This window comes from Azospirillum sp. UENF 112521 (assembly GCF_058780665.1).
The window spans coordinates 2,126,995-2,352,741 of the sequence record NZ_JBSNCI010000002.1 but is presented as its reverse complement, the minus strand read 5'-3'; the positions used below and the strand labels follow the sequence as shown (position 1 = coordinate 2,352,741).

The following is a 225,747-nucleotide window of genomic DNA, read 5'->3' as shown; positions in this document are numbered from 1 at the left end:
CAGACCGCCTCCGCGGGCTCTGCATCGGCTGCTGCCGGCAGTGCCACGGCTGCCCACACCTCCGAACTCGCCGCCGCGGGGAGTGCATCCGCCGCCGCTGGGAGCGCGACGGCAGCCAGTGGCAGCGCGACCGCTGCGGCCGGGAGCGCCGGTGCGGCGGCTGGCAGCGCATCGGCCGCCGCCGCCAGTGCCACCCTTGCGGATCAGAATGCCAATGCCGCCGGCGGGTCTGTCCCGTCGGTCCGCCTGACCTGGGACACAGCCACGGCCGATGCCGACCCCGGCAACGGCAAGGTGAGGCTGAACAGCGCCACGGCAGCAGCCGCGACTGCACTCTATGTCGACAATCTGGACGTGGCGGGCGCCAGCATCACCACGGTGCTGGACCGCTGGACCGCCGCCACCAATACGACCAAGGGCACGCTGCGGGTTGCCCACCGCACCGATGCCACCAAGTGGGTGGAATATCTGGTCACCGGCACCGTGGTGGATGGCACCGGTTACCGCAAGATCACGGTGACCGGCGGAACCGGGCCGGGGGGCTTCGCTGCTGGCGACCCGGTCGCTGTGGGCTTCAGCCGGGCCGGTGACGCTCCCGCCAGCTTTTCAGCCGGTACCGCCGCTGCGCCTGGGTGGGCGGTAACGGGCGACAGCAACACCGGTCTGGCCCAGGTCAGCGGCGCCGACACGCTGTCGGTGGTGACCGGCGGTGTTGAGCGGCTCCGCGTTGCTGATCTCACGTCTTATCTGGTCGGGTGCTGGCTGGCGATTATGGACGCGGCCGGGACTGTGAAGGGCATGTTTGGCCCCACCGGTGCTGGGACTGTGGTCATGGGTAGTTTCTCTAACCATGATGCCGAAGTCCGTACGGGCAATCTGCTGGTGGCACTGTTCAAGTACATTGCAGGCGCCAATCGCTGGTTTATTTTTTCCGCGTCCAATGGGGGAAATCCCACCGTCACGACCTCTGGCGGAGACCTCACGCTCACATCTGCTAACGCCAAGGTCAATGTCACGGGGGCTTTGACTGCAACCGGACAAACGCAGTCTACGTATCACTATGTTGTCGGCGCAGGTTCTTCGGGCTATTACTTTGAGAACACCGCTGCAAATGCGGATGAAAAGAAATCGCAGATTTATACTTCGGGCAACAAGATCATCTTCCAGCTGATGAATGATGCCTGGACCACGACCAACAACTGGTTGGAGGTGACGCGTACAGGCGCTGCGCCGACGGGCATCGACTTTAAGGTTGCCCCAACCGTCAACGGCGTAGCACTGGGCTCGTCTGTCAAGTTCCCAACCCTGCCGAAGAGTGCCGCCTACACGGTCACATCATCCGACGCCGGCAAGCTGATCGTCGCCACCGGCACATGGACGCTCGGTTTGCCTGCCGCGGCATCAGCCGGCAGCGGCTTCACGGTGGCCGTCAAGAACACCGGAACCGGACTGATCACGATCGATCCCAATGGGAGCGAGCTTGTCGATCAAGCTCTGACGGGGCTGCTTGCCAGTAGGCAATCCGTGATCCTCGTGTGCGACGGGGCCGGATGGAATTCCATCGGTGGCATTGGGTTCGCTACCGCACAGCAATGGAGCACGACGGCAATTTCCGGCGGCGTCGTCCTGTCGGAAGGCAATCTGCGGGCAACTCTCAACCAGAATACATCGGCCTATCAGACGGTGCGGGGTGTCAACGCATTACCCGACGGGAACACATATTGGGAGGTCTCTTGCCTGTCCTTCCCGAGCGTCGGAGCAGATAGCGGGCTGTTGGGCATCGTCGATGCCAGTTTCTCGGATTTCGTCAGCCGCCCAATCTCCATCGGCGCATACCGGACGGACGGCTCTCTTCAGAAGACATCTGGCAGCACGGCTTTCGGCGCATCCTGGGGCGGGGGCGATACCATGATGTTCGGGTTCAAAAGGCCGACCGGCGGGACGGGAAGCCTCTGGATCGGTAAAAACGGCGTTTGGCAAGGTGGCGGAGATCCGGTCTCAGGCGCCAATCCTGCGATTACCGGCATTACTCAACAGGTATTCCCGGTGGCATCGGCAAATCTTGCGCCAGTATATCGCGGCCGGTTCAGCCCGTTGGATTTCGTTTACACCATGCCGTCCGGGTTCTCTCCTCAGGCTTGATAGGTGACGCATGAACATCTTCGAAATCGTGCCGTCCTTCGACGCGCGCACTCATCGGCAGGCCGCTACCTTCACCGAAACCGAAGAGGTCATCGAAATTGAAGGAGTTGAGTACAGCCGGACCAAGAGGGAGTGGGACGTGGAGCCGATCCCGCCGGAGGAAATCGCCGCCATCCTGACTGCTGCCCGCGCGACCGCGGTCGTAGCCAACAACACGGCTGCCGGGAAGGCCCGTGAAGCCTACCTGACCGCCGTCCCCGGCCAAGCCACGACCTACGCCGCCAAGCAGGCGGAGGTGGCGCGCTGGATCGAGGCGGGCCGCCCGGCCAATGTGCTTGCCACCGCTTACCCGTGGGCCGGCGACCGCGCCGACCTGCGCACCGTCACGGTCGCCGAGGTGCTGGCGGAGTGGGAAGCCGTCACCGCGGCGTGGGAGGTGGTCGGCCGGCAGATCGAGCGAGAGCGCGAGCGGGTCAACGACACCATCGCCGCGGCCGACACGCTGGAGGCGATCCAGGCAGCGCGGGATAGCGCCACGTACCCGGTTCCCTGAGCGCCGCGACAACACTCCAACTCCTGATCGACCCGGCCGCCGCGTGCGGCCTTTTTCATGCCTGGAGGTCGCCCATGTGCAATGCCCGATCCCCTGCCGAGCAGGATGTCCAGCAGGCGCTTGATGCCTGCGGCGGCGATAAAGACGCTGCCCTCCTGCTGCTCGCTCATCTGCTCAACGTTGCCCGCGGCGGACTGTCCGCTGGGCTGCTGCGGCTGCCGCCGGCCGACCGGCGATAAAGGCGTTACAGGCGCCCTGTAACGCATAATTCCCCAACCCTGGAGACCATCATGACCACCACGCCCACCGGCGCGGCGATCCCGCGCGACCCCACCGAAGCCGTCATCGACAACATCCTCCGCCGGGAAGGCTGGCCGCGTTACACCGACCGGTCCAGCGACCGCGGCGGGCCGACGAAGGGCGGCATCACCCTGGAGACGCTGACGAGCTGGCGGAAGCGCCCGGTCACGGCGGCCGACGTCGCTGCGCTGGACGAGGCCGAGGTGCGGGCCATCTACCGCGCCAACTACATCGAGAAGCCGGGCTTCGCTGGCATCGCCGACGACACCCTGCGCGCCCTGGTAATCGACTCGGGCGTCAACCATGGCCCGGCCCGCGCCGGGACGTGGTTGCAGGATGCGGTGAACGATCTGGCCGGCCGGCCGGTGCTGAAGGTCGACGGCGCCGTCGGACCGAAGACGCTGGCCGCGGTGAACGGCGCTGACCCGGCTGGGCTGTGGCGCTCTGTCTTCGTGGCCCGGATGTGCTTCTACGGTGACCTGATCTCGGGCGATGCCCGGAAGCGTGGTCGCACCGACGATCAGGCGCTGAACGCCGCCGGCTGGCTGAACCGGCTGGCCGAGTTTATGGAGGTGTGAAACGCGGATGTTCCCCGTCTTGAAATCCACCGTCGGCGCTTTGTCGGCCGAATCCTTACGCCGCTAGCAGCTACGACATCGCTGAACGGTATTGAGAATGGCAGCGCAACGCATACTCGCAACCGGGTTGCCCGATCCAGGATTTTTGATAAGGTTGCGACATCAATCAGGCTTATCCACCTTAAGGGCGATTATTTATGCACATGGGTCTCAATCATAAGCAAAATGAGAAAGACACTCATTATAAAATTGAGTTGAATGAGACCCCTTGCCAAATTTCAATTGGTGGCTTCACTTATTGTTCTGGTCCTTTGGAGCTCGTTACATACGGCGAAAGCGGTGAAATCCAGATCGGAAGGTTTTGTTCCATCGCTGATAATGTGCATATTTTCTTTGGCGGCATGCATTCCATGGATGGAGTATCAACTTACCCGGCAGAGAAGTTGTTGGAATTTCTTCCGGGGATTCCTGTAGTGCGCTCGACCTTTAGCAAGGGACCTGTCGTCATTGGCAACGACGTTTGGATCGGGGAGGGCGCAACGATCCTGTCTGGTGTCACTATTGGCGACGGGGCTGTAATCGGCGCTCGCGCTGTCGTATCCCGTGACATTCCGCCCTACAGTGTAGCTGTTGGCAACCCGGCAAGAGAAGTTCGTAAGCGTTTTGCAAAAGAGGATATTGACTTCCTTCTGTCGATCCATTGGTGGACTTGGAATAAAGATTCCATTCGTGAATTCGCTCCATACATATTTGATGGTGGCGATATCAATGCATTTCGGGCGGCTGTTATCCGAAAAGTTAACGAACAATGACATCATTAAGGCAGCCATGCTACTGACTCTTTTCCTGGAGATTGGCGCGGCGGAGCAAGTCTATTGGGCCGACTTCGGCGATCAGCTCCTATCGCCGGAAGAATGTCAGGTGCGGAATGATTGCGCTTCCGGTGGTGTCCAAGTGCTCGGCCAGCGGTGCGCCGGCTTCATGGATTGCTCCTTCAGCTCCAGACATGGCGACGGAAATGTCGAGCATATCCAGAATGCTTACGCCACCAACAACGGGCTGAGCTTGGGCTTTAACCGTGAAGCGACTCCCCTCCTGCTTCCAAAATCAACCACAACCGAACAAGAAAATACTCGGATATAAAACGAATCCTGGCTGCATGTGTTGGTTCATGCCGGTTGCTGTGCGTGCAAATGTATGGCATTTACTCAACCACCTGTCCGGGCCTTGCACCTGGGCCAACCGGAGCGACGTGGGGAGTCAGCGCCACGCCGGTTGGGTGACCGTCTGCCCTCTGATACCGCCCGCGTAACGTGGGTAGGGGCCACCAGCGCTTTGACGGGGATCGCTGCGGCGATGGGGCGATCCGGACGCCCCGCCGCCGGGGTGGCGCTTGTCATGGGAGCGCAGAGAACACGGAAAGAACAAATGGTCTAGCAAAAGACTTCGATGTTCTCATTCTGCTGCAAAATGTTCTGCAAAACAGCATTCTAACTAATTGAAATTGCTGGATTGGCTGCCCGCCACTGGTACCACAAGACGGCGGTCGGCCATGCGGCGGGTGCCGACGTGAAGACCGACATCACCTGGCACGGCGACCGTGCGGCGCATTTCGTCAACAACATGATGAGCCAGGGCGCCGCGCTGATCGACACCAGCGGCGTGGTCACCCTGCGCTGCCTGGAGAGCTGAACGGAGGAGGGCGAGCTGCCCTCCCTTCCGCATCCCCCACACAAAATCCGGAGTCTTCGATCCATGGCCTATGCGTCCAAGGATTTGAGCGTGCTCGCCTATGCGAACGGCTTCACGCTCTGGCACTACACCACGCGCGACGTGGCGACCGACGTCGACACCGCCGGCTATTTCAACGGGGCAGCCGACCTGCTGCGGGTGGGCGACATGCTGCTGGCCAATTGCGCGGTCGGCAGCGCCATCCCCGCCACCGGCGTGCTGGTGGTGGCGGCCAGCGCCAACGGCGCGGTCGATGTCGCCAACCTGACGCCGTTCGGTGGCGTCAACAGCGACTGATCCGCCGAGGGGAAGGGCGCCGCACCGCCGGCGCCTTCCGCTTCACGTCCGACATCCGGAGACACATCTATGGCCCTGACCGCCATCGGCCTGTGCGGCCGTGCGCTGATCAAGCTTGGCGCCACCGCCATCGCCTCCTTCGACGACGGCTCCGCCGAGGCGGAGGTGGCCGCCGCGCTTTATGGGCCGACGCGCGATGCGCTGCTGTCGGCCAACCCCTGGAGCTTCGCCAGCGTGCAGGCCACGCTGCCGCGGCTGGCCGAGCCGCCGGTCGCCGATTATGCCTGCGCCTTCCAACTGCCGGCCGGCTTCCTGCGGGCGCTGGGGGCGGGCGGCGAGGGGCGGGGGCGCGGCCTGTCCTACCGCATCGTCGGCCGTACGCTGCTGTGCGATGCCGGCACCGTCACCCTGTCCTACATCGGCCGCCCGGCGGAGGAGGATTTCCCGGCCTTCTTCGATCAGGCGCTGATCGCCCGCCTAGCGGCCGAGTTCTGCATCCCGCTGACCGAAAGCTCGACGCGGGCGGAGCTGTTGGCGCAGCAGGCCGAGGGCGAGTTCCGCCGCGCCCGCCAGATCGACGCCCAGCAGGACAGCCAGCCCGGCTTCGAGGACTTCACCCTGATCGACGCGCGGGCGTGACGGGGAGGATGCGATGGGACGGCTGCATCAGGTCAAGACCAACTTCACCGCGGGCGAGGTGTCGCGCCGCCTGCTGGGGCGCGGCGACCTCAAGGCCTACGACAACGGCGCGCTGGCCTTGCGCAACCTGTTCATCGATCCGACCGGCGGGGTGACGCGGCGGTCGGGGCTCGCCTTCTCGGCGTTGGCGCGTGGCGACGGGCGGCTGGTGGCGTTCGAGCGCAATGCCGAGCAAACCTATCTGCTGGTCTTCACCGACCGTTGGATCGACGTGTTCCAGGGCGGCACCCCGCTGGCGTCGGTCGCCGCCCCCTGGACGTTGACGCAACTGGCGCAGATCACCTGGACGCAGAGCGCCGACACGCTGCTGGTCTGCCATCCCGACCTGCCGCCGCGCAAGTTGACGCGCGGCGACGATGGCGGGTGGACGCTGGCGGAGTGGGCCTTCGCGGTCGAGGGCGAGCTGGCGCGCATCCCCTTCCACCGCTTCGGCGATCCGGCGGTGACGCTGACGCCGTCCGGCACCACCGGGGCGATTGCGGTCACCGCGTCGGCTCCGGTCTTCGATCCGCGCCATGACGGCACCCGGATCCGCATCAAGGGCAAGCAGCTGCTGGTGACCGGCGTGGTGTCGGCAACGCAGGTGAATGCCACGGTGAAGGAGGCGCTGGCCGACACCCAGCCGACCACCCAATGGGAAGAGCAGGCCTTCTCCGCCTTGCGGGGCTGGCCGGTGTCGGCGGCCTTTCATCAGGACCGGCTGGTGATCGGCGGGTCGCGCGACCTGCCCAACCGGCTGTGGCTGTCGCGCTCCGCCCAGATCTGGAATTTCGACCTGGGCGAGGGGCTGGACGATCAGGCCATCGAGTTCGGCATCCTGTCCGATCAGGTGAATGCGGTGCGCGCCGTCTTCTCCGGCCGGCATCTGCAGGTCTTCACCTCGGGCGCCGAGTATATGGTGACCGGCGACCCGCTGACCCCGCAGAGCATGCAGGTCAACCGGCAGACGCGCATCGGCTCGCCGATGGACCGCGCCATCCCGCCGCGCGACGTGGAGGGGGCGACGCTATTCGTGCCGCGCAACCGGCGCGAAATCCGCGAATTCCTCTACACCGACACCGAGGCCGCCTATCAGGCGAATGACCTGGCATTGCTGGCCCGCCACCTGATGGCCGGCCCGCGCGACCAGGACTACGACCAGAGCCGCCGGCTGCTGTTCGTCGCGATGGAGGACGGCACGCTGGGGGCGCTGACCGCCTACCGGGCGGAGGATGTCACCGCCTGGACCCTGCTGGAGACCGACGGGGCGGTGCGCTCCGTCGCCGCGGTGGGGGACGAGGTCTACACGCTGGTCGAGCGGCGGGGCGTGTGGACGGTCGAGCGCTTCGACGACGCGCTGAACCTCGACACCGCCGTCACGGCGGAGCGGGCGGAGGCAACCGCCGTCTGGGGCGGGCTGGCGCATCTGGAGGGGCGGACGGTCGCCGTCGTCGCCGATCGCGTGATCCGCAACCCCGCCACCGTCCAGTCCGGCAGCGTCACCCTCGACCCGCCGGCCCGCAAGGTCGAGATCGGACTGCCCTACACCCACCGGATCGAGCCGCTGCCGCCCAATCTGCTGGGGCAGGCGACAGGGGCCGACATCGTCCGGCTGGTCGCCGTCACCTTCCGGCTGGAGGAGACGGCGGCGTTGCGCGTCGATCTGGGGCGTGGGTTGCAGGAACTTCCGCTTCACCGGCTTGGACCGCAACCGGCCGGCGGGGTGCCGCCGCGGGTATCGGGCGACCGCCGACTGCGGGCGCTCGGCTGGCGCCATGACACCGACGTCCCGCTTTGGCGCATCGAGCAGGATGCGCCGCTGCCTTTCACGCTGCTTTCCGTGACCATGGAACTGAAGGTGAATGACTGATGGGTGGAATAACTCCCCTCGTGACCACGGCATTGCCGCTGGCGAACTCCGTCATCGGCACCGTGCGCAATGCCGGCGCCGCGTCGTCCAGAGCCGCCACGCAGCAGGCCGCCGCCCAGCAGGCCGCGGCTGAACTCGACTACAAGCGCCAGCAGGATGCGGCGCAGGCCGCGGCCGCGCAGGCGGCGCTGGAACAGAAGTACCGCGAGGAAGCGACGGCGGCCGAGCGCAGCGCCCAGGCGGCGGCGACGGCCCGCCAGCAGCAGGCCCAGCTGGAGGCCGAGGTGCAGGCCCGCCAGTGGGCGCATGACGCCGAGTTGCGTCAACAGGAACAGGAGCTTCAGCGCCAGAAGGACGAAACCGCGGCGGCTGCCGCTGCGGCGGCGCGTGCCAAGGAGATGGATGACTTCCGCGGAGCCCAGGAGCAGACGCTGGCCCAACTGCGCGCCGGCCAGGAGGAGGCCGTCCGCGCCAGGGAGACCGACGCGCAGACCCAGCTCGCCCAGCTGACCGCCGCGGCGGATGCCGCCGAACAGCGGCGGCTGGCAGCCTTGCGCCAAGCGGTCAGCAAGACCCGCGCCGGGCTGGGTGCGCGGGGTGTCACCGCGCAGGACGGGTCGGGCGAGGCGATCCTGCTGGGTCTGACCAACTCCAGCGACACCGAGCGCAAGGATGCCCAGGCCACCGACCAGCTGAAGCGCGCGGCCATCCAGCAGGGGCTGGACGATGCCAAGCGCCGCAACCTGCTGGAGTTGTCGCAACTCGCCGACCGTCAACGGCTGGAATACATGAGCAAGTTCTTCTGAGGAACGGCTCCATCAACCGGAGACCCACCCCCGATGTCCACGCCGCTTCTCATCCCGCGCGGAACGCCGCGCGTGCAGTATCTCGCCGACGGCTTGCAGCGGGTCTTCACCTACCCGTTCCCGATCTTCGCCGCCGAGGATCTCCAGGTCTTCCTGGGCGCGGCACTCCAGAGCACCGGCTATGCGGTCAGCGGAGCCGGTGCGACTGCCGGCGGGGCGGTGACCTTCGCCGCCCCGCCGGCCGAGGGGACCGTCGTGCTGCTGCGCCGGCGGCTGCCCATCGAACGGCGCAGCGATTTCGGCGAGAGCGGGCCGCTGCCGGCCGCAGCGCTCAACGGCGAGCTGGACCGGCTGACGGCCATGCTCCAGCAGGTGGCGGGCGATCAGGAGTTGATGCTGCGCTATGGCGACAGCGACCTGCCGGCCTCCCCCCTGCTGCCGGAGCGGGCCTTGCGCCGCGGCAAGCTGCTGGCCTTCGACAGTGCCGGCAACCCGACGGTCCGTCCGCCGGTGGACGAGGAGGCGCTGGCGACCTATGTGCCGCCGGGGGCCGGCGCCACCGCCCGGCCGGTGCGCGACAAGCTGGCCGATCTCGTGTCGGTGAAGGATTTCGGCGCGGTGGGCGACGGGCTGGTCGACGACACGCTGGCCTTGCAGGCGGCGCTGACCTCCGCCCGCGCGGTGTTCGTGCCGCCGGGGACCTACCGCATCGCCAACACGCTGACGCTCGGTCATGGCCAGACGCTGTACGGGGCGGGGCAGGCGTCGGTGATCCGGGGGGCGTCGAACGGCTTCGACCTGATCCATCTGCCGGACGGCTACGCCACCCTGTCGGGCCTACGGCTGGAGCAGGGCCGGGTTGGGGTGCGGCTGTTCGGGCGCGACGGTCCTTGCGTGCAGAACAGCCTGACCGACCTGACGTTGTGGGAGCCGGAGGTAGGGCTGGTCTTCGACGGCCACACCGACCCGAACCTGCCCTGCTATTGGAACAACATCGCCCGCGTGCTGGTGGCGCGGCCGTCGCGGCATGGGGTGTGGCTGACGCGGACAGGGGCGGGCGACACGCCGAACGCCAACCGCTTCCAGGCCGTGCGGGTCTATTCGCTGTCGGCACCGATGAGCGGCTGCGGCTTCTTCGTCGAGCAGGGGCGCTTCAACAACGCCTTCTTCGACTGCGAGGCCAACCTGTGGCCCGAGGCGGAAGCCTGTTTCCGTGTCGGGGCCGTCACCGACAAAACGCTGATCGTGAATTTCTACGCCGAATCGCTGGGTGCCCTGCCGAACCTGCAACTGGATGCCGGATCGGTGGAGACGGCGGTCGTCAACCTGTTCTCCGCCGCCGCCGGTCCGGCGATCCTCGACCGGTCGGGTGGGCGCTACACGGCGGTCAATGCCGGCTACCCGGAGAAGAACCGGCTCCAGCGCAGCCGCGTCACCGAACTTGTGGTGGAGGCGCTGCGCTACGACACCGAGTATGTGGAGCCGGCCGGTGGCGGCGTGGTGTCGCTGGACCTGACGAGTTCGGTCTATCTGGCCAGCGCCTATGCCGGGGCGGTGGAGTTGCGGCTCCCCAAGGCCGAGGACGCCAACGGCCATGCGGTGACGATCAAGCGCACCGATGCGTCGACCAACCCGCTGACGGTGACCGAGAGCGGCGGGCCGGGGCCGGACGGGCGGGTGCTGTCGCTTGGCAACCGCTACGACTTCGTGACGCTGGTGTCGAACGGGGCCGGCTGGTGGATCGTCGCCAGCAACAACCCGCCCGGCAACGCCCGCTATCACGAGGCTCCCGGCCTGTTCGAGCCGGACCTGAACCAGCAGCTCTATCTGGTCAGCGCCTGGAACGGGGCGGTGGAGGTGCGGCTGCCGGCGCCCTCGGCCCCGCATGCGGTCGGCCGCACGGTCACCGTCAAGAAGTCCGACACCGGCGGCAACCGCGTCACCGTCACCCAGTCCGGCGGCGGCGGTCCGGACAGCGAGGCCATCGCGCTGACCGCGCAGGGCCATGCGGTGACGGCGATGTCGAACGGTGCCGGCTGGCACATCCTGGGGCGGAATCCATGAATGAGAAGGACGACGACGGTTTCCGCGCCTTCGTCCAGGGCTGGAACGCCATGGTGGACTTGAAGACTCCGTCCCACCACACGGAGATGGCGGGCTGGCTGGAGCGGCATATGGCCGGGCAGAACCGGCGCATGCTGCTGATGGCCTTCCGCGGCTCCGGCAAATCGACGCTGGTCGGGCTGTTCGCGGCCTGGCTGCTGCTGCGCGACCCCAACCGGCGGCTGCTGGTGCTGGCCGCCGACCTGAAGCTGGCGATGAAGATGGTGCGCAACGTCAAGCGCATCCTGGAACGACATCCCGATTGCAGCCACCTGAAGCCTTCCTCCAGGGAGCGCGACCAGTGGGCGGCCGACCGCTTCACCGTGGTGCGGCCAATGGAACTGCGCGACCCGTCGATGGCGGCGGCCGGCATCGGCGGCAACATCACCGGCAGCCGTGCCGACGTGGTGATCTGCGACGACGTGGAGGTGCCGCGCAACGCCGACACCGCGGTGAAGCGCGCTGCCCTGCGCGAACGGCTGTCGGAGCTGGAGTATGTGCTGGTGCCGGGCGGGGCGCAGCTCTATGTCGGCACGCCGCATGCGCAGGACAGCCTTTATGCGGAGGAGAGCGACGACGGCAGCCCGTCCTTCCTGGACGGGTTCGAGCGGCTGGTCCTGCCCGTCTACACCGAGGATGCCGAGGGCAACCGCCGCTATGCCTGGAAGGAGCGCTTCGGTGAGGCGCATGTCGCCCGCATCCGCAAATCGACCGGTCCCAACAAGTTCACCAGCCAGATGCTGCTGCGTCCGGTCAGCGTCACCGACGGGGTGCTGAATGTCGAAAAGCTCGGGCGCTACGACGCGGAGCTGGAGTATCGCGAGGCGCTGGGGCGCGCGGTGCTGACGCTGGACGGGGTGAAGATGGTCTCCGCCACCTGCTGGTGGGATCCGGCCTTCGCCCGGCCGGCGGAGGACGGCAGGTCCAAAGGCGGCGACGGCAGCGTGGTCGCCGCCGTCTTCGCCGGGGAGAACGAGCACTTCTACCTGCACCGGGTGCTGTATCTGTCCGTCGATCCCAGGGCGGAGGAGACGGAGGCCGACCAGCAATGCAGGCAGGTTTCCCGCTTCCTTGCCGACAACCATCTGCCGGCGGTCCACATCGAGATCAACGGTCTCGGCCGTTTCCTGCCCGGACTGCTGCGCAAGCGGCTGCGCGACGACCGGCTGGCCGCCGGCGTGGTCGAGCAGAACAGCCGCACCCCCAAGGCGGCGCGCATCATCAAGGCCTTCGACGCCCTGCTGGCCGACCGCCGCCTTCTGGCCCACCGGCAGGTCTGGCAAACGCCGCTGATCCGCGAAATGCGCGACTGGCGCCCGGACGGCCGCTATCGCGGGCCCGACGACGGGCTGGACGCGGTGGCCGGCTGCCTGGGTGCCGAACCTTGCCGCTTCGACCGCAGCACCACGGCACCCGAACGCCGCCCGGACTGGCGCGGTGCGGAGGCCGTGGTGGCCCCTGCGGACTGGGAGCTTTGAGTCGTTTCCACATCAACACGAACGGGAGACCCCGATGCATGAGTCCCTGACCGCGAGCCTGGATCTCGCCTGGTGGATCACCGCCGTCGAGTTGCCGGCGATGGGCGGGCTGTTCTGGCTGATCGCGCGGGTGCGCAAGGATGCGGACGGCGCGCTGGACGAACTGCGCAACCGGGCGGAGGAGGCCCAGGCGCAGGTGCGCGAGAGCCTTGCCGCATACAAGCTGGAGGTCGCGAAGACCTATGTCTCCTTCGCAACTCTCAAGGACGTCGAGCAGCGTCTGACCGACCATCTGCTGCGGATAGAGACCAAGCTCGATTCGGGCTTCATGCCGTTCGAAGGCGGACGGCGCTGACTGGAAAGCCTGGTCAGTCGGCGTGGTGGATCATCGCCTGGTAGATCTTCCAGGCGATTTCCACCGACACGCCGCCGGCCCGCGCACCGGCCGCCAGCATGGTGGCGCTCGGTTTCAGCGGGACCGCGGTCTGACCCGGCTCGCACAGCGCGCCCATGGCGGTGACCGACGCGCCCAGATCCGTTTCGCAGGACGAGGTCTTCTTCAGCAGGCTCATGGAGATGGCGTTCATGGCGGGTCCTCCGTTGACTTGCTTCTGTCACAGCAAAAGCGGTGCCAACCGCATGAAGCGGCTCAAATCCAGGAATTCCGGGGGATTCGCAGGGGTTGAGCGGGCAATGCCCATAATCCGAGGACGAATGCCGCCGCCGAATTTCAAAAATACCCGCAAAATGCCGAATAGTTTCGAGCGTGCTTTGCAAAATGCAACGCGCGAAGCGTGCGGAATTGCAATCGGGGAGTCGATCTTGCGTTGTGCCGCCGCTCGCGATCCCCGAACTGCGACCCGTTACGGCCAAGCTGCGGCTTCGAGGTCTCTGGCCGCTGGGCATGCATTGCGTTAGTGTCCGACCGTCATGACCGACCGAATCATTCACCACATGTGCCGCGCGGACGAGTGGGATGCCGCCCGCCCGGCCGGCCGCTATCCCGGCTCGTCCCAGGATGTCCAGGACGGCTTTATCCATTTCTCGACCGCCGCACAGGTGGTGGAGAGCGCCGCCAAGCACCGCGCCGGCCAGGACGGCCTGCTGCTGCTGACGGTGGACGCCGACCGGCTGGGCGACGCCCTGCGCTGGGAACCGTCGCGCGGCGGCCAGCTCTTCCCGCACCTCTACGGGCCGCTGCCGGTGGACGCCGCGCTGCGGGTCGATCCGCTGCCGCTGGGGCCGGACGGGCGCCACGTCTTCCCGGCCGGCTTTCCCTTCACCCTTCAGGACCTCGTTCCGTGATCGACCTCTATCCGCTTGCCGGGCCGCTGCTGTTCCGCTTCGACCCTGAGACCGCGCATGGCCTGACCATCAAGGCGCTGAAGTCCGGACTGGTGCCGCCGGCCCGCGGCAGGGACGAGCCGGCGCTGCATACCCGCGTCTGGGGGCTGGATTTCGCCAACCCGGTTGGGCTGGCCGCCGGCTTCGACAAGAATGCCGAGGTGGTCGACGCCATGCTGAATTTGGGTTTCGGCTTCGTCGAACCCGGCAGCGTCACCCCGCGGCCCCAGCCCGGCAATCCGCGCCCCCGCCTGTTCCGGCTGGTGGAGCAGCGCGCGGTGATCAACCGCATGGGATTCAACAACGAGGGGCTCGAGGCCTTCGCCCAGCGGCTGGAGCGTCGCCGTGAAGCGGCCAAGCGCGCGCCCGGCATCGTCGGCGCCAATCTGGGCAAGAACAAGGACACGGTGGACGCCGCCGACGACTATGTGATCGGTGTGCGCCGGCTGGCGCCGCTGGCCGACTATCTGGTCGTCAACGTCTCCTCCCCCAACACGCCGGGCCTGCGCGCGCTTCAGGGCCGCGACCCGCTGCGCGCCCTGCTGGAGCGGGTGCTGGAGGCGCGGGCGTCCTGCGGCCTGACCCGCAATCCGCCGCTGCTGCTGAAGATCGCCCCCGACCTGACGGTGGAGGACAAGAGCGACATCGCCGCGGTGGCGCTGGAGTCCGGTATCGACGGGCTGATCGTCTCCAACACCACCATCGCCCGGCCCGACAGCATCCCGGCGGCGATGCGCAGCGAGGCCGGCGGCCTGTCCGGCCGTCCTCTGTTCGAGGCCTCCACCTCGGTCCTGCGCGAGATCTATGCGCTGACCGGCGGCAAGCTGCCGATCGTCGGCGTCGGCGGTGTGGCGACCGGCGAGGAGGCCTATGCCAAGATCCGCGCCGGTGCCTCGCTGGTGCAACTCTATTCGGCGATGGTCTATGCCGGGCCGGCGGTGGTCCACCGCATCCGCCGCGAACTGGCGGAGCTGCTGCGCCGCGACGGCTTCCCCTCGGTGGCCGAAGCGGTGGGGGCCGATCACCGCTGATCCCGCGCAGGGCGGGGCCGGCGGCGGCGTAGCATTAACGGATCGTCAAGCGGGCGTCCCGACAGTGGGTCACTCAGTCGGGACGCCCGCAAGGTCCGCATCATGCTCCTGCCGGAGGCTGCGAACCCGTGAAGGCCCTGACCGCCGATTTCCGCCCCGGCGCCGCCGTCCCGACCACGGCGGCGCCCACCATTCCGGTTCCCGCCATGACCCTGCTGACGCACCTTGTCTATGCGCTGGCCTATCTGATCGCCGGCGGTTCGGCCGGAGCCGCCCTGTGGGCGCTGCGTCCGGAGGCCGACCCGCTGGTGGCGTGGCTGGTGGGGGCGTTGGTGGTGCTGGCCGGCGCGCTGGTCCATGAGGCGGTCACGCGGCTGGAGCGCGAGCGCAAGGCCGCCCGCCGCATCGCCCGCCTGAATGACCGGGTGGAGGAGCTGGCCCTGCTGCTGGAGCGGCGACTTGCGGCCGATCCCGGCGCCCAGCCCGACGGCGGGGTGCGGTACGACGCGGTGATGCAGGAGGTGAAGCTTCTGCAGTCGCTGGTCGCCCGCCTGACCGAGCGGCGTGCCCCCCGTCCACCGGCCGCCAGTGGAGAGCGCCGTCCCGCGTCGTCCGTACCGCCTGCCGCACCGCCCTCTGCCGCGCCCGTTCCCGCCGCGCCGGCCCCGATGGACGATGCAGCGGTGCTGGAGGCGGTGCGCGATGCGCTGAAGGCCGACCGCATCGACGTCTATCTCCAGCCCATTGTCAGCCTGCCCCAGCGCAAGCATCGCTTCTACGAGGTGTTCTCGCGGGTGCGGGCCGCCGACGGGCAGCAGATCATGCCCGACCGCTATCTCGACATCGCCGAGCGCGAGGGGCTGATTGCCACCATCGACAATCTGCAGCTGGTCCGTTGCGTCCAGCTGATCCGCGAGACGGAACGGCGCCAGCATGCCATCGGCTTCTTCGCCAACATCTCCGCCGCGACGCTGGCCGATGCGGAGTTCATGCGCCAGTTCCTGAACATGATGGCGCAGAACCATGCCCTGGTGCCCAAGCTGGTGTTCGAGCTGAGCCAGCACGCGGTGAGCGCGGGCGGGGCGGTGACGATGGGCATCCTGTCGCAGCTGGCGCGGCTGGGCTTCCGCTTCTCGATGGACCAGGTGACCGACCTGTCCATCGACATCGACCGTCTGCTGCGCCACGAGTTCCGCTGCATCAAGCTGGACCGCGCGCTGGTGCTGGATCCCGCCAACGCCGGGCGCATCCGCGAGCTGCGCCACCGCTGCGCCGCCGAAGGCATCGACCTGATCGTCGAGAAGATCGAGACGGAGAACCAGCTGGTCGACGTGCTCGACACCGGCTTCGACTTCGGCCAGGGCTATCTGTTCGGCGAACCGCGGCTGAGCCGGAAGCCGGAGTAACGTTGGGGCGAGCGCCCGCATCTGACCGATACCGGGTTGTGGCGGCAATGCAGCGTTGGCCTTTCGACAGCCTTGATTTCCGCAGCCACGCTTGACATTCCCCCACGCGGCGATGGAAATTTCGCGTTCCCGGCCAAGTCCGGGCACCCGATGCGGGTGAGACCAACACTATTAAATGGTGACTTCGGTGACGTCCAACATCGCCATCACGCTGCCCGACGGCAGCGTGCGGGAGTTCGACCGGCCGGTGACGGGGCTCGAGATTGCCCAGTCCATCGGTTCGCGCCTGGCCAAAGATGCGCTTGCCGTCAAGATCGACGGCACGGTGAAGGACCTCACCACCACCGTCACTACCAACGCCAAGATCGAGATCGTCACGCGCAACCACGGCGACGCTCTCGAGGTCATCCGCCACGACGCCGCCCATGTGCTGGCCGACGCGGTGCAGAAGCTCTATCCCGGCACGCAGGTCACCATCGGCCCGTCGATCGCCACCGGCTTCTACTATGACTTCGCGCGCGACGAGCCGTTCACGCCCGAGGATCTGGAGAAGATCGAGGCGAAGATGCGCGAGATCGTCGGGGCCGACATCCCGATCGTCCGCGAGGTCTGGGACCGCGACGAGGCGGTCGCCTACTTCAAGAAGCTTGGCGAGCATTACAAGGCCGAGCTGATCGAGGCGATCCCGCAGGGCGAGCCGGTGTCGATCTACCGCCAGGGCGACTGGCTGGATCTGTGCCGCGGCCCCCATGCCATGACCACCGGCAAGGTCGGCCAGGGCTTCAAGCTGATGAAGGTGGCCGGCGCCTATTGGCGCGGCGACAGCCGCAACCCGATGCTCCAGCGCATCTACGGCACCGCCTGGCGCGACGAGAAGGAGCTGAAGGCCTACCTGCACCAGATCGAGGAGGCGGAGAAGCGCGACCACCGCAAGCTGGGCAAGGAACTCGACCTGTTCCATGTCCAGGAAGAGGCGGTCGGCTCGGTCTTCTGGCATCCGAAGGGCTGGACGCTCTACCAGACGCTGGAAAACTACATCCGCACCAAGCTGAAGTCGGCCGGCTATGTCGAGGTGAAGACGCCGCAGCTGATCGACAGCTCGCTGTTTAAGGCGTCGGGCCACTGGGACATGTATGGCGACAACATGTTCAAGGTCGAGGCCGACGGCGGCGAGAAGCTGCTGGGCATCAAGCCGATGAACTGCCCCGGCCATGTCCAGATCTTCCGCCATGGCCTGCGCTCCTACCGCGACCTTCCGATCCGCATGGCGGAGTTCGGCGCCTGCCACCGCAACGAGCCGTCGGGTGCCTTGCACGGCATCATGCGCGTGCGCGCCTTCACCCAGGACGACGCCCACATCTTCTGCACCGAGGATCAGGTGCAGAGCGAGGCGGCCGAGTATTTCAAGCTGCAGCTCGGCGTCTACAAGGACCTGGGCTTCGACAAGATCTCGGTCAAGCTGGCGCTGCGTCCGGACGTCCGCACCGGCGCCGACGAGCTGTGGGACCGGGCGGAAGGCGCGCTGGCCCAGGCGCTGCGCGACGCCGGGCTGGAGTATGAGGAGCTGCCCGGCGAGGGCGCCTTCTACGGCCCGAAGGTGGAGTTCCACCTGACCGACGCCATCGGCCGGACCTGGCAGTGCGGCACCTTGCAGTACGATCCGAACCTGCCGGAACGACTGGATGCCAGCTATATCGGCGAGGATGGCGCCCGCCATCGGCCGATCATGCTGCACCGCGCGATCCTGGGGTCGATGGAGCGCTTCATCGGCATGCTGATCGAGCATTACGCCGGCAAGTTCCCGCTGTGGCTGTCGCCGGTCCAGGTGACCGTCGCCACCATCACCAGCGAGGCCGACGGCTATGCCGAGGAAGTGGCCAAGCTGCTGAAGCGCAAGGGGCTGCGCGTCGAACTCGATACCCGCAACGAGAAGATCAACCTGAAGGTCCGCGAACACAGCCTGCAGAAGGTCCCGCTGATGCTGGTTGTCGGAAAGCGGGAAGCGGAAGAGCGAACGGTCGCGCTCCGCGTGCTGGGCGGCAAGGATCAGGAAATTCTTGCCCTCGATGCGGCGGTTGCTAAACTGTTGGAGGAAGCGAGATCGCCGGCCGGCGAGACCGTGACCGATTCGCCGTTTTAACCGACCGCGCGACGCTGCCGGCCGCTCCTCTGGACGGCCGGCTTCTCCGTGGTCACAGACCATGGAGAAGCGTCCATAGCCAGGATCCCGTCCGAAGCCGCCCCGACCCGCGATGGCCCGCGGGTTAACCGGGAGATCTCGGCTCGTTCCGTTCGTCTCGTCGGTGCAGATGGCGAGATGATCGGGGTGGTGTCGTTGCGCGATGCTTTGCTGGCTGCCGAGGATGCCGGTCTCGACCTGGTCGAGATCGCTCCCCAGGCTGAACCGCCCGTCTGCAAAATCCTCGACTATGGCAAGTTCAAGTACGAGGCGCAGAAGAAGGCGAACGAGGCCCGCAAGAAGCAGAAGATCATCGAGGTCAAGGAGATCAAGCTCCGGCCGAACATCGATGACAACGACTATGACGTGAAGATGCGCTCGGCGCGCCGTTTCCTTGAGGAAGGCGACAAGGTCAAGGTGACCCTGCGTTTCCGCGGCCGTGAAATGGCGCACCAGGATCTGGGTATGAACGTGCTGGTCCGCGTCCGCGACGAGCTGGAGGCGCTGGCGAAGGTCGAGCAGATGCCGAAGCTCGAAGGCCGCCAGATGGTCATGGTGCTGGCTCCGCGCTGACGCGGAGGTCGGGACTGCCGCTTGTGAAAAAGGCCCGTCCGGGATGCCGGACGGGCCTTTTCATTTGCGGTGACGAGGGAACCGCCTCAGCGCAGCGGACGGTCGTCGACGATCACGACATAGCAGGTGTGGCGGGTGAATTTGGCGCAGTTGTCGAGTGCGGCGCGGCGGGCGGCGTCCTCGCTCGCCATGCCCGACTTCCAGCCGAAGGCGCCGTCCTGCGACACGGCGAAGGCCTTGCGTCCGGCCGCCGAGACATAGGCGTCGAACTTCTCGCGTCCGGACGCGGACAGCTCAGGCGGCGGCTCAAGCCTGACGCGCGTGCCGCGCGGCCCATCCGGCGCGACAGCCGTCGGCGGAACAGCCGCCATGTCGGCGGCACCACCGGCCGGCCGGTCGTTGAGATAGGCGACGCGGCATCCCTTCTGGGTGTGCGACATGCAGTTTTCCATCGCCCCCTTCTGCGCCTCGTCCAGGCTGCGCAGGCCGGCCTTCCAGCCATAAGCGCCGTCGGGCGAGACGGCGAAGGCCTTGTTGCCGCCGGCTTCGACATAGGCGGGGAATTTGGCCCGGTTGGCGGCCGACAGTTCCGGTGGCGGCGGCAGCGCCGGGAACGACAGCGCGATCGGCGTGCCGCGCGGAGCCAACCCGGTCTTCGTCAGGAAGCGGTCGACCGTCGGCGTCCATTCCGGGATGGCGGCGCTGAAGTAAAAATGCCCGTCCTTGCCATTCGGCGGTGCGGCGACGAACTCCGCCCGCCCACCAGCCTGGGTGAAGGCCTCCCACAGGCGCCGCGCGAGGCCGGGGCCGAAGAACAGGTCGTTCTCGGCATAGATCCACAGCGTGGGAACGCGCGACGTGCGGCCCATCGTGCCGAAGGCGCCGACCAGCCGGTCCTCCTGGCAGACCTGGTTGTCGGCGATGGAGCCGCGGCCGCCGGCGAAGCTGATGACCGCCTTCAGTCCCGGCGGCGGATCGGCGCTGAGCGCGATGCTGGCGAGCCCGCCGGCCGACACGCCCACCGCCAGGATGCGGCTGGCGTCGGCGAAGGGCTGCTCCGCCACATAGCGGATGGCCTGCCGCAGATCCTCCGCACTCTGGCGGGCGGAGCGCAGATAGTCCGGGTTGTTGCAGGGGCCGGTCGTTTCGCTGTAGGGGCCGTCCGACCCGCCATAGCCGCGCCGCATCACCGCCACCACGGCCCAGCCGCGCCGCGCGAACTCGCGCGCTTCCGGCAGGTAGCGCAACGGCGTCATCTGCGCCCGCTCCGCCGCGTCGCGCGGCGTGCCGTGGCTGAGGATGGCGATGGGGTAGGGGCCGGGCCCGTCCGGCCGCAGCAGCATCGCCTCCAGCGTGGCGGATGTGCCGTCGGGGAAGCGCGCCGGGATCGGCAGCATCGTCTGCGTCAACCCCTCGGCCAGGGCGGGACCGCAGCACAGCAGCAGGAAGAATAGGGCGAACAGGCGGCGCAGGGTCATGGCGGAAGTCATGGGCTGGCGCAGTCTCCGCAAGGAAAGGGCTCTTGCGCCTTTGTACGCCATCTTGGACTTGGCGTCAGCGGGGAGGGAAGGGGCGGCTGACGATTGCCCCCTCCCTTCCCCGTTCTTCTACTCGATCCCCTGCCGCGCCACCCGCAGCGCCTCGGCCAGAACCTCCGCGTCGCCGATGTGGTTGGCCAGCAGCAGGATCAGCTTGGCGTTCAGGCGGGTGCTCTGCTCAGGCGTCAGGTCGCGGTGGCTGTCGATCAGCAGCTGGTAGACGTCGTCCGGGCTGGCGAAGCGCTGCTCGGTCATCAGTTTGGCCATGGGAAGTGCTCCGGGAATGTCAGGGAATCAGCGGCTGACCGTGTGGCCGACCGCGCGGTCCAGCGCGGCGGACAGCGCCGCGGCATCGAAGCGGCGCCAGCGGGCGGCGATGTGCTGGTCGGGGCGGATCAGATAGACGCTGCCCGGCGTCAGGTCGTAGCGTTCGCGCAGCCGGCCGGCGCTGTCCACCAGTTCCCCGGCGATGCCGCGGCGGCGGTCGGTCACCGCGTGCCAGGCCAGCGGCAGCGGTCCGGCGGCAAGGCCGTCCAGCGCCTCCGCCACCTCGGCCGGGACCGGCCCGTCACCTGCGGCGTAGAGGACGGTGAAGCGGCCATCCAGCACCTCCATCAGCCAGCCGGACAGGCCGTCACGCTCCACCGGCGCGTCGGTGGCGGGGGCGCCCGGCACCATCCTTCCGGCGAAGCGGTCGCCGTCCGGCGTGTTGAGCGGGCTGTCGGTGTAGGTGGTGGGGGTGGACAAGCGGCCGGAATTGACCAGCGCGCGGGCAAAGGGCTGGTCGACCGCCAGCTCCAGCACGGCGTCGCGGAAGACGCGGCTCATCTCGCTCTTCGGCGTGATGAAGTCGGTAGAGCGGGTGGAATTCAGGATGTTCTCCTTCGCCGCTGCCACCCGCTCGTCACAATAGCTGTCCAGCAGCGACTCGGGCGCCTTGCCGTCCAGCACCAGCGCCAGCTTCCACACCAGATTGTCGGCATCCGGCACACCGCTGTTGGCGCCGCGGGCGCCGAAGGGCGAGACCTGGTGGGCGCTGTCGCCGGCGAACAGGATGCGGCCATGGCGGAAGCGGTCCAACCGGCGGCACTGGAAGGTGTAGACCGACACCCACTCCAGCTCGAACGGCGTGTCGGCGCCCAGCATCGCCTGGACGCGGGGGATGACGCGCTCCGGCTTCTTCTCCTCCTCCGGGTCGGCGTCCCAGCCCAGCTGGAAATCCAGGCGCCAGACATTGTCCGGCTGCATGTGCAGCAGGGCCGACTGCTTGCGGTGGAAGGGCGGGTCGAACCAGAACCAGCGTTCCGCCGGGAAATCGGCCTTCATCACCACGTCGGCGATCAGGAAGCGGTCCTTGAACACCTCGCCCTGGAACTCCAGCCCCATCATCTTGCGCACCGACGACTTGGCGCCGTCGCAAGCGATGACCCAATCGGCCTCGACCGCATGGACGCCATCCGGCGTCTCCACCTGAAGCACGACATGGTCGGCCTCCTGCCTGGCGGAGATGACGCGGGAGAGCCAACGCAGGTCGATCAGGTCGCTCTTGCGGGCTTGCGCGACCAGGAAATCCTCCAGGTAATATTGCTGGAGGTTGATGAAGGCGGGGATCTTATGGTCCGGCTCCGGCAGCAGGTCGAACTGGTAGACCATGCGGTCGCCGTTGAAGACCTTGCCGATCTTCCAGACAACACCCTTGTCGATCATGCGCTGGCCAACGCCCAGCCGGTCCCACACCTCCAGCGCGCGCTTGGCGTAGCAGACGGCGCGGCTACCGACGCTGACGGTGTCCTCGGCATCCAGCACCACCACCGGCACGCCCTTGCGCGCGAAGTCGAGGGCCGCGGTCAGCCCGACCGGGCCGGCGCCGACGATCACCACCGGATGGCGCCGGACGTTGCCGGTGCGCTGTTCGTCCGACGGTGTGAAGCTGTATTTCGGATAGCTGAAGGTCGCGTGCATCGGGCGTTTCCTCCCCCGGAAACCATGACAGGGCGCGTTGGCGGATTGTTATTGTTGCCAACGATACAGTTTCATTTGATACCAATCAAGCTTTCGCGTCACTCTCGGCAAGGGAGTCGGAGAAGCGATACAGGTATGCTCACTATGGCGGAAAATCAGTATCGCGTACAGCCTGCGGCGGTGTAGCCTTGCGGCAAAAGATCGGCCGCAGACAGCCGAACCGTGACACCGAGGAACGCCCGCTCATGACCGCCCCAACCTTGCCGCGCCCGACCGTCTACGCCATAGACGGCGTGATCCCCGTCATCGACCCGACCGCCTTCGTCCACCCCTCCGCCGTGCTGATCGGCGACGTGGTCGTCGGACCCGGCTGCTATGTCGGCCCCTGCGCCAGCCTGCGCGGCGATTTTGGCCGGATCGTGCTGCACCGGGGAAGCAACGTGCAGGACAACTGCACGATCCACGCCTTCCCCGGCCATGATGCCATCGTCGAGGAGGACGGCCATGTCGGCCATGGCGCGGTGCTGCACGGCTGCATCGTCCGCCGCAACGCGCTGGTCGGCATGAATGTGGTGGTGATGGATGGGGCGGAGATCGGCGAGGAGTCCATCGTCGCCGCCATGGCCTTCGTCAAGGCCGGCTTCGTTGTGCCGCCGCGCACCCTGGTCGCCGGCCTGCCGGCCAAGGTGATGCGCGAGTTGCGCCCCGACGAGGTCGCCTGGAAGTCGGAGGGGACGGAGGAATACCAGCGCCTCGCCCGTCGCTCGCTCGCCACCATGGTCGCCTGCGCCCCCTTGGAGGCGGAGGAACCCGGCCGCGGCCGCGTCGATGCCGGCACCAGCCAGCCGCTGCACAAGGTGAAAGGGGCCTGAGCGGCGTCCTTACTCGCCCGCCGCCTCGGCTTGCGCGCCGGCCGGCGCCGGGCGGGCGGCGAGCTGGTCGGCGCGGGCCTGGAGCTTGGACAGCAGCGTGTCGAGCTGCGCCCGCTCGTCGATCGACAGGGCGTCGGTGACCTCTTCCTCGTAGGTCAGCGCCATCGGCACGATCTCCGCATAGATCGCCAGCGCCTTGGGCGTCAGGGTCAGCAGGGCCTTGCGCCGGTCGGTGTCGCCCGACTCGCGCAGGATCAGCGCCGAATCCAGCATGCGGCTGATGGCGCGGCTGACCTGCACCTTGTCCATCGCCGTGCGCTGCGCGATCTCGCCGGCGCTCATCGTCTCGCCGCCGCCCAGCACGGCGATGATCCGCCATTCCGGGATCGTGATGCCGAACCGCTTCTCGTACAGCTTGGCCAGCGTGTGGCTGACCGTGTTGGCCAGCACCGACAGCCGGTAGGGCAGGAAGCGCGTCAGATGCAGCGCCGGCAAATCCGTCTGGCCGGATGCGGGGCTGGGGGAGGCGGTGCGGGAACGGCGGGCAGGCGGCATCGGCGGCGCATCGTCTGTAGGGAGGGTCGCGGGTGCCCCATCCTGCGCTGTAATTTGGCTCTTGCAACAGTTTCAAACGAAACTAAAATGGCGGCAACGGAACAAGCCTGCCGGCGCCCGATGCGGAAATGCCGGCGGCAGTGAGTGGGGAAGCGCCATGAAGAACTGGATTTCGTTTCCGAAGGTCGAGGGCACCGCGTCGCGTCAGGCCCATGTCCGGCTTCCCGCCGGCACCTACGAGCGCGAGATGGGGCGCGAGGGCTTCTTCGGCCCGGCGACCCAGATGCACCATGCCCATCCGCCGACCGGCTGGACCAGCTTCGACGGGCCGCTGCGCCCGCGCGCCTTCGACCTGAACCATGTCGATACCATGCCGGGCTGCCCGTTGGAGGCGCCGGCCCTGATGGGCAACGGGGCGACCCAGGTCCGGCTGTGGCGCTTCAAGGGCAGGATGGAGCATCTCGTCCGTAACGCCGACGGCGACGATTTGCTGTTCTTCCACCACGGCGGCGGGCACCTGTTCTGCGACTACGGTTATCTCGAGGTGCGCGAGGGCGACTATGTCGTGCTGCCGCGCAACACCTGCTGGCGGCTGGAAACCGACGAGGCGGTGATGGTGCTGATGGTGGAGGCAACAAACGACGCCTACAAGCTGCCGCACAAGGGGCTGGTCGGCACCCATGCCATCTTCGATCCGGCGGTTCTGGACGTCCCGGCGCTGGACGACGCCTTCCAGGCGCAGAAGCACGAGCGCGAGACGCTGGTTCGGGTGAAGAAGCGCGGGCAGCTCTGCGCCATGACCTATCCGTTCAACCCGCTGGACGCGGTGGGCTGGCATGGCGACCTCGCCCCGGTGCGGCTGAACTGGCGCGACATCAGGCCGCTGATGAGCCACCGTTACCATCTGCCGCCGTCGGCGCACAGCACCTGGATCGCGGGGCGCTTCATCGTCTGCACCTTCGTGCCGCGGCCCATCGAGTCGGACCCGGAGGCGCTGAAGCTGCCCTACTATCACTCGAACGAGGATTTCGACGAGGTGCTGTTCTATCACCGCGGCCAGTTCTTCTCGCGCGACAACATCCATCCCGGCATGGTCACCTACCACCCCTCGGGCTTCCCGCACGGGCCGCACCCGAAGGCCTACGAGGTGGCGCAGAAGTTCGAGCGCAAGGAGACCGACGAGGTCGCGGTGATGATCGACACCCGCGATCCGCTGGACGTCTATCCGGCGATGGACGGCGTCGAATGGGGCGGATACGCCGACAGTTGGATGGCGAAATGAGCGGCCACCTGCAAACCGGGACCAAGGCCGCCGGACGCTGAATTCTGAGGAAGGGAAGAGACGAATGAAGCTGGCAAGTTTGAAGGCGGGCGGGCGCGACGGCACCCTGGTCGTGGTGTCGCGCGACCTGACCCGCGCCGTCCCGGTGCCGGACATCGCCCGCACATTGCAGGCGGCGCTGGACGACTGGACGGCGCTGGCGCCCAGGCTGGAGGAGGCCTATCGCGCGCTGAACGCCGATCCGGCGTCCGGCCAGCCTTTCGACCCGGCGCTGGCGGCCTCGCCGCTGCCGCGCGCCTATCAGTGGGCGGACGGGTCGGCCTACGTCAACCATGTGGAACTGGTCCGCAAGGCGCGGGGGGCCGAGATGCCGCCCAGCTTCTGGACCGACCCGCTGATGTATCAGGGCTGTTCCGACAGCTTCCTGGCGCCGACCGACCCGATCCCGGCGGCGACCGAAGCCTGGGGCATCGATTTCGAGGCGGAGATCGCCGTCATCACCGGGGACGTGCCGATGGGCGTTTCGGCCGAGGCGGCGCGCGGGCAGATCAGGCTGCTGATGCTGGTCAACGACGTGTCCTTGCGCAACCTGATCCCGGCGGAGCTGGGCAAGGGTTTCGGCTTCTTCCAGTCCAAGCCGGCCTCCAGCTTCTCCCCCGTCGCGGTGACGCCGGACGAGTTGGGCGAGGCCTGGGATGGCGGCAAGCTGCACCGCCCGCTGCTGACGACGCTGAACGGCGAGCCCTTCGGCAAGCCGGATGCCGGGGTCGACATGACCTTCGACTTCCCGACGCTGATCGCGCATGCCGCCAAGACCCGCCATCTGGCGGCCGGCAGCATCGTCGGGTCGGGCACGGTGTCGAACAAGCTGGATGGCGGTCCCGGCCAGCCGGTCGATGCCGGCGGCGTCGGCTATTCATGCTTGGCCGAGCTTCGGATGATCGAGACCATCGAGCATGGCGCGCCGAAGACCCCCTTCATGCGCTTCGGCGACCGGGTGCGGATCGAGCTGTTCGACGCCACCGGCGCCAGCGTGTTCGGCGCCATCGACCAGCAGGTGGTGCGGTACGAGGGGCCGTAAGGGGAGCCACCAGCGCCGATGGCCTCTTGCATTGCTGGTTGTGGACGATGCATCGGCGGGGTTTCCTTACCCTGCCGATGCTACTTTTCGCAGTTGCAGCAATTTCCATGGCTTGACCGGGCAGGCACAGCATACGGTCCGGAATCCATTTCAAGGTTGAGCCGCCAGGCGTCAAATCATGAGAATTGACGTGCCTTCCGACCGTTATCGATTATAAGGTGCCGCCCCTTACCCCTATTTGGCGCCGCCTTGCCGTTCATTCCGGAACATCTGGCGGACCGGAAAAAGGTGTGCGGCATGAAGGCTCGGTTCAGGACGAAGATCATCATTGGCGTTGCGGCGGTTCTGGCGGCGGGCGCCGCCGCGGTGACGGCGGTGTCGCTCACCCTGTCGCGCGACGCCGGGCACAAGGCCGCCCAGACCCTGGCGGCCGAGATGGCGGACCGCCATGGGGCGCGGGTCGCCGCCGACCTGTCCGCCGCACTCGACGCCGCCCGTGCCGCCGCGGCCCTCGTGGAGGTCGAACGGTCGACCGGAAGCCCGCGGCGCGAAACGGTGAACCGCTACCTGCGCCGCGTTGCCGAAGCCAACCCGCTCTATGCCGGGGTGTGGGTGGACATGGCCGACGACGGGTTCGACGGCCGGGATGCGGCCTTCGCCGACCATGACCGCTCGACCGAGATTCTCGGCCTGCCCAAGACCGGCCGGATGAGCCTGCTGTGGCTGCCGGGGGACAAGGGGGTTCATGCCGACGACAGCGAGGGCTATCCCTTCGCGGACGTGCAGGAGAAGGAATATTACAAGTCGGCCGCCGCCGCGCGGAAGCCGGTCCTGACCGAGCCCTATCTCGACGATTTCACCAAGCGGCTGATGACCAGCGCCGCCGCCCCGGTGATCGACGGGGCGGCAGGCGGGGGGCGGGTGATCGGCGTCACCGGGGTCGACATGGCGCTGAGCGGCCTGACCGACCTCGTCCGCTCGGTGAAGCCCTATGGCGACGGGTTCGCCGCGGTGCTGACCGGCTCCGGTCTCTATGTCGCCCATCCCGACGACGGCAGGCTGTCGAAGACCGCCGACGACCTGCCGGAGGCCGCCCGCCGCGCCGTCGCCGAAGGCCGCGCGTTCGACGGCCTCGTCACGCTTGCCGGGGCGCCGCATTACCTGCGGCTGGCGCCGGTGCGCTTCTCCGGCGCGGACGGCGCCTGGTCCTTCATGGTGGCGGCGCCGCAGTCCAGCGTGATGGCGGACGCGAACCGGCTCGCCGTCCTGATCGTGCTGGTCAGCCTGGGCTGCGTCGCGCTGGGATGCGTGGTGGCCTGGAAGGTCGGCGACGGCATCGCCCGGCCGGTCAGCGCCGTCACCGTCGCCATGGACCGGCTGGCGGCCGGCGATCTGGCGGTGACGGTGCCGGGTGCCGACCGCGACGACGAGGCCGGCGGCATGGCCCGCGCCGTCGAGGTGTTCAAGGAAGGGCTGGTCCGGGCAAAGGAACTCGACCGCCAGCAGCAGGCCGATTGGCATGCCAAGGAGGCCCGCGTCGCGGCGCTGGCCGATTTGCAGAGGAGCTTCGAGGTCCGCGTCGGCGGCCTGACCGGGGCGCTGGCCTCGTCCGCCCAGCAGCTCGAATCGACCGCCCGCGCCCTGACCGGCATCGCCGACCAGAGCCTCGGCCGGTCGGAGCAGGTGGCCGCCTCCGCCAGCGCCGCCGCCGACAGCGTGCAGACCGCCGCCGCGGCGACGGAGGAACTGTCCGCCTCGGTCCAGGACATCGGCCGGCAGGTGGCGGAGTCCGCCCGGATCGCCGATGCCGCGGTGTCCGACGTGAAGCGGGCCGACGAGGCGGTCACCGTTCTGGCGGAGAGCGCCGAACGGATCGGCGCCGTGGTGGAACTGATCAACTCCATCGCCGGCCAGACCAACCTGCTGGCGCTGAACGCCACCATCGAAGCGGCACGCGCCGGTGAAGCAGGCAAGGGCTTCGCCGTCGTGGCGTCGGAGGTCAAGGGCCTCGCCAACCAGACCGCCAAGGCGACCGAGGACATCGTCGGACAGATCAAGGGCATCCGCGATGCGACGCAGGAGGCGGTGACCGCCGTCCACGGCATCAACGAGACCATCGCCCAGGTCAGCCGCATCGCGTCGGGGATCGCCGCGGCGGTGGATCAGCAGGCGGCGGCGACCCAGGAGATCGCCCGCAGCGTGATCCGGGCGGCCGACGGGGCGCAGGAGGTCAGCGGCGGCATGGGCAACATCCGGGCAGGTGCCGGCGAAACCGGTGCGGCCGCCGACCAGCTGCTCGCCGCCGCCGCCGCACTCGCCGGCCAGTCGAAGGACCTGACCCGCGAGATCGACGGCTTCATCGCCGGTGTCCGCAAGGCCTGAGGCGCCTGTTCGCCGTTACCCCACCGCCATCAGCCGGTCGGCCGGCAGCGCTTCCGGGATGTGCTGCGAAACATAGCCTTCGCTGTGGATGCGGTCGTCCCTGGCGCCCAACGCGCGGGCGGCGGTGACGCAAGCCTCGACGAAGGCGGGGCTGCCGGCGGTGAAGATGGCGTGGCCGGACAGGTCGGGGAACAGGCCGGGCAGGATCGCGGGGATGCGGCCCGTCAGATGGCCGGCGGCCTCCTCGCGCGTCAGGGTCACCTTGACCTTGAAGTTGCGGTATTTGGCCTGCCAGTAGCTCAGCAGACCCAGCTCATACATGTCGGCCCGCGTGCAGGCGGAGAACAGCAGCGTCACCGGCGGGCGGTAGCCGCGGCGCAGCGCCGCATCGGTCAGCGCCAGGATGGGGGCGAGGCCGGAGCCGGCGGCCATGCACAGCACCGGGCTGTCGACCGACGGGTCGCCGATGAAGGTGCCGTAGGGGCCGGACAGCTTGACCATGCTGCCGACCGAAAGCCGGTCGTGGATCCAGCCGCTGGTCGGGCCGCCGTCGACGCGGGTCACCTGCAGCACGATCTCGCCGTCCGGACGGGGCGCGTTGGCGATGGAATAGCAGCGCGGCGGCGCCCCGGCGGCGGCATCGCCCAGCATCACATACTGGCCCGGCCAGTAGCGCAGCGGCTGGCCCAGCGGGCGCAGGCGCAGCTCCACGATGCGGGGCGTGCGCGGGATGCGGTCGGTGACGATGAACAGCACGTTCTCGCGCGGCGGGAACAGCTTGGGCTGGGCGTCGGCGGTGCCGTATTCGATCACCAGCTCGCCGGAGATCGGCTTGGCCATGCACATCAGGCCATAGCCGTCCTTCCGCTCGGGCTGGGACAGCGCCATGTCGAGGACCATGCCCTGGTCGAACTGGCCGCTGAGGACCTTGACCTTGCATTCGCCGCAGGCGCCGGCGCGGCAGTTGTTGGGCAGGGCGTAGCCGGCCTGTTCCAGCGCCGACAGGACGGTCTCGCCGTCACGGCACTCGACCGTGCGGCCCGAGGGGTGGAGGCGGATGCGGCTCACCGGCGGGATCCTTGGGCGGTATTGGAGACGTGAGGGCGCGATGCCCCTCCCTCCCCGTCGATGAGGTGGGAGGGGAGCGTTCAGGCAGGCTTGCTCAGAACACCGGGATGATCTCGTCCATGTCGACGTCCCGGACTTCCTCGCCGGTGATGCCGACCTCGGGGATGGCCGGGAACGGGATGCCGTAGCGGTCCAGCACGCCCTTCAGGTTCAGCATGGCGTTGCGCCAGTTCTCCTTCTTCGCCTCGTAATCCGGGATGTGGAAACCGGCGTTGCGGGCGATGGCCTCGGCCTCGCGCTGGGTGGCGATGAAGTCGTCGGGCAGGTCCCAGAACTGGGGCGGCGGCTCGAACAGGACAGCGGACAGGAACAGGTAGCCGGCGCGGATCTGCTTGGTGATGATCGAGCGGTCCTCCATCGCCAGATGGGGATAGTCGCGCTCCATCACCGACATGCAGATCGCCATGTGGCGGCCCTCGTCGCGGCCGATGTTGCGGAAGGCCTCCTTGAACACCGGCTCGCTGCAACCGGCTGCCATCTGGTGGAAGATGGTCGCCGCCGCGATCTCGCCCATCAGGAAAGAGCTGAACAGCACGGCCAGGGAATATTTCGGAACCGCTTTCTTGTAGCCGTCCCAATAGCGCCCGCCATTGTAGTAGAGCCAGTGGGCGTTCTTCTGCAACCGGCGGCCGAGATCCGTCCTCGGCTCGTAGGTCAGCGGGCTGGTGGCCTCCAGCAGTTTGGTGATGGCGAGCCCGCACATCTGCTCGTGGTTCTGCTCGTCGCGGGTGACCGAGAAGAAGCAACGGCGGACCGGGTCCTCCTCATGCACCTCGTAGGTCTTGATCAGGGCATGGGCGAAGACCGGCGGGGCGGAGGCGTCGAACACCGACAGGATGGTCCACCAATAGGCGATGGCCTCCCGCTCCTCCCAGCTGTAGCGCGACACGTCGAAGCTGTCCCAGGGCAGCTTGGCCGGGTCCCAGTTCTCGCGCTGGGCGGCGGCATAGACCTCTTCCAATTTCTTGGTCTGCGACACCCAGGACAGCGGGTAGACGTTCGGCTGCGGCGTGGCGGGGGGCAAATCCATCGTGTTGGCGATGGGGGTGTAGTCCTTGGACATGGGGGCGTTTCCTCCGGGGCATTTCGGCGGGCGCTCACATTTCCATCGGCGCCCTATGGTCTTTATATGACACAGAAATTGATCGATATCAACGGCATGTGTATCATTTCAGATCGGGAGGATTGCCCATGTAATCCATTGATTTGAAAACATAAGCACAGGAAGGCGGCGAATTGATCCAGATCAATTCGTTCGATCAGCCAACAGAAATCTCAGGGCGGGTATCAGGATGCCCGGCGGGCAGGGCCGCGCTCAGGACCGGACGAGGACGGGAATGTTGCCGCGCACCATGTCACGGGCGGCGGGGTCGACATCGGCGACGATACAGGCGTGCATGTAGGCGCGGCTCAGCACATCGCGCGCGAAGCCGACCCCGTGCGACCGTTGCCGGAATTCCCCGCTCCGCATCGGAGTGCCGAAGATCGCCTGCCAGAAGGTCGGCGTGTCGAGCGGGCCGAAATTCATCGCCCAGAAGCCGAATTCGGGCGGCCCGCCCGAGGCCTCCCGCAGCAGAGGCGTCACGTCGCGATGGCGCGGATCGTCGACGATGCGGGCAAACAGCCGGTCCACCACCTCCGCTTCGCCTTCCAGAACCTGGAGGAAGATGCCCTCGAGCTCGACCAGGAAGCCGGTGATGCCTTGTGCAGAGTTCTTGCGGGCGCTGAACAGACAGATGTCGGCAAGCGCACTGTAGGGAAGCCGGTCGATGGCCTCGCTGCGGTAGACGATGGTCAGCATCGACAGCTTTCCGGCCTTCGGTCGATTGGGAATGATCGTCGACTGTATCGCCTTTTTCTGGCTCTGGCGTGTGGTGTTTTGGTGTGACTGCTCCCAGGACGCGGAAAACGCCCGATCCGGGAATGCTTATATTAGAGTTTGTCTGATGCTTATTGAAGCACCAGACAAACTCTAAACTTTTGGTTTTCCGTGTGATTCACGTTTCAAGCGATTCCGCTTGAAGCGATCGCACTCTAGCCGGCGGCAATGGTCTCCAGACCGCCGAACCGGCCCTGGAAGGCGGGCTGGGCTTCCGGCAACGGGCCGTTGGCGGTGGTTGCCGCCTGCATCAGGAAGGCTTCCGACGGGCCGGCGAGGCGGCGGTAGAGGTTGCGCGTCAGCATCCGCGATTCCTGACCCGGCCAGTCCGCCGGCAACAGGTCGGGCGGCAGCATCGGGTCGCGCAGCAGGATGCGGCGGAAATCGTGGATCATCAGCGTGCGCAGGACAAAGCAGGCGGCCGGGTCCGGCGTCTCGGCGGCATCGACGGCTGCCCAGACCGGACGGAAGTGATCCAGAAACGCGGCATAATCGTGTTCGAGTTGATCGATGTCCCAGCAGCCGCGCACCAGATCGCGCAACGCCCCGAACCCCTCCGCCCGGTCCAGGCTGGCCTTCATGTGGACGATCCTGTCGGCCACGCCCAGCTCCGCCAGCGAACGGTGCATCGCCGCCTCGTCGCAGTTGGGGTGGGCATAGACGGTGGCCGACGCCGCGCCGAAGCCCTGCCAGGTCAACTCCCGCCGCAGGGCGTCGCGCGTCTCGGCATCCAGCGCGTTGGGCGGCACCATCAGCAGATCCCAGCCGCGGTCCCATTCGCGGGCCAGCGGGGCGTAGATCCGCCGTTCGGCCGCTGCGAAGCGTTCCTTCCCGCTGTCGGTGACGCGGTAGAAGCTGCGCCGGCCGATCTGGGTGTTGGTCAGCCAGTCGTCCTTGCACAGCCGGAAGACCGAGGTGCGGACGATCCGCTCGCTCATGCCGAACAGGCCCGTCAACTCTATCAGGCTGCCCAGCCACAGCGATCCGCCATGCGGTAGCACCGCATCGCCATAGACGGTGATGATCAGCGACTTCGCCCGCGGCGCGATGGTCTCGGTCAGCTGGGCGGCAAGGTCTTCGGGGCGGCGCGGGCGGGCCATGCGGAGGGGGTGTCCTTATCGATGCGGCTTTGAGTCGTGTGTCGAAACGGGGGGTGCGACGGAGTTGTATACGAAACCTGGGACCGGTTGGGCCAGTGCCACGACAGCGCGGACCGGGAGGCGGAAAGCAGGTCCGCCGCCGATAGGAGGCAACCCGGACTTTCCGTTTGACAATCATTAATGTGATACACTAGCTTTGTGTCTGAAAGTAAATTTGTGTCATAAAACGAAATGACGATTTCCCGGTGCCAAGCCGGAGGGATCGCAAAGGAAAGGGGAGGCAGGCGGCAACATCCGCAATTCGATTGTGGTTACGCCGGCTGAATTTTTTCTTTCGCAACCATTTCGTTTGAAACATTATGTGGAGCAAATCGTTCCGCAGCGCCGGGATCGGGCCGCCGCCCGGTCCGGCGACAAGCGGGACAGCATCAGGGAGGACATCATGCGCAATCGCCTGCTTGCCACCATCGCCTTCACTGCCATGACCGCCATGACAGCGGTGTCCGGTCTGATGCCGGGGGCCGCCCAGGCCGCGGATCCGATCAAGGTCGGCGCCATCGTCTCGGCCACCGGTCCGGCCTCCTTCCTGGGCGATCCGGAGAAGAAGGTGCTGGAGCTGTATGCCGACCGCATCAACCAGGCGGGCGGCGTCGGCGGCCGGCCGGTGCAGCTGACCGTCTATGACGATGGCGGTGCGGCGGACAAGGCGGCCTCCTTCACCAAGCGCCTGATCGAGAGCGACGGCGTCGACGTGATCGTCGGCGGCACCACGACCGCGGCGACCATGGCGGCGGTGCCGCTGGTGGAACGCGCCGGCGTGCCCTTCATCTCGCTGGCCGGCGCCGTGGTGATCGTCGAGCCGGTGAAGAAGTGGGTGTTCAAGACCCCCCACACCGACCGCATGGCCGCGGAAAAGGTTATGGAGGACATGAAGAAGCGCGGGCTGACCAAGCTGGCGCTGCTGTCGGAGGACAGCGGCTTCGGCAAGTCGGGCCGCGAGCAGACCGTCGCTGTCGCCAAGGAGCGCGGGATCGAGCTGGTCGCCGACGAGACCTACGGCGCCAAGGACACCGATGTCACCGCCCAGCTGACCAAGGTCAAGAACAACGCCGCAGCGCAGGCGGTGCTGGTGTTCGGCCTGGGCCAGGGGCCGGCGGTTGTGACCAAGAACTACCGCCAGCTCGGCATCACGCTGCCGCTCTACCAGTCGCACGGCGTCGCGTCGAAGGAATACATCCGCCTGGCCGGCGGTGCCGCCGAGGGTGTGCGCCTGCCGGCCGCCGGTCTGGTCGTCGCGGCACAGCTGGCGGACAGCGACCCGCAGAAGAAGGTCGTGACCGAATTCACCAAGGTTTACGAGGACAGCTTCAGCACCGAGGTGTCGACCTTCGCCGGCCACGCCTATGACGGGCTGATGATCGCGCTGGATGCCGTGAAGCGCGCCGGCGGCACCGACAAGGCCAAGCTGCGCGACGCCATCGAGCAAACCAAGGGCTATGTCGGCACCGGCGGCACCGTGACCATGAGCGCCAAGGACCACATGGGCCTGACGCTGGACGCCTTCCACATGGTGGAGGTCAAGCAGGGTGACTGGGCGCTGGTGAAGTGACGAGCGCAGCCCTGCCCCCCTCTCCCCCGCTCACGCGCAAACTTCGTTTGCGCTGACGCGACAGGCGGACCTCCGGTCCGCCGAAAGCGGGGAGAGGGCTAGGGTGAGGGGGATGCTCGGCGAGGATTTTCAAGTAAAAGCCACTCCGCTTCCCAAAAATCCACCCTCCGCACCCCACTCACCCCGGCCCTCTCCCCGGGGGGAGAGGGGGAGATGTGCGCGGGAGAGGAACATCAGGAACCCAACGATGTTCGCGGAACTGCTGCAATATCTGTTGTCGGGGCTGACCATCGGCGCGATCTATGCGCTGGCGGGGCTCGGCTTCTCGATCATCTACAACGCCAGCCACGTCATCAACTTCGCCCAGGGCGAGTTCATCATGATCGGCGGCATGGCGTCGGCCACCCTGACGGCGTCGGGCGTGCCGCTCCCGCTGGCGATCATGATCGGCTGCGGCGGCGCCATGCTGGTCGGCGTCCTGGTGGCGAAGTTCGCGGTCGAACGCGCCCGCAACGCCTCCACCGTCACGCTGATCATCATCACCATCGGCGCCTCGATCTTCCTGCGTGGCGTCGCCGAGCTGGTCTGGGGCAAGGATTTCAAGCGGCTGGACGCCTTCTCGGGCGAGACGCCGATCCAGATCCTGGGCGCCTCGATGCAGCCGCAGTCGCTGTGGGTGGTGGGCACCGCGGGCGTGCTGATCGTCGCCATCGGCCTGTTCTTCGCCAGGACGCTGACCGGCAAGGCGATCCTCGCCACCTCGCACAACCGGCTGGCCGCCCAGCTGGTCGGCATCGACGTGAAGCGGGTGGTGCTGGCCTCCTTCGCGCTGTCGGCGGCGCTGGGTGCGGTCGGTGGTGCTGTGGTCGCCCCCATCACCTTCTCCTACACCGAGATGGGCATCATGCTGGGGCTGAAGGGCTTCACCGCAGCGGTTCTGGGCGGGCTCGGCCACGGGCCGGGTGCGGTTGCCGGCGGGTTGATCGTCGGCATCGCCGAGGCGCTGGGCGCCGGCTACATCTCCTCGGCCTACAAGGATGCGGTGGCCTTCGTCATCATCCTGGCCGTCCTCCTCTTCATGCCGAACGGGCTGTTCGGCAAGCGCGGCACCGAACGGGTGTAAGGACCGTACAACCGATGAACGCACTCCTTCACGGGCGGCTGACCGGGCTTCTGGCGCTGGCTGCCGCGATCGCAATCCTGCCGGCCTTCCTGCCCAACAACTTCTATCTCGACATCGCCATCCTGGCCGGCTTCAACGCCGTGGTCTGCGTCGGGCTGAACCTGCTGATCGGCTATGCCGGGCAGATCAGCCTTGGCCATGCCGGCTTCTTCGGCATCGGCGCCTACGCGTCCGGCGTGCTGGTCGGCACGTACGGCTGGCCGCCGATCGTGGCGCTGCTGGCCGGTGCCGCCTTCGTCGGGCTGCTGGCCTTCCTGGTCGCCAAGCCGATCCTGCGGCTGAAGGGTCATTACCTCGCCATGGCGACGCTCGGCATCGGCATCATCGTGTCCATCGTCCTGCGCACCGAAAGCGGCCTGACCGGCGGTCCCGACGGCATGATGGTGGAGCCGTTCAAGATCTTCGGCGTCGAGCTGTATGGCGAGAAGGTCTGGTACTGGGTGGTCGGCGTGCTGCTGGTCGGCGTGGTCTGGCTGTCGCTGAACCTGATCGACAGCCCGATGGGCCGGGCGCTCCGCGCCGTCCACGGGTCCGAGGTGGCGGCCGAGGTGGTCGGCGTCGACACCGCGCGCTTCAAGGTGCTCGTCTTCGTGCTGTCGGCGGTGTTCGCCAGCGTGGCGGGCAGCCTGTTCGCCCATTATGCCGGCCTGATCACCCCGGCCAAGGCCGACTTCTTCAAGTCGATCGAGCTGGTGACCATGGTGGTGTTCGGCGGCATGGCCTCGACCTTCGGCGCCGTCGTCGGTGCGGTGGTGCTGACACTGCTGCCGCAGGCGCTGACGATCTTCCAGGATTACCAGCAGATCGTGCTGGGCGGCATCCTGATGGCGACGATGGTGTTCATGCCCAAGGGGCTGCTTCCCACCCTGGCGGCGCTGCTCCCGGCGCGGAGGCGGGCATGAAGATGCTGGCGACCACGGACCTTTCTCCCGACACCACGACCCAGGCCCGCCGCGTCGGCCCGCCGATCCTGAAGGTGGAGCATCTCAGCCGCGAGTTCGGCGGCGTGCTCGCCATCGGCGACCTCAGCTTCTCCATCGCCGCCGGCGACATCCATTCGATCATCGGGCCGAACGGGGCGGGCAAGACCACTTTGTTCAATCTGGTGACCGGTGTCTACAAGCCGTCGGGCGGCCGGGTGCTGTTCGACGGGGCCGACGTGTCGGGCATGGCGCCCTACAGGCTGGCGGCCCGCGGCATGTCGCGCACCTTCCAGAACCTGCAGATCTTCTTCAACATGACGGCGCTGGAGAATGTCATGGTGGGGCGGCACCTGCACCTGAACACCCGGCTCCTGCCGGCGCTGTTCCGTTTCCCGTCGCTGGTGCGCAAGGACCGCGAGGCGAAGGACCGGGCGGCGCAGCTGATGGCCGATGTCGGGCTGGAGAAGTATGTCGACGCCGATGCCGCCTCCATGCCCTACGGCGCGCTGAAGCGTCTGGAGATCGCCCGCGCGCTGGCGTCGGAGCCGAAGCTGCTTCTGCTGGACGAGCCGGCGGCCGGCCTGAACGCCACCGAAAGCCGCGAGATCGACGAGGTCATCAAGACGGTCGCGGCCAGCGGCGTGACCATCGTCCTGGTGGAGCATGACATGAAGATGGTGATGGGTATCTCCCACCGGATCACCGCGCTGAACCAGGGCCGCATGCTGGCCGAAGGCACGCCGCAGGAGGTGGGGGCCAACCCGGACGTCATCGCCGCCTATCTCGGCGCCGCACCGTAAGGAGGGCCACCCATGCTTCTGGAGATCGAGGGCCTCAACAGCCATTACGGCCGCATCCATGCGCTGAAATCGGCCAGCCTGACGGTGCGGGAGGGCGAACTGGTGGCGCTGGTCGGCGCCAACGGGGCCGGCAAGACGACGCTGCTGCGCACCCTGTCGGGCGTCCATCCCGCCAGCAGCGGCCGCATCACCTTCGACGGCTGCGACATCACCCGGATGAAGGCGTCGCGCCGCGTCGCCGAAGGGGTGGTGCAGGTGCCGGAGGGCCGGCAGCTGTTCGGCCCGCAGAGCGTGGAGGACAATCTCCGCCTCGGCGCCTACCGCCGGGGCAGCGGCAAGCCGGACGACGATATCGACCGGCTCTACGAGATGTTCCCGGTGCTGAAGATCAAGCGCGACCAGCCCGCCGGCACCCTGTCGGGCGGCCAGCAGCAGATCGTCGCCCTTGGCCGCGCCCTGATGGCGAAGCCGCGCCTGCTGCTGCTCGACGAACCCAGCATGGGGCTGGCGCCGCTGCTGGTCGCGGAGATCTTCGATGCCGTGCAGCGGCTGAAGCGCGAGGGCACCACCATCCTGCTGGTCGAGCAGAACGCCCATGCGGCCCTCGCCATCGCCGACCGCGGCTATGTGATCGAGACCGGCGAGATCGTGCTGAGCGACAGCGGTGCCGCCCTGCTGAGCAACGAGCGGGTGCGGCAGGCCTATCTGGGGCTGTGATAGGGTCCCGTATCCGATCACCGCCGTGACACTTCAACGGACACCCCCCCCTTGAAACTCCACACCTATTTCCGCTCCTCCGCCGCCTACCGCGTGCGCATCGCCCTGAACCTGAAGGGGCTGACGCCGGACCAGGCCTTCGTCCATCTGCGCAAGGGCGAGCAGGCCAAGCCGCCCTATTCCGACCTCAACCCGGAACATCTGGTGCCGGCGCTGGAGGTCGACGGGCCGGACGGCCATCATGTGCTGACCCAGTCGCTCGCCATCATCGAATATCTGGACGAGACGCATCCCGCCCCGGCGCTGCTGCCGGCCGACCCGCTGGGCCGGGCGCGGGTGCGGGCGCTCGCCCTGGCGGTGGCCTGCGACCTTCATCCGCTGAACAATCTTCGGGTGCTGAACCACCTGAAGACCATGGGCCACAGCCAGGAGGAGGTCGACGGCTGGTACCGGCACTGGATCGCCATCGGCCTGACGGCGCTGGAGGCGCAGCTGGCCGGCGATCCGCGCACCGGCCGCTTCTGCCACGGCGACGAGCCCGGTCTGGCCGACATCCTGCTGGTGCCGCAGATGGCGAACGCCCGCCGCCTGGACTGCCCGCTGGACGGCTACCCCACGCTGCTGCGCATCGACGCGGCCTGCCGCGCCCTGCCGGCCTTCGCCGCCGCCCTTCCGGACCGCCAGCCCGACGCGGAGGCCTGAGACGCCGCACCCTGCCGGCATCGCAAGCCCGACCTTTGTCCCCGCCAGATCACACGTCTTCCGTTGGTGTTAGCGGTTTCGTGACATCCTTCCGTGGTATAGAGGTAACGGGAAATCGGGTGGGGACGGCGGCCGGGCGATGTTGGGCAACTTCTCTTCGATGGCGTACGACCTTGCCGAGAACATCGCGGCGAGCGCCTTCGTCGTTCTTGCCTACACGTTTCTGATCCGCCGGTCCGGCGGCTGGAGCATCTACACCCGCCAGATCGTCTTCGGCGCGGTGATGGCGCTGACCGCCATCTTCTCGATGGTCCACCCCATCCATATCGGACCGGGCATCTTCATCGACGCGCGGGCTCCGCTGGTCGGGCTGAGCGCGCTGTTCGGCGGTCCGCTCTCCTCCGCCATCACCGCGGTGACGGTCGCGGGGTACCGCATCTATCTGGGCGGGGTGGGGATGGAGGCCGGCGTCGCCAATGCGCTGCTGTCCTTCCTGACCGGCATCGGCTTCGCGATGTGGTCGAAGCGGCGCGGGATGGCGATGGGCGTCGGCTCGCTGCTGGGCTTCGGGCTGCTGCTGACGCTGGTGTCGACATCGACCCTGCTGCTGCTGCCCAGCTGGGAGCTTGCCTTGCAGGTGGGGCAGCGCACGGCGCCGGCGCTGCTGGCCATCATCCCGCTCGGCACCCTGTTCCTGGGCGGCCTGCTGCTGCGCGAGCAGCGCCACCACGACGCCGAACGGCGGCTGGGCGAGAGCGAGGCGCGGTACCGCCTGCTGGCCGACAACGCCACCGACATGATCCTGGAGATGAAGGCCGACGGGGCGGTGCGCTACCTGTCGCCGTCGGTGCGCGACATTCTGGGCCACGACCCGGCGGAGATCGTCGGCTCCGCTCCGGCCAACCTGCTGCACCCGGACGATCTGGAGAGCGCGGCGCTGGCCTTTGCCGGGTTGCAGCCGGGGTCGCCCCCCGTCACCTTCACCCACCGGCTGCGCCACCGCGACGGCCACTACCTGTGGGTCGAGTCCAGCATGCGCCCGACGGTGGGGTCCGACGGCCGCTTCGTGGTGGTCGGCGTGGTCCGTGACGTGACCGAGCGCAAGCGCTACGAGGAGGAGCTATCCGCCGCCCGCGCCGAGGCGGAGGCGGCCAACCGCGTGAAGTCGGAATTCCTGGCGTCGATGAGCCATGAGATCCGCACGCCGCTGAACGGCGTCATCGGCTTTGCCGACCTGCTGCTGGGCACCGAGCTGACGGCGGAACAGCGCCAGTATGTGTCGCTCCAGCGCGAGGCCGGGCGCGGGCTGCTGGCGATCATCGGCGACATCCTGGATTATTCGAAGATCGAGGCCGGCAAGCTGGAGTTGGACGAGCGCGCCTTCGACCTGCACCGGCTGCTGCGCGACTGCCGCGACCTGATGAGCAACGCCGCCTCGCAGAAGGGGCTGCTGCTGCAGCTGTCGCTGGGCGGCACCGTTCCGCGCTATGTCCGCGGCGACGAGGCGCGCATCCGCCAGATCCTGCTGAACCTCGTCGGCAATGCGGTGAAATTCACCGAACGCGGCTCGGTGCTGGTGTCGGCCGGGCTGCTGTCGGGGCAGGGGACCGGCGAGGGAGAGGCCGTTCCGGCGGCGCATGTGCGGCTCTCGGTCAGCGACACCGGCCCCGGCATCCCGGCTGCCGATCAGGGCAACCTGTTCCAGCGCTTCAGCCAGGGCGACCGTTCCACCACCCGGCGCTATGGCGGCACCGGGCTCGGCCTCATCATCTCCAAGCAGCTGTCGGAGCTGATGGGCGGGCATATCGGCGTGCAGAGCAGTCCGGGGGTGGGCAGCACCTTCTGGTTCGAGCTGCCGCTGCCGGTCGCCACCGCGCCAGGGCTGCCCGCCGTCGAGCGCAAGGACGCAGCACCGACCCGCAGCGCCCGCATCCTGCTGGCCGAAGACGTGCCGATGAACCAGATCGTCACCTCCTCCATCCTCTGCAAGGCCGGCCATACGGTCGAGGTGGCGGAGGACGGCATCCTGGCGGTGGAGGCGATGCGCCGGGGCACGTTCGACCTTGTCCTGATGGACATGCAGATGCCGCGGATGGACGGCTTGCAGGCGACTGCGGCGATCCGTCAGCTTGGCGGGCGGCGCGGCGCCGTGCCCATCATTGCGCTGACCGCCAACGCGCTGACCGATCAGCTCCAGCTTTGCCTGGATGTCGGCATGAACGATCATGTGACCAAGCCGATCGAGCGCGACACGCTGCTGTCCGCGGTCGACCGCTGGCTCGACGCCGAGGCGGATGGGGCCCTGCCGGAGGAGGATGCCGTGGAAGAGGCGACGGTGCTGGCCGGGGTGGCGACGGTGTCGGACAGCGCGCCGGTGCTGAACCGCGCCACGCTGGACACGCTGGCCGAAACGCTGGGCGCGGATGTGCTGCCCCGCTTCATCGCCGGCACCTTGGCCGAACTGGCCCTGCGCGCCGACCGCATCAGCGAGGCGGACTCGTCGAAGGCCGCCGCGGCCGATGCCCATGCCATGGTGTCGCTGGCCGGCAATGTCGGCCTCCTGGAATTGTCGCGCACCGCCCGCAAGCTTCAGCATGCCTGCGAGCAGCAATGGCCGGATGAGCCGGTGCTGAAGCTTGAATTGCGCGATGCCGTCAACCGCGCCTCCTCCGCACTCCAGGCGGCGCTGCCCACCCTGGGCGTGGCGGTGGAGACGGCCCGCTGAGCCGCCCATCTATCTGTTGACGATCAGGGCGACACCGGCCACCGCAACCGCGGCGCCGGCCCAGGCGCCCAGCGACGGGCGCTGGCCGGTCAGCAGCCACATCATCGGCAGGATCAGGACCGGGCTGAGCGCCGACAGGGTGGCGACCACCCCGGCATTGCCGTGGGCAAGCCCGACCAGCAGCAGCGTCATCCCCAGCCCGACGCCGAGCAGTCCGTTGCCGGCGATCTGCAGCATCAGCTTGGGCGTCAACCCGCGGGGGACCAGCAGCCCGCCGAGCCCACCGGCGCCTGCCACCGCCGCACTGCCGCGAGCCCCCTCGCGAACCCCAGCGCGAACCGTCGACAGGACGCCGATGGCCGTGAACATCAGGGCCGCCGTGGTGACCCGCACCGCGGCCGACGCAATCGGATCGGCGCCCGCCGCCATCACCGGCTTGGCGATGATCGAGCCGGCGGCCTGACCGACCGCCGCCAGCAGGCAGACCGACACTCCGGCCAGCAAATTGCCCTGGATCGCCTCCCAGCTGTGGGTGGAGCCGGAGCGCAGGGCCACTGCCAGCATTACCCCCAGCGTGACCAGCGCCACGCCCAGAACGGTCCACGGCCCCAGCGCCTCCCCCAGCAGGGCATAGGCGAGCAGGGCGGTCAGCGGCGCGTTGGCGGCATAGATCACCACATTGCGGCGCGGCCCCAGCCGGCTGAGCGACCAGAACAGCGCCATGTCCCCCACCACGATCCCCAGCAACCCCGACAATGCCAGCGTCAGCGCGGCCCCGGTGTCCAGCGTCTGCCAGCCGCCCAGCAGGGTGGTGGCGACCAACAGGGCCGCGGCGACGATGGTCAGGCGCACGCGGTTGAAGGCGATGGAGCCGAGCACCCGCACCGGGCCGATGGCGATCAGGCCGCCCGCGGCCCAGCACAGCGCCGCGCCCAGCGCGGCCATGTTGGCGATCATGATGGAAATGCGGACCGTTGGTTGAGGAGGGGGACAGGCACTCTACAGCCGACGCCCACTGCCTGCGAAATGAGCAAGATGCATGGCCGGGCAGATCTTCGACCGGTCCGCCGGAACCGTGCCCCGCCCACGACCGTTGATTCCATCGGAACACGCCCCTGAGCGGGATCGCCATGGGCATGGATGGACATGGCCAATTCGAGAGGCCAACCCGAGGCGCCAACCCGAGGAGCACGCGACCGATGCGGACAAATTTCACAAGGTTCGGCCCCGTCGCCCTCGTCATGGCGGCCGGGCTCCTCGCCGCCCAGGGAGCTGCGGCCCAGACGGGTGCCGCGGCCCAGGCGAGTTGCGGCGCGATGGTGGATCAGTTCGCCGCCGATCTCGGCCTGTCGACCGAACCGCCGCCGGTCGCCGTCCCCGGCAACGGTGCGCCCGGCCTGTCGGGCTCCACACCGCGCGACGAACCGGGGTCCGGCAGCGGCAGCGACCGGCTTGCCCAATCCGGCGGCATGGTGGCGCCCCCCGCCGTCGGCGACCGGTCGGTGGTCGAGCCGCCGGCCATCGGCAGCAACATGCCGACCGCTCCGTCCATCAGCCCGCAACCCGGCCCGCAGGCCAAATCGCGGACGGCACCGGACAGCGGTCCCGGCGGCTCCGGCAGTGGCGACGGGCCGATGGGGCAGGCGGCGCGGAACGCCCAGGTGGAATCGCTGGTCACCGCCGCCCGCAGCGCCGCCCGCGACGGCGACGAGACCCGCTGCATGACCAGCCTGAACGATGCCCGGCGCCTGTCGCGGACCGCCCCCGGCGGTCATGGCGGCTGACGACGTCGATTGCCTTAATCAATGACTTTGAGGAACCGCGCATGATCTTTGAGCTTGGACCCTATCCGCCCGCGCCGCCGCGCGAACCGTCGGTGCCGGATGACTCGATGCCGGTGCCGGGCGATCCGGCGCGTCCGCCGCTGGGCGAGCCGCCGGGCCCGATCCCGGTTCCGCCTCGCGAGCCGCCGCCGGCGCCGGACCGCCTGATGGACCGCCTGATGGGCTGAGACCGGTCCACCGGGGCCCACGGGTGTGATTTAACGGCCTGTCCGGCTTATTCGGAGCGGTCCCGACTTGCCAAGAGCGCGCGGACGGGCGATGTGTCAGGGGTTGGCGTCCACCGGTCCATGAGATGGACCGGCAAGGGCGCCGCTTCTGTTTGCCGGAGTTCGGGTTTCCCATGCACAATCAGCCGCCCCGCAGCCACGTCTATCGCCAGCCCAACGTCGTCGCCACCCAGGTGACGGCCACCGTGAAATGGTTCAACCCCGAACGTGGCTACGGCTTCGTCAAGGTCGGCGACAGCGGCAAGGACGCCCTGCTGCCGGCCTCGCTCGTCGTGCCCGCCGGCCACACCACCTTGCCGGACGGCGCCACCGTGGTCGTCGACCTCGTCGAGGACCGCAAGGGCCAGCAGGTCAGCGTCCTGCATTCCGTCGACCTCTCCACCGCCACGCCGGCCCGTCCGCAAGGGCGCGAGCGCAGCTTCGGGGACCGCGGGGATCGGGGCTTCGGTGACCGGGGTGGGGATCGGGGCGGAGATCGCGGCTTCGGTGCGCGCCGCGATGCCGGCGGTCCGCGCGACCGGGGCTTCGGCGACCGTGGTGGTGATCGTGGCGGCTTCCAGAGCCGTAACCAGGATCGCGGTTTCCAGGATCGGGGCTCCGACCGTGGCTTCCAGGACCGGGGCCAGGACCGTGGCTTCCAGGATCGTGGTGGCCCCCGCCGGCCGCAGCAGGCCAGCGGTCCGACCAGCGAAATGGGCGCCACGGTGAAGTGGTTCAACGGCGGTAAGGGTTATGGCTTCGCGCAGCCCGACGACGGCGGGCGCGACGTCTTCATTCCGGCCCGTGCGCTGGAGAGCGCCGGCCTGCGCGGTCTGGATGACGGGCAGCGCGTGCGCATGACCGTCCGCCAGGGCGAAAAGGGGATGGAAGCGGTCAGCCTCAAGATCGAGTGACCGCCTCCATCCGGTGATCAACTGTCCGACGGAACCGAGGACTGGCCCAGATGCGCCGCCGCTTCCCGCTGGTTGCGGGCGGCGGCGTCATCGGGAACGGCCAGCCCGGCGTCCGGGCTGTTGACGCGGGGGCCGCCGGCATTGCGGCGGTCCTCCTCCCCGATCTCGCGGGCGGCCTGCGCCCAATGGTCGAGATGGCGGTCGTCGGGCCGCCCTTCCTCTTCCCAAAGCCGATAGGCCCGTTCACGGACCCGTGGGTCGTCCGCACCCGATGTGTCTTCCATGATGGTTGGTTCCTGTTGTCGAGGGGAGCCGGTCGAACCGGCCCGGATCAGTTGTTCCGATCAGCTGCGGTCCGGCTCGGAGGGGGAGGAAATCCGCTCCAGCGTGTCCTGGACCGCGCGGTCGTTCTTGGCGTCGGTGGCAAGGTCGCCCAGCGAGACGATGCCGGTCAGGCGGTCGTTGCGGTCCACCACCGGCACCCGCCGGATTCTGCTGGCCGGCCATCAGCTCGGTCACGCTGCCGACCGGATCGTCCTCGTAGCAATAGCGCGGATTGGCGGTCATCACCTCCGACACCCTGGTGCGGTCCGGCGGCTTTCCGGCGGAGATCGCCCGGATGGTGATGTCGCGGTCGGTCACCACGCCGATCAGATCCCGTCCGTCGCAGACGGGCAGGATGCCGACATTCAATTGGTCCATCAATTGCGCGGCCCGGCGGATGCTGTCGTCGGGCCGTACCGTCTGCACGTCGCGGGTCATGATCTCGCGGATTTTCATGCGGAGGCTTCCTGAAGCAATGGCGGGGGGAGCGATGGCAAGGGGTACCGGGGCGGAGGTCGGGCTGGGCGAGGGAGGCGGTACTCCTGTCCCGTCCTCAACAGATGCACCGGTCAGCCGTCCCGCTCAACCTACCCAGTAGAGTGGATCCACCCCGAAGAGCAGGGGATGCAGCATCAGCATCCCACCATAAGCGGCAAGTCCGCCGATCAGTCTTGCCGGTCCCATCTCCGCCAGTCCGCGCAGCGCCCCGCGCCATCCCTGCGGCCCCGTCAGCGGCAGCAGCGAGGTTTCGCTCCGGCAGGCGCGTCCGGCGGGGCTGCGGCGCAGCACGATCTCGTTCTTCACCAGCGCGAACAGGGCGATGGCCGCCATGGTGCCGAACAGCAGCACGCGGCGTCCATCGCCGGTGGCGTTCAGGTGCGCGCATGCCCACAGCAGCAGCGCCAGGCTGCCCGGCGCGCGGGTCAGGCGGTAGATACCGCGGGGCGGGTTGGGCGCGCCCTGGCTGCCGAAGCGGGTGGTGACGCGGGCGACCAGCAGCAGGAAGACGATGGGCATCGCCACCGCCACCAGCGGGGCGGCCCAGTCGAAGGGCGTGAACAGCACCTCCCCGCCGTCGGCGGCGCGGTAGGCCCACACGAACAGGGTCAGCGTCAGCAGCGAGCCGACGGAATGGATCGTCACGAAGCCGCCGCGGCCGAGCCGGGCGATCAGGGCGGGCCGCACTCCCGGCCAGGACGGCAGGGCATGGCTGAGGAACAGCAGGGCGGCGGCGAGGGCAAGGGATGCGGTCATGATGGAGACACTGAACCGTGCACGAACGGCCTCTGCCTTGATTGGGGTCAAGATTGGGGTCGAGATTGTGGTCAAGGGGGATGGAAAAACGGGGAACGCCGGCAAGGTCCGCACGGTTCACTGGAGACGGCCTTCTTCTCCCCGACCTCTGTGGACCCAATGACCGAGTGGATCATCCAGATCGTGCAGCAGTTCGGCTATCTCGGCATCTTCCTGATGCTGGTCCTGGCCCGCGTGCTGCCGCCGGTGCCGGCGGAGACGGTGATCCCGCTGGCCGGCATGGGGGCCGCGACGGGGGAGTTCAACCTGCTGCTGGTGGCGCTGGCCGCCGGGGCGGGGTCGGCGGTGGGGGAACTGGTGTGGTACCTGCCGGCCCATTGGATGGGGCGAGAGCGGTTTGAAGCCTTCCTCCGCCGCCATGGTCATTGGCTGACCGTGAAGCCCGAGCAGGTCCACCGCGCCACCGAATGGTTCGCCCGTCGCGGCGGCGTCGCCGTTCTGCTGTGCCAGCCGCTGCCGGGGCTGCGCACGCTGATCTCGGTTCCCGCCGGGGCCTGCGGGCTGCCGATGGCGGTGTTCCTGCTCTATGCCGCCGCCGGGGCGGTGCTGTGGTCGCTGGTGCTGGCCGGCACCGGCTATCTGGTGCGTGTCGGCTTTCCCTGGATCGCCGACTGGATGGTGCCGGGCGCGCTGGTGCTGTTCATCGTCCTGCTGGCCGCCTATGTGCTGCGGCTGGTCCGCCACCGGCGCGACAACCGCCGGGCCGACCGTGACGGGATTTCGCGCAGCGGCGGCTGAACCGGTGCGGAACCTTCACCCGTGCTGGCGCGTTTGAGGCGCGAGACATCCCGAAAGGCCATGGCCGAAAGGACATGACTTTGAGGGGACGCGACCTTGGCCCGCCCCCGGTTTCCGGCGTGAAGCCCGATCCGAAAGGAACCGACCAGATGACCCGCAAATCCGCAATGACGAACCGGTGGCGAGCCGCCGCCGTGTTGTCGGCGGCGCTCGGCATGGCCGCCTGCGCCTCCGACGTGCCGCCGCCCACCGCCCAGCTCGGCGCCGCGTCCCAGGCGGTGCAGGAGGCCGAGCGCGCCAACGCCCTGCAATATGCCCCGGTGGCGTTGCAGAGCGCCCGCGACAAGCTGGCCTCTGCCGACAAGGCCATGCGCGCCGACGAGCGCACCCGCGCCCGCCGCCTCGCCGAGGAGGCCCGCGTCGATGCCGAGCTGGCGACGGTGACCTCGCAGCGCGCGGTGACTCAGCAGGCGGCCACCGCAGTGGCCAAGTCCGCGATCCCCAACAGCCCGCGGTCGGCCGCCGCGCCGAACGTGGCGCCGGTCTACAGCGGCTCGACGCTGGGCGGCACGCCGTCCGGCGGGGCCGGCTATGGCGGTTCCGGGATGAGCGGCTCCAGCTATCCGGCTCCGTCCGCGGTTCCGCCGGCACCTGCCGGTTCGCTCGGCACGGTTGGCGGCTCGGTGGGCGGTTCAGGCGTCGGAACCGGCGGCGGCAACAGCTGGGGTTACAGCTATCCGGAGGTGCGTCAATGACCGCGTTCGCTTCCCGCAGCATTCTTGTCCTCGCGGGTCTCGGCCTCGGGCTGGCCGGTTGCGCCACCCAGCCGACCGACAGCGCCGCCCTGACCCAGGCGCGGCAGGATTACAGCCTTGCCGCCGCCAACCCGCAGGTCGCGGGCAACGCCCCATTGCAGCTGCGCGACGCCGAGACGGCCCTGCGCCGTGCCGAGGCGATGCGCGACCAGGGCGCCGACGCCGCCGAGGTCGATCACCAGGCCTACATCGTCAGCCGCCGGGTGCAGATCGCCCAGGAGACGGCCGGGGTGAAGGGCGCCCAGACCGTGGTCGCCAACGCCGACACCTACCGCCTCCAGGCTCGCAACACCGAGTTGGAGCAGCAGCTGCGCGACCTCCAGGCGCAGCGGACCGAACGTGGTCTGGTCATGACGCTGGGCGACATCCTGTTCGCCACCGGCCGGGCGGAGCTGACCCCCGGCGCCTATGAGCGCATCGACCGGCTCGCCCAGTTCCTGCAATCCCAGCCCGGCCGCACCATCCGGATCGAGGGCCACACCGACAGCACCGGCAGCGACACCACCAACCTGCGCCTGTCGGAAGCCCGCGCCAACTCCGTCCGCGACGCCCTGACCATGCGCGGCGTCTCTCCGGCGCGCATCGTCACCCAGGGCATGGGCGAGGCGCAGCCGGTGGCTGCCAACAACACCGATGCCGGCCGCCAGCAGAACCGCCGCGTCGAGATCGTCATCTCCGACGACGGCCGCGTCGCGGAGACGCGATAAGTCCCGACATGGAAATCCCCTCTCACACGGTGGGAGAGGGGATTTCGGAAATTGGGCCCGCCCCTTGCGTGACGGTCAGTCGCGCGCGGGGCGGGCTTTTTCGCGTCCGTTGCGGATCACACCCCAGACCCCGGCGGCCAGCCCGACCGTCAACAGAGCGGCGGCGGCGGCGCGCAGGGCGGAGCGCGGCGGCGGCAGGCGCTTCCACGGCGCCCAGGCCTCGTTCGGGTCGTCGGGATCGGCGATGCGCAGGACGGCGAAGGCCTGTTCGGTCAGGCTGGGATCGCTGGCGGGCAGTTCGGCCAGCCGGCGGCCGGACTGCGGGCAGAGTCGGTCGATGGCGGCGACGACGCTGCCGGTCACCTGGAGCTCCGCCTCCAGCCGGGTCCGGTCGATGCCCATATGCTCGGCCAGCAGGCGGTTGCGCACGCCGATGATCGCGGCTTCCGCGCAGGTCCGCTCCGGCCCGTCCTCCCGCGGCGCCTCGATGGTCAGGTCGCACTCGCTGTCATAGCCCATCGACCGGTTGTTCAGGTTGGACGAGCCGATGCGCAGCAGTCGGCCGTCCACCGCCACCACCTTGGAATGGACGATCACCGGCCCGCCGCCCTTCGTCACCGGGGTCAGGGCACGCAGCCGGCCGTAGCGGTCGGCTTCGCGCAGGCAGCGCAAGGCCACCGAGCGCGGTGTGTCCATCGCCATGCGGTCGAACCAGCTCGGGCTTTCCATCGACACCACCAGCACCACCTCCGGCCCGTCGGGCTCGGCCAGCCGGCGGGCCAGCGCCTCGGCGACGCGGGCGGAGGCGAAATACTGGTTCTCCAGATAGATGGTGCGTTCTGCCGCAGCGATGGCGGCGAAGGTCAGCGCCTCGCTCTCGCGAATCGCCGGCCGCCCGTCGATTTCCGGCACGGTGCGGGAGATGCCGATCCGCGCGTCCGTCAGGATCGGGCTGGCGCAGTCGGGCAGGGGACAGTCCGGCCAGGGATCCTGATCGGCCCGGTCGGTGTCGGGCGGCGGGCAGGGCTCCAGCACCTCGCCGGTGGCGCAACGCCAGCGCTCCCGCGCCAGTTCGGACAGGGCACGGGCGGCATCGCCGTCGACCATCATCATCACGTCGTGGCGCGGGCCATAGGGCTCGCCGTTCGGGCAGCGGCGGCGCGGGTCGTCATCAAGATGCTCCGACGTGTCCCAGCGGTCGAAGGAGAAATCTATCCCGCCGCAGAAGGCCAGGGCATCGTCGATCACCAGCAGCTTCTGGTGCTGGGCGGCGCCGACCGGCAGCTCCCCGTCGAGCCGGGCGTTCAGCCGGCGGCCGGTGCTGCGGTCCAGCCGCTCCAGCGGCTCGTGCGGATGGTCGAGCGCGATGGGAAAGGGCATGTCCCATTTCAGCGCCCGGACATGCAGCCCGGGCCGCAACCGCATCAGCCGGGCGAGAAAGCGGCCCAGCGTCTCTTGGCTTTCGGGATCCAGGCGCATGCGCGGGTCGATGTCCCAGCCGACCAGCAGGATCGACCGCTTCGCCTGCTCCATGGCAGCGCGGGCGGCAACGAAGTAATCGGCGCCGTCGACCAGCACCGCCACCCGCCCGGCCCGCTCGGTCCGCCAGCAGGTCCGGCCGGGATGGAGCACCGGGGACATATCGGGATCATAGGGTCCGAAGTGATGGGCGGCATCCTGGGAGGCGTCTGGCACGGCTGGAACCCTCGTTGAGAACGCGTCGGGAGGCTTTGCGCGGACCATCCGCCTCGCGGCTTGAACCCTATGACGCGTCTGTTGTTCCCGCCTCGCAGGCTGTGCTTCGGTGGCTGGCCGAAGGAACCCGCCGGACGCGTTTTTGCCGCTCTTTTGCCGGCGTTTTTCAAAAAAAGAACAGGGACCGACCGAGATCATGCCCCGATTGCCCTGTTCTAAACCCATGAAAGACAACGACGCCCTGACCGGACGCCGATTGCGGCTCCAAACACGGCGTCCGTCCCGTTCCAAAGACGCCCAAATGCGAGGCGTTGCCACCATGAAGGAGTTCGAGGATGCGTAACCTGATGATCGGTGCTGTTTCGGCAGTTCTCCTGATGGCCGCCCCGGCCATGGCCCAGACCGCTCAGCAAGCCAACCCCGGCGCCGTCAAGGGCAGCGGCGCATACACCACCGCTCCGAGCAGCACCACCAACGTCGGGCCGGACGGCATCGTCCACACCCCGCCGGGCGCCACCACCTCGCCGTCGGCCGGCTCCACGACGGGCGGTGCGGGCATGTCGGGTTCGACCGGCACCACGGGCACCATGTCGGGCTCCTCGACCTCGCCGGTGCCGGGTGTGACCACCGCCCCGTCGGGCATGGGCAACAACACCGGCAGCAACGTTCCGCGCGACAACCAGACCGCCACCGGTACCCACTGCCCGCCGGGCACCCCGAACTGCGGCCCGGACAACGGTAGCAAGTAACACGCCTCCCGTTGCGGCAAAACCGCGGGCGCCCCGGAGCCATCCCTCCGGCGGCGCCCGCGTCGTTTTTGCACGTCGTTCCGGTGTTGCGATCCGTCCGGCAGGTGGTGGCGGCAGGATGCCGCCGCGTCACCATCATGGCGCACGGTAAAAGATGGACTGAGGGAGTATCAGCTGGATGCGCGGGCCGGGCGGCGGGCGGGACTCTCGACGAGTTCGTCCAGCGGGGCTGTGCCGGCGGCGGTTTCGACCAGACGGCGGAACAGGGCCTGCTGCCGGCTGTCCGCAACCAGATATTCCGGATGCCACTGCACGCCGATCATGAAGGGCTCGTTCGGCGCCTCGATGCCCTGGACGATGCCGGCGCGTTCGCGGGCGACGACGCGCAGGCCGTCGCCGACGCGGTCCACCGACTGGTGGTGCAGGGCGTTCACGCGGCATTCGGCGATGCCGAGGATGCGGTAGAGCCGGCTGTCCGGCGCGATCCGGATGCGCTTGCGCGGCAGCACGGTGCGCATATGCGGCGCTTCCTCGTAGATCTCGTGGATGTCGACGTGGAGCGAGCCACCACGGTGGACGTTGATCATCTGCGAGCCGCGGCAGATGCCCAGCACCGGCAGTCCGATCTTGGCGGCGCAGTCGAGCGCCAGCATCTCCAACCGGTCGCGTTCGGGATCGATGCGGATTTGCGGACGGGCGGATTCGCCGTAGAGCGAGGCGTCGATGTCGTCGCCGCCGCCGACGACCAGCGCGTCCAGCCGGTCGATGGGGAAGGGGGACTCGGCGGTGATGCGGACCGACGACGCGCCGGCCCGCCACAGGGCAAGCCGGTTGGCCATGGCGGCGATGCGGCTGCCATGGATCGAGGCGGTGATGCCGACCAGCGGCCGGGACCTGCCGACGATGGCTGCCATGGAAAACTCCCTCAGCCGGCCTGACGGGCGGGGCCGTCGGTTCCATCCGCTTGTCCGGCGCTGCCTGCGTGGTCACCGTGAATGCCCGGATTGGCGGCCAGCACGGCGTCGATGCGCCCGGCCCAGCCGTCGAGCTGCTGCGCTTCGGCCGCCCGGCGGTACTCGGTGCCGAGGCCGTCCAGCAGCGCGCGGTCGGCGGCCAGCCGCTCCACCGCCACCCAGCGGTTCCAGTCGGCGGCGAGCGACCAGCCGGGATCGCTCAGCCGTGCGTTCGGCAGCCGGTAATGGAAGGTCGGGCGCGGGCGGACATGCGGATCCTCCATCGCCGCGGCCAGACGGTCGCGGTCGAGATGGGCGAACAGCGGGAACAGGTCCAGCTCGCGGTTTCGGGTTGGGTTGTCGGCCAGATAATCGTCGATCAGCCCGCCCAGGTCGGGACGATAGGCAGGATCGACGACCTTTGCGGTATAGGGCGTCGGGAAGGCGGCGATGAAGCCGGACAGGCGCCGGGTGACGTCGACCCGGATTTCCCGCCGCAGCCAAGGGGCCAGCAGCAGGAAGGCCTTCAGCATGTCCAGCAGGTAATCGCCATCGGTCCGCGCCACCTCCGGATTGAAATGCAGGCCGAAGGCGAACAGCGGGCTGGCCTCCGTCCCGGCGGCACCAAGCGCGCGCAGGCGGGCGACCATCTCCTCCAACTCCGGCATCTGATCCACCGTCACCGGCGGGGCGGCGATCTCGAAGGGCATCACCAGACTGCCGATGTTGCCCCACAACGGCCGCAGCGGGTCGAGGATCGCCGCACCCCCCTTGCCCTTGTGGGCGGAGCGCATGTCCAGTTCGACCGTGAAGTCGCCGAGCCGCGTCTCCGTCACCAGACATCGGTGCGGGTTCTCGACGGTGACGGTGCCGCCGAACAGCCGGTGCACGCAGGCTGCGGCCGACGGCGCGTCCAGATCGGCGAATTCAAGTTCCACCCCCACGCGGCGCGGCGTGCCCTGGGACGTGGTGCGGAGCGGGGGGAGGAGGAAGGGTGTGGTCATTGCAAGGCTTCAACAGCCCACCCCGCAGCCTGTTCCATCGATGGAGCTGCATCGGGATTCCAGTTGCATCGGAAGTCCTTGAACACTGCAATGACGCGAATTCAAGCAGGCTGCGGTGCATATCCCTTTCGACCGTAACCACTCGATGGTGGTATGTTTTGGTTTTTGATGTAAATGCCCTGCAGTTGGCGGCAAATTGGGAGAGGATAACAGCCGTTCGATCGGCTTCTCCCCTCTGTTCCGGCTCATTCTTTTCTAAATTAACCGCCGCTTAACCATAAGTGCGTTAGCGATAGGCCTGCCGCAGGGTGGCGCATCCGTCGTTTCATCCGGTCGGCTTTGCGGAGGAGCCTCGTCTACGTCATGACCCTTCTGGCACGCCTCTTCATCCTGGTCCTGCTCGCGGTGCTGCCGGCGATCGGCATCCAGATCTACAGCGTGCTCGAACAGCGGGCGGAGCGCGAAGGCGAGGTGACACTCCAGGCCGAACGGCTTCTCCGGCAGGTCGAAAGCGAGCATTTCCGTCTCATCGACAGCGCCCGCCTGATGGTCACCGCGGTGACCGAGGCGCGCTTCCTGCGCCGGGGCGAGGCCGACAGCTGCCAGACCTATCTGGAGCGGCTGGCGACCCGTTCCGCCGACTACCGCACCCTGTCGATCACCGATACCGAGGGGCGCATCCTGTGCAGCGCCGATCCGTCGCGCATCGGTGCCTCTCTGAGCGTCCAGCCGCATTTCCGCCGGGCGATGGCGCAGGGCCGTTTCGCCGTCGGCGAATGGACGATCACCCATTCCGGCGCCGACGGCGGCGAACTGCCGGTCGCCGCTCCCTATTCGGACAGCGACGGCCGGCGGGCCGGCGTGGTCGCCCTGTCGCTCGACGTCCCGCGGCTGACCGCCCTCTTCGCCTCCCGTCCGATGCCGGACAACACCACCCTGACCGTCGCCGACCGCTCCGGCACCATCCTGGTGAAGCTGCCGGGCACCCAGGGCCGCGCCGGCGAACGGCTGCCGGACAGCTATCTGGGGCTTCTGTCGGAACGGGAAGCCGGCGTGACCATGCTGCCCGGACTGGACGGCGTGTCGCGCATCCTTGCCTTCTCCCCGCCGGCCGCCGGCATCCGCGACCTGTTCATCAGCGTCGGCGTCGACCGCGGCGCCGCCATGGGCGCGGTGGACCGCGCCACCCGGGACGGGCTGCTGATGACACTGTCGGGCTTCCTGGTCGCCGCCGCCGCCGCCTGGATCGGCGGTACCCTGTTCATCCGCCGCCCGGTCGATGCGCTGGTTTCCGCCGCCCGCGACTGGAGCGAGGGCAAGACCGCCACCCGGGTGAAGCTGTCCGACCGCTCGTCGGAGATCGGACAGCTCGGCTACGCCTTCGACATGATGGCTGAACGGCTGGAGGCGCGTGAAGCGGCGCTGCGCCAGTCCGAAAGCCACATCCGCGCCGTGCTGGACGCGCTGCCGGCCTATGTCGGCGTGCTGACGCCGGACGGGGCGGTGGCCCAGGTCAACCGTGCCGCCGCCGATGCCGCCGGGCTGCCGCCCGCCCGCATCGTCGGCCGCCCCTTCGACGAGATCTGCTGGCTGTCCTTCGACGAGGCCGGGCGGGAGCGGTTGCGGCAGGCGCTGGCGCTGGGCGCCGGCGGACGGTCCTCCCGCTTCGACGCCGGGCTGCGCGTCGCCACCGGGCGGGACACCACTCCGCGGGAGATGACGGTGGACGTCAACCTGACCCCGATGGTCGATGCCGACGGCCATGTCACCCACCTGATCGCCACCGGCATCGACATCACCGAACGCAAGCGCACCGAGGAGGCGCTGCGTGTCGCCGAGGAGCGCGTGCGCACCGGCTTGCGCAATTCCGGCGTGGTGGTGCTCAACCAGGACCGCGACCTGCGCTACAGCTGGGCGCATTCGGAATGGCTCGGCTTCTCTCCCGACGCACTGATCGGCCGTACCGACGCCGACCTGTGCAGCCAGCGTGAGGATGCCGACGGCATGATGGCGCTGAAGCGCCGGGTGATGGAGAGCGGCGTCGGCGCGCGGGAGGAGGTGCGCATCCACTGCAAGGGCGAGGATCGCTTCTTCGACCTGACCGTCGATCCGCTGCTCGATCCCTCCGGCCGTGTCGAGGGCGTCACCTGCGCCGCCGTCGAGGTCACCGACCGCAAGAAGGCCGAGGCCGAACTGCGCCGTGCGCGGGAGGAGGCCGATCAGGCCAACGACGGCAAGTCCAAGTTCCTCGCCGCCGCCAGCCACGACCTGCGCCAGCCGGTGCAGTCGCTCTATCTCTTCACCGCGGCGTTGAGCGACCGGTTGCAGGGTCATGCGGCGCTGCCGATCCTCGACAACATCCGCCAGGGGCTGGACACGCTGAAGAGCCTGCTGGACGGTCTCCTGGACATGTCGCGGCTGGAATCCGGCAAGATCGTCGCCACGCCGGTGGAAGTACGGCTGAACCAGATGCTCGGCCGGCTGGTCGCCGAATACGGCCCGCGCGCCGCCCAGAAGGGGTTGGTGCTGCGCGCCGTGCCGACGCGCGCCTGGGTCCGCACCGATCCGGCCCATCTGGAGCGCATCCTGCGCAACCTCGTCGAGAACGCGTTGCGCTACACCACCAGGGGCAAGGTGCTGCTGGGTTGCCGCCGGACGCCGTCCGGCATGCGGGTGGAGGTGTGGGACACCGGCGCCGGCATCCCCGCCGACCGGCTGGAAGACATCTTCGAGGAATTCACCCAACTGGGCGAGCGCAGCGAACGCGGCCTCGGCCTGGGGCTGGCCATCGTCAAGCGGCTGTCGCGGCTGCTCGGCCATCCGGTGACGGTGCGCTCGTGGGAGGGCAAGGGGTCGGTCTTCGCGGTCGAGCTGCCGCGGGTGATCCTGGGCAACCCGCGTCCGGCCAGCGGCACCGCCGCCGCCGCCGCGACGCTCGCGCGCCGGTCCATCGCCAACGATGCGGCGGCGGCCAATGCCGCGAACGATCGGGGGCAGGCGATCAGCGCCATCGCCAACGCCTTCGGCGGTGGGCGGAGCGCTGGCGGGGCGACCAAGACGATTGCCGCGCCGGCTGCCGCAGTTGCGGCCGGATCCGCCAAGGGCATGGTGCTGGTGATCGACGACGAGGCGATCATCCTGCTCGGCCTCAAGGCGATCCTGGAAGGCTGGGGCTATGACGTGCTAACCGCTAAGTCGGGCGATCAGGCGCTGGAACGGCTGCGCGCCGACGGCCGCTGCCCGCAGATCGTGCTGGCCGACTACCAGCTCCAGCAGGGCCGCACCGGTCCGGAGGCGGTCTGTGCGGTCCAGACCATGCTGGGCCAGTCGGTTCCCGGCATCATCCTGACCGGCGACACCAGCTCCGAACGCCAGGAAGAAGCCGAACGCCGCGGCTTCCGCATCCTGCACAAGCCGGTCTTCCCCAACGACCTCCGCCGCATGATGGCGAGCGCCGGGGCGGCGTGATGCGCCGGTTCGGTTTTCCTCGGCAGCAAAAAGGGCCGCTCCCCCACCGGGACGCGGCCCTTGCCTTATCCGAACTCCGGCAGCCTTACTTCGCCAGATTCCTCAGCACGAAGTTCAGCACGCCGCCGTTCCGGTAATACTCCACCTCGTCCAGCGTATCGATGCGTAGCAGCAGCGGGTAGGTCTCCACCGTGCCGTCGGCGCGGGTCAGGGTCAGGGCGACGTCCTTGCGCGGCCGCAGATCCTGTTCGATGCCGGCGATGTCGAAGCGTTCCGATCCGTCCAGCTTCAGGTCGTTGCGGGTCAGGCCGTCCTTGAACTGCAAGGGCAGGATGCCCATCCCGACGAGGTTGGAGCGGTGGATGCGCTCGAAGCTCTCGGCGATCACCGCGCGGATACCCAGCAGCCTGGTGCCCTTTGCCGCCCAGTCGCGGCTCGACCCCGTGCCGTATTCCTTGCCGGCGACGACGACCAGCGGCACGCCCTCGTCGGCGTAGCGCATGGCGGCGGTGTAGATCGGCAGCCGTTCGCCCGACGGGTAATGCTTGGTCTCGCCGCCTTCGACGCCGGGGATCAGCTCGTTGCGGATGCGGATGTTGGCGAAGGTGCCGCGCATCATGACTTCATGGTTGCCGCGGCGGGCGCCGTAGCTGTTGAAGTCCTGCGGACGCACCTGATAGCTCAGCAGGTACTCGCCGGCCGGGCTGGTCTTCTTGATCGAGCCGGCGGGGGAGATGTGGTCGGTGGTGATGGAATCGCCCAGCACCGCCAGCGCCCGCGCGCCGCGCACGTCCGACACCGGGTCCGGCGTCTTGGTCAGGCCGGTGAAGAAGGGCGGCAGCTTCACATAGGTGGAGCCGTCCTGCCACTGGTAGGTCTGGCCTTCCGCCGTGGCGATGGCCTGCCACTGTTCCGGACCCTTGAACACGTCGGAATAGCGGCTGCGGAACATCTCGGCGGTCAGCGAGGCGTCGATGGCGTCCTGCACCTCGCGGTTGCTCGGCCAGACGTCCTTGAGATAGACCGGCTGGCCGTCGGTGCCGATGCCCAGCGGATCGGTCGTCAGGTCGATGTTCAGGTTGCCGGCCAGCGCATAGGCGACGCACAGCGGCGGCGAGGCGAGGTAGTTGGCGCGGGTGTGCGGGTTGACGCGGCCCTCGAAGTTGCGGTTGCCCGACAGCACGGCGCCGACCACGAGGTTGCCGTCCTCCACGGCCGCGGCGATGGCGTCGGGCAGCGGGCCGGAGTTGCCGATGCAGGTGGTGCAGCCATAGCCGACGATGTTGAAGCCGATGCGGTCGAGATAGGGCTGCAAACCGGCCTTGGCGAGATAGTCGGTGACCACCTGGGAGCCCGGCGCCAGGGAGGTCTTGACCCACGGCTTCTGCTTCAGCCCCTTTTCCACCGCCTTTTTGGCCAGCAAACCGGCGGCGATCAGCACCGCCGGGTTGGAGGTGTTGGTGCAGGAGGTGATGGCGGCGATGACGACGGCGCCCTGTTCCAGGCTGTAATCGGCGCCCTTCACCGGAACCGCCTTCTTCGAGTCGTCAGCCTTGTAGGCCTCGGTCATGTCCTTGGCGAAGCCTTGCGCCACCGCCGACAGCGGCACGCGGTCCTGCGGACGCTTCGGACCGGCCAGCGACGGCTCCACCGTGCCCATGTCCAGTTCGAGCACGTCGGTGAAGACCGGATCGGGGCTGTTCGGCTCGCGCCACATGCCCTGGGCTTTGGCATAAGCCTCGACCAGCGCCACGCGGTCGGGATCGCGGCCGGTGAAGGTCAGGTAGCGGATGGTCTCGGCGTCGATGGGGAAGATGCCGCAGGTCGCGCCATATTCCGGCGCCATGTTGCCGATGGTGGCGCGGTCGGGCAGCGTCATGCTGTCCAGGCCCGGCCCGAAGAACTCGACGAACTTGCCGACCACGCCCTTCTTTCGCAGCATCTGGGTGACGGTCAGCACCAGATCGGTGGCGGTCATGCCCTCCTTGAGCCGGCCGGTCAGCTTGAAGCCGACGACCTCCGGGATCAGCATGGAGATCGGCTGGCCCAGCATCGCGGCCTCCGCCTCGATGCCGCCGACGCCCCAGCCCAGCACGGACAGGCCGTTCACCATCGTGGTGTGGCTGTCGGTGCCGACCAGCGTGTCGGGATAGGCCACCGGCTTGCCCGACGGGTCGCCGTCGGTCCACACGACCTGGGCCAGATATTCGGTGTTGACCTGATGACAGATGCCGGTGCCCGGCGGCACCACGCGGAAATTGTCGAAGGCCTTCTGGCCCCAGCGCAGGAACTCGTAGCGTTCCAGGTTGCGTTCGAACTCCAGATCGACGTTCTTCTGGAAGGCCTCGGCGCCACCGAAGTAATCGACCATCACCGAATGGTCGATGACCAGATCGACCGGCACCAGCGGGTTGATCTTCGTCGGGTCGCCGCCCAGCGACGCCATTGCCTCGCGCATCGCCGCCAGATCGCAGACCGCCGGCACGCCGGTGAAGTCCTGCATCAGCACACGGGCCGGGCGATAGGCGATTTCACGGTCGGACCGCTTGTCGACCAGCCATTGGGCCACCGCCTTCACGTCGTCGACGGAGACGGTGCGCCCATCCTCGAACCGCAGCAGGTTTTCCAGCAGCACCTTCATCGAGAACGGCAGCCGCGACAGATCGCCGAGACCTGCCTCCTCGGCGGCCTTCAGGCTGAAATAGTCGTAGCTCTTGCCGCCCGCGCTGAGCGAGCGGCGGGTCTTGAGTGAATCTTGACCGGTGAAGGTGGTCACGGGAAGAACTCCTTGGCTTCTGTGGCTTTTGGACCCGGCAGTCCGGATCGTGGCTTTCGGTTCGGGCGGGCACCGGGACGGATGCCTGGGGGAAGATGCTTCTCGTCGGATGGACCGGGGATGGACCGGACGGCCGCCGGACAGGACGCGCCATACAGCCAAGATGTAGGGCGCGAGGCCGGTCTATCAACGCACCGGATGACCCCTGCCGCAAGACGAGGTGGAAGTCCAATCCATGGGGCAGGACTTGGCGTGTGCCTGGATACTGGAAACGATTACGGTGCGGTGGTCCATACATTACAAAGTTTTATGCCGTCCGGAATTGCATATAGCTTTCAGCGAGGTGCTTGTCCGGCTAGTCTGCCCGCGGCGACACATGGACGGAGGCGGGCGGTGACGGGCAAGAGCGGTCATTGGGAGATGGTCCGCACGGTCACGGTCGCGGGGCTGCTGGCGCTTGGGGCCCGCTCGGTGGTGGCGCAGCCTTTCCACGTCCCGTCGGGATCGATGGAGCCGACGCTGGAGGTCGGCGATTTCCTGTTCGCCAGCAAGTTCCCCTACGGATACAGCCGCTATTCCTTCCCGCTCGACGCGCTTCCCATCGCCGGGCGGGTGCTGGGCCATGCGCCGGAGCGTGGCGACATCGCCGTCTTCCGTCTGCCGCGCGACCCGGAGCAGGTCTATGTGAAGCGGCTCGTCGGGCTGCCGGGCGAGGTGGTGCAGATGCGGGACGGCGTTCTGCATGTGAACGGCCAGCCGGCGGCGCTGGAGCGCCTGGAAGATTTCGTCGAGACGGGAGCCGACGGTGCCCGCCGGACCATCCCGCAATATGTGGAGCATCTGCCGGATGGTCCGACGCACCGTGTCCTGCATGTGGCCGGGCGCGACGGCCTGGACGACACCCCACCGCTTCGGGTGCCGGATGGCCATTACTTCATGCTGGGTGACAACCGCAGCAATTCGCTGGACAGCCGGGTTGCGGCAACGGCCGGCGGCGTCGGCTTCGTTCCCGCCGAAAACCTCATCGGCCGGGCCGACCTGCGGCATTTCTCCGTCGACCCAACCGCGCTGGACGAACCGGCCCGCTGGCCGGCGGCCCTGCGGCTCGACCGCATCGGGCTGATCCACTGATCCGATACGCTGCGGCGACCCTCACGCCATCCTATCGGGCGGGCTTCGTCACGCCGGCTTCATCGCCACATAGCGGACGAAGCGCAGGCCGCTGCCCAGCACCCGCAGCCGTGCCCACCACAGTGCCAGTTCGCGCTTCAGTGCGGCCAGCACCGGGGCCGGCGGCACGGCCGCGGCCAGCGTGTCGGCCAGCTTGCGCACGCGGTCGATGATGTGGCGGCGGTGCAGCTGGGTCAGATCCTCCGAAATGCGGAGGTCGAGGTTGCGCTGGGTCAGTTCGTCGGCCATGCGGGTGGCGGTCCAGGGATAGACCTCCATCGGCTCCTCCTCCCGCCAGCCGTTCCAGCTGTCCCAGGAGCTGGGGGTGCCGTCGATCACATAGTCGTACAGGGCGATGCCGCCCTTGGGCTTCACGCAGTCGCCGAGCCGGTCGAGGAACAGGTCCTTGTCGCGCACACGGTGGAGGATGCGGTCGGCCATCACGAGGTCGAAGCTGCCGGCCTGGTTGAAATGCTCCGGGTCGTAATGGGCGATGGGCGCCTTCTTCGATAGGCCCAGCACCTTCGACCGGTCCATGGCCAGCTTCGCCAGCAGCGGCGACGGCTCCAGCCCGGTTACCCAGGTGTCGCAGCTTTGCACCAGCGCGCGGGCGGTGCCGCCCAGGCCGGCCGACAGGTCCAGCACGCTCTTGGCCGGGTTCAGCCCGAAGGAGCGGACGGAATCGACCATCCACGCCGCTTCCTCCGGCCCGGTCATGTCCTGGCCCCACAGAAGCTGCGCGCCCTCGCTGCGCGCCGGCGACCAGACCGGCTCGCCGTGACGGTCGAGTTGCATCAACGCCAGCCGGTCCAGGTCCGGGTTGCCGGTGGGCGGAGCCGGCAGCGCGATTGCGGCCGGCGGTGCTGGAGGTGTGGTGCTGCCGACTGCATCGACCGGGCCGGGCTGCCGGCGGCCCGCCAAAGCGCGTGGGTCGGTCCGGCTCGAAATGCGGGGCAGGCGGGACAGGTCATAGCCCTCCCACCACGCAGCCAAACGGATGCGCCAGTCGGGGTTACGCCACCGCTCCAAATCCTGTGGACTGATCTGCGGCACCACGCATCTGCCCTTTCCAGGTCAAGCGGCGGATCACCGATCTACCACTTTTGGGTATAGTCACGACATCCGGCACCGTGATTTAGAAGTAGGTTGGCCTGATTTGTCTGTCAAGAAACCATTGTTTAACGATTTCGACTTCGTTTTCGCCAATTGTTGGAAAATTTTACCAGTTTTTGTCTGTGCGTCGCGCTCTGTGCGGCCATTGCGGCCGCCGGGGCGCCTCCCTATACTCCCGACGCAACCGACGAAGGGGGCTTGGCGTGCCGATCGAAACCGGTGAGTCCACCGGCAATCCCTGGACCGTGCTGACCAGCACGACGAAATACGAGAATGCCTGGATGGAGGTGGTGGAACACAAGGTTCTGACCCCGAAGGGCTCTCCGGGAATCTATGGCGTCGTCCATCCCCGCAGTCTTGCCACCGGCGTGGTGCCGGTCCATGCCGACGGCACGGTGACCCTGGTCGGCCAGTACCGCTTCCCCCTGAAGCAATACAGTTGGGAAATCCCCGAGGGCGGCGGGCGCAAGGGTGTCGAACCGCAGGAATCCGCCGCGCGCGAGCTGCGCGAGGAAACCGGCCTGACGGCGCGGCGCTGGATGCCGCTGATGACGCTGCACCTGTCCAATTGCATCACCGACGAGGTGGCCCACACCTTCGTCGCCTGGGATATGGAGCAGGGCGAGTCCGCGCCCGACGAGACCGAGGTGCTGGCGGTGCGCCGCCTGCCCTTCGCCGAGGTGATCGACATGGTGCTGTCCGGCGCCATCACCGACGCCATGGCGGTGGCCAGCCTGCTGAAGCTGCGGGTGCTGGCGGCGGAAGGCGCGCTGCCCGACGACCTCGCCGGCATTCTCCGCCTCTGACCTGCCGGCGATTGAACCGCCAACAAATCGGATCTCAATGACCGTCATTTCCGGCCACGCCGTCGCCATCGATTTCGAGACCGCCAACGAGACCCGCACCAGCGCCTGCTCCATCGGCGTTGCCTGGATCGAGAACGGCCGCGTGACCGGGACGGAAGAGCATCTGATCCGCCCGCGCGAGCCGCGCTTCAACCCCTTCAACAGCGCCATCCATGGCATCCGTGAAGAGGACGTGGCCGACGCGCCCGAATTCCCGGAGGTGTGGGCGGGTCTGCGGGAGCGGGTGCAGGGCCGGCTGATCCTGGCCCACAACGCCGCCTTCGACCTCAGTGTGCTGCGCCATACCCTGACCGACTATGGCGTGGACCTGCCGGCCTGCGACTTTCTCTGCACCGTCATGATGGCGCGCCGGGCCTGGCCGGCCTTGACCGGACACCGGCTGAACCATCTGGCCGATTTTCTGGGGATCGCGCTCCACCACCATCATGCCGGCAGCGACGCCGAGGCCTGCGGCCGCATCGCGCTGGCCGCGGCGCTGGAGATGGGGTTGGGCGGCTTCGGCGAGATCGAGCGCACCGGTATCCGCCTGGGCCGCATCGCCCCCGGCGGATATTCGCCCTGCAAGGGCGGCAAGGCGCCGCCGCGCCGCCCGCGCGTGGTGGCGTGAACTGTCAGCCGACGCTTTCCCCCCGGCTTCCCCTGCGTTTAGATTTTTGCGATCGGCTTTACGCTTCAAATCGATTCCGATTTTTCGCGATCCGATCTAGGCTCCCGCTCCACCGTGTGAAGGAGCGAACCGCATGCTGTTCATGTTCCATTGCGTCGACAAGGCGGGCGCCGCCGATGTCCGCGCCGCCAACCGTACCGAGCATCTGGCCTATCTGGAAGCCAATGCCGCCCGCCTCTTCGCCGCCGGCCCGCTGCTGTCGGACGACCAGAGCGGCATGGTCGGCAGCCTGCTGATCGTCGAGTGCGCCGATGCCGCCGCCGCGCAGGCGTTCGCCGACGGCGACCCCTATGCCAAGGCCGGCCTGTTCGACAGCGTGACGATCCGGCCCTGGCGCCGCGTCTATCCCAAGGCCTGAGCGGGAGAGCGCTGGCGATGGCCTACTGGCTGGTGAAATCCGAGCCGTTCAAATATTCCTGGGACCGCATGGTCGCCGATGGCCGGACCCATTGGGACGGGGTGCGCAATTACCAGGCGTCCAACAATCTGAAGGCGATGGAGGTGGGCGACCGCGCCTTCTTCTATCACTCCAACGAAGGTCTGGAGATCGTCGGCATCGTCGAGATCGTCCGCACCTATTACCCGGACCCCAGCGACGAGGCCGGCCGCTTCGGCATGGTCGACGTGGCGCCGGTGATGCCGGTGAAGACACCCGTCACGCTGAAGCAGATCAAGGCCGATCCGCATCTTCAGTCGATGGCGCTGGTGCGTCAGTCGCGGCTGTCGGTCTGCCCGGTCACCGACGAGGAGTGGGCGCGGGTGTGCGATCTGGCAGGGGTCGGCGTGCCGGCCTGAGGGGCGTAAGGCGGGGCGAAAGCGGCCCCGCTCTCCGCTGCCCGGTTGCTTCGGTGAAAGACCTACTCCGCCGCTTCCTGCATCGCCGCATGGAAGTCGTTGGTCGCCTGCATCATGCGCCGGGCGATGTCCGCCATGCCGGCTGCCGAGATGGCGCTCATGGGGCCGCCGAGCGCGCGCAGCGTGGCGTCGATGGCCATCAGGCTGGTGCGGTCGGCCATGCCGGCGAGACGGTCGCTGCGGTCGCCGGCTTTCGGAAGATCGTCCGCGTTGGTGGTGCTGGGCATTGCGATCCTTGCCGCCGCTGATCGTTACCGTGATGCAGCAACTCTATAGCTGCCGGCGGGTTAAGGTCGGGTTAAGCAAGGGATCGTCCGTTACAGGACAGACATCCCCGAATGCTGCCCTCCATGCTGCGCCGCGGCGCGGCGGATGGTCGCGGAACGGGACCGCCGCCCTTCCGGCCCGGTTGGCGGCGCGGTCACGGAGGCATTGGCATGCCTCGGTATGCTTGGGGAAGAAACAGTCTCGCGCTGCAAAATCAGCGACACAATCCTCCTTTGGTCGGGGGGCCTGCGGGGGCCGATCTGCTTGTTCGTCCCGCAACTTGTGTGGATAATGCCGCTCAATTCCGGGCGGCGGCCCGCCGCCCTCCAATCATCTTCCGGCCAATTCGGAAGCACCACGGGGGAATCGCACTCATGACCGACAACAGCTTCTTTCCGGTGAAGCCCGAGATCGCGGCCGCCGCCCACGTGAATGCGGAAGCCTATGCCCGCATGTACGAGCAGTCGGTCAAGGACCCCGAGGCGTTCTGGGGCGAACAGGGCAAGCGGCTCGACTGGATCCAGCCCTACAGCAAGGTGAAGGACGTCAATTTCAACGACGACGTCCATATCCGCTGGTTCTACGACGGCACGCTGAACGTGTCGGCCAACTGCATCGACCGCCATCTGGCGACCCGCGGCGACCAGACCGCGATCCTGTTCGAAGGCGACGATCCCGGCGTTTCCAAGGCCATCACCTACAAGGAGCTGCACGAGAAGGTCTGCCGTCTCGCCAACGTGCTGAAGAAGAACGGCGTCAAGAAGGGCGACCGCGTCACCATCTATCTGCCGATGATCCCGGAAGCCGCCTATGCGATGCTGGCCTGCACCCGCATCGGCGCCATCCACTCCATCGTCTTCGGCGGCTTCTCGCCCGACAGCCTGAAGGACCGCATCGTCGACTGCGACAGCCATTTCGTCATCACCTCCGACGAGGGCCTGCGCGGCGGCCGCAAGGTGCCGCTGAAGGCCAACGCCGACAAGGCGGTGGCCGGCGCGCCGACGGTCAAGCATGTGCTGGTGGTCAAGCACACCGGCGGCAACGTCGCCTGGACCGAGGGCCGCGACCTTTGGTACCACGAGGAGATGGAGAGCGTCTCCGCCGACTGCCCGCCGGAGGAGATGAACGCCGAGGATCCGCTGTTCATCCTCTACACTTCCGGCTCGACCGGCAAGCCGAAGGGCGTGCTGCACACCACCGGCGGCTATCTCGTCTATGCGTCGATGACCCATCAGTATGTCTTCGACTACAAGGACGGCGAGGTCTACTGGTGCACGGCCGACGTGGGCTGGGTCACCGGCCACAGCTACATCGTCTATGGCCCGCTCGCCAACGGCGCCACCACGCTGATGTTCGAAGGCATCCCGACCTACCCGGACGTCTCGCGCTTCTGGCAGGTCATCGACAAGCACAAGGTCAACATCTTCTACACCGCCCCGACCGCCATCCGCTCGCTGATGCGTGAAGGCGAAGGACCGGTGAAGACGACCTCGCGCGCCTCGCTCCGCGTGCTGGGTTCGGTCGGCGAACCGATCAATCCGGAAGCGTGGCTGTGGTACTACAATGTGGTCGGCGACGCCCGCTGCCCGATCGTCGACACCTGGTGGCAGACGGAGACCGGCGGCATCCTGATCAGCCCGCTGGTCGGCGCCATCGGCCAGAAGCCGGGCTCCGCCACCAAGCCGTTCTTTGGCGTCCAGCCGGTCGTCGTCGACAACGAAGGCCAGATCCTGGAAGGCGAGACCGAGGGCAACCTCTGCATCGCCGATGCCTGGCCCGGCATGATGCGCACGGTCTATGGCGACCACGAGCGCTTCATCCAGACCTACTTCTCGACCTTCGCCGGCAAGTATTTCACCGGTGACGGCTGCCGCCGCGACGCCGATGGCTATTACTGGATCACCGGCCGCGTCGACGACGTCATCAACGTGTCCGGCCACCGCATGGGCACCGCAGAGGTCGAGAGCGCGCTGGTCGCCCACCCGAAGGTCGCCGAGGCCGCGGTCGTCGGCTATCCGCACGACCTGAAGGGCCAGGGCATCTACGCCTACGTCACGCTGAACGCCGGCGAGACTCCGACCGAGGAGTTGCGCAAGGAACTGGTCGCCTGGGTCCGCAAGGAGATCGGCCCGATCGCCTCGCCCGACCTGATCCAGTGGGCCCCCGGCCTGCCGAAGACCCGTTCCGGCAAGATCATGCGCCGCATCCTGCGCAAGATCGCCGCGAACGAGCATGACAGCCTGGGCGACACCTCGACGCTGGCCGATCCGGGCGTGGTGACCGACCTGATCGACAACCGCATGAACAACGCCTGACGGCAGGTTTCACGGGGAAAAGGGGCGCTCCGGTGGGGCGCCCCTTTTTCTTTGTCGTGTCAGGTTCTCACCCCCAACGGCACGACCACCCTCACCGCTCCGGCAGCACCAGCGGGGCGGCGGGGGAGATGGTGAAGGCGGTGGGGGAGGGGTGGCGCTCGACGATCCGCTTGCGGGCGTCTTCCGCACTTTCCGCGGCAATGGCGTAGGTGCGGATGCCGGTCCAGGGGGCGGTGGCGTCCAGCGCCTCCACCGCGACATACCACAGCGGGCCGCTGGACCGGGCGACGCGGTCGACGCAATAGAACTCCATCGGCGTCAGGGCGGCATCGTCGGTGGCCGCCGACTGCAAAGACAAAATCTCGCCCTCGACCTCCGCCGCCTCGTGGCGCAGGCCGGCGAGGGTTTCCTCCGCCTCCACCCGGCGGACCGAGGCTAGCTTGGCGTAGTTGGCATAGACGTCCAGCCGCTCCTTCAGCGCGGTCAGCTTCTCCGACTGCCGGCGGGCGCGCATGCCGAGGATGCGCTCTGCCAGCACGCCGATCACCAAGCTGGTGACGGCTCCCAGAACCCACACGGGGCTCATGGTGCGGAGGCCCCGGCCACAGCGTCTTCGTCGGCCTCCTCGCTGGAGACGGTGACGCCCACGCCTTCGTGGAAGATGTTGCGGGTCAGCATCTGGGCGGCGGCGAAGTCGGAGGCCCAGACCTGCGCCTCGTTTCCGAAGCGCCAGATGGCGGGGTGGACCACCGCCTTGGCATCGGGCCGGGCGGTGAAGCCGGGGGTCATCGCCAAACGGAAGGTGAAATGGTTGCGCCCCGGCTCCGGCCGGCCGATCTCGTGGATGAAGCGGCGCGCGGCGGCGGTGCGCTTGCCGCTGCGGCGGTTCAGGACCAGCTTGTCGGTCGACAGCTCCACCAGCCTTGCCTTCGTCGCCTCGATTTCGGCCTGCATGGCCTCCAACTCGTTGGCCTGGAGTTCCAGCGCGTCGCGTTCGGCGGTCAGGGCCGCGCCGCAGCGGCGGATTTCCCGGTCCGTCCGCAGGATCAGGCCGCGGCGGATGCCCAGAAACAGCAGGGTGGCGCCGATGCTGAACAGCGCCAGCAGCATTTCCGACGTCATACGCGCCCGCTCCGCAAACCATTCGGCCCTGGGGGAGTTGTAGCGCAATCCGCCTGGGCACGCATCACAAGCAAGTGCCTTAAGGGCTTAAAAAAAAACAAGTCAAACAATTGGGCCTGAAAACGGCGCCCCGCAGGGCGCCGTAGTCGTCAGCCAAGCGCACGGACAGTCATTTCCGCTCGCCGATGGCGGCCTGGGCCGCCTTCACCAGATCGGGGCCGATCTGCTTGGCCCACTTGTCGAAGACCGGCTGGGTGGCGGTCTGGAAGGCCTTCTGTTGGTCCGGCGTCAGGCGAACCACCTCGACGCCCTGGGCGGTGATCTCCTTCAGCAGGCTGTCGTCCTCGGCGGTGATGCCCTTGCGGGAGATCGCGACCTCTTCGGCGGCGGCCTGGACGGCGGCGGCGCGCACGGCCTCCTGGTCCTCCTTCGACCAGCTGGCCCAAACCTCTTTGTTGACCACGAAGATCAGCGGATCGGCGACATAGCCCCACAGGGTCAGGTTCTTCTGGCCCAGCGTGGCGAGCTTGGCGGCGACGAAGATCGCCAGCGGGTTTTCCTGCCCGTCGACGGCGCCGGTCGACAGGGCCGGCTGGGCGTCGGCCCAGCTCATCTGCGTCGGGTTGGCGCCGAGTGCGGTGAAGGTGTCGAGGTAGAGCGGCGAGCCGACGACGCGGATCTTCAGCCCCTTCAGGTCGGCTGGCGTGCGGATCGGGTGCTTGGAGTTGGAGATCTCGCGGAAGCCGTTCTCACCCCAGGCCAGCGGCACCACGTCCTTGGTGGCGAGCAGCTCGAACAGCGTCTTGCCGACCTCGCCCTGGGTCAAAGCATCCAGCGCCTTGTGGTCGGGCATCAGGAAGGGCAGGGAGAAGAGGTTCAGCTCCTTCACCTGCGGCGACCAGTTGATGGTGGAGCCGACCGCCATGTCGATGGTGCCCTGGCGGAGTGCCGTAAACTCCTTGGTCTGGTCGCCGTTCACCAGCGAGGTGCCGGGATACATCTTGATGTTGATGCGGCCGCCGGTCTTCTCCTTGACCAGTTCGGCCCAGCGGTCGCCGCCGACACCCCAGGGGAAGGGCTTGCCCAGAACGGTCGAAAGCTTGTACTCCGCCTTGTAGTCGGCAGCGTTCGCCGCACCGGCAACCAGAGCCGGAACCGTCAGAGCGGCCAGCGCGATGCCGGCGAGCAGAGCCTTCAGCGATTTCATGCTTGTTTCCTCCCAAGCGCCCTATACGAAAGATACGGACCGGGATCGTACAGATGCACGCAGGACTGTTCCACGCGCAATTTGAAGCGACCGTCCGCGGTCCGAACAATGCGGCCATGCGGCTGGTTCTGGCGCTCGGCGTTTGTGTCTGGCTGACGTCACCTGCTGCAGGCCTTGCCCAGGGGCTGCCCGGCCCGGCGACCCCGATGGGGCCGAATCCCAGCGAGTGCGAGATCCAGGCGGCGCTCCTCGGCACCACCGGACCCAACTGCCCGCCGGTGGCGATGCAGCGACCGGCCGCCCCGCCGCCGGCCACATCCCCCGCCGCATCCCCCGGTCAGCGGCCGGGACCGGTGACGGTGCCGCCGCTGCCCGGACCGACCGCCATGCAGGCACCGGAACTGCGCGCCGCCTTCCGGGTGGAGTTCGACTTCAACTCCGCCGTCATCCGGCCGGAATCGCGGGAGATTCTGGACAAGGTGGCGGCGGTGATGGGGGCGGCCGGCACCACCCGCTTCCGCATCGTCGGCCACACCGACGCGGTCGGCGGCGACGCGGCCAACCTCTCTTTGTCCAAGCGGCGGGCGGCGGCGGTGGTCGAGTATCTGGTGTCTCGTCACCACATCCACGCCGACCGGCTGGAGGCGTCCGGCATGGGCGCGCGTGAACTGCTGCTGCCCGACCAGCCGAAGGCCGCGGCCAACCGGCGGGTGGAGATCGTCAATCTCGGCGGCTGATGTTTTTTTCCGATCCGCCGGGAACCTTTGGCGGGGTGGGGTGTTGCGCAGGAGCGCTGACGGGCCTTCGGCCCTGTGTGCCCCTCCCTCCAACCCCTGACCGGGAGAGCCGATGCCGGATCACACCCCCATTCCCATCGACAGCCACCGCATCGCCGACGACGAGGTCGGCAAGCCGGCGGTCTTCGGTGCCATCCTGTCCGGCCAGCCGCTGGAGATTCACCGCAACATCTTCGAGGGCGACTACAGCCGCTTCCGGTCGGGGGTGTGGCAGTGCACGCCTGGCCTCGTCGCGATGAAGGACTGGCCCTATCATGAGTTCTGCGTCCTGCTGTCGGGCCGGGTGATCATCACGCCGGAGGGCGGAACCCCGCGGGAATACAAGGCCGGCGACGCGCTGGTGCTGCCGATGGGCTTCACCGGCACCTGGGAGATCCTGGAGACGGTGCGGAAATACTATGCGGTCCAGGCGCGCCAGCCGCTGCTGCGGCGGATGAAGGCGCGGGTGAAGGGCTGGCTGCGGCCGGAAGCCAAGGGCGGGCCGGCGGCGACTGTGCAGCCCGGCACCGCGTTCTGACACCTCGCCATCCGCCGGACGCCCGTGTTAGGGTCCGCCGCGCCGTCTGCCAGGACGGCCCCCATGCAAGACCCTGACACCGGTGCGTCCCATCATGATCCACGCCCCCCGTACCCTCACCGAGATCGCCGAAGCGCTGGGCGCCGCGGTCGAAGGCGACGGCTCCCTCACGATCCGCCGCGCCGTCCATCCGTCGGAAGCGGAAGGGCCGGAGGATTTGGCGCTTGCGATGGACAAGGATCTGCTGGCCCTGCTGCCCGGCAGCAAGGCGGTCGCCGCCGTCGTCGCCGAAGGGGTCGAGGTGCCGGAGGGCATCAAGGGCCGCATCGTGGTGAAGCGTCCGCGCTATGCCATGGCCGGGATGCTCGACATCTTCGAACGTCCGGTGCATGCCGAGCCGGGGGTGTCGCCCCAGGCCTATGTGGCGCCCGACGCGGTGGTGGCGCCCGATGCCTCCATCGCTCCCTTCGCCTACATCGGCCCGCGCGCCCGCATCGGCGCCGGTGTGGTCGTGCTGCCGCATGTCACGGTCGGGGCGGACGCGGTGATCGGCGAGGGCAGCCTGCTGCACCCCGGTGCCCGCATCGGCGAGCGGGTGGAGATGGGCGCCCGCTGCATCGTCCATCCCAACGCCGCCGTCGGCAATGACGGCTTCAGCTTCGTCACCCCGGAGCCGGGCAGCGTCGAATTGGCCAAGACCACCGGCCGCGTCGTCGGCACCAACGTGCTGATCCGCCGGGTGAACTCCATCGGCACGGTCGTGCTGGGCGACGATGTCGAGATCGGCGCCGGCGCCACCATCGACCGCGGCACGGTGACGGCCACCCGCATCGGCAACGGCACCAAGATCGACAACCTCGTCCAGATCGGCCACAACGTCCAGGTCGGCACCAACTGCATGCTGTGCGGCCATGTCGGCATCGCCGGCAGCACGGTGATCGGCGACCGTGTGGTCCTGGCCGGCAAGGTCGGCGTCGCCGACCACATCAAGATCGGCAGCGACGCGGTGGTGGCGGCCAATTCCGGCGTCGGCATGAACATCCCGCCGAAGTCGGTGTGGATGGGCTATCCCGCCGTGCCGCGCGCCCGCGCCTTCGAGCAATACAAGGGCCTCGCCCGTCTGAAGCGTCTGTTCGCCGACGTCTCCGACCTCAAGGCGCGCCTGACCGCCATCGATGGCGGCCCGGTGAAGACCGAGGCGGAGCCGGCGGAGCAGCAGGAATAGGCGGCAATCCGGCCGTCTTCGCCCTTCATCGTTCAACCACAATCGTCCCCATGACCTCCGGCCAGAACCCCACCCGTGAATCGATCCTTGGCGGCCCGGCCGTCATCCTGGTGCAGCCGCAGCTCGGCGAGAACATCGGCGCCTGCGCGCGTGCGATGCTGAATTGCGGGCTGACCGACCTCCGGCTGGTCAAGCCGCGGGACGGCTGGCCGAACCCGAAGGCGAATGCCGCGGCGTCGGGGGCCGACCTCGTCATCGACAATGCCAGGATCTTCGAGACGACAGCCGAGGCGGTCGCCGATCTGGAGTCGGTCTTCGCCACCACGGTGCGCACCCGCGACATGATCCAGCGCTTCGTCACCCCGCGCGTCGCGGCCGGCGAGATGCGGGAGCGCTATGCCGCCGGCCAGAAGGTCGGCGTGATGTTCGGGCCGGAGCGCACCGGGCTGTTCAACGACGACCTGACCCTTGCCCAGACGCTGGTGACGGTGCCGCTGAACCCGGCCTTCTCTTCGCTCAATCTGGCGCAGGCGGTGCTGCTGATCGGCTACGAGTGGTTCCAGGCCGGCGATCGCACGCCCGACCGCTTCCTGCACACCGGCCAGACCCGTCCGGCGACGATGGCGGAGCGGGTGAACTTCTTCGAGCGGCTGGAGGCGTCGCTGGACCGTACCGGCTTCTTCACCAGCGAGGCCAAGCGCCCCTCGATGATCCGCACCCTGCGCAACGCCTTCGAGCGGATGGAGATGACTGAGCAGGAGGTCCGCACCCTCCACGGTGTCGTCACCGCCCTGGTCGAGGGCGACAAGCGGAAAGGCGGGAGTTAAACCTCAAGCACCGCTATAGTGGGCGTCCATGGACTATGCGTTGCAGAACATGGATGTCGGGCTGGTGCTGCTGGACAGCGCGCGGCGGGTGCTGGCCCTGAACCCGGCGGCGGTCCGGCTGCTGGGCGACCGCGCGGCCGGTCTGGTCGGCGCCTATCTGCACGACCTGCACCCGCCCTCCCACCGCGCCAAGGTGGAACTGCTGCTGGCCGCGGCCGGCGAACCGGCGGCCCCGGCATCGGCCTGTTCGATGATGGTGGCGCTTCCCGGCCGGGTGCTGGTGGTGAAGGCGACCGCGCTGGCGCCCGCCACCGCGGCGGGGGAGGGGAGTGCCGTCACCGCCCTGATGCTGATGGAGGCGGCGCGGCCATCGGCGGCCGATGTCCAAGTCCCGCCGTCGCCACCGCCCACGGCGCAGGCGCCTGAACCGCTGGTCAAGCTGCCGGTGGAGAAGGGGCAGGGGATCGTGCTGCTCGACCCGGCCGATGCCGTCTATCTCCAGGCCGACGGCCATTACACCACGGTCCACACCGCCGATGGCGCCTTCTTCTGCGGCCTGCCGCTGTCGGAGCTGGAGGCGCGGCTCGACGCCCGATCCTTCGTGCGCACCCATCGCGGCTACATCGTCAACCTGCGCCATGCCCGTGCGGTGGAGCGGCAGGACGGGCGCGCCGCCTTCGTCATGGCCGCCCCCGGCGCCCCCCGTGTGCCGGTCAGCCGCAACCGGGCCGAGGCGCTGAAGAAGCGGCTGGCGCTATAGCCGCTGTTCCATCTGCCGTGCCAGCGCCGGCCAGTCGCGACCGGGTGAGGCCCAGTTCGCTTCGCCATGGGTGGCGTGGCCCGGCAGCGGGCAGGCCAGGAAACGGCCGGCCGCCCCCAGCGTGTAGTGCAGGCAATAGTCGATGGACCGCCGTTCGATGCGGAAGCGGTCCCAGACGGCGCCGTCCTCGCGCAGGGTCGACAGGCGGCAGGCCCAGGTCATGGTGGTGCTGGCGGTGAATTTCCAATGGCTGAGCGGCTGGCGCAGCACGCAGGTTTCCTCGCCGCCGGCCGCGATCACCCCATCGAGGCCGGTGGCCTCGGGGGCGGCGTATTTGTCGGCATGGTCGTACAACGTCACGTAATCGGCGATCTGCAACCCCTCCGCCAGCATGGCGCGGGCACCGGGCAGATGCAGATAGTCGTCCTCCAGGAAATAGACGATGGCGTCCTGGTCATACTGGCGGTCGGACAGGTCGGCCAGAGCCAGCGCCTTGGCATGCAGGAAGGAGCCGTGATGGCCCAGCGCCGTGCGCTGGATGACGGCTGGATGGAGACAGCCGGCCTGTGCCAGCATCGCCTCCACCCGCTCCACCGTATCGTCCCGGCAATTGTCGGCGATCACCCGCAGCTCGTCGGCGGCCGGACGGAAGACATCGAGGAAATTGGCCAGGCAGGCGAAGGGGCCGGCGATCTTCTCCTTGGGGTTCCCGCGGTCGCTCAGCCGGTAATAGACGCGCAGCCGGTTGGGAGCGGGTGGAAACCGACGCCGGTCATGATGCCGCCACCGGGCTCCGCCGCTTGCGATCTGCCGGCGGTGCAGAGCCAGGGCCAGATCGCAGAAGCCGTCCTCATGCTCCGGCTCGACCGCCAGCAGCCGGCTTAGCCAAGCCACCGACGCCTCCGCCGGGCCATGCTGCAGGGCCGCGACGCCAACGGTGCGCAGGGCGCCGGCATCGCCGGGAGTGAGGACGAGGGCGTTGCGGAAGGCCTGCACGGCCGTGGCTGCGTCCCCATGCTGCAAGGCCAGCGCGCCAAGCTCGGCATGGAGGTCGGATCGCAGAGGATGCCGGCCGGCCGCTTCACGGAGGGCGTCGACGGCGCCCGCCCGGTCGCTAGCCTGCTGACGGGCGGCGGCCAGACGGCGCCAGGGCATGGAATCGGCCGGGGTCAGCAGGGCGGTGCGGCGCAGCCAGACCATCGCCGCCCCGGCGTCGCCGCGGGCCTTGATCATGGCGGCGAGGTTGGCGGCATAGTCGGCGCGGGCCGGATCGCAGGCGCAGGCACGGCATTGGCGCGCAATCGCATCCGCCGCGCCGTCGGCCCCCTGCTGGAAGCGGACGATGGCGGAAAGCTGCCAGGCGTCTCCCGTCTCCGGCTCCCGGCCGAGAAGCGCGATGCAGGCGTCATACGCCTCCTGCCGGCGCCCGTCGCGGAAATGCCCGGCCGCCGCCGCAAAGTCCTGGACCGCCATGTCCCCCGTTCCAATCGCCCGTCGGTTGCATCCGTGGCGCGAGAGTGGTCCGTGGGCCGGGCATGGTCAAGCTTCGGCGACCGTTCCGTTCATGCAGCGATCCCGCCATTCGCGCAGGCCGGATGCCGCTGGTGCAGGGCCGCTTGATCGCAGGCGTGCCAGCGGGGAAGCATCGGACCAATCTTCCCCACCCCTGCCGACCGGCCCCTGCCAATCGGAATGAGGAGCCCGCACCCGTGGACAGCATCGACGCGCCCGACCGCTATGTCTCGTTCAAGGGGATCGACTGCGAGGGCAACAGCCGCCGCATCATCGACCGCCTGTACATGCACATCGACGACCCCGCCAAGACCAACGCCTTCTGGGAGCGGTTCCGCGCCAAGCTGGCGGTGGCCGAGGACCCGCTGAAACGGCAGGCCGACGGGCTGTGCCTGCTCTGCGCCAACATCTATTACATCGCCGACCTCTTCGAGGAGCACGACGACGAGGACGGGCTGGCGATGCTGCGCCAGCTGGAGGACGAGTGCTGCTGACCCGTCAGGGCCTGGGAGCCGTCCTGCCCGCCGGCTCCCTCTCGGCATCCTTGTCCGCTGCGGCATAGGCGACGCGCCAGACCGTGCCGGAGGCGTCCTCGGCAATCAGCAGGGCACCGTCGGCGGTCACCGCCAGCCCGCTCGGCCGGCCCCAGACCTTCGGGGTCTCGTCGCCCTCCGCGGCGCTCCCCGTTGCGGTTCCCGCGGCCGGGGTGACGCGGAAGCCGGTGACGAAGGTCTCGTAGGTGCCGGTCGGCCGGCTCTTGTCGAAGGGTGCGGTGTCGAAAGGCACGAAGGCGATGGCGTAGCCCGTCGGCCGCGAGCGGTTCCACGACCCGTGCAGCGACACGAAGGCCCCCATGCGGTAGCGCTCCGGGAAATGGGTGGCGTCGCCGAAGGCCAGCCCGATCGGAGCCGAATGGGCCTGGAACAGCAGCCCCGGCACCAGCGCCGCCTTCACCAGATCGGGCCGCCGGCCGGCAAGGTCGGGCTGCGGGTTGTCGCCGATGTAGGAATAGGGCCAGCCATAGAAGCCGCCCGGCTTCACCGCCGTCAGGAAATCGGGAACCAGCTGGTCGCCCAGCCCGTCGCGCTCGTTGACGACGGCATAGAGGTCGCCGGTGCCGGGCTTGAAGGCGAGGCCGACCGCGTTGCGCAGGCCCGCGGCGTAGGTGCGCTGGCCGCTGCCGTCGATGCGGAATTCCTGGATGGTGGCGCGCGGCTCCGGCTCCACCCCGATGTTTCCCTCCGATCCGATGCCGACATAGAAGTGCCGCCCGTCCGGCGCCACCGCGACGGAGCGCGTGGCATGGCCGCCGCGCCTGCCGAAGGCGCCCTCCGCCGTCAGCCGCCGCCGCTCCCCCGCCTGGGTCGCCCCGGCGGTCCAGGGCAGCCGCCACACCCCGGCCAGATCGCCGACCAGCACCGCCCCGTCATGGAAGGCGAGGCCGAAGGGATGGTCGAAGCCGTCGGCCCAGACCTGGGCCATCTCCGCCCGGCCGTCGCCGTCGGCATCGCGCAGCAGGGTCAGGGTGCCCGGCCGCTGCTGGGCCACCAGCACGTCGCCGTTGGGCAGGACCAGCAGGTTGCGCGCATTCTCCACATGGTCGCGGAACAGGGTGACGGTGAAGCCGCGCGGCGCGCGCAGGGGCTGCTCGGCGGGGCGGGGCACCAGCACCGCCTCGTTGGCGACCGCGGGCGTGGCATAGGGCTTCGGCAGGGTTTCGATCCGCACATGCACCTCGGCACCGACCGTCTGCATCGGGTCCGACCGCACCGGGCCGGTCAGCGCCGATTGCGCCAGGGCCGGGCCGGCGGCCAAAGCCAGCAGAGTGGCGAACAGGAAAGGCTTGGGCGGCAGGGGGCGGCGGTCGGCCATCGGACGGTCGCTTTCACGGCGGAGGCGAGGGCGAAGGGGGCGGGGCGGGCATGACAAATATCGGACGTGAATATGGGGACGATGCCCCAGCCGTTGTACGGACACAGGCGGTGCAAGGGGGGCTGTACCGGAGGGGTCCCCCGCAAGCGCCGGGTGTCGCGAACGTCACCCTTGTGCACATCAAGTTGCTTGCGGACGCAGCCGGCGCCAGACCATACTCCGACCGATCTAGGCGGAAGGACCGGCGGGTGGCGCCGGTTGCCGGCGGCGGTGCGGCGACAACTCTGCAATGATGGACAGACACCCGATCGACGCTGCGGCACTCACGCTTTCGCCCACCCGCACCCGTCTGTTGCTGGCCGCGGCCTTCGCGCTGATCGCGCTGCTCGGCGCCGGCTTCTGGGGCTATGTCGTCTGGGCCGACCGGGAAGAGACTCTGCGCAACAGCCGGGAACAGGCCCAGTCCGCCGCCCGCCTGCTGCAGGAGCAGGTGCGGCGGACGGTTGCGACCGCCGACCTCGCCATCGGCCGCGTGCAGGACCTGATCCGCTATCACGGCATGCCCGGCCTGGACACCAACCGCGACGCCTGGATCCCCATCCGCGATATGGTGGACAACCTGCCGGAAATCGCGGCGCTGTGGGTGCATCGCCCGAACGGCGACAATGTGCTGACCAGCCGCCAGTTTCCGGCACCGGCAGGCAACGTCGCCGACCGGACTTATTTTCGCGCCCATCGCGATGGCGTCGATTTCCACGTCGGTGAACGGATCACCGGCCGTTTGACCGGAGCGCTTTCCTTCACGGTCAGCCGGGCGATGCGGCAGGACGGCGCGCTGCTGGCCGTCATCCACACCAACATCGAGTTCGACTATTACCGGATGCTGTACGAGGGGCTGGAACTCGGAGCCGGTTCGGCCATCGCGATCTACCGCACCGACGGCAAGCCGGTGTTGAGGTTCCCCGACACGGAGCCGCTGGACGGGCCGGAAGGTCCAACGGTTCTGCGCCATGCGGCGGAGGCCGCGACCGAGGTGTTCCAGACCGACGGACCCGACGGGGTCGGCAAGCGGATCCTGTCCTATCAGCGGGTGCCGACCCTGCCGCTGATCGTCTTCGTCGCCCTGTCGGAGCGGACGGAACTGGCCCCCTGGCGGGAGCGCACACTCCGGGGCAGCATCCTGGTCGGGCTGGCGGTGCTGGCCTGCGCCGGTCTGGCCTATACCGCGCTGCGCAGCCTGGAGCGCGAGGTGGCCGGCCGCCGCATGCTGGCCGACACCAACGCCGAGCTGGACACCAAGAAGAGCGAGTTGGAAACCGCCAACGAGGCCTTTGCCAGCGCCAACCGCCGTTTGAACCTGATCCTGCATTCGGCGTCCGACAGCATCTGCGGCATTGACCGCGACGGGATGATCACCTTCGCCAACCCCGCCACCTCGGCGCTGACGGGCTATTCCAACGAGGAGCTGCTGGGCGGCAACCTGCATGCGCTGATCCATTCCCGCCGTGCCGACGGCAGCCATTTCCCGGCGCTGGAATGCCCGGTGACCGAGGTGCTGCTGAGCGGGGAGAGCCGGCGCGGGCTGGAGGACACCTATTGGAGCAAGGTGGGGAAACCCTTCCTGGTGGAGTACACGGCGTCTCCGATGCTGGCCGAAGGCAAGGTCGAGGGCGCCGTGGTGGTCTTCCACGAGATCGCCGAGCGCAAGCGGGCGGAGGCGGCGATGCAGCGCGCCCGGCTGGCGGCGGAGGCGGCGAGCCGCTCCAAGAGCGAGTTCCTGGCCAACATGAGCCACGAGATCCGCACGCCGATGAACGCGATCCTCGGGCTGATCCACCTGCTGCAGCAGACCGAGCTGAACAGCCGGCAGGCCGATTACGTGCAGAAAGTGCGGGTATCGGCGCAGTCGCTGCTGGGCATCCTGAACGACATCCTCGACTTCTCGAAGGTGGAGGCCGGCAAGCTTGAGCTGGAGCGGGTCGATTTCCGCCTGGACGATCTGTTGCAGACGTTGGCGGTCATCGTCGGGTCGGCCGCGCAGGAGAAGGACATCGACGTCCTGTTCTCGGTGGCGCCGGATGTGCCGCTGGATTTGATCGGCGATCCGCTGCGGCTCCAGCAGGTCCTGATCAACCTCGCCGGCAACGCCATCAAGTTCACCGAGGCGGGAGAGGTCGTGGTGTCGGTCGGCGTGCGGTCGCTGGGTGACGATGGGCGCGCCGTGCTGGACTTCGCCGTGCGCGATACCGGCATCGGCATCCCGCCGGACCAGCGCGACCGGCTTTTCAAGGCCTTCAGCCAGGGCGACAGCTCCACCACCCGGCGGTTCGGCGGCACGGGGCTGGGGCTGGCGATCTGCGCCCGGCTCGTCCGGCTGATGAAGGGAACGATGGATGTGGAGAGCGAGCCCGGCAAGGGCAGCGTCTTCCGTTTCCAGGCGGAGTTCGGCCGCCATCCCGGTGGGGCCGGCCGGCGAACCGGCGGGGCTGCGGCCGGCTTGCCCGACTCCCACCCGCGCCCGGTGCCGCGCGACCTGACGGTGCTGGTGGTCGACGACAACCCCACCGCGCGCGAAGTGATGGGCGCCATCGCCACCGCCTTCGGCTGGACCGTCACCGCCTGCTGCGACGGCCAGAGCGCCATCGCCGAACTGGAACGTGCCGCCGCGGCAGGCCATGCCTATGACATGGTGCTGATGGACTGGAAGATGCCGGGGATGGACGGCATTGAGGCGGCGCGCCGCATCCGCGCCGATGTCCATGCCGGCACCCCGATGATCATCGTCATCAGCGGCTATGGCCGCGAGCGGCTGGGCGCCCGCTTCGAGGAGGCCGGGATATCCGGTTTCCTGGTGAAGCCGGTCACCGCCTCCACCCTGCTCGACGCCGTGACCGTCGCCTATGCCCAGGCCGGACATGGCGCGCCTCTCCTGCCATCCCCGGTTCCGGCGCCGTCCGGCGGCAGCGGGTTGGGCGGGCCGGCCTGGGACGCCAGCCGGGCGCTGCATGGCCGCCGGCTGCTGCTGGCCGACGACAACGACATCAGCCGGCAGGTGGCGTGCGAGATCCTGGAGCGCGCCGGCGCGTCGGTCACCGCGGCATCGACGGGGCGGGAGGCGTTGGACTGTGTGCGCGCGGCCGGCCAGCCGTTCGACGCCGTGCTGCTGGACGTGCATATGCCGGACATGGACGGCTTCGCCGCGACCGCAGCGATCCGTGCGTTGCCTGGTGGGCGGCTGTTGCCGATCATCGCCATGACGGCGAGCGCCCTGCCGGAGGACCGGCAACGCTGCCTCGACAACGGAATGGACGCCCATGTGCCGAAGCCGCTCGACCTGCCGCAGCTGTTCGCCACGCTGGCCCGCTGGATCGGGCCGCCGCTGGTGGCGGTGCGGCCCTGCGCGCCCTGTGGCGCCGCCCCTGTCCCGCTGCAAGGCGACGCCATGCTGACGCGCGCCATGCCGATTGGCCGTCCCGCCGGACCGCTGGCCGATTTGCCCGATGGATTGCCGGGCATCGACATTGCCGATGCGCTCAACCGGCTGGGCGGGGATACCGACCTGTTCCGCCGTTTCATCGGCCAGTTCGCCGACGGCTATGGCAATGTCGCCGAACGCATCGCCGCTGCGGTGAACGGCAACGATCTGGCCACTGCCAAGTCCATCGCGCATGAGCTGAAAAGCGTCGCCGGCAACCTCGGTGCACGCGGCCTGTCGGTCGCCGCCGATGCATTGCAGATCGCCGCCTACAGAGACGATGCCGTCGCGGCTGCTGCCCAGGTGCCGGTGCTGCGCAGCGAACTGGCGCTCGTGCTGGAGAGCGCGCAGCGGCTGCGCGCGGTGCCCGACGGGAAGACGGGGCCGGCGGGAGAGCCGGCGATGTCCGGCCGGTCGGCGGAAACCCGGTCGTTGCTGGCGAATCGCCTACCCCAATTCGTAACTTTGTTGCAAGAGAGTAACTTCGCAGCGGCGGAGGAGTTCGCTATTCTGGCGCCGTTGCTGACGGACTGGGTCGAGCCTTCGACGATGAAGGGGTTGTCCACCGCCATCGACGGTCTGGACTTCACCAAGGCACTTGGAATCGTGCGGCGGATAGCACGCAACCTCGGCCTCCCATAACCGATGGTCTGAACGCGCTGATGGCCGATCCCCGTCCGAAAATCCTTGTGGTGGATGATATCCCGTCCAACGTCCATGTGCTGAGCCGCATCCTGAAGGACGACTACGACATCTATTTCGCCACCGACGGCGAGAAAGCGTTGGATCTGGTTCAGGCCCGGATGCCGGATCTCGTCCTGCTGGACATCATGATGCCGGGGATGGATGGGTTTGAGGTGTGCCGGCGCATCAAGGCCGACCCCGCCATCCACGACATTCCAGTCATCTTCATCTCCGCCAAGAGCGAGGTGGAGGACGAGACCCGTGGCCTGGAGGTGGGGGCCATCGACTTCATCACCAAGCCGATCAGCCCGCCCATCGTGAAGGCGCGGGTGCGCAACCATCTGCTGTTGAAGCGGCAGACCGACCTGCTGCGCAGCCTGTCCTTCCTGGACGGGCTGACCGGCATCGCCAACCGCCGCCGCTTCGACGATGCTATGGCGCGCGAATGGCGGCGCTGTGCCCGGTCGAACCTGCCGCTGTCGCTCATCATCCTCGATGTCGATCATTTCAAGGCCTACAACGATCATTACGGCCATCAGGCCGGCGACGAATGCCTGCGCATGCTGGCCGAATTGCTGTCGGGCCGGGCAAAGCGCCCGAGCGACCTCGTCGCCCGCTATGGCGGCGAGGAATTCGTCTGCCTGCTGCCGGAGACCGACGGCCCCGGCGCCGTCCGCGTGGCGGAAGGCTTCCGGACCGGCGTCGCCGAATGCCGCATCCCGCATGCGCAGTCGCCGGTTATTCCCTATGTCACCATCAGCCTGGGGGTCGCCACCGTGATCCCGTCGGCCGACGGCAGTCCCGAGCAGTTGGCGGAGATGGCCGACCAGATGCTCTACCGCGCCAAGCGCACCGGCCGCAACCGCGTGCAGGACGCCATGGTGCCGGCGCTGTGACGGCGCCGCCGACAGGATCTTCCTTTTACGATGTTCGTGGCCGCGGTTTCCCGCGCCGTGCGCCGCTGGCGGATGGCTGGGACTGGATCGACCGCCGGGTCGCCGTGCCTGCCGCAAGGGTCCGGCCCGTGGCGGAATGCGGCGGGCTGCGGCTGGCCGGCGCCGTCGCTGCGCTGGCGGACTGGCCCGCGGCAGACCGTGCCGCGGTGGACGGCCATGCCGTGGCGGCGGCCGACACGCTGGGTGCCGGCTCCTACAACCCGGTGCCCTTGACGGCGGCGGTCGCGGTGAGCGCCGGCGACCCTCTTCCGGCAGGCTGCGACGCGGTGATCCCCTACGAGGCGGCGCAGGCCGTCGGTCCCTTCATCGAGGCCATCGACACGGTGGCGCCCGGCAGCGGGGTTGAGCGGCAAGGCGCCTGGACCGCCGCCGGAAACGCGCTGCTGCCGGCCGGGCGGCGCTTGCGTCCCGGCGATCTCGGCCTGCTCGCCGCCGCGGGGCGTGACACCCTATCGGTCCTGCCGGCGCCGCGGGTGCGGATTCTGATGGCCGGCGGTCCCAAGGCCAACGCGCCGGAGCAGGTCGCGACCATGCTGGCGGCGCTGGTCGGGCGCGACGGCGGGGGTGTCGAGGTGGTCGAGACCGTGCCGGCCGACCCGGATGCCCTGGCCGAGGCCTTCGCCCGGCCAGGCGCCGACCTGATCCTGTCGGCCGGCCGAACCGGCACCGGCCCCGACGATGTGGCGGCGTCCGCCCTGGCCCAGGCCGGCAGCATCGACCTGCACGGCATCGCCATGCGGCCGGGCGGCAGTGCCGGGCTGGGCATTGCCGGCGCGGTGCCCGTCCTGCTGCTGCCGGGGGAGCCGATGGCGGCGCTGGCGGCATATGAACTGCTGGCTGGCCGAGCGGTGCGGCGCGCTGCCGGCTTGCCGGCCGATCTGCCCCATGCGACGGTCCGGGCGGTGACGGCGCGCAAGCTGGTGTCGGAAATCGGCTGCCTCGACCTGCACCGGGTCCGGTTGGATGGGGACGGCAGGGTCGAGCCGGTGGCCTCGCCCGGCTGGCCGGGACTGGCGGCGGCGGCGCGGGCCGACGGCTTCGTCCTGATCGGCGCGGACAGCGAAGGCGTGCCTGACGGCGTTCCCGTCACCATGTACAGGTTCGACTGATCTTATCGAGCAAAGGTTTGCCGCGTGCACAGTTCCGACCGCAGCCGCGAGGACATCCGCCGTTTCGTCGCCCAGGCCGCCCGCCAGGACCAGTTCCTGGAGGTGGTCAGCGGCGAGGAGGCGCGTGCCCGCTTCCACCGCCATCTCGACCTGTCGCCACGGGGGGAGGAGCGGGTGACGCTATCGGCCGCGCTGGGGCGCGTGCTGTCCGCCGATGTGACGGCGGATGTCGATGTTCCCGGCTTCGACCGCTCGGTGGTCGACGGATTCGCGGTGCGCGCCGCCGACACCGTGGGGGCTGCCGAGGATCGGCCGGTGGCCCTGCGCCTGAACGACGAGGTGCTGGCCGCCGGCCATGCCCCCGAACTGACGGTGGAGCCCGGCACTGCCACGGTGATCGCCACCGGCGGCATGCTGCCGCGCGGCGCCGACGCCGTGGTGATGGTGGAGACGACGGAGGCGGTGGAGCGGCCCGACGGCCTGTTCGTCAGCCTGACCCGCCCGGCCACCCCCGGCGCCTTCGTCGCCGCCGCCGGCTCCGACATCGGCCGGGGCGAGGTGGTGCTGCGCAAGGGCCAACTGCTGACCTCGCGCGAGATCGGCGTGCTCGCCGCCATCGGGCTGGGCGAGGTCGCCGTGGTGCGCCGGCCGCGTGTCGCCATCCTGTCGACCGGCGACGAGATCGTCGCACCCGGCCAGCCGATCCGCACCGGAGCGGTCTATGACAGCAACGGCGCCATCCTGGCCGCCGCCGTCGCCGAACTGGGCGGGGAGCCGGTGCCGCTGGGCATCGCCCCGGACGAGGACGCGGCGCTGGAGAAGCTGGTCGCCCGGGGGTTGGACTGCGACGCGCTGCTGCTGTCGGGCGGTACGTCGAAGGGGGCGGGCGACCGTTCCCACCGCATCGTGGCGCAGCTGTCGGACCCCGGCATCGTCGCCCATGGCGTGGCGCTGAAGCCGGGCAAGCCGCTGTGCCTCGCGGTGACCGGCGGCAGGCCGGTGGTGATCCTGCCGGGCTTCCCGACCTCGGCGATGTTCACCTTCCACAGCTTCGTCGCCCCGGTGATCCGCGCCCTGGCCGGCCTGCCGCCGGCACAGGCGGAGGAGGTCACTGCCACCCTGCCGGTGCGGCTGGGGTCGGAGCGCGGGCGCACCGAATATGTCATGGTCTCGCTGGTCCATGGCGCCGGCGGGGGTGCTGGGGAAGGCGAACTGGCGGCCTATCCGCTGTCGAAGGGGTCGGGTGCGGTCACCGCCTTCAGCCATGCCGACGGCTTCCTCGCCATCGACGCCCAGGCCGAGGCGGTGGAGGCCGGCACGCCGGTGTCGGTCCAGCTGCTCGGCCGTTCGCTGACGCCCGCCGACCTGATCGTGGTCGGCAGCCAGTGCATCGGCCTGAACGCCGTGCTTGGCCGCCTGATCGGTGGGGGGATGACGGTCAAGGCGCTGAATGTCGGCTCGATGGGCGGGCTGGCGGCGGCGCGGCGCGGGGAGTGCGACATCGCCCCCGTCCACCTGATGGACCCCGCCACCGGCACCTACAACACGCCGTTCCTGGCACCGGGTCTCGACCTCGTCACCGGCTACCGCCGCATGCAGGGCATCGTCTTCCGCCGCGGCGATCCGCGGTTCGAGGGCAGGGCGGCGCAGGAGGCGGTGGCCGCGGTCGCCGGTCTGGCCGACTGCATCCTGATCAACCGCAATGCCGGCAGCGGCACCCGCATCCTGACCGACCGGCTGCTGGGGCCGGCGCGGCCGACCGGCTACTGGACGCAGGCCAAGTCGCACAACGCCGTCGCCGTCGCGGTGGCGCAGAACCGTGCCGACTGGGGTGTGGCCATCGAAACCGCGGCGAACCTCTACGGGCTGGGCTTCCTGCCGCTGCAGGAGGAGCATTACGATTTCGTCATCCCCGCTGCCCGCCGGGACCGTCCTGCCGTCCGCCGCTTCGTCGAGGCGCTGGAGATGCCGGAGGTGGCCGACGCCCTGCGCGCCATGGGGTTCATCAGATAGGGTCTGGAGAGACGGGGCGGCCCAATCGTCCGGCTAAACCGAACAAAATGCCGCAGGCCGGGTTTTTTCGTGATCCAGCGGCTGGACGGTTGCGTACCGAAGGTCACGATGCGACATACAGCCCGGCGTGAAAGCCCGCGGGATGCAGGGCAGAGTGCAGGATTGACGCAGAGGTCTTGAAAACGGGGCGGCTGCCGCGAATTCCGGGAATGGGTGCCATCCCCGGCTTGTGCGGAAGCCGATGTTCCCCTTGAATGGGACCATGCAGGACCAGCACACCCCCGCGGCCGACATGGCCCCCAGCCTGGAAGATCTGCTCGTCGCCGTAGGGCGCGAGCGGGACCGCCAAGCGTTCGGGGTTCTGTTCGGCCACTTCGCGCCACGGCTGAAAACCTATCTGCGCCGGTTGGGATGCGATTCCGGCGGGGCGGAAGAGCTTGTTCAGGAGGTCATGCTGTTGGTCTGGCGTCGCGCCGAAACCTACGATCCGATCCACGCCTCGGCCGGCACCTGGGTGTTCACCATCGCCCGCAACAAGCGGATCGATGTGTTGCGGCGCGAACAGCGGCCGGAGATCGACCCCGACGATCCCGCCCTGGTGCCCGAACCCGATGAGGCCGCCGACCGCCGGATCGAGGCGAAGGAGAGCAGCGGGCGCCTGCGCGCCGCGCTGAAGGACCTGCCGCCGGAACAGGCCGAGCTTCTGCGCATGGCTTATTTCGAGGACAAGCCGCACAGCGTCATTTCCGCGGAGCACGGCATCCCGCTCGGCACCGTCAAATCGCGTCTGCGTCTGGCGATGGAACGCCTGCGCCGGTCGCTGAAGGATGTCGGATGAGGCATTTTTGATGAACCGGCCGAGCCACCACCCCGGCGACACCCTGCTGATCGATTATGCCGGCGGCGCCCTGTGCGAGGGCGCGTCGCTGGCCGTCGCCACGCATATGGCCTTCTGCCCCGCCTGCCGCCACGCCGTGACGGAGATGGAGGCGATCGGCGGCGCCCTGCTGGACGATCTGGAACCGGAACCGCTGTCCGACGGCTGCCTGGAGGCGCTGATGGCCCGCCTGGACCATGAGCGGCCGGCGCCCTGCCGCCCGGCTGTGAAGCATTCGGCGGAGCGGTCGCGCTATCCGGAGCCCCTGCGCAGCTATCTGCGCGGCCGGCTCGACCGCGAAGGACGGCTGGAGGAGGATGCCTGGCGGTTCCTGCAGCCCGGCATGCGCAGCATGGAGCTGCTGTCCGGCCCGGACGGAACCACCAAGCTGATCCGCATGAAGGGCGGCGTCGGCGTGCCGAAGCACACCCATGGCGGCATCGAGTTGACCGTGGTGCTGGAGGGCGGTTTCTCCGACGAGTTCGGCGCCTTCCTGCCCGGTGACATCGCCATCGGCGACCCGTCGCTGGTCCACCGCCCGGTGTCCGACCCGGAAGGCTGCCTGTGCCTCGCCACCACCATCGGCGGGTTGCGGATGACCGGACCGCTGGGGCGGCTTTTCAACCGGTTCGTGAAGCGGTTCTGAAGACTACGGCCTGCGGTGCCCTCTCCCTAACCCCGCTTGGCAGAGGGTGGGAGAGGGCATCCGGAGCCGACGGCCTGACACCGCGCAGCCTTACGCCGCGACCGCCACACGCCCGTCGCGGGCGCGCATCAGCAGCCAGACCACCGAGACACCCAGCAGCTTCGACGCGAAGCTGGCGGCCCAGACGGCCGGATCCCAGACGTCCAGCATGCCGAAGAAGATGGCGGTGTCGACCGGCACCGACAGGGCGGCGCTGATCCACAGCCGGTCGCGCAGCGGGCGGCGGGTGACGGTGAAGACCGCCCAGTCGATCATCTCCGACACGGCGAAGGCGGCGACGCTGGCGGTGGCGACGAAGGGATCGGTCAGCAGATAGGACAGCACGGTCCCGCTGAGCATGGCGGCGAGTGCCCAGTGGCCGAAGCGCACCTGCACCATGTCGCGCAGGATGAAGATCAGGCCGGCCCAGCAGGACCAGACCAGATCCAGGTGCGGAAACAGGCTGAAGGCGAAGTTGATGGCAAGAATGCTGCCGATATAGGCGGCGAGCCAGAGCATGGCGATGATCCTCCGAGAGCGGACCCGCGGCAATACGGGCGCTGATGACCGGAGCCGGCCCCGCGTGAATGCGAGCGCCCCGAGAAACCGCTCTAGCTAACAGAACATCGCCATGCTGGGAAGGTGCCGCGTGGCCCTTCGCGCCGTCTCTCAGACCGGTTTCGCCTCGCCCTTCATCAGGGCGTAGGTGTAGCTGTCCACCAGCGCCTCCATCGAGGCTTCGATGATGTTGGTGGACACGCCCAGCGTCGACCATTCGGTGCCGTCGGTCCGGGCGCTGCGGATCAGCACGCGCGGCATGGCGCCGGTGCCGTCCTTGGCGGCCAGGATGCGGACCCGGTAGTCGGACAGGCTGACCCTGGCGAGCGCCGGATAGGCTGGCTCCAGCGCCTTGCGCATGGCGACGTCGAGCGCATGCACCGGGCCGTTGCCGTCCGCCACCTCCATCCGCACGGCGTCGCCGACGCGCACGCGCACCACCGCCTCCGATTCCACCACCAGCTTGCCGACCGCGTTGTAGCGGCGCTCGTCAGTGACGTGGAAGCGCAGCAGTTCGAAGAAGCGCGGCACCTCGCCCAGCTCGCGCCGGACCAGCAGCTCGAAGCTGGCCTCCGCCGTATCGTAGGCGTAGCCGTCGCTGTCGCGCTGCTTGACCAGGTCGAGCAGGCCGGCAAGGCGGTCGTCCCTCGCATCCACCACCATGCCGATGTCGCGCAGCCGCACGATCAGGTTGGAGCGGCCGGCCTGGTCGGACATGACGATCTGGCGGCGGTTGCCGATGGCCTCGGGCGCCACATGCTCGTAGGAGGACGGGTCCTTCTCAACCGCCGAGACATGCAGCCCGCCCTTGTGGGCGAAGGCGCTGGCGCCGACATAGGGGGCGTGGCGGTTGGGCGCGCGGTTCAGCCGGTCGTCGAAGGCGCGGCTCAGCTGGGTCAGGAGAGGCAGGTCCTCGCGCCGGATGCCGGTCTCGTAGCCCATCTTCAGCATCAGCGTCGGGATCAGCGAGACGAGGTTGGCGTTGCCGCACCGCTCGCCCAGCCCGTTGATGGTGCCCTGGATCATCCGCGCGCCGGCCCGCAATGCCGCCAGCGAGTTGGCGACCGCATTCTCGGTGTCGTTGTGGCAATGGATGCCGAGCCGGTCGCCGGGGATACCGTGTGTCTCCACCACCTCGCGGACGATGGCGTCGACTTCGTGCGGCAGCGTGCCGCCGTTGGTGTCGCACAGCACGATCCAGCGCGCGCCGGCCTCGAACGCCGCCCTGATGCAGGACACGGCATAGGCCGGGTTGCGTTTGTAGCCGTCGAAGAAATGCTCCGCGTCGAACAGCGCCTCGCCCTTGGCGGCGTGCAGGGTTGCGATGCTGTCGCGGATGAGGTCGAGATTCTCCTCGCGCGGGATGTTCAGCGCCACGTCGACATGAAAGTCCCAGCTCTTGCCGACCATGCAGACCGCCTTGGCGCGCGACTGGGCCAGGGCCGTCAGCTGCGGGTCGTTGGCGGCGCTGCGGCCGGGGCGGCGGGTCATGCCGAAGGCGGTGAAGGTGGCGCGCGTCAGCTCCGGCGCCTCGGCGAAGAACTGGTCGTCGGTCGGGTTGGCGCCCGGCCAGCCGCCTTCGATGTAATCGATGCCCAGCCGGTCGAGATCCTTGGCAATCGCGATCTTGTCGGCGACCGAGAAATCCACGTCCTGGGTCTGCGCCCCGTCGCGCAGCGTGGTGTCGTAGAGATAGATGCGCTCGCCCGTCATCGCCGCCTGACCTGTCAAGACAAAGGGATAGGCATCGGTTTGCCACCCTGTGGAAAGTCGGGAGAATGGACGATGCAGCGCGTATCCTCAACCGTTTTGACAAGAAACTTGCGGGAAGCGGGTCTTCTTCGCAATGGAAGGGAATGGCGGAGCGTTGCGCCCCGCCTTCCGGGGATCAGCGGGCGAACAGCCGGTAGAGCGCGGAATGGTCCAGCGCGCCGTCGCCCTGGTCCACCAGCATCTCGAACAACTCCAGCGACAGGCCGAGCGTCGGCAGGTCGATGCCGGACTGCTGCGCCAACTCCTCGGCCTGGCGCAGATCCTTGACCTGGGTGGTGACGCGGCCGCCGGGCGTGAAGTCGCCGCTGACCATGCGGCCGCCATGCAGGTCGAGGATGCGGGATTCGGCGAAGCCGCCGCGGATGGCGTCCCGCACCTTGGCCGGATCGGCGCCGGCCGCCCGGGCGAGCGCCAGCGCCTCGGCCACCGCGCCGATGGTCAGGGCGACGATGACCTGATTGGCGGACTTGGCGATCTGGCCGGCGCCGCTGTCCCCGACATGGGTGATGCGGCGGCCCATCGCCTGCAACACCGGCAGGGCACGGGCGAAGGCCGCCTCGGACCCGCCGGCCATGATGGTGAGGATGGCGCCCTCGGCCGCCACGGTCCCGCCGGAGACCGGCGCGTCGAGCCACTCCGCCCCGGCGGCGGCGACGCGCTTTGCCAGCGCGCGGGTGGCGGCGACGGCGGTGGTGCCCATGTCGATCACCAGATGGCCGGGACGCAAGCCCGGCAGCAATGCCTCGGCCACCGTTTCCACCGCCGTGGTGTCGGTCAGCATCAGGATGACGATCCCCGCCTGTCCGGCGACGGCGGCTGGGCCGGTGGCGGCGATCATCCCCTCCGCCGCCAGTTCGGCGACCGGGCCGGGGCTGCGGCTGCTCACCACCAGCTCCGCGCCGGCACGGGCGAGCGCCCGGGCCATCGGCTTGCCCATCAGGCCAAGCCCGATGACGCCGACGCGCTGGCCGGCGAGGTCGGGGCGGATGGTTTCTTCGGTCATGTCGATGCTTTCACTATACGTGGATACAGTCACAGACGCATGTGGCGGGCACGGGCGCCGCGCTCGATGGCGGCGGCGCAGAGCCGGTCGACCCCCAGCCGGTGGCGGATCAGCTCCAGCATGCGCAGTTCCTCCTGCGATGCCTTGGGATCGGCGGCGGCGATGTCGCAGGCCACCGCATAGGCGGTCTCGCGCAGCTTGGACGGCAGCGCCTGTTCGATGATGGTCAGCACCGTGTCCAGCCCGTCATTGTCGGACAGCATGGCGGTGCATTCGCGGGTGGCGGCCATCACCTGATCGCCGCTGTAGTCCTTGAAGATCGGCAGGTAGCGCACATTCTCGCCGATGGCTTCCAGTTCAAGGTCGGTCATGTCGCCGTCGCAGGCGGACACCAGGACCATGACGTAGATGAGTGCGCTGTGGTGGTCGATCATGGAGTTGGTCGGCTTTCTCATGGGGCGGTCTCCGCTGGGGAGTGGTCGCGTGTAAGGTCGGCAATCTCGAACGCCGCCTTCGCGCCGTCAAGGGTGCCATGCCGGGAGTGGAGGGGTCGGCCGCTCGACGCGACGGTTGGCGTTGCCTATTGTCGCGCACCATGAACGTCGTCCTCAATGTCGCATTTCCCGTATTCGCCATCATCCTGGCCGGCTTCCTGTCCGGGAAGTCGAAGCTGCTCGGCGCCGCCTCGTCGGAAGCGCTGAACAAGTTCGTCTATTGGATGGCGCTGCCGCCGGTGCTGTTCCTGGGCACGGCGCGGCGGTCGCTCCCGGAGATCTTCAACGGCCCGTTCATCGGCGCCTTCCTGGGATCGATGCTGCTGGTCTATGCGCTGGGTGCTGTGATCGGCCGCCTCGTGTACCGCGAGCGCACGCAGATCCAATGCATGCAGGGGCTGAACTCGGCCTTCTCCAACACCGGCTACATGGGCATCCCGCTGTTCCTGGCCGCCTTCGGGCCGGACCGTCTCGCTCCCACCATCCTGGCGACCGTCATCATGAGCGCCATCATGGTCGGCATCGCGGTGATCTGGATGGAGTTCGCCAACAGCCAGGGCAGCGGGCTGGGCAAGGCCCTGCGCGATGTCGGCCGGGCGCTGGCGAAGAACCCGCTGATCCTGTCCACCGCCGCCGGCCTCGCCTGGTCGGCGCTGCTGCCCGGCGTCGCGGTGCCGAAGCCGATCGCGACATTCTGCGAACTGATGGGCTCCCCCGCCGGCCCCTGCGCGCTGTTCGCCATCGGCCTGTTCCTGGCCTCGCAGCGGCTGACCGCCGGGTTGGCGGAGGCGGGCTGGATCAGCGCGCTGAAGCTGCTGGTCCATCCGGCGCTGGCCTGGGTGCTGACGCAGACGCTGTTCCCGATGGACCCGTTCTGGACCGGCAGCGCGGTGATCCTGGCGGCATTGCCGACCGGTGCCCTGACCTTCGTGGTGGCGAGCCAGTACCAGACCTATGTGGAGCGCACCTCCTCGGCCATCCTGGTGTCGACGGTGCTCAGCGTGGTGACGCTGTCTGCATTGCTGGCGGTGTATGCGCCGGGCGGGTGATCGGCATCCGCTGTGAGTCTGCGATGCAATCTCATAGAGATTGTCTCTGTTTTGGCTTGGTCCGTTTGTCTTTTGAACAGTTTGCCGCCGGTTCCTTAAGGCAATTTTTACCGTGTTAACCTAGGTGATTCTGGAAATGCTTTCGCCGTGTCGGTCGAAGTCGGCAGGGAAACCGCTTTTTTCAGGGATCAACTGAGGTGTCGTTGTGAAACTTATCGAAAATCTCCGGATCGGCACGAAAATCTATGCAGTGGTGGCGCTTCTCAGCCTGATCACGCTGGGACTGTCGATCTACATGAGCAACCGGATCGGTGAGATCGACGACCGCTACAGCAGCCTGATCGATGGAGACGTGACGTTTTCGCTGAAGCTGGAACGCATGCGCGGCGACCTCGCCAACCTCGGCCGTCAGGCCAACAACGTGCTGCTGCTTCAGGATCCCGCGGGACTTCCGCCTCTGGTCAAGGCGATGGACGACATCCAGGCGGCCATCGCGGATTCGAGCGCGGTGATGAACCGTCTGGCAAGGCCCGAAAACAAGGACAAGGTGACCCGGATCGTTGAGCTGACGGCAATGGTGAAGTCCTCGCTGCCCAAGGTCTTCGCGGCGAAGGAGAAGGCCGATCATGCCGGAGCGGCCGCCATCTATGGGAAGGAAGGGCGTCCCCAGGTGGTCGAGGCCTTCAACATGGCGGCGAAGCTGTCTGACGAGGTGTCGGCCGGAGTGTACCGTTCGTCCGACGATCTGACCGTCAAGACCAACCAGACGGTGTTCAACTCCCTGTCGATTGCGATCGGGCTCCTCGTCTTCGGTGCCGTGGGGTCCGCGCTGCTGGTCGTCTATGGCATCCGTCGTCCGGTTGCCGTCCTGAATGCCGCGATGGTGCGTCTGGCGACCGGCGACACCACGACGGAGGTGGCAGGGGCCGGCCGTGGCGACGAGGTCGGCGAAATGGCGCGGACGGTGGAGGTGTTCAAGCAAAGCATGATCCGCACGCGCCAACTGGAGCAGGACGCCAAGGACGCCGAGGCCCAGGCGGCTGCGGAAAAGCGCCAGGGGACTCTGGACATGGCCCGGTCCTTTGAAGAGCGGGTCGGCTCCATCGTCGATGCGGTCGGCAGTTCCGCGACCGAGTTGCAGGCCACCTCGTCGCAGCTGGCCGCCGCCGTCGAAGAGGTCGGCGCCCAGTGCACCGCCGTCGCCGCCGCGTCGGAGCAGGCGAGCGCCAATGTCCAGACGGTCGCCGCCGCGTCGGAGGAGCTGTCCGCCTCGATCGGCGAGCTGTCCGACCGCGTGGGGCGTGCCGCCGACCGCTCCCGCCTGGCCGCCGAAGGGGCCGGCGAGGCCCAGCGCCAACTCGATCTGCTGTCCGCCTCCATCGATCAGGTCGATCAGATCGTGGCTTCGATCAATGCGGTGGCCAGCCAGAACCAATCTGCTGGCGTTGAACGCGACCATCGAAGCGGCCCGCGCCGGCGAGGCCGGCAAGGGCTTTGCCGTCGTCGCCAGCGAGGTGAAGAACCTTGCCAACCAGACCCACGCGATGACCGAGCAGATCACCAACCAGATCGGCGCGGTCAAGGCGGCGTCGGGCCGGACGGTCGGCGCGATGCGCAGCATCATCGGTCAGGTGGAGGAGATCAGCAACTCCACGGCCGATATGGCGCAATCGGTGAACCAGCAGAGTGGTGCCACGTCCGAAATCAGCCGCAACGCCCAGCAGGCGGCGGTCGGCACGACCGAGGTTTCGCGCAACGTCCTGGGTATTCAGCAGGCGGAGAACGAAACGGGGGCCGCCACCAACAACGTCAAGCATGCGTCGGACGATCTCACCCGGCAGGCTGCGATGCTGAAGCAGGCGATGGACAGCTTCCTCAGCGAGTTGCGCGCCGCCTGACAGGCCATAGAACGGGAAATGGCGAGGGGTAGACTGCCCCTCACCACCCCCGCAGGAACTCCGCTGTCTCCTCGACCGCCTGCTTCAACCCGACCCGCCGCATCTCCACGCCGTCGGGGAAGGCGCCGGCCAGCCGGCTCGGCATCATCGGGTCGAGCAGGACGAAGACGCCGGTGTCGTCGGCCCGGCGGACCAGCCGGCCGAAGGCCTGCTTCAGGCGCAGCCGCGTGATCATGTCCTCGTAGCGGCGGCGGCCAAAGGCCTCGCGCCGCGCGCGGTGCAGGATGTCGGGACGCGGCCAGGGCACGCGGTCGAAGACGATCAGGCGCAAGCTGCGCCCCGGCACGTCCACCCCGTCGCGCACCGCGTCGGTACCGAGCAGGCAGGCGTGCTCCTCGTTGCGGAAGATGTCGATCAGGGTCGAGACATCCAGCGGATCGACATGCTGGGCATAGAGCGGGATGTTCGCCTGATCCAGCGGCTCGGCGATGCGGTCGCGCACGGCGCGCAGCCGGCTGATCGCGGTGAACAGGCCGAGCCCGCCGCCGCCCGCCGCCAGGAACAGCGATTTGTAGGCCGCCGAGACCTGTCCCAGATCGTCCTTGCGCACGTCGTTGACGACGAAGACGCGGGTGCGGTTCGGGTAATCGAAGGGGGAGGGGACCTGGGCGCGGATCGCCGGGGCCGGCAGGTGGCTGGCGCCGCAGCGGTCCTCCGCCGCGCGCCAGTCCTGGCCGATGTCGCCGGTGCCGTCGGTCAGCGTGGCAGAGGTCACCACCAGCCCATGGGCGGGACCGGCCAGCGCCTCGGCGAAAGGCACCGTCGGATCGACCCAGTGGCGGTACAGCCCGACATCGATGTCGCGGCCGTCGATCCGCTCCACCGCGAACCAGTCGACGAAATGCGACGGCGTCTCGGTCGGCAGGGTGCGCAGCATGGCACGCCACCCCTCGACCGTCAGGGTCCCGCGACGGTTCAGGCTGCGCGACAGCGCGTCGATGCGGCGGCGCTGGTCGGAGTCGAGTTCGGCGCTCTCATCCTCCAGCCGCTGGGCCAGCCGGCGGGCCAGCGCCTCCACCGGTTCGGACAGGCGGACCAGGGACTGCTCCAGCTCCGCCGCGGCCTCCAGCAGGCCGTCCACCGGATAGGCCTTGTCGGCCTCCAGGCTGTAGGGGCCGCCCTGGCCGGCGGTACGGGCATAGACCTGCTGGCGGGCCAACAGCAGGAAGCGCTCGGTCGGTCCCTGGGGATTGTCGGCGGCCAGACGCGCCGACCAGCCGTCGGCCGGCAGGACGCGGGCGCCGATCAGGATGTCGTCGAGATGGCGCAGAGCCTCCTCGTCGCCGGCGACGATGTCCTCCAGCCGGCGCTTCAGGCCGCGGGCGCGGCTGCGTCCGGTCTCCTCGGCACCCAGCAGCCAGCGGCGCAGCTCCTGAGTCTCGCGGCAGGTCAGATGGCCGGCAAAGGCGCTGTCGGCGGCGTCGAAGACATGGTGCCCCTCGTCGAAGACATAGCGGCTGGGCAGCGTCGGTTCCTCGCCGCCACCGAGAGCCGCCTGCACCATCACCAGGGCGTGGTTGGCGATGACGATGTCGGCGCGGCGGGCGCGGCGCACGCTCTTCTCGATGTAGCAGCGGGCATAGTGGTCGCAGGCGGAATAGATGCACTCGCCGCGGCGGTCGGCCAGCCCCATGGTCGGCCCGCGCCCGGCGATGTCGACCAGCCAGCCGGGGAAGTCGCCGCCGGTCATGTCGCCGTCGCGCGTCGCCGCCGCCCAGCGCGCCATCAGCCCGACGCCGACGGCGTTGTGCGGCTGAAACGGCATGGCGCGCACCGCCTCTTCCAGATTCAGCAGGCATAGGTAGTTCTCGCGCCCCTTGCGCAGCACCACCTTGCGCGCCTTGGTCGCCGGGTCGGCATAGAGCCGGTCCAGCTCGGCGTCGATCTGGTGCTGGAGATTGCGGGTGTAGGTGGAGATCCACACCGTCCCGCCATTCTTCTCTGCCCACACCGTGGCCGGCGCCAGATAGCCCAGCGTCTTGCCGACGCCGGTCCCGGCCTCCGCCAGCACGACATTCGGCGTGTCGGGCAGCTGGCGCGGGGCGAAGGCGGCGGACACCGCGCTGGAATAGTCGGCCTGCTGCGGCCGCGGTTCCGCGATCCTGCCCAGCACATTGGCCGACAGCATGGCGGCGAGGCGGCGGCGCGCCTCGTCCGGATCGACCGGGTTCTGGGCGGGCGGCGGCGGCGGTGCGCCCTCCTCCCACTCCTTGATCCGGGTCCAGACGCGCAGGCCCGAGCGGGCCGCACCCTTCTCCGGGCCGTCCGGCTTGCCGAGCGCGGCCAGCACCGCCGACGTCCAGGGCCAGCCGGCGCGCCCCATCTCCCAGGCGAAGGCGACGGGGTCGGAGGACTCCTCCCGTCCGGCTGCCCCGAGGTCGCCCAGCAGACGACGCACGGCGCGCTGGAGAGCCAGCGCCTCAGCCTCGTGACCCTCAGGCGTGGGCAGGTCGAGCGCCTCGGCGATGCCGCGCGGGGTGGGGACGCAGAAACGGGCAGGGTGGACGAAGGCGAACAGCTCCAGCACGTCGAAGGCCGGGAAGGCGTCGATCCCCAGCCGGCGGGCGAAGGCGCGGGCATGGCAGACCAGAGGCGGCTGGCGGCGCACCTTCGCCGCGGCGGCAGCCAGCGACAGCTCCTCGACCTCGCCGTCGAGGGTCAGCGACACGACACGGCGCGCGCCGGCCACCATGGCGGGCGCGTTGTCGAGACTGTTGATCGGGGTGGGGTCGGCGGTCAGGTCCATCGGCGGCACTATATGGCGGTGGCGTGCCGCAAAGCGAGCGCCGCATGTTGACGGAACGCCGCCTCACCCCCATTGAGGGAAGTCCGGGGGAGCCGAGCGGAGACGGAGCTGTATGCGGAAACTGCTGCGCTGGGCGCTGATCGGGATCGCGGGGCTGATGGCCTTTACCATCCTGTGGGCGGCGCTCTACCGGGTCGTGCCGCCGCCGGCGACGCCGCTGATGCTGATCCGGGCGCTGGGCGGTTCCGGTCTGTCGCGCGACTGGGAACCGCTGGAGCGCATCTCCCCCGCGCTGGTCGAGGCGGTGATCGCCTCAGAGGACACCGGCTTCTGCGGTCATGGCGGCTTCGACTGGGCGGCTATCGAGGGCGCTTTCGAGGAGAACGAGGAGGGCCGGCGGCTGCGCGGCGGCAGCACGATCAGCCAGCAGACCGCCAAGAACGCCTTCCTCTGGCCCGACCGCAGCTGGACCCGCAAGGGGGCGGAGGCGTGGTTCACCCTGCTGATCGAAAGCCTGTGGAGCAAGCGCCGCATCCTGGAGGTCTATCTGAACATCGTGGAGTGGGACGACGGCGTCTATGGCGCCGAGGCGGCGGCGCGGCACCATTTCAACAAATCGGCCGCGGCCCTGACCCGGCGCGAGGCCGCGCTGCTGGCGGTGGTGCTGCCCAGCCCGCGCAACTGGTCGCCCACCCGGCCCAGCGCCTATGTCACCCGCCGCGCCGGGGTGATCGAGCGGCGGATGGCGGTGGTGCGGCGGGACGGGCTTGCCGACTGCGTGCGGTGAGACAGGGTGCGTCCCTCCACCGAATCTTAACACCCGACGCACTACGCTCCACACTGCTCCCGCCCGGCCCGCAGGAGGCCGACCCCAGGAGGCCGACCATGGCCACGCACCGCACGCTGCACGGAAACCTGTTCTCGACCCCGCCGCCCGACCCGTTGCGGGACGAGCTGGCGCCGCACCAAGACGCCCAGCCGGAGCCGGGAAACCCCGCCCGTCTGCTGATCGTCGTCCTGATCGCCCTGTTCACGCTGGCCGGGCTGGCCTATGCCGGCGGCATCGCGCTGGACCGCATCCTGGACCAGCGGCGGATCGAGGCGCGGATGGGGCCGAAGCCGCAATTGGCGCGGCTGCCTGCCATCGAGGTGCCGCTGGGCAGCGTTCGGGCGTTGGAGATGCAGGTCTCGCTGGTGCTTGCGCCGAAGATCGAGCCCGACCGCATCCTGCGCTATCAGGACCGCATCGCCGACCGGCTGTTCCAGACCATCGGCCGGATCGACAGCGAAACCCTGACCGGCCCCGGCTCCGCCGACATTCTGAAGGCGCGCATCAAGGATGCCGTCAACCGCGAGGCGGGCACCGGCCTGTTCCGCGACATCTACATCGAACGCATGGTCGTCAAGTGAGGCACGCGGGGCTCATTCTGCGATCAGCCTTGTTTTGTGCGGCGCAATAGCCTATGTAGGGCGTCTTGTTCGCTGGAGGCTCGCGCGTCTCTTGAGCGAGACGCGCTGTGATTGCGCAACGGCAGCCCTCCTGGGGGCAAACGTCCCGGTGTTCTAGGGACGCTTTGGCCGCTGCATCGGATAGACGCCTCTCCCTCTATCGACCTCCTCCCGGCGAGTCCGCCGGTATGTCCCACGCCCGCCATCGGGGCGCGCGGGGCTGTGCCGTGTTGCTTTGAGAAGGTTGTTACGACTTGACGTTTTCCGAACTCGGCCTGCACCCGCTCGTCCTGAAGGCCCTCGAGGCGTTCGAATACACCACCCCGACCCCGGTCCAGCTCGCCGCCATTCCGCCGGCGCTCCAGGGCCGTGACATCCTCGCCACCGCCGAGACCGGCACCGGCAAGACCGCCGCCTTCATGCTGCCGGCGCTGACCCGCACCGCCGAGCTGCCGCTGAACGGCGCCGCCACCCCACGCGTGCTGGTTCTGGCCCCGACCCGCGAGCTGGCCAAGCAGGTCACCGACGCCGCCCGCAAATACGCGAAGTTCATGAAGCTGAACATCGTGGACGTGGTCGGCGGCATGCCCTACCGCGAGCAGCTGCGCCTGCTGTCGCGTCCGGTCGACGTTCTCGTCTGCACCCCGGGCCGCCTGCTGGACCATGTCGCCCGCCGCCGCATCGCGCTGGACGAGGTCGAGGTGCTGATCCTCGACGAGGCCGACCGCATGCTGGACATGGGCTTCCTCGACGATGTCGAGACCATCGCCAAGTGCTGCCCGCCGACGCGCCAGACCATGCTGTTCACCGCCACGCTGGACCGCCGCATGGCGCAGCTGGCCGGCAACCTGCTGCGCAACCCGGAGCGCGTGGCCGTCGAGAGCCAGGCGACCGCGATCAACGTCGAGCAGCGTCTGCACCATGCCGACGATCTCGACCACAAGCGCCGCCTGCTGCAGCATTTCGCCGCCCAGGAAGAGGTCGGCAAGGCGATCATCTTCGCCGCCACCAAGCGTGATGCCGACACGCTGGCCGAGGAGCTGAGCGCCGCCGGCCATGCCGCCGCCGCCCTGCACGGCGACATGGACCAGACCAAGCGCAACCGCACGCTCCAGCGCCTGCGCACCGGTCAGGTCCGCCTGCTGGTCGCCACCGACGTCGCCGCCCGCGGCATCGACGTGCGCGACATCACCCACGTCATCAACTTCGACCTGCCGCGTTCGGCGGAGGACTATGTCCACCGCATCGGCCGCACCGGCCGCGCCGGCGCCTCGGGCGTTGCGATCTCCTTCGCCGCCCGCGCCGACCGCGAGACGCTGGTCCGCATCGAGCGCTACACGAAGGCGACGCTCGAGGTGCATGTGGTGCCCGGCCTGGAGCCGACGCGTCCCTTCACCACCGGCGGCGCCGGCCGTCCGGCCGGTCGCAACGGCCGTCCGGGTGGCGGCGCCGGCAAGCCGTGGCACCGCAACGGCGAGTCCAAGGGCCCGCACGCCCCGCGCGGTCCGCGTCCGGACTATGCCCGCAATGACAACCACCGCGGCGACGCCCGCCCGGACCATGGCCATGCCCGTCGTGAAGCCCACGGCAACGGCAAGCCGGCAGCCCGTGCGAAGAGCTGGTAAGCAGCGCCCCCCGCGCTTCTTAAGCCTTGAATGAAAAAGCCCTCCCTGTTGGCCTCGCGGTCGGCAGGGAGGGCTTTTTCGTGTCAGGCCGGCATCTACAGCCGGCTTTCACCAAAACGCGATTACTGGAACGCGATCTTGGCGTGGTCGCCCGGGTCCGGCGACTGGCCGGTCAGCTTCGCCTTCACATAGCCATAGGCGTAGACCATGGTGCTCGACGGGCTGTCCCAATATTCCGCCTGATCGACCGACACCTTCAGCAGCGCCACCTCGGGATCGTCCGGACCCTGGGGGAACCACGTGGTCATGATGTCGCGCCACAGGAAGCGGATTCTTTTCGCGGTCGCGCACGACTTCGGCGACGCCGGAGGCGGACACGTAATCCTGCTTGTCGGGGTTGGCATAGGCGAGGTTGACGCGCCAGTGGCGGTCGATCTCGTCCACCTTCTCGGAATGGGCGCGGGTGAAGAACCACAGGGTGCCGTCCTCGAACCCGGCATGGGACAGCGTCGCCATCGGACGGGAGTTCATCCGGCCGTTGTCGTCCAGCGTGGTCATCATCGCGACCTGGACGCCCTTCATCATCTCCCAGAGCTTCTTGACATCGCCCTGGTCGGGGCTGTGGCCGTGGCCGGCGGTGGTGCTATGGACCATGGTCTGCCTCTCGTTCGGTAGCCCAACTGAGACTGGGGAACGCCCGCCGCGGTCAGAAAGTTCCGGCCTGCTGATTCACTCCCCCGACAGACCAGGATCCCGTCCCGGCGTGGTGGTGGTCGATCCGGGTCAGCGACCAGGGGTCGATCCGCAGGCGCAGCGCCGCCTCCGGCGTCAGATCGAGCGCCAGTGCCAGCGCGCCGCGGATGGTGCCGGCATGGATCACCGCAACCAGATCGCGTCCGGCATGGAGGTCGGTCAGCCGCAGCAGCGCGTCCGCCGTGCGGTCCATCACCGTGGCGAAGCTCTCGCCGCCCGGTGGGGCATGGCGGGCCGGGTCGGCCCAGAAGCGCGCCGCCGCCTCGGCATCGCGGCGGGCCGCGGTGTCGTGGCTGATGCCCTCCCAGTCGCCGAAATCCTGCTCGGCCAGCGTCGGCTCTACCACGGCGGTGCCGGCAAAGCGGGGGTTACGGCTCCACAGGGCCTGGGCGGTCTGGCGGCTGCGGCGCAGCGGGCTGGTCAGCCACAGGGCGTCGGTGGGCAGGCCGGCTGCGAGGGCATCTGCCGCGGCGCGGTTGCCGGTGTCGGCCTCGCGGTCGCTCGACCCGCAGATGACGTTGTCCGGATTGCGGACCGGCGCATGGCGGATCAGCCACCAGCGGGTGACGGTCAGGGGGGTGATGCTCAAGGCGGTCATGCCGCTGCTCCGATGGCCGCTGGTCCAATGAGGGCCGACAGGGTCAGCAGCACCGCGGCCTCCGCCGCCTGCTGCGCCGCGCCGAAAACGTCGCCGGTGTGACCGCCGATCTGCCGCCGGGCAAGCGCCGCCACCGCGGCCACCGCCAGGAGAGCCGCCGCAAGCGCGGGAAGGACAAGTCCGCCGAGCGCCACGGCGGCGATTGCGATGCCGAAGAGGAGCGCCAGCAGCACCGTCGCCATCGCCGGCCGGCCCTGCGCTGCCGCCAGCCCGTCGCGCCGGGCCGCCGGCAAAACGCGGGCCATCGCCGCTAGCCCGCAGCGCGACAGGGCGCCGCTTGCCGCCATCGCCGCGACCGCCGCCGGCACTGGCAGGGCGGCCAGGGCGGCGGCGCGGATGCCCACCGAGAAGACCAGCGCCAGCACGCCATAGCTGCCGACCCGGCTGTCGCGCATGATCTCCAGCTTGCGCGCCGGGTCGCGCCCGCCGCCGAAGCCGTCGGCCACGTCGGCCGCCCCGTCCTCGTGCAGCCCACCGGTCAGCCGGACGGTTGCCGCCAGGGCCAGCAGCGCGCCGGCCAGCGGCGGCAGGTGCAGGGTGGCGGCGGCGGCGTACACCGCCGCGCCGGCCAGCCCGATCAGCGCGCCGACCGGCGGAAACCAGCCCATCGCCCGCGCCGATGCGCCCTCGGCCAAGGGGCCGCTGAGCAGGCCATTCAGCGGGCCGAAGGGGGGAAGGGGCAGGCGGGTCAGGAACACCAGCGCCAGGGCGGCGTCCTGAGTCCAGCGCGGCGGCGGGGAGGGAGCGGTGGTGGCATCCGGCATGATCGGCATCGACTACGCCCAACCGGCGCCGGGCGCAACCCCGCACGGCGGGCGGTTCTGCATCGTTCGCATAGGTCCGATTCCTTGACCGAAACGCTCGGTCCGCCTACTTTGTCCGTTTGAACTTTCCCTTACCAGCATCGAGCACCCATGGCCCGTCTTCCGATCCTCGTCGCCCCGCATCCGATCCTGAAGCGCAAGGCGCAACCCGTCGCCGAAGTGGATGCGCGCGTCGTCAAGCTGATGGACGACATGGTGGAGACCATGTACGACGCCGCCGGCATCGGTCTGGCCGCTCCGCAGGTCGGTGTGCTCGACCGTGTCATCGTCGTCGACGTCCATGAGAAGGGCGAGCCGCCGAACCCGATCCGCCTCGCCAACCCGGAAATCGTCTGGTCGTCGGACGAGAAGGCGGTGTGCGAGGAAGGCTGCCTGTCGGTGCCGGAACAGTACGCCGACGTCACCCGGCCTGTGCGCATCCGCGTCCGCTATCTGGATGAAAAGAACCAGCCGCAGGAGATCGAGGCCGACGGGATGCTCGCCACCTGCATCCAGCACGAGATCGACCATCTGAACGGCGTTCTGTTCGTCGACTACCTGTCGATGCTGAAGCGGAACATCCTGCTGAAGAAGGTCCAGAAGATGCAGAAGGCCACGGCCTGACCAGCCGCGCAGCAGATCGGCGATAAAAATCCAATGACCCCGCTCCGTCTCGTTTTCATGGGTACGCCGGATTTCGCCGTGCCCAGCCTTGCCGCGCTGATCGAGGCGGGGCATCAGGTCGTTTGCGTCTACAGCCAGCCGCCGCGCCCGGCCGGCCGCGGCCAGCAGGTGCAGAAATCGCCCGTCCACCGCTTCGCCGAGGAGCAGGGCATCCCCGTGCGCACGCCCAAGAGCCTGCGCAATGCCGAGGCCCAGGCCGAGTTCGCCGATCTCAAGGCCGATGCCGCCGTGGTCGCCGCCTATGGCCTGATCCTGCCGCAGCCGATCCTCGACGCGCCGCGGCTGGGTTGCGTCAACGTCCATGGCTCGCTGCTGCCGCGCTGGCGCGGGGCGGCGCCGATCCAGCGCTCCATCCTGGCCGGCGATGCCGAGACCGGGATCACCATCATGCAGATGGACATCGGGCTCGACACCGGCGCCATGCTGTCTCGGCAAGCGGTGGCCATCACCCCCGCCACCACCGCCAGCAGCCTGCATGACGAGCTGGCCGCACTCGGCGCCCGCATGATCGTCCCGGCGCTGGACGGGCTGGCCGCCGGCACGTTGGCCGCCGTGCCGCAGCCGGAAGAGGGCGTAACCTACGCCGCCAAGCTGACGCGTGAGGATGGCCGGCTCGACTGGAACCAACCCGCCGCCCATGTCGAGCGGCAGGTTCGCGCCCTGACCCCCTGGCCCGGCTGCTGGTTCGATGCTTCCAATGGTGAGCGCATCAAGGTTCTCGCCGCCGAACCCGCCTCCGGCACCGGCACGCCGGGCACGCTGCTCGACGACCGGCTGACGGTCGCCTGCGCCGACGGGGCGGTGCGGCTGACCAGGGTGCAGCGGCCGGGCAAGGCTCCGGTGGATGGTGCGGCCTTCCTGCGCGGATTCGCGCTGGCGGTCGGGCAGCCGGTCTCCGCTTCCGAAGCCGCCGAACCCGTGGCGGATTGACCATCGTGCAGCGCTGGAAACTGACCGTTGAGTATGACGGCCGCCCCTTCGTCGGCTGGCAGCGCCAGGACAACGGCCCCTCTGTCCAGCAGAGCCTGGAGGAGGCGGTGCACCGCCTGTCGGGCGAGGTGGTGCGGGTCCATGGCTCCGGCCGCACCGACGCCGGCGTGCATGCGTTGGGTCAGGTCTGCCATTTCGATCTGGAAAAGCCCTTCACCGGCCTGAAGCTGCGCGACGCCCTGAACTTCCACCTGAAGCCAGCGCCCATCGCGGTGCTGGAGGTGGAGGCGGTGACGGAGGAGTTCCACGCCCGCCTGACCTCGACCGGCCGCGCCTATGTCTACCGCATCGTCAACCGCCGCGCGCCGCTGGCGCTCGATGCCGGCCGGGCCTGGCACGTCACCCGTCCGCTGAACGCCGAGGCGATGCATGAAGCGGCGCAGGTGCTGGTCGGCCAGCATGACTTCTCCAGCTTCCGCGCCGCGCTGTGTCAGGCCAAGTCGCCGGTGAAGACGCTGGACCGGCTGGCCGTGGAGCGGCAGGGCGAAGAGATCCGCGTCCATGCCGCCGCGCGCTCGTTCCTGCACCATCAGGTCCGCAACATGGTCGGCACGCTGGAACTGGTCGGTGCCGGCAAATGGACAGTGGACAACGTCCGCCGTGCGCTGGATGCCCGCGACCGTGCCAAGGCGGGGCCGACCTGTCCGCCGGACGGGTTGTATTTCATGTCGGCGCGTTACTGAATTGGGTCAATTGCTGATCCGCTCCGGCTGCTCGGGCATGAATTGGAGCGTCTTCAACAGACTGTCCGTTTCGACGCCCTGGGCGCAGAGGCCGGTGGCGGTTTCGCCGAAATCGACCAGACCGTGGTAGCGGGGCGGCCGGGCCCGTTCGAGCGGGACCAACCAGGCCTTGTGCCCCCGTGCCGCCAAGCCGTCGAAATACAGTCGTTGGGTACGGAACAGCACATTCGTTTCCCGCGGATCTCCGATGACCAAGATCCGGCGCGCCGGATTGTTGGGAATCAGGTCGAGCGAGCGGTAGGGATCGAACCAAGTCTCCGGCTTTGCCAAGCGGGTCTTGACGCCATGCGCCTGGAGGTAGGCTTCGTAAGCGGAGGCACCGGACGAGATGACGGCGCATTTCAGGTCGGTGCGGCGGGCCAGGAATTCGGCCGTCAGCGTGCCTCCGGCACTGCTTCCACCGAGCGACCATTGCCCGATGCCATAGCGCTTCTTGAGCAGATCGAGATGGGCGTTCATCAGCGCCGCCTCGCGCGGGGTATGGCGCATGGTCCAGAATTTGCCGGAACTGCCATAAGCTCCCGGACGGGCCAGGAAAATGAAGGGCACGCCGAAGCGTGCCGACAAGACCCGTTCCTGTTCGATCATGCCGGCGACGCTCAACCCCTCCTGATGCCCGATCTGCTGCGGCCTGGAACCCATCACGTCGCCATGCATCCAGGCCGCGACGATCGGATTTGAGCCGGGCTTCAGGCCGGCCGCGTAATAGCGCAGGCATTCGCCGCGACCGTCGACCTCCACCCAGCTGGCGGTTTCCAGCGCCTCAAACTCGGCGCATTGCGTGCGGGTGACGCTTTTCCCGGCTGCGACAACCGTGTTGGTGAAGGTTTCGTCATTGGGCCGGGACTGCGCGTGGGCGGGGACTGCCGCGACGATGGCGAGGCCCACCAGACACAGGGAGCGGAACGACATGGCGGACAAGCCTTTTGTGGCGACAGCTGAAGGAGGGTGGTGGAGGTGGCGGGGCATCGTCAACCGCCTTCCAGCCTTTCCCGCTCCGCGGTGAAGACGGCCACCAGATGCTCGATCACCGTGCGTACCCGCGGCACGTCGCGGCGGTCGCGGTGAACCAGCAGCCAGACCTCGCGGGTTAATGGCGAGCAGGGCGGCGGACCGGACAACGGCTGCCGCACCAGTCCCGGCACGCCGTCCGCCAGCATGCAGGGCAGGAAGGCGGTGCCGAAGCCGGCGACCGCCGCCGCAAGCTGCCCCTGCACGCTGTTGGAGCGGAAGGCGACACGCCGGCCGCCGCCATGACGGTCCAGCCACAAAGCCTCCGGCAATTCCGCCATCGACTCGTCGTAGGCGATCAGGGTGTCGGACGCGTCCGGTGCCGCATACAGCCCATAGCCCAGCGTCGCCAGCCGCCGCCCGACCAGATCGCCGCGCTGCGGCCGGGCCAGCCGGATCGCCAGATCGGCCTCCCGCCGAGCGAGGCTGAGGGTGCGGTTGTCGACGATGATCTCCAGGTCCAGGCCAGGGTTGGCTGTCCGCAGCGGTCCCAGCCGGGGGATCAGGAAGATGTCGGCCAGCGCCTGGGTCATGGTCAGCCGCACGGTGCCGGTCAGCCCGGCCGCGTCGCCTTCGCGGCGTCTGATCGCCTGTGCCCGTTCGTCCATCGCCTCGGCCAGGGCGCGGACGCCTTCACCGTCCCCGGTGAGGACATAGCCGTCGGGCCGGCGCTCCATCAGGCTGCGGCCGAGCGTTGCCTCCAGCGCGGCCAGCCGGCGCCCGACCGTGGCGTGGCTCAGCCGCAGGCTGCGGGCCGCCGCCGACAGGCTGCCGGCGCGGGCCAGTTCCAGGAACACACGCAAATCGTCCCAATCGAGCGGGCCTGTGAATTTTTGGACAGCCATCGTGCAAGCATAGCGGATGGCTGAGCATCGGTGAACGGGGCAGCATCGCCGTCATCGATTTTCAGCGACCACGGAGCCTCTCGCGATGACGACTTTTCCTGCTCGGACCCTGCGCCAGATCGTCGGTGCGCCGGCCACCCCCGCCCCCTTGGACAAGGCGGTGCTGGTGCTGATCGACCTTCAGCGCGAATACACCGACGGCGCCCTGCGGCTGTCGGGTGTCGATGCCGCGGTGGAGCGGGCCGCGGAACTGCTGGTGCTGGCCCGTGCCAACCGCGTGCCGGTGATCCACATCGTCCATCACACTGCGGCGGGCGCCCCGGTGTTCGACCCCACCGGGCCGCTGGCGCAGATCGTCCCGGCCGTCGCCCCGCGCGACGGGGAACCGGTGATCGTCAAGAAGCTCGCCAATGCCTTCGCCGGGACCGACTTGCAGACTGTGGCGCGCGACAGCGGGCGGACGGAGATGATCGTCGCCGGCTTCATGACCCACAACTGCGTGAGCAGCACGGCGCGGTCGGCGGTGGACCATGGCTGGCGAGTGACGGTCGTGGCGTCGGCCACTGCCACCCGCGATCTGCCGGACGGCAAGGGCGGCGTGGTGCCGGCGGCCGACATCCAGCGCGGCGTGCTGACCGGCCTGTCCGACAGCCTCGCCGTGGTGGTCGAGGATGTGCGCGCCTGGGGGTGAGCCCATGGACCCAAGAAAGAGGGGGGCGGTGAGCCCCCCGCATCTTACTTCTTCTCGGCCTTCCAGTAGTAGTTGGTGTCGAAGCTCGGGCCCCAGACGAGGCCGTTGACGCTCTTGCGCTCGGCGACCATCTCGGTCTGCTGGAACATGATGACGAAGGGCGAGTCGGCGAGGACCGAGCGCTGAAGCTCCTCGTACATCTGGGCGCGCTTGGCGCCGTCGCGCTCCTCGATGGCGGCGGCGGTCTTCCTGGTCAGTTCCGGAATGTCCCAGGCGTTGCGCCAGGCCAGCGGCTTGGACTTGGCGTTGTCGCCGTTGTCCGGGTTGGAGGCGAAGGTGTCGGCGTTGGAGTTCGGGTCCTGATAGTCCGCACCCCACTGCTGGATCATCAGCTCATGGTTGCGGGCGCGGTACTTGGTCAGCACCTGCTTGCCGTCGCCGGGGATGATCTCGATCTTGATGCCGGCCTTGGCGGCGCTGGCCTGGATCGCCTGGGCCATGTCCTGGGTCGGATTGGTGTTGCGGACGTCCATGCTGACGGTGAAGCCATCGGGATAGCCGGCCTTCGCCAGCAGCTCCTTCGCCTTGGCCGGATCGTACTTGTAGGGGTTGTCGTTGACGGCCCCCAGGAAACCCTTGGGCAGGAAGGCCTGATGGACGGCGCCGATGCCGTTCATGATGGTTCCGGCCATGCCGTCATAGTCGACCAGATACTTGAAGGCCTCGCGCACCTCGGGCTTTGCCAGGGTGGCGTTCTTCTGGTTCAGGCTGAGATACCACAGCGTGCCCTTCGGCGCCTGGACCAGACGGATGGCGTCGCTCGACTTCAGCGGTTCGAACTGCTCCGGCTTCAGGTTGCGCGCGACATCGACGTCGCCCTTCTCCAGCAGCAGGCGCTGGGTCGCCGGTTCCGGGATGTGGCGGATCAGCACGCGCTTCAGCTTCGGGGCGCCGCGCCAGTATTTCGGGTTGGCGTCGAAGGTCAGCAGCTCGCTCGCCTTCCACTGCTTCAGGATGAAGGGGCCGGAGCCGGCGGAGTTGGTCTTCAGCCAGCCGGCGCCGAAATCGCCGTCCTTCTCCTTGCCCTTCACCAGCTTGGAATCGACGATGGAGGCCACGTCGGCGGTCAGGCAATAGAGCACGAAGGTCGGCGCATAGACCTTGTCGGTGGTGAAGACCAGAGTCTTCGGATCGGTGGCGCGCACCATCTGGTCGACATTCTCGGGCGTCAGGCCGAACTGGGTCAGGATGAAGGCCGGACCCTTGTTCATCTTCACCGCGCGGGAGAAGGACCACGCCACATCCTCGGCCGTCATCGGGTTGCCGGAATGGAAGGCGATGCCATCACGGATCTTGAAGGTGAAGGTCTTGCCGTCCGGCGACACGGTCCAGCTTTCTGCGGCCTCGCCCTCGATCTTGCTGACGTCGTTGACGTCGAAATGGATCAGCCGGTCATAAACCTGGGCGCTGTATTCCGCACCCGACAGCTCGAAGATCTCGCCGGGGTCGAGGCTGACGATGTCGTCGAACTGCCACGCCATCACCAGCGCGTCCTTCGGCGTGTCGGCAAGGGCGGGGGCGGCGAAACCGGCGAGGGCGAGAGCGGCGGCACCAAGAACTGTCTGCGCAATGAGGCCGCGCTTGAAGCTGGTCATCCGTGAAGTCTCCCTGGAGGCCCGTTCGGGCACTGTTGAGGGACGGAATCTTCCCGCCGCCTTCCATCGCATGTCAACCCGGCTGGAAGGCAGGTTTGATGTGGGACGGGTTGCAATTCGCAGGGAAAGTGCCTAGCTCCTAACGCCCTCCGGCACCATTCTTGTTTTCGCGGATATTCGGCAGAAGGAAACCCCCGTCATGGGCTATACCGTCGCGGTCATCGGCGCCACCGGCAATGTCGGGCGCGAGATCCTGCAAACGCTGGCCGAGCGGAAGTTCCCGGCCGACAAGGTCATCGCGCTCGCCTCCGAGAAGTCGATCGGCCAGGAGGTGTCCTATGGCGAGGACGAGATCCTCAAGGTCCAGGATCTCAACAAGTTCGACTTCCATGGCGTGGACATCGTGCTGTCGTCGCCCGGCGCCAAGGTGTCGGCCATCCATGTGCCGCGGGCGGCCGCCGCCGGGGCCATGGTGATCGACAACACCTCGCAGTTCCGCATGGATCCCGACGTGCCGCTGGTGGTGCCGGAGGTGAACCCGGAGACGCTGGTCGGCTATCGCAAGCGCGGCATCATCGCCAACCCCAACGGTGCCACCATCCAGATGGCGGTGGCGCTGAAGCCCCTGCACGACCGTTTCAAGATCCGCCGCGTCGTGGTGTCGACCTACCAGTCGGTGTCGGGCGCCGGCAAGGAGGCGATGGACGAGCTGTTCACCCAGACCCGCGCCATCTTCGTCAACGATCCGGTCGCCAAGAGCGTCTTCCCCAAACAGATCGCCTTCAACGTCATCCCCCACATCGACAGCTTCATGGAGGACGGCTCCACCAGGGAAGAGTGGAAGATGACGGTGGAGACCAAGAAGATCCTCGATCCGAAGATCAAGGTCGCCGCCACCTGCGTCCGCGTGCCGACCTTCATCGGCCATGCCCTGTCGATCAACATCGAGACGGAGGAACCGATCAGCGCCGAGGAGGCCCGCCTCGTCCTGCGCGCCGCCCCCGGCATCTCGGTGATCGACCTGCAGACCGGCGACGGCTATGTCACCCCGGTGGAGATCGCCGGCGAAAACCCGGTCTTCGTCAGCCGCATCCGCGACGACATCACGGTGGAGAACGGCCTGTCCTTCTGGTGCGTCGCCGACAACCTGCGCAAGGGCGCCGCGCTGAATGCCGTGCAGATCGCCGAGCTGCTGGTGCGCGATTACATGGTGGAGTGAAGGGACGGGTGGGGGCACAGTGCCGGCGCTTCCCACCCTTCCAAATTGTCGGTAGGCTGAACCGTCCCACCTGACCGGGCGGTTCCGTGCTCCGCATTCTGCCGCTGTTGTGCCTCGTCCTGCTGATGCTCACCGGGTGCGGCGTCGATGCCGACCAGGATGTGCTGTGCCGGAAACTGATCCCGGCCTTCGAACCCGGCCGCGTCACCGACCTGTCCACCCGCAGCTACACTGAGGACAAGCGGGTGCTGCGCGTCGATTACCGCAGCGGCAGCCAGTCCCACTGGATCGCCTGCCGTTTCGCCGGCACGTCGATGGAGGAGGGGCGGCGCACCCTGGTGGCGGTGGCGACCGATCGCAGCGGCTGGCTGACCGAGATGCGCTTCGCCATGCTCCAGCAATGGCTGCGCATCAAGCCGCCGCGCGACGCCATCGGCGGGGTCGTCGAGACTGAAAGGCCGCCGCCGACGCGCTGGACGCCCGCCCTGTTTCTGGCCCAACAAATCATCAATGCCGCCACCGTCGCCTGCGTCTATGGGCTGCTCGCGCTGGGCTACACGCTGGTCTACGCCATCCTCGGCCAGATCAATCTGGCGATGGGGGAGTTGACGATGGTCGGCGCCATGGTGACGGCGATGGCGGCGGCCGGGCTCGGCATGGCCGGCTGGGCGACATGGCCGCCGGCGCTGCTGGGCGTGCTGGTGCTGGTGATCGGCTTCACCGCGGTACAGGGCTGGACGATGGACCGGCTGGTCTTCCGCCGACTGCGCGGGGTGCGCAGCCACACGCCGCTGATCGTCGCGGTCGGGCTGTCCATTGCCTATCAGGAGGGGGTACGGCTGCTGCATGGCGCGCGCGACTGGTGGCCGGCGCCGGTGCTGACCGGACGCTACGACCTGCTGAGCGACGGCGCCTTCACCGTCACCGCGCTGACCGCGCAGCTGGCGATCCTGGTGCTGACGGGCGGGCTTTATGCCGCGCTTTGGGGAATCATGCAGCGCACCGCCTTCGGCCGGGCGCATCGCGCCTGCACCGACGACATCGCGGCGGCGGAACTGGTGGGGGTGGACGTCAACCGCACGGTGGCGGCGACCTTCGCCATCGGCGGCGGACTGGCCGCGGCGGCGGGGGCGGTGATCGCGCTCTATTACGGCGGGGTGAACTTCTTCACCGGTTACCTGATCGGCTTCAAGGCGCTGGCCGCAGCGGTGGTCGGCGGCATCGGCTCGGTGCCGGGGGCGATGCTCGGCGGCGCCCTGCTGGGGCTGGTCGAGACCTTCTGGTCAGCCTATTTCGCGCTCGCCTACAAGGACATCGTGGCGTTCGGGCTGCTGACGCTTTTCCTGATCTATCGGCCGCAGGGACTGATGGGGCAGGCAAGGGGCAGGGGGGACTAGCGAGAAAGCTTTGGCGTGGGCGCCCCCTCCCTCCGCAGTCGGAGAGAGGGGGCGAAGAGCCCTTACAGCGTGCGGACGTCCGTCAGGTGGCCGGTCACTGCCGCCGCCACGGCCATCGCCGGGCTGACGAGGTGGGTGCGGCCGCCGCGGCCCTGACGGCCTTCGAAGTTGCGGTTCGAGGTCGAGGCGCTGCGCTCGCCTGGAGCCAGACGGTCGGCGTTCATCGCCAGGCACATGGAGCAGCCCGGCTCGCGCCACTCGAAGCCGGCCTCGGTGAAGATCTTGTCCAGACCCTCTTCCTCGGCCTGCTCCTTGACCAGACCCGAACCGGGAACCACCAGGGCGCGGACGCCCTCGGCGACCTTGCGGCCCTTGGCGAGGTCGGCGGCGGCGCGCAGGTCTTCGATGCGGCCGTTGGTGCAGGAGCCGATGAACACGGTGTCGACCTTGACGCTCGACAGCGGCTGGCCGGGGGTCAGGCCCATGTAGGCGAGCGAGCGCTCGACGGCGGCGCGCTTGCCCTCGTCGGCGATGTCGGCCGGGTTCGGGACGGTAGCGGTGATCGGCAGCACGTCTTCCGGGCTGGTGCCCCAGGTGACCTGCGGCGCGATGTCGGCGGCGTTCAGCACGACGGTGGCGTCATAGACCGCGCCCTCGTCCGACGGCAGCGTCTTCCAGTACTGGACGGCCTGCTCGAAGGCGCCGGCCTTCGGCGCCAGGGCGCGGCCCTGCACATACTCGAAGGTCTTCTCGTCCGGGGCGATCAGGCCGGCGCGGGCGCCGCCTTCGATGGCCATGTTGCAGACGGTCATGCGGCCTTCCATCGACAGGTCGCGGATGGCTTCGCCCGCGAACTCGATGACGTAGCCGGTACCGCCGGCGGTGCCGATCTTGCCGATGATGGCCAGCACGATGTCCTTGGCGGTGACGCCGGGATTCACCTTGCCGTCCACGCGGATCAGCATGTTCTTGGCCGGCTTTTGCAGCAGGGTCTGGGTGGCCAGCACATGCTCCACCTCCGACGTGCCGATGCCGAAGGCCAGGGCGCCGAAGGCACCATGGGTGGCGGTGTGGCTGTCGCCGCAGACGATGGTGGCGCCGGGCAGGGTGAAGCCCTGTTCCGGACCGACGATGTGGACGATGCCCTGGCGGACGTCGTCCATCGGGAAATAGCGCACGCCGAAGTCGCGGGCGTTCTTGTCCAGCGTCTCCACCTGGATCCGGCTCTCCTCCTCGGTGATACCCTTGGAGCGGTCGGTGGTGGGGACGTTGTGATCGGGCACGGCGAGAGTGGCTTCCGGACGCCGCACCTGGCGGCCGGCAACACGCAGTCCTTCGAACGCCTGCGGGCTGGTCACTTCATGGACCAGATGGCGGTCGATATAGAGGATGCAGGTGCCGTCGTCCTGGCGATGCACGACGTGGCTGTCCCAGATCTTGTCGAACAGAGTGCGCGGCTTGGACATCGGAAAAACTCTCTCTCGCGGTACGACAGGCGCAGAAGAAACGGAGGCCGCACCATAGCCTTGTGTCGTGCCGGGGACAAGCATTGCGCTACGTCTGTCGTCGCAAGCCTGTCCCCCGCAATATTATGACACTGGAGGCCGATGAGAGGGCCGGTGAGGGGGTGCTCAGGGCAGCATCTTGCCGGGGTTCAGCAGACCGTTGGGGTCGAGCGTCGCCTTGATGGCGCGCAGCATGTCGAACTCGACCGGGCCCTTGATGGCCGGCATCTCGTCCTTCTTGAAGCGGCCGACGCCATGCTCGGCGGAGATCGAGCCGTCGAGCTTGAAGATCACCTCGTTCACCACATGGCAGATCTCGTCCCAGCGGTCGAGATAGGCCTTGGTGTCGGCACCCTCGGGCTGGCTGAGGTTGAAGTGGATGTTGCCGTCGCCGACATGGCCGAAGGGGGTCGGGCGGATGCCGGGGCATGCCTCGGCCACCGCCGCTTCCGCCAGGTCGATGAACTCGGCGACGCGGGACACCGGGATCGACACGTCGTTCTTGATCGAGCCGCCCTCGAACTTCTGCGCCTCGACGATGGCCTCGCGGATGAACCACAGCTGCTTGGCCTGGGCGTCGGACTGGGCCAGCGTGGCGTCGGTCGCCAGTTCGGCCTCGAACGCCTCGCCCAGCGCGGTCTCCACCGTCTCCTGGAAGGCGTCGGACTTGGTGCCGGCGGTCAGCTCGGTCAGGACATACCAGGGCGACGGCTCCGACAGCGGGTCGATGGTGCCGGCAACATGCTTCAGCGCGAAATCCAGGCAGCGGCGCGACATCAGCTCGAAGGCCGAGACGGCGTCGCCGGAGGCGGCGCGCAGGCGGGCCAGCAGCTCGATGGCGGCGGCCGGGCTCGGCACTGCGACGAAGGCGGTGATCGACTGGCGCGGGCGCGGGAACAGCTTCAGCACCGCGGCGGTGACGATGCCCAGCGTGCCTTCGGCGCCGATGAACAGGTTCTTCAGGTCATAGCCGGTGTTGTTCTTGCGCAGGCGGCGCATGCCGTCCCAGACGCGGCCGTCGGCCAGCACCACCTCCAGCCCCAGCACGAGGTCGCGGGTGTTGCCGTAGCGCAGGACGTTGATGCCGCCGGCATTGGTGGAGATCAGCCCGCCGATCTGCGCCGTGCCCTCCGCCCCCAGGCTCAGCGGGAACAGGCGGTCGGCGTCGGCCGCGGCCTCCTGGATGGCGGTCAGCACCACGCCGGCCTCGACAGTCATGGTGTAGTTCAGCGTGTCGATGTCGCGGATGCGGTTCAGGCGTGACAGGCTGAGAACGATCTCGCGCCCGTCCTCATACGGGATGGAGCCGCCGACGAGGCTGGTGTTGCCGCCCTGCGGCACAATGGGAATGCCGGCCTCGGCGCAGATCTTCACGACCGCCGCCACCTCGGCGGTGTTGGCCGGGCGGACCACCGCCGGGCTGTTGCCCTTGAAACGCCCGCGCCACTCCGCAAGGTAGGGGGCCATGTCGGCGGCGTCGGTGAGGATGCCGGACGGGCCGACGATGGCGCGGATCTGGTCGAGGGCGGCGGCGACGGTCATGGCAAGGCGTCCAGGGCAGGTTGAGGGGCTTGCAATCGGTCCCTTCTAACGTCTTCGCCGACCATTTTCTATCCTTTGGCGGCCGATGCGGATTTGCGTTGCCCCAGCCGTGCGAACAGCCTTCCATCGATGGCGGCAAGGCCGCCGGCGATCAGCGCCATGCCGATCCCATGCCGCACCGCCAGCCGCTCGCCGAGAAACAGGCCGCCCAGCAGGATGGCGCTGACCGGGATCAGGAACGTGACGAGCATCAGGTTGGTCGCCCCGGCGGAAGCCAGGACGCGAAAGAAGATGACGTAGGCCAGGGCGGTGGACAGCAGGGCGATGCCGACGACGGCACCCCAGGCGGCCGTACTGGGCATCGGCAGGGTCCAGGGACGATCAACCAGCAGGGCCACCGGCACCAGCATCAGGGTGGAGGCGGTGACCTGCCCCGTCGCGGTAACCAGCGGCGACACTCCCATGCCCTTGAACCGGCGACCGAAGATGCCGGCGAAGGAGTAGGACAGGGCGGCACCCAGCACCGCAAGCTGCGGCAGCAACCCGTTTCCCAGCCCGGCCAGTGCCGTCGGGCCGATCATGACCGCCACGCCGGCGAAGCCGACGAGCACCCCGGCCAGCCGGTTGCCGGTCATCTTCTCATCTCTGGTCAGGACATGCGCAACCAGTACGCCGAACAGCGGGGTGGTGGCGTTGAGGACCGAAGCGACGCCGCTGGAGATCTGCGTCTGTCCCCAGACGATCAGGCAGAAGGGAAGCAGGTTGTTCAATACCCCCATGGCGAAGAAGGCGACCCATGTCCGGCGGTCCCGCGGCATCGGCAGTCCCAGGATCCGCAACAGCCCGCCGAGTGCCAGGGCCGCCAGCGCGACCCGCATGGCGACGATGGTGAGCGGCGGCAATTCCCGTACGGCGATGCCGACGAAGAAAAAGGAACCGCCCCACAGGATCGAAAGCGCGACCAGGAGGCCCCAGTCGGTCAGGTCCATCGGCTTGTGGCTCGGTGCGGTCATCGGGCAGCCTCCATTGATGGCTTATGAGTGTTCGTCCGTATCCGTGTCCGGGGCTGGACATGCCGGGTTCCGGCATCCTGCACGGCGGTGCCGGCCGGTCGCGATCCGTTTCTTGCGGTGGAATTGCCATCGCCCTCGAAACGGATGTTTCAGGCGCCCGTGCCATGATTTCGGGCTTGACCCGAGCGTCCCGCCATTGGGCGGCCTTCCCTGCTCAATCGAGCTGAGCTAAAATTAACGTCCAACTCCGGTGTTGTGCAAACGAGCCTTTTTCCAAATTCAGTTGAGATTTCTTAAATCATGATGCTTTCCTTGCCGCCGCTTGCGGGCCTGCGCGCCTTCGAAGCGACTGCGCGTCACCTCAGCATGACTGTTGCCGCGCGGGAGTTGAATGTCACACCAGGCGCGGTCAGCCTCCAGGTCAAGGAATTGGAAACGGTGCTTGGCTTGCGGCTGTTCGAACGCAGGCCGCGCAGCCTCGCCTTGACCGCCGAGGGGGCGGCCTATCATGCGGCCATCCGGACCGCTTTCCGCCTGATGCGGGACGCGACCGCCGAACTCACGGCAGGGCGCCGCAGGCCGGAACTGACGCTGTCCTGCACCCCGGCCTTCGCCGTTCAATGGCTGGTTCCGCGTCTGCCGCGGTTCGAGGAGGCGGCGCCCGGGATCGATGTACGGATCGGGGTCACCAACCGGCTCGTCGATTTCGCGCAGGACCGCGTCGACGTCGCCGTGCGTCACGGGCTGGGCGCCTACGAAGGCCTATGTGCCGAGCGATTGATCGACGACGAGCTGGTTCCGGTGTGCAGCCCCGACTATCTGCGCACCGCACCGCCGGTTCGGCATCCGGCCGATCTGGCAGCCGATCCGGCAGAAGGGCCAGCGGCTCACCGGCTTCTGCATGACGAGCACCGCGGGGATTGGGCGCTCTGGTTCCGGGCCGCCGGCGTGCCGGATGCGGGCGCGGATCGCGGGCCGGTTTTCGCCGATGGCAACGGGGTGATGGAGGCTGCCAAGGCCGGATTGGGTGTAGCGCTGGTCCGGGACCGTTTTGCCGCCGACGATCTCGCAGCGGGGCGGCTTGTCGTCCTGTTCGACCAGCGCCTGTCGAACGGCCTCGCCTATCACCTCGTCTATCCTGGCGGGGCGGAGGAAAAGCCGGCGGTGGCCGCCTTTCTCCGCTGGATCAGGGCAGAGGCCGGCAGCGCCCTTATCCCCGCGGCGCCGCCGCCCGGCGCAGGCGGTCGTTGATCGCCAGACCCAACCCCACATCGGGGATCGGCATTACCGCGATGCGGCGGGAGCCGCTCTGGTCCAGGCTGCGCAGGTGGGAGAACAGGTTGGCCGCGGCCTCGTTGAGGTCGCCCTCCAGGCTCAGGTTCAGCCGCGTGGTGCCGCCGAAGACGAAGCGGTCGGGGCCGAAGGTCAGGAAGGCTTCGTCCTCTTCCGCCGACGACGCGTTCAGGCGCACCGCGGCGTTGGGGGCGTAGTGGCTTTCCAGCTGGCCGGGCGATTTCGGTGCAGTCGGATCGCCGGCCGACAGGCGGACCGGGCCGATCAGCCGCTCCATCTCGTCGGGCAGAACGGCGCCGGGGCGCAGAAGCGCCGCGTCGGGACCGGTCAGATCGATGACGGTCGACTCCAGCCCGACCATGCATTTGCCGCCGGTTACGATGGCGTCGACCCGGTCGCCCAGGCTTTCCAGCACATGATGCGGCGTGGTCGGGCTGACGGCGCCGGAGCGGTTGGCGCTGGGGGCGGCGATCGGCTTGCCGGCGGCGCGCAGGATCGCCTGCGCCACCGGGTGGTTGGGCACGCGGATGGCGATGCTGTCCAGCCCGGCGCTGACCAGCAGCGACAGGGCGGAGTTGGCCGGGCGCGGCACGACCATGGTCAGCGGGCCGGGCCAGAACTGCGTCGCCAGATCGTGGGCGCGGTCGTCGAACAGGCCCCAGGAATGGGCGGCGACCAGATCGGGGACATGGACGATCAGCGGATTGAACTGCGGCCGGCCCTTGGCGGCGAAGATCGCGGCCACGGCGCGGTCGTCGGTGGCGTCGGCGCCCAGCCCATAGACCGTCTCGGTCGGGAAGGCGACCAGACGGCCGGCGCGCAGCAGTTCGGCCGCTCGGGCGATGCCGGTCGGGGTGGCCGGGATCAGCGCCGGGCGCTTCTCACCGGTATCGGGTGCGGAATGGTCGGTCACGGCGTCTTTCTAGCCCGTGCAGCACCGGTGTCAATTCGCGCGGTTGCACCGGTGCCATGCCCAAGGTTATGAGGGGAGTGCGCAATCAACCAACACAACATGATGGGTGCGGGCATGACGGGCAAGGTCTTCACCGTGGCGCAGCAGAAAGGCGGCGCCGGCAAGACCACGCTGGCGGCCCACCTCGCCATTGCCTGGGCGCAGCTCGGTTACAAGGTCGCCACCGTGGACATCGACCCGCAGGGCAGCCTGACCCGCTGGCATGCCGTGCGGTCGGAGGCCACCGGCGGTCAACCCGGCTTCACCCATGTGCAGATCACCGGCTGGCGCACCCAGGCCGAGGTGGAGAAGCTGGCCCGCTCCCACGACATCGTGGTGATCGACAGCCCGCCCCATGCCCAGACCGAAGCGCGCATCGCCGTCCGCGCCGCCACGCTGGTGGTGGCGCCGGTGCAGCCGAGCCCGATGGATTTGTGGGCGGTGCATCCGACCATCGATCTGGCGGCGCAGGAGAGGCGCCGGCTGCTGCTGGTGCTGAACCGGGTGCCGCCGCGCGCCCGCATCGCCGACGAACTGGTCGGCAGGGTGCATGAGCTGGTCGCGCCGCCGGCGGTGGAACTGGCGACGGCGCAGGTCGGCAACCGCACCGCCTATGCCGGCACGCTGATGACCGGGCTTTCGGTGACGGAGGCCGCACGCAAGACCCAGGCGGCAGCCGAAATGCAGGCGCTGGCGGAAGAGATTTTGCTGCGGGCTTGAGTGGGCGGGTTTGAGGGGGCGCTCCTCGCAGAGTCAGCCCCCGCTCAACCTCAGTCCTTGAACTCGCCCATCGCCGACTGGATGTAGTTGGGCAGACCGATGTCGTCGATCAGGCTCAGCTGGGTTTCCAGATAGTCGATGCGCTCTTCCAACTCTTCCAGCAGTTCGGACAGCTCGTCGCGCGACACGTAGTCGGCCTTCTCCTCGCACACGGAGATGGCGTGGGCGATGCGGTCGCGGGCCTCGCGCTCGGCGGCGAGGTCGCTGGACAGGATCTCCGGCACATCCTCGCCGATGTGCAGCTTGCCGAGGTCCTGGAGGTTGGGGATCGCCTCGATGAACAGGATGCGTTCGATGATCTCGTCCGCGCTCTTCATCACTTCGATGGAGGCGTGATACTCCCACTTGCCCAGGGCCTTGACGCCCCAGTTCTTCAGCATGCGGGCGTGCAGGAAATACTGGTTGATCTGCGTCAGCTGGTCCTTCAGGACGATCTGAAGCTGGACGATAACGTCGCTGTTGCCCTTCATGATCCGTCCTCCGCTCAGGTGGGGAAGCCGCCCATGGCCGACTGCAGGTAATTCTGCAGGCCGAGCATGTCGATCAGGCCAAGCTGCTGTTCCAGCCAGTGGGCATGGTCTTCCTCGGTGTCGACCAGCAGTTCCAGCAGGATGCGGCGGGTGTCGTAATCCTTCACCTGCTCGCAATAGGCGATTGCCTCCTTGAGCGCGGCCACCACCTCATATTCGAGGGTCAGGTCGTTGCGCATCATCTCCGGCACGGTCTTGCCGATGTGAATCGGGTCGCGGCTGGCGACGTCGGGCGTGCCTTCCAGGAACAGGATGCGGCGGATCAGCTTGTCGGCGTGCTCCAGCTCTTCCACCCGCTCGTGCGAGATGCGCTCGCTCAGCGCCTTGAGGCCCATGTCCTCCATGCTGCGGGCATGGGACAGATACTGGTCGGCCGCGCTCAGTTCACCGGTGAGCAGCTTGTTCAAACGGTCCAGGACCCCTTGATCGCCTTGCATGATGCGATACTCCGAAATAGACGATTTGTCGCACCTTGGCACAGCAGAAGGACTCGCACAATAAAAATCTCCCTTTGAAACAAAGATGTAGTTGATAGTCACTATCAATTGGTGCCGGGCGGTCTGCCCAAAATACAGTCAGGCCGGGACTGCTGTTTTGCGAATCAATGTCAATTGCGTTTGGAGCGGATTTCCACGAAATGCCCGGCCCCTGCTCAGGGTTTTGACTTGTGGCGGTGCAGCGATGCTTGAGCGGTAGAATGGGCCGTCCCGCGGGCCGGTTCCAACCATGGCGACCGGGGGCGCCGCATTGAGGCAGGGGCCGTTCCGTGCTAACAGACCGCGGGAATTCTCCGCCCTTCATTCCAACGACAGCCGGATTGCGGCCATGACGACGACCACCCCCTCGGCTCCCGCCTCGGAGTTCCTGCGCACCCTTCAGGATCGCGGGTTCATCCACCAGTGCACCGACTTCGCTACGCTGGACGAGCGTGCGACGAAGGGGCCGATCGTCGCCTATATCGGCTTCGACTGCACCGCCGACAGCTTGCATGTCGGCAGCCTGCTGCCGATCATGATGCTGCGCTGGCTGCAGAAGACCGGCCACAAGCCGATCGTCCTGATGGGCGGCGGCACCACCAAGATCGGCGACCCGTCGGGCAAGGACGAGGCGCGCCAGCTGCTGACCGACGAGGTCATCGCCAACAACATGGCTGGCATCAAGCGGATCTTCGGCCGCTACCTGAGCTTCGGGGATGGGCCGACCGACGCGGTGATGGTGAACAACGCCGACTGGCTGGACGAGCTGAAATACATCCCGCTGCTGCGCGACATCGGCCGTCATTTCACCATCAACCGGATGATGAGCTTCGAGTCGGTCAAGCTGCGGCTGGACCGTGAGCAGCCGCTGACCTTCCTGGAATTCAACTACATGATTCTCCAGGCCTACGATTTCGTGGAGCTGAAGCGCCGCCATGGCTGCACCCTGCAGATGGGCGGGTCGGACCAGTGGGGCAACATCGTCAACGGCGTCGAACTCGGCCGCCGCACCGACGGTGCCGACCTGTTCGGCCTGACCACGCCGCTGCTGACCACCTCGTCCGGCGCCAAGATGGGCAAGACGGCGGCCGGCGCGGTCTGGCTGACCGCCGACAAGCTCAGCAGCTACGATTTCTGGCAGTACTGGCGCAACACCGAGGATGCCGACGTCGGCCGCTTCCTGCGCCTCTACACCGAACTGCCGCTGGACGAGGTCGCCCGGCTGGAAAGCCTGCAGGGCGCCGAGATCAACGAGGCCAAGAAGATCCTCGCCAACGAGGTAACGAAGCTCGCCCATGGCGAGGAGGCCGCGCTGGAGGCTGCCGAGACCGCGCGCCGCGCCTTCGAGGAAGGGGCTGCGGCAGAGGGGCTGCCGAGCATCGAGGTCGCCCGCGCCGATCTGGAAGCCGGCCTGCCGGTGGTGGACCTGCTGGTGTCGGCCGGTCTGGCCGCGTCGAAGGGCGAGGCGCGCCGCCTGATCAAGGGCGGCGGGGCCAAGCTGAACGACGGGCCGATCGCCGACGAGACGGTGAAGGCGACCGCGGCGGACCTGAACGCCGACGGCGTGGTGAAGCTCAGCGCCGGCAAGAAGCGCCACGCGCTGGTGAAGGTGGGCTGACGGCTTTGCAGGGGAGGGGCGCCGGCAGACAACTGCCGGCGCCCCTGTCCTTCACCGTGTGTGCGCCTCCGGCGGCGGTCTGGTGTCCGGCGTCGGCGTGCCGTCGCCGCCCAGGAAGAACAGGTTGCGCAGGAAGCCCGGCGCCAGCACCGCCAGCGGGTTGACCGACACGTCCGGGTCGGACAGCGGGCCCTGGACATGCCAGGTGGCGGAGAAGATGCCCTGGCCCTCGCCGCCGCTCAGCACGTCGCCCAGCAGCGGGATCTGGCCGATCAGGCGGTTCAGGCCATAGACCGGGACGATGGTGCCCTGGAGGTTGGCGGTTTCCGTCTCCAAATCGATCTGTCCCTCCAAGGTCAGGCCGAGCGCCGAACCGGAGGTGCGCAGGTCTTTCAGGGTCAGGAGACGGCCCTCCTTGCGGAAATCCGCCGACATGCGGCCGAAATTGACGCCCTTCCCGCCGCCCAGCAGCTCGGCGAAGCCGGACGGCGAGATGGCGTTCAGGATGCGCGCCAGCGCCGGCACGTCGATCAGGGTGTAGTCGCGGATCTCCACCTTGCCGACGATGGCCGCATCGGCCCGCGCTTCCGCCGACCGGCCGGTCAGGGTCAGCCGCCCGCCGCGCATGCGGTCGTTCAGGTCCATCGCCTGCAGGGCCGATCCCAGAATCCTCGGCGTTGATCGCAAGGTCGTAGACACCCTGCGGACCCGGCCGCCACTTCAGCGACACGCCGCCGCCTTCGCTGCGGCCGGTGAGGTCCAGCAGGGTCCAGGCGGTGGTGTCCCGCTTCATGGAACCCGCGACCTGCCGCAGCCGCCGGCCGTCGCCGAACACCACCGAGTCGAACTTGATGGCAATGTCCAGCGGGGTCTTGCGGCCGTCGTCGGCGGGGGACGGCGGCTTCTTGGGCGGCGTAACCGCGCCCTCGCCGGACGGCGTCTTGCCGGTCAGGCCGCGAGCGTCCAGGCTGGTGCCGGTGATGGTTCCGGCATAACCACCGGCCGGGCCGCCGGGCTTCAGCGCGGGCAGCACGGTCAGGTCGGCGCGCAGGTCGGTCTGGCCCAGCTTGAAGCTGGGGGTCTGCACCCGCGCCACCCGCTTGCCGCCGTCGGCCAGTTCCAGGTTGGTGACGGATTTCAGTCCGCCGGCATCGACGGTCAGGTTGCTGATGCGGGTCGGGCGGTCCTTGTCGAACTCCAGCGTCAGCTTGCCGGTGCCGGGCTTGCCGGCGGGCTTGGCCCAGCCGAGTTCCTCGATGGACAGCCGGGTCTTCTCCAGGTTCAAGTTGCCGGTCAGCAGCAGCTTGTGCTTGCGGTCCACCGTGAACAGGATGTCGGCGCCGAAGGGGCCCTGCACCCGGTCTTCCAGATCGATGCCGTGGGCGCGCAGATCGTCGGCGGTGGCGTCACCCTTCACCGCGATGCGGGTGCGCGGGCCCTTGGCCGCACTGTCGAAGGATTCGTTCCAGTCGATGGTGACCGGGATGCCGTCCAGCTTGGTGGCACCCTTGATCTGCATCGCCTTGAGGTCGAGCGCCAGCGACAGCTCGCCATCGGTGGCATTCAGCCCGGCCGCCACCTTCTCCACCGCCACCTTGCGCAGCTTGCCCGTCACGTCGAGGTCGAGCTGCTCCACCTTCAGGTCGGCCAGCAGTGGGAAGGCGAAATGCAGCTTCGCCTCGGCCGTGCCCTGGGTGCGCGCCGGGTCCATCTCCAGCTTGGTGGGATAGCCCAGCGGCGGCATGTCGATCAGGGTCAGGATCGAGCGCACCGGTCCCTGCACCGGCAGGCGGATGTCCATCGTCTCCTTGCCGATGTCCAGCCCGCCGATCACCACCTTGCCCTCGCCGACCTCGATGTCGCCCGATTTCGCATCGGCGATCCGGCCGCCTTTGGTCAGGACGGTGAAGGTCTTGCCGTCGGTCGTCGCCTCCACGCTGGCGCCGGTGACCGGCGTCAGGTTGTGGAAATAGCGGACGTTGATGTCCTCGCCGGCGATGGTGGCAAGAAAGCGGGTCTGCTCGGGCATCCCCGTTCCATCGAGCGGCACGGACAGCGCCGCCTCCGCCCGCGCCTGCGTCACCGTTCCGTGCGACAGGTTGCGGGTCACCCACTCGCGCGCGTTGGGACCGGCAATCTTCGGCCAGTAGCGGCGAAGCTCGTCCAGCGCCACGCCGCTGGCGGTCGCCTGCGTCTCCACCGCCATGCGGTTGCCCTGGCGCCGGGCGGTGGCGGTGGCCTCCACCCGTGGCTGCGGTCCGCCGGCCTCGCCCAGCACGGCGTCGAATCCGTCCAGCTCGATGCGGTCACGGTCGCCATGCAGGCGCAGCCGGGCCCTGTCCACCGGCACCGGCCCTTCGAACAGGTCGGGCCGCAGCAGCCGGCCGCGGTCGGCTGTGATGTCGGCCTTGCCGGAAATCGGCTGGAGCGACGGATCGAAGGCCATTTCCACCGTGCCCGACAGCGGCAGGTCCGCGGCCTTCAGCGGCGCCAGCACCGGGGCGAGATCGGCGAACGCGGCGGGGACGAGGCCGGTCAGCCGCGCGGTTGCCCGGCCGACCTTGTCCACCCCCTGCTGTCCCGACAGCTCCAGCCCGGCGGTGCGTCCACCGGCGGTCAGCGACAGGCGGGCCTGGAGGTCGCGGCCGCGGTCGGATTCGGCCAGCTGGCCCTGGGCGCTCAACGCCAGCGGTTCGCCGCCGTCCGGCGATCCTGCCTTCAGTGACAAATCCTCGACCCGCAGGCGCCGGCCCGGAACGTCCAGCTTGCCGCGCAAGGAAAGGCTCTGCACGGCGACCGGCTCCGGCCGCAGCGCAGGCAGGGCGACGATGCCGGCGCCGCTGCGCAGGTTCAGATCGACCGTCAGGGGCTCGAAGCGGCGGTCGAGGCGCGCCGTGACGGTGCCGGACAGCGGCAGCTTCACCGCCGACAGCGGTGCCAGGGCCGGCCCGAACTCCGCGATTGCCGCCGGCTCCAGCCCGTCGACCGACATAGTCAGGTCGCTGGTGGTGTCGGCGATGTTGTAGCGGCCGGCGGCCGAGACGGTCACGGCGCGCTGTGGCGCCGTTCCGCCCGCATTGCCGAGGTCCAGCGTCACGCGGGCACGGCCCTGCGCGCCCTCGGCATCGCGGGTCAGCACCATGTCGGCGCGGGTGGCGTGCCAGGCCAGATCGAGCATGCGGTTCTCGACCCGAAGGTCGGCTCCCGTCACCGACAGCCGGCGCAGCAGCCCCAGCGGCCGGTCGATGTCGGGCGGGCGGCGCAGGCTTTCCAGAGCCTCATCGATCAGGTCGGGGCCGCCGTCGTCTGCCTTGCGGGTGGACTGCGCGTCCGACCGCACGTCGAAGGCGAGGCTGCCGTCGGCCCGGCGCAGCACGGACAGGCGCGGCCGGACCAGATCGAGGCGCGTCGGCGACAGCGTGCCGCGGAACAGCGCCGGGATGGAGAAGCCGATGCCCATCTCCGGCACCGCGGCCAGTTCCGTCCCGTCGGCATTCAGCGCCTGCACCCGCCGGGCGCGCAGGTCGAGACGGCGGCCCGACGCTTCAAGCCCGTCCTCTTCCTCCAGCGACAGCACCAGTTCGCCGATATCGACCTGGAAACGGCCGTCGCGGTCGCTCAGTGCCCGTTCGACATAGGGGATCAGCGGGTCGAGCGCCACCGGCCCCTGCGACAGGCGCCAGGCGAACAGCCCGCCGGCCGCCAGCGCAATGGCGCCGATCCCGGTCAGCGTCAAGCCGATGATCTTCGCGGTGCGCCGGATCATCGGACGCCATGAGCAAGAGAGGGCGAATCGGCCCGATTGACCTTCCCGTCCGAGACGTGCAGCTTTCTGCACATGTTTTGAGCAGGAAAGACCGCCGTCATGCCGAGTCCCATCGCGTTCTCAAGCCCCTTGCCGAAGCCCTTCGACAGCGCGCAGGCGGCGCTGGGGATGGAGCGTTGGCGCCAGCATGCCGCCGCTGCGGAGCCGGAGACCCGCGCCTGGGCGGAGGCCTTCGCCGAATCGGAGACCGGCCGGGCGCTGATCGGGGCGGTCTGCGGCAACAGCCCGTATCTCGGCCACAGCCTGACGCGGGAGTTGCCCTTCGTCGCCCGTACAATGCAGGACGGCTTCGACGACAGCTTCGCCGCGCTGATCGCCGCCCTCCATGCCGAGCATGATGAGGAAAAGTCGATGGACCGGCTGATGGCCGGCCTGCGGGTGGCGAAGCGGCGGGCGGCGCTGCTGATCGCGCTGGCCGACATCGCCGGCGTCTGGCCGCTGTTCCGCGTCACCGGCGCCCTGTCGGAGCTGGCGGAGACGGGGGTCCAACTGGCCGCGAATTTCCTGCTGCGCCGCGCCGGGGAGGCGGGGACGCTGACGCTGCCGGATCCGCAGCGACCGTGGGTCGGTTCGGGCCTGATCGTTTTGGGCATGGGTAAGCTTGGCGGGCGCGAACTCAACTATTCCAGCGACATCGACCTGATCGTCCTGTACGACGACGCTGTTGTGCAGACGCCCCAGCCGGACAACCTCGCGCGAACCTTCATCAGGCTCGCACGCGATCTTGTCCGCATTATGGATGAACGGACCAAGGACGGCTACGTCTTCCGCACCGACCTTCGGCTTAGGCCGGACCCCGGCGCCACGCCGCTGGCGGTTTCCGTCTCCGCGGCCGAAATTTATTACGGCAGCGTCGGGCAGAACTGGGAACGCGCGGCGATGATCAAGGCCCGTCCCATCGCCGGCGATCCGGAGGCGGGCGCTTCCTTCATCCAATTCCTTGAGCCCTTCGTATGGCGGCGCAACCTGGATTTCGCCGCCATCCAGGACATCCATTCGATCAAGCGCCAGATCAACGCCCACAAGGGCCACCGCGAGGTGACGGTCAACGGCCACGACATCAAGGTCGGCCGCGGCGGCATCCGCGAGATCGAGTTCTTCGCCCAGACCCAGCAGCTGATCTTCGGCGGGCGCGACCCGCGCGTGCGCATCGCCCCGACCCTGATGGCGAACGAGGCGCTGCGCGACGTCGGCCGCGTGCCGCCGCAGACGGTGGAGGAGCTTGCCGGGGCCTATCATTTCCTGCGCCGTGTCGAACACCGCATCCAGATGATCGACGACCAGCAGACCCACCGTATTCCCGCCGACGATGCCGGGGTGGCGCATCTGGCCACCTTCCTCGGCTATGATGACCCCACCGCCTTCCGGGCGGAGCTGCTGGCGACGCTGGGGCAGGTGGAGGACCGCTATGCCGAGCTGTTCGAGGAGGCGCCGTCGCTGTCCGGTCCCGGCAATCTGGTCTTCACCGGCACCGACCCCGATCCCGGCACGGTGGAGACGCTGACGGGCATGGGCTTCGCCGACCCGGCCCGCGTCATCAGCGTGGTGTCGGCCTGGCATCGCGGCCGCTACCGCGCCACCCGGTCGGGCCGGGCGCGCGAGCTGCTGACGGAGTTGACGCCGGCCCTGCTGAGCGCGCTGGCGAAGACGCCGGCCCCCGATTCGGCGCTGATGAACTTCGACGATTTCCTTGGCAAGCTGCCGGCCGGCGTCGGCCTGTTCTCCCTGTTCGTCGCCAATCCCTGGCTGCTGGAGCTGGTGGCGGAGATCATGGGCATCGCGCCGCAAATGGCGCAGACCCTGTCGCGCAACCCGTCGCTGCTCGACGCCGTGCTGTCGCCCGACTTCTTCGACCCGCTGCCGGGTCGAGAGGATGGGCTGGCCGACGACCATGCCCGCGTGATGGCGGCGGCCCGCGATTTCGAGGATGCGCTGACCCTGTCGCGGCGCTGGACCAACGACCAGCGTTTCCGCGCCGGTGTCCATATCCTGCGCGGCATCACCGACGGCGACCGCTGCGGCGCCTTCCTGGCCGATCTGGCCGACATCGTCGTCCCCGACCTCGCCCGGCGGGTGGAGGAGGAGTTCGCCCAGCGCCATGGCCATATTCCCGGCGGCGCCTGGGTGGTGGTGGCGATGGGCAAGCTGGGCAGCCGGCAGCTGACCATCACGTCCGACATCGACCTGATCGTCATCTACGACGTGGCACCGGGGGACGGTCCCCGTCTTTCGGATGGCACCAAGCCGCTGTCGCCCAACGAGTATTACATCAAGCTGACCCAGCGTCTGACCAACGCCATCACCGCACCGATGGGCGACGGCCGGCTCTACGAGGTCGACATGCGACTGCGCCCGTCGGGCAATGCCGGGCCGCTCGCCACCTCGCTGGACGCCTTCCTGAAATATCAGGCGACAGATGCCTGGACCTGGGAGCATATGGCCCTGACCCGCGCCCGGGTGATCGGCGGCGATGCGGAGTTGGCCGGGCGGGTATCTGCGGCGATCCGCTCGGTGCTGACGGCGCCGCGCGATGCCGACCGGCTGCTGTGGGACGTGGCCGACATGCGGCGGCGGATCGAGAAGGAGTTCGGGACGACCAATGTCTGGAACGTCAAATACGCCCGTGGCGGCCTGATCGACATCGAGTTCATCGCCCAGTACCTGCAGTTGCGCCATGGTCACGAGCGGCCGGACATCCTGCACATCGGCACCGCCAAGGCGCTGGGCTGCGCCGCCCGGACTGGCGCGCTGGCGCCGGAGGTGGCGGAGGATCTGGAGACGACGCTGCGGCTGTGGCGGCGGGTGCAGGGCTTCCTGCGGCTGACCACCGCCGGGGTGCTCGATCCCAACCAGGTGTCGCCCAGCCTGCTGGCCGGGCTGGTCCGCGCCGCCTTTCCCGCCGACTTTCAGGGCGAGCGTGAGCCTGGCACTGTTGACTTCCCCGAGCTGGACCACAGAATCCGTGCCGTCGCCGCCCGCGCCCATGGTCATTTCAAGGCCCTGGTCGAGGAGCCGGCGGGCCGTCTGGCCCCACCCGCCACCACGCCTCCGGCCTGAGACCCTGTTTCCCGGCCGGCAAGAAGAAGGATAGTCGAGCAGCCATGACCGTAGACGTCGGAACGCCCGCCCCGGATTTCACCATGCCGACCGATGCCGGGGGCAGCGTCACGCTGTCGGCCCTGCGCGGCAAGCCGGTGGTTCTGTATTTCTACCCGAAGGACGACACGTCGGGCTGCACCTCGGAGGCCTGCGGTTTCCGTGACCAGCTGCCCGACTTCTCCGCCGTCGATGCGGTGGTGATCGGTGTGTCCAAGGACAGCGTCGCCAGCCACGACAAGTTCAAGGCGAAGCACGAGCTGACCTTCACGCTGGCTTCGGACACCGACGGCGCCGTCTGCGAGGCCTATGGCACCTGGGTCGAGAAGAGCATGTACGGCCGCAAGTACATGGGCATCGACCGCGCCACCTTCCTGATCGACAAGGATGGCGTGGTGCGCAACGTCTGGCGCAAGGTGAAGGTCACCGGCCATGTCGCCGCGGTTCTGAAGGCGGTGCAGGCCCTTTAACCGTAAGCGGGAGGGCGGGGCGCTTTTTCTCCCGGCGTGGACCGTAGGGGAAGACGCTCCGCCGGCCCGGCTATTCCTGCGGCGTGTGGGCGTACGCCACAAGGGTATTTTTAGAATCGCCCCAAACCTGCCTACACTTCGTGCATTCCGGCACCAGAGGCCGCGCAACCCACCGCGGTTTTGGTCCTTCGGCTGCCCCCAGGGATGCACATGCCATGAACGTTGCGAACATTGCCCGGCGCCTCGTCGCCGGAGAGCTTCACTATGCGCTGGGCCGGTTCGAGTCGGTCCGGCGTGGGTACAGTGCCCTGCGCCGCCTGTCTCCCCGGTCGCGCCAGCGGGCGCCGGCCGGCCCGCCCATCGCCTTGCCTCCGCTGCCGGCCACCCTGTTCGCTGGCCAGACGGTGGAGCGCGCGCTGGGCGACCTGCGTCGCGACTCGATCGCATTCGGTTTCGACCTGCCCTGGTCGATGGTCGAGGAGATGGTGGAGTTCGCCACCCACTCCCCCCTGCAGCGGCGGCTGCGCGACGACCGCATGTTCTATCGCCACGACGTCCGCAAGGGCCGGCTGGAGGATGGATCGCCCGCGGTGATGGGCATCGTCCCCGATCCGCTGGACTGCCCGGCGGTGCGCCGGGTCTGCCGCGATCCGCTGCTGATGGAGTGCGCCGGCAAGTTCCTCGGTTTCCCCGCCACCAAGATCATTCCGCGCCTGTTCTGGAGCTTCGTCACCGACGCCACCGACGACGAGCGCCGCCAGTTGGGCCAGACCATCGACTGGCATTTCGACGTCCACGACTTTCATTTCTGTTCGGCGCAGTTCTACCTGACCGATGTCGGGCCGGGCGCCGGGGAGCATGCGCTGGTCCGCGGCAGCCATCACGGCAAGTCGCTGCGCATGCTGATGGGCTCCGCCAACGTCCGCGACGAGCAACTGTTCACCCACTTCGACCGCGACCGCATCCTGGTGGTGGAAGGGCCTGCCGGCACCGGCTTCCTGGAGGACACCTCCTGCTACCACCGCGCCACCCCACCGGCCAGCCGCGAGCGGCTGATGCTGCAGCTCTGGCTCAGCTGAGCTAGAGTGCGCCGCATCGCCACAGGGGATGCGGAGCGGATGATGGAAGCGAAGGAGGGGCTGCGCACGGTCGTCGGCCTGATGAGCGGCACGTCGATGGATGGCATCGACGCCGCTCTGCTGCGCACCGACGGCCGCGACCGGGTGGAGGCGCTGGACTTCCTGACCATCCCCTATGATGACGGCTTCCGGACCCGGCTGCGCGGCTGCCTCGGCAAAAGCGATGTCAGCGGCGGGCCGGTGGCGGAGGTCGAGCGCGACCTGACCGACGCTCATGCCGACGCGGTGCGCCGCCTGCTCGACAAGGCGGGCGTCGCGGCGGCGGAGGTCGAGCTGATCGGTTTCCACGGCCATACCATCCATCACGATCCCGGCCGGCGCCTGACCTGCCAGATCGGCGACGGTGCCCGGCTGGCCGCGGCGACCGGCATCGCCGTGGTCAACGATTTGCGCAGCGCCGACGTCGCCGCGGGCGGGCAGGGCGCGCCGCTGGTTCCGCTGTTCCACCGGGCGCTGGCCCATGGGCTGCCGCGCCCGCTCGCCGTCCTCAACATCGGCGGCGTCGCCAATGTCAGCTGGATCGGTCCCGACCCGCAGGAGGGAGAGGCCGAGGTGATCGCCTGCGACACCGGGCCGGGCAATGCCCTGATCGACGACTGGGTGCTGCGCCATGGGCTTGGCCGCTTCGATGCCGGCGGTGCGCTGGCGGCGGCGGGGCAAGTGGACAACTCGGCGCTGGCAGCACTGATGGGCCATCCCTATTTCGGCTGTCCGGCGCCCAAGTCGCTGGACCGCGACGCCTTCGACCCGGCGCCGGTGGCGGCATTGTCGCCGCAGGACGGTGCGGCCACCCTGACCGCCTTCACCGCCGCATCGGTCGCCTCCGTCGTGCCCCATTTGCCGGCGCCGCCGGTGCGCTGGCTGGTCTGCGGCGGCGGGCGCCACAACGCCACGCTGATGGCGATGCTGGCCGACCGGCTGGGCGTGCCCGTCGAACCGGCCGACACGGTCGGCTGGGACGGCGACGCGCTGGAGGCGCAGGCCTTCGGCTACCTCGCCGTGCGCAGCAGGCTGGGGCTGCCGCTCAGCCTGCCGGCGACTACCGGGGTGCCGGTGCCCATGCCCGGCGGCGTGTTCCACCCGGTCGGCTGACCCAATCCGGTGCGCCCCGTCCGGCCGGCAGGCAAAGGGTCGCGGCTGCGGGCCGTCGCGAGCAGAACCAATGCTGCGAAGGGCACGAGCCAGATCACGCGGTTCTGATAGCGGTCATGGACGGCCGACAGCCCGCCGGTGACGGCGGCGTTCAGCGTCAGCCCGATGCCGATCACCAGAATTAGCATCCGCACCCGCCTGTCGACGCGCCGCCAGCGCCCCAGCCCGAGCGCGGCCAGCCCAAGAACGCCGAGCGACAGCGACAGATCCTGGACCAGCGCCAGCCCGTCGCGGGGAAAGCGCTGCTGCGTTTGCAGCGACCGGTCGAAGGCGGCATAGACCGCTGACGGGAAACGGCTGAACAGACGGCGGGTCAGCGGCTTGACAGGGTCGTTGAGGGTGTCGTCGGGCTGGACCTCGACGAACTGGCCGGCGGCATTCGCCAGCCCATGTTCGGCGACCGCGGCCGGACGGCTGGCGATGGTGTTGTGGGCGATCTCGGCCGCCTCCGCCACGAAGCGGGGCTGGTCGCCGAAGCGGCGGCGGGCGCCGTCGGGATGCCAGAGGAAATAGTCGGAGGTGACGTAGCCGGGCGCACTGCGGTCCAGCACATCGAGGCTGCCGCACAGCAGGTAATCGCGGTTGCGGCAGGCCTCTGCCAGATAGTCGCGCGCCGGACCGTCGCCGATCAGCCGGGCGAGCAGGAAGACGGGCGAGCTTTCGGACAGCACCGGCCGGCCGGCGGTCAGCAGGTTGGAGCCGGTCAGCAGCCCGACCGCCAACACCATCGGCAACAGCACCCCCCAGGCCAGCGACCGCAGCATCGCGCGGTCGTGCCACAGCGCCCAGAGCCCGAGCAGGACGATCATCCCGCCCAGGATCGCCAGATGGCTGAGATGGGAGACGATCGTTCCAGTGAGCGCCGCAACGGTCAGCAGCCGCTGAACGGCGGTCAGGGTAGGCCAACGGACGACGACGACATAGACCAGCAGGATCACCAGCCCGGTCAGGAAGTCCGGCATGATCGTCGCGGCGTGCAGCGACAGGCTGGTGGTCAGCCCCAGCACCGCGGCAATGCCGATGAACAATCCCGGCCGGTCCGGTGCTCCCGCCGCACTCAGGGCCGCGCGCAGGACCGCCGCCGCCAGCATGCCCTGGGCGAGCGGGATCAGCCAGACGCCCCAGCCGCCGGCGAAGGGCAGCAGGAACAGCATGTAGCCGAAGGGCCGCAGGAAGAAGATGTTGGGCGACGGCAGGCCGTGCGGCGACAGGTCCGGCGGCGGCGTCCAGGCGGGCTGGGCCGCCCGGTGCAGGATGTTGAAGGCCGGCTCCAGATAGCCCGGCGTGTCGTCGAAGGTCAGCGGAAAGCCGTTCAGCACCAGCAACGGTGCGCCGATCAGAACTCCTGCCAGGATTAGAAGAAGGGCAGGCGAAATCCAGGATGCGTTCCAGAAGCGCATGGGCGCCTTCCAGCCATGGCGGTGGATGCGCGGAGGATGGCCGTCCCCGTTGCGGCGCACAACGGATCGGGCGGGGTAGAGCGGGTACATGGGGCGGCGCTTCCGGGCATGACCCCCGGTGGCGGGATGCCCCGTCAGCCCGTCGATTCAGCCGGGTGGCGTGACTGCCGACTCGAGGAGTTCGGCCAGCGCCGCCGGCTGGTGGACGCCGCGGAAGTCGGTCTTGCGCTCCATCGCCGCGGCAAGGCGGCGGCGGTACTCGTTGCGCGGGATCTCGACGGCGCCGAACCGGCTGAGATGCTCGGTCACGAACTGGGTGTCGAGCAGGGCGAAGCCGGCGGCGCGCAGCCGGGCGACCAGATGGACCAGCGCCACCTTGCTGGCCCCGGTCTCGCGGCTGAACATGCTCTCGCCGAAATAGGCGCCGCCGATCGCCACCCCGTACAGCCCGCCGACCAGCCGGCCGTCGCGCCAGCATTCCACGCTGTGGGCGAAGCCGGCGTCGAACAGATCGCCGTAAAGGCGGACGATGTCGTCGTTGATCCAGGTCTTCGGCCGTTCTTCCGTCGCTTCGGCGCAACCCTCGATCACCGCGCGGAAGGCGCTGTCGAAGCGAAGCTCGAAGGGACAGCGCCGCAGCGTCTTGCGCAGGCTGCGCGCCACATGGAAGCCGTCCAGCGGCAGGATGCCGCGGCGTTCCGGGTCGAACCAGTGAAGCTCCCGCGATTCGGCGCTTTCGGCCATCGGGAAGATGCCGGCGGCATAGGCGCGCAGCAGAATCGGGGCGGACAGGGTGAACATGCCGGTCACTATACCCTCTGCCGGGACGGAACGCGCAAACGTTCGGCACAGTGAGAATTGGCCGGGTGATGCCGGCGTCGAGACCCCGCGACAGAAACATCCTTCCATGGTATGCAACGCAGGGAAGCACATCCCTGGGGGAAGACCGTCATGCGAAATGCCGCCGCCGCCATTCTGTCCGTCCTGGTTGCCGGACTGTTCACCGCAAGCCCTTCCTGGGCGCAGAGGCGGGCGGAGCCGGGGACCTTCGATTACTACATCCTGTCGCTGTCCTGGACGCCGACCTACTGTGCCCGCGACAGGAACGGTCCCGATCCCGATCAGTGCGGCGACCGGAAATACGGCTTCGTCGTCCATGGCCTGTGGCCGCAGTACAATGACGGCAGCTATCCCGCCACTTGCACCCGCGACCGCAATTTGCCCAAGACGGTGGTGGACCAGACCATGCCGGTGATGCCGAGCGTTGGCCTGATGATGCATGAATGGCGCAAGCACGGGACATGCTCGGGCCTGACCGCGGCCGACTATTTCGCCAAGCTGCGCGCCGCAGCGGCCAAGGTGACGATTCCCGAGACGATCAGGGCGCCCGGCCCGACCGTGCCGGCGACCCAGGTCGAGCGGCTGTTCCTCGACGCCAATCCCGGCCTGACGGCGGAAGGGGTGGCGGTCATCTGCTCCCGCCGCGACGTGTCGGAGGTGCGGGTCTGCCTGAACAAGGAGCTGGGCTTCGTCGCCTGCGGCCAGAAAGTTGTCGACCGCTGCCGCGACCGCGACGCGGCCCTGTCGGCCGAGGTGGCGCCGTCGCAGCCGCGCCGCAGCATGTCGCCCCCGGCCACCCCGGCCCTGCCGCCGGCTCCAGCACCGGCCCCGGCCAGTGTCGGCGCCCCGCTGCGGTAAGGCTCAGCGGCCATCCGATTCGCTCGCCAGCGCCGCCATCACCGCCGGGATCTCCGCCAGCAGTTCGCGGGCGAGGAAGCCCAGCGGGCCGATGCGGCGGGTCAGGCGGTTGCCGGCCTCGCCATGCAGGTAGACGCCCCAGATTGCGGCCTGTTCCGGTCTGGCGCCGCGTGCCAGCAGGCCGGTGACGATCCCGGCCAGCGTATCGCCGGACCCGGAGGTCGCCAGCCCCACCGTGCCGCCGCGGTAGGCCCAAGCGCGGCCGTCCGGGGCGACGATGCGGGTGCAGCTTCCCTTCAACGCCACCACCGCCTTCAACCGGTCAGCCGCCTGTCTTGCGCAGCCGAGCGGATCGGCGTCCACCCGGTCGCGGGAACAGCCGAGCAGCCCGGCCATCTCGCCGGCATGGGGGGTGATCACCACGCGGCCCTCATGACGGTGCAGCGCCGCCGCGTTCCGGCGCAACCCGGCCAGCGCCCCGGCATCCAGCACGAAGCACGGCCCGTCCGCGCCCGCCTCAAGATGGCTCAGCAGTTCTGCGGTCAGGTCGGCGACGGCCTCCTCGTTCATCATGCCCGGACCGATCAGCACCGTGTCGCAGCGTGAGGCCCGCTCGGACAACACCGCAGCCGAGTCGGGGGCGATCTCGCCGTCGGCGGTCTCGGGCAATCCGGCGACCAGCGCCTCCGGCAGGGCGAGGCCCAGATGGGGCGCGATGCTGGCTGCGGTGGCGATCTGCAGCTTGCCGGCCCCCGCCCGCAGCACGCCGATCCCGGCGAGCAGGGCGCCGCCCGGAACCGGAACGCTGCCGGCCACCACCAGCACCCGTCCGCGGGTTTCCTTGTCGCCGTGACCGTCCGGCTGGGGCAGGGGCATGCCACGCAGAAGCTCGGCGGTGACGGGGATTTCCTCGGCTGGGGCGTCCAATCGCTCCTCCTCGTCGGGTGCAAGTGATGGAGATGGCGGCTTAGCGCGCGGCGATGGCGGCATCCGGCTCGGCGGTGACCGGGGCGCCGGCCTCCTCCAGCGGGGCGACGAAGTTGTAGCGGTGCAGCAGCAGTCCGCCGCGAGGGCCCGCCTGGGCGTCGAATCGGTATTCGGTGACGGAGCAGTTGGCGACGTCGCCGGCCGCGTCGATGGCCAGGATTTCCTGCTCGGTCAGGTTCTCCAACAGGTAGCGCAGGCACAGCACCACCACCTGATGACCGACGATCAGCACCCGCCGGCCGCCGTGATGCAGGCTGACGGTGTCGAGCGCGCTGCGCAGCCTCAGGATCACGTCGCACCAGCTCTCGCCCCCCGGCGGCCGGTGATAGAATTTCCCGAGCAGGCGGCGGAACTCGGCCTGCTCGGGAAATTCCTGGCGGATGCCGGCGGTGGTCAGCCGGTCGAGCACGCCGAATTCCTTCTCGCGCAGCCGTTCGTCGACGACGAAGTCGTTGGGGTGGACCGGCATTCCGCCCGACTGGTGCAGCCGTTCCGCCGTGCGCATCGCCCGCCGGTAGGGGGAGGTCAGAACCACGTCCGGCCGCTCCACCGCCGGCATGGCCGCGAACCAGCGGCCGAGCGCGTCGGACTGCCGCTCGCCCAGCGGGCTGAGCGGAACGTCCACGTCGCGTTCGGCGATGTCGATCCGGCTGAGCCCGGCGGCGTGCGCGGCGTCGCGGGCGACGTTCCCGGCGCTTTCACCGTGGCGGACGATCCAGAGGCGGTCGGGCCAAGGGTGCTGTAACGGCGGGTGCTGCATCGGCGGTCCCGTTTTCTGAAGGAAATCTGCCGGGAATAACCGCTGGAGAGCCGGAAAGGTCCCGCTGGAGCGACCGACCCGGTATGGCAGCCATGCCGCCCTTTGGGTTGCTGCGGTGCAGCGGAGCCTTGCCGGATGCCGATGGCGCGCCACACTTTCCTGTCGAGTTTCCAATCAGCAGAATGGATCGGACATGACGGACAGCCAGGACGCGGCCCCCCTGTTCCAGCCGGTGACGATCGGGCGCTACAGCTTGCCCAACCGCATCGCCATGGCGCCGCTGACCCGCAGCCGCACCGACAACGCCACCGGCGTGCCGACCGCGATGAACGCCGAATATTACGCCCAGCGTGCCACCGCCGGCCTGATCGTCGCGGAGGCGACCCAGATCTCGCCGCAGGGCAAGGGCTATGCCTACACCCCCGGCATCCACAGCGCCGAACAGGTGGCGGGCTGGAAGCTGGTGACCGACGCCGTCCATGCGAAGGGCGGGCACATCTGCCTGCAACTCTGGCATGTCGGCCGCATCTCCCACCCCAACCTGCAGCCGGGCGGCGCCCTGCCGGTGGCCCCGTCGGCGGTCAAGCCGGAGATGAAGGCCTTCACCGTCGACGGCTTTAAGGATATCCCGGCTCCACGGGCGCTCGATGTGTCGGAACTGCCGGGGATCGTCGAGGATTACCGCCGCGCCACCCGCAATGCGCTGGCCGCCGGCTTCGACATGGTGGAGGTGCATGCCGCCAACGGCTATCTGATCGACCAGTTCCTGCGCGACGGCACCAACAAGCGCACCGACGCCTATGGCGGTTCCGTCGAGAATCGCGCCCGCTTCCTGTTCGAGGTGCTGGACGCCGTGGTGGCGGAGGCCGGGGCCGACCGCGTCGGTATCCGCCTGTCGCCGCTGAGCCCGGCCAACGATGCCCAGGAAAGCGACCCGGTCGGCACCTTCAGCCCGGTGATCCGCCGCCTGAACGGTTACGGTCTGGCCTATCTGCACATGATCGAGGGCGTGACCCGCGGCCCGCATCCCGGATTCGGCGGCGATCTCGCCGAACTGCGCGGGCTCTACACGGGCCGCTACATGGCCAACAACGTCTATGACCGTGCCATGGCGATCGAGGCGACGGCGAACGGTCATGCCGACATGATCGCCTTCGGCCGGCCCTTCATCGCCAACCCCGATCTGGTGGAGCGGCTGCGCATCGACGCCCCGCTGGCCGAACCGGACCAGAAGACCTTCTACGGCGGCGACCGCCACGGCTACACCGACTATCCCACATTGGAGCAGTCGGCCGGCTGATACCGCGGCGCACGGGGGGCGTGCATAAACCGTCCGAGTCGCGCCGCCGGTCGCGGTACGGGAGTGCCGGAGACGGGGACGGAGCGGCACTTCGGTGCCGCCTTCGCCCGGCCGACGAGCCGGCGGGTGGGGAAGCGTGAGCCTGGGGTGGGGCAATTAACGGCGATTCGGTCATCTTTCCTTTGGAAGGCTTGACCTGGGATCGGATACCTGTGACAACAGACTTTCGGCACACTCTATGAGCTTGAAGACACATGTTCGACCGCCCGCCCCGCCAGGGCTTCCGCGCTCCCGAGATCACCAAGTCCAACGTCACCGCCACCGTGAAGTGGTTTAACCCCACCAAGGGGTTCGGCTTCGTGTCGCCTGAGGACGGTTCGCCCGATGCCTTCCTGCACGTCTCTGCGGTTCAGGCCGCCGGCTACGACGCGCTGGACGAAGGCACCACCATCACCTGTGACCTGGCCCGTGGGCCGAAGGGTCCGCAGGTTGCCTCCATCCACACGGTCGATACGTCGACCGCTCAGCGTTCGGCCCGTCCGCGGACGACCGGTGGCTTCGACCGTGGCGGTTATGACCGCGGCGGCTACGATGCCGGCGGCGGCGCCGGTGGCGAAGAAGTCGACGGCACCGTGAAGTGGTTCAATGCCGATAAGGGCTTTGGCTTCATCACGCCCAGCACCGGTGGCAAGGACGTCTTCGTCCACGTCAACGTGCTGCGCCGTTCGGGCATGCAGACCCTCCAGGAAGGCGATCAGGTGCGCGTCACCGTTCGCCAGGGCCAGAAGGGTCCGGAAGCGGGCAAGGTCGAGTACCTGTAAGGCTCCGGAATATCCGGGCCTCGGCCGTATGGCGTTCGTCCTCTCCGGATGCACGCCGCCTCGGCCGGCTCCGCTTGGCTGAAAAGCCTGACGAAGCCCCGAGCCGCTTTGGCTCCGGGCTTCCCGGTGAGAGTCCGGACTTTCAGCGCACGGTGCCTCCCTTTTGGGGTGCGCCGTGCGTTCCTGTCTTTTAATCTGCTGCTTTTGCGGTCCTGGCTCGTGAGTGATCCGGCCGTGGCTCCAGTTCGGCCCGGCTGTTCGTTGCGTGTGTCTTCTCCGCTCCTTTCTGTTTCCTCCCGCCTGCTTTTTTGGCGCCGCCCTCCGGGGCGGCCGGCGCTGGTGAATCAGCCGGCTTGTCCAGGCTGGCTTGCCGGCCTCTCTTCTGCCGCCCCAAGCTGTCGAAGGCGCGATTCGGCATGAACGAGCTGCTGACCGTCCTGCTTCCGGCCGCTGAGGGCGGCGGGTGGTCCCTGGCGCAGCTGGTGGGTTTTTGCGGCATGCTCGGCGGCATGCTCTGGCCCTTCTTCCGCAGCCGTACCGGCATGCTGCTGGTGCAATTGGTGCCTTGCCTCTGTTTCGCCCTGCATTTCGCCATGGTGGGCTCTCCGACGGCGGCAGCGCTGAACGGGCTTGCGGCGCTTCAGGTGATGGCGGCGCTGGCGATCGGCGGCCGGCCGGCCTTCCGCATCGCCTATCTGCTGATTCTGCCGGTGATCGCCACGGTGATGGCCCTCACCTGGTCCGGTCTGCCCTCGGCCTTCGCCGCGGCGGGAATGGCGCTGATCAGCCTCGCCCGGTACCAAACACAGGTTGCGCGTTTCCGCGGCACCATGCTGGTGGCTTTGCCCTGTTGGTTCGTGCACAACAGTCTGGTGGGATCGGTGCCGGGGATGATCTCAGACGTCACCGGGATCGTCGTCAATGGTTGGATGCTGCTGCGCGGCACCGGGATGGCGGCCTCATCGGCATCGATAGTGACACCAATGGCGACACCGATGGCCCCACCAACACCAATTCCGTCGTCAAGCGGGGAGGGGAAGCTGCCATGACCGTCAACCATTCGAACCTGTCTGCGGAAGACGCCGCCGCACTGCGCGCGATCCCGCTGTTCGCCAAGTTGACCGACCGTGCGGTGTCGCTGCTCGGCGGCGCCGCCATCGTGCGGCCGGTGTCGCGCGGCACCACCCTGTTTCTGCAGGACGAGACCGCCGACCGTTTCTTCGTCCTGCTCGACGGCTGGGTGAAGCTGTATCGCCTGACCCGCGACGGGACGGAGGCGGTGGTGCATGTCATCGGCCCGGCGGAAAGCTTCGCCGAGGCCGCCATGTTTGCCGACGGCAAATTCCCGGTCTGTGCGGAGGCGGTGACCGACGCCCGCGTGATGACCCTGACCGCCGACGGATTCGCCCGCTGCCTGCGCGAGGACGACCGCATCGCCTTCGGCATGCTGGGGTCGTTGTCCGTCCGGCTGCGCCATCTGGTGACGCAGATCGAACAGCTCCAGGTCCAGCCGGCACCGCAGCGGGTCGCCGCCTTCCTGATGCGCGTCTGCCCGCCGGGCGACGGGCCGGCACAGTTCCAGCTTCCCTTCGACAAGGCATTGATCGCCCGCCGCCTGGGCATGCAGCCGGAAACCCTGTCGCGGGCACTGGCCAAGCTGCGGGCCGTGGGCGTGGAAACCCAGGGGCTGACCGTCAACGTTTCCGAGCGTGCCGCCCTGCGCGCCATGGCGGAGGCCGGCGAGGAGGAGTGACGGGATTGCGGGCACCGGCGGCTGTGACAGCATCGGCTCCGCGGTTCAGACCGGATTGACGGCGCTGTCCCCCCGTGCGAGTTTGCACCCCTTCCGGTACCGCATTTGTTCAGGATTTCGAGGCAGCGATGGGCGACAGCAAGACGGTGGAGACGACATCGGATCCGGCGCAGGATCTGGTGGCCTTCGCCGGTGACCGGCGCTTCGCCACCGTGATGGCGGACCCGCCCTGGCGCTTCGTCAATCGCACCGGCAAGATGGCGCCGGAGCACCGCCGCCTGTCGCGCTACGGCACCATGACGGTGGAGGACATCTGTGCCCTGCCGGTCGCCGACATCGCCGCGCCGACCGCTCATCTCTATCTCTGGGTCCCCAACGCCCTGCTGCCGGAAGGCTTGCAGGTCATGCGCAGCTGGGGGTTCGAGTACAAGACCAACCTGATCTGGCACAAGGTGCGCAAGGATGGCGGGTCGGACGGGCGCGGCGTCGGCTTCTATTTCCGCAACGTGACAGAACTGATCCTGTTCGGTGTGCGTGGCAAGAAGGCCCGGACGCTGTCCCCCGGCCGCACCCAGGTCAATCTGATCGAAAGCCGCAAGCGGGAGCACAGCCGCAAGCCCGACGAGCAGTATGAACTGATCGAGGCGTGCAGCCCCGGCCCCTATCTGGAGATGTTCGCCCGCGGCGCCCGGCCCAACTGGTCGGTCTGGGGCAATCAGGCCGACGACGGCTATGAGCCGACCTGGAAGACCTACGCGTTCAACTCCGCCACCGACCGCGAGGCGGCAGCGGAGTGATCTGGACGACGTGATCCGGCGGGAGCAACGGCTCCCCCGCGTCACAGCATTCCCAGCGACTCCAAGTCCCGCCGCAGCGCCTCGGCGCCCATGAACAGGTGCGCCGACATGCCCACCGACTTCGCCGCCTCGACATTGTCGGGGTTGTCGTCGATGAAATAGCAGTCCTTCGGTTCGAGTCCGTAACGATCTGTCAGCAGCCGATAGATCGCCGGATCGGGCTTCACCAGCCGTTCCGCACCCGAAACGATGATTCCGTCGAAGCCGTTCAGGAAGTCGAAGCGCTTGCGCGTCAGCTCGAACTTGTCGACCGAGAAGTTGGTGATGGCATAGACGGGGACGCCGCGGGCCTTCAATTCCGCCAGGATCTCCGGGGTGCCGGGGATCGGGCGGGGCACCATGCGTTCCCACATGTCGTCATAGGCGCGGATCAGCTCGGCGCAATCCGGATGCTCTTCGGTCAGCAGGGCGACCGCATCCTTCCAGGGGCGGCCGCGGTCCTGCTCAAGGTTCCAGGCGGGGGTGCAGACCCCGTCGAGGAAATCCTCCATCAGGTCTTCGTAGCCATCGAACAGCTCGCGGTAGAGATGCCGCGGATCCCATTCGATCAGCACCTGCCCGACGTCGAAAACGACGATGGACGGCTTGGCCCGCTCGGTCATTCCGGTCATCGAACGATCCGCCTCAACCCTTGGCACGGGCGGCGTCGGTCAGCCGCTTCATGTCGTCCAGCTTGATGGCGCCCGGCACCAGCTCGTCACCGAAGATGAAGGCGGGGGTGCCGCGGATGCTCAGCTTCTCGGCCAGCGCCTGGTTGGCGGCGATCACCTTCAGCACGTCCGGCGATTCCATGTCCTTCTTCAGCCGGTCGGTGTCGAGCCCGACCGACTTGGCCAGCCGCATGATGACCGCCTCGTCCAGCTGGCCGCGCTGGGCCATCAGGGCATTGTGGAATTCGACATATTTGCCCTGCCCACGGGAGGCGAGCGCCGCCTTGGAGGCGACCAGGGAGGCCGGCCCCAGGATCGGGAATTCCTTCAGCACGAAGCGCAGCTTGGGATCGCCCTTGATCAGCGACTGGGTGTCGGCCTGCACCGCCTTGCAGTAGCCGCACTGGTAATCGAAGAACTCCACGACCGTGACGTCGCCCTGCGGGTTGCCGATGACCGGATCGGCGGGGTTGCGGAGCAGTTCCTGCTTGTTCTCGGTCAGCGCCTTGCGGGCCTGTTCGGCCTCCGCCGTCTTCTGGCGCTCCTGCATGGCGTCAACGGCCTGCAGGATCACCTCCGGATGCTCCATCAGGTAGTCGCGGACGATCTTCTCGATGGCGGCCTTCTGGTTGCCGTCGAAGCTCGCCGATTGCGCATGGGCCGGAGCGACGGCGGACAGCGCCAGCGCCGCAACGGGCAGGGCGAGCAGGGCGGAACGCAGGAACGGCAGGGCGGGGCGCATAAGGCGGCGCATGGGGGGCGGTCTCCGAAACGCGAAGGACATTGGGCCGAAGGCCGCCCACACTGGACCGACAATCCGGCCCGGACAAGCGCAAAACGCCTGCCCGGACCTCACGTTTCAGCGAGCGGTCAGTCTTCAGCCGTCAGCCGTCAGCCGTCAGCGGGCGCGCAGCAGTTCGCCCACCGACAGCAGCGCCATCTCGTCCCCGTCTGCCCTGCCGATGGTCCGGCCGGTGGAATAGGGCAGGTTGTTGTCGTTGACGACGACGATGTGGTCGGCATCGACGATGTTCACCCCCTCCGGCCCGAGATGGGGCATGACGAAGCGGCCTTCCGGCGCCTGGTCGGCGCGGGCCTTGTGGTCGGGGTCGGCAATGTCGGTCAGGTCGATGTAGCCGACCTTGCGGACGAAGCCGTCGGCATCCGCCCCGGCGATGTCGATCTTGTAGATGCGCTTGAAGGCGGCCGGCGCGTTGAAGCAGTCCGGCTTGATTTCGCCCTGGCAGGCCTGGGTCTTCGCCCCTTCGGTGGTGTCGTCGCGCTCGATCACCAGGGCGCTGCCGGCGTCGATCATCGCCATGTCAGCGACGACGTTGGCGTTGTCCTCCAGCCTGTACTTCCACGACTTGCCGGTGTACGTGCGGCTGGCGACGTCAAACTCCAGGACGCGGGTGTACGCTCGGCCGTCCTTGCTCTCGAAGGCATTGGCGGCGGCATTCCACAGCGGGCCTTCCAGCGACGGGTACAGCGTCTTGCCGTCCGGCGATACGCCCATCGGCTCGAACCCGCGGGAGCGGCGGACCTCGAAGCTGACGGTGCCCGGCACCGCCGGCAGGCCGTTGTTGCGGTAATGGTCGGGCGAGCGCGCCGGCTTGCCGTCGATCACCGTCTCATGCACCGCGATCACCACGCCGTCCCGGCTCAGCTCCAGGATATAGGGGCCGAACTCGTCGCCGATGAACAGGCGGTCGTTCTGGACCACCAGCGATTCCGGATCGAAATCGGCACCGGTCAGGTAGCGGCTGCCGGTGTTCTCGTTGACAATGGCGAAGGGGACCTTGCGGTCGGGATCGCGCAGGAAGGTCGTTTCCAGCCGTTGCATGGCGCCGCTCCGCCAGTCCGGCTTGACGCGGTGGACCATCAGCAGCGCATCGACCGAGTTCACCTTGCTGCCGAAGCCGTTGTCGGTCAGCGCCAGGAACTCGCCATTCGGTTGCGGCACGACGGCGGAGAAGCCCTGGACCGCCTGGCCTGCGACCGGCAGCAGGATTTCCGTCTCTCGCGGAGCCTTCGGGTCGGCGGCGAAGGATGTGGCGCGGATGGTGCCCACGGCATCGACGCGCTTGCGGTCGGCATTGGTGAACTTGCCGGCGGTGGCGAACAGCGGACCGGCATCGGCCGGCGCCTGCACCAGCGTGTCGGCCGGCAACACCGCATGGCCGGCGAGTGTGGCGGGATAGCGCTTGGCCTGCTGGTCCTGCGCCTGGGCCGCGGCAACGGTCAGGCTGGCGGACATCAGGGCGACGGTGGCAAGCAGGGTGCCGCGCCAGGACGGGAGGCGCCAGGACGGCAGGCGGACTGACGGCATGCGGTGTACTCCGTGGACGGAACCGCGCGCCCTGTTTCACTCAGGCGCGCTCGATGTCCGCGGAATAGCAAGCGGCGATGACGTGGCCGGGACGGTTCAATGACCGTTGCGTTACCGGAAGGACGCTTTAGTCATATGACCCGTGCTTCGCCGGCAATCCCGTCAGCGCTCCGGCTTGTCGGCCCCGCCGGTCTGGCCGCGGATGTCCTGGGCGCGCAGCCAGCCGGGCGATCCGGCAGGCAGCATCCTTTCCGCCCGCTCTGCCTGGGCCTTGGCCATCGGCATGTCGCCTCTGGCCAGCGCCTCTTCCGCCGTGGCGTAGGCGACCATGCCGTCGTTCTTCTTCATGCTCCAGGCCTGGGCGGTCAGCCGCCACAGGAAGGCTGACTGCGCCTTGCCCTTGGACGCGATCTGCAAATTCTTCAGCGCCTCGTCGGCCAGACGGGGGTCATGCTGTTCCAGCAGGGCATGGGCGAGGGAGACCCGGATCGTTCCGGCATCGGAACCGGCCATCTCCACGGCCTTCCGATAGGGGGCCACCGCATCCGGCGCCCGGCCGGTCTGCAGCATCAAATCGCCCTTCATCTCGTAGAGATAGGGATTCTTCGGTTCGTCGGCGATCAGCCCGTCGACCAGCGGCGTCGCCTGCTTGACATCGCCCTGGCGGAAATAAGCATAGGCGCGACCGTAGCGGGCGGCCGGCGACGGATCGTTCACCTTGTAGCGGACCAGGGCGCCGCGCGGGTCGAGATAGCCGTAAAGCTTGGCCTGGACGCGCCGCAGGTCGGCCTCCGTCGCCGATGGCAGCTGGGCATTGCTGTAGCGGGAGCGGGCGACGAAGGCCTTCACCGCGTCGATGCGCTCGCGCGTCAGCGGGTGGGTCAGGCGATAGCCGGCGTCGCGGTCGTTCATCAGCGGGTCGTTGACGCCCAGCTTCTCAAGGAAGGTCTCCATGCCCTTTGCGGAGATGCCCGACTGTTCCAGGAAGGACAGGCCGGCCTGATCGGCCGACGCCTCCTGCGTGCGGGAGAAGGACAGGTAGTTCCGCTCCGCCAGATGCTGGCCCAGCATGACGCCGGCCGCACCGGCACCGGCATTCCGCGAGGCCAAGCCGCCGGCGATGCCGAGACCCATGCCGAGCAGCGAGGCGAGGAAGGCGTTGTCCATCGCCTCCGCCCCGCGGACCAGATGGCCGCCGGAGATGTGGCCGGTTTCATGCGCGATGACGCCCAGCAACTGGTCGGCGTTGTCGACGTCCAGCAGCAGCCCGGTGTGGATGAAGATGTTCTGTCCGCCAGCGACGAAGGCGTTCACCGTCGGATCGTTGATCAACAGAATCTGCACCGAGTCCGGGTCGATGCCGGCCGCCTGGAAGATTGGCCGGGCCATCTTGCGGATGATATGGTCCGTCTCGGCGTCGCTGAGGATTTGCATCTCGGAGCGGCGCTGCGCGCTCGCCGGTGGCGCTCCCCACACCAGCGACATCAGACATACGGACATGATGGCGACGACCGAAACCAGCCTGCTGGGCTTGCGCACCGTGACGACCTCCGGCTTGGAACAGCGGACTCCCCCGCACGACCGGCGGAGCCCGCGACACACTCGCTTGCAAATCTGGCAACGGTTGGGCGCGGTTGCCATAGCTGCATCACTGCTGACAGGCTGCGTCAACACCAAGTTCAAGACCGATGCCACGGTGCAGAGCTTCGTCGTCGCCGACGAGCCCTATGCCGCCGGCGTCGGTCGTGACGTCATTGCCCAGGGCGGCAAGGCCGGCGACGCGGTCGCGGCGATGGCCCTGGCGATGACTGCCAGCCTGCCGTCGCGCGTCGGGCTGGCCGGCGGCGGCGTCTGCGTGCTGTTCGACGCTGCCTCGAAAAAGGCCCGCACCATCGATTTCCTGCCGCGCCCGGCCGGTGCCGGCGGTGTCGCCATGCCGGCGATGGCGCGCGGCCTCTTCGCCGTCCAGGCGGCGGCCGGCGTAATGCGCTGGGAGCAGGTCGTCGCCCCGGCCGAACAGCTGGCCCAGTTCTCCCCCGGTCTCAGCCGCGCGCTGGTGCAGGATCTCGGCAGCTTCGGCGGGCGGCTGGCGCCCGACTCGGACACGAGGCGGCGCTTCCTCGGCGGCGGCACTCCGGCGGTTGGCGCCGTGGTCGGCCAGCCGGAGCTGGCGGCAACCCTGTCGGTCCTGCGCCGCCAGGGGGTGGGTGCCTTCTACAACGGGCCGCTCGCCGCGACGGTGGCCCAGGGCACCGGCATCGACCCGGCGCAGCTGCGGGCCTACCAGCCGCGCGTCGGCGGCACGCTGACCGTGCCCTTCGACATTTCCGACCTGCATGTTCCCGACCTGAACGAGCCCGAGTCCGGCGCCGCCCTGGTCCAGGCCTGGAAGGCTGTCGCCTCTCTGCCGCCGGCCGAGCGCGCCACGCGTGCCGCGCAGCTGCTGGGCGCCACCGGCAAGGGGCCGACCGCTGCCGGGGCCGGCGTGATGGTGATCGATCCCGACGAGAACGGTGCGGCCTGTGCCTTTACACAGGGGGCGCCCTTCGGCACCGGCCGCGGCATTGCCGGAACCGGCATGCTGGTGGCCCAGGACGTGGACCGCGGCGGCTTCGGCGCGCCGGCCCTGATCGCCAACTCCATCATTGGCCGCACCCTGTTCGCCGGGGTCGGCACCGCCAACGGCGACGACGGCCCGGCGGCTGGTCCGGCGGCTCTGCTGTCGGTTGCCCTTCCCGCCGGCCTGGAGGACAAGTCCACCGCCGCCCAGATCCAGGCGGCCCGTCCGCAATCCATCCCCGGACGCGCCAGCTTCGTCGGCTGCCGGGTTTCGGTGGAGGATGGGATCCGCTATTGCCAGGCGGCGAACGATCCGCGTGCCGGCAGCCTCGCGTTGACGGTGGAAAGCGAGCGCAAGCGGGACTGAGTCCCGGACAATAATGGCCCGGCCCAAGGCCGGCGACAGGTAGAGACGGACGATCATGAGCAAGCAGCCCAAGGTTTCCAAGCGGGGCGCCATTCCGCCCTTTTTCGTGATGGAAGTGATGCGCGCCGCGGCCGAGCGCGAGGCCGCCGGCCTGGAGGTCCTGCACATGGAGGTGGGGCAGCCGTCCAGCGGCGCGCCGAAGGGCGTGGTGCAGGCGGCGGCCAGCGCGGTGGTCGGCAGCGATCCGCTGGGCTACACCGGGGCGCTCGGTATCCCGCCGCTGCGCGCCGCCATCGCCAAATGGCACAGGGACCGCTACGGCGTCGAGGTGCCTGAAGGCCGGGTGGTCGTCACCACCGGGTCATCGGGTGCGTTCCAGCTGGGCTTTCTCGCCGCCTTCGATCCGGGCGACCGGGTGGCGATGGCATCGCCCAGCTATCCGGCCTACCGCCACACCCTGACCGCGGCCGGCGTGATTCCTGTCGAGCTGCCGACCGGGCCGGAACATCGCTTCCAGCCGACCATCGAATTGCTTGAGGCGCTCGACGAGCCGGTGCAGGGGCTGATCGTCGCCAGCCCGGCCAACCCGACCGGCACGATGCTGAGCCGGGAGGAACTGACCGCCCTGTCCGACTGGTGCCGCGCCAACGGCGTGCGCATGGTGTCGGACGAGATCTACCACGGCCTGACCTATGGCACCGACGCGGTCACCGCGGCCGAGGTCAACGATCAGGCTCTGGTGGTCAACAGCTTCTCCAAGTATTTCTCGATGACCGGCTGGCGTCTGGGCTGGATGATCGTTCCCGACGACCTGCTGCGCTCCGTCGAATGTCTGGCGCAGAACCTGTTCATCTCGGCGCCGACGTTGAGCCAGGTCTCGGCGGTCGCCGCCTTCGACTGCACGGAAGAGCTGGACGGCCACGTCGCCCGCTATGCCCGCAACCGCGCGCTGCTGCTGGAGGAACTGCCGAAGGCGGGCTTCACCAAGATGGCCCCGGCCGACGGCGCCTTCTACATCTATGCCGACGTGTCGGACATGACCGACGACAGCGAGGCGCTGGCGAAGCAGATCCTGGAAGAGACGGGCATCGCCTGCACCCCCGGCATCGATTTCGACACCGCCCGTGGCCGCCGTTTCCTGCGCTTCAGCTTCGCCGGGTCGGAAGCAACCATCGCCGAGGCGGCGCGGCGGCTGATCGCCTGGCGGGGCGGGAAGTAGGACGTTTTCCGGTGGGGGCCTTCGCTGCGGCGGCCCCCGCCTTTCCCTCGTTCAGAACAGATGCTGGCCGCCGGTGATGAAGGTCTCCGTCCCCGTCACATAGGCCGAGTCCGAGCCGCACAAGTAGAAGATCACCGCGGCGACATCCTCCGGCGTGCCCATGCGCTTCAGCGGGATGCGCGGGATCAGCACATCATATTCCGGGCCGGTCATCGCCGTTTCGATCTCGCCAGGAGCCACCGCGTTGACGCGGACGCCGATCTCCGCGAACTCCACCGCCATTTCGCGGGTCAGGCCGGACAGCGCCGCCTTCGAGGTCGAATAGGCCGAGCCGGCGAAGGGATGCACCGAATGGCCGGCGATGGAGGTGACGTTGACGATCGCCCCTTTCCCCCGCGACAGCGGAGCGGCGAAGCCGCGGGCCAGAACCAGGGCGGCGAAGAAGTTCAGCTCGAACACCCGGTGCCAGCCCTCGATCGAGCCGTTCAGGCAGCCGAGCCGCTCCTTGATCGGCGTCTTGGGCGAGATGCCGGCGTTGTTGATCAGGGCGTGCAGCGGTGCGCCGTCCAGCGCCTTGTTCGCCTCCTCGACGAAGGCGGCGCGGCTGGCAGGGTCCGACAGGTCGGCCGGGATGTGGTGGGTCCAGTTGGGATCGCGGCGGCAATGGGCCGGCACATCCTCGCGCGAGCACGAGATCACGCGCCAGCCTTCGTTGCTGAACCGGGTGACGGTGGCGTGTCCGATACCCCGGCTGGCGCCGGTGAGAATGACGACTTTGCGGTGCGGCATGGGGGGCTGCGCTTCACGAATGATTGCGGTCGGCGGGGAAAGCGGACGCCCTGGGAACGGCCTCGGGAGTTCCGGATGGGAGGATCGAAGGCCCCTCATCCGCCGGTGGTCCACCGCCTGCGGCGATCCTACCCGCCGCCGCATCGCCTGTCATCCGCCAGTATGCCAGCTTCTCCCGGCTCCCCGGTCGGCTCCGGGGGCGGCATATGGCGCGGCGGAAGGCGCGGCAGAACGACGCAATCCGCGGCCTTGTCCATTGACGTTGCGTCCGGCAGCGCCAACCTTGGCGAATCCCCGCAAGACGGAGCCAGCCCTTGCCGCGCCAGCCCTTCCGTCCCCTTGCGTCCCTATTGCGCCGTCGCCTTGCCCTGATGACCGTCACGGCGCTGTCCATGACGGCGGCGGCCGGCTGGGCTGCGGAGCCGGTGCGGGTCGCCTGCGTGCCGCCCGGCGTCTGGGCCGACAGTGCCGGTGCTGCGGTGGAGCCGGTGCCGCTGCTGCGCCGCCTTGCCGAGGCGCCTGTGGTCCTGCTGGGGGAGCAGCATGACAAGGCTGACCACCATCGCTGGCAACTGCACACCCTTGCCGGCCTTCATGCGCTGAACCCCGACCTTGCCGTGGGCATGGAGATGCTGCCGCGCCGGCTGCAACCGGTGCTCGACCGCTGGGCAGTGGGCGAGATGACGGAGGGCGAGTTCCTGAAGACGACGGACTGGCGCACGGTCTGGGGCTTCGACCCGCAATTCTACCTGCCGATCCTGCAATTCGCCCGCCTGCATCGGCTGCCGGTGGTGGCGCTGAATGTGGAACGGTCGCTGATCGGCCGCACCGCACGCAACGGCTGGGCCACCGTCCCGGAGGCGGAGCGCGAGGGCGTCGGCAATCCGGCCGCCCCGACGGAGGCCTACCGCAACCGCCTGACCGAGACGCTGGCGGCGCACGATCGCTCCGAAGCCCGTTCCGCCGCACCTGCCGACGCGCCCGACAGCGCGGTCAAGCGCTTCATCGAGGCGCAAGGCGTCTGGGACCGTGCGATGGCGGAAAAGATCGCCGAGACCCGCCGCAACACCGGCCGTCTCGTGGTTGGCATCCTGGGGGAGGGGCACATCGCCCGCCGTGACGGCGTTCCGCACCAGCTGGCCGATCTCGGCATCGCCGATGCGGCCGTGCTGCTGCCTTGGGACGCCGACCGCGACTGCGGCGAGCTGGATGGCCGCATCGCCGATGCGGTGTTCGGCCTGGGGCCGGAACGGGAGGATGCGGAGCCGCAGCGCCCCAAGCTGGGCGTGCAACTCGACCCCGGTCCGGAGGGCATCATGGTGGGGGCGGTGAGCAGCGGCAGCGTGGCCGCGGCGGCGGGCCTGCGCACCGGCGACCGCATCCTGATCGCCGCCGGCATGCCGGTGCGCGCGCCAGCCGATCTGGTCGCGGTGATCCGCCGGCAGGCGCCGGGCACCTGGCTGCCGCTGACCATCCGGCGCGACGGGGCGGAGCAGGAATTGGTGGCGAAGTTCCCGGTGGACGGGGCAGCGCACCCGCCCCAACCCTGACCTGGCCCTTACAGCATCTTCTCCCACCGGGCGAGCGCGTCCGGCGTGGGGTTGACCGCAGGTGCGCAGTCGGAGCGGCCGAGCCGCTCATGATGTTCGCGCAGTGCCCAGACGACGGTGGGGAAGGCAAGCTCGTCCCAGGGGATGTCCTTCCACTCGAACAGGCCGACCTCCAGGCTTTCCGGGCCGGGCTCCACATCGGGCGAGAGCAGGCGGGCGCGGAAGATCATCTGGACCTGGCTGATGCGCGGGATGTCGTAGATCGCCAGCAGATGGTCGATGTCGATGCGCGCCCGCGCCTCTTCCCAGGCCTCGCGGGCAGCGCCGTCGCGGGTGCTCTCGCGCTCTTCCATATAGCCGGCCGGCAGGGTCCAGTAGCCCTTGCGCGGCTCGATGGAACGGCGGCAGAGCAGGATGCGGCCATCCTCCCAGGTCGCCACGGCACCCACCACGATCAGCGGGTTCTGATAGGCGATGTAGCCGCAGTCCGGGCACATCAGCCGCTCCCGATCCTCGCCGGGCGGGATGGCGCGGACACGCGGGCCACCGCAGTCCGGGCTGCAATCGTACTTGCCGTTATCGGGGGATTTGTCGTCGGGGAGAGTATCGTCGGGCATGGCTTCCGATATGGCGCGGCCTCCTTGGTTGGGCAAGCGGAGAAAGCGAAAGCCGGGCCGGCGCGGTCCTTGGTACGTTCGCGCCCTGTTCCAATTCGCGATTCGTTCCGATAGGCTGCTCCCATTCCAGAGCTGAGGGGATTTGGGGTGACGCAGTTCCTGGTCAACGGGATGGTGGTGGACGGTCTGTCGCTGGGCATCGGGCTGGCGGCCGGTCTGCTGCTGGGCGCCGCCGTCGCCTGGGCGGTGCTGCGCGCCGCTGCCGGCCGGGCCGAGGCGGCCGCTGCCGTCCTGCATGCCGAGTTCGCCACCCGCCTCGACCTCGCCGAGCGGACCGAGGGCGACCTGCGCGAGGAGATCGAGGCGCGCGACCACCAGATCGCCCGCCTGCATGGCGAGGTCGCCGGCGCCCGCGAACGCCATGCCCAGCTGTCCACCCGGCTGGAGGCCGAACGGACCGCGGCGGCGGAGAAGATGGCGCTGTTGGAGCGCGCGCAAGCGGCGTTGGCCGACAGCTTCAAGGCGCTGTCGGCGGAGGCGCTGCACCAGAACAACCGCAGCTTCCTCGATCTGGCGCGGGAGACGCTGGCCGGCTTCCAGGAGCAGGCGAAGGGCGACCTCGACAAGCGGCAAACGGCCATCGCCGCCATCGTCGATCCGGTGCGCCAGAGTTTGGAGGCGATGGACCGGCAGATCCGCGACCTGGAAAGCACGCGGGCGGGAGCCTATGAGGGGTTGAAGCAACAGGTGCTGTCGCTGGTGGAGACGCAGAGCGCGCTCAGGGCGGAAACCGGCAACCTGGTCCGGGCTCTCCGCACGCCGGCGGCGCGCGGGCGCTGGGGTGAAATCCAGCTGCGCCGGGTCTGCGAGATGGCGGGGATGCTCGACCACTGCGATTTCGTCGAGCAGGTATCGGTCGACAGCGGCCGGCTGCGCCCCGACCTGATCGTTACGCTGCCCGGCGGCAAGACCCTTGTGGTCGATGCCAAGACCCCGCTGGAAGGCTATCTGGACGGCATCCAGGCGGTCGACGACACGGTCAGGCGCGATGGCATGGTCCGCCATGCCCGCCATGTGCGCGACCACATGAAGCAGCTCGGCACCAAGGGCTATTGGGACCAGTTCGACGACAGCCCGGAATTCGTCGTGCTGTTTCTGCCCGGCGAGAACTTCTTCTCGGCGGCGCTGGAGCAGGACCCGGCGCTGATCGAGGCCGGCATCGACCATCGCGTGATTCTGGCAACGCCCACCACCCTGATCGCCTTGCTGCGCGCCGTGGCCTATGGCTGGCGGCAGGAGCGGCTGGCCGACAACGCCCGCGAAATCAGCGCGCTCGGCGCCGAGCTGTACAAGCGGCTGTCCGACCTGGGTGGCCATATGGACCGGTTGGGCGGGCAGTTGGACAAGGCCGTCGGCTCCTACAACAGCGCGGTCGGCACGCTGGAATCGCGGGTGCTGGTCAGCGCGCGCCGGTTCCGCGACCTGCATGCCGCGCCGGACGGGACGGCGGAGATGCCCCTGCTCGAGCCGCTGGACCACAGCCCGCGCCGCCTGCAGGCGACGGAACTGCGCGCGGTGCCACCGGTCGAGACCACCGCGGCCGATTGAGGCATTCCGACCGATGGATGCAGAACCGTCGGCGTGCTATCCCTGCGGCCTGACAGGTTTATAGATGCGATGGAATCCGCCGATGACTGACCATGCAGCAACCGGCCAAACGGCAACCGAACAGACCGTCCGCTGCGACCGCTGTGCCCACCGCTATCCCGCCGCCGAGGAAGGGTGCCCGCGCTGCCGGTCGATTCGCCGCACCAACGCCGTCATCGTGGCGCTGCTGGTGATGCTGGTGATCCTGGCCCTGGTTGGCTGGGTCGGCACTTTGGTCTTGACCTGAGATCTACGCCGGCACTTTGGATGGTCTTTGCGCAGACGTTGCACAATCTGCGGGCAACGCGCACAACGAAACATCATTGCTGTTTTCCCCGATAATCGAGCAAGTTTTTTGCTTGTCATATTAGGGTTATTTTGAGAAGCAACCCCATGCCGTCGTTTCTGCGCAGGGGTTGCATAATGCTGAGAAACCTCCGGATTGCCGCGCTTACCAACCTGTTCGGGGTGGTGGTCACGCTGGGTTTCCTGGCGGTGGTCGTCACCGGTGCGCTGGCGATCCGCGAGCTGAAGGTGGGCGGCCCGATCTACCAGCGCATCGTGCTGGGCAAGGATCTCATCGCCGACATCCTGCCGCCGCCGGAATATGTGATCGAAGCCTATCTGGAGGCGACGCTGGCGATGAACGACCCGGCGTCGGTCGGGCAGCGCCGAGGGCGGCTGGCGCAACTGCGCAAGGATTATGACGAGCGGCATGAGTACTGGCTCAAGGAGAGCTTCGAGCCGTCGCTGCTCACCCAACTGACCCGGACCTCCCACACGCCGGTGATGCGCTTCTGGACCGAGGTGGAGACCAAGTTCCTGCCGGCGCTGGCCCGCAAGGACGAGGGGGCGGCGCGTGCCTCCTACGCGGTGATCGCCGAGGCCTATGCCGCCCACCGCGCCATCGTCGACCGCATCGTCGAGGACACCAACCGCTACAACAGCGAGACGGAGGTCTATGCCACCGGACGCGAGGACCTGTTCATGACCGCGGTGTGGGGCGTCTCGGCCCTGGTGCTGGCGGTCGTGGTGCTGGGCGTGTTCGGCATCCGGCGCCGGGTGGTGCGGCCGGTGGGCGAGCTGACCGTGGCGATGCGGGCCTTGGCGCAGGGCGACCTGACCGTCGCCATTCCCGGGGCCGACCGCGGTGACGAGGTCGGGGCGATGGCTCAGGCCCTGCGCGTCTTCAAGGAGAATGCGGAGGAGGCCCGGCGCCTGCACCGCCTGCGCGATGAGGAGCGCGAGCGGTCGGAGCGCGAAAAGCAGGCAGCCCTGCTGCGCATGGCCGAAACGGTCGAGATCGAGGCATCGAACGCCGTTGACGTGGTGGCCAGCCAGACCAGCCAGATGGCCGGCAATGCCACCCGCATGGCCGAATCGGCCCGCGCGGTCAGCGACAACAGCCAGACCGTCGCCGCGGCCGCGACCCAGGCGCTGTCGAACGCCCAGACCGTCGCCGCCGCATCGGAACAGTTGAGCGCCTCCATCCGCGAGATCGCGACCCAGATCGGCACCGCGACCACGATGACCGGCGACGCCGTCGGCGCCTCGATCCGGGCCGAGGAGACCATCCAGCGTCTGGCCGAGGCGGTGACCCGTATCGGCGAGGTGACGGACCTGATCAACGATGTCGCCGGCCAGACCAACCTGCTGGCGCTGAACGCCACCATCGAAGCGGCGCGCGCCGGCGAGGCGGGCAAGGGCTTCGCCGTCGTCGCCAGCGAGGTGAAGCAGCTGGCCGGCCAGACCGCGCGGGCGACGGACGAGATCGAAAGCCAGATCGCCGCCATCCAGGCGACAACGTCCGAGGCGGTGCGCGCCGTGCGCGCCATCGCCGAGCGGGTGCGCGGCGTCGAAACCGTGTCGGCCAACGTCGCCGCCGCCATCGAGGAGCAGGAAGCGGCGACCGGCGAGATCGCCCGCAATGTCGTCCAGACCTCCAACGCCGCGCAGGAGGTGGCGACCCGCATTGCCGCCGTCTCGCAGGAGGCGACTGCGACCGGCGAGCGTGCCAACGAGGTCAACAGCCTGTCCGTGAATGTCGCCGCCAGCATCGACCAGCTCCGCCGCGTGCTGATCGAAGCGATCCGCACGGCGACGCCGGAGGTGAACCGCCGGTCCGCCCCGCGCTATCCGCTGAACCGTCCCGGCCGGCTGTCGGTGGGCGGGCGCGAACTGCCGGTGACGGTGGACAACGCGTCGGAGGGTGGCGCCCAGCTGAGCGGGCTGCCGCAGGAGGCATGGTCCGGTCTGGCGGAGGGGAGCGCGCTGCGCATCGCCTTGCCGGGGCTGGAGCCGGTGGCTGCCGTTGTCCGGGGGCTGGATCGCGGCGGCGCCGGCCGGCTGCATGTCACTTTCACCCTGTCCGGCGCCGAGCGCGACCGCTTTGCCGCGCAGTTCGGCCGCAGCGTCGCCGGGCTGGCTGCGCTCGACCGTGCCGCCTGAACGGTTGCGGCTGCCGGCTAGCGGCTGCCCTGCGGCGGTCAGGGAATAACCTTAATTATGACAGTGATTTCATGACGGTTCGGCGGTTGCCGGGTTCAGAATGGCGGCGGTTCCTGGGCTGCCCGCCCGTTCTGAAAGCCTCTGCGCCATGGTCGAAACCACCGCCTGTCCCTATTGCGGGTCCGATTACGGGCATGGTCCCAACGACTGCCCGCTCTGCCGGTCCGCCCGGCGCAAGGATCTGGTGGTGCGCTGCGTCATCGGGCTGATGTTCCTTGTCCCGATCCTGACGCTGTTCGCCACCATCCTGCTGGACAACGGCATGGGCAAGATGCTGTCGATGGACTGATGTTGGGGCTTGACGGGGCCTACATGTGCCCGGTGCGTGCTGACTGTTCCAGCGCCTTGATGTGGGACAGGCCGGGCAGGATCTCCGATTTCACGAATTCCATGCGGCGGTTGGGACCGCCGCCGCCGCGGGCGAAGCGGTGCTTCCACAGGTTCATCTTCACCGCCAGACCGCACAGCACACCGCCAATGGTGACGTGGTGCGAGGCAATCAGCTCGCGGATCGACCGGAAGGTGTCGGCGTTGATGTCGCTCCAGAAATCCTTGGAGCGGTTGTCGAAGCTTTCGAACCGGCCGGTGATGGAGGTCGCGATGTCGGTCAGGTCGCGGGCGATCTCGTCGAGCATGCGCATCTGGCGGGAATCGCGCTTGACCTCGGCGGAGCTGCGGATCTCCTCCATCCAGCTGACGAAGCGCTGAACCTCCGGCACGATCTCGTCCAGGCATTTGCGGAAATAGGCGAGCGACAGGAAGATGTCGCCATATTCCTCGAGGAATTTCGGGATGTCGTTCAGCCCGATGTCCAGCCGGTCGGCCATCATGCGCAGGTTGCGCAGGGCCTCGTCCCGGTTGGGGTTGGCGAACAGCTGGATGATGTCGGTCACGTCGGCGACCTGAAGCTCCTCCGTGCCATAGACATATTCCATCAGCGGGCGGGTGAAGACCCGCATGTAGCTGGTCAGTTCGGCCTTCTTGCGGTCGGACAGGGTCAGCGATTCGACGTTGTTGACGTCGATGTTCAACCGCCGCAGCTCGATCCGCGAGGAATAGACGTCGAAGCTGGAGGCGGCGCCGATCTTCTCCAGCTTCACCAGGTCGCGTTCGATCTCGTCCTTGTAGGATTCGAAATAGGAGGGGATGTGGCGGGGAGATACTTGGCCGCTGCCGGCCTGGGCGTCGCGGAACATCTCCACCACGGTCTGAAGCCGGACATTCTTGATCAGGCGCGCGTGCTGAAGACCAGGCGTTTCCAGCGGGATCGCCGACAAAGGCAGGATGTGAAGGGAGTCGCGGGCCTCGTCGTCCCAGGTCTTGCGCTGTTCAGTATCGGGCGTGGACTTCGCGTCCGCCGCCGTATCGCTTGCCCCACCGTCCAACCGACCGTCTCCCACTGCCGTCTCGCGTCCCGTGCCGGCGATTATCGCAGAGCGCACCTTACAACAGGAGTCAGGGCTGACAAGGATCGAGATGTGGCGGATTGCCGCACAACAGGCCGCGGCAGGCCGAGAGGCGCGGGTGTCCTCCTGCCGGCGCGCCGCGGCGGGCGGTCAGTGGACGCTGACCGGCTCCATGTCGTTCTGGACGATGGCGGCGAAGGCCAGCTCGCGGTCGGCGACGACGCTCAGCGGCGTGCCGTCGGCGGCGTGGATGGCGAAGGCGGCGGCGCCGTCCACCTCCACCGGGCGGACATAGGCGACGTCGCCCAGGCCGAAGCTGGCGAAATCCTGGGTCGACAGCTGGCGCAGCTGGCTGTGGGTATCGTTCATCATGGTCTTGGTCTCCCGCGGCTCCCCGTCATGGGCGGCCGCGCGTGCAGAGTATCGGGGGCGAGGGTATCAGGGAAGACAGCGGGAAGGGGGATCAGTCGTCCCGGCCGTCGGCGGACACGTCGATGGTGCGGGGCATCGCACCGGCGGCGGTCTTCTTCGGCTGTTCGATCTTGATCGTGCGGACCTTCGGCTCCGGCATCGGGCGGGTCAGGTCGATGTTGAGCAGCCCGTTGTCGAGCGAGCAGCCCACCACCTCGATCCCTTCGGCCAGCACGAAGCTGCGCTGGAACTGCCGCGCGGCGATGCCGCGGTGCAGATAGACGCGCGACTTGTCGTCGGTCTGGCGGCCGCGGATGACGAGCTGGTTGTCTTCGATCTGGACCGACAGGTCATCGGAGGTGAAACCGGCCACGGCAAGCGTGATGCGGAGGCCGTCGTCGCCGATCTGCTCGATGTTGTATGGGGGATAGCCTTCGGCCGAATTCTTGGCGATCCGGTCGAGCGTCCGCTCGAACTGGTCGAAGCCGAGCAGAAGCGGGCTGTTGAAGAGCGAAAGGCGAGTGGTCACGACGCATCCTCCTCACGACGGGAGCGAGTTGCGGAAGGTGGGCCCGTTTCCGGCGCCCGGCGGCTCGGCGGCCCAGCATCTACCGGCGCCGCCATGCCTATAGATTGGGAGAGCCGCGGCTGCGGTCAAGAACCCTGTGCGACTCTGGAATGGTTAAGAATCTCAGGCGCCTCGCCAAGCTCCATGGCCACCGCGTCGGCGATGGCAAGGCAGGAGGTCAGGCCCGGCGATTCGATGCCGAACAGGTTGACCAGCCCGGCCATCCCATGGGCGCCCGGTCCCTGGATCAGGAAGTCCGCCTGCGGCTGTCCCGGGCCGCTCAGCTTCGGCCGCACGCCGGAATAGGCCGGCACCAGCGCATTGTCCGGCAACCCCGGCCAATAGGCGCGGACCGCGCCGTAGAAGGAGTCGGCCCTGGCGGGGTCGACGGCATAATCGATGCCGCCATTGACGTCGCCCAGCCATTCCACGTCGGGACCGAAGCGGGCCTGTCCGCCAAGGTCCAGCGTCAGGTGGACCCCCAGCCCGCCCTCCACCGGCACCGGATAGACCAGCCGCGAGAAGGGGGAACGGCCGGCGGCCAGCGCATAGTAATTGCCCTTGGCCAGCACCCTCGGCGGCACGTGGGCGGCGTCCAGCCCCTCCAGGCCGCGGGCGACGGCCCAGGCACCCAGCCCGGCGGCATTCACCAGCGTGGAGCAGGCGATGCGCATCGGCTCCGCCCCGCCGACCTCCAGCTCGAATCCGGCCGCGGTGCGGTGGGAGCGCTCCAACGGGCTCAGCAGTGCCAGCATCGCCCCTAGGTCCTCCGCGTCGCCCAGCAAAGCCAGCATCAGCCCATGGCTGTCGATGATGCCGGTGGAGGGCGACAGCAGGGCGCCGACGGTGCGCAGGTTCGGCTCCCATCGCATCGCGGTGGCGGCGTCGATCTCCGTCAGGTCGGTGACGCCGTTGGCCGCCGCCTGGGCGCGGATCGCCGCCAGCTTCGGAAGCTGCGCCTCCTCCGTCGCGACGATCAGCTTGCCGATGCGGCGATGCTCCACCCCGTGGGCGGTGCAGTAGTCGTAGAGCGCGTCGCGGCCGGGCACGCACAGCCGGGCGCGCAGGCTGCCGGTCGGATAATAGATGCCGGCATGGATGACTTCGGAGTTGCGCGAGCTGGTGCCGGTGCCGATGGCCTCTTCCGCCTCCAGCACGATCACCTCGCGCCCCGCCTGCGCCAGCCGCCGCGCCACCGCCAGACCGACCACGCCCGCCCCGACGACCACGCACTCCACCCGTTCCATCGCCTCAGTCCCGCCTGCCGCTTGCGCCGCCGGGAAGGGGAGCGGAAAAGGGCGGGGCGTGCAAGAGGTTCCGGATATGCCGTCGGGCCCGCATATGCGTCAGGCTTGACTCGGCCGCGCCAATGGGTATTGTGCGCGCCTTCACCTCCTGGGAAAGCGGGCGCGCGCAATTTTTGACGCCCCGTCCGCCGCCTGAACAGGGCGGCCGGAACTACCGGGACAACATCAACTCGTGTCCAACGAGGCCTGAGAGCTATGAGCAAGCGTCAAGAGTCCAAATACAAGATCGACCGCCGCCTTGGCGTCAACCTGTGGGGCCGCGCCAAGAGCCCGCTGAACAAGCGCGAGTATGGCCCCGGCCAGCACGGCCAGCGCCGCAAGAAGCCGTCGGACTACGGTCTGCAGCTGATGGCCAAGCAGAAGCTGAAGGGCTACTACGGCAACATCGGCGAGAAGCAGTTCCGCCGCATCTATGCCGAGGCCGTCCGCCGCAAGGGCGACACCGGCGAGAACCTGATCGGCCTGCTGGAGCGCCGTCTGGACGCCGTGGTCTACCGCATGAAGTTCGCGCCGACCCCGTTCGCCGCCCGTCAGCTGGTCAACCATGGCCACATCCTGGTCAACGGCCGCCGCCTGAACGTCTCTTCGGCCCGCATCAAGGACAACGACACCGTCGAGGTGCGCGCCAAGTCCAAGCAGATGGCGCTGATCCTGGAAGCCTCGGCCTCCGGCGAGCGTGACATCCCCGACTATCTGGAAGTCGACGGCAGCGCCCTGAAGGGCCGCTTCGTCCGCGCCCCGCTGCTGGCCGACGTTCCGTACCCGGTCCAGATGGAACCGAACCTGGTCATCGAATTCTACTCGCGCTGATCGGTCGGCTCCTGCCGAACGCGAAAGGCCGCTCCCTCGGGGGCGGCCTTTTTGCTTTTGGGGCCGCAGCGTTCCGGTGTGGTCGGGCCGGCAGCCCGGCAGTCAGCGCCGGCGCGTCAGCAGCACTGCCGTCAGGTCGTCGTCGATGGGCCCGGTCGCCGTCAGGTCGTTGAGCAGGCCGGACAGCAGGGCGGCGTCGTCGGGCTCATGCAGGCGCAGGGCAAGCAGGGTGGCGAGGCCGTACTCGTCAAGAACCCCGTGGCTCTCAACGCCCTCGATCGGGATTTCGATGGCCGCATCGGAATAGAGCAGCAGGCGGGCACCGGGCGGCATCGGCAGCCGGCGGGCGTCGTAGGTGACTGTCGACAGCAGGCCGAGCGGCAGCCCGCTGCCGTCGCCCAACCGCGGCGCCTCGTCGCCGGGATGCCAGACCATCGGTGCCGTCGATCCGGCGGACGCATAGTGGAACTCCCCGGCCACCGGATCGATCAGCCCGGTCAGCATGGTGGCGAACTGGCCGCTGGGCAGCAGCCCGCACAGCCGGCGGTTCACCGTCTCCAGGAACGCCGCCGGGGTCAGGTCGGTGCTGCCGATCTGGCGGCAGATGGCGTCCAGCCGGAATGTGTTCAACGCGGCGCCGACCCCATGGCCGGAGAAATCGACCAGATAGACAGCGACCCGACCGTCGGGCCGCCGCTCGATTCCCCAGAAATCGCCCCCCAGTTCGGAGGAGGGTGCGAAATGCGCCTGGACGGCGATGCCGGTCGCCTCCTCCAACTCGGCCAGCCGGTCTGGACCGGGCAGCATCCGGGCCTGCATGGCGCGGGCCAGTTCCAGTTCGTTTTCCGTGCGGCTGTGATACTGCTCCAGATCGCGCAGCATGGCCCGCTTGCGCAGCTGGATGCGCACGCGGGCCATCAGCTCCACCGCATTGATCGGCTTGGTGACATAGTCGGTTGCGCCGGCGGCGAAGGCACGGGCTCGGTCCTCCGCCCGGCTCAGGCTGGACTGCACCAGAACCGGCAACGACTTCCAGCGCGGGTCGGCACGCAGGCGCCGGCACATCTCGAACCCGTCCATCTGCGGCATCATCAGGTCGAGCAGCACGAGATCCGGCTTGAAGCGCTCCATCAGGACCAGCGCGTCCTGCCCATCCTCCGCCTGCTCGATCAGGGTGATGCCGCCGCGCTCCAGCAGGGCCAGCAGAAGGTGACGGTTGATCCGGTTGTCGTCGACGATCAGCACGCGGGCGCCGGCCAGCCCGTCGACGACATCGCCCGCCTCGGCCGGAAGCAGGTCGGATGGCGGAGAATCGCTCATGCCGCCGCCTCCCGTTCGATCCACAGCAGCGTGTGGTCGTCGCCGCTGACCCGGCCCAGGGCGGAGCCCAGCGAGCGGACCACGGCGTCGAAGCCTTCACCCTCCGCCACGGCACGGCCGATCATCCAGCCGAGTCCGATCCCGGTCCCGCCGGCGTCCAACGCCTCCAGAACCGCGACGGAGTAGAGCGCCAGCACGCTGCCCCGCGGCAACTCCATCACGTCGCTGCGGTAGCGGGTGCCGGGCGCGATGCCGATCGGCAGGCCGGCGGCCGCACCGAACGACGGTCCGCCGTCGCCGCTCAGGATCATCGGCGGCGCCCCGTCCGCCGAGGCGTGGATGAAGCGCCCGGCCTCGCCGTCCACCACGCCATAGGTCATGGTGGCCTTCTCGCCCGGCGCCAGAAGCCCGGCGGCGCGGTCGTTCAGCGCGGTCATCAGGACGGCGGCGTCCTCGCCATGGGCGGGACCCAGCTCCTGGAGAAGGGCATGCAGCCGGAAGGCGTTCAGCGCCGCCGAGACTCCGCGGCCGGCGACGTTCAGCAGATAGGCGCCGAAGCGCCGCCCGCCCAGCGGCAGCAACCCCCAGAGATCGCCGCCGAGATGGGGCGAGATCACGCTGTGCGCGCGCAGGCGGCAGCCCGCGGCGGCGGCCACGGCGGCGCTCTGCGCCGGGGTCGGCAGCAGATGCTCCTGCATCGACCGGGCGATGGACAGCTCGGCCTCCACCCGCGCCCGATAGGTCTGAAGGCGGCGGATCAGCACCCGGTCTTCCAGATGGATGCGCACGCGGGCCAGCAGCTCCGTGCGCTCCAGCGGCTTCGACACCAGATCGGTGGTGCCGGCGGCAAAGGCGCGGTTGCGGTCCTCACCCGACGACAGTGCGGTCTGCACCAGGATCGGCAGGTCGGCCGTCTCCGGCATGGCGCGCAGGCGGCGGCAGACCTCGAACCCATCCATTCCCGGCATCATGATGTCCAGGATCAGCAGGTCTGGGATGGCGGCCTCGATCATCGCCAGCGCCGCGAACCCGCTGGCGGCGAAGGAAACCTGCCGGAAGCCCGCCTCGGCCAGGAAGGCGCCGATCAGCGTGCGGTTGAAGGCGGTGTCGTCCACCACCAGGATCGGGCAGTCCAGGACGGTGCAGTCGGGGATCCGGCACTCGCAGAGCCGGTCGCCGGAACCCTGCACATCGGAGCGTCCGGCATCCGATTGCGGGATCGCTCCACAGCCGGGATTATGCCAGCCATCCGCGGTCACAGCCGGAACCTCATGCGGATGCGGCGGCCGCCATCCTCGATCGTCAGCCCGTCGGCGATGGTGCCGATCAGGTCGAGGCCGCGGCCGGACGCTCCCGAGCTGGCGCGCGGGCCCGGGGTGAAGCCGGCGCCCTCATCGGCGATCTCCACAGTCGCCACCCGCCGGCCATCCTCCGCCGGGTCGATCCGGAGCGTGACGACGATGCGGCGGCCCGCCAGCACCGGATCGGCCAGACGGTCGCCCAGGTCGCGGGAAAAACGTTCCAGCTCCTGGGCGCTCAGCTCCTTCATGCCGGCGACACCCAGGTTGCCGTGGACCAGCGCGTTGCTGACCGCCTCGTGCAACGCAAGCTCGACGTCGTCGCGGCGGTCCCCCTCCAGCGGATGGCGGGCGCTCAGCGCGGCCAGCAGCCTGCCGCCAAGCTGGAGGTCGTGCGCGGTGGCCGTGGTCAGGTTCAGGTAGAGATCGCTTGTCGCCGCCTCCGCCAGGAATGGCGCCAATCGGTCGGCGGTATCGGAAGCCCCGGTATCGGTTGGCGGCTCGATCCAGGCGGCGACCGGCGGGAGCCAGAGCGCGTCGGACTCGGGGACGGCGCTCCCGTCTCCGGCCAGCAGGACCGCCAGCGGCGCCGGTCCGGCGGGCGCCTGCACCGGGGACAGCCGCAGCGCCAGCGCCAGCCGGGTCAGCCGGTCGGCCGCCAACCCCGGCGCCAGAAGACCGGCGAAGCGGGTGCGGCAGCCGGCGGTCTGGTCCGCCTCCTGTGTCGTGCCCTGGGTTGTCCCGTCGATCACCGGGATCAGTCCTCGATCGGAACGATCTTGGCGATCTGCGCCACGGTCAGCACCCGTTTGACCTGACCGGCGGCGCCGCGCAGGATGAACTGCTTGGCGGCGCGGTCCATCTCCTCCCGCGCGATCAGAAGCATGCCGATGCCGGCGGAATCGACGAATTCGAGCGACGACAGGTCGAGCACCTGGCGCTTGAGCTTGTTCTGTCCCATTTCACCGATCAGTGCCCGCAACTTCGCGTGGTCGTTGAAGGTCAGGCGACCGCGCAGGCGGATGACCGCCTCCTGATCGCGCACTTCGATGCCGTAGTCCATAGGCCCGTCTTTCCGCAAATATGGTTCAGTGTACAGGCGGGGGGCACCGCACTAGAAGAGTTCAATATCACCGCCGGCGCTGCTTCCCCCTGCGGCATCGAGGTCAAGCACGCCGTTTTCGTCGAGGGCCGTGCCTTCCAGCAGCAGCCTGCGCACGAAGCGCTCGCGCATCTCGCTCAGCGTGAAGCGGCTCATCAGCTGGTTCAGCCATTCCTGCGGTTCGCGCGCGCCGATGGCGGGCGGCACCTGGGCGCGGATCCGGGTTTCCAGCTCTCCCAGCCCGGCGCTCATGATGGCGAGGCTGTCGTTGATCGCCTCGATCCGCTGCTTGGTCAGGTCCTGGAACTGCATGCCGGTGATGACGTGCGCGATGGTGGACGACATATCGGACGACACCGACGCCGCCGTTTCCAGCACCGACTGGAAATGGTTGGTCTGCGCCACCAGGCTGTCCATCGTCTTGTCGACGCGTTCCTTGGCCAGCATCTGCGGCGACATGTCGGTGTTGGCGATCTGGCGCAGGATGTCGTGGCCGTTGCGCACGCCCTTCACCACGGCGGTGACGGTGCCGCGCATGCGGTCGGCCAGTTCGCCGGTGGAGCGGGAGAGGTGCCGCACCTCCTGCGCCACCACGGCGAAGGTCCGCCCGGCCTCGCCGGCGCGGCTGGCCTCGATGGTCGCGTTCAGCGCCAGGAAGTTGGTCTGGCGGTTGATGCCATCGATGTCGCCGATCGACTTCTCCAGCTCGGCCACGTCCTTCTGCACGTCGTCCAGCAGATAGACCATGCTCATGGCATGGCGCGACAGGGTGACGATGTTGGTCACCATGTCGGTGATCACGTCCTGCATGCCGACGACCAGCCTGTCGAGCGGCACCCGCTCGCCGTCGATGTCGACCGACCCTGCCGTGTCGACGATCTGGGCCACCCGTTCCGACTGCTCCAGCGCCTTCCGGGCCAGTTCGCGGAAGCGCTCCGACAGGTCGAGGGTGGAGGTCTCCACATGGTCCGAGGTGCGCGTCAGCTCGCCCTGCACGATGTCGAGCGTGCGGCGCTGCACATCGGCGAAGCCGAGCCAGGTGGACAGAAGCTCCGCGGTGACCGCGACCTTGGCGTCGCCGTCCGGCGTCGCGGAGACGTCCCGGGGCGCGGCATTCCGGGAGCCGGTCTGGACGGCGTCGTGGGCAGCGGACTTGAACATACTGGTGCTCCTTGGAAACTCTACCCGGATTCCCGATCAGGTCGGGGCGGTGCGGGGGCGTTCGCCGACGGCGTCGAAGGCGCGCAGCATTTCGGCGGGGATTTGGGTGAGCGGCAGTTCGACCGTGACCGCGCCGGCCTCCTTGGCGGCGCGTGGCATTCCATAGACGACGCAGCTCGATTCCTGCTCGCCGATGGTGAAGGCGCCGGCCTCATGCATCGCCTTCATGCCGATGGCGCCGTCGCGGCCCATGCCGGACAGGATGACGCCGACGGCGTTGTTGCCGGCCGCCTTGGCGACGGAGGCGAACAGCACGTCGACCGACGGGCGGTGGCCGCTGACCGCGGGGGTGTCCTGGATGTGGCAGATGAAGCCGGCGGTGTCGCGGACGATGGCGAGATGGCGGTCGCCGGGGGCGATCAGCACCAGCCCCTGGGCCGGCCGGTCGCCATGGACGGCGACCCGCACGGTGGGGGCGGACAGCCGGTCGAGCCGTGCCGCGAAGCTGGGCACATAGCTGGGGCCCATGTGCTGGGTGATGACGATGGGCGGGCAGTCGGCCGGCATGGCGGCCAGCACGTCGCGGATGCGCTCCACCCCGCCGGTCGAGGCGCCGACCGCGATCAGCCGCTTGCCCGAGCCGGCGCGCCGCGGCGTCGGCAGGACGCCATGGGTGGCAGCCGGGCGGCGCATGGTCAGGCGCGCGGTGGCGGCGACGCGGATCTTGGAGACCAGCTCCATCGCCGTCGCCTCGAAGCCCTGCCCGTCGGAGCTGCCGGGCTTGGCGACGCAGTCCACCGCCCCCAGTTCGAGTGCGCGGATGGCGGCGTCCGACCCCTCGCGAGTCAGGGAGGAGACCATGATGACCGGCGTCGGCCGCAGGGTCATGATCTTCTCCAGGAAGGACAGCCCGTCCATCTTCGGCATCTCGACGTCCAGCGTGATGACGTCGGGGTTGGTGGCCTTGATGACCTCGCGCGCTTCGAAGGGGTCGCGGGCGACGCCGGCCACCTCCATTCCCGCCTCCCGGGTCAGGATGTCCTTCAGCATCTCGCGCATCAGGGCGCTGTCGTCGACGATGACGACGCGGATCGGTCTGGGCATGGGTCAGCTCCCTTCCGGATCGGCGGGGGTGAACAGTTCGACGTCGCCCTCCTCGGGGGTCTGGCTCAGGTGCGTGATGAAACGCCGTTCGCGGGTGACGGTGTCGGCCGCCGCCTCCGGCCGCAGCAGGCGGCGCAGCGCACGTCCGCTGTGCGGGAAGTAATGCACCCGCCGGGCGGAGCCTCCGCCCAGATCGTGGCCCGCCAGCGTCAGCCCCTCCGTTTGCACATAATCCAGCGCGAAGCGGCTGTTCAGCCCGCCGATGTCGTAGCTCGATTCGATGACGCGGCCGCCGCCGAACAGCTTGACCTGCAGGCGCTGGCGTTCGGCACCGGCGGCCAGCAGCGCGTTGATCAGCCGCTCCATGGCGACCGATCCATAGCGCGCGGCCATGCCGGCCCCGTCAAGCTCGCTCGCCGGCAGGTCGGGCAGCATGAAGTGGTTCATGCCGCCGATGCCGCGCACCGGGTCATGGATGCAGGCCGCCACGCAGGAACCCAGCGTCGTCGCGATCATCAGGTCGGGACGGTCGCTGACCGCCTGCTGGCCCAGCCCGATCTTGACGGTGTCGGCGTTGAATTCCCGGTTGAAGTAGCGCCCGCTGCCCATGCGGTTGCGGAGCGTCGGGCTGGCTGGCTCCTGCCGGGGGAGGGGTTCGGCGTTCATCGCTCACTCCCTCCGGTAGATGGTCGGACCGGCCTGCCGGAACAGGTTCGACACGCCATACAGGCTCTCTGAGTGGCCGAGGAACAGATACCCGCCGGGGCGGAGCATCCGGGCGAAGTTTTCTATCACCTGCATCCGGCCACGGCGGTCGAAATAAATCAGGACATTGCGGCAAAAGATCGCGTCGAACGGGCCGGACATCGGCCAATGTTCCAGCAGGTTCAGCGGCTTGACGGTCACGAGGCGCTTCAGCTCCTCGCCCATCGCCACAGCAGGCTCGCCGTCCAGCCGGGTGTCGGTGGTGAAGCGCTGGCGGATCCCCGGCGGAATGCCGGTGGCGCCCGACAGCGGGTAGATGCCGCGCCGGGCGGTCTCCACCATGTGGGTGTCGATGTCGGTGGCGAGGATGCGGGCATCCCAGCGGCGCAGATCCGCCCCCATGGCGGAAACCAGTACCATCGCCATGGTGTAGGGCTCCGGCCCGGAGGAGCAGCCGGCCGACCACAGCCTCAACCGCGGCTTCGGCTTGTGGGCGTTCAACTCCCGCAGTTCCGGCAGGACGGTGGAGGCGAGAAAGTCGAAATGATGCGATTCGCGGTAGAAGCTGGTCAGGTTGGTGGTCAGCGCATTGACCAGGAAGCCGATCTCGTCGGCCACGCCGTCGCTTTGCAGCAGGGCGCAATAGGCGTCGAAATCGGGCAGCCGCAGCTCGCGCAGGCGGCGCGCCAGCCGGGCATAGACCATCTCCGCCTTGTGCGGCGCCAGCGCGATGCCGGCCAGCTGATAGAGCAGGCCGGCGATCAGGTCGAAATGGTGCCGCTCGAAATGGAATTCGCGCGCGCCACCGAAAACCGCCGCCGGGGCGGCCGGGGGGCGCCGCAGCGTTTCGGGTTCGGTCAGTGAGGCGGGCGAGCGGTCGGTCATCGCGGCACCGGGGGCATCATCGAGAGATCTCGGCTCAGGCTGATTTGCGAGCGAGGGTGAAGAAGGTCATCTGCTGGCGCAGCTGGTCGGCCTGATCCTCCAGGGAACGGGCGGCGGCGGTGCTTTCCTCCACCAGGGCGGCATTCTTCTGGGTCATCTCGTCCATCTGGGCGATGGCGATGTTGACCTCGTCGAGGCCCGATGCCTGCTCGGCGGTCGCCCGCGCGATCTCCGACACCAGATCGGCGACGCGGCCGATGCCCGACACGATCTCGGTCAGGGAGCTGCCGGCCGACCGCACGAGGTCGACGCCCTCGCGCACCTGCCCGCCGCTGTCCATGATCAGCGCCTTGATCTCCTTCGAGGCCTGGGCGGAGCGCTGGGCGAGTTGCCGCACCTCCTGCGCCACCACGGCGAAGCCGCGCCCGGCGTCACCGGCCCGCGCCGCCTCCACCGCCGCGTTCAGCGCCAGCAGGTTGGTCTGGAAGGCGATCTCGTCGATCACGCCGATGATGTCGGAGATCTTCTGCGACGACTGTTCGATCCGGCGCATCGCCTCCACCGCACTGGTCGCCACCTGCCCGCCGCGCGAGGCCGCTGTGCGCGCCTCGGTGGCGAAGCCGTTGACCTGCTGGGCGTTGTCGGCGTTGGAGCGCACGGTGGCGGCGAGCTGTTCCATGCTGGCCGCGGTCTCCTCCAGCGAGGAGGCCTGCTGCTCGGTCCGCTCCGACAGGTCCATGCTGCCTTCGGCCACCTCGCGGCTGGCGATGGCGATGGAGCCGGCGGCATGGTCGATGCGCTGCACGATCTCGGACAGGCGGCCGACCGTGCCGTTGAAATCGTCCTTCAGCCGCTGGAACACGCCCTCATACTGCTTGTCGATGCGGCTGGTCAGATCGCCGCGCGACAGCGATTCCAGCACCGTGGCGAGATCCTCGGTGACGGCGGCGATGTTTCCGGACAGGCGGTTGATGCCTTCGCTGACCAGCCGGAAGAAGCCGCTCTTGCCGTCCAGCGGGATGCGGTGGGTGAAGTCGCCGCGCACGGCATTCTCCACCATGGCGCCGATCTCCGCCTCGATCGCCAGTTCCTCGGTCAGGTCGCGCCATTCGACGACGGTGCCGAGCCGCTCGCCCTGGCGGCTGACCACCGGGTTGGCGATGACCTGGAAGGTGCGGCCGCCGGTCTTTGCCAAGCCGCGGTGGGTGTGGGTCAGATCGGCCAGCAGCCGGCGCTGGTGGGTCGGGTCACGGTGGAAGACGTCGAAATTCTGTCCGACCAGCCTGCCCGGGTCGAAGCCGGGCAGCGCGGTGCGCAGGTCCGCCTCGGCGTGGCGGAACATGCCCATGATCGAGTCGTTGGCGTAGAGGATGCGGCCGTCGGCATCGGCCATCATGATGTTGGCCGACACCCGTTCCAGCGCGATGCGGGAGCGCAGGGCCTCCACCGCCTCGTCCTTGAAGGCGTCGACGGCGCGGGCCATGTCGCCCAGCTCGTCCTGCTGGCCGGTGTGGGGGACGCTGACCGACAGCTTGCCTTCTGTGAGTTCGGTCATCACCCGGCGGATGCCGGTGACCGGTCCGACGATGGAGGCGGCGATGCGGTTGGCTGCGACGATGCCGATCACCAGCGACAGCAGGCCCAGCCCGACCGTCAGGCGGATGGTGAAGGCAGCCTCGCTGCCGGCCTCCTGCTCGATGGCCCTGGAGCCGGCTGCGATGGAGGCGACGATGCCGTCGATGGCACGGTTGACCGCGGATGCGGCAGCGACGAGATCGTCGGTGCGGCGCTTGGCCTCGTCATTGGCGGCGACGATCTCGCGGAAGGCGCTGCGGTATTCGGCGCCGCGGGTCTCGACATCGCGCAGGGCCACGGACAGGGCGGCGTTGTTTTGCAGCAGGGCGGACAGACGGGCGATCCCGTCGCCCATCGCCTTGCCTTCCGCCTCCAGCTGGGCGGCGGCGGCCGGATCGCGCAGGCCGATGGCGCGGTTGGCGTAGAAGCGGGTCAGCAACCAGCGCTTCTCCACCTCCTGCATGCCGAAAGCGACGTCCTTGTCGCCGGAGGCGTCGGCCGCGGCCACCGCCTCTTCCAGCCGTTTGGTCACCTGGGTGCCCAGCGGGTCCATGCGCTCGCGCAGTGTCCGGTCGGCGCGCTCGCGCACGGTCCGCACCGCATCGAATTTCTCGTGGTAGGCGCCGTGCAGGCTGTTGAGGTCGGCGAAAGCGGCGGCCTGGGGGGAGGCCTTCATCATGGCCTGCCGGTCCGCCATCGCCGATTCGAACTCCCCGCGCAGGACGCGCAGCCGGTCCAGCGCCTCGGTAGTGCCGATATTGATGTATTCCCGGGTTTGCAGCCGTTGTGCACCCAGGCGGCTTTCCAGATCCTTGGCGAAGACGGCGAGGTCGCCCGACGCGATGACGCTGTCGATGCGCCGGTTCAACCCATCCAGCCCATAGATGCCGGTGCCGGACTGCGCGGCGATCAGAACCAGCAGCAGGCCGAAGACCAGCCACAGCCGCTTGGCGATGCGCATGTTGCTGAGGAAGGTGCCGGATTTGGCAGTCGTGCCGTCGGTGGCCATCGCTGACGTTCCCTCTTTTTATGGCTTCTCGTTGCGGCCTGCGCAGCCGGGGGATCGCCAACCGGTATCAGGTCGGCTCCAGCGCTGCGCGGGTGGCGTCCTGGTCGACATGCTCGCCGGCGAACAGCTTCCCCACATTGAGCAGGGTCACCATCCGGTTCTCGGCGGTGTAGAGGCCGCTGAGATACTCGGCGTCGATAAGACCGCTGTCGACATCGGGCGGCGGCTTGATGGCGTCATGGCCGATGGCGAGGATGTCGGAAATGGCGTCGACCAGGATGCCGCGCGTTCGCTCCCCCACCTGCATCACCACCACGACATGGCGCTTCGTCACCTGGGTCAGGCCGCCGCCGAAGCGGGCCCGCAGGTCGAAGATCGGGATGATGATGCCGCGCAGGTTGATCACGCCGCGGACATAGTCGGGGAGATTGGGCAGTCTGCTTTCCGGCGTCCAGCCGCGGATTTCCCTAACTGCCAGGATGTTGACGCCGTACTCCTCGCTGCCGACGGTGAAGGTGACGTATTGCTCCTCGCTGCCGTTCGCGGCGCCGGACGGCTGGAGATCGGTGCGGGAGCTGATGGGGGCGATTGCGGTGGAACTGCTCATCGCTGAACCTCAAACCGTTTGGCGTTGACGCTGGTCGGACTTGTCCGCCGGGGCGGGCAGGGACGGGGAAGGCGGGGTGCTGTCGGCGGGGGCGTTTCCATTGCCTGCACCATGCCGGCTCATTTCGCGCAAGCCCGCCACGTCCAGGATCAGGGCGACCCGGCCGTCGCCCAGGATGGTGGCGGCGGCGACGCCGTCCAGCCGGCGGAAATTGGCTTCCAAGCTCTTGATGACGACCTGCTGCTGGCCCAGCACCTCGTCCACCACAAGGCCGAGGCGGGAGCCGTCCTCCGTCTCCACCAGAACGACCAGCCCCTTGGTGGCGTCGTCGATGGCCTTGGGGATGCCGAACAGCCGGTGCAGATGGACGAGCCGGACATATTCGCCGCGCGCCATCATGACATCGCATTTGTTGACCAGCCCATGGAGGTCGGCGGGCTTGGGGCGCAGGCTTTCGACGATGTTGGTCAGCGGCAGGACGAAGCGCTCCTCGCCGACCGAGATCACCATGCCGTCCAGCACCGCCAGCGTCAGCGGCAGCGACAGGACGAAGCGCGACCCTTCGCCCGGCGTCGAATAGACGCCGATCCGCCCGCCCAGGCTGGAGATGTTCCGCCGCACCACGTCCATGCCGACGCCGCGGCCGGACAGGTTCGACACCTGATCGGCGGTGGAGAAGCCGGGCAGGAAGATCAGGTGGTCGATCTCCTCGTCCGACAGGCTGGCACCCGGCTGGACCAGGCCCTTTTCGATGGCCTTTGACAGCACCTTGGCGCGGTTGATGCCGCGGCCGTCGTCGGTCACCTCGATCACGATGCGGCCCGACCGGTGGGCGGCCGACAGATGCACGGTGCCGGCGCGCGGCTTGCCGACGCGCTCCCGCTCATCCGGGCCTTCCAGACCATGGTCGATGGAGTTGCGGATCATGTGGGTCAGCGGGTCGACGAGGTTCTCCACCACCGTCTTGTCGACCTCGGTCGTCTCGCCGGTGGTGACCAGCATCACCTCCTTGCCGGTCACGGCGGCGCATTCGCGCACCAACCGCGGCATGCGGGAGAAGACGCTGGAAACCGGCTGGGCGCGGATCGACATCACGCTTTCCCGGAGTTCGCGCGTGTGCTGGGCAAGGCCCTCCAGCCCTTCCAGCAGTTCCTGGAACTGGCCCGGCGGCAGGTCGCGCAGATGCTCCGCGATCATCGCCTGGGTGATGACCATTTCGCCGACCATGTTGACCAGCCGGTCGATCTTGTCGAGGTCGACGCGGATGGTGTGGGTGGTCGGCCCGGCATGGTCGCTGCCCCCGGTACCGCCGTTCGTCCGCTTGGCGCCGTCGCCGGGCTTCGCCGCACCCGCCGCGCCGGATGTGGTGGCGGCGGGGGTGGCCGGCTGCGGCAGATTGGCGGCAGGGGCGGGCGCGGCGGCCGGGACAGACTCCGCCGGCGCAATGAGCGCGGGGGGGATGATCGCAGGCGGGGGGGCTTCGGCGCTGATGCGGATGTCGCAGTCGTCGGCGACGAACTCGAACACATCGTCGATCTGGGCGCGGTCCACCTGCGGGTCGGCCAGCAGCGTCACCGTCCAGGACAGGTGCAGCAGTTCGGCGTCGAGGTCGCGCAGGGAGGGCAGCCTGTCCAGATGGCAGACCACCTCCGCCTCGCCCAGGCGGCGCAGGGCGCGCAGCATGTAGGTCGGCTCGTTGCCCGACAGCAGCAGTTCGGCCTTCGGGCGGAAGACGATGGTCCAGCGGACCTTGCCTTCGGGAACGGGGCCGGCGGCGGGCGCCGGCTGGTCGTCGCGCGCGGCCTGGATGGCGGCCAGCGCGTCGCCGAAGATGCCGGCCTCGTCATCCTCGTCGTCGGGATGGAAGCCTGCGGCGGCCTGGATGGCGGCAGGCTGCGCGGCCTCGTTCGCCTGCTCCCCGGTCTTGTCCAGGAAACGGCGGAGGGCGGCGACGGTGTCGTCTGTGGTGCCGGCCGGCGCCTCGGTTTCGTCGGCGGCGTGGGCGAGCAGGCGGGCCAGCACGTCGTTGGCGCGGATCAGCGTGTCGACCAGTTCGGTGCTGACCGGGATTTCGGCGTTGCGCACGCCGTCCATCACCGTTTCGAATTCATGGGCGAAGGCGACGAGGTCGTTGAAGCCGAAGGCGCCGCCACCGCCCTTGATCGAATGGACGGCGCGGAAGATCGCGTTCACCTCGTCCATGTCGATTTCGCCGGGGGCAAGGCGCAGCAGCCCGGCCTCGGCGACCGCCAGGAGTTCGGCGCTCTCGTCGAAGTAGGTCTGTTTGAAGCGGCTGAGATCGTCCACGGCTGCACCCCTTCCTGAATCCGGCGGCTTGCGGTCAGCCGCAGACCTTCTGCACCACCGACACCAGCTTGTCGGGGTTGAAGGGCTTCACGATCCAGCCGGTGGCGCCGGCGGCGCGGCCTTCCGCCTTCTTGCTCTCGTCCGCCTCGGTGGTCAGCATCAGGATCGGCAGGGTGCGGTGGGCCGGGATGGCGCGCAGCCTGCGGATCAGGGTCAGCCCGTCCATGACCGGCATGTTCAGGTCGGTGATGACCAGATCCACCTTGTTGGTGGCGATGGCGCTCATCGCCTGCTGGCCGTCGGCGGCTTCCACCACGTCATAGCCGGCGCCCCGCAGGGTGAAGGACACCATGTCGCGCATAGTGCGCGAATCGTCCACCGTCATCACTTTCTTCTTCACGCTCGGCTCCATTGCTTCAGCCAGGCGGCGAGTCCCAGATCCTCGCACGCTTCGGACAGCACCTCGGACGGGGCGGCGAGGACGAAGGCGGTCCCGCGCTCGGCCGCATCGCGGGCAGCGACGACCAGCGCCTGGATGCAGGCGGCGCTGATGCGCTCCACGGCGTCGGCCTGGACGGTGACGTCGGCCGACGCCTTGAAGGCGGCGCGCAAACTGTCCAGCAGAGGTTGCGCCATGGGCAAATCGAGGTCGCTCGGCAGGCCCAGGCGGAGCCGGCCGTCATCCTCCTCCGTCCACTTGATCAGCGACACGCCACCCCTCCGTCTACGGCAGGCACATTCTTGCGCATTCCGGTTGCAGCAGCGACGTTGCCAGACTGCGTCTCAAGGATTCGTTAAGCGCAAGCTTCGGACGGAGGGGGCGGCGGCGGGAAGTTGGGGATAACCGCAATCAAAAATGGGACATGGCGGAGAGGCTGGCGCTCGGCAGGATGCGTCAGCCTCTTGCCGGCGCGATCAGCGGACGGAATTCGGCGAGGACGGACTCATAGACCGGGCGCTTGAAGGCGACGATCAGGCCCGGCAGTTCTTCGGCGTCGATCCATTTCCAGTCGTCGAATTCCGGGTGGTCGGTGTCGAGCCGGATGTCGGCCTCGTCGCCGGTGAAGCGGGCCAGCATCCACATCTGCTCCTGCCCGCGCCAGCGGCCCTTCCACACCCTGCCCAGCAGATCGTCGGGCAGGTCGTAGCGGTGGGGGGCCGCGGTCATGGCGATGAACTCCGCCTTCGCCGTGCCGATTTCCTCCTCCAGCTCGCGGAAGGCGGCGCTGCGGGCATCCTCGCCATCGTCGATGCCGCCCTGGGGCATCTGCCAGTCGGCTTCCGACCCGCATCGCCTGGCGACGAACACCTCGCCGCGGTCGTTCAGCAGCATGATGCCGACGCAGGGACGGTAGGGCAGGGAGCCACGATCAATAGGGGTGCGGTCGATGGGGGCGGTCATGCCGGCAGGCTCCGTTCGGGTCAGGTTTTCGTGAGGAAGAAATAGACGGTCATCGCCGCCCCAACCAGGATCACCAGCTTGCGCAGGACCGGCGGCGGGATGTGGCGGGCTACCGAAGCGCCGGCATAGCCGCCGGCCATGGCGGCGACCAGCATGATCAGTGCCTCCGTCCAATAGACCGCCCCGCCGGCGACGAAGGCCGCCACTGCCACCGCGTTCAGGCAGCCGGAGACCAGCGACTTCAGCCCGTTCATCGCATGCAGGTCGGTCAGGCCGAAGACCCCGAGCGTCGCCAGGATCAGGATGCCGATGCCGCCGCCGAAATAGCCGCCATAGACCGCGATCAGGAACTGCACCGCCAGCACCGTGCCGTGGCCGATGGTGAAATTGCGGCGGACCCAGGCCGAGGCGGTCGGGCCGATGGCGAACAGCAGCGTCGCGAACAGCAGCAGCCACGGCACGATAACCTCGAAGGTCCGCTGCGGCGTCCACAACAGCAGAAGCGCGCCCAGCAGTCCGCCGACGAGGCTGATGCCGAGGAAGGAGGGCAGGTGGACCTCGCGGATGCGGCCGAGCTCCCGCCGGTAGCCGAAGGCGCTGGCCAGCGCGCCGGGCGACACCGCGACGGTGCTGGTGGCGTTGGCGTTCAGCGGCGGCACGCCGGCCAGGATCAGCGCCGGGAAGGTCAGGAAGCTGCCGCCCCCGGCCACGGCGTTCAGCACGCCCGCGAAGAAGGCGGAGACGATCAGCAGCAGCGTCAGCATGTCACCTTACCCGAAAACCGTGCCCGGCGCGGGGCTGCGCGTTGCGTTTTGCACACGCCCGCCCATACCGCAACGCCGAAGTCCCACAACCGCGCGGCTTTCGCAACCCCGAACAATTCGTTAAGGTCGTCGTCCCTTCAACGGATAGAGTGTCCGGAGACCTCCATGTCCGCCCTGCTCGACACCACCGACGCCCTGCACGACCAGATGATCGCCCTCGGCCGCGCCGCACGCGCCGCTGCGGCCGCGCTGGCGACCGTGCCAGGACCGTCGAAGGACCGGGCGCTGAGGGCGGCGGCGGCGGCCATCCGCGCCCGCGCCGCCGACATCAAGGCAGCGAATGCCGAGGACATGGCGAGTGCCCGCGACCTTTCCGGCCCCATGCGCGAACGGCTGATGCTGGACGACACGCGCATCGAGGGCATGGCCAAGGGGCTTGAGGACATTGCCGATTTCCCCGATCCCATCGGCGGCGTGTTGGCGGAGTGGACGCGGCCCAACGGCCTGCGCATCCAGCGCGTCCGCGTGCCGCTGGGCGTCGTCGGCATCATCTATGAAAGCCGGCCCAACGTGACGGCGGATGCCGGCGGTATCTGCCTGAAGTCGGGCAACGCCGCCATCCTGCGCGGCGGGTCGGAGAGCATCCGGTCCTCCCGCGCCATCGCCTCCTGTCTGGCCCAGGGGCTGCGCGAGGCCGGGCTGCCGGAGGCGGCGATCCAGCTGGTGCCGACCACCGACCGCGCCGCCGTCGGCCACATGCTGACCATGCGCGATTACATCGACGTCATCATTCCGCGCGGCGGCAAGTCGCTGATCCAGCGCATCGCCGACGAGAGCCGGGTGCCGGTCATCAAGCATCTGGACGGCAACTGCCACGTCTTTGTCGATGCCGCCGCCGACCTGGAGAAGGCGCGCAAGGTGGTGCTGAATGCCAAGATGCGCCGGACCTCCATCTGCGGCGCAGCCGAGACGCTGCTGGTCGACCGCGCCATCGCCGGCACGGTCCTGCCGGTTCTGGTGAAGGATCTGCTGGATGCCGGCTGCGCGGTGCGCGGCGATGCGGCGGCCCAGGCTGTCGATCCGCGGGTGACGGCGGTGGCGCCGGAGGATTGGGACACCGAGTATCTTGACGCCATCATCGCCTGCGGCGTGGTGGATGGGGTGGATGGGGCCATCGACCACATCAACACCCACAGTTCCCACCACACCGAATCGATCCTGACCGAGGATCCGGCGGTGGCGGAGCGGTTCCTGTCCCGCGTCGACAGCGGCATCGTGCTGTGGAACGCCTCCACCCAGTTCGCCGACGGCGGCGAGTTCGGCATGGGTGCCGAGATCGGCATCTCCACCGACAAGTTCCACGCCCGCGGCCCGGTGGGCGCGGAGCAGCTGACCAGCTACAAGTATGTCGTGCGCGGCGATGGCCAGACGCGGCCTTAAGGATCAGGCCCTCTCCCGCCCCGGGAGAGGGAGGGGACCCGCCGGAGGCGGGGAGGGTGAGGGGCGATCCGGACATGGATCCCCCGATCCTTGCATCACCCCTAACCCTTCCCATGCTTCTCATGGGCCCATTCCCTCTCCCGGGGCGGGAGAGGGACACCACGCCCCCCAGCTCTACTCCGGCCCGCTCTATGCGGGGCTGACCGTTGGCATTCTCGGTGGGTCGTTCAACCCGGCCCACGCCGGGCACCGGCACATCAGCCTGTTCGCGCTGAAAGCGCTGGGGCTCGACCGCGTCTGGTGGATGGTCAGTCCGCAGAACCCGCTGAAGTCCACGTCCGGCATGGGCTCGCTGCCCGAGCGGTTGGCGGAGGCGCGGGCCGTCGCCGCTCATCCACGGATCGAAGTGACGGCCATCGAGACCGCGCTCGGCACCCGCTACACCGCCGATACGCTGGCCAAGCTTCAGCGCCGCTTCCCCAAAACCCGCTTCGTTTGGTTGATGGGGGCGGACAATTTGCGGCAAATTCCACGCTGGAAGCACTGGAATCGAATCTTCGACTCGGTGGCCGTTGCGGTTTTCGCCCGTCCAACCTATTCTCTTGGTGCGTTGAGCGGCAAGGCCGCCCAGCGCTACACCCGTCGGCGGGTGTCGGTGTCTGGGGTAAAAGGGCTGGCGCGCCGCAGGCGGCCGGCCTGGGCGTTCTTACGCAATCCCTTGCACCCGGCCTCGGCGACGGCGATCCGGCAGGCACGGGCCGCCGGGTCGTGAAACCGTTGCAAGAGGTTGGAGCCATCACCACGCACACCGAAACGGCCGCGACCGCTCCGCGGCCAGCCGCCGTTCCCCAGATCCTGGAACCGCAGGATCTGAAGGCGCTCATCCAGGCGTCGCTCGACGCCGACCAGGCAGATGACGTGACCGTCATCGATCTTGCCGGGAAAACCACCTTCGCCGATTACATGGTCGTGGCGTCGGGCCGCAACACGCGGCACATCGGCGCCATGGCGATGAAGCTGGCCGAGAAGCTGAAGCAGGCCGGCGTCCGCGGCGTCGAGATGGAAGGCATGGCCCAGTGCGACTGGGTGCTGGTCGATGCCGGCGACGTGATCGTCCACCTGTTCAAGCCGGAAGTCCGGACCTTCTACAACATCGAAAAGATGTGGGGCCTGGAACTGCCGACGCCGTCGGGCACGGCGCGGCTGAGCGCCTGACGGGCAGAGGACGGAAACGACGGCGGAGGGCCGCATCATGCGTCTGTGGCTCGCCGCCGTCGGGCGGTCGCGGGGTGGACCGACCCGCGACCTGTTCGACGAGTATGTCGGACGGCTCGGCTGGCCCTTCACCCTGAAGGAGGTCGAGGTGAAGAAGCGCCTCTCCTCCGACGAATTGAAACGGCAGGAGGCCGAGCTGCTGCTCGCCGCCGTGCCGGCCGGCGCCATCGTCGTGGCGCTGGACGAACGCGGTAAGGCGCTGCCAAGCGAGAGTTTCGCCGCGAAGATCGGCGACTGGCGCGACCGCGGCGCCGGCGACCTCGCCTTCCTGATCGGCGGTGCCGACGGCCATGGCGACGCGGTGCGCGCGCGGGCCGACTTCCTGCTCGCCTTCGGGCCGATGACCTGGCCCCACATGCTGGTGCGCGGCATGCTTGCGGAGCAACTCTATCGCGCTCAACAAATTCTTGCCGGTCACCCCTATCACAGGTCCTGATTCCGAGCGTCGCATCCGGCGCGCGGAAAAGCGCCGGAGCTGAAAACACGAAACTCCGAGACCACAACCTTTCGAGAAAGGTAAGCGCGATGACCGAGACCAACCGACCCCGCCCCGTCGTCCTCTGCATCCTGGACGGCTGGGGCTATCGCGAGGAGCGGTCCGACAACGCGATTGCGCTGGGCGAGACCCCGAACTGGGATCGCCTGTGGTCGGCCGAACCGACGGCCTTCCTCGACGCCAGCGAGGAGGAGGTCGGCCTGCCCAAGGGCCAGATGGGCAACTCCGAGGTCGGGCACATGAATCTCGGCGCCGGCCGGGTGGTCATGCAGGATCTCGTGATGATCGACCATGCCATCGTCGAGGGCGAGCTTGAGCGCAACGCCGCGCTGAACGATCTGGTCAAGGAGATGCACAAGACCGGTGGGCGCGTCCACCTGATGGGCCTGCTGTCGCCGGGCGGCGTCCACTCGCACCAGGACCACATCGCGGCACTGGCCGGCGTGCTGTCGCGCGAGGGCGTGCCGGTGGCGGTCCATGCCTTCACCGATGGCCGCGACGTTCCGCCGCAGAGCGCCAAGGACCAGGTCGCCGAGTTCATGGCCGACGTCTTCGAGCTGCCGGGTGTCGAGGTGGCGACCGTCATCGGCCGTTATTACGCGATGGACCGCGACAAGCGCTGGGACCGCGTTGCCAAGGCCTATGCCGCGATGACCAGGGCGGAAGGCGAGCGCGCCGCCGACCCGATCCAGGCCATCGAACAGAGCTATGCCGCCGACAAGCATGACGAGTTCATCCTGCCGACGGTGATCGGCGATTACGCCGGCATGAAGGACGGCGACGCCATCCTGATGGCGAATTTCCGCGCCGACCGCGCCCGCGAGATCCTGGCCGCCTATGTCGAGAAGGATTTTGGCGGCTTCCCCGTCGATGGGGCACCGAAGCTGGCCGCCGTTGTCGGCATGGTCGAATATTCGTCGGCGCTGGCGAAGCTGATGACCACCATCTTTCCGCCCAAAACCCTGACCAAGGTGCTGGGCGAGGTGGTTTCCGAGGCCGGATTGAAGCAGCTGCGCATCGCCGAGACGGAGAAGTATCCGCACGTCACCTTCTTCTTCAACGGTGGCGAAGAGCGGGTCTATGAGGGCGAGGACCGCATCCTGGTCCCGTCGCCGAAGGTCGCCACCTACGACCTCCAACCGGAGATGTCGGCCTCGGAAGTGACCGCCAAGCTGGTCGGCGCCATCGACTCGGGCAAGTACGACCTGATCGTCGTCAACTTCGCCAACCCCGACATGGTCGGCCACAGCGGCATGCTGGACGCCGCCATCAAGGCGGTGCAGGCGGTCGACAGCAGCGTCGGTCAGGTGGAGGCTGCGGTGCGCCGTGCCGGCGGCACCATGCTGATCACCGCCGACCACGGCAACTGCGAGCTGATGAAGGATCCGGAGACCGGCGGGCCGCACACCGCCCACACGCTGGACAAGGTTCCGCTGGTGCTGGTCAACGGCCCGGCCGGCGCCCGGATCGACAGCGGCCGTCTGGCCGACATCGCCCCGACACTGCTGGACCTGCTGGGCCTGCCGAAGCCGGCCGAGATGACCGGCCGCAACCTGCTGGTCCGCACCGCCGCCCGCGCGGCGGCGGAATAACGGATGGCGCCCGTCCCTTTCACCTCTTTGTCCCCCTCTCCCCCCGGGGAGAGGGTCGGGGTGAGGGGGGCGCGTGGCGTGGAGTTGCGGGAAGTCCGGTGCTTGGTCCTGCATCGCGATTTGCATCCCGCATCGCCTCCCCCTCACCCAGCCCTCTTCCCAGGGGGGAGAGGGTATCCGGGGTAGGAGAGGGTCTGTTCGCCGGCTTCGTGGTCATCGCCGGCCTGATTCTCGCTCAGCCGGCGAATGCTCAATCCGAAGCCCCCAAGGACACCCTCAAGCGGGTCGAACAGCAGCTCCAGACCGGCAAGCAGCGCCAGCAGCAGCTGGAACGCCAGTCCCAGGCGCTCCAGAGCGAACTCGATGCCCTGCGCGGCCGGCTGATCGCGCTGGCCGACCAGGCGCGCGGGCAGGAACAGACGCTCGACCAGCTGGAAGAGTCGCTGTCCGCCCTGGAGGGGGAGGAACGCGAGCGCTCCGCCGGTCTCGACGCCGAACGGCAGCAGATCGCCACCCTGCTGGCCGCCCTCCAGCGGCTGGCGCGCATCCCGCCGGAGGCAGCACTGGCCCGGCCGGAAAGCCCCGTCGATACCCTGCGCTCCGCCCTGCTGCTGCGCGACGCCGTGCCGGCGTTGAAGGCGCGGGCCGATGCGCTGTCCCAGGCGTTGACCGCGCTGGCCGACACCCGCGGCAAGCTGGTCGACCAGCGGGCGAAGGCATTGGCGGCGCGGGTGGCGCTGACCGAAAAGCAGGATGAGATGAACCGCCTGATCGCCCGGCGCGAGGAGCTGTCGCGCCAGACGGAGGAGGAGCGCGTCCAGGTCGGCCAGCGCATGGCGGATTTGTCGGGGCAGGCCACCGATCTCCGCCAGCTGATGGAGCGCATCGAGGCCGAACGCCGCGCCGCCATCGAGGCGGCTGCACGCCGCGAAGCCGAGCGGCGCGAGGCGGAGCGCAAGGAAGCCGCCAAGCGCGAAGCGGAGAAGCGCGAGGCCGAACGCCGGCTCGCCGCCCAGAAGGAGGCGGAGCGCAAGGAGGCCGAACGCAAGCTGGCCGAACTGCGCGCCGCCGAACAGAAAATCGCCGAACAGAAGGCTGCTGAGGAAAAGCGCGCGAAGGACGAGGCCGCCAGGGAGGCGGCACGCGAACGCGAGCTGGCCGCGAAGTCTCCGGACGGACCTCCGGCCGTCTCCGGTATGGTTCTGCCGGCGGCCGGCAAGCTGACGACCCGCTTCGGCGAGGCCGACCGCTATGGCGCGACCAGCCGCGGCGTGACGGTCCAGACCCGCGCCGGGGCCGCCGTGGTGGCGCCGCGCGGCGGCACGATCGTGTTCGCCGGCCCGTTCAAGGGCTATGGCCTCATCTTGATCGTGGAACACGGCAACGGATATCATAGTTTGATTGCGGGTTTGGGCCGGATCGAAACGGCCGTCGGGCGTAAGGTGGCCAGCGGGGAACCGCTGGCGGTCATGCCGCCGGACGGCAATCCGGATCTCTATTTCGAGCTGCGACGAAACGGCCAGCCGATCAATCCGCAACGCGGGTTCGGCGCCCCGGAGGGGAAAGGACAAGGGTAGATGAGGATGTTCAAGCGCGCCGCAACGGCGGCAGCTCTGGTGTTTCTGGGCGCCGGCGTCGCCACCGTCACTGCTCAGTCCAGCAATTCGTCGGACACTTACCGGCAGCTGAACCTGTTCGGCGACGTCTTCGAGCGCGTCCGCGCCGAGTATGTCGAGCCGGTGACCGACGAACAGCTGATCGAATCGGCGATCAACGGGATGCTGACCTCGCTCGACCCGCATTCCAGCTATCTGAACAAGAAAAGCTTCCAGGACATGCAGGTCCAGACCCGCGGCGAGTTCGGCGGGCTGGGCATCGAGGTGACGATGGAGAACGGCCTGGTGAAGGTCGTCTCCCCCATCGACGACACCCCGGCCTTCCGCGCCGGCCTGCAGCCGGGCGACCTGATCGTCCAGCTGAACGGCGAGGCGGTCATGGGCCTCAGCCTGAACGAGGCGGTGGAGAAGATGCGCGGTCCGGTGGGCAGCGAGCTGAAGGTCACCGTCCGCCGCGGCGAGGCGGGAGAGCCCTTCACCGTGTCGCTGACCCGCGCCGTCATCAAGGTGCAGTCGGTCCGCTTCCGCACCGAAGGCGACATCGGCTACATCCGCGTCACCAGCTTCAACGAGCAGACGCAGAGCGGGCTGGAGAAGGCGATCTCCTCCATCCAGCAGCAGCTGGGCGACAAGCTGAAGGGCTTCGTGCTCGATCTGCGCAACAACCCGGGCGGCCTGCTCGACCAGGCGGTTTCGGTCTCCGACACCTTCCTGGAGAAGGGCGAGATCGTGTCGACCCGCGGCCGGCGCGCCGAGGAAGGCACCCGCTTCAACGCCAAGCCGGGCGACCTGATCAAGGGCATGCCGCTGGTGGTGCTGATCAACGGCGGCTCGGCCTCGGCCTCGGAAATCGTCGCCGGCGCGCTGCAGGACCACAAGCGCGCGATCATCATGGGCACCCAGAGCTTCGGCAAGGGATCGGTCCAGACCATCATCCCGCTGCCCGGCCATGGCGCCATGCGTCTGACCACGGCGCGCTACTACACGCCGTCGGGACGCTCGATCCAGCAGCTCGGCATCACTCCGGACATCGAGGTGCATGTCGCCAAGGTGGAGGACCTGGACAAGAACGTCATCCGCCGCCGCGAGGCCGACCTGAAGGGTGCGCTGGTCAACCCCGACGCCGCCAGCAAGGCGCCGCGTCCGGCAACCACCAACCCGGCCGCTCCCGGCACGCCGGCGGCCCCGAACCCGGCCGCGCCGGCTCCGGGACCGGGGGCGGGTGCCGCCCCAGTGGCTCCCGGTGCTCCCGGTGCGACACCCGGTGCTGCCCCTGCTCCGGGTGCCGCCCCCGCCCCGGCCGAGGGTGCAGCGGCGGAGGGGGCGGAGCCGCCCTTCGACTTCCAGCTCGCCCGCGCGCTGGATCTGCTGCGTGGCGTCGCCCTGTTCCAGCAGCGCTCCGCGGCGCGCTGACCGGAGCGAACGACAGTGAAGGCTCCCGCCCTGTTCGGTCGTCTGCGGTTCGATGTCCGGGGCCTGCGCCCCGGGCTCGGCTGGCTGCGCCGTTTCCGTCGTAATGGAAACGACTCGGCGGGAGAACCACGCAAGCCGCTTTCCAAAGCCCTGTTGGGTGCCGTCGCCGTGGTGGCGGTCGCCTATGCCGGCTTGGCCGGTTGGCTGGCTCTGAACGGCGGGGCGACGCGGGAGGCCTGGCAGGCGTCGATTCCGTCGACGACGGTCGCGGTCGCACCGCTGCCGCCACCGCCACCGCCGGAGCCCAAGGTTGCCGCCCCGGCGGTTCCGCCGCCGCTGCCGACCGATGGCGCCCCGCTGCCGCTGCCGGGTGTTCCGGCGGCGGCGGTGACTCTGGTCCCGGCTCCGGTGCCGGGATTGGTGGAGGACAGCCGCAACGGCCCGCTGCCGCGCATCGCCCAGGACGGGCGCAAGCCCTGGCAGGTCTATGCCCGGCCCTTCCCGGCGACCGACAAGCGGCCGCGCATCGCCATCGTGATGTCGGACCTGGGGCTCAGCGGCGTCACCACCGGCAACGCACTGGCGAAGCTGCCGCCCGGCATCACGCTGGCCTTCCTGCCCTATGCCGAGCGGCTGGACGATTGGGTCGAGCGGGCCCGCACCAAGGGGCACGAGGTGATGCTGTCGGTGCCGATGGAGCCGCTGAACTACCCGCGCGACGATCCCGGCCCCAATGCGCTGCTGACCATGCTCGGCCCCGACCGCAATGTGGAGCGGCTGGAATGGTCGCTGGGCAAGGCGGTGGGCTATGTCGGCATCACCAGCACCACCGGCAGCAAGTTCACCGCCAACCCGGCGGCGATGCAGCCGGTGGTGGACGCGCTGAAGGCCCGCGGCCTGCTGCTGGTCGATGCCCGCGCCAACCCCAAGAGCGTCGCCGGGCCGCTCGCCAATCTGGCCGGCGTGCCGCGGGCGCTGGGCGACCGGGTCATCGACCGCGACCTGTCGCGCGGCGCCATCGACGACCAGCTGCGCGAGTTGGAGGAGCTTGCCAAGGCCAACGGTGCCGCCGTCGGCTTCGCTTCCCCCTATCCGACGACGATCGAGCGTCTGAATCTTTGGATGACCGCTCTCGCCGATCGTGGCATCGCGCTGGCCCCGGTGTCGGCTGTGGTCAATATCCAGAAATGACGGACTCAGGGAGGGTCGGTCGCCGACCCCCCGTCTTCCTCACCCGCAAAGCGCATCCCAATCCAGCGACCCCGGATCCTCCACCAGATGGTCCACCGTGTCGAACACCACGGCGGGGTGCTGGGGCCAGGCGATGGTCAGCATGCCAGCGGCCTTGGCGCTGCGGGCGCCGGTGGGGCTGTCCTCGATCACCGCGCAGGCTTCCGGAGGCAATCCCAGCATCTTCGCCGCCAACAGGTAGGGCTCCGGATGGGGCTTGCCGTTGGCAACGTCCTCGCGCGCGATGCTGAAGCGGAAATGCGGGATCGCCATCGCCCGCATGTTGGCGTCGACGATCATGCGCCCGCCGTTCGACACGCAGGCCTGGGCCAGCCCGCGGGCGGCGAAGGCTTCCACCAGGGCGAAGGCACCCTCGCGCGGGCGGACGCGATCGACGTTGGCGACATACTGCGCGTTGATCTCGTCGGCCCAGACCTTCAGGTCGATGGGGAAGGGGCGGCGGGCATGCAGGGCGGCGTAAATCTCGCGGAACGCCACGCCGTGCATCGACCGGCAGTCCTCCTCGCTCAGCTCATGGCCATAGCCGCGGCAGACGTCGACGGTGATCTGCTGGTGCCAGGGCTCGCTGTCCATCAGCGTGCCGTCGATGTCCCACAGGATGGCGCGGATCGGGCTGCGCGACATCGCGGTCACCGCACCACCAGATCGTCACGGTGGATCATCTCGTCACGTCCCTGATAGCCCAGGATCTCCGGGATCTCGGTGCTCTTGTGGCGCAGGATCTTGCGGGCGTCGTCGGCGCTGTAGGCGACGAGGCCGCGGGCGACCTCGCGCCCCTCCTGCGTGCGGACGATCACCACGTCGCCGCGGTCGAAGTCTCCCTGCACGGCGGTGACACCGGCGGGCAGCAGGCTGGCGCCGTGGGACAGGGCGCGCATGGCGCCGTCATCGACCACCAGCACGCCGGTGGCGTTGACATGCCCGGCGATCCAGGCCTTACGGGCGCTGGTCGGCTCGGCCGACGGCAGGAACCAGGTGCAGAGCGCGCCGCCATCCTCCGGCCGCTGCTCCAGCGCCGCCAGCGGGTTCATGCGCTTGCCCTTGGCGATGACCATCCGGCAACCGGCCGACAGGGCGACGCGCGCCGCTGCGATCTTGGTCACCATGCCGCCGCTGCTGTAGCCGGGGGGCGGCTCGCCGGCCATGCCCTCGATCTCCGGCGTCAGTTCGCGCACGGTGGGGATGTGGCGGGCGTCCGGGTCCTTGCGCGGGTCGGCGGTGTAGAGGCCGTCAATGTCCGACAGCAGCACCAGCGTGTCGGCGCTGACCATCTGCGCGACACGGGCGGCCAGCCGGTCGTTGTCGCCGAATCGGATTTCGGCGGTGGCGACGGTGTCGTTCTCGTTGATGACGGGAACTGCACCCAGCTTCAGCAGCGTGTCGATGGTGTTGCGGGCGTTCAGGTGGCGCCGCCGCTCTTCCGTGTCCTCCAGCGTCACCAGCACTTGGGCGACGGTGACGTCATGGCGGGCCAGCGTTTCCTGGTAGGCGTGGGCAAGGCGGATCTGGCCGGTGGCGGCGGCGGCCTGCTTCTCTTCCAGCTTCAGCGCCCGGCCGACGAGGCCAAGATGCTCCCGCCCGCAGGCGACGGCGCCGGAGGTGACGATAACCACCTCCTGTCCGCGCTTGCGGCAGGCGGCGACGTCGTCGGCCAGCGCGTCGAGCCAATCCCGGCGGATTTGCCGGGTCTCCCCGTCGACCAGAAGGGCCGAGCCGATTTTTACGACCAGCCGGCGGGATTCGAGAAGGGTAGGGGCGTCAAGCGCCATGGCGGGAGGTTCCGTCCGTATCGTCGTCCGAACCGTCCTCTTCGCCCTCCGGCTCCTCTCCGTCAAGAGCTTCGTCCGAGTCGCCTTCCTGCTCCTCGCCGTCCAGCTCCTCGCCCTCTTCGAGATCGCCTTCTTCCAGGTCCTCTTCGAAGTCCTCGTCCTCGAGATTGTCTTCCTCGCCGCCGACCCACTCGCCGGTTTCATCGTCCCACTGCATCTCGCCGTCGTCGGGCAGCTTCTGGCCGACCGGCGGGCGCGGGATGGACCGGGTCGCGGGGGCGTGGATGACCTCCGGCTCTTCTTCCTTCGATTCCTTGATGACCGTCAGCAGGCGGTACAGCACCTGCTTCACGCCCTGGCCGGTGGCACCGGACAGCACCATGACCTCGGCGCCCGATGCCTCCTCCAAGGCCGCCTTCTTCTCCTCGATCTCTTCGTCGAGCAGGGCGTCGGCCTTGTTCAGCCCGATCACCTCCAGCTTGTCGGCGAGGTTGCCGCCATAAGCTTCCAGCTCGTTGCGGATCGTGCGGTAGGAGGCGACGACGTCATCCGCCGTGCCGTCGATCAAATGCAGCAGGATGCGCGAGCGTTCGACGTGACCGAGGAAGCGGTCGCCCAGCCCATGGCCCTCGTGCGCGCCCTCGATCAGGCCGGGAATGTCGGCGATGACGAACTCTTCGTCACCGGCGCGGACGACGCCCAGGTTGGGAGCCAGCGTGGTGAAGGGGTAGTCGGCGATCTTCGGCTTGGCCGCCGTGGTGGCGGCCAGGAAGGTCGACTTGCCGGCATTGGGCAGCCCAAGCAGGCCGGCATCGGCGATCAGCTTCAGCCGCAGCCACACCCACTGCTCCTGCCCCGGCCAGCCGGGGTGGAACTTGCGCGGCGCCCGGTTGGTCGGCGTCTTGAAGTGCGCGTTGCCGTGCCCGCCGTCGCCGCCGCGCAGGAAGACGCGGCGCTGTCCGGCCTCGGTCAGGTCGCACAGCACGGTTTCCTGGGTCTCGTCCAGGATTCTGGGTCCCGACCGGCACCTTCAGGACGACATCCTCGCCACGCGCGCCGTTGCGGTTGCTGCCCATGCCGTGATGGCCGCGCTGCGCCTTGAAGTGCTGCTTGTAGCGGTAGTCGATCAGCGTGTTCAGGCCGTCCGCCGCCTCGATGATCACGTCGCCGCCACGACCGCCGTCGCCGCCGTCCGGGCCGCCGAACTCGATGAACTTCTCGCGCCGGAACGCCACGGCACCGGGGCCGCCGTCACCGCTCTTCAAGAACACCTTGGCCTGATCGAGAAACTTCATCGGGGGACCTTGCCCGTAAACGGAAGGGAAACCGGCGGCGGGACGGCACCGGACTGAAAACGAAAATCGGGGAGCCGGTCGCCCGGTCCCCCGATTTTATCCCACAAGCGTGCAGGCCTGCGACACAGGCCGCGCAACGACCTTACTGGTTGTTCGGCCCGATCACTCGGCGGCGACGGCCGGAACTTCCTGGTCGTTGGCCGGAACGACGTTCACGAAGGTGCGGCCGTTCGAGCTGTGCTTGAAGTAGACCTGACCGTCGGCCATCGCGAAGATGGTGTGGTCGCGGCCGAGGCCGACATTCTCGCCCGGGTGGAACTTCGTGCCACGCTGACGGACGATGATGTTGCCGGAGACGACGTTCTCGCCGCCGAAACGCTTCACGCCGAGACGGCGACCGGCGGAGTCACGGCCGTTGCGGGACGAGCCGCCTGCCTTTTTGTGTGCCATGGGGTGTTGCTCCTAATACTGAAGATGCGCCTGGAAGCTTGACCGGAAGACCCGGATCAGGCCGCGCCGTTGATGCCGGTGATGCGCAGGACGGTCAGGTCCTGGCGGTGGCCGTTCTTACGGCGGTAGTTCTGGCGGCGCTTCTTCTTGAAGACGATGATCTTCGGGCCGCGATCCTGGGCGACGACCTCGGCGACAACCGAGGCGCCGGCCACGGTCGGGGTGCCAATGGTGGTGTTGCCTGCGTCGCCGACCATCAGCACGTCATCGAGCGTGATGGAGGCGCCAGCATCGGCCTCGAGCTTCTCAACACGGATCACGTCGCCATTGGCGACCTTGTACTGCTTGCCGCCGGTGCGGATCACTGCAAACATTGTCGTCACTGCCTATGTCAAAACAAACGGCGGGCTTCTCGCCCACCGTTCGATGCGCAAGCCCGTTCATGGGAGCGACGATCTATACTCAAGGTGGCCTGAGAGTCAACAGGGATACGGCCGAAAAGCTTCGCATTTTTCTGCAAAAAAGGCTTGCGCGGCCGGAGGCGTTTATATAGGTTCCGCCCACCCCGCCAAACGGGGCAGCGGATGGGTGGCAGAGCGGTTGAATGCACCGCACTCGAAATGCGGCATACCCTCACGGGTATCGGGAGTTCGAATCTCCCCCCATCCGCCATTCTCTCTCACGGGAGAGTAAATTGCAAAGCGCCAGCCGGACCGGCTAGGCGCTTTTTTCTTGTCCGGCTTCCGGCCGGCTTTGCCTCGGCTGCCTTTCTCCCGGCCGCCCCGGTCTTTTCCGGTTGGGCATCTCCTTTTTCTCCGGACCGTCGCGATGGCCGTTCCCCCGGCTGGTTTGTTGGTCATCTCAACGCCAACGCCCAGATCCCTTCGGTGCGATCCGCCAGGGATGCGACCGGAGGGGTGCCGCCATGAACACGCTCGGCCGTCACGATGGGTGCCTGCGCTTCTCCTATGTCGTCGACGGTGGCCTGCGCGTCGAAGGCACCCACGATCCGGCGGAGCAGGTGCTGGTCCTGAAGGTGACGGCGCCGCAGGGGCGGGTGATCCATATGGATGCGATTCCCTGCGACGACCCCCGTGTCATCCTGGCGGCGTTGCGCGAATGGGGCGAGCCGCCGGAGGAGGTGCGCGACGCCTTGCCGGCGCTGGGCGGCAACGCGATCCTGCTGGAGACGCGGCTCGGCGACTCGGTGCGCGCCTCCGTCCGCCGCCATGGCATGAAGGTGGAGGTGATCTTCATCGACGGCGACGGCCGGCGGCTGGCAGAGTTGCGCGCCGGCAGCCTGGAAGCGCTCGACGCCAAGGCCGGCGGGCTGCTGCGCCTGTCGCAACGGACCCGTGCGGTTCTCAACGCATGGCTGTCGGCCGAACCGCTGTGGCTGGCGGCATTCCTGTTGGGCGGGCCTTTCCTCGGCGCGTTGCTGATCGTCTTCGGGGCGCAGGTGTCGCCTGAACAGGTGCTGGTCACCGCCTATGCCGGGGCCGCCGGGCTGGTCGCCGCCTATGAACTGCTGCGCGCCGGTTACGCCGAGTGGGTGCTGGCGCCGCCGGAGAGCTTTCCGCGCCAGTGATCTCCGGCATTTGATCCGTATCACGGATCTTCCGTTTGACGGAAAAACAAGGCCCGACGCTGTGGCGCCGGCATCGGGAGTCCGACCATCGCCCCGCCCATGACTGGGCCAAACGACTGGGAGGACATCACATGACGCAGGCTCGATACTGGATCGCCGGCTGCGCGGTTTCCCTTTTGTGCGCAGGCACGCTCTCGATGGCGTCCGCCGCGGATCCCGCCCTGGAGGGCGCGGTGCGCAAGGCGGTCAGCCAGCAGGCCCAGCCCTGGCTGGCCGATCCGGCGGTGGTCGGGGCGGTGAAATCGCAGAACAGCAAGAATGCCGGCATCGCCCAGGCCAAGATCGACGAGATGGACAACACATGGAAGGCGGCGGCCAAGGCGGGAGGCGCCAATCCGGCCTTCGATGAGGTCTCGTCGAACGCGCTGTCCAAGCAGCTGAAGCAGGTCGTCGCCGGCAGCAACGGCCGGATCGTCGAAATCCTTCTGATGGACGATCATGGGCTGAATGTCGGCCAGACCGCCGGGACCTCCGATTTCTGGCAGGGCGACGAGCCGAAATGGCAGAAGATCTTCACCGGCAATGCCGATTTCTACATGACCGACCCGGAGACGGACGACAAGACCGGCGCCATGCTGACCGAGGCCAGCGTTCCGGTGATGGACCCGGCCGGCAAGCAGAAGATCGGCGTTGCGATGATCGTTCTGGACACCGCGAAGCTGGGCCAATAGGCGCCACCCACAGCGGCGGTTCGACCAAGCAAACGGCGCCCCGGATGGTCCGGGGCGCCGTTCTCATGTCCGCTTCAAAAGCGGACGGACCGTGTCAGGGCGTCAGGCCGCCTGCTGGGTCAGGGCGGGAGCCGGAGCGGGCGTCTCGACCTCCACCGCCTGGTTGCCGGCGGCGGTGACGATCGGAATGCTCCGCGGCTTCATCGCTTCGGGTACCTCGCGCGCCAGCTCGATGTGCAGAAGGCCATTCTGAAGAGACGCGCTGGTCACCTTGATGAAATCTGCCAGCTGAAAGCGGCGCTCGAACGCGCGCCCGGCGATACCCCGGTAGAGGAATTGGCCGGTCGGCTCGTCCTTCTTAGCTTTACCAGTGACGGTCAACGAGTTCTGGTGAGCGACGATGTTGAGGTCGTCCAGACCAAAGCCGGCAACGGCCATGGTGATACGGTACGAATCCTCGCTCAGCTTTTCGATGTTGTAGGGCGGATAGGACGCCGCCTCGTCACCGGTGGTCGCGGTCTCCAGCAGACGCGACAGGCGGTCGAAACCGACGGTGGAACGGAACAGCGGCGAAAGGTCGTAGCTACGCATGACATATCCTCCGAAAGAGCGATACGGCCATCGAGGACCACGGTCTGGTCGGTCCTCGAAGGTGGGGTTGGAGGCGGACCCCGTATGGGCATCCGCCTGACGAGCGAGAGATAATCGACGCTTTTCCCTGTTCAAGAGGGCGGTCGCACAAACGCCGGCCAGACCCCGCCTGGGGTTGCCGGGTACCGCCCAGTCACCAATTGTTAATCAGTTGCGGCAAGGCTCACGCTAGGGCCGTAAGTCCGCGGGAGGGGGCCGACGACCATGACTTTGCACACCTTCTTCTTCAACGGTCCCTACGACGAGACCATGGCCCTCTTGATCGAGGCGCGGAATTACATCGCCTATCACGATGCGGCCGAGCACCGGAAGCTGCCGCCGCAGGTCCGCTTGCAGATCTCCTACGAATCCATGCGGGTGACCAGCCGCCTGACCCAGGTGATGGCGTGGCTGCTGGCGCAGAAGGCCGTTCACGCGGGCGAGATGTCGAAGGAGCAGGCGGCGAGCGAGGATTTCGCCCTGTCCGGCGGCGAGATCTGCTCCGATCCCAGCGGCCCCGACAACGAGGAACTGCCGTCCGGCCTGCGCAGCCTGCTGGAACGCAGCCACAGCCTCTACATGCGTGTCCACCGGCTCGACGCCATGGTCCGCGCCGATGTGGAGCGCGAGGCCGCCGCCGCCGCTGTCGGATAAGCTTGCGGTGGGGGAAGGCAGCCACCGCCCCATGCGCAAACGGAAAAGCACAAACGAAAAGGGCGCCCGAACCGGTCGGACGCCCTTTTCGCATCGGCAGGATAGAAGTGCGGTAACGCTTACTTCTTGAGGCCGAAGTTTGCGAAGCGCTTGTTGAACTTGGCGATCTGCCCGCCGGTGTCCAGCAGCTTCTGCACACCGGTCCAGGCCGGGTGAGACTTCGGGTCGATGTCGAGGCGCAGCGTGTCGCCCGGCTTGCCCATGGTGGAGCGGGTCGTGAACGAGCTGCCGTCGGTCATGACCACGGTGATCTCGTGATAGTCGGGATGGATGTCAGTCTTCATGGCCGGGGTTCCTGCAAAGCGAGCGGCGTCTATACCAAAACGCCTTCGCCGGTGCAACCCCGGAATCGAGCCCTGTTCGGGGAGTCTCGGGCGGGTTCCAAGGCCATTTCCGCGGCGGTTTCGCCCGTCCATCGCCTTGTTGGCGTCGCCGCACCGCGCTATATGCCACCGATCCGCATCAATAACCCCAACAGACAAGCGGGAACCGCGTGGCTCGCCAACCCTCCCCCGACATGATCGCCGCCTCCGCCCGTGGCGAGGCGGATGCCCGCCGCCGCGACCTCGGTCCCCTGCGCCGGCTGGTGCCGTTCCTGCTTCCCTACAAGTGGCGCATCCTGGGCGCCATGGTGGCGCTGACCGTGGCCGCCGGCACCGTGCTGGGGCTGGGGCAGGGGATGCGGGTGCTGATCGACCAGGGTTTCGCCGGCGGCGACACCTCGCTGCTCGACCGCTCGCTTCTGGTGCTGCTGGCGGTGATCGCACTGATGGCGGCCTCGACCTATGGCCGTTTCTATCTGGTCAGCTGGATCGGCGAGCGGGTGGTCGCCGACATCCGGCGCGCCGTCTACGACCATGTGCTGACACTGTCGCCAGGCTTCTTCGAGACGACCAAGACCGGCGAGATCCTGTCGCGCCTGACCACCGACACCACGCTGTTGCAGGTGGTGGTCGGCTCGTCCGCCTCCATCGCGCTGCGCAACGCGCTGCTGTTCCTGGGCGGTACCGGCATGCTGCTGATCACCTCGCCCAAGCTGACCGGGCTGGTGGCGCTGGTGGTCCCGCTGGTGGTGGCGCCGATCATTTTCTTCGGCCGGCGGGTGCGCAAGCTGTCGCGCGACAGCCAGGACCGCATCGCCGACATCGGTTCCTTCGTCGAGGAGACGCTGGCCGCCATCCGCACGGTCCAGGCCTTCACCCATGAGGCCATCGACCGCACCCTGTTCGGCAAACGGGTGGAGGAGGCGTTCGACGTCGCCATCCGCCGCGTGCGGGTGCGGGCGGTGATGACGGTGATCGTCATCGTCCTGGTGTTCGGTGCGGTCGGCATCATCCTGTGGATCGGCGGCCATGACGTGGTGGCGGGACGCATCACGCCGGGCCAGTTGTCGGCCTTCGTCATCTATTCCGTGGTGGTCGCCGGATCGGTCGGCGCTATCAGCGAGGTGATCGGCGACCTCCAGCGCGCGGCCGGCGCCACCGAGCGTCTCTTCAGCCTGCTGTCCGTCGAGTCGGAAATCCGTGCACCGGCCATCCCGAAGCCGTTGCCCAGCCCGGCGGCAGGGGCGCTGTCCTTCGACGCTGTCCGCTTCCACTACCCGTCGCGCCCCGATTGGGCGGCGCTGGAAGGCTTCTCGCTAAATGTGAAACCGGGCGAGCGGGTGGCTCTGGTCGGCCCGTCGGGGGCGGGCAAGTCGACGGTGTTCCAGCTTCTGCTGCGCTATTACGATCCGCAGGCCGGTTCGGTGCGACTCGACGGCGTCGATGTGCGCGACGCCGATCCGGTGGATGTGCGCCGACGCCTCGGCCTCGTCGCCCAGGACCCGGTGGTGTTCTCTGCCGACGCCTGGGAGAACATCCGCTACGGCCGACCCGACGCGTCGGATGCCGAGGTGCGCGCCGCCGCCGAGGCCGCCCATGCGCTGGACTTCCTCGATGCGCTGCCGGAGGGGTTCGGCACCTTCCTGGGCGAGAAGGGCGTGCGGCTGTCGGGCGGCCAGCGCCAGCGTCTCGCCATCGCCCGCGCCATCCTGCGCGACCCGCCGGTTCTGCTGCTGGACGAGGCGACCAGCGCGCTGGATGCCGAAAGCGAGCGGATGGTGCAGGACGCGCTCGACCGGCTGATGCATGGGCGCACCACGCTGATCGTCGCCCACCGGCTGGCGACGGTGCTGAACGCCGACCGCATCGTGGTGATGGACAAGGGCCGCGTGGTTGAGACCGGCACCCATGGCGAGCTGGTGGCGCAGGGCGGCCTCTATGCAAGGCTGGCGGCATTGCAGTTCGACCGCGCGGACGGGGTGGCGTAGGGGGACGTAAGGGCGCATCGACGCCTCCGGCCGACCGCGCTACCCTTGCCGCCATCCCCAGCCCCCATGAGGCAGTGCGATGGCGCGGATATCGGCGGGCCGCCTGATGGCGGTGATGGTGAAGGAGTTCATCCAGATGCGGCGCGACCGGCTGACTTTCGCCATGATGGTGGGGGTGCCGATCCTGCAGCTGATCCTGTTCGGCTTCGCCATCAACTCCGACCCGAAGGCGCTGCCGACCGCGCTTCTGGTCGCCGACTCCAGCCCATTCGCCCGGACGCTGGTCGCGGCGATGGAGAATTCCCGCTACTTCGCCATCACCCGCAGCGCCGCGTCCGAGGTCGAGATCGACCGGCTGCTGGCGGAAGGGGAGGTGCAGTTCGCCGTCACCATCCCCCCCGGCTTCGCCCGCGACCTCCAGCGCGGCACCCGCCCGGTCCTGCTGGTGGAGGCCGACGCCACCGACCCGGCGGCGACCAGCAACGCCCTGTCGGCGCTGACCGCCATCGCCCGCCAGGCGCTGAACCCCGACCTGACCGGTCCGCTGGCGGGCATGCGAACCGGTCCCGACCCGGTCGAACTGCGCGTCCACCGCCGCTACAACCCGGAAGGCATCACCCAGTACAATGTGGTGCCCGGCCTGATGGGCGTGGTGCTGACCATGACCATGGTGATGATGACGGCGCTCGCCGTCACCCGCGAGCGGGAGCGCGGGACCATGGAGAACCTGCTGGCGATGCCGGTGCGCCCGTTCGAGGTGATGCTGGGCAAGATCGTGCCCTTCGTCGTCGTCGGTTATGTCCAGGTGCTGCTGATCGTCGTGGCGGCGCGGCTGCTGTTCGACGTGCCAATCGTCGGCAGCCTGGGCCTGCTGTCCGCCGTGCTGATCCTGTTCATCGCCGCCAACCTGGCCGTCGGCTTCACCTTTTCCACACTGGCGCGCAACCAGTTGCAGGCGATGCAGATGTCCTTCTTCTTCTTCCTGCCGTCGATGCTGCTCTCCGGCTTCATGTTCCCCTTCCGGGGCATGCCCGGCTGGGCGCAGGCGGTGGGGGAGATCCTGCCGCTGACCCATTTCCTGCGAATCGTCCGCGGCATCCTGCTGAAGGGGAACGGGCTGGCCGAGATCGCGGCGGAGGTGCTGGCGCTGGCGCTGTTCCTGACGGTGGTCACGGTGGTGGCGCTGAAACGCTATCGCCAGACGCTGGATTGAGCCGCAGGAACCGCCATGGGGCGCACCACCGATGGCCCGGCTTTGCGCCTGTCCGTTCGGTTGTGCCGCCCGGGTGCCTCCTCCATCATTCCTTAACCACGACTCCGCTATAGCCGTAACAGTGGCGGTGCTGGCGACGGCGATGCGGGGGGCAGAGATGGGTTTTCGCGCTTTTGGCGGACGTGCCTGCAAACTGGTCGCCCACGTCGGGCTGGCCGTCGGGCTGGCCGTTGCGCTGCTGGCGGCGGGCGAGGCCGACGCCAAGTCCCGGAAGAAAAAGCCGGCGCCGATCCCGGCCTATGCCACCAGCGTCGCCTGGGGGGCGGTGACCGGCCCCTCGCTGGGGGCCGCCAAATCCATCGGCGGTTATGCCGCCGGCTGCATCGCCGGAGCCCGTGCCCTGCCGCCGGAGGGTGTCGGTTATCAAGTGATCCGCCTGTCGCGCCAGCGCAACTACGGCCATCCGGTGCTGGTCGACATGCTGCGCGACTTCGGACAGCGGGTGGCGCTCGCCGGGCTGGGTACCGCGCTGATCGGCGACATGGGACAGGCGCGTGGCGGGCCGATGCCGTCGGGCCATGCCAGCCACCAGATCGGCCTGGATGCCGACGTCTGGCTGCGTCTGGATCTGCCGCCGATGGGCCGCTCCGGCCGCGAGCGGCTGGACGAGATCAAATATGTCGATTACGACCGCATGCGGGTTAGCGGCGACTGGTCGGACCGGCAGGCGAAGATGGTCCAGATCGCCGCCAGCGATGCCCGTGTCACCCGCATCTTCGTCAATCCGGCGATCAAGCTGGCGATGTGCCAGCGCAGCTGGGCCGACCGCAGCTTCCTGAACAAGCTGCGGCCCTGGCACGGCCATGACGGCCACATGCACATCCGGCTGGGCTGCCCCGCCGGCAGTCCGCAGTGCGAGCAGCAGGATGCCCAGCCCGAAGGCGACGGCTGCGGGGACGAGCTGATGTCCTGGCTGGACAGCGCCGCTCCCGCCATCGAGCATCCGCCGGGATACAAGCCCGAGCCTCGGGTGGTCCGCAAGATGCCGGCAGCCTGCGCTCCTGTGCTGAACGCGGCAGGCACCCGCATGGCGTCGCTGGCCGATACCGCCGCGGCGCCGGCCAAGGCCGCGCGCTGACGGGTTGGCGTGTTTCCGCGGAGAAATTTTTCCACTTGCATGCAATTAGCGTCCGTCTAACCTGAGACTGGCCAGATTCTTGCGGATGGTGTGTCCGGTCCATGCCGGACAACCGCAGGGATGCTGTGCCGGGTGCTGCCGGTCGGGGGTGATCGGCGGTACCGGGAGTCGTTCGGCGGATGGGGTGCCACGGCGATGACGGATATGCGGAAATGACGGACAAGGACGGAGCGTCCGGACACGGACCGAGCCTGAAGACGCGCCTGTACGCGTGGTGGGAAGGCTATGACCTGTCCGGCATGAAGGCGAAGAAAGGCGATGAGCCGGCGCCTGCACCGGAGCAACCGCAGCCCGCCGCTCCCGGTCCAGGCATGAATCGCTGGGGTAAGCCGCTGTGGACAGCCACTCGCATCGAGGTGGCCGAGAAGATGTGGGGCGAGGGCTTCAACACCCCCGGCGGCGCCGACCACATCCCTTATCTGGTCAAGCCGCTGGGCCTGAACCCGGCGATGAGCGTGCTGGATCTCGCCGCCGGGCTGGGCGGCACCAGCCGCACCATGGCCGGCAAATACGGCTGCTGGGTCACCGGGCTGGAGGCGTCGGAGCTGCTGGCGAAGGAAGGCATGGTCCGCTCCTTCAAGCTGGGGCTGGAGAAGAAAGCGCCGGTCGAGACCTTCAATCCGGAGCATTTCGGCTATCCCAAGCGCGTCGACGCCATCGTCTACAAGGAAGGCCTGTTCTTCGTCCGCGACAAGGAGCAGATGTTCGACGGGATGGAATTGGCGCTGAAGCCGCGCGGCCATCTGCTGATCACAGATTACATCGCCGAAGCGGATGTAATGGGCGCCAAGGCGGTGCAGAGCTGGTGCGACAAGGAGCCGCTGACCCCGAACCTCTGGCCCAAGGACCGCATGGCCAATGCGTTCGCCCAGCGCAACCTCGACCTGCGCATCGCCGAGGACATCACCGACACCCACCGCGGCCTGATCCTGTCCGCCATCCAGGGGCTGGTCGAGCATCTGGAGAAATTCCAGCTCGACACCCCGACCAAGCTGGCGGTGATGGAGGAGGTCGAACTGTGGGCCCGCCGCGTCGCTGCCATCGAGGCCGGCGTGCGGGTCTACCGCTTCTATGCGATCAAGCCGGCGGAGTAGGGGGCGTCAGCTCCCGGCCGTGTCTCCCGAAAAACTTTTGCGCGATTGCATTTTTTTACTTGAGCGCGGCGGCTGCCCTGGGTACATAGAGCGCCCCGCGTGACCCCAAGAAACGCGGATGCGCTTGTGGCGGAATTGGTAGACGCGCTAGGTTCAGGTCCTAGTGGCTGAAAGGCCGTGGGGGTTCGAGTCCCTCCAAGCGCACCAACACTTTCAGTGTTGGTGAAGAGTAAGAGAAGTATAGTGGGGCCATAGCTCAGCTGGGAGAGCGCTACAATGGCATTGTAGAGGTCAGGAGTTCGATCCTCCTTGGCTCCACCATTCTCTTCCGTCTGCCGGGGCGGGAAAATCCCGGCCAATCCCCGATCGTTAAAATTCATCCAGATCCGAGCCGAACCAGCCGGGATCTTTATCGGTACAGCCACTGTGGCCTTTCCGCATCAGGAAGGCGCAGACAGGGTGTTACCACCTTGGGGCGCATGGCCGAACGGGTGCCGCGCACGGATAATCGCGCCTGTCGAACCGCAAACTCTCTTCTGCACGCTTCGACGCAAACACGCACCCACATCGCACGCCATTCCGATTTTTCCGGAGCGCCCACCATGTCCACACGGATGGAACACGGGTTGAGGACGCTTGTCCTCGCCCTTTACGATGAAGCTGCATTGACGGCGGCTGCCAAGGGCCTGACCGGGCTGCTGGCCGAACGGGCGGCCTTGAGCGAGGCCGCAAGCCTCGCGTCCGGCCCGGCCCGCCGGAGCCTGTCCGAGGAAGAGGTGTTGCGCATCGTGCTGTCGGCCCGCCGTCTCCAGCGCATGGGCGGCTCGCGTGACGATGGCCCGGTGCTGGTTCCCGGCCTGTCGGCGGTTCCGCCATTGCCGTCGCTGCATCGGGCGGTTGCTGCGATGAAGCCGCGCCGCGGCCGTCTGGCCCTGTGGGCGATGCGCTCGCTGGCACGGCATCCGTCGGCGCCGCTGATCTGACGCGCGCTGGCTGACAGGCAGCGGTCCCGTGCCGGCGACCGGTTCCCGCCGGCAAGGGGCCGCCGCTGCCTTTCACCGCAGCGGCCGGAGTTGCGCGGCAGGCGCCCCGGAGTAGGGTCCGTGGCTGACCCCAGTCCCATGCGGCCCCTCTCATGCGGCCGCGGTGCGCGCACTTGGGGAGGACTATTGCGGATGCGTGCTGGCGCGCTGCGGCGCGGCAGGCTACATACGCAAGGCTGCGCTTGCGTCGCAGCGATTGCGTCGCGAGCATCCGCGTCTGCGTCGGATTGGCCTCCCCCGGAGTTGACCGTTGACCAGTGGACAGTTGACCAGCCTGCCGCCCGTCACCTTTTCCCTGTGGCTTTTCATATGCCGCGCCTCGGCTACGTGCCGCGCGGCTTGCCGGCACTGACGGTCGGGGCGGCATGCGCAGGACGACGATGAAGCCGCGGGCCGACTGGCGCCCGGGTCTCCGCAAATTCCCCTATGGTGTGCGTGCCATGTCGGCCGGGGCAGGCTGGCGGGAAGACACCGTCTATGAGTTCACCGCCTCGCAGATCGACCTGATCGAAAGCGTGGCGGACGAACTGCACAGCATGATCGCCGTCGCCGTGCGCCATGTGATGGAGCACAAGCTGTTCGCCTCCCTCGGCATCCGTGGCGATCTGGCGCGCATGCTGGAGGCGTCCTGGGTCGATTACTGGGCCGGCGGACGGCGCAACGAACGGGCAGGTGGGCTGGCCGGCCGGTTGACGCTGGCCTATGACGGGCGAGACAGCGTCAAGCTGCTCGGGTGCAACTACGACACCACCGAAGGGCTGTTCGCCGCCTCGATGATCCAGCGCAACTGGCGCGAGGCGATGGCGCCGGATGCCAACCAGTTCAACGGCCTGCACGAGGCGCTGGTGGAGCGCTGGGAGGAATTGGCGACGGGCGTGCCCGGCCGCGGCCGCATGCATGCGACCTGTGCCACCCCCGACCCGGTGCGCGAGGGCGAACTGGTCTATCTCGCCGCCACCGCGGCGGAGGCCGGCATCGACACCCGTCTGCTGCCGCTCCATTCCATCGCCTGGGACGGCCGCCGCTTCCTCGACGACGAGGGGCAGCCGATCTCCTGGTTGGCGAAGCTCTATCCGTGGGACGGGCTGGCCGACGACGGCTTTCTCCAGCGTCTGCGCAGCAGCGGCATGAGCGTGCTGTCGCCGCTGTGGTGCTGGCTGTGGTCGAACCACGGCCTGCTGGCGGTGCTGTCCCACCTGTATCCGCGCCACCCGAACCTGTGCCGTGCGGCGCTGGATCCCAGCGGCGTGGCCGGTGCCGAGATGGTGACCGCGCGCGCCCTGCACGGGCTGGACGGTGCGCCCACCCGGATGTTGCGGCATGGGGAGGTGATTGCCGACGACGGGCCGGACATCGGCGAGGATGTCGCGGCCCATGGTGCCGTCTGGCTGGAAACCCCGTCCTGTTTCAGGGAGGAGGACACCCGCGCCGTCCTGCACGCCTGGATCGTCGGCGACAAGTGCCTGGGCATGGCGGTGCGGGAATCCACCGACCCGCGGCTGGGGTCCGGTGTCGGGCCGGACGCGGCGATGGTCCCGCACCTGTTCAGAGGCTGATTTAGGGGCCGATTTTTCGGCGACTGTCCCGACAACCCATCAGGGCGCGAACGGGTTCTTCAATGCCGGGCCGAAGGTCGCCTTGCGGGCGGCGCGCCAGATGCTTTCGGCCGCCGCATCGTTGCCGCGGTCGGCGATGGCCATGCCGGCCACGCCGGGCTGATGGCTGAGCCAATCGCGCAGAAGGTTTTCAAACCGCGCGACCTCGCGCGGATCGTCGCTGGCCATGGTGATCGAAACGGTCAGTTCGGTGGTCATGGTCGGTTCCCTCCTGACGGTTGGACGGGCCGGTCGATCCAAAAAATCAGCCGGACCGGCGCCGCGGACGAGAAGGTGCCCCCTATGCACGGGGGAAAGCCTGCGCGCCCGATCCCGCATGCGCAATGAAAAAGGCGGGGTATGACCCCGCCTTTCTCGCCTCCCGTCGACCGGGACCCTAATCTGCCGGACGGTTCCGGCTGCCCGTCACTTCGTGTCCGACTTGCTGCCGGGAATGGCGATGCTGGCAATCTGCTTCTGCAATTCGTCGATCCGCTTCTGCAATTCGTCGAAGGTGGCGCCGCCCGGATTGGCGGCGGGCGCGGCGTTGCCCCCCTGACCGGGCTGGCCGGCCGGGCGCTGCGCGCCGGGCACCTCGTCCCCGGCGCCGGGGGTGCCGAAGGGGGTGAACATGCGCATGGCGCGCTCGAACATCGCCATGTTCTGCTTGCTGACCTCGTCCAGCCGGCCGAACGGGAACATGCCGCCCAGCGTGTTCTGGAAATAGTCGCGCATCTGCTCCTGATTGCGCGAGAAGGCCTGCATCGAATATTCCAGATAGCGCGGCACCACGGACTGCATGTTGTCGCCGTAGAAGCCGATCAGCTGGCGCAGGAAGCTGATCGGCAGCAGGTTCTGCCCCTTGCTTTCCTCTTCCACGATGATCTGGGTCAGAACGGACCGGGTGATGTCCTCCCCGGTCTTCGCGTCATAGACCACGAAGTCCAGCCCGTCCTTCACCATCTGGCAGAGATGGTCGAGCGTGACGTAGCTGCTGGTGGCGGTGTTGTAGAGCCGCCGGTTGGCGTACTTCTTGATCGTGATCGGAGCGGACTTCTGGTCTTCCTTGTCGGCCATCGCTGAGTTTTTCAAGAAGGGACGCGTTCCAGGTCACGTTCCAGGTCATGGAGTTCCGGAACACGCGTGACTGGCGGCGGAAATTGTTCCGTCATTAGGACTACTCGAAGGGATAGCAATTTGTCCAGCGTTGCGCCGCGGCATAGCGCCGCGGTTGCGCCCGGCCCGGTGGTGCGGATGGAGGATCGGTGCGCAAGCGGCTGCCTACCGCCGATACCCGAAAGGTCAGGTAAGGGGCCATGCCGGACTGGTCAAGCCGGCCCGGCGGCCCCTATACTCCGGCCATGGCCGACCCGTCGAATCCAGACCGACCCTCCGATCCGTCCGCCGCCGACCCGCCTTCCTACGAAACGCTGGCGCGCCGCTACCTGGACCTGTGGCAGGACCAATGGACGGCCTGCGCCGCCGATCCGGAAATGGCCGACATGATGACCCGCATGTTCCAGATGATGGGGCAGGGGGCGGGGCCGTTCGGCTTCGGTCAGGCGGGGTTCGGTGCGTTCGGCGGCGGTTCCATGCCCGGCACTGGCTGGGACCCCCACCCCTGGCCATTCCCGAACAGCGGCTCCCCCCAACACGGACAGCCTTCCGATGAGCGAGCGTCTGGCGGACGACAGGCAGACGGGCGAGGCTCCGCCCAATCCGGCAGCGGGACCGGTGAAACGGCAGGGACCGCGCCCGCTGGCGCTGCATCTGACGGCGGCTCTGGCCAGCTTGCTCAGCTCCTCGGCCGCATTGCCGCACTTGAGGAACGGCTCGCTTCCCTGGAACCCGGCCCTGCGGAGCCGGGCGGCGGCGCTTCGGGAGGAGATGGCGCGGGCGGACCGGCTGCAGAGCGCCCAAAAGTGGGAAAACCGAACGTGGGAAAGGGCGCAAGGTCCCGGCGACCGTCTGGCAAGGGAGGTTGACCGCGAGGTTCGCCGCCGGATCGACGCCGTCCTGACCGGGATCGAGCGCTACCGCAGCCACCCCTACCGCCGCGACCTGCCCGATCCGCCGGCGGTCTGGACGGAAGGCGGATCGCGCCTGCTTGATTACGGCCAGGGAGGGGGCGGGCGGCCGGTCCTGTTCGTGCCGTCGCTGGTCAATCGCGCCTATATCCTCGACCTGTCGCGCGACAAGAGCCTGATGCGCTGGCTGGCGGCGCATGGTTTCCGGCCGCTCATGCTCGATTGGGGCAGGCCGGGGCCGCTGGAGCGGCGCTTCACCCTGACCGACTACATCGCCGGACGGCTGGAACGCGCGCTGGACTTCGCCGTGGAGACGGCCGGCGCGCCGGTGCCGGTCGTCGGCTACTGCATGGGCGGGCTGCTGGCCGCGGCGCTGGCGCAGCGCCGGCCGCGCTCGCTCGCCGGGCTGGGGCTGATGGCGACGCCCTGGGACTTCCATGCGGAGGATGCGGCGACCGCCCGCCGGGTGGCGACCTTCATCCAGCCCTGGGGACCGGTGCTGGACCGCTGGGGCGAACTGCCGACCGACGCCCTGCAGGCGCTGTTCGCCCAGCTCGACCCGCTGCTGGCGCTGAAGAAATTCTCGGGCTTCGCCCGGATGGCGCCCGGCTCCCGTGCCGCCACCGCCTTCGTCGCGCTGGAGGATTGGCTGAACGACGGGGTGCCGCTGGTGGCCGGTGTGGCGCGCGACGCGCTGGCCGGCTGGTACGGGCGCAACGACACGATGGCGGGGGCCTGGATGGTCGCCGGGCTGCCGGTCGATCCCGGTGCCATCCGCGTGCCGACGCTCGCCCTCATCCCGGAGCGCGACCGCATCGTCCCGCCGGCCTCGGCCCTGGCGCTGCCCGCCGCGATTCCCGGCGCCAGAATCCTGAGGCCGCCGCTGGGCCATATCGGTATGGTGGTGAGCGCCGGTGCCGAAACCGGAGTGTGGAATCCTCTGGCCGAATGGCTTGCTGCGACAGGTTAGCGCCGCGACCTTCAGCCAGCTTGCACCCATCATATTGCCCGACTTAAGGTAAGAATCACTCCGAGCGTCCCACCAGCGCTATAATAAAACTGTCCTATTTCGAGGAGCGTTCAATGACCGAGGTTGTCATCGCCGGTGCCGCCCGTACGCCCATCGGCAGCTTCAACGGCGCCCTCAGCGCCGTTCCCGCCCATGTCCTGGGCGAGGTCGCGATCCGCGAAGCGCTGGCCCGCGCCAAGACCGATGCGGCGGAAGTGAACGAGGTGATTTTTGGCCAGATCCTGACCGCCGGCCAGGGGCAGAACCCGGCCCGTCAGGCCGCCGTCAACGCCGGCATCCCGGTTGAGGCGACCGCCGTCGGCGTCAACCAGCTCTGCGGGTCGGGCCTGCGCACCGTCGCGCTCGGCTATCAGGCGATCAAGAACGGCGATGCCGATGTCCTGGTCGTCGGCGGCCAGGAAAGCATGAGCATGGCGCCGCACGTCATGCACCTGCGCAACGGCACCAAGATGGGCTCCGCCGAACTGCTCGACACCATGCTGCGCGACGGCCTGACCGACGCCTTCCATGGCTATCACATGGGCACCACCGCAGAGAACGTCGCCCAGAAGTGGCAGCTGACCCGGCAGGAGCAGGACGCCTTCGCCGCCGCCAGCCAGCAGAAGGCGGAAGCCGCCCAGAAGGCCGGCCGCTTCAAGGACGAGATCGTCCCGGTCACCATCAAGGGCCGCAAGGGCGACGTCGTCGTCTCGGACGACGAGTACCCGAAGCACGGCACCACGGAGGAATCGCTGGCCAAGCTGCGCCCGGCCTTCTCGAAGGACGGCACGGTGACCGCCGGCAACGCGTCGGGAATCAATGACGGCGCCGCCGCCCTGGTTCTGATGACGGCGGAGAACGCGGCCAAGCGCGGCGTCACCCCGCTGGCCCGCATCGTCTCCTGGGCGACCGCCGGCGTCGATCCGGCGATCATGGGCACTGGCCCGATCCCGGCCTCGCGCAAGGCGCTGGAAAAGGCCGGCTGGACCGTCGACGACCTCGACCTGATCGAGGCGAACGAGGCCTTCGCCGCCCAGGCGCTGGCCGTCAACAAGGACCTCGGCTGGGATACCAGCAAGGTCAACGTCAATGGCGGGGCCATCGCGCTCGGCCATCCGGTCGGCGCCTCCGGCGCCCGCGTGCTGACCACGCTGCTGTTTGAAATGCAGAAGCGTGATGCGAAGAAGGGCCTCGCCACCCTGTGCATCGGTGGCGGCATGGGCATCGCCCTCTGCGTCCAGCGCGACTGAGGACCGGACGGGCCGCTTTTGGAAACGGAAGCGGCCCGCTTCGCTCGAAGGCTTGGGACATCCGCCGGACCTGCGGAGGGAGTCCCATGCCCAACAATAAAAAGTCAAAGAAACCAACCAACCATCACTAAATCTGGGGAGAAGAACTATGGCTCGTGTTGCAGTCGTCACTGGTGGCACCCGCGGCATCGGCGAGGCGGTTGCCGTCGCCCTGAAGAATGCCGGCTACAAGGTCGCCGCCAACTATGCCGGCAACGATCAGGCGGCCGAGGAATTCACCGCCCGCACCGGCATCCCGACCTACAAGTTCGACGTCGCGGACTTCGACGCCTGCAAGAAGGGGATCGCCGCGATCGAGTCCGACCTGGGCCCGGTCGACGTGCTCATCAACAACGCCGGCATCACCCGTGACGGCGTGATGCACCGCATGACCTACGATCAGTGGGAGAAGGTGATCCACACCAATCTCTCCTCCTGCTTCAACATGTGCCGCAACGTCATCGACGGCATGCGCGAGCGTGGGTTCGGCCGCATCGTCAACATCGGCTCGGTCAACGGCCAGGCCGGCCAGTACGGTCAGGTCAACTACGCCGCGGCGAAGTCCGGCATCCACGGCTTCACCAAGGCGCTGGCGCAGGAAAGCGCTGCCAAGGGCATCACCGTCAACGCCATCGCGCCGGGCTACATCGACACCGACATGGTGCGCGCGGTGCCGGCCAACGTGCTGGAGAAGATCGTCGCCCGCATCCCGGTCGGCCGTCTCGGCCGTGCGTCGGAGATCGCCAAGGCCGTGCTGTACCTCGTCGACGACGACAACGGCTTCATGACCGGCTCGACCCTGTCGGTCAACGGCGGCCAGCACATGTACTGATCCCGGACCGGGTCTCGCACCCTGGTTCATGAGGTTTGACGAAGCCCCTTTCCCGCCCCTGTCCGGACCCCTGGTCCACCCGGGGTGGGGAAGGGGTTTTGTTTTTGCATTAGCCTCCACCGCACTTGACGGACCGGCCGCCGAGTTGAAGGTTATCGTCCATTTCGGACGCACCACCACATTGGACACCCTGCGATGCCCTACACCTCGTTGCGCGACTTCATCGACCGGCTGGAGAAGGCGGGGCGGCTGGTGGTGGTGAAGGAGCCGGTGTCCAGCGTGCTGGAGATGACCGAGATTCAAACCCGCCTGCTGGCCGAGAACGGCCCGGCGGTGCTGTTCGAGAATGTCATCAAGGCCGACGGCACGCGTTCGGAGATGCCGGTGCTGGTCAACCTGTTCGGCACGGTCGAGCGGGTCGCCTGGGGCATGGACCGCGAGCCGCACCAGCTGCGCGCGGTCGGCGAGACGCTGGCCTTCCTCAAGCAGCCGGAACCGCCGGGCGGCTTCCGCGAGGCGCTGGAGCTGATCCCGCTCGCCAAGACCGTGCTGTCGATGAAGCCGAAGACGGTCGGATCGGCCCCTTGCCAGGAGGTGGTGCTGACCGGCGACGACATCGACCTCGGCCGCCTGCCGGTGCAGAGCTGCTGGCCGGGCGAGCCGGCGCCGCTGATCACCTGGCCGCTGGTGGTCACCAAGGGGCCGACGGGGAAGCGGGAGGATGATTTCAACCTCGGCATCTACCGCATGCAGGTGCTGGGGAAGAACAAGACGATCATGCGCTGGCTGAAACACCGCGGCGGCGCCCAGCACCATCACCGCTGGGCCGCCAGCGGCAAGCGCGAGCCGCTGCCCTGCGCCGTCGTGCTGGGGGCCGATCCCGGCACCATCCTGGCCGCGGTGACGCCGGTGCCCGACACCCTGTCGGAATACCAGTTCGCCGGCCTGCTGCGCGGCAAGAAGGTGGAGCTGGTGGAGTGCAAGACGGTGCCGTTGAAGGTGCCGGCCCAGGCGGAGATCGTCCTGGAAGGCCATGTCAGCCTGGACGAGTATGCCGACGAGGGGCCGTACGGCGACCACACCGGCTATTACAATTCGGTCGAGCCCTTCCCGGTCTTCACCGTCACCGCCATGACGATGCGGCGCAAGCCGATTTACCTGTCCACCTTCACCGGCCGGCCGCCCGACGAGCCGTCGGTGCTTGGCGAGGCGCTGAATGAGGTGTTCATCCCGCTGCTGATCCAGCAATTCCCGGAAATCGTCGATTTCTGGCTGCCGCCGGAGGGCTGCTCCTACCGCATCGCGGTGGTCAGCATGAAGAAGGCCTATCCCGGCCATGCCAAGCGGGTGATGATGGGCGTCTGGTCCTTCCTGCGCCAGTTCATGTACACGAAGTGGGTGATCGTCGTGGACGACGACATCGACGCGCGGAACTGGAAGGACGTGATGTGGGCGATCTCCACCCGCATGGATCCGGCCCGCGACATCACGGTGATCGAAGGCACGCCTATCGACTATCTCGACTTCGCCAGCCCGGAATCGGGGCTGGGCGGCAAGGTCGGCCTCGACGCCACCAACAAATGGCCGCCGGAAACCAAGCGCGAGTGGGGCGAGAAGCTGCACATGACCGAGGAGGTCGTCGACGCGGTCAGCCGGAAATGGGACCTGTACGGACTGCCGGGCAGCGGAAAGCCGATCTGGAAGAAATGAGCGGGCCACCCTCTCCCGGCCTGGGTCGGGAGAGGGAGTCCATCAGCGCCGCGGGTCGCGGCTCAGGCCCTTGGACTGCAACTCTTCAAGATACTCGGCCCACAGGGCTTCCTGTTCGGTGCCGATCTCGTAGAGATATTTCCAGGTGAAGATGCCGCTGTCGTGCAGGTCGTCGAAGACGATGCGGATGGCATAGTTGCCGACCTGCTCCAGCCGCATGATGCCGACATGGCGGCGACCGGCCACCGTCTGCTTCTGGCTGGGGTTGTGGCCCTGCACCTCGGCGGAGGGGCTGACGACGCGCAGGAACTCCGCCGGGTAGGAGAAGGTCCGGCCGTCGTCGAAATCGACCTCCAGCCGCTTTTCCTCCTTCTTCAGGCGGATCTCGGTCGGCCAGTGGACCGTGCCGAACCCGTCTCCTGTCTCGGCCCCTGCACTCATCGCGCCGCCCCCGCCTTGTCCAGGCTGCGGGCCTCGTCGATCAGCATGATCGGGATGCCGTCGCGAATCGGATAGGCCAGACCGGCACGCTCGCTGACCAGCTCCGCACGCTCGGCGTCATAGCGCAGCGGACCCTTGGTCAGCGGGCAGACCAGGATCTCCAGCAGCTTCGGATCGACGCGGGCGTTGGTTTTCGCTTCGCTGCTCTTGTCCTCGGGCGTCGCCATGTCGTGTCTCGTGGTGATTGGAAGGAATCAATGCTTGGGCGGCGGACCGTCCCCGTCATGGCTGTCGAGAATGGCCATCTCGACCAGCCCGATCAAGAGCTTCCCACGGTCCGCCAGGGTCGGCGCCTCCAGCAGCGCCTGTTTTTCACCAGGCGTGAAGGGACAGATCATCGCCAGCGAGTTGACCAGCCGTTCGTCCAGCGTCGATTCGATGGATTTCCAGTCGACCGACAGGCCCTGGACGCGGAAATAGGTCTTCAGGGCGCCGAGCAGCCGGGTGCGGTCGATGTCGCCGCAGGACTCGGGTTCCAGGTCGGCGCGGAAGGGGCGCCAGTCGGGCACGACCCGCCGATAGCCGCGCGCACCTTCCACCTCCCGCCCGATCTCGAACCGGGCGACCCCGGTCAGGGTGATGAGGCACCGGCCGTCGTCGGTCTCGGAGAAGCTGGTGATGCGGCCGGCGCAGCCGCAGGAATAGACGGCCGGCTCGCGTTCCCGCCCGGCGGGGTCGAGGGGCTGGATCATGCCGATCATGCGGCCGCTGCCCAGCGCATCCTCGACCATGGCGAGATAGCGGGGCTCGAAGATGTTCAGCGGCAGCCGCGCCCGCGGCAGCAGCAGGACGCCGGCCAGCGGGAAGATCGGCATCATCGCCGGCAATTGGCTGAACTCGGGGTCGAAGGGGTTTCTGGTCATGCCAATCAGATAGAACCCCTTCGCCGGTGGAACAGCCGTCCTTTTTTCGGAAAAAGCGTCAGCTGAACATCATGGTCGACAGGCGGCGGCGGGTCTTCACCGTCAGCGGGTCGGTCTGGCCGAACGCCTCGAAGAACTTCACCAGCTGCTTGCGGGCGCCGTCGTCGTTCCAGGTCCGGTCGCGCTTGAAGATCTCCAGCAGCTCGTCCACCGCCGCTTCGCGCTTGCCGGCGGCGAACAGCGCCATGGCGAGGTCGAAGCGCGAGGCATGGTCGTTCGGGTCGTGGGCGACCTTCTCCATCAGCTCCGGAATCGGGCCGGCGTTGGCGGCCTGTTCCGCCACGTCGAGAGCGGCGCGGACATTGGCCAGCTCCTTATCCTTGGCGACGGCTTCCGGAGCCTGGGCCAGCATCTGCTTGGCGTTCTCCAAGTCGCCGGCGGCGATCAGGCAGCGGACGATGCCGGCATAGGCCTGGGCATTCTCCGGCTCGGCCTGCAGGATCTGGCTGTAGAGGTCGAGCGCGCCCTGCAGGTCGCCGCCCTCCAGCATCTCCTTGGCCTGGGCGAAGGCCTCCTCCAGCATGTCGTCGCCGCCGACACCGGCTTGCTTGGCAAGCGCCACCAGCTTGTCGACGAAGGCCTTCACCTGCGATTCGGGCACGGCGCCCATGAAGCCATCGACCGGGCGACCCTGGAAGAAGGCATAGACCGCTGGGATCGACTGCACGCGCAGCTGCGAGGCGATCATCGGGTTGGCGTCGGTGTCGATCTTCACCAGACGGACCGCGCCCTTGGCGGCGCGCACCACCTTCTCGATGATCGGGCCCAGCTGCTTGCAGGGGCCGCACCAGGGCGCCCAGAAATCGACGATCACCGGGACATCGCGCGAGGCTTCGATCACGTCGGCCATGAAGGCGCGGTCGGTGGTGTCCTTGACGATCTCAGCGGCACCGGGGGCGGCACCGGCAGGAGCGGCGGGCTTGGAGCCATTGGCGGGGGGCATGGAGAACATGGCGTGTTTCGGTCCCGTTGGTGATGCCTGGCCCATTAGGACATCCCGGTGGGCCATGGAGTTGCCGATCCGGCCGGCCCGGATCCTCATCGTTGGCGACATATGTGAGCGCGCAGGGCGGCTCAAGCAAGCATTGCGTGGGCAAGCATTGTGTGGACAGGCGCTGCGGAGAGGCGCCGGCCCGTCACTCCTGCGTGCGGCCGAACTCGACGACCGCCGGTTCGTGACCGCAGGCGCGGATGAACCGCATCAGATCGTCCCGCCGGATCGCGGTGGTGCGGTCGTTCAGCAGCGGGTGATAGTTCAGCAGGTCATGCTCCATCATCGCCTGCTGCAGGACCACGCGCACCTTCTGTCCGGTGTCGTTGACCAGGGAGAAGGGCGTGACCGATCCCGGCCGGATGCCGAGGAAGCGCCAGAGCCGCTCCGCCGAGGCGAAGGACAGCCGCGCCGACCCGATGGCCTTGTCCAGCCGGTTCAGGTCGATTTTCGCGTCCTCCAGCGCTACCACCAGCCAATGCTGGTCCTTCTTGTCCTTCAGGAACAGGTTCTTGCAATGGCCGCCGGGCAGGGCGCCACGCAGGGCCTTGCTCTCCTCCACCGTGTGCAGTGGCGGGTGGCTGTGCGTGGTCGCCTGGATGCCCAGCGCGTCGAGCCGCGCCAGCAGTTGATCCGGCGAGGTCGGCAGCGGCGCGTCCCCATCGGGAAGGGAGGCGTCCGGACGGGAGGTCGATGCGGTGTCCATGACAGACCTTGTACCGGGTGCGCGGAAAATCGTCCAGCCGGTGAAAAAAACTGAAACAAGGCCCTTGCATTGCGTCGGCCGATGAGTATAGTCCGCCGCACACCGCCGGACGGCAGCGACAACGGTCTGAACCGATGAAACGCCGGACGATGGAATGGAGCGCGGGCGTAGCTCAGGGGTAGAGCACAACCTTGCCAAGGTTGGGGTCGAGGGTTCGAATCCCTTCGCCCGCTCCAATTTCCTCCAGACTTCAAGCTGGAGTATGCGATTTCAAAAGGCCGGACCTTCGGGTGCCGGCCTTTCGCATTTTCTCCCCCCTGTTTTCAGTCCATCCGGACTTGCCGGCTTGCGGTCCACAAGCCCTCCGTGGGGGGATGATCGCCCATGGGATCGCTGACCGGCGGGATCGACGATCCATCTCATTCTTTCAGCTTTCAATTGCGGCAAGTCAAAGCCCGATCATCATACAATTGTAGGCGGCTGGTCGGAGTGAAACAGCATGATGTTCCTCCCATTCCGGCCAAAGGCCGTCCAGCATGGCCGCAGTTGTGCCCGTTGTCAGTGACCGTTGCGATTTTCCAATGATTTCTCGTTTAGGCTGTACACCGTGTTTGTATAACCCGAAAGGGGATGCAAAATTTCCTATGACCTATTTACAGATTGTCAACCTCCTTGCGTATGACCGCATGGGAAGGTACACTTCAAAATCTAAATAAATAGCGTCTAAGGCTCCGGGGGTTGTAGCGAACGAAAACACTCTGCGGAAAATCGGGTCAAAATTCAGAAACATTCCCGTGAAAGGATGCTCCGGCCATTTGCCTTCGCCCGGCCGGCACCGCTTCACCGCCGTGGTTCCGGCAGGAATTCGGCGCAGGAATTCGGGATGGCTGAAAGCACCGTTCGGCTCCGCCCCCGCCCCACCTCCGTCCAACCTCGCCGGACTCGAGAGACGGTCCCTCACCGGGGGCCTCTGCCGACCTCCGCCTCTCCGGACTTCGACCCCGACCTCCCGACCCGGATGCGAAGCCCGGATACCAAGACCCAGATACCAGGAAAGGAAACCGTCATGGCTATGCAGCGCTATCTTGTCGACTATCCCCGGCTGTCCACCGATGCCCTCGCCAAATGGTCGTCGGTTCCCAGCAGTGTCGCCTCCGACGCGATGAACCGGTGTCAGAGCATGGATTCGCGGATCAAGCCGATGGTCCCCGGTATGCGCATCTGCGGTCAGGCCCGCACCGTCGTCACCATGCCCGGCGACAACAGCATGGTTCACCACGCCGTCAGCCTGGCGGAACCGGGTGACGTGGTGGTGGTGGCCGGCGGCGGCCTGGACGACGTGGCGCTGGCCGGCGAATGGGTGGTGCGCTGCTGCAAGCGGCGTGCGCTGGGCGGTCTGGTTGTCGACGGTTCTGTCCGCGACCTGCACGAGATCCGCGGGCTGGGCCTGCCGGTCTTCGCCAAGGGTGCCGTGGCCCGCGGCCCGCACAAGAATTTCGGCGGCAAGATGGACGTCATTGCGGCCATCGGCGGCGTGCCGGTCAATCCCGGCGACCTGATCCTGGGTGACGAGGATGGCGTGGTGGTGGTGCCGCTGGCCTTCGCCGACGCCGCCCTGACCCAGAGCCTCGCCCTGCTGGAGCGCGAGCGCAGATGGACCGAGCAGATCGAGGCCGGCGCCACCCTGGTGGACGTGCTGGGCGTCCCGCCGCTGGAGATCGTTCCCGCCGACTGAGCGGAACCGTGTAAAGGAAAGCCCCCGCATCGTCGGCCGTACTGCCGGCCGCTGCCGACCCCGCCCCCATGGTGCCGAGTCCATGTCGCTGATTTTCCAGATCGTCCTGCCGATGTTCGGCCTGATCGCCCTTGGCTTCTGGGCGGCGCGCTACCGTGGCTTCAGCACTGCGATGGTCCAGGGGCTTTCCCGTTTCCTCGGCATCTATGCGCTGCCGGCGCTGCTGTTCTCCAACATGGCGCGGGCGGACATCCCGGACCCGCTGGAATGGGCGGTGCTGGGCTCCTTCTACATCGCGGCGGTCGCGGTCTTCCTGGTCGGCGGGCTGTGGATGCGGATGGCCGGCCGGCGGGAGCAGATCGCTCCCATCGGCCTTGCCAGTTCCTTTTCCAACATCGCGCTGTTGGGATCGCCGATCATCATGGAGGCCTATGGGCCGACCGTGGCGGTGCCGGTGATGCTGCTGATCGTCTTCCAATCGCCCCTGCTGTTCACCTCGGCCACCATGCTGGCGGAAACCCAGCGATCGGCGCGCAACGGTCGGACCGGGCGGCCGGTGAAGGCGACGCTGGACGCCGCCAAGGCGACGTTGACCAGCCCGCTGGTGGTGTCGGTCATTTTGGGGCTGGCCGCCAATCTGATCCATCTGGCGATCCCGCCCATGGTGATGAAGAGCTTCACCATGATGGCGCAGACGGTTCTTCCCTGTGCCTGTTTCACGCTGGGGGCGTCGCTGGCGCTCAGCCCGGCCTCGGGCGCGGTGCTGCCGGCCACCGTGGTGGCGCTGTTGAAGACCGGCTTGCACCCGCTGCTGACTTGGCTGCTGGCCACCCAGGTCTTCGACCTGCCGCCACTGTGGGTCGCCCCGGCCGTGACCGCCGCGGCCTTGCCCATCGGCATCAACGCCTATGTTTTCGCGGAGCGCTACAATGCCGGGCGCGAGGTAGTGTCGATGTCTCTGCTGATCTCAACCCTGCTGTCGCCGGTGTCGATCTCCATTGCCTTCATGGTGTCGTCCGCAGGATGACGCCGGACCGGAACGACCCACGGGTATTGCCGGAGAAATTTCAAATACGCTGAATTTACTTGATGGGTCCGTCGATCCATCCGAAGGGGGCGGCGGCGTGTTCCACGCCGCATGCGGCAGTGTGGCCGCTGTTACCGCCATTGATGGGAGAGAAAAATCCTGTTAGCCTCTAATTGTATGAATTTCTAAGCATCATGATATCGGTAAGGCTGTGTCTTGATCTTCCAGAACACGGAATATGATAAGCCGCCGGTTCGGCAGCGGGAACTGGCCGGCATCTTTCCGGATAACAATAAATCCGCCTCTTCTGTCGCATATCATAGTATGCTCAAGACTCTGAACGCTTCAGGACCGAAGAAAATTGATAGCAATTGTGTCATATCAAAGACTCGCATAAAAATAAGCGCGTTAATCATTGCAAAAGATTTTCCGGGTGAGATGGCGCAGCGATGGCCGTGCCGGCGGGCAGGCCGCCTCGATGCCATTCCCGGAACCGGCGCGGGAGTCCGTCCCCGCAGGCTTTCATCGACCGGAGCGGCGTCGCGCGGCCGCCGCACGTTCCTCCGCCCCAATGCCATACCGGATCGTTCGCGCCACGGACAGCCGGCCGACGCAGGTGCCCCATGACCCTCCTCAACAACTTCCACATCCCCGTCAAGATGGCCATTCCGGCGACGACGGCGATCATCGGCATGCTGGTGATCGCGCTGCTCGGCTGGTCGGCGATCACCCAGCAGTCGACGCTGCTCGACGCCCTGTTCAACCGTTCCTTCACGCGGGAAGCGGAAATCCAGGGGCTGACCGACACCCTGACGGTGGCCCACGCCGGCATGTACCGGACGGTGATCCTCAGCAGCGCGAACGCCTCGCCGAAGGCGGTGGAAGAGGAGATGAAGGCCCTCAGCAACCAGCTCGGCAAGCTGAAGGGCCAGTCGGAGGCGCTGAAGGGCGCCACCGCCGACACCGACGAGGAGGCGAAGTTCTTCGAGCGGTTCGGTGCCGACGCCGCCACCTATCTGGCGAAGGTGGGCAGCTTCCTCGACCTGCTGAAGATGGGCGTCGATCCGCTGGACTTCCTGCAGGAGGTCCAGGCCGCCTATACGCGATTGCAGGGAACCAGCCGCGACTATCTGACCTACAAGCGCAAGGTGTCGACCGACGCCTACGCCGAGGTCAACGCATCGGTCGACAACACCACCCAGGCCTTCATGGCGGTGGCCGCGGCGGCCCTGCTGGTGACGGTCGGCGTCGCGCTGTTCATCGGCATGAACATCGCCCGCCCGATCGTGCGCCTGACCGACGTGATGGAGCGGCTGGCCCGCGGCAACCTGGAGGCGGACATCCCCGCTGCGGAGCGCGGCGACGAGATCGGCCAGATGGCCCGCACGGTTCAGGTCTTCAAGGAAAACGCCGTCCGCGTGCAGGAACTCTCGCGGGAGCAGGAGGCGATGCGCCTGCGCAACGAGCAGGAGCGGCGGCAGGCGATGACGGCGCTCGCCAACGACCTGGAGGCATCGGTCAAGGCGATGATGGGCGAGGTGGTGCGGTCGGCGACGTCGATGCGCAACGAAGCCAACTCGATGCTCGACAACGCCAAGCAGACCAGCCACCACAGCGACAGCGTCGCCCATTCGGTGCAGGAGGCGACCAGCGAGGTCGAAAGCGTCGCGGCCGGTGCCGAACAGCTCCGCGCCTCCATCGACGAGATCACCCGCTCCATCAGCCAGTCGGCGCTGCTCGCCCGTGGTGCGGTGGATGAGGCCGGCCGCACCGACAGCATCGTCCAGGGGCTGAGCGAAGCCAGCCGCAAGATCGAGGAGGTCGTCGGCCTCATCCAGTCCATTGCCGGCCAGACCAACCTGCTGGCGCTGAACGCCACCATTGAGGCGGCGCGCGCCGGCGAGGCGGGCAAGGGTTTCGCCGTGGTCGCCCAGGAGGTGAAGAGCCTCGCCAACCAGACCGCCAAGGCGACCGAGGAGATCGGTGCTGAAATCGCCGCGGTCCAGGCCGCGACCCATGCGGCGGTCGGCGCCATCCGCGCCATCGTCGGCACCATCCGTCAGGTCGACGAGTCCCTCGGCACCGTCGCCGCCGCGGTGGAGGAGCAGGATGCCGCCACCCGCGACATCAGCGCCCGGTCCCAGCGTGCCGCCGTCGACACCATGGCGGTGATGCAGGAGATGCGTCTGGTCCAGCAAGCCGCCGAAACCACCGGCCACTCCGCCGGATCGGTGCAGAACACGACCGAGGAACTGTCGCGCAGCTTCAACCGCCTCGACCATGAGATCGAAGCCTTCATCACCCGCATCACCGCGGCGTGATGGTGGGGGTGTGGCGGTGAGGTAAAACGAAAAACGCCCTCTCCCGCATTGTGTGGGAGAGGGCGTTTTTCGGTCCAGCTGCCAGCCTTTTCGGAGACGTCAGACGCTCTCCAGCACCTTCTTGCGCGCATCCGCCCACGCGCGTGCCGTCGTCGGCCGGCCGTCGGCGTCTATCAGGCCGTGGGCGAACAGTTCCTCGGCATGGCGGATGAAGAAGGCGGCGGTGCTCGACCGCTCCCAATGCTCCATCCAGTTCTGCTCCAGGAAAGCCAGAATCCCCGGCTGGCCCAGTTCGACCTCCCACAGCACGCCGAGCAGAGACGTCTGCTGCTCCTCATGCATGCAGTCCTCGAAGCACAGGCGCTTGTCGGCGCGCGCCTCCTTGCGGGCAGTGGTCTCCGGGCCCGGACCCAGGCCGTAATCGATCAGCGTCCGCCGTTCCGGCGCCGCGCACAGCCAGTGCGCCACCTCATGCACGATCACCGTTGCTTCGACATCGGTGCGGATCACCTTGCCGTCCCACATGAAGGAGCGGCTGGGCGGCTCGTCCAGCGTGTCGATGCCGTGGGCATGGGCCAGCCGCACCGCATCCGCCCGGTGGGCCGGCGTGTCGACGCCACCGCCCGGCTCGGCGTCCGGCCGCACGGGCCAGGTCGCGGCGATCCGGCGGAAGGCGGCGCGCGCTTGCGCATGGCCGTCCAGATGGGCGTCGAAGGCCGCGATGGCCTTCGGCATGTCGTCGATGGCGATGGGGGTCAGGATCATGAGGCCTATGTGCCCAAGGGGGCGTCCCGGCGCAAGGGGAATGTAACCGTGCAGAGCAGCAGGGCTGCCCGGCAAGACAATGGCGCCGGCAAGTCCCGGTCTTTTCGGGGCCTGCCGGCGCCATAACTGTCATGGTGCCGCTTGGAACGGTTGCGATTTCTTACGCTGCGCGCATGTCGGACAGGAAGCGCGACACGAAGCCGCGCAGGTCGGTTGCCTCATGGTTCAGCCCGTCGGCGGCGGTCAGCACCTCGCGCGAGGCATCGCCGGTGGAGGCTGCGGCCTCCGACACGCCGGCGATGTTGCCGGACACCTGCTGCGTGCCGCGCGCCGCCTGCTGGACGTTGCGGCTGATCTCCTTGGTGGCGGCACCCTGTTCCTCCACCGCGGCGGCGATGGTGGTGGAGATGTGGTTGATCTCGGCGATCACCCGGCCGATCTCGGCGATGGCGCCTGCCGCCTGCCGGCTGATGTCCTGGATGCCGGCGATCTGGCTGCCGATCTCCTCGGTCGCCTTGGCGGTCTGGCTGGCGAGGCTCTTCACCTCCGACGCCACCACGGCGAAGCCCTTGCCGGCCTCGCCGGCGCGGGCCGCCTCGATGGTGGCGTTCAGTGCCAGCAGGTTGGTCTGGCTGGCGATGTCTGTGATCAGTTGCACCACCTCGCCGATGCGCTGGGCGGCATCGACAAGCCCGCGGACGGTGCCGTCGGTCTTCTCGGCGGTGGCGACCGCCTGTCCGGCGATCCGGGTGCTTTCCGCCACCTGCCGGCCGATCTCGGCGATGGATGCCGTCAACTCCTCCGTTGCCGCGGCCACCGTCTCCACATTGCCGGTCGCCTCATGCGAGGCATTGGCAACCGCATCGGCCTGCCGGGTGGTCTGCTCCGCGGTTGCCGACATGGTCTGGGCGGTCGCCTGCAACTGCGTTGCCGCCGCCGACACCCGGCCCAGCGCCTGCAACACCAGCCGGTCGAACTCCTGGGTCAGCCGGTCGATGCGCTCGCCGCGGCTGCGCTGGGCCTCGTGGTCGGCGCGCTGGGCCTCGGCCAGCCGGTCGCTGTCGATCAGGCTGTCCTTGAAGACCTGCAGCGCCTTGGCCATGCCGCCGATCTCGTCGGCGCGCTGCAGGCCGGGAATGTCGACGCTGCGGTCGCCGCCGGCCAAGCGGGTCATGCGGTCGGTCATCGCCACCACCGGCCGCGACAGCCCGCGGCCGATCAGCAGTGCCGTCGCCAGCCCCAGCACCACCGCGATCAGCGAGGCAACCGTCATCCCGCCCCGCGCCTTGTCGATGAAGGCGCCGGTCGCCATGCCCAGGCTCTTCTGGGCGTCGACGCTCGCCACGGTCAGTTGCTCCGCCTCCTTGGCGATGGAGTCGCCGACGGGGATCAGCACCTCGTTGACCAGCCGGTCACGCTCGGTGGTCGCCTTGACCACGCCGTTGAAGCCGGTGATGTAGACGCGCAGCATGGCGGTGTAGGACATCGCCATCTTGCGGCGGTCCATGTCGGTCAGCTTCGCCATCATCGCACCGCCACGGCTGGCGGCGTCGGTGAACTGGGACCGGGTCTGGCTGGCCAGTGCCGGAGAGCCGTCGACGCTGTAGCGCGTCGCCGAAATCCGGGCCGACAGCATGTGGCGCAACGCCATGCCTGCCAAATAGGCAGCGTCGGTGTCACCCCCGGTGCTGGCGCTGTCCATGATGTTGTCCAGTGCGCTTTCCAGCCGCGGGCCGATCTCGTCCAGTTCGGAGATGGCCTTGCTGCGCTGGGCCTGGAAATCCATCGTGGCGGCGAAGGCCTCCTGATACTGGGCGATCTCCTGCGCCATATGGTCGGCGGTCTGCAACAGGGCAGGGTCGGTGACCAAGGCGCGGGTCTTGTCGATGGTCTGCGCCGCCTCCTGTGCCGTGCGCCGGACGGTCGCGCCGACCTCCGGATCGCCGGTCAGCAGGAAGCGGGTGGCCTGCTGGCGCATCTCCAGCATCAGGGCCTGGATGCGCCCCAGTTCGTTGGTCTGCTGGCCGAGCCGCCGGTAGGTGTCCACCGCGCCGCCGGCCTCCGACAGGGCCGCCACGCCTATGCCGCCGATCAGCACCAGGAACACCAGAATACCGGCGCTGGCCGCCGTGATCTTCGTTCCTACGGAAAAGCGATTGAAAAGGCTCATGGCCGGGGCCTCCATCGGCACGGGGGTGCTGCGCGGAACCTAAAAAGGTCAGCAATTGCGACCTGTTCCAAAAAGCCGGTTTCAGGAAGCATGCCACATGCCCCGGTATGGGCCGGCCTTGCGCGCCGGTAACCGAAGAGACCCATGAATGACCTAGGGGAAAGCAGTCGTTCTGCATCGTTGGAATAAACCGCAACGCCGGATGTTTGCCTGTTTCGTTGGACTGCGGGTGGTGGGCGTCCGGACGCTTTCACGGGCGAACAGTCCATTTTTTGTGCCGCGGCGGTCACAGGAGAGGCATTTTGAACATCCCCCCGTATCGTGATATATGCCAAAGGGCGCAGCGGCCGTCCGGGGTCGTCGCCGATCCCCCATCTCCCGGTCCCTGACGCTTTGATCCGACGGCTGGCCATGTCCATTCCCGACGCGCCCCTTTCCGCGGCTTCCCCGGATGCCCGCACCGTTCCCGCCCGTCCTGCGGCCAGTCGCCCCCCGGCGGACCGATACGGCCGTCCACGGCGCGGCTGCCTGTCGGTCGTCATTCCCTTCTACAACGAGGGCCCCAACATCGACGCCCTGTTCGCCCGGCTGGTGCCGGTGCTGGACGGGCTCGGAATGGATTGGGAGGTGGTGTGCGTCAACGACGGCAGCCGTGACGACACCGTCGACCGGCTGCTGGACGTCCATGACCGCGAGCCCCGGGTGAAGGTCGTCGACCTGTCGCGCAATTTCGGCAAGGAACTGGCGCTTTCCGCCGGGCTCAGCCACACCACCGGCGACGCCATCGTACCGATGGATGCCGATCTGCAGCATCCGCCGGAACTGCTGCCGGCTTTTATCGCCAAGTGGCGCGAGGGGTTCGACGTGGTGGTCGCGGTGCGCCATGCCCGTGTCGGGCAGAGCCTGAAGCACCGGCTATTCGCCCGTTTGTTCTACTGGGTCTTCGACCATCTGTCGGAGATCAAGCTGCCGCGCGAGGTCGGCGATTTCCGCCTGATGGACCGCCGCGTCGTCGAGGTCATCAACCGGATGCCGGAGCGCACGCGCTTCATGAAGGGCATTTTCGCCTGGGTCGGTTTCCGTCAGGCCGCGATCCCCTACGAGCAGGGCGAGCGTGCCGGAGGAGACACCAAATGGGGCTTCGTCAAGCTGCTGCGCCTGTCCTTCGACGGGTTGACGGCCTTCTCCACCTTCCCGCTGCGGGTTTGGAGTCTGGTCGGCATGGCTATGTCCGGCGTTGCCTTCGTCTATATCCTGATCCGGCTGATCCGCACGCTGATCCATGGCATCGACGTGCCCGGCTATGAGTCGCTGCTGGTCGCCGTGCTGTTCCTGGGCGGCCTCCAACTGATCACCCTGGGCATCATCGGCGACTATCTGGGCCGCGTCTTCGCCGAGGTGAAGGGGCGTCCGCTGTTCATCGTCCGCTCCGCCCACGGCTTCGGTCCGGCGGACGGCCGGCACGAGCATGACCTGGACCCTGTCGGCGAAAGCTTCGGCGACGGAACAGCGGGGCAGGAGCCGCGCCGATGAGCATCGAGTCCCGTCTGCACACCGGCGACGCGGAGGATGCCGGTGGCGCTTCCCGCCGTCCGCGTCCAGCTAGCGCCGCACCCTCCACCGCCACGGCGGCCGGCCGCGCGCTGCCGCGTGGCGAGGCGGCCTTGTGGGACGGACTGTCGCGCGCGCTTCTTCTGGGCGTGCTGATCCTGGCGGCGCTGACCTTCCTCAGCTACGGCATCAGCACCGACGAGGAGGTGCAGCACATCTACGGCAAGAAGCTGCTCTCCTATTACCTCAGCGGCTTTCAGGACCGGTCGGCCTTCCATTTCAAGGATCTGGCCTATTACGGTGGGCTGTTCGACCTCGTCACCGCGGTGATCGTGCCCTTCTCCCCCTTCGAGGAGTATGAGACGCGGCACCTGCTCTGCGCGCTGGTCGGCGTGCTGGGCATTGCCGGAACCTGGCGTTACACCCGGCTGCTGGCCGGTCCCCGCGCCGGCTTCATCGCGGCGGCCCTGCTGTCGCTGAGCGGCGTCTATTACGGCGCCATGTTCAACAACACCAAGGACGTGCCTTTTGCGGCCGGCATGGTGTGGACGCTCTATTTCGCCACCCGCATCCTGAAGCAGATGCCGCGTCCCAGCCGGAGCGCCGTGCTGAAGTTCGGGCTGGTGCTGGGCATGACGCTGGCGATCCGCGTCGGTGCGGTGCTGGCCGGCTTCTATCTGGCGGTCGCCATGGCGCTGCATTTCGCGCTGGTCACCCGGCAGGAGGGGCACCGCTGGGCGCTGGCCGATGCGCGGCGCGCCTTCCTGTCCCTGTGGCCGGCAATCCCGGTCGCCTACGCCATCATGGCGGTGTTCTGGCCCTGGGTGGTGCAGCGGCCGTTCCGCAACCCGCTGGAGGCGCTGCGTGTCGTCTCCCACTTCCCGATCGACATCCAGACGCTGTTCATGGGCGAGCTGGTCCACTCGAACGACCCGCCCGCCCTGTATCTGCCGGTCTATCTGGCGGTGAAGCTGCCGGAAGCGGTGGTGATCGGTGTCGGGGCCGCGGTCATCATGGCGGCGGTGTGGCTGGCCCGCGGCGGCTGGCGGCGCGCCGGTGCCTTCACCGTGGTCCGCTACACCCCGCTGGTGCTGGCGGGCTTCCTGCCGATCCTGCTGTTCGTGCTGATGCGGCCGTCGGTCTACAACGGCATCCGCCATTTCCTGTTCCTGGCGCCGCCTTTCGTGGTGATGGCCGCGATCGCCGCCGACCGGCTGTGGACGCTGTCGCAGCACGGCGGCCGGGCGCTGGGGCAGGGGTTCGCCGCCGCGATGACCGTGGTCGCCGTGGTGTACGCTTGGCAGCTGGGCGCCATGCATCCGAACCAGTACGTCTATTACAACCAGTTCGTCGGGGGCGTACGCGGCGCCGACGGCAAGTTTGAGCTGGATTACTGGGGCAATTCCCTGCACGAGGCATTGCAGGAGCTGATCGAGTATGTCGAGCGCGAGAATGACGGCCATGCCCCGCCGCGGCAATACACGCTGACCGTCTGCGGCAACACGCTGGCGGTGCGGTTCGAGCTGCCGCCCTGGCTGCGCCTGGTGAACGGGATCGAGCCGGATTGGCGCAAGGCGGACTTCTTCCTGGCCTTCACCCAGGTGAAGCGCTGCCCGTCGCTGCTGGACGGCCATCCGATCCTGGAGATCGCCGCCGACGACGTGCCGCTGTCGGTGGTCAAGGACCGCCGTCCGCCAAGGGCCGAAATCCCCACCGAATAGGCGCTGACGGAAAACCGGCGCCAGCCTGCCAAGCCTGACCTGATGGGCGGTGGCGGAGCGGCTGGGGAGTACCCCGGCGGCTCCCGTCCCGTCTTTCGCCGCATCGCCCTTCGCGGACCTGTCCGCCGGTCGTACGTCTGCCCACTCTCCAGCCTCGCGATTGGGACGGGGTGGAGGTGTGCATGCGGCGCGGACTGCTACACGGGCTGCGGCACGGATTGCTCTGGGGCGCTTTGTGCCTGCTGCTGTGGAGCGTTCCGCTCGGTCCGACCGGGGCCATCGGGCTGGACCGGGCTCCGGACCCGTTGGTCGATGCGGTCACCCGTGCGGTGGAGGAGCGGCAGCCGGCGGCCGGAACCGGCAGCCTGGTGGTCGGCGTCATCCGCGACGGCCGGACGCTGGTGGTCGGGCGTGGCGATGCCGGGCGCCCCGATGGCGGGCCGGCCGACGGGCGTACCCTGTTCCAGATCGCGTCGCTGACCAAGCCCTTCACCGGCACCATCATGGCGGACCTGATGCGGGAGGGCCGGATCGACCCCACCGACCCGCTCCAGCGCCATCTGCGCCGGGTCGGCGCGGTCCCGGTCTCCCATGTGCCGGACTATGACGGCCGTCCGATCCGGCTGCGCGATCTTGCCACCCACACCGCCGGCCTGCCGAACGTGCCGGAAACCTCCCGCTTCTCCTGGAGCCGGCTGGAGGACCCGCGCAATCCCTATAAACCGCTGTCGCGGGGCGAGCTGGCGCTGTGGCTGTCCGATTACCGGCTGCCGGTGCCGCCGGGCTTGCGTTTCAGCTATTCCAATGCCGGCATGTCGGTGCTGGGCGAGGCGCTGGCCGCCGCCGCCGGCCAGCCTTACGAGACCTTACTGAAACGGGTGGTGACCGACCGCTTCGGGCTGCGCGACACCACCTTGCACCCGACGGCGGAGCAGCGGATGCGCAAGGCGGCTGGCCATGCCCACGGCCGGACCGTGCCGGATTGGGAGGCGCCGGCGATGCTGCCTGCCTTCGGCCTCTATTCCTCGGCCGACGATCTGCTGCGCTGGCTCTCCGCCAATCTCGGCGATTGCCCAGGCGCTGCCGCCGTTGGGCCGGACGGTCACGGCTGTGCGCCGCCGGTGGCAGCCACCCTGGCGCTGGCGCAGTCGGTGCAGGTCGATGGCCGGTCGTTGGCCGACCCCGGCAGCCTGGGAAGCGGAGCGATGGCGCTCGGATGGTTCGTCGCCTGGGCCACGGACGGCACGCCGATCCATTGGCATTCCGGCTCCACCGGCGGCTTCAACGCCTACATCGCCTTCTCGAAGGCGCATCGCTGGGGCGTTGTGGCCCTGACCAACAGCGATCCCGATCAGGTCACCGCCGACCATGTGGTGATCGACCTCGTCCGCCGGTTGGAAGCGCGGCCGGAGGTGGCGAGTCTGCCCTGAGGCCCGGTCGTGCAGCCGCGGTACGGTTCAGTGCAGGCGCCGCAGCGGCTTGACCGGGATTTCGACATCGGCGCGGGCCGGAGCGATGGGACCAGCCTGATGATGGGCGAGACGCCAGTTGCCGTTTTCGCGGGCGAACAGGTTGGTGGCCGCCAGGACGGCATCGCCCAGCGTTTCCTCGCAGACCACCAGTGCGGTGTTGCCGTGCAGGGTGACCCGCTCGTTCCGAGCCGCCACCGTAATGCCGCTGGGTGTGCGCAGAACGTCGCGCCAGCTTGTCAGCACGGCGTCGCGCCCGAACAGGGCGGTCCAGCCGGGATGGATGCAGGAGATGGGCAGCGTTTCCGCCCAGAGGGCTTCCATCGCGGCGGCGTCGCGGTTGGTGAAGGCCCTGTAGAAGGCTTGGTTCAGGGCCAGCAGCGTGTCGCGGTCGGTCATGTCTTCATCCGGGCGATGGTTCCGGGAGATCGGACGGCGCCCGGCCCAGCGGGCCCGGCACCGCGACCGCTTGTAAAGAAGCCATCACTCATGGGCAAGCGCCGGTCCGGACGGATCCGGGCCGGCGCTGTGACAATGAACGCATCGGACCGGCTCAGGCAGTCAGATCGACGCCCTGCGACTTTGCAGGAGTCGAGGCCGACCCGCTGGCCGCCGCTCCGGCCGCCGCCGTGGCGGCCTTGCCGGCCGACAGCCCGGCGATCGGATTGGACAGGTCGAGCGTCAGTTTGGTGACGCCGTCCTTCGAGGTGGTCGGCTTCAGCACCGCCAGCCCCTTCATCCCGTCACCGCCGCCGCCTTTGGCGGCCATGTCGTTCAGCTTGCCGAGGATGTCCTTGATCTCATCCTCGCTGAAGCCTTCCGACCGCACGATCATGCCGGTCGACTTGCCGGTGGCGGTGGTGGTCATGCCGGTGGCGCTCAGTGCCATGTCGCCGCCCTTGCCCAGCGAGGCCTGCAGGCGCTGGTCGTCGCGGCGGAAGTCCAGGGTCGATTTCGCGAAGGAGATCTTGACGCTGCGGTCGCCGTCCTGGATTTCCAGGTCGATCCCGTGCGACTCGATCGACCATTGGGACTGGGTGGCCTGCATGTCCACCGACAGGTCGCTGAGATTCATGCCGTCCAGCTTGGATTTCAGCCCGTCGCCGAAGCCCTTCACGGCATCGTCGATCCGGTTCTGCGGAACGCCGAGCGCGCTCAGCGTGTCGCCGAGACCCTGTTTCAGGGCGTCAATGCCCTTGCCGAACATGCCGGCCAAACCCTTGCCATGATCCAGTGCCGACTGCATCAGCGACTGGGCCTGCTTGGCACGGTCCACGCCGCTGCCGGACGCCAGGGCGCTCCCGCCGCCCGCTGCCCCGCCCGCGGCCTGGGCGCCGCTCTTGCCGGTCATGCTGTCCAGCAGCGATTCCATCGACTGGCTGATGGTGTAGGCCGGCGACTGGGACTTCTTGTCTGCCTTGTCGCCGTCCACTGTTTTCGCGTCCGATTTGGCCAGCGCGTCCTTCACCGTGCCGGCCGTCTTTGACGAGCCGTTCTGCACAGCCGTGGACAGCACCGACGGTTTGCCGTTCGGGCCGCTGAGCTCCGTGTAGTACATGGATGCCCCCGCATCGCGTTGTTTGTGTGCAAGCGGAAGCATGATGCCGGCAACCTTTACCGTTTGTTAATTTCATGGATTTCTTTCAATGATTGAAACAAATTCGTTTCCTTACTAAGTGTCGACGACTGTGAAACTACATCCGATAACTTGCCGCCACTTGTTCCGCCTGCGTGATGAGCTGCGACGAGCCGCGGCTTTCACCAAGGAGAAGGGGCTGCTACCCTTATCGCCAAAGGACCCGGAAGAAGGGAGCCAGCCATCATGACGAACCGACTGTCCATCGCCCTCGCCCAGATCAATCCCGCCGCCGGCAACCTCGCCGCGAATGCCGATCGACTCCGCGCCGCAAGGGCTGAGGCCGCGGCGCGCGGCGCCGATCTGGTCGTCTGCCCCGCCGCCGGCCTGTCCGGTGCCCCGTTGCTGGATCTGGCCGCACTTCCCGCCTTCCTCGACGCGGTGGAGGCAACGGTGCAGGCGCTGGCGGAGGAGACCGCCGACGGTGGACCGGCCTTGCTGGTCGGCGTGCCCTGGCGCGGGGAATCGGTGACTGGGGAGTTGGGGCGCAATGGATCGAAGCGTCACAATGCCGCGCTGTTGCTGGATGGCGGTAAGATTTCTGCGGTTCGTTTCCAGGCCGTAACGGACTTCGGCGAAATCGGTGGGCCGGAGGAGGATCGTTTCGATAGCGGTCTGATGCCGGGTCCGGTGAATGTTCGCGGGGTGCGGATCGGCCTGCTGGTCGGCGGCGACCTGGCCACCGGCGACGTTGCGGAAACGCTGGCGGAAAGCGGTGCCGAGCTGCTGGTGGCCATGCTGGCAAGTCCCTTCGCTCCCGGTCGCGCCGATGAGCGGGTCCAGGCCGCCGTCGCGCGGGTGGTGGAATGCGGCTTGCCGCTGGCCATCGTGAACCTCATCGGCGGGCAGGACGAGCGGGTGTTCGACGGCGGCAGCTTCGCGCTCGCTCCCGGCGGGCGGCTGGTCGCCCAGGCTCCGCTGTTCGCCGAACATCTTCTGCTGACCCGGTGGGAGCGCGGAGACGATGACGGTTGGGACAGTTCCGATGCCGAAACGATTGCTCCGGCCGAAGGAACTGAGGCGCTTTATGGCGCACTGGTGCTGGGTCTGCACGATGCCGTAACGAAATCCGGCGCGCCGGGAGCGGTGGTCGGTTTGACCGGCGGGCTGGACTCGGCGCTGGTCGCTGCCATTGCCGTCGATGCGCTGGGGCCGGAGCGGGTGCTGGCGGTCCGGGCACCGCTGCCGGGCAGTCCGGAGGCGGAGTTTGCCGGAACCCTGGCCGACAGCCTGGACGACGCGGCGGAGATCGTGGAGTTGTTGGGCTGCCGCCTCGACAATGTTGCGCTGGCGCCGCTGTTGAAGGCCGCCGACTCGCTGCTGGCACCCGCCTTTGCCGGCCGCGAACCGACCGTGGCGGTCGACCGGATGCATTCCCGCCTGCGTGCCGCGACCCTGGCGGCGCTGGCGGAGCGGATGGGCGCCCTGCTGCTGTCGAGCGTCGACCGCACCGACCGCTTGCTCGGCCTTGCACCGGAAGAGACGGGGTTCGGCTATGCCGTGCTGGCCGACGTGCCGAAGACGGCGGTGCTGGAACTGGCGCGCTGGCGCAACGGCAACCAGCCGGCGGCTTCGCGCGGGCCGGCCGGGCTCGTGGTGCCGGAGCGGGTGCTGACACGCCGGATGAAGGCCGAAGCCCCGGCTGGGCTGCCGCCGGCGGAGGCATTGGACGATCTGCTGGCTGCTCTGATCGATGAGGGGCTGGCACCTGCCGGCCTCATGGCGCGCGGCCATGCCGCAGAGACGGTGATGGCGGTCTGGCGGCTGGTGGTTCAGGCGGAAGCGGGCCGTCGCAGGGCTCCGCCGGGTCCGCAGGTGTCGCGCCGGCCGGCGACGCGGCTGCGGCGCTTTCCGATTGCCGGCGGCTTCACCGATCTGCCGTAGAGCGGGCAGGGTGAAGGGAAGAGCGGCGCTTCTTCACGCCCATCCCGATGTCATGCAGGCATCGTCCCCGCGGTCCAAAGTTTTTTTGTGGTAAGTCCCTGTCCTGCAGTACGGCAGGACAGGGAGCCATACGTCACGTAGCTTTGAATGACCGTAGAACAACCTTCGCCATTTCTTTTGACCTCGGTCAAAGGTTAAAGAGGTCGAAGTCGGAGCTTACGCGGCTTCGGTCAACGCCAGCTGCGGGCGGCGCAGGCTGGACTGGATGGTGAAGGGCGCACGGACGCCGCCGTTGAACAGCTCGGCGCATTCCAGGGCCTTCAGCACGCGCTCTTCCGGCGGCTGGCCGACGGTGGAGGCGAGCGAACCCAACGCATAGTCCGATCCGCAGCCGATGGCGTGGTAGCCGCGCACCGCCTCGCCGACCTGATAGTCGGACTGCACGGTGAACAGACGGCCTTCAAGCCCGACCATGAAGGTACCGCCCGTCTCCACGTCGTTGGAGCGGTGGGCGTAGCCGCCATCCTTCAGGCAGTTGCGGACGGCATCGACAAAGTCGACGACCATGTAGCGGAACAGGTCGGCGTCATGGTCGCGGGATGGGACCTCCAGCCGGTAATGCAGCAGTTGGCCCATGCGGAAGGAGCTGGTGAAGCCGATCAGGCTGTCGCCGTTGCGGAACACTTTGGTGTCGGCGCGGACGGTGATGTCCAGCCCGTTCACCCCGGCGCTGTCGCCGCCCATCCACACGCGATCGCCGTCCACCAATCCCACAATGCAGGTCATCGCCAACCCTCGCCTGATAAAAAGAAACCGAGGCAAAGGGTGTGGGAAGGCGGTTAATGAATTATTGCCCAGCTTTGTGACATTGGCCGTGACAAAGGAGGTATCGCTACCCCCTTCGTCGTGAACTCGTCTTCGTTACTTCACCAGATCGACCAGAGCCTTGACGGTATTTTCCGCCCCCTCGGCGATCTGGGCCAGTGTGGCGTCCAGCATGTAGCAGGGGGAGGTGACCACCTTCAGCCCCGGATCGACCACGATCTCGCCATGGGTGGTGGTGCGATGGACCGCCCCCATCGCTTCCAGGGCGGCGACGGTGCCGGGATCGTTGCCGACGGTCAGTTCCACCCCCTGCTGGCCCAGGATCTTGGCGAGGATGGCCGGCGCGATGCACAGCGCGCCGATCGGCTTGCCGGCGGCACGCATGGCGGCGACGGCGGCCACCACCTGCGGGTTGACCGAGCAGTCGGCCCCCTTGAAGGCGAAGTCGCTGAGATTCTTGGCGGCACCGAATCCGCCGGGGAAGATCAGCGCATCGACGTCGCCGGCCGAGAACTCGCTGAGCGCGGTGATCTTGCCGCGGGCGATGCGGGCCGACTCGACCAGCACGTTGCGGCTCTCGCCGGTCTCCTGGCCGGTCAAATGGTTGACGACATGGGCCTGCGGAATGTCGGGAGCGTAGCATACCGCGACCGCCCCCACCCGGGCGATGGCCAGCAGGGTGCAGACCGCCTCGTGGATTTCCGTGCCGTCATACACGCCGCAGCCCGACAGCACGACGCCGATGCGCAAGCTCTTGTCCGCCATAGGATGTCTCCGAGATTGGATTTGCCGCCAAGCTAACGCAGCCCGTTTCCCGCGCCTACCGTGGCAACCGATGCAATGCCCGACCTGTTGCGCAGATGCATCGGTCGCGGACCGCTTTCGGAAGGCGCGCCGACCGTGCTAGGACTGCCCGCCTGTCCCGTTTGCAACCCGAGTCCTGCCATGTCCACCGCCGTCCGTTTCGCCCCCAGCCCGACCGGCCGCA

At 68.3% G+C, this 225,747-nt stretch carries 205 protein-coding genes, 4 tRNA genes and 6 pseudogenes (2 of these 215 cut by a window edge); 122 read left to right on the top strand and 93 right to left on the bottom strand.

The annotated features are described in order from the left end of the window. The 14 genes and pseudogenes from ACWPN8_RS13480 to ACWPN8_RS13415 all read left to right on the top strand — a co-directional run. Positions 1–2,142, top strand: partial view of an SPRY domain-containing protein gene (locus tag ACWPN8_RS13480; protein ID WP_492241090.1) — the 3' portion only. It extends 195 nt beyond the left edge of the window; only the last 2,142 of its 2,337 coding nucleotides appear in the window; the start codon falls outside the window, past its left edge; the stop codon is at positions 2,140–2,142. Between the two features lie 10 nt (positions 2,143–2,152). After that, positions 2,153–2,695 (top strand): hypothetical protein, encoded by a 543-nt coding sequence (locus ACWPN8_RS13475; RefSeq protein ID WP_492241089.1) that lies wholly within the window; start codon positions 2,153–2,155, stop codon positions 2,693–2,695. A 74-nt stretch (positions 2,696–2,769) separates the two neighbouring features. Then, the gene (locus ACWPN8_RS13470; protein WP_492241088.1) at positions 2,770–2,934 is read left to right on the top strand and encodes a hypothetical protein; all 165 of its coding nucleotides are present in this window, start codon (positions 2,770–2,772) and stop codon (positions 2,932–2,934) included. 51 nt (positions 2,935–2,985) lie between these two features. Continuing rightward, positions 2,986–3,573, top strand: coding sequence for a glycoside hydrolase family 108 protein (locus ACWPN8_RS13465; RefSeq protein ID WP_492241087.1), 588 nt, complete (start codon positions 2,986–2,988; stop codon positions 3,571–3,573). A gap of 197 nt (positions 3,574–3,770) precedes the next feature. Continuing rightward, positions 3,771–4,385, top strand: coding sequence for a CatB-related O-acetyltransferase (locus ACWPN8_RS13460; RefSeq protein WP_492241086.1), 615 nt, complete (start codon positions 3,771–3,773; stop codon positions 4,383–4,385). Between the two features lie 16 nt (positions 4,386–4,401). Then, positions 4,402–4,716 carry a hypothetical protein gene (locus ACWPN8_RS13455; RefSeq protein WP_492241085.1) on the top strand — a complete coding sequence of 105 codons (315 nt, stop codon included), beginning with the start codon at positions 4,402–4,404 and terminating at the stop codon, positions 4,714–4,716. A 381-nt stretch (positions 4,717–5,097) separates the two neighbouring features. Next, positions 5,098–5,265, top strand: a pseudogene (locus ACWPN8_RS13450) (phage capsid protein); the annotation flags it as partial. 63 nt (positions 5,266–5,328) lie between these two features. Then, positions 5,329–5,601: a hypothetical protein gene (locus ACWPN8_RS13445; protein WP_492241084.1), complete on the top strand. Its 273-nt coding sequence runs from the start codon at positions 5,329–5,331 to the stop codon at positions 5,599–5,601. Positions 5,602–5,670: 69 nt separating this feature from the next. Further along, a complete protein-coding gene (locus ACWPN8_RS13440; RefSeq protein ID WP_492241083.1) occupies positions 5,671–6,240 on the top strand; it encodes a phage connector family protein in 570 nt (189 codons plus the stop codon). Between the two features lie 13 nt (positions 6,241–6,253). Next, a complete protein-coding gene (locus tag ACWPN8_RS13435; protein ID WP_492241082.1) occupies positions 6,254–8,149 on the top strand; it encodes a phage tail protein in 1,896 nt (631 codons plus the stop codon). 20 nt (positions 8,150–8,169) lie between these two features. Further along, entirely contained in the window at positions 8,170–8,955 is a 786-nt protein-coding gene (locus ACWPN8_RS13430) for a hypothetical protein (RefSeq protein WP_492241081.1), read from the top strand. A 33-nt stretch (positions 8,956–8,988) separates the two neighbouring features. Next, positions 8,989–11,019, top strand: coding sequence for a glycosyl hydrolase family 28-related protein (locus tag ACWPN8_RS13425; RefSeq protein WP_492241080.1), 2,031 nt, complete (start codon positions 8,989–8,991; stop codon positions 11,017–11,019). Then, positions 11,016–12,536 carry a phage terminase large subunit gene (gene terL, locus ACWPN8_RS13420; protein WP_492241079.1) on the top strand — a complete coding sequence of 507 codons (1,521 nt, stop codon included), beginning with the start codon at positions 11,016–11,018 and terminating at the stop codon, positions 12,534–12,536. Before ACWPN8_RS13425 ends, terL begins: the two co-directional genes overlap by 4 nt. A 34-nt stretch (positions 12,537–12,570) precedes the next feature. Then, positions 12,571–12,891: a hypothetical protein gene (locus tag ACWPN8_RS13415; protein WP_492241078.1), complete on the top strand. Its 321-nt coding sequence runs from the start codon at positions 12,571–12,573 to the stop codon at positions 12,889–12,891. Positions 12,892–12,904: 13 nt separating this feature from the next. On the opposite strand, the gene ACWPN8_RS13410 is transcribed toward ACWPN8_RS13415, so the two are convergent. Then, positions 12,905–13,123 (bottom strand): hypothetical protein, encoded by a 219-nt coding sequence (locus ACWPN8_RS13410; RefSeq protein ID WP_109048021.1) that lies wholly within the window; start codon positions 13,121–13,123, stop codon positions 12,905–12,907. 343 nt (positions 13,124–13,466) lie between these two features. Here ACWPN8_RS13410 and ACWPN8_RS13405 point away from each other — a divergent pair, with 343 nt between their 5' ends. The 5 genes from ACWPN8_RS13405 to infC all read left to right on the top strand — a co-directional run bounded on the left by ACWPN8_RS13405 (position 13,467) and on the right by infC (position 19,069). After that, complete coding sequence (locus ACWPN8_RS13405; protein WP_109048020.1) at positions 13,467–13,841, top strand: DUF952 domain-containing protein; 375 nt, start codon at positions 13,467–13,469, stop codon at positions 13,839–13,841. Continuing rightward, entirely contained in the window at positions 13,838–14,911 is a 1,074-nt protein-coding gene (locus tag ACWPN8_RS13400; protein WP_492241077.1) for a quinone-dependent dihydroorotate dehydrogenase, read from the top strand. The genes ACWPN8_RS13405 and ACWPN8_RS13400 overlap by 4 nt, the downstream gene beginning before the upstream one ends. A gap of 128 nt (positions 14,912–15,039) precedes the next feature. After that, complete coding sequence (locus ACWPN8_RS13395; protein WP_492241076.1) at positions 15,040–16,317, top strand: EAL domain-containing protein; 1,278 nt, start codon at positions 15,040–15,042, stop codon at positions 16,315–16,317. A gap of 175 nt (positions 16,318–16,492) precedes the next feature. Beyond that, positions 16,493–18,457 carry a threonine--tRNA ligase gene (gene thrS, locus ACWPN8_RS13390; RefSeq protein WP_109048017.1) on the top strand — a complete coding sequence of 655 codons (1,965 nt, stop codon included), beginning with the start codon at positions 16,493–16,495 and terminating at the stop codon, positions 18,455–18,457. An 84-nt stretch (positions 18,458–18,541) separates the two neighbouring features. Further along, complete coding sequence (gene infC, locus ACWPN8_RS13385) at positions 18,542–19,069, top strand: translation initiation factor IF-3 (protein ID WP_042696225.1); 528 nt, start codon at positions 18,542–18,544, stop codon at positions 19,067–19,069. Positions 19,070–19,155: 86 nt separating this feature from the next. On the opposite strand, the gene ACWPN8_RS13380 is transcribed toward infC, so the two are convergent. The 3 genes from ACWPN8_RS13380 to ACWPN8_RS13370 form a co-directional block, all read right to left on the bottom strand. Further along, positions 19,156–20,559, bottom strand: coding sequence for a CocE/NonD family hydrolase (locus tag ACWPN8_RS13380; protein ID WP_492241075.1), 1,404 nt, complete (start codon positions 20,557–20,559; stop codon positions 19,156–19,158). A gap of 117 nt (positions 20,560–20,676) precedes the next feature. Further along, the gene (locus ACWPN8_RS13375) at positions 20,677–20,874 is read right to left on the bottom strand and encodes a DUF2783 domain-containing protein (protein WP_109445456.1); all 198 of its coding nucleotides are present in this window, start codon (positions 20,872–20,874) and stop codon (positions 20,677–20,679) included. Positions 20,875–20,901: 27 nt separating this feature from the next. Beyond that, positions 20,902–22,569: an FAD-dependent oxidoreductase gene (locus ACWPN8_RS13370; RefSeq protein ID WP_109445457.1), complete on the bottom strand. Its 1,668-nt coding sequence runs from the start codon at positions 22,567–22,569 to the stop codon at positions 20,902–20,904. 245 nt (positions 22,570–22,814) lie between these two features. Here ACWPN8_RS13370 and ACWPN8_RS13365 point away from each other — a divergent pair, with 245 nt between their 5' ends. Continuing rightward, complete coding sequence (locus ACWPN8_RS13365; RefSeq protein ID WP_109452603.1) at positions 22,815–23,441, top strand: acyltransferase; 627 nt, start codon at positions 22,815–22,817, stop codon at positions 23,439–23,441. A 9-nt stretch (positions 23,442–23,450) separates the two neighbouring features. Here ACWPN8_RS13365 and ACWPN8_RS13360 read toward each other — a convergent pair whose 3' ends face one another. Beyond that, positions 23,451–23,996, bottom strand: a complete 546-nt coding sequence (locus ACWPN8_RS13360; RefSeq protein ID WP_455177504.1) for a MarR family winged helix-turn-helix transcriptional regulator — start codon at positions 23,994–23,996, stop codon at positions 23,451–23,453. Positions 23,997–24,153: 157 nt separating this feature from the next. On the opposite strand from ACWPN8_RS13360, the gene ACWPN8_RS13355 reads away from it, so the two are divergent. From ACWPN8_RS13355 to ACWPN8_RS13345, 3 genes are all read left to right on the top strand, one after another. Further along, positions 24,154–25,278: a homogentisate 1,2-dioxygenase gene (locus ACWPN8_RS13355; protein ID WP_492241074.1), complete on the top strand. Its 1,125-nt coding sequence runs from the start codon at positions 24,154–24,156 to the stop codon at positions 25,276–25,278. Positions 25,279–25,342: 64 nt separating this feature from the next. Then, positions 25,343–26,359 (top strand): fumarylacetoacetate hydrolase family protein, encoded by a 1,017-nt coding sequence (locus ACWPN8_RS13350; protein ID WP_492241073.1) that lies wholly within the window; start codon positions 25,343–25,345, stop codon positions 26,357–26,359. 297 nt (positions 26,360–26,656) lie between these two features. After that, positions 26,657–28,741 carry a methyl-accepting chemotaxis protein gene (locus ACWPN8_RS13345; RefSeq protein ID WP_492241072.1) on the top strand — a complete coding sequence of 695 codons (2,085 nt, stop codon included), beginning with the start codon at positions 26,657–26,659 and terminating at the stop codon, positions 28,739–28,741. 15 nt (positions 28,742–28,756) lie between these two features. Here ACWPN8_RS13345 and ACWPN8_RS13340 read toward each other — a convergent pair whose 3' ends face one another. From ACWPN8_RS13340 to paaX, 4 genes are all read right to left on the bottom strand, one after another. Then, positions 28,757–29,809, bottom strand: coding sequence for a 2Fe-2S iron-sulfur cluster-binding protein (locus ACWPN8_RS13340; RefSeq protein WP_492241071.1), 1,053 nt, complete (start codon positions 29,807–29,809; stop codon positions 28,757–28,759). A 94-nt stretch (positions 29,810–29,903) separates the two neighbouring features. Next, positions 29,904–30,932, bottom strand: coding sequence for a hypothetical protein (locus tag ACWPN8_RS13335; RefSeq protein WP_492241070.1), 1,029 nt, complete (start codon positions 30,930–30,932; stop codon positions 29,904–29,906). A 252-nt stretch (positions 30,933–31,184) separates the two neighbouring features. Beyond that, on the bottom strand, positions 31,185–31,670 hold the full coding sequence (locus ACWPN8_RS13330) for a BLUF domain-containing protein (RefSeq protein ID WP_109445464.1): 486 nt from the start codon (positions 31,668–31,670) through the stop codon (positions 31,185–31,187). Between the two features lie 233 nt (positions 31,671–31,903). Then, entirely contained in the window at positions 31,904–32,848 is a 945-nt protein-coding gene (gene paaX, locus ACWPN8_RS13325) for a phenylacetic acid degradation operon negative regulatory protein PaaX (protein ID WP_492241069.1), read from the bottom strand. A gap of 442 nt (positions 32,849–33,290) precedes the next feature. On the opposite strand from paaX, the gene ACWPN8_RS13320 reads away from it, so the two are divergent. From ACWPN8_RS13320 to ACWPN8_RS13290, 7 genes are all read left to right on the top strand, one after another. Continuing rightward, the gene (locus ACWPN8_RS13320) at positions 33,291–34,457 is read left to right on the top strand and encodes an ABC transporter substrate-binding protein (protein ID WP_492241068.1); all 1,167 of its coding nucleotides are present in this window, start codon (positions 33,291–33,293) and stop codon (positions 34,455–34,457) included. A 247-nt stretch (positions 34,458–34,704) separates the two neighbouring features. Next, positions 34,705–35,580 carry a branched-chain amino acid ABC transporter permease gene (locus ACWPN8_RS13315; RefSeq protein WP_492241067.1) on the top strand — a complete coding sequence of 292 codons (876 nt, stop codon included), beginning with the start codon at positions 34,705–34,707 and terminating at the stop codon, positions 35,578–35,580. A gap of 14 nt (positions 35,581–35,594) precedes the next feature. Further along, positions 35,595–36,542 carry a branched-chain amino acid ABC transporter permease gene (locus ACWPN8_RS13310; RefSeq protein WP_109445467.1) on the top strand — a complete coding sequence of 316 codons (948 nt, stop codon included), beginning with the start codon at positions 35,595–35,597 and terminating at the stop codon, positions 36,540–36,542. Continuing rightward, positions 36,539–37,363: an ABC transporter ATP-binding protein gene (locus tag ACWPN8_RS13305; protein WP_109445468.1), complete on the top strand. Its 825-nt coding sequence runs from the start codon at positions 36,539–36,541 to the stop codon at positions 37,361–37,363. Before ACWPN8_RS13310 ends, ACWPN8_RS13305 begins: the two co-directional genes overlap by 4 nt. 12 nt (positions 37,364–37,375) lie before the next feature. Further along, positions 37,376–38,080 carry an ABC transporter ATP-binding protein gene (locus tag ACWPN8_RS13300; protein ID WP_109445469.1) on the top strand — a complete coding sequence of 235 codons (705 nt, stop codon included), beginning with the start codon at positions 37,376–37,378 and terminating at the stop codon, positions 38,078–38,080. Positions 38,081–38,131: 51 nt separating this feature from the next. Further along, complete coding sequence (gene maiA, locus ACWPN8_RS13295) at positions 38,132–38,782, top strand: maleylacetoacetate isomerase (protein ID WP_109445470.1); 651 nt, start codon at positions 38,132–38,134, stop codon at positions 38,780–38,782. A 160-nt stretch (positions 38,783–38,942) separates the two neighbouring features. Further along, on the top strand, positions 38,943–41,507 hold the full coding sequence (locus tag ACWPN8_RS13290; protein ID WP_492241066.1) for an ATP-binding protein: 2,565 nt from the start codon (positions 38,943–38,945) through the stop codon (positions 41,505–41,507). Positions 41,508–41,516: 9 nt separating this feature from the next. Here the strand turns inward: ACWPN8_RS13290 and ACWPN8_RS13285 are convergent, their stop codons facing one another. Next, positions 41,517–42,464, bottom strand: a complete 948-nt coding sequence (locus ACWPN8_RS13285) for a DMT family transporter (RefSeq protein WP_492241065.1) — start codon at positions 42,462–42,464, stop codon at positions 41,517–41,519. Between the two features lie 242 nt (positions 42,465–42,706). Between ACWPN8_RS13285 and ACWPN8_RS13280 the strand changes: the two genes are divergently transcribed. The 3 genes from ACWPN8_RS13280 to ACWPN8_RS13270 all read left to right on the top strand — a co-directional run bounded on the left by ACWPN8_RS13280 (position 42,707) and on the right by ACWPN8_RS13270 (position 44,471). Then, positions 42,707–43,291 carry a hypothetical protein gene (locus ACWPN8_RS13280; RefSeq protein WP_492241064.1) on the top strand — a complete coding sequence of 195 codons (585 nt, stop codon included), beginning with the start codon at positions 42,707–42,709 and terminating at the stop codon, positions 43,289–43,291. 41 nt (positions 43,292–43,332) lie between these two features. Beyond that, complete coding sequence (locus ACWPN8_RS13275) at positions 43,333–43,518, top strand: hypothetical protein (RefSeq protein ID WP_109445473.1); 186 nt, start codon at positions 43,333–43,335, stop codon at positions 43,516–43,518. A gap of 173 nt (positions 43,519–43,691) precedes the next feature. Beyond that, on the top strand, positions 43,692–44,471 hold the full coding sequence (locus tag ACWPN8_RS13270) for a cold-shock protein (protein ID WP_452026619.1): 780 nt from the start codon (positions 43,692–43,694) through the stop codon (positions 44,469–44,471). Between the two features lie 17 nt (positions 44,472–44,488). Here the strand turns inward: ACWPN8_RS13270 and ACWPN8_RS13265 are convergent, their stop codons facing one another. The 4 genes and pseudogenes from ACWPN8_RS13265 to ACWPN8_RS13250 form a co-directional block, all read right to left on the bottom strand. Beyond that, positions 44,489–44,755 (bottom strand): DUF2934 domain-containing protein, encoded by a 267-nt coding sequence (locus ACWPN8_RS13265; protein WP_492241063.1) that lies wholly within the window; start codon positions 44,753–44,755, stop codon positions 44,489–44,491. Between the two features lie 60 nt (positions 44,756–44,815). Beyond that, positions 44,816–44,944: a hypothetical protein gene (locus tag ACWPN8_RS13260; protein WP_492241062.1), complete on the bottom strand. Its 129-nt coding sequence runs from the start codon at positions 44,942–44,944 to the stop codon at positions 44,816–44,818. Positions 44,945–45,152: 208 nt separating this feature from the next. Beyond that, positions 45,153–45,233: pseudogene (locus ACWPN8_RS13255) on the bottom strand (CBS domain-containing protein); the annotation flags it as partial. Positions 45,234–45,377: 144 nt separating this feature from the next. Then, positions 45,378–46,049, bottom strand: a complete 672-nt coding sequence (locus ACWPN8_RS13250) for an NnrU family protein (protein WP_492241061.1) — start codon at positions 46,047–46,049, stop codon at positions 45,378–45,380. Between the two features lie 159 nt (positions 46,050–46,208). On the opposite strand from ACWPN8_RS13250, the gene ACWPN8_RS13245 reads away from it, so the two are divergent. From ACWPN8_RS13245 to ACWPN8_RS13235, 3 genes are all read left to right on the top strand, one after another. Further along, positions 46,209–46,847, top strand: a complete 639-nt coding sequence (locus tag ACWPN8_RS13245; RefSeq protein ID WP_109445478.1) for a DedA family protein — start codon at positions 46,209–46,211, stop codon at positions 46,845–46,847. 149 nt (positions 46,848–46,996) lie between these two features. After that, on the top strand, positions 46,997–47,602 hold the full coding sequence (locus ACWPN8_RS13240) for a DUF4398 domain-containing protein (protein WP_109445479.1): 606 nt from the start codon (positions 46,997–46,999) through the stop codon (positions 47,600–47,602). After that, entirely contained in the window at positions 47,599–48,369 is a 771-nt protein-coding gene (locus ACWPN8_RS13235; protein ID WP_109445480.1) for an OmpA family protein, read from the top strand. The genes ACWPN8_RS13240 and ACWPN8_RS13235 overlap by 4 nt, the downstream gene beginning before the upstream one ends. A 75-nt stretch (positions 48,370–48,444) precedes the next feature. Here the strand turns inward: ACWPN8_RS13235 and ACWPN8_RS13230 are convergent, their stop codons facing one another. Next, a complete protein-coding gene (locus tag ACWPN8_RS13230) occupies positions 48,445–50,010 on the bottom strand; it encodes a phospholipase D-like domain-containing protein (protein ID WP_492241060.1) in 1,566 nt (521 codons plus the stop codon). Between the two features lie 389 nt (positions 50,011–50,399). Between ACWPN8_RS13230 and ACWPN8_RS13225 the strand changes: the two genes are divergently transcribed. Next, positions 50,400–50,813: a hypothetical protein gene (locus ACWPN8_RS13225; RefSeq protein ID WP_492241059.1), complete on the top strand. Its 414-nt coding sequence runs from the start codon at positions 50,400–50,402 to the stop codon at positions 50,811–50,813. 170 nt (positions 50,814–50,983) lie between these two features. On the opposite strand, the gene ACWPN8_RS13220 is transcribed toward ACWPN8_RS13225, so the two are convergent. Together ACWPN8_RS13220 and ACWPN8_RS13215 are read right to left on the bottom strand one after the other, a co-directional pair. After that, a complete protein-coding gene (locus tag ACWPN8_RS13220; RefSeq protein ID WP_109445483.1) occupies positions 50,984–51,727 on the bottom strand; it encodes a gamma-glutamyl-gamma-aminobutyrate hydrolase family protein in 744 nt (247 codons plus the stop codon). An 11-nt stretch (positions 51,728–51,738) separates the two neighbouring features. Next, positions 51,739–52,770 carry an amidoligase family protein gene (locus tag ACWPN8_RS13215; protein WP_492241058.1) on the bottom strand — a complete coding sequence of 344 codons (1,032 nt, stop codon included), beginning with the start codon at positions 52,768–52,770 and terminating at the stop codon, positions 51,739–51,741. 363 nt (positions 52,771–53,133) lie between these two features. On the opposite strand from ACWPN8_RS13215, the gene ACWPN8_RS13210 reads away from it, so the two are divergent. Further along, positions 53,134–56,238: a PAS domain-containing protein gene (locus ACWPN8_RS13210; protein ID WP_492241057.1), complete on the top strand. Its 3,105-nt coding sequence runs from the start codon at positions 53,134–53,136 to the stop codon at positions 56,236–56,238. 85 nt (positions 56,239–56,323) lie between these two features. Here the strand turns inward: ACWPN8_RS13210 and acnA are convergent, their stop codons facing one another. After that, positions 56,324–59,014 (bottom strand): aconitate hydratase AcnA, encoded by a 2,691-nt coding sequence (gene acnA, locus ACWPN8_RS13205; protein ID WP_492241056.1) that lies wholly within the window; start codon positions 59,012–59,014, stop codon positions 56,324–56,326. A 393-nt stretch (positions 59,015–59,407) separates the two neighbouring features. Between acnA and lepB the strand changes: the two genes are divergently transcribed. Further along, the gene (gene lepB, locus ACWPN8_RS13200; RefSeq protein WP_492241055.1) at positions 59,408–60,145 is read left to right on the top strand and encodes a signal peptidase I; all 738 of its coding nucleotides are present in this window, start codon (positions 59,408–59,410) and stop codon (positions 60,143–60,145) included. 48 nt (positions 60,146–60,193) lie between these two features. Here the strand turns inward: lepB and ACWPN8_RS13195 are convergent, their stop codons facing one another. Further along, the gene (locus ACWPN8_RS13195) at positions 60,194–61,240 is read right to left on the bottom strand and encodes a class I SAM-dependent methyltransferase (RefSeq protein WP_492241054.1); all 1,047 of its coding nucleotides are present in this window, start codon (positions 61,238–61,240) and stop codon (positions 60,194–60,196) included. A gap of 260 nt (positions 61,241–61,500) precedes the next feature. Here ACWPN8_RS13195 and ACWPN8_RS13190 point away from each other — a divergent pair, with 260 nt between their 5' ends. From ACWPN8_RS13190 to ACWPN8_RS13175, 4 genes are all read left to right on the top strand, one after another. Further along, positions 61,501–62,103, top strand: a complete 603-nt coding sequence (locus tag ACWPN8_RS13190) for an NUDIX domain-containing protein (protein ID WP_109445489.1) — start codon at positions 61,501–61,503, stop codon at positions 62,101–62,103. A gap of 37 nt (positions 62,104–62,140) precedes the next feature. Then, positions 62,141–62,770, top strand: a complete 630-nt coding sequence (locus ACWPN8_RS13185; protein ID WP_492241053.1) for a 3'-5' exonuclease — start codon at positions 62,141–62,143, stop codon at positions 62,768–62,770. A gap of 133 nt (positions 62,771–62,903) precedes the next feature. Beyond that, positions 62,904–63,188, top strand: a complete 285-nt coding sequence (locus tag ACWPN8_RS13180; protein WP_109445491.1) for a YciI family protein — start codon at positions 62,904–62,906, stop codon at positions 63,186–63,188. 17 nt (positions 63,189–63,205) lie between these two features. After that, complete coding sequence (locus tag ACWPN8_RS13175) at positions 63,206–63,625, top strand: EVE domain-containing protein (RefSeq protein ID WP_109445492.1); 420 nt, start codon at positions 63,206–63,208, stop codon at positions 63,623–63,625. A 62-nt stretch (positions 63,626–63,687) separates the two neighbouring features. Here ACWPN8_RS13175 and ACWPN8_RS13170 read toward each other — a convergent pair whose 3' ends face one another. Further along, positions 63,688–63,912, bottom strand: coding sequence for a hypothetical protein (locus tag ACWPN8_RS13170; RefSeq protein ID WP_492241052.1), 225 nt, complete (start codon positions 63,910–63,912; stop codon positions 63,688–63,690). Positions 63,913–64,326: 414 nt separating this feature from the next. On the opposite strand from ACWPN8_RS13170, the gene acs reads away from it, so the two are divergent. Continuing rightward, positions 64,327–66,267, top strand: a complete 1,941-nt coding sequence (gene acs / locus ACWPN8_RS13165; RefSeq protein WP_492241051.1) for an acetate--CoA ligase — start codon at positions 64,327–64,329, stop codon at positions 66,265–66,267. Between the two features lie 91 nt (positions 66,268–66,358). Here the strand turns inward: acs and ACWPN8_RS13160 are convergent, their stop codons facing one another. The 3 genes from ACWPN8_RS13160 to ACWPN8_RS13150 all read right to left on the bottom strand — a co-directional run bounded on the left by ACWPN8_RS13160 (position 66,359) and on the right by ACWPN8_RS13150 (position 68,596). Then, positions 66,359–66,853, bottom strand: a complete 495-nt coding sequence (locus ACWPN8_RS13160) for a hypothetical protein (protein ID WP_109445495.1) — start codon at positions 66,851–66,853, stop codon at positions 66,359–66,361. After that, positions 66,850–67,389 (bottom strand): hypothetical protein, encoded by a 540-nt coding sequence (locus tag ACWPN8_RS13155; protein WP_492241050.1) that lies wholly within the window; start codon positions 67,387–67,389, stop codon positions 66,850–66,852. Before ACWPN8_RS13155 ends, ACWPN8_RS13160 begins: the two co-directional genes overlap by 4 nt. A gap of 169 nt (positions 67,390–67,558) precedes the next feature. Further along, entirely contained in the window at positions 67,559–68,596 is a 1,038-nt protein-coding gene (locus ACWPN8_RS13150; RefSeq protein ID WP_492241049.1) for a DctP family TRAP transporter solute-binding subunit, read from the bottom strand. Positions 68,597–68,649: 53 nt separating this feature from the next. On the opposite strand from ACWPN8_RS13150, the gene ACWPN8_RS13145 reads away from it, so the two are divergent. The 5 genes from ACWPN8_RS13145 (at position 68,650) to ACWPN8_RS13125 (ending at position 72,722) form a co-directional block, all read left to right on the top strand. Beyond that, positions 68,650–69,333, top strand: a complete 684-nt coding sequence (locus ACWPN8_RS13145; RefSeq protein ID WP_492241048.1) for an OmpA family protein — start codon at positions 68,650–68,652, stop codon at positions 69,331–69,333. Between the two features lie 112 nt (positions 69,334–69,445). After that, the gene (locus tag ACWPN8_RS13140) at positions 69,446–69,910 is read left to right on the top strand and encodes a cupin domain-containing protein (protein ID WP_492241047.1); all 465 of its coding nucleotides are present in this window, start codon (positions 69,446–69,448) and stop codon (positions 69,908–69,910) included. A 94-nt stretch (positions 69,911–70,004) separates the two neighbouring features. Continuing rightward, the gene (lpxD, locus tag ACWPN8_RS13135) at positions 70,005–71,135 is read left to right on the top strand and encodes a UDP-3-O-(3-hydroxymyristoyl)glucosamine N-acyltransferase (RefSeq protein ID WP_492241046.1); all 1,131 of its coding nucleotides are present in this window, start codon (positions 70,005–70,007) and stop codon (positions 71,133–71,135) included. 50 nt (positions 71,136–71,185) lie between these two features. Then, the gene (locus ACWPN8_RS13130) at positions 71,186–71,962 is read left to right on the top strand and encodes an RNA methyltransferase (protein ID WP_109445505.1); all 777 of its coding nucleotides are present in this window, start codon (positions 71,186–71,188) and stop codon (positions 71,960–71,962) included. A gap of 28 nt (positions 71,963–71,990) precedes the next feature. After that, positions 71,991–72,722, top strand: a complete 732-nt coding sequence (locus ACWPN8_RS13125; RefSeq protein WP_492241045.1) for a LytTR family DNA-binding domain-containing protein — start codon at positions 71,991–71,993, stop codon at positions 72,720–72,722. On the opposite strand, the gene ACWPN8_RS13120 is transcribed toward ACWPN8_RS13125, so the two are convergent. Further along, complete coding sequence (locus ACWPN8_RS13120) at positions 72,717–74,195, bottom strand: tetratricopeptide repeat protein (RefSeq protein WP_492241044.1); 1,479 nt, start codon at positions 74,193–74,195, stop codon at positions 72,717–72,719. The genes ACWPN8_RS13125 and ACWPN8_RS13120 overlap by 6 nt on opposite strands. 236 nt (positions 74,196–74,431) lie before the next feature. Between ACWPN8_RS13120 and cowN the strand changes: the two genes are divergently transcribed. Then, entirely contained in the window at positions 74,432–74,728 is a 297-nt protein-coding gene (gene cowN / locus ACWPN8_RS13115) for a N(2)-fixation sustaining protein CowN (RefSeq protein ID WP_085090167.1), read from the top strand. Between the two features lie 4 nt (positions 74,729–74,732). Here the strand turns inward: cowN and ACWPN8_RS13110 are convergent, their stop codons facing one another. Further along, complete coding sequence (locus tag ACWPN8_RS13110; RefSeq protein ID WP_492241043.1) at positions 74,733–76,106, bottom strand: PQQ-dependent sugar dehydrogenase; 1,374 nt, start codon at positions 76,104–76,106, stop codon at positions 74,733–74,735. A gap of 289 nt (positions 76,107–76,395) precedes the next feature. Between ACWPN8_RS13110 and ACWPN8_RS13105 the strand changes: the two genes are divergently transcribed. The 6 genes from ACWPN8_RS13105 to ACWPN8_RS13080 all read left to right on the top strand — a co-directional run bounded on the left by ACWPN8_RS13105 (position 76,396) and on the right by ACWPN8_RS13080 (position 85,866). Beyond that, on the top strand, positions 76,396–80,223 hold the full coding sequence (locus tag ACWPN8_RS13105) for a response regulator (protein ID WP_492241042.1): 3,828 nt from the start codon (positions 76,396–76,398) through the stop codon (positions 80,221–80,223). Between the two features lie 50 nt (positions 80,224–80,273). Continuing rightward, the gene (locus tag ACWPN8_RS13100; protein WP_492241041.1) at positions 80,274–81,161 is read left to right on the top strand and encodes a diguanylate cyclase; all 888 of its coding nucleotides are present in this window, start codon (positions 80,274–80,276) and stop codon (positions 81,159–81,161) included. Continuing rightward, positions 81,158–82,330 (top strand): molybdopterin-binding protein, encoded by a 1,173-nt coding sequence (locus ACWPN8_RS13095; protein ID WP_492241040.1) that lies wholly within the window; start codon positions 81,158–81,160, stop codon positions 82,328–82,330. Before ACWPN8_RS13100 ends, ACWPN8_RS13095 begins: the two co-directional genes overlap by 4 nt. Positions 82,331–82,354: 24 nt before the next feature. Then, positions 82,355–84,343 (top strand): molybdopterin biosynthesis protein, encoded by a 1,989-nt coding sequence (locus tag ACWPN8_RS13090; protein WP_492241038.1) that lies wholly within the window; start codon positions 82,355–82,357, stop codon positions 84,341–84,343. Positions 84,344–84,605: 262 nt separating this feature from the next. Next, positions 84,606–85,181, top strand: a complete 576-nt coding sequence (locus tag ACWPN8_RS13085) for a sigma-70 family RNA polymerase sigma factor (RefSeq protein WP_109452609.1) — start codon at positions 84,606–84,608, stop codon at positions 85,179–85,181. Between the two features lie 10 nt (positions 85,182–85,191). Continuing rightward, a complete protein-coding gene (locus ACWPN8_RS13080) occupies positions 85,192–85,866 on the top strand; it encodes a ChrR family anti-sigma-E factor (protein WP_492241036.1) in 675 nt (224 codons plus the stop codon). Between the two features lie 90 nt (positions 85,867–85,956). Here ACWPN8_RS13080 and ACWPN8_RS13075 read toward each other — a convergent pair whose 3' ends face one another. From ACWPN8_RS13075 to ACWPN8_RS13060, 4 genes are all read right to left on the bottom strand, one after another. Next, entirely contained in the window at positions 85,957–86,424 is a 468-nt protein-coding gene (locus ACWPN8_RS13075) for a preQ0 transporter (protein WP_109445523.1), read from the bottom strand. Between the two features lie 150 nt (positions 86,425–86,574). Next, complete coding sequence (gene cimA, locus ACWPN8_RS13070) at positions 86,575–88,176, bottom strand: citramalate synthase (RefSeq protein ID WP_492241035.1); 1,602 nt, start codon at positions 88,174–88,176, stop codon at positions 86,575–86,577. A gap of 175 nt (positions 88,177–88,351) precedes the next feature. Continuing rightward, positions 88,352–89,239 (bottom strand): NAD(P)-dependent oxidoreductase, encoded by an 888-nt coding sequence (locus ACWPN8_RS13065; RefSeq protein ID WP_492241034.1) that lies wholly within the window; start codon positions 89,237–89,239, stop codon positions 88,352–88,354. Positions 89,240–89,268: 29 nt separating this feature from the next. Next, positions 89,269–89,694: a tellurite resistance TerB family protein gene (locus tag ACWPN8_RS13060; protein WP_492241033.1), complete on the bottom strand. Its 426-nt coding sequence runs from the start codon at positions 89,692–89,694 to the stop codon at positions 89,269–89,271. A gap of 128 nt (positions 89,695–89,822) precedes the next feature. Between ACWPN8_RS13060 and ACWPN8_RS13055 the strand changes: the two genes are divergently transcribed. The 3 genes and pseudogenes from ACWPN8_RS13055 (at position 89,823) to ACWPN8_RS13045 (ending at position 92,680) form a co-directional block, all read left to right on the top strand. Continuing rightward, positions 89,823–90,782 carry an AEC family transporter gene (locus ACWPN8_RS13055; RefSeq protein ID WP_492241032.1) on the top strand — a complete coding sequence of 320 codons (960 nt, stop codon included), beginning with the start codon at positions 89,823–89,825 and terminating at the stop codon, positions 90,780–90,782. A gap of 295 nt (positions 90,783–91,077) precedes the next feature. Then, positions 91,078–91,755 (top strand): annotated as a pseudogene (locus tag ACWPN8_RS13050) (HAMP domain-containing protein); the annotation flags it as partial. Between the two features lie 136 nt (positions 91,756–91,891). After that, complete coding sequence (locus ACWPN8_RS13045; RefSeq protein WP_492241391.1) at positions 91,892–92,680, top strand: methyl-accepting chemotaxis protein; 789 nt, start codon at positions 91,892–91,894, stop codon at positions 92,678–92,680. Positions 92,681–92,720: 40 nt separating this feature from the next. Here ACWPN8_RS13045 and ACWPN8_RS13040 read toward each other — a convergent pair whose 3' ends face one another. Further along, entirely contained in the window at positions 92,721–95,486 is a 2,766-nt protein-coding gene (locus ACWPN8_RS13040) for an ATP-dependent DNA helicase (protein WP_492241031.1), read from the bottom strand. 112 nt (positions 95,487–95,598) lie between these two features. Between ACWPN8_RS13040 and mtgA the strand changes: the two genes are divergently transcribed. From mtgA to ACWPN8_RS13025, 3 genes are all read left to right on the top strand, one after another. Continuing rightward, the gene (mtgA, locus tag ACWPN8_RS13035; RefSeq protein ID WP_109445535.1) at positions 95,599–96,273 is read left to right on the top strand and encodes a monofunctional biosynthetic peptidoglycan transglycosylase; all 675 of its coding nucleotides are present in this window, start codon (positions 95,599–95,601) and stop codon (positions 96,271–96,273) included. 98 nt (positions 96,274–96,371) lie between these two features. Further along, positions 96,372–96,896, top strand: a complete 525-nt coding sequence (locus ACWPN8_RS13030; RefSeq protein WP_492241030.1) for a flagellar basal body-associated FliL family protein — start codon at positions 96,372–96,374, stop codon at positions 96,894–96,896. 293 nt (positions 96,897–97,189) lie between these two features. Then, positions 97,190–98,560 (top strand): DEAD/DEAH box helicase, encoded by a 1,371-nt coding sequence (locus ACWPN8_RS13025; protein ID WP_109445539.1) that lies wholly within the window; start codon positions 97,190–97,192, stop codon positions 98,558–98,560. A 122-nt stretch (positions 98,561–98,682) separates the two neighbouring features. Here the strand turns inward: ACWPN8_RS13025 and ACWPN8_RS13020 are convergent, their stop codons facing one another. The 4 genes and pseudogenes from ACWPN8_RS13020 to cobS all read right to left on the bottom strand — a co-directional run bounded on the left by ACWPN8_RS13020 (position 98,683) and on the right by cobS (position 100,744). Next, positions 98,683–98,868: a pyridoxamine 5'-phosphate oxidase family protein gene (locus tag ACWPN8_RS13020; protein ID WP_492241029.1), complete on the bottom strand. Its 186-nt coding sequence runs from the start codon at positions 98,866–98,868 to the stop codon at positions 98,683–98,685. 85 nt (positions 98,869–98,953) lie between these two features. Beyond that, positions 98,954–99,118, bottom strand: a pseudogene (locus ACWPN8_RS13015) (pyridoxamine 5'-phosphate oxidase family protein); the annotation flags it as partial. Positions 99,119–99,266: 148 nt separating this feature from the next. Further along, the gene (locus tag ACWPN8_RS13010) at positions 99,267–99,911 is read right to left on the bottom strand and encodes a histidine phosphatase family protein (RefSeq protein WP_492241028.1); all 645 of its coding nucleotides are present in this window, start codon (positions 99,909–99,911) and stop codon (positions 99,267–99,269) included. Next, the gene (cobS, locus tag ACWPN8_RS13005) at positions 99,908–100,744 is read right to left on the bottom strand and encodes an adenosylcobinamide-GDP ribazoletransferase (protein ID WP_492241027.1); all 837 of its coding nucleotides are present in this window, start codon (positions 100,742–100,744) and stop codon (positions 99,908–99,910) included. The genes ACWPN8_RS13010 and cobS overlap by 4 nt, the downstream gene beginning before the upstream one ends. A 141-nt stretch (positions 100,745–100,885) precedes the next feature. Here cobS and def point away from each other — a divergent pair, with 141 nt between their 5' ends. Genes def through truA form a run of 3 tightly spaced genes read left to right on the top strand, consistent with a single transcriptional unit; the run spans position 100,886 to position 103,131 of the window. Then, positions 100,886–101,398 (top strand): peptide deformylase, encoded by a 513-nt coding sequence (def, locus tag ACWPN8_RS13000; protein WP_109445545.1) that lies wholly within the window; start codon positions 100,886–100,888, stop codon positions 101,396–101,398. A 33-nt stretch (positions 101,399–101,431) separates the two neighbouring features. After that, entirely contained in the window at positions 101,432–102,388 is a 957-nt protein-coding gene (gene fmt, locus ACWPN8_RS12995) for a methionyl-tRNA formyltransferase (protein WP_492241026.1), read from the top strand. A gap of 5 nt (positions 102,389–102,393) precedes the next feature. Then, positions 102,394–103,131 carry a tRNA pseudouridine(38-40) synthase TruA gene (gene truA / locus ACWPN8_RS12990; RefSeq protein ID WP_492241025.1) on the top strand — a complete coding sequence of 246 codons (738 nt, stop codon included), beginning with the start codon at positions 102,394–102,396 and terminating at the stop codon, positions 103,129–103,131. A gap of 6 nt (positions 103,132–103,137) precedes the next feature. On the opposite strand, the gene ACWPN8_RS12985 is transcribed toward truA, so the two are convergent. Both ACWPN8_RS12985 and ACWPN8_RS12980 read right to left on the bottom strand, forming a co-directional pair. Further along, entirely contained in the window at positions 103,138–104,160 is a 1,023-nt protein-coding gene (locus ACWPN8_RS12985; protein WP_492241390.1) for an alpha/beta hydrolase family protein, read from the bottom strand. Between the two features lie 2 nt (positions 104,161–104,162). Next, on the bottom strand, positions 104,163–105,047 hold the full coding sequence (locus ACWPN8_RS12980; RefSeq protein ID WP_109445551.1) for a LysR family transcriptional regulator: 885 nt from the start codon (positions 105,045–105,047) through the stop codon (positions 104,163–104,165). Positions 105,048–105,132: 85 nt separating this feature from the next. On the opposite strand from ACWPN8_RS12980, the gene ACWPN8_RS12975 reads away from it, so the two are divergent. Further along, positions 105,133–105,738 carry a cysteine hydrolase family protein gene (locus tag ACWPN8_RS12975; RefSeq protein WP_492241024.1) on the top strand — a complete coding sequence of 202 codons (606 nt, stop codon included), beginning with the start codon at positions 105,133–105,135 and terminating at the stop codon, positions 105,736–105,738. 44 nt (positions 105,739–105,782) lie between these two features. On the opposite strand, the gene ACWPN8_RS12970 is transcribed toward ACWPN8_RS12975, so the two are convergent. Next, positions 105,783–107,393, bottom strand: coding sequence for an ABC transporter substrate-binding protein (locus tag ACWPN8_RS12970; RefSeq protein WP_492241023.1), 1,611 nt, complete (start codon positions 107,391–107,393; stop codon positions 105,783–105,785). A gap of 199 nt (positions 107,394–107,592) precedes the next feature. On the opposite strand from ACWPN8_RS12970, the gene ACWPN8_RS12965 reads away from it, so the two are divergent. Beyond that, complete coding sequence (locus ACWPN8_RS12965; protein ID WP_109445557.1) at positions 107,593–108,612, top strand: aspartate-semialdehyde dehydrogenase; 1,020 nt, start codon at positions 107,593–107,595, stop codon at positions 108,610–108,612. Between the two features lie 86 nt (positions 108,613–108,698). Further along, positions 108,699–110,009, top strand: coding sequence for a branched-chain amino acid ABC transporter permease (locus tag ACWPN8_RS12960; protein WP_492241022.1), 1,311 nt, complete (start codon positions 108,699–108,701; stop codon positions 110,007–110,009). A gap of 62 nt (positions 110,010–110,071) precedes the next feature. On the opposite strand, the gene leuC is transcribed toward ACWPN8_RS12960, so the two are convergent. From leuC to ACWPN8_RS12945, 3 genes are all read right to left on the bottom strand, one after another. Continuing rightward, on the bottom strand, positions 110,072–111,475 hold the full coding sequence (leuC, locus tag ACWPN8_RS12955; protein ID WP_492241021.1) for a 3-isopropylmalate dehydratase large subunit: 1,404 nt from the start codon (positions 111,473–111,475) through the stop codon (positions 110,072–110,074). A gap of 165 nt (positions 111,476–111,640) precedes the next feature. Continuing rightward, the gene (locus ACWPN8_RS12950) at positions 111,641–113,056 is read right to left on the bottom strand and encodes an FAD-binding oxidoreductase (protein ID WP_109445563.1); all 1,416 of its coding nucleotides are present in this window, start codon (positions 113,054–113,056) and stop codon (positions 111,641–111,643) included. A 68-nt stretch (positions 113,057–113,124) separates the two neighbouring features. Then, a complete protein-coding gene (locus ACWPN8_RS12945) occupies positions 113,125–114,069 on the bottom strand; it encodes a DMT family transporter (protein ID WP_492241020.1) in 945 nt (314 codons plus the stop codon). A 300-nt stretch (positions 114,070–114,369) separates the two neighbouring features. Here ACWPN8_RS12945 and gcvA point away from each other — a divergent pair, with 300 nt between their 5' ends. After that, complete coding sequence (gene gcvA, locus ACWPN8_RS12940) at positions 114,370–115,320, top strand: transcriptional regulator GcvA (protein WP_492241019.1); 951 nt, start codon at positions 114,370–114,372, stop codon at positions 115,318–115,320. Here gcvA and ACWPN8_RS12935 read toward each other — a convergent pair. Next, entirely contained in the window at positions 115,280–116,275 is a 996-nt protein-coding gene (locus ACWPN8_RS12935) for an L-threonylcarbamoyladenylate synthase (RefSeq protein ID WP_492241018.1), read from the bottom strand. The two genes, gcvA and ACWPN8_RS12935, sit on opposite strands and share 41 nt — an antisense overlap. Positions 116,276–116,389: 114 nt before the next feature. On the opposite strand from ACWPN8_RS12935, the gene parA reads away from it, so the two are divergent. Then, positions 116,390–117,034 carry a ParA family partition ATPase gene (gene parA, locus ACWPN8_RS12930; RefSeq protein WP_492241017.1) on the top strand — a complete coding sequence of 215 codons (645 nt, stop codon included), beginning with the start codon at positions 116,390–116,392 and terminating at the stop codon, positions 117,032–117,034. A gap of 50 nt (positions 117,035–117,084) precedes the next feature. On the opposite strand, the gene bfr (ACWPN8_RS12925) is transcribed toward parA, so the two are convergent. After that, on the bottom strand, positions 117,085–117,564 hold the full coding sequence (gene bfr / locus ACWPN8_RS12925) for a bacterioferritin (RefSeq protein WP_492241016.1): 480 nt from the start codon (positions 117,562–117,564) through the stop codon (positions 117,085–117,087). 14 nt (positions 117,565–117,578) lie between these two features. Next, positions 117,579–118,061, bottom strand: a complete 483-nt coding sequence (gene bfr, locus ACWPN8_RS12920; protein ID WP_109445571.1) for a bacterioferritin — start codon at positions 118,059–118,061, stop codon at positions 117,579–117,581. A gap of 388 nt (positions 118,062–118,449) precedes the next feature. Here bfr (ACWPN8_RS12920) and tyrS point away from each other — a divergent pair, with 388 nt between their 5' ends. Next, positions 118,450–119,718: a tyrosine--tRNA ligase gene (gene tyrS / locus ACWPN8_RS12915; protein WP_109445573.1), complete on the top strand. Its 1,269-nt coding sequence runs from the start codon at positions 118,450–118,452 to the stop codon at positions 119,716–119,718. On the opposite strand, the gene ACWPN8_RS12910 is transcribed toward tyrS, so the two are convergent. Then, positions 119,675–123,484, bottom strand: coding sequence for a YhdP family protein (locus ACWPN8_RS12910; RefSeq protein WP_492241015.1), 3,810 nt, complete (start codon positions 123,482–123,484; stop codon positions 119,675–119,677). The genes tyrS and ACWPN8_RS12910 overlap by 44 nt on opposite strands. A gap of 99 nt (positions 123,485–123,583) precedes the next feature. On the opposite strand from ACWPN8_RS12910, the gene ACWPN8_RS12905 reads away from it, so the two are divergent. The 4 genes from ACWPN8_RS12905 (at position 123,584) to ACWPN8_RS12890 (ending at position 129,341) form a co-directional block, all read left to right on the top strand. Beyond that, the gene (locus tag ACWPN8_RS12905) at positions 123,584–126,601 is read left to right on the top strand and encodes a bifunctional [glutamine synthetase] adenylyltransferase/[glutamine synthetase]-adenylyl-L-tyrosine phosphorylase (protein ID WP_492241014.1); all 3,018 of its coding nucleotides are present in this window, start codon (positions 123,584–123,586) and stop codon (positions 126,599–126,601) included. Positions 126,602–126,645: 44 nt separating this feature from the next. Then, complete coding sequence (gene bcp / locus ACWPN8_RS12900; protein WP_109445579.1) at positions 126,646–127,110, top strand: thioredoxin-dependent thiol peroxidase; 465 nt, start codon at positions 126,646–126,648, stop codon at positions 127,108–127,110. A gap of 215 nt (positions 127,111–127,325) precedes the next feature. After that, positions 127,326–128,189 carry a phytanoyl-CoA dioxygenase family protein gene (locus ACWPN8_RS12895; protein WP_098739165.1) on the top strand — a complete coding sequence of 288 codons (864 nt, stop codon included), beginning with the start codon at positions 127,326–127,328 and terminating at the stop codon, positions 128,187–128,189. Positions 128,190–128,228: 39 nt separating this feature from the next. Continuing rightward, on the top strand, positions 128,229–129,341 hold the full coding sequence (locus ACWPN8_RS12890) for an anhydro-N-acetylmuramic acid kinase (RefSeq protein WP_492241013.1): 1,113 nt from the start codon (positions 128,229–128,231) through the stop codon (positions 129,339–129,341). Here the strand turns inward: ACWPN8_RS12890 and ACWPN8_RS12885 are convergent. Both ACWPN8_RS12885 and aat read right to left on the bottom strand, forming a co-directional pair. Beyond that, positions 129,239–130,891, bottom strand: coding sequence for a hypothetical protein (locus ACWPN8_RS12885; RefSeq protein ID WP_492241012.1), 1,653 nt, complete (start codon positions 130,889–130,891; stop codon positions 129,239–129,241). The genes ACWPN8_RS12890 and ACWPN8_RS12885 overlap by 103 nt on opposite strands. A gap of 57 nt (positions 130,892–130,948) precedes the next feature. After that, complete coding sequence (gene aat, locus ACWPN8_RS12880; protein ID WP_492241389.1) at positions 130,949–131,602, bottom strand: leucyl/phenylalanyl-tRNA--protein transferase; 654 nt, start codon at positions 131,600–131,602, stop codon at positions 130,949–130,951. A 150-nt stretch (positions 131,603–131,752) separates the two neighbouring features. Here aat and ACWPN8_RS12875 point away from each other — a divergent pair, with 150 nt between their 5' ends. Beyond that, positions 131,753–132,499 carry a ribonuclease T2 family protein gene (locus ACWPN8_RS12875; RefSeq protein WP_492241011.1) on the top strand — a complete coding sequence of 249 codons (747 nt, stop codon included), beginning with the start codon at positions 131,753–131,755 and terminating at the stop codon, positions 132,497–132,499. A 3-nt stretch (positions 132,500–132,502) separates the two neighbouring features. Here the strand turns inward: ACWPN8_RS12875 and ACWPN8_RS12870 are convergent, their stop codons facing one another. Both ACWPN8_RS12870 and ACWPN8_RS12865 read right to left on the bottom strand, forming a co-directional pair. Further along, positions 132,503–133,426, bottom strand: a complete 924-nt coding sequence (locus ACWPN8_RS12870; protein WP_492241010.1) for an NAD(P)H-hydrate dehydratase — start codon at positions 133,424–133,426, stop codon at positions 132,503–132,505. Between the two features lie 40 nt (positions 133,427–133,466). Beyond that, complete coding sequence (locus tag ACWPN8_RS12865; protein ID WP_109445589.1) at positions 133,467–134,246, bottom strand: histidine phosphatase family protein; 780 nt, start codon at positions 134,244–134,246, stop codon at positions 133,467–133,469. Between the two features lie 193 nt (positions 134,247–134,439). Between ACWPN8_RS12865 and ACWPN8_RS12860 the strand changes: the two genes are divergently transcribed. From ACWPN8_RS12860 to ACWPN8_RS12840, 5 genes are all read left to right on the top strand, one after another. Continuing rightward, the gene (locus ACWPN8_RS12860; RefSeq protein WP_492241009.1) at positions 134,440–135,546 is read left to right on the top strand and encodes an alkene reductase; all 1,107 of its coding nucleotides are present in this window, start codon (positions 134,440–134,442) and stop codon (positions 135,544–135,546) included. Positions 135,547–135,800: 254 nt separating this feature from the next. Continuing rightward, entirely contained in the window at positions 135,801–136,367 is a 567-nt protein-coding gene (locus tag ACWPN8_RS12855; protein WP_109445593.1) for a cold-shock protein, read from the top strand. Positions 136,368–136,783: 416 nt separating this feature from the next. Next, on the top strand, positions 136,784–137,416 hold the full coding sequence (locus tag ACWPN8_RS12850; protein ID WP_492241008.1) for a YgjV family protein: 633 nt from the start codon (positions 136,784–136,786) through the stop codon (positions 137,414–137,416). Next, positions 137,413–138,120, top strand: coding sequence for a Crp/Fnr family transcriptional regulator (locus tag ACWPN8_RS12845; RefSeq protein ID WP_492241007.1), 708 nt, complete (start codon positions 137,413–137,415; stop codon positions 138,118–138,120). The genes ACWPN8_RS12850 and ACWPN8_RS12845 overlap by 4 nt, the downstream gene beginning before the upstream one ends. A 128-nt stretch (positions 138,121–138,248) precedes the next feature. Then, positions 138,249–138,917, top strand: a complete 669-nt coding sequence (locus ACWPN8_RS12840) for an MT-A70 family methyltransferase (protein WP_109445597.1) — start codon at positions 138,249–138,251, stop codon at positions 138,915–138,917. Between the two features lie 41 nt (positions 138,918–138,958). Here the strand turns inward: ACWPN8_RS12840 and ACWPN8_RS12835 are convergent, their stop codons facing one another. The 4 genes from ACWPN8_RS12835 to ACWPN8_RS12820 all read right to left on the bottom strand — a co-directional run bounded on the left by ACWPN8_RS12835 (position 138,959) and on the right by ACWPN8_RS12820 (position 143,495). After that, positions 138,959–139,588, bottom strand: a complete 630-nt coding sequence (locus ACWPN8_RS12835; protein WP_492241006.1) for an HAD family hydrolase — start codon at positions 139,586–139,588, stop codon at positions 138,959–138,961. A gap of 13 nt (positions 139,589–139,601) precedes the next feature. Beyond that, positions 139,602–140,381, bottom strand: a complete 780-nt coding sequence (locus ACWPN8_RS12830) for a DsbA family protein (RefSeq protein ID WP_492241005.1) — start codon at positions 140,379–140,381, stop codon at positions 139,602–139,604. A gap of 144 nt (positions 140,382–140,525) precedes the next feature. Then, positions 140,526–141,956, bottom strand: coding sequence for an esterase-like activity of phytase family protein (locus ACWPN8_RS12825; protein ID WP_492241004.1), 1,431 nt, complete (start codon positions 141,954–141,956; stop codon positions 140,526–140,528). Positions 141,957–142,118: 162 nt separating this feature from the next. Then, positions 142,119–143,495 carry a M48 family metalloprotease gene (locus ACWPN8_RS12820; protein ID WP_098739175.1) on the bottom strand — a complete coding sequence of 459 codons (1,377 nt, stop codon included), beginning with the start codon at positions 143,493–143,495 and terminating at the stop codon, positions 142,119–142,121. A 67-nt stretch (positions 143,496–143,562) separates the two neighbouring features. Between ACWPN8_RS12820 and ACWPN8_RS12815 the strand changes: the two genes are divergently transcribed. Next, the gene (locus tag ACWPN8_RS12815; protein WP_247872923.1) at positions 143,563–144,882 is read left to right on the top strand and encodes a gamma-glutamyltransferase; all 1,320 of its coding nucleotides are present in this window, start codon (positions 143,563–143,565) and stop codon (positions 144,880–144,882) included. 55 nt (positions 144,883–144,937) lie between these two features. After that, on the top strand, positions 144,938–146,101 hold the full coding sequence (locus tag ACWPN8_RS12810) for a pyridoxal phosphate-dependent aminotransferase (protein WP_109445601.1): 1,164 nt from the start codon (positions 144,938–144,940) through the stop codon (positions 146,099–146,101). A 51-nt stretch (positions 146,102–146,152) separates the two neighbouring features. On the opposite strand, the gene ACWPN8_RS12805 is transcribed toward ACWPN8_RS12810, so the two are convergent. After that, a complete protein-coding gene (locus tag ACWPN8_RS12805) occupies positions 146,153–146,890 on the bottom strand; it encodes an SDR family NAD(P)-dependent oxidoreductase (protein ID WP_109445603.1) in 738 nt (245 codons plus the stop codon). A 314-nt stretch (positions 146,891–147,204) separates the two neighbouring features. On the opposite strand from ACWPN8_RS12805, the gene ACWPN8_RS12800 reads away from it, so the two are divergent. Beyond that, entirely contained in the window at positions 147,205–148,440 is a 1,236-nt protein-coding gene (locus ACWPN8_RS12800) for a ChaN family lipoprotein (RefSeq protein WP_492241002.1), read from the top strand. 8 nt (positions 148,441–148,448) lie between these two features. Here the strand turns inward: ACWPN8_RS12800 and ACWPN8_RS12795 are convergent, their stop codons facing one another. Then, complete coding sequence (locus ACWPN8_RS12795) at positions 148,449–149,057, bottom strand: NUDIX hydrolase (RefSeq protein WP_109445605.1); 609 nt, start codon at positions 149,055–149,057, stop codon at positions 148,449–148,451. A 147-nt stretch (positions 149,058–149,204) separates the two neighbouring features. Between ACWPN8_RS12795 and ACWPN8_RS12790 the strand changes: the two genes are divergently transcribed. The 4 genes from ACWPN8_RS12790 (at position 149,205) to ACWPN8_RS12775 (ending at position 153,501) form a co-directional block, all read left to right on the top strand. Beyond that, a complete protein-coding gene (locus ACWPN8_RS12790; protein WP_492241000.1) occupies positions 149,205–150,665 on the top strand; it encodes a DNA recombination protein RmuC in 1,461 nt (486 codons plus the stop codon). Positions 150,666–150,747: 82 nt separating this feature from the next. Next, positions 150,748–150,951, top strand: coding sequence for a hypothetical protein (locus ACWPN8_RS12785; protein WP_492240998.1), 204 nt, complete (start codon positions 150,748–150,750; stop codon positions 150,949–150,951). Positions 150,952–151,127: 176 nt separating this feature from the next. Next, positions 151,128–153,152, top strand: a complete 2,025-nt coding sequence (locus ACWPN8_RS12780; protein ID WP_492240997.1) for a methyl-accepting chemotaxis protein — start codon at positions 151,128–151,130, stop codon at positions 153,150–153,152. A 148-nt stretch (positions 153,153–153,300) separates the two neighbouring features. After that, positions 153,301–153,501 carry a hypothetical protein gene (locus ACWPN8_RS12775; protein ID WP_247879685.1) on the top strand — a complete coding sequence of 67 codons (201 nt, stop codon included), beginning with the start codon at positions 153,301–153,303 and terminating at the stop codon, positions 153,499–153,501. 19 nt (positions 153,502–153,520) lie between these two features. Here ACWPN8_RS12775 and ACWPN8_RS12770 read toward each other — a convergent pair whose 3' ends face one another. From ACWPN8_RS12770 to ACWPN8_RS12755, 4 genes are all read right to left on the bottom strand, one after another. Next, positions 153,521–154,597, bottom strand: a complete 1,077-nt coding sequence (locus ACWPN8_RS12770; protein ID WP_492240995.1) for a hypothetical protein — start codon at positions 154,595–154,597, stop codon at positions 153,521–153,523. Between the two features lie 171 nt (positions 154,598–154,768). Continuing rightward, positions 154,769–154,990 (bottom strand): DUF1150 family protein, encoded by a 222-nt coding sequence (locus ACWPN8_RS12765; RefSeq protein ID WP_109445615.1) that lies wholly within the window; start codon positions 154,988–154,990, stop codon positions 154,769–154,771. Between the two features lie 91 nt (positions 154,991–155,081). Beyond that, complete coding sequence (locus tag ACWPN8_RS12760) at positions 155,082–155,558, bottom strand: Hsp20 family protein (RefSeq protein ID WP_098739184.1); 477 nt, start codon at positions 155,556–155,558, stop codon at positions 155,082–155,084. 125 nt (positions 155,559–155,683) lie between these two features. Continuing rightward, positions 155,684–156,844 (bottom strand): NAD(P)/FAD-dependent oxidoreductase, encoded by a 1,161-nt coding sequence (locus ACWPN8_RS12755; RefSeq protein ID WP_492240993.1) that lies wholly within the window; start codon positions 156,842–156,844, stop codon positions 155,684–155,686. A 255-nt stretch (positions 156,845–157,099) separates the two neighbouring features. On the opposite strand from ACWPN8_RS12755, the gene rpsD reads away from it, so the two are divergent. Continuing rightward, positions 157,100–157,714: a 30S ribosomal protein S4 gene (gene rpsD, locus ACWPN8_RS12750; RefSeq protein WP_109445619.1), complete on the top strand. Its 615-nt coding sequence runs from the start codon at positions 157,100–157,102 to the stop codon at positions 157,712–157,714. Between the two features lie 102 nt (positions 157,715–157,816). Here the strand turns inward: rpsD and ACWPN8_RS12745 are convergent, their stop codons facing one another. From ACWPN8_RS12745 to ACWPN8_RS12675, 15 genes and pseudogenes are all read right to left on the bottom strand, one after another. Next, positions 157,817–159,034: a PP2C family protein-serine/threonine phosphatase gene (locus ACWPN8_RS12745; protein ID WP_109445621.1), complete on the bottom strand. Its 1,218-nt coding sequence runs from the start codon at positions 159,032–159,034 to the stop codon at positions 157,817–157,819. Next, on the bottom strand, positions 159,031–160,224 hold the full coding sequence (locus ACWPN8_RS12740) for a response regulator (RefSeq protein ID WP_492240991.1): 1,194 nt from the start codon (positions 160,222–160,224) through the stop codon (positions 159,031–159,033). Before ACWPN8_RS12740 ends, ACWPN8_RS12745 begins: the two co-directional genes overlap by 4 nt. A 65-nt stretch (positions 160,225–160,289) precedes the next feature. Then, on the bottom strand, positions 160,290–161,084 hold the full coding sequence (locus tag ACWPN8_RS12735) for an ATP-binding protein (protein ID WP_492240990.1): 795 nt from the start codon (positions 161,082–161,084) through the stop codon (positions 160,290–160,292). 5 nt (positions 161,085–161,089) lie between these two features. Beyond that, positions 161,090–161,395 (bottom strand): STAS domain-containing protein, encoded by a 306-nt coding sequence (locus ACWPN8_RS12730; protein ID WP_109048956.1) that lies wholly within the window; start codon positions 161,393–161,395, stop codon positions 161,090–161,092. Positions 161,396–161,446: 51 nt separating this feature from the next. Next, positions 161,447–162,127: pseudogene (locus ACWPN8_RS12725) on the bottom strand (methyl-accepting chemotaxis protein); the annotation flags it as partial. A 504-nt stretch (positions 162,128–162,631) separates the two neighbouring features. After that, the gene (locus tag ACWPN8_RS12720) at positions 162,632–163,699 is read right to left on the bottom strand and encodes a protein-glutamate methylesterase/protein-glutamine glutaminase (protein WP_492240988.1); all 1,068 of its coding nucleotides are present in this window, start codon (positions 163,697–163,699) and stop codon (positions 162,632–162,634) included. Between the two features lie 3 nt (positions 163,700–163,702). Next, entirely contained in the window at positions 163,703–164,365 is a 663-nt protein-coding gene (locus ACWPN8_RS12715) for a chemotaxis protein (protein ID WP_109445627.1), read from the bottom strand. A 3-nt stretch (positions 164,366–164,368) separates the two neighbouring features. Then, entirely contained in the window at positions 164,369–165,289 is a 921-nt protein-coding gene (locus tag ACWPN8_RS12710; RefSeq protein ID WP_109445629.1) for a CheR family methyltransferase, read from the bottom strand. Positions 165,290–165,323: 34 nt separating this feature from the next. Continuing rightward, positions 165,324–167,873, bottom strand: a complete 2,550-nt coding sequence (locus ACWPN8_RS12705) for a methyl-accepting chemotaxis protein (protein ID WP_492240986.1) — start codon at positions 167,871–167,873, stop codon at positions 165,324–165,326. A gap of 67 nt (positions 167,874–167,940) precedes the next feature. Then, the gene (locus ACWPN8_RS12700) at positions 167,941–168,480 is read right to left on the bottom strand and encodes a chemotaxis protein CheW (protein ID WP_492240984.1); all 540 of its coding nucleotides are present in this window, start codon (positions 168,478–168,480) and stop codon (positions 167,941–167,943) included. A gap of 9 nt (positions 168,481–168,489) precedes the next feature. After that, positions 168,490–170,787, bottom strand: a complete 2,298-nt coding sequence (locus tag ACWPN8_RS12695) for a chemotaxis protein CheA (RefSeq protein ID WP_492240982.1) — start codon at positions 170,785–170,787, stop codon at positions 168,490–168,492. A 34-nt stretch (positions 170,788–170,821) separates the two neighbouring features. Continuing rightward, positions 170,822–171,199, bottom strand: a complete 378-nt coding sequence (locus tag ACWPN8_RS12690) for a response regulator (protein WP_109048963.1) — start codon at positions 171,197–171,199, stop codon at positions 170,822–170,824. Beyond that, on the bottom strand, positions 171,184–171,498 hold the full coding sequence (locus ACWPN8_RS12685; RefSeq protein WP_109445638.1) for an STAS domain-containing protein: 315 nt from the start codon (positions 171,496–171,498) through the stop codon (positions 171,184–171,186). Before ACWPN8_RS12685 ends, ACWPN8_RS12690 begins: the two co-directional genes overlap by 16 nt. A 184-nt stretch (positions 171,499–171,682) precedes the next feature. Beyond that, a complete protein-coding gene (locus ACWPN8_RS12680; protein ID WP_492240980.1) occupies positions 171,683–172,189 on the bottom strand; it encodes an RNA pyrophosphohydrolase in 507 nt (168 codons plus the stop codon). 20 nt (positions 172,190–172,209) lie between these two features. Next, a complete protein-coding gene (locus tag ACWPN8_RS12675; RefSeq protein ID WP_109445642.1) occupies positions 172,210–172,953 on the bottom strand; it encodes a sulfite exporter TauE/SafE family protein in 744 nt (247 codons plus the stop codon). A 165-nt stretch (positions 172,954–173,118) separates the two neighbouring features. On the opposite strand from ACWPN8_RS12675, the gene ACWPN8_RS12670 reads away from it, so the two are divergent. The 8 genes from ACWPN8_RS12670 (at position 173,119) to ACWPN8_RS12635 (ending at position 181,976) form a co-directional block, all read left to right on the top strand. Further along, positions 173,119–174,393 (top strand): glutamate-5-semialdehyde dehydrogenase, encoded by a 1,275-nt coding sequence (locus ACWPN8_RS12670; RefSeq protein ID WP_492240978.1) that lies wholly within the window; start codon positions 173,119–173,121, stop codon positions 174,391–174,393. Next, positions 174,359–175,165 carry a nicotinate-nucleotide adenylyltransferase gene (locus ACWPN8_RS12665; protein ID WP_492240977.1) on the top strand — a complete coding sequence of 269 codons (807 nt, stop codon included), beginning with the start codon at positions 174,359–174,361 and terminating at the stop codon, positions 175,163–175,165. The genes ACWPN8_RS12670 and ACWPN8_RS12665 overlap by 35 nt, the downstream gene beginning before the upstream one ends. Then, positions 175,162–175,608, top strand: a complete 447-nt coding sequence (gene rsfS / locus ACWPN8_RS12660) for a ribosome silencing factor (RefSeq protein ID WP_109445646.1) — start codon at positions 175,162–175,164, stop codon at positions 175,606–175,608. Before ACWPN8_RS12665 ends, rsfS begins: the two co-directional genes overlap by 4 nt. A gap of 37 nt (positions 175,609–175,645) precedes the next feature. Continuing rightward, the gene (gene rlmH / locus ACWPN8_RS12655; RefSeq protein WP_014248610.1) at positions 175,646–176,104 is read left to right on the top strand and encodes a 23S rRNA (pseudouridine(1915)-N(3))-methyltransferase RlmH; all 459 of its coding nucleotides are present in this window, start codon (positions 175,646–175,648) and stop codon (positions 176,102–176,104) included. 89 nt (positions 176,105–176,193) lie between these two features. Then, on the top strand, positions 176,194–177,756 hold the full coding sequence (gene gpmI, locus ACWPN8_RS12650; protein WP_492240976.1) for a 2,3-bisphosphoglycerate-independent phosphoglycerate mutase: 1,563 nt from the start codon (positions 176,194–176,196) through the stop codon (positions 177,754–177,756). A gap of 209 nt (positions 177,757–177,965) precedes the next feature. Next, positions 177,966–179,333 (top strand): murein hydrolase activator EnvC family protein, encoded by a 1,368-nt coding sequence (locus ACWPN8_RS12645; protein WP_109445650.1) that lies wholly within the window; start codon positions 177,966–177,968, stop codon positions 179,331–179,333. Further along, positions 179,334–180,785: a S41 family peptidase gene (locus tag ACWPN8_RS12640; RefSeq protein ID WP_109445652.1), complete on the top strand. Its 1,452-nt coding sequence runs from the start codon at positions 179,334–179,336 to the stop codon at positions 180,783–180,785. 15 nt (positions 180,786–180,800) lie between these two features. Beyond that, positions 180,801–181,976 (top strand): divergent polysaccharide deacetylase family protein, encoded by a 1,176-nt coding sequence (locus ACWPN8_RS12635; protein WP_109445654.1) that lies wholly within the window; start codon positions 180,801–180,803, stop codon positions 181,974–181,976. A 39-nt stretch (positions 181,977–182,015) separates the two neighbouring features. Here the strand turns inward: ACWPN8_RS12635 and ACWPN8_RS12630 are convergent, their stop codons facing one another. The 5 genes and pseudogenes from ACWPN8_RS12630 to rplU all read right to left on the bottom strand — a co-directional run bounded on the left by ACWPN8_RS12630 (position 182,016) and on the right by rplU (position 185,924). Further along, complete coding sequence (locus ACWPN8_RS12630; RefSeq protein ID WP_109452639.1) at positions 182,016–182,660, bottom strand: HAD family hydrolase; 645 nt, start codon at positions 182,658–182,660, stop codon at positions 182,016–182,018. A 5-nt stretch (positions 182,661–182,665) separates the two neighbouring features. Next, positions 182,666–183,805: a glutamate 5-kinase gene (gene proB / locus ACWPN8_RS12625; RefSeq protein ID WP_492240973.1), complete on the bottom strand. Its 1,140-nt coding sequence runs from the start codon at positions 183,803–183,805 to the stop codon at positions 182,666–182,668. Between the two features lie 304 nt (positions 183,806–184,109). Next, a pseudogene (gene obgE, locus ACWPN8_RS12620) lies at positions 184,110–185,100 on the bottom strand (GTPase ObgE); the annotation flags it as partial. Between the two features lie 162 nt (positions 185,101–185,262). After that, a complete protein-coding gene (gene rpmA / locus ACWPN8_RS12615) occupies positions 185,263–185,550 on the bottom strand; it encodes a 50S ribosomal protein L27 (RefSeq protein ID WP_109048977.1) in 288 nt (95 codons plus the stop codon). A gap of 56 nt (positions 185,551–185,606) precedes the next feature. Further along, the gene (rplU, locus tag ACWPN8_RS12610; protein WP_012974890.1) at positions 185,607–185,924 is read right to left on the bottom strand and encodes a 50S ribosomal protein L21; all 318 of its coding nucleotides are present in this window, start codon (positions 185,922–185,924) and stop codon (positions 185,607–185,609) included. Positions 185,925–186,132: 208 nt separating this feature from the next. On the opposite strand from rplU, the gene ACWPN8_RS12605 reads away from it, so the two are divergent. The 3 genes from ACWPN8_RS12605 (at position 186,133) to ACWPN8_RS12595 (ending at position 187,869) form a co-directional block, all read left to right on the top strand. Beyond that, a tRNA-Ser gene (locus tag ACWPN8_RS12605) sits at positions 186,133–186,222 on the top strand. A 253-nt stretch (positions 186,223–186,475) separates the two neighbouring features. After that, entirely contained in the window at positions 186,476–187,138 is a 663-nt protein-coding gene (locus ACWPN8_RS12600; RefSeq protein WP_492240971.1) for a hypothetical protein, read from the top strand. Positions 187,139–187,335: 197 nt separating this feature from the next. Then, positions 187,336–187,869: a PDC sensor domain-containing protein gene (locus ACWPN8_RS12595; protein ID WP_492240970.1), complete on the top strand. Its 534-nt coding sequence runs from the start codon at positions 187,336–187,338 to the stop codon at positions 187,867–187,869. Positions 187,870–187,971: 102 nt separating this feature from the next. Here ACWPN8_RS12595 and ACWPN8_RS12590 read toward each other — a convergent pair whose 3' ends face one another. Next, positions 187,972–188,460: an Hsp20 family protein gene (locus tag ACWPN8_RS12590; protein ID WP_109445664.1), complete on the bottom strand. Its 489-nt coding sequence runs from the start codon at positions 188,458–188,460 to the stop codon at positions 187,972–187,974. A gap of 264 nt (positions 188,461–188,724) precedes the next feature. Here ACWPN8_RS12590 and ACWPN8_RS12585 point away from each other — a divergent pair, with 264 nt between their 5' ends. Next, complete coding sequence (locus ACWPN8_RS12585; RefSeq protein ID WP_492240968.1) at positions 188,725–189,153, top strand: DUF1465 family protein; 429 nt, start codon at positions 188,725–188,727, stop codon at positions 189,151–189,153. Positions 189,154–189,272: 119 nt separating this feature from the next. Here ACWPN8_RS12585 and rpmE read toward each other — a convergent pair whose 3' ends face one another. Next, the gene (rpmE, locus tag ACWPN8_RS12580) at positions 189,273–189,497 is read right to left on the bottom strand and encodes a 50S ribosomal protein L31 (RefSeq protein ID WP_012974887.1); all 225 of its coding nucleotides are present in this window, start codon (positions 189,495–189,497) and stop codon (positions 189,273–189,275) included. Positions 189,498–189,730: 233 nt separating this feature from the next. Between rpmE and ACWPN8_RS12575 the strand changes: the two genes are divergently transcribed. From ACWPN8_RS12575 to ACWPN8_RS12540, 8 genes are all read left to right on the top strand, one after another. Beyond that, on the top strand, positions 189,731–191,524 hold the full coding sequence (locus ACWPN8_RS12575) for an ABC transporter transmembrane domain-containing protein (RefSeq protein ID WP_199237784.1): 1,794 nt from the start codon (positions 189,731–189,733) through the stop codon (positions 191,522–191,524). 79 nt (positions 191,525–191,603) lie between these two features. Continuing rightward, positions 191,604–192,737, top strand: a complete 1,134-nt coding sequence (locus ACWPN8_RS12570) for an ABC transporter permease (RefSeq protein WP_109445670.1) — start codon at positions 191,604–191,606, stop codon at positions 192,735–192,737. Between the two features lie 157 nt (positions 192,738–192,894). Continuing rightward, entirely contained in the window at positions 192,895–193,875 is a 981-nt protein-coding gene (gene mepA, locus ACWPN8_RS12565; RefSeq protein WP_247872926.1) for a penicillin-insensitive murein endopeptidase, read from the top strand. A gap of 212 nt (positions 193,876–194,087) precedes the next feature. After that, the gene (locus ACWPN8_RS12560; protein ID WP_247872927.1) at positions 194,088–195,029 is read left to right on the top strand and encodes a methyltransferase domain-containing protein; all 942 of its coding nucleotides are present in this window, start codon (positions 194,088–194,090) and stop codon (positions 195,027–195,029) included. Positions 195,030–195,149: 120 nt separating this feature from the next. After that, positions 195,150–195,236, top strand: a tRNA-Leu gene (locus tag ACWPN8_RS12555). A 38-nt stretch (positions 195,237–195,274) separates the two neighbouring features. Then, positions 195,275–195,350, top strand: a tRNA-Ala gene (locus tag ACWPN8_RS12550). Between the two features lie 281 nt (positions 195,351–195,631). Then, on the top strand, positions 195,632–196,012 hold the full coding sequence (locus ACWPN8_RS12545; RefSeq protein WP_492240966.1) for a hypothetical protein: 381 nt from the start codon (positions 195,632–195,634) through the stop codon (positions 196,010–196,012). 425 nt (positions 196,013–196,437) lie between these two features. Then, positions 196,438–197,628, top strand: a complete 1,191-nt coding sequence (locus ACWPN8_RS12540; protein ID WP_492240965.1) for a glutathionylspermidine synthase family protein — start codon at positions 196,438–196,440, stop codon at positions 197,626–197,628. 39 nt (positions 197,629–197,667) lie between these two features. Here the strand turns inward: ACWPN8_RS12540 and ACWPN8_RS12535 are convergent, their stop codons facing one another. Next, positions 197,668–197,886, bottom strand: coding sequence for a hypothetical protein (locus ACWPN8_RS12535; RefSeq protein ID WP_109445755.1), 219 nt, complete (start codon positions 197,884–197,886; stop codon positions 197,668–197,670). Between the two features lie 207 nt (positions 197,887–198,093). Beyond that, the gene (gene phaR, locus ACWPN8_RS12530) at positions 198,094–198,744 is read right to left on the bottom strand and encodes a polyhydroxyalkanoate synthesis repressor PhaR (protein WP_109445757.1); all 651 of its coding nucleotides are present in this window, start codon (positions 198,742–198,744) and stop codon (positions 198,094–198,096) included. Between the two features lie 591 nt (positions 198,745–199,335). On the opposite strand from phaR, the gene ACWPN8_RS12525 reads away from it, so the two are divergent. From ACWPN8_RS12525 to ACWPN8_RS12510, 4 genes are all read left to right on the top strand, one after another. After that, complete coding sequence (locus ACWPN8_RS12525) at positions 199,336–200,664, top strand: alpha/beta fold hydrolase (RefSeq protein WP_492240963.1); 1,329 nt, start codon at positions 199,336–199,338, stop codon at positions 200,662–200,664. Positions 200,665–200,777: 113 nt separating this feature from the next. Then, a complete protein-coding gene (locus ACWPN8_RS12520; RefSeq protein ID WP_109445761.1) occupies positions 200,778–201,953 on the top strand; it encodes an acetyl-CoA C-acetyltransferase in 1,176 nt (391 codons plus the stop codon). 148 nt (positions 201,954–202,101) lie between these two features. Then, positions 202,102–202,824: an acetoacetyl-CoA reductase gene (gene phbB, locus ACWPN8_RS12515; protein WP_063635164.1), complete on the top strand. Its 723-nt coding sequence runs from the start codon at positions 202,102–202,104 to the stop codon at positions 202,822–202,824. A 195-nt stretch (positions 202,825–203,019) separates the two neighbouring features. Continuing rightward, positions 203,020–204,534, top strand: a complete 1,515-nt coding sequence (locus ACWPN8_RS12510) for a UbiD family decarboxylase (RefSeq protein WP_109445763.1) — start codon at positions 203,020–203,022, stop codon at positions 204,532–204,534. Positions 204,535–204,576: 42 nt separating this feature from the next. Here ACWPN8_RS12510 and ACWPN8_RS12505 read toward each other — a convergent pair whose 3' ends face one another. The 5 genes from ACWPN8_RS12505 to ACWPN8_RS12485 all read right to left on the bottom strand — a co-directional run bounded on the left by ACWPN8_RS12505 (position 204,577) and on the right by ACWPN8_RS12485 (position 207,655). Beyond that, on the bottom strand, positions 204,577–204,975 hold the full coding sequence (locus tag ACWPN8_RS12505) for a gamma-butyrobetaine hydroxylase family protein (RefSeq protein ID WP_109445765.1): 399 nt from the start codon (positions 204,973–204,975) through the stop codon (positions 204,577–204,579). Further along, the gene (locus ACWPN8_RS12500) at positions 204,972–205,202 is read right to left on the bottom strand and encodes a Trm112 family protein (RefSeq protein ID WP_109445767.1); all 231 of its coding nucleotides are present in this window, start codon (positions 205,200–205,202) and stop codon (positions 204,972–204,974) included. Before ACWPN8_RS12500 ends, ACWPN8_RS12505 begins: the two co-directional genes overlap by 4 nt. A 27-nt stretch (positions 205,203–205,229) precedes the next feature. Continuing rightward, entirely contained in the window at positions 205,230–205,898 is a 669-nt protein-coding gene (locus ACWPN8_RS12495) for an LON peptidase substrate-binding domain-containing protein (RefSeq protein WP_109445769.1), read from the bottom strand. Positions 205,899–205,956: 58 nt separating this feature from the next. Next, positions 205,957–206,910 carry a tetratricopeptide repeat protein gene (locus tag ACWPN8_RS12490; protein WP_492240960.1) on the bottom strand — a complete coding sequence of 318 codons (954 nt, stop codon included), beginning with the start codon at positions 206,908–206,910 and terminating at the stop codon, positions 205,957–205,959. 184 nt (positions 206,911–207,094) lie between these two features. Then, the gene (locus ACWPN8_RS12485) at positions 207,095–207,655 is read right to left on the bottom strand and encodes a prolyl-tRNA synthetase associated domain-containing protein (protein WP_492240959.1); all 561 of its coding nucleotides are present in this window, start codon (positions 207,653–207,655) and stop codon (positions 207,095–207,097) included. A gap of 161 nt (positions 207,656–207,816) precedes the next feature. On the opposite strand from ACWPN8_RS12485, the gene ACWPN8_RS12480 reads away from it, so the two are divergent. From ACWPN8_RS12480 to ACWPN8_RS12465, 4 genes are all read left to right on the top strand, one after another. Beyond that, positions 207,817–207,891: transfer RNA gene (locus ACWPN8_RS12480), tRNA-Gly, on the top strand. Positions 207,892–208,721: 830 nt separating this feature from the next. Further along, complete coding sequence (locus ACWPN8_RS12475; RefSeq protein ID WP_109445775.1) at positions 208,722–209,390, top strand: RraA family protein; 669 nt, start codon at positions 208,722–208,724, stop codon at positions 209,388–209,390. Between the two features lie 82 nt (positions 209,391–209,472). Next, positions 209,473–210,417, top strand: a complete 945-nt coding sequence (locus ACWPN8_RS12470) for an AEC family transporter (RefSeq protein ID WP_109445777.1) — start codon at positions 209,473–209,475, stop codon at positions 210,415–210,417. A gap of 623 nt (positions 210,418–211,040) precedes the next feature. Continuing rightward, positions 211,041–212,738 carry a methyl-accepting chemotaxis protein gene (locus ACWPN8_RS12465; RefSeq protein ID WP_492240958.1) on the top strand — a complete coding sequence of 566 codons (1,698 nt, stop codon included), beginning with the start codon at positions 211,041–211,043 and terminating at the stop codon, positions 212,736–212,738. 99 nt (positions 212,739–212,837) lie between these two features. On the opposite strand, the gene ACWPN8_RS12460 is transcribed toward ACWPN8_RS12465, so the two are convergent. Together ACWPN8_RS12460 and ACWPN8_RS12455 are read right to left on the bottom strand one after the other, a co-directional pair. Beyond that, positions 212,838–213,503 carry an elongation factor P hydroxylase gene (locus ACWPN8_RS12460; RefSeq protein ID WP_109445782.1) on the bottom strand — a complete coding sequence of 222 codons (666 nt, stop codon included), beginning with the start codon at positions 213,501–213,503 and terminating at the stop codon, positions 212,838–212,840. 160 nt (positions 213,504–213,663) lie between these two features. Further along, entirely contained in the window at positions 213,664–215,673 is a 2,010-nt protein-coding gene (locus tag ACWPN8_RS12455; protein WP_492240957.1) for a HAMP domain-containing methyl-accepting chemotaxis protein, read from the bottom strand. A gap of 411 nt (positions 215,674–216,084) precedes the next feature. Here ACWPN8_RS12455 and ACWPN8_RS12450 point away from each other — a divergent pair, with 411 nt between their 5' ends. The 3 genes from ACWPN8_RS12450 to ACWPN8_RS12440 all read left to right on the top strand — a co-directional run bounded on the left by ACWPN8_RS12450 (position 216,085) and on the right by ACWPN8_RS12440 (position 220,375). After that, on the top strand, positions 216,085–217,206 hold the full coding sequence (locus ACWPN8_RS12450) for a glycosyltransferase family 2 protein (RefSeq protein WP_109445786.1): 1,122 nt from the start codon (positions 216,085–216,087) through the stop codon (positions 217,204–217,206). Continuing rightward, complete coding sequence (locus ACWPN8_RS12445) at positions 217,203–218,945, top strand: ArnT family glycosyltransferase (protein ID WP_492240956.1); 1,743 nt, start codon at positions 217,203–217,205, stop codon at positions 218,943–218,945. Before ACWPN8_RS12450 ends, ACWPN8_RS12445 begins: the two co-directional genes overlap by 4 nt. 182 nt (positions 218,946–219,127) lie before the next feature. After that, positions 219,128–220,375: a serine hydrolase domain-containing protein gene (locus tag ACWPN8_RS12440; protein WP_492240955.1), complete on the top strand. Its 1,248-nt coding sequence runs from the start codon at positions 219,128–219,130 to the stop codon at positions 220,373–220,375. 27 nt (positions 220,376–220,402) lie between these two features. Here ACWPN8_RS12440 and ACWPN8_RS12435 read toward each other — a convergent pair whose 3' ends face one another. Both ACWPN8_RS12435 and ACWPN8_RS12430 read right to left on the bottom strand, forming a co-directional pair. Continuing rightward, positions 220,403–220,813, bottom strand: coding sequence for a nuclear transport factor 2 family protein (locus ACWPN8_RS12435; protein ID WP_109445792.1), 411 nt, complete (start codon positions 220,811–220,813; stop codon positions 220,403–220,405). Between the two features lie 154 nt (positions 220,814–220,967). Further along, positions 220,968–221,972 carry a hypothetical protein gene (locus ACWPN8_RS12430; RefSeq protein WP_247872936.1) on the bottom strand — a complete coding sequence of 335 codons (1,005 nt, stop codon included), beginning with the start codon at positions 221,970–221,972 and terminating at the stop codon, positions 220,968–220,970. Between the two features lie 264 nt (positions 221,973–222,236). On the opposite strand from ACWPN8_RS12430, the gene nadE reads away from it, so the two are divergent. Then, a complete protein-coding gene (gene nadE, locus ACWPN8_RS12425) occupies positions 222,237–223,934 on the top strand; it encodes an NAD(+) synthase (protein WP_492240954.1) in 1,698 nt (565 codons plus the stop codon). A gap of 216 nt (positions 223,935–224,150) precedes the next feature. Here the strand turns inward: nadE and ACWPN8_RS12420 are convergent, their stop codons facing one another. Together ACWPN8_RS12420 and elbB are read right to left on the bottom strand one after the other, a co-directional pair. Continuing rightward, positions 224,151–224,720, bottom strand: coding sequence for a hypothetical protein (locus tag ACWPN8_RS12420; RefSeq protein ID WP_109445798.1), 570 nt, complete (start codon positions 224,718–224,720; stop codon positions 224,151–224,153). Between the two features lie 135 nt (positions 224,721–224,855). After that, on the bottom strand, positions 224,856–225,524 hold the full coding sequence (gene elbB, locus ACWPN8_RS12415) for an isoprenoid biosynthesis glyoxalase ElbB (RefSeq protein WP_492240953.1): 669 nt from the start codon (positions 225,522–225,524) through the stop codon (positions 224,856–224,858). 180 nt (positions 225,525–225,704) lie between these two features. On the opposite strand from elbB, the gene gltX reads away from it, so the two are divergent. After that, positions 225,705–225,747: the 5' portion of a glutamate--tRNA ligase gene (gene gltX, locus ACWPN8_RS12410; protein WP_109445802.1), read on the top strand. It continues 1,301 nt past the right edge of the window; only the first 43 of its 1,344 coding nucleotides appear in the window; it begins with the start codon at positions 225,705–225,707; its stop codon lies off the right edge, out of view.

Coding starts and splice junctions, on each gene's coding strand:
- ACWPN8_RS13475 (WP_492241089.1), top strand. CDS start 2,153: ATGAACATCTTCGAAATCGTGCCGTCCTTCGACGCGCGCACTCATCGG.
- ACWPN8_RS13470 (WP_492241088.1), top strand. CDS start 2,770: ATGTGCAATGCCCGATCCCCTGCCGAGCAGGATGTCCAGCAGGCGCTT.
- ACWPN8_RS13465 (WP_492241087.1), top strand. CDS start 2,986: ATGACCACCACGCCCACCGGCGCGGCGATCCCGCGCGACCCCACCGAA.
- ACWPN8_RS13460 (WP_492241086.1), top strand. CDS start 3,771: ATGCACATGGGTCTCAATCATAAGCAAAATGAGAAAGACACTCATTAT.
- ACWPN8_RS13455 (WP_492241085.1), top strand. CDS start 4,402: ATGCTACTGACTCTTTTCCTGGAGATTGGCGCGGCGGAGCAAGTCTAT.
- ACWPN8_RS13445 (WP_492241084.1), top strand. CDS start 5,329: ATGGCCTATGCGTCCAAGGATTTGAGCGTGCTCGCCTATGCGAACGGC.
- ACWPN8_RS13440 (WP_492241083.1), top strand. CDS start 5,671: ATGGCCCTGACCGCCATCGGCCTGTGCGGCCGTGCGCTGATCAAGCTT.
- ACWPN8_RS13435 (WP_492241082.1), top strand. CDS start 6,254: ATGGGACGGCTGCATCAGGTCAAGACCAACTTCACCGCGGGCGAGGTG.
- ACWPN8_RS13425 (WP_492241080.1), top strand. CDS start 8,989: ATGTCCACGCCGCTTCTCATCCCGCGCGGAACGCCGCGCGTGCAGTAT.
- terL (WP_492241079.1), top strand. CDS start 11,016: ATGAATGAGAAGGACGACGACGGTTTCCGCGCCTTCGTCCAGGGCTGG.
- ACWPN8_RS13415 (WP_492241078.1), top strand. CDS start 12,571: ATGCATGAGTCCCTGACCGCGAGCCTGGATCTCGCCTGGTGGATCACC.
- ACWPN8_RS13410 (WP_109048021.1), bottom strand. CDS start 13,123: ATGAACGCCATCTCCATGAGCCTGCTGAAGAAGACCTCGTCCTGCGAA.
- ACWPN8_RS13405 (WP_109048020.1), top strand. CDS start 13,467: ATGACCGACCGAATCATTCACCACATGTGCCGCGCGGACGAGTGGGAT.
- thrS (WP_109048017.1), top strand. CDS start 16,493: ATGGTGACTTCGGTGACGTCCAACATCGCCATCACGCTGCCCGACGGC.
- ACWPN8_RS13380 (WP_492241075.1), bottom strand. CDS start 20,559: ATGACTTCCGCCATGACCCTGCGCCGCCTGTTCGCCCTATTCTTCCTG.
- ACWPN8_RS13375 (WP_109445456.1), bottom strand. CDS start 20,874: ATGGCCAAACTGATGACCGAGCAGCGCTTCGCCAGCCCGGACGACGTC.
- ACWPN8_RS13370 (WP_109445457.1), bottom strand. CDS start 22,569: ATGCACGCGACCTTCAGCTATCCGAAATACAGCTTCACACCGTCGGAC.
- ACWPN8_RS13365 (WP_109452603.1), top strand. CDS start 22,815: ATGACCGCCCCAACCTTGCCGCGCCCGACCGTCTACGCCATAGACGGC.
- ACWPN8_RS13360 (WP_455177504.1), bottom strand. CDS start 23,996: ATGCCGCCTGCCCGCCGTTCCCGCACCGCCTCCCCCAGCCCCGCATCC.
- ACWPN8_RS13355 (WP_492241074.1), top strand. CDS start 24,154: ATGAAGAACTGGATTTCGTTTCCGAAGGTCGAGGGCACCGCGTCGCGT.
- ACWPN8_RS13350 (WP_492241073.1), top strand. CDS start 25,343: ATGAAGCTGGCAAGTTTGAAGGCGGGCGGGCGCGACGGCACCCTGGTC.
- ACWPN8_RS13345 (WP_492241072.1), top strand. CDS start 26,657: ATGAAGGCTCGGTTCAGGACGAAGATCATCATTGGCGTTGCGGCGGTT.
- ACWPN8_RS13335 (WP_492241070.1), bottom strand. CDS start 30,932: ATGTCCAAGGACTACACCCCCATCGCCAACACGATGGATTTGCCCCCC.
- ACWPN8_RS13330 (WP_109445464.1), bottom strand. CDS start 31,670: ATGCTGACCATCGTCTACCGCAGCGAGGCCATCGACCGGCTTCCCTAC.
- paaX (WP_492241069.1), bottom strand. CDS start 32,848: ATGGCCCGCCCGCGCCGCCCCGAAGACCTTGCCGCCCAGCTGACCGAG.
- ACWPN8_RS13320 (WP_492241068.1), top strand. CDS start 33,291: ATGCGCAATCGCCTGCTTGCCACCATCGCCTTCACTGCCATGACCGCC.
- ACWPN8_RS13315 (WP_492241067.1), top strand. CDS start 34,705: ATGTTCGCGGAACTGCTGCAATATCTGTTGTCGGGGCTGACCATCGGC.
- ACWPN8_RS13310 (WP_109445467.1), top strand. CDS start 35,595: ATGAACGCACTCCTTCACGGGCGGCTGACCGGGCTTCTGGCGCTGGCT.
- ACWPN8_RS13305 (WP_109445468.1), top strand. CDS start 36,539: ATGAAGATGCTGGCGACCACGGACCTTTCTCCCGACACCACGACCCAG.
- ACWPN8_RS13300 (WP_109445469.1), top strand. CDS start 37,376: ATGCTTCTGGAGATCGAGGGCCTCAACAGCCATTACGGCCGCATCCAT.
- ACWPN8_RS13290 (WP_492241066.1), top strand. CDS start 38,943: ATGGCGTACGACCTTGCCGAGAACATCGCGGCGAGCGCCTTCGTCGTT.
- ACWPN8_RS13285 (WP_492241065.1), bottom strand. CDS start 42,464: ATGATCGCCAACATGGCCGCGCTGGGCGCGGCGCTGTGCTGGGCCGCG.
- ACWPN8_RS13280 (WP_492241064.1), top strand. CDS start 42,707: ATGCGGACAAATTTCACAAGGTTCGGCCCCGTCGCCCTCGTCATGGCG.
- ACWPN8_RS13275 (WP_109445473.1), top strand. CDS start 43,333: ATGATCTTTGAGCTTGGACCCTATCCGCCCGCGCCGCCGCGCGAACCG.
- ACWPN8_RS13270 (WP_452026619.1), top strand. CDS start 43,692: ATGCACAATCAGCCGCCCCGCAGCCACGTCTATCGCCAGCCCAACGTC.
- ACWPN8_RS13265 (WP_492241063.1), bottom strand. CDS start 44,755: ATGGAAGACACATCGGGTGCGGACGACCCACGGGTCCGTGAACGGGCC.
- ACWPN8_RS13250 (WP_492241061.1), bottom strand. CDS start 46,049: ATGACCGCATCCCTTGCCCTCGCCGCCGCCCTGCTGTTCCTCAGCCAT.
- ACWPN8_RS13245 (WP_109445478.1), top strand. CDS start 46,209: ATGACCGAGTGGATCATCCAGATCGTGCAGCAGTTCGGCTATCTCGGC.
- ACWPN8_RS13240 (WP_109445479.1), top strand. CDS start 46,997: ATGACCCGCAAATCCGCAATGACGAACCGGTGGCGAGCCGCCGCCGTG.
- ACWPN8_RS13235 (WP_109445480.1), top strand. CDS start 47,599: ATGACCGCGTTCGCTTCCCGCAGCATTCTTGTCCTCGCGGGTCTCGGC.
- ACWPN8_RS13230 (WP_492241060.1), bottom strand. CDS start 50,010: ATGTCCCCGGTGCTCCATCCCGGCCGGACCTGCTGGCGGACCGAGCGG.
- ACWPN8_RS13225 (WP_492241059.1), top strand. CDS start 50,400: ATGCGTAACCTGATGATCGGTGCTGTTTCGGCAGTTCTCCTGATGGCC.
- ACWPN8_RS13220 (WP_109445483.1), bottom strand. CDS start 51,727: ATGGCAGCCATCGTCGGCAGGTCCCGGCCGCTGGTCGGCATCACCGCC.
- ACWPN8_RS13215 (WP_492241058.1), bottom strand. CDS start 52,770: ATGACCACACCCTTCCTCCTCCCCCCGCTCCGCACCACGTCCCAGGGC.
- ACWPN8_RS13210 (WP_492241057.1), top strand. CDS start 53,134: ATGACCCTTCTGGCACGCCTCTTCATCCTGGTCCTGCTCGCGGTGCTG.
- ACWPN8_RS13185 (WP_492241053.1), top strand. CDS start 62,141: ATGACCGTCATTTCCGGCCACGCCGTCGCCATCGATTTCGAGACCGCC.
- ACWPN8_RS13180 (WP_109445491.1), top strand. CDS start 62,904: ATGCTGTTCATGTTCCATTGCGTCGACAAGGCGGGCGCCGCCGATGTC.
- ACWPN8_RS13175 (WP_109445492.1), top strand. CDS start 63,206: ATGGCCTACTGGCTGGTGAAATCCGAGCCGTTCAAATATTCCTGGGAC.
- ACWPN8_RS13170 (WP_492241052.1), bottom strand. CDS start 63,912: ATGCCCAGCACCACCAACGCGGACGATCTTCCGAAAGCCGGCGACCGC.
- acs (WP_492241051.1), top strand. CDS start 64,327: ATGACCGACAACAGCTTCTTTCCGGTGAAGCCCGAGATCGCGGCCGCC.
- ACWPN8_RS13160 (WP_109445495.1), bottom strand. CDS start 66,853: ATGAGCCCCGTGTGGGTTCTGGGAGCCGTCACCAGCTTGGTGATCGGC.
- ACWPN8_RS13155 (WP_492241050.1), bottom strand. CDS start 67,389: ATGACGTCGGAAATGCTGCTGGCGCTGTTCAGCATCGGCGCCACCCTG.
- ACWPN8_RS13150 (WP_492241049.1), bottom strand. CDS start 68,596: ATGAAATCGCTGAAGGCTCTGCTCGCCGGCATCGCGCTGGCCGCTCTG.
- ACWPN8_RS13145 (WP_492241048.1), top strand. CDS start 68,650: ATGCACGCAGGACTGTTCCACGCGCAATTTGAAGCGACCGTCCGCGGT.
- ACWPN8_RS13140 (WP_492241047.1), top strand. CDS start 69,446: ATGCCGGATCACACCCCCATTCCCATCGACAGCCACCGCATCGCCGAC.
- lpxD (WP_492241046.1), top strand. CDS start 70,005: ATGATCCACGCCCCCCGTACCCTCACCGAGATCGCCGAAGCGCTGGGC.
- ACWPN8_RS13130 (WP_109445505.1), top strand. CDS start 71,186: ATGACCTCCGGCCAGAACCCCACCCGTGAATCGATCCTTGGCGGCCCG.
- ACWPN8_RS13125 (WP_492241045.1), top strand. CDS start 71,991: ATGGACTATGCGTTGCAGAACATGGATGTCGGGCTGGTGCTGCTGGAC.
- ACWPN8_RS13120 (WP_492241044.1), bottom strand. CDS start 74,195: ATGGCGGTCCAGGACTTTGCGGCGGCGGCCGGGCATTTCCGCGACGGG.
- ACWPN8_RS13110 (WP_492241043.1), bottom strand. CDS start 76,106: ATGGCCGACCGCCGCCCCCTGCCGCCCAAGCCTTTCCTGTTCGCCACT.
- ACWPN8_RS13105 (WP_492241042.1), top strand. CDS start 76,396: ATGATGGACAGACACCCGATCGACGCTGCGGCACTCACGCTTTCGCCC.
- ACWPN8_RS13085 (WP_109452609.1), top strand. CDS start 84,606: ATGCAGGACCAGCACACCCCCGCGGCCGACATGGCCCCCAGCCTGGAA.
- ACWPN8_RS13080 (WP_492241036.1), top strand. CDS start 85,192: ATGAACCGGCCGAGCCACCACCCCGGCGACACCCTGCTGATCGATTAT.
- ACWPN8_RS13075 (WP_109445523.1), bottom strand. CDS start 86,424: ATGCTCTGGCTCGCCGCCTATATCGGCAGCATTCTTGCCATCAACTTC.
- cimA (WP_492241035.1), bottom strand. CDS start 88,176: ATGACGGGCGAGCGCATCTATCTCTACGACACCACGCTGCGCGACGGG.
- ACWPN8_RS13065 (WP_492241034.1), bottom strand. CDS start 89,239: ATGACCGAAGAAACCATCCGCCCCGACCTCGCCGGCCAGCGCGTCGGC.
- ACWPN8_RS13060 (WP_492241033.1), bottom strand. CDS start 89,694: ATGAGAAAGCCGACCAACTCCATGATCGACCACCACAGCGCACTCATC.
- ACWPN8_RS13045 (WP_492241391.1), top strand. CDS start 91,892: ATGCGGTCGGCAGTTCCGCGACCGAGTTGCAGGCCACCTCGTCGCAGC.
- ACWPN8_RS13040 (WP_492241031.1), bottom strand. CDS start 95,486: ATGGACCTGACCGCCGACCCCACCCCGATCAACAGTCTCGACAACGCG.
- mtgA (WP_109445535.1), top strand. CDS start 95,599: ATGCGGAAACTGCTGCGCTGGGCGCTGATCGGGATCGCGGGGCTGATG.
- ACWPN8_RS13030 (WP_492241030.1), top strand. CDS start 96,372: ATGGCCACGCACCGCACGCTGCACGGAAACCTGTTCTCGACCCCGCCG.
- ACWPN8_RS13020 (WP_492241029.1), bottom strand. CDS start 98,868: ATGACCACGTGGTTCCCCCAGGGTCCGGACGATCCCGAGGTGGCGCTG.
- ACWPN8_RS13010 (WP_492241028.1), bottom strand. CDS start 99,911: ATGACCGCCTTGAGCATCACCCCCCTGACCGTCACCCGCTGGTGGCTG.
- cobS (WP_492241027.1), bottom strand. CDS start 100,744: ATGCCGATCATGCCGGATGCCACCACCGCTCCCTCCCCGCCGCCGCGC.
- def (WP_109445545.1), top strand. CDS start 100,886: ATGGCCCGTCTTCCGATCCTCGTCGCCCCGCATCCGATCCTGAAGCGC.
- fmt (WP_492241026.1), top strand. CDS start 101,432: ATGACCCCGCTCCGTCTCGTTTTCATGGGTACGCCGGATTTCGCCGTG.
- ACWPN8_RS12985 (WP_492241390.1), bottom strand. CDS start 104,160: ATGCCCCGCCACCTCCACCACCCTCCTTCAGCTGTCGCCACAAAAGGC.
- ACWPN8_RS12980 (WP_109445551.1), bottom strand. CDS start 105,047: ATGGCTGTCCAAAAATTCACAGGCCCGCTCGATTGGGACGATTTGCGT.
- ACWPN8_RS12975 (WP_492241024.1), top strand. CDS start 105,133: ATGACGACTTTTCCTGCTCGGACCCTGCGCCAGATCGTCGGTGCGCCG.
- ACWPN8_RS12970 (WP_492241023.1), bottom strand. CDS start 107,393: ATGACCAGCTTCAAGCGCGGCCTCATTGCGCAGACAGTTCTTGGTGCC.
- ACWPN8_RS12965 (WP_109445557.1), top strand. CDS start 107,593: ATGGGCTATACCGTCGCGGTCATCGGCGCCACCGGCAATGTCGGGCGC.
- leuC (WP_492241021.1), bottom strand. CDS start 111,475: ATGTCCAAGCCGCGCACTCTGTTCGACAAGATCTGGGACAGCCACGTC.
- ACWPN8_RS12950 (WP_109445563.1), bottom strand. CDS start 113,056: ATGACCGTCGCCGCCGCCCTCGACCAGATCCGCGCCATCGTCGGCCCG.
- ACWPN8_RS12945 (WP_492241020.1), bottom strand. CDS start 114,069: ATGACCGCACCGAGCCACAAGCCGATGGACCTGACCGACTGGGGCCTC.
- gcvA (WP_492241019.1), top strand. CDS start 114,370: ATGATGCTTTCCTTGCCGCCGCTTGCGGGCCTGCGCGCCTTCGAAGCG.
- parA (WP_492241017.1), top strand. CDS start 116,390: ATGACGGGCAAGGTCTTCACCGTGGCGCAGCAGAAAGGCGGCGCCGGC.
- bfr (WP_492241016.1), bottom strand. CDS start 117,564: ATGAAGGGCAACAGCGACGTTATCGTCCAGCTTCAGATCGTCCTGAAG.
- bfr (WP_109445571.1), bottom strand. CDS start 118,061: ATGCAAGGCGATCAAGGGGTCCTGGACCGTTTGAACAAGCTGCTCACC.
- tyrS (WP_109445573.1), top strand. CDS start 118,450: ATGACGACGACCACCCCCTCGGCTCCCGCCTCGGAGTTCCTGCGCACC.
- ACWPN8_RS12910 (WP_492241015.1), bottom strand. CDS start 123,484: ATGATCCGGCGCACCGCGAAGATCATCGGCTTGACGCTGACCGGGATC.
- ACWPN8_RS12905 (WP_492241014.1), top strand. CDS start 123,584: ATGCCGAGTCCCATCGCGTTCTCAAGCCCCTTGCCGAAGCCCTTCGAC.
- bcp (WP_109445579.1), top strand. CDS start 126,646: ATGACCGTAGACGTCGGAACGCCCGCCCCGGATTTCACCATGCCGACC.
- ACWPN8_RS12895 (WP_098739165.1), top strand. CDS start 127,326: ATGAACGTTGCGAACATTGCCCGGCGCCTCGTCGCCGGAGAGCTTCAC.
- ACWPN8_RS12890 (WP_492241013.1), top strand. CDS start 128,229: ATGATGGAAGCGAAGGAGGGGCTGCGCACGGTCGTCGGCCTGATGAGC.
- ACWPN8_RS12885 (WP_492241012.1), bottom strand. CDS start 130,891: ATGTACCCGCTCTACCCCGCCCGATCCGTTGTGCGCCGCAACGGGGAC.
- aat (WP_492241389.1), bottom strand. CDS start 131,602: ATGTTCACCCTGTCCGCCCCGATTCTGCTGCGCGCCTATGCCGCCGGC.
- ACWPN8_RS12875 (WP_492241011.1), top strand. CDS start 131,753: ATGCGAAATGCCGCCGCCGCCATTCTGTCCGTCCTGGTTGCCGGACTG.
- ACWPN8_RS12865 (WP_109445589.1), bottom strand. CDS start 134,246: ATGCAGCACCCGCCGTTACAGCACCCTTGGCCCGACCGCCTCTGGATC.
- ACWPN8_RS12860 (WP_492241009.1), top strand. CDS start 134,440: ATGACGGACAGCCAGGACGCGGCCCCCCTGTTCCAGCCGGTGACGATC.
- ACWPN8_RS12855 (WP_109445593.1), top strand. CDS start 135,801: ATGTTCGACCGCCCGCCCCGCCAGGGCTTCCGCGCTCCCGAGATCACC.
- ACWPN8_RS12850 (WP_492241008.1), top strand. CDS start 136,784: ATGAACGAGCTGCTGACCGTCCTGCTTCCGGCCGCTGAGGGCGGCGGG.
- ACWPN8_RS12845 (WP_492241007.1), top strand. CDS start 137,413: ATGACCGTCAACCATTCGAACCTGTCTGCGGAAGACGCCGCCGCACTG.
- ACWPN8_RS12840 (WP_109445597.1), top strand. CDS start 138,249: ATGGGCGACAGCAAGACGGTGGAGACGACATCGGATCCGGCGCAGGAT.
- ACWPN8_RS12835 (WP_492241006.1), bottom strand. CDS start 139,588: ATGACCGGAATGACCGAGCGGGCCAAGCCGTCCATCGTCGTTTTCGAC.
- ACWPN8_RS12830 (WP_492241005.1), bottom strand. CDS start 140,381: ATGCGCCGCCTTATGCGCCCCGCCCTGCCGTTCCTGCGTTCCGCCCTG.
- ACWPN8_RS12825 (WP_492241004.1), bottom strand. CDS start 141,956: ATGCCGTCAGTCCGCCTGCCGTCCTGGCGCCTCCCGTCCTGGCGCGGC.
- ACWPN8_RS12810 (WP_109445601.1), top strand. CDS start 144,938: ATGAGCAAGCAGCCCAAGGTTTCCAAGCGGGGCGCCATTCCGCCCTTT.
- ACWPN8_RS12805 (WP_109445603.1), bottom strand. CDS start 146,890: ATGCCGCACCGCAAAGTCGTCATTCTCACCGGCGCCAGCCGGGGTATC.
- ACWPN8_RS12795 (WP_109445605.1), bottom strand. CDS start 149,057: ATGCCCGACGATACTCTCCCCGACGACAAATCCCCCGATAACGGCAAG.
- ACWPN8_RS12785 (WP_492240998.1), top strand. CDS start 150,748: ATGACTGACCATGCAGCAACCGGCCAAACGGCAACCGAACAGACCGTC.
- ACWPN8_RS12780 (WP_492240997.1), top strand. CDS start 151,128: ATGCTGAGAAACCTCCGGATTGCCGCGCTTACCAACCTGTTCGGGGTG.
- ACWPN8_RS12775 (WP_247879685.1), top strand. CDS start 153,301: ATGGTCGAAACCACCGCCTGTCCCTATTGCGGGTCCGATTACGGGCAT.
- ACWPN8_RS12765 (WP_109445615.1), bottom strand. CDS start 154,990: ATGATGAACGATACCCACAGCCAGCTGCGCCAGCTGTCGACCCAGGAT.
- ACWPN8_RS12755 (WP_492240993.1), bottom strand. CDS start 156,844: ATGGAACGGGTGGAGTGCGTGGTCGTCGGGGCGGGCGTGGTCGGTCTG.
- rpsD (WP_109445619.1), top strand. CDS start 157,100: ATGAGCAAGCGTCAAGAGTCCAAATACAAGATCGACCGCCGCCTTGGC.
- ACWPN8_RS12745 (WP_109445621.1), bottom strand. CDS start 159,034: ATGAGCGATTCTCCGCCATCCGACCTGCTTCCGGCCGAGGCGGGCGAT.
- ACWPN8_RS12730 (WP_109048956.1), bottom strand. CDS start 161,395: ATGGACTACGGCATCGAAGTGCGCGATCAGGAGGCGGTCATCCGCCTG.
- ACWPN8_RS12720 (WP_492240988.1), bottom strand. CDS start 163,699: ATGCCCAGACCGATCCGCGTCGTCATCGTCGACGACAGCGCCCTGATG.
- ACWPN8_RS12715 (WP_109445627.1), bottom strand. CDS start 164,365: ATGAACGCCGAACCCCTCCCCCGGCAGGAGCCAGCCAGCCCGACGCTC.
- ACWPN8_RS12710 (WP_109445629.1), bottom strand. CDS start 165,289: ATGACCGACCGCTCGCCCGCCTCACTGACCGAACCCGAAACGCTGCGG.
- ACWPN8_RS12705 (WP_492240986.1), bottom strand. CDS start 167,873: ATGGCCACCGACGGCACGACTGCCAAATCCGGCACCTTCCTCAGCAAC.
- ACWPN8_RS12700 (WP_492240984.1), bottom strand. CDS start 168,480: ATGAGCAGTTCCACCGCAATCGCCCCCATCAGCTCCCGCACCGATCTC.
- ACWPN8_RS12690 (WP_109048963.1), bottom strand. CDS start 171,199: ATGGAGCCGAGCGTGAAGAAGAAAGTGATGACGGTGGACGATTCGCGC.
- ACWPN8_RS12680 (WP_492240980.1), bottom strand. CDS start 172,189: ATGACCGCCCCCATCGACCGCACCCCTATTGATCGTGGCTCCCTGCCC.
- ACWPN8_RS12675 (WP_109445642.1), bottom strand. CDS start 172,953: ATGCTGACGCTGCTGCTGATCGTCTCCGCCTTCTTCGCGGGCGTGCTG.
- ACWPN8_RS12670 (WP_492240978.1), top strand. CDS start 173,119: ATGTCCGCCCTGCTCGACACCACCGACGCCCTGCACGACCAGATGATC.
- ACWPN8_RS12665 (WP_492240977.1), top strand. CDS start 174,359: ATGTCGTGCGCGGCGATGGCCAGACGCGGCCTTAAGGATCAGGCCCTC.
- rlmH (WP_014248610.1), top strand. CDS start 175,646: ATGCGTCTGTGGCTCGCCGCCGTCGGGCGGTCGCGGGGTGGACCGACC.
- gpmI (WP_492240976.1), top strand. CDS start 176,194: ATGACCGAGACCAACCGACCCCGCCCCGTCGTCCTCTGCATCCTGGAC.
- ACWPN8_RS12640 (WP_109445652.1), top strand. CDS start 179,334: ATGAGGATGTTCAAGCGCGCCGCAACGGCGGCAGCTCTGGTGTTTCTG.
- ACWPN8_RS12630 (WP_109452639.1), bottom strand. CDS start 182,660: ATGTCGCGCAGCCCGATCCGCGCCATCCTGTGGGACATCGACGGCACG.
- proB (WP_492240973.1), bottom strand. CDS start 183,805: ATGGCGCTTGACGCCCCTACCCTTCTCGAATCCCGCCGGCTGGTCGTA.
- rpmA (WP_109048977.1), bottom strand. CDS start 185,550: ATGGCACACAAAAAGGCAGGCGGCTCGTCCCGCAACGGCCGTGACTCC.
- rplU (WP_012974890.1), bottom strand. CDS start 185,924: ATGTTTGCAGTGATCCGCACCGGCGGCAAGCAGTACAAGGTCGCCAAT.
- ACWPN8_RS12600 (WP_492240971.1), top strand. CDS start 186,476: ATGAACACGCTCGGCCGTCACGATGGGTGCCTGCGCTTCTCCTATGTC.
- ACWPN8_RS12595 (WP_492240970.1), top strand. CDS start 187,336: ATGGCGTCCGCCGCGGATCCCGCCCTGGAGGGCGCGGTGCGCAAGGCG.
- ACWPN8_RS12590 (WP_109445664.1), bottom strand. CDS start 188,460: ATGCGTAGCTACGACCTTTCGCCGCTGTTCCGTTCCACCGTCGGTTTC.
- ACWPN8_RS12585 (WP_492240968.1), top strand. CDS start 188,725: ATGACTTTGCACACCTTCTTCTTCAACGGTCCCTACGACGAGACCATG.
- rpmE (WP_012974887.1), bottom strand. CDS start 189,497: ATGAAGACTGACATCCATCCCGACTATCACGAGATCACCGTGGTCATG.
- ACWPN8_RS12575 (WP_199237784.1), top strand. CDS start 189,731: ATGATCGCCGCCTCCGCCCGTGGCGAGGCGGATGCCCGCCGCCGCGAC.
- ACWPN8_RS12570 (WP_109445670.1), top strand. CDS start 191,604: ATGGCGCGGATATCGGCGGGCCGCCTGATGGCGGTGATGGTGAAGGAG.
- mepA (WP_247872926.1), top strand. CDS start 192,895: ATGGGTTTTCGCGCTTTTGGCGGACGTGCCTGCAAACTGGTCGCCCAC.
- ACWPN8_RS12560 (WP_247872927.1), top strand. CDS start 194,088: ATGACGGACAAGGACGGAGCGTCCGGACACGGACCGAGCCTGAAGACG.
- ACWPN8_RS12545 (WP_492240966.1), top strand. CDS start 195,632: ATGTCCACACGGATGGAACACGGGTTGAGGACGCTTGTCCTCGCCCTT.
- ACWPN8_RS12540 (WP_492240965.1), top strand. CDS start 196,438: ATGCGCAGGACGACGATGAAGCCGCGGGCCGACTGGCGCCCGGGTCTC.
- ACWPN8_RS12535 (WP_109445755.1), bottom strand. CDS start 197,886: ATGACCACCGAACTGACCGTTTCGATCACCATGGCCAGCGACGATCCG.
- phaR (WP_109445757.1), bottom strand. CDS start 198,744: ATGGCCGACAAGGAAGACCAGAAGTCCGCTCCGATCACGATCAAGAAG.
- ACWPN8_RS12525 (WP_492240963.1), top strand. CDS start 199,336: ATGAGCGAGCGTCTGGCGGACGACAGGCAGACGGGCGAGGCTCCGCCC.
- ACWPN8_RS12520 (WP_109445761.1), top strand. CDS start 200,778: ATGACCGAGGTTGTCATCGCCGGTGCCGCCCGTACGCCCATCGGCAGC.
- phbB (WP_063635164.1), top strand. CDS start 202,102: ATGGCTCGTGTTGCAGTCGTCACTGGTGGCACCCGCGGCATCGGCGAG.
- ACWPN8_RS12510 (WP_109445763.1), top strand. CDS start 203,020: ATGCCCTACACCTCGTTGCGCGACTTCATCGACCGGCTGGAGAAGGCG.
- ACWPN8_RS12505 (WP_109445765.1), bottom strand. CDS start 204,975: ATGAGTGCAGGGGCCGAGACAGGAGACGGGTTCGGCACGGTCCACTGG.
- ACWPN8_RS12500 (WP_109445767.1), bottom strand. CDS start 205,202: ATGGCGACGCCCGAGGACAAGAGCAGCGAAGCGAAAACCAACGCCCGC.
- ACWPN8_RS12495 (WP_109445769.1), bottom strand. CDS start 205,898: ATGACCAGAAACCCCTTCGACCCCGAGTTCAGCCAATTGCCGGCGATG.
- ACWPN8_RS12490 (WP_492240960.1), bottom strand. CDS start 206,910: ATGTTCTCCATGCCCCCCGCCAATGGCTCCAAGCCCGCCGCTCCTGCC.
- ACWPN8_RS12485 (WP_492240959.1), bottom strand. CDS start 207,655: ATGGACACCGCATCGACCTCCCGTCCGGACGCCTCCCTTCCCGATGGG.
- ACWPN8_RS12475 (WP_109445775.1), top strand. CDS start 208,722: ATGGCTATGCAGCGCTATCTTGTCGACTATCCCCGGCTGTCCACCGAT.
- ACWPN8_RS12470 (WP_109445777.1), top strand. CDS start 209,473: ATGTCGCTGATTTTCCAGATCGTCCTGCCGATGTTCGGCCTGATCGCC.
- ACWPN8_RS12465 (WP_492240958.1), top strand. CDS start 211,041: ATGACCCTCCTCAACAACTTCCACATCCCCGTCAAGATGGCCATTCCG.
- ACWPN8_RS12460 (WP_109445782.1), bottom strand. CDS start 213,503: ATGATCCTGACCCCCATCGCCATCGACGACATGCCGAAGGCCATCGCG.
- ACWPN8_RS12455 (WP_492240957.1), bottom strand. CDS start 215,673: ATGAGCCTTTTCAATCGCTTTTCCGTAGGAACGAAGATCACGGCGGCC.
- ACWPN8_RS12450 (WP_109445786.1), top strand. CDS start 216,085: ATGTCCATTCCCGACGCGCCCCTTTCCGCGGCTTCCCCGGATGCCCGC.
- ACWPN8_RS12445 (WP_492240956.1), top strand. CDS start 217,203: ATGAGCATCGAGTCCCGTCTGCACACCGGCGACGCGGAGGATGCCGGT.
- ACWPN8_RS12440 (WP_492240955.1), top strand. CDS start 219,128: ATGCGGCGCGGACTGCTACACGGGCTGCGGCACGGATTGCTCTGGGGC.
- ACWPN8_RS12435 (WP_109445792.1), bottom strand. CDS start 220,813: ATGACCGACCGCGACACGCTGCTGGCCCTGAACCAAGCCTTCTACAGG.
- ACWPN8_RS12430 (WP_247872936.1), bottom strand. CDS start 221,972: ATGTACTACACGGAGCTCAGCGGCCCGAACGGCAAACCGTCGGTGCTG.
- nadE (WP_492240954.1), top strand. CDS start 222,237: ATGACGAACCGACTGTCCATCGCCCTCGCCCAGATCAATCCCGCCGCC.
- ACWPN8_RS12420 (WP_109445798.1), bottom strand. CDS start 224,720: ATGACCTGCATTGTGGGATTGGTGGACGGCGATCGCGTGTGGATGGGC.
- elbB (WP_492240953.1), bottom strand. CDS start 225,524: ATGGCGGACAAGAGCTTGCGCATCGGCGTCGTGCTGTCGGGCTGCGGC.